This is a genomic window from Actinoplanes sp. DH11, from assembly GCF_020873875.1.
Lineage (GTDB): Bacteria > Actinomycetota > Actinomycetes > Mycobacteriales > Micromonosporaceae > Actinoplanes.
Map to the genome: position 1 here is coordinate 1 of NZ_JAHWGU010000015.1, position 221,389 is coordinate 221,389.

General features: G+C 72.0%; 178 protein-coding genes and 4 pseudogenes. 96 read left to right on the forward strand and 86 right to left on the reverse strand.

Annotated features, from left to right (window positions below; translation table 11 throughout):
• Positions 1 to 31 precede the first annotated feature (31 nt).
• The 11 genes and pseudogenes from LPA41_RS21980 to LPA41_RS22030 form a co-directional block, all read right to left on the reverse strand.
• Positions 32 to 1,273, reverse strand: a complete 1,242-nt coding sequence (locus tag LPA41_RS21980; protein ID WP_255690102.1) for an MFS transporter — start codon at positions 1,271 to 1,273, stop codon at positions 32 to 34.
• Positions 1,274 to 1,472: 199 nt separating this feature from the next.
• Positions 1,473 to 2,321: pseudogene (locus LPA41_RS21985) on the reverse strand (alpha/beta fold hydrolase); the annotation flags it as partial.
• Between the two features lie 97 nt (positions 2,322 to 2,418).
• Positions 2,419 to 4,656 carry a tetratricopeptide repeat protein gene (locus LPA41_RS43030; RefSeq protein ID WP_229072555.1) on the reverse strand — a complete coding sequence of 746 codons (2,238 nt, stop codon included), beginning with the start codon at positions 4,654 to 4,656 and terminating at the stop codon, positions 2,419 to 2,421.
• Positions 4,657 to 4,709: 53 nt separating this feature from the next.
• Positions 4,710 to 5,441: an FHA domain-containing protein gene (locus LPA41_RS43035; RefSeq protein WP_229072556.1), complete on the reverse strand. Its 732-nt coding sequence runs from the start codon at positions 5,439 to 5,441 to the stop codon at positions 4,710 to 4,712.
• On the reverse strand, positions 5,438 to 6,703 hold the full coding sequence (locus LPA41_RS22000; protein WP_229072557.1) for a VWA domain-containing protein: 1,266 nt from the start codon (positions 6,701 to 6,703) through the stop codon (positions 5,438 to 5,440). Before LPA41_RS22000 ends, LPA41_RS43035 begins: the two co-directional genes overlap by 4 nt.
• Positions 6,704 to 6,713: 10 nt before the next feature.
• Positions 6,714 to 7,787, reverse strand: coding sequence for a PP2C family serine/threonine-protein phosphatase (locus LPA41_RS22005; RefSeq protein WP_229072558.1), 1,074 nt, complete (start codon positions 7,785 to 7,787; stop codon positions 6,714 to 6,716).
• Positions 7,788 to 8,102: 315 nt separating this feature from the next.
• Entirely contained in the window at positions 8,103 to 10,364 is a 2,262-nt protein-coding gene (locus tag LPA41_RS22010; protein WP_229072559.1) for a serine/threonine-protein kinase, read from the reverse strand.
• The gene (locus tag LPA41_RS22015) at positions 10,361 to 11,530 is read right to left on the reverse strand and encodes a hypothetical protein (RefSeq protein WP_229072560.1); all 1,170 of its coding nucleotides are present in this window, start codon (positions 11,528 to 11,530) and stop codon (positions 10,361 to 10,363) included. Before LPA41_RS22015 ends, LPA41_RS22010 begins: the two co-directional genes overlap by 4 nt.
• Positions 11,527 to 12,486: a glutamate ABC transporter substrate-binding protein gene (locus LPA41_RS22020; protein WP_229072561.1), complete on the reverse strand. Its 960-nt coding sequence runs from the start codon at positions 12,484 to 12,486 to the stop codon at positions 11,527 to 11,529. The genes LPA41_RS22015 and LPA41_RS22020 overlap by 4 nt, the downstream gene beginning before the upstream one ends.
• A complete protein-coding gene (locus LPA41_RS22025; protein WP_229072562.1) occupies positions 12,486 to 13,778 on the reverse strand; it encodes a hypothetical protein in 1,293 nt (430 codons plus the stop codon). The genes LPA41_RS22020 and LPA41_RS22025 overlap by 1 nt, the downstream gene beginning before the upstream one ends.
• Before the next feature lie 113 nt (positions 13,779 to 13,891).
• Positions 13,892 to 15,439, reverse strand: coding sequence for a long-chain fatty acid--CoA ligase (locus LPA41_RS22030; RefSeq protein WP_229072563.1), 1,548 nt, complete (start codon positions 15,437 to 15,439; stop codon positions 13,892 to 13,894).
• A 147-nt stretch (positions 15,440 to 15,586) separates the two neighbouring features.
• Between LPA41_RS22030 and LPA41_RS22035 the strand changes: the two genes are divergently transcribed.
• Entirely contained in the window at positions 15,587 to 16,807 is a 1,221-nt protein-coding gene (locus LPA41_RS22035) for an EAL and HDOD domain-containing protein (protein ID WP_229072564.1), read from the forward strand.
• 972 nt (positions 16,808 to 17,779) lie between these two features.
• Here the strand turns inward: LPA41_RS22035 and LPA41_RS22040 are convergent.
• The 10 genes from LPA41_RS22040 to LPA41_RS22085 all read right to left on the reverse strand — a co-directional run bounded on the left by LPA41_RS22040 (position 17,780) and on the right by LPA41_RS22085 (position 32,284).
• Positions 17,780 to 18,394: a hypothetical protein gene (locus tag LPA41_RS22040; protein WP_229072565.1), complete on the reverse strand. Its 615-nt coding sequence runs from the start codon at positions 18,392 to 18,394 to the stop codon at positions 17,780 to 17,782.
• 892 nt (positions 18,395 to 19,286) lie between these two features.
• The gene (locus LPA41_RS22045) at positions 19,287 to 20,126 is read right to left on the reverse strand and encodes a DUF1028 domain-containing protein (protein ID WP_229072566.1); all 840 of its coding nucleotides are present in this window, start codon (positions 20,124 to 20,126) and stop codon (positions 19,287 to 19,289) included.
• Positions 20,127 to 20,477: 351 nt separating this feature from the next.
• Positions 20,478 to 21,233, reverse strand: a complete 756-nt coding sequence (locus tag LPA41_RS22050) for an ABC transporter permease (protein ID WP_229072799.1) — start codon at positions 21,231 to 21,233, stop codon at positions 20,478 to 20,480.
• Between the two features lie 107 nt (positions 21,234 to 21,340).
• A complete protein-coding gene (locus LPA41_RS22055) occupies positions 21,341 to 22,285 on the reverse strand; it encodes an ATP-binding cassette domain-containing protein (protein ID WP_229072568.1) in 945 nt (314 codons plus the stop codon).
• Positions 22,286 to 22,356: 71 nt separating this feature from the next.
• Entirely contained in the window at positions 22,357 to 25,851 is a 3,495-nt protein-coding gene (locus LPA41_RS22060; protein ID WP_229072569.1) for a BTAD domain-containing putative transcriptional regulator, read from the reverse strand.
• Positions 25,852 to 25,876: 25 nt separating this feature from the next.
• On the reverse strand, positions 25,877 to 27,364 hold the full coding sequence (locus LPA41_RS22065; protein WP_229072571.1) for a diguanylate cyclase: 1,488 nt from the start codon (positions 27,362 to 27,364) through the stop codon (positions 25,877 to 25,879).
• Between the two features lie 465 nt (positions 27,365 to 27,829).
• Positions 27,830 to 28,705, reverse strand: coding sequence for a helix-turn-helix transcriptional regulator (locus LPA41_RS22070; protein WP_229072573.1), 876 nt, complete (start codon positions 28,703 to 28,705; stop codon positions 27,830 to 27,832).
• A 157-nt stretch (positions 28,706 to 28,862) separates the two neighbouring features.
• Positions 28,863 to 30,938: a carbohydrate-binding domain-containing protein gene (locus LPA41_RS22075; RefSeq protein WP_229072575.1), complete on the reverse strand. Its 2,076-nt coding sequence runs from the start codon at positions 30,936 to 30,938 to the stop codon at positions 28,863 to 28,865.
• Positions 30,939 to 30,947: 9 nt separating this feature from the next.
• Positions 30,948 to 31,694 carry a polyphosphate polymerase domain-containing protein gene (locus tag LPA41_RS22080; RefSeq protein WP_229072577.1) on the reverse strand — a complete coding sequence of 249 codons (747 nt, stop codon included), beginning with the start codon at positions 31,692 to 31,694 and terminating at the stop codon, positions 30,948 to 30,950.
• A complete protein-coding gene (locus tag LPA41_RS22085) occupies positions 31,694 to 32,284 on the reverse strand; it encodes a DUF4956 domain-containing protein (RefSeq protein WP_229072578.1) in 591 nt (196 codons plus the stop codon). Before LPA41_RS22085 ends, LPA41_RS22080 begins: the two co-directional genes overlap by 1 nt.
• Positions 32,285 to 32,441: 157 nt before the next feature.
• Here LPA41_RS22085 and LPA41_RS22090 point away from each other — a divergent pair, with 157 nt between their 5' ends.
• From LPA41_RS22090 to LPA41_RS22110, 5 genes are read left to right on the forward strand one after another with little or no spacing between them, the layout of a single operon-like run.
• The gene (locus LPA41_RS22090) at positions 32,442 to 33,845 is read left to right on the forward strand and encodes a ferric reductase-like transmembrane domain-containing protein (RefSeq protein ID WP_229072579.1); all 1,404 of its coding nucleotides are present in this window, start codon (positions 32,442 to 32,444) and stop codon (positions 33,843 to 33,845) included.
• Positions 33,846 to 33,853: 8 nt separating this feature from the next.
• Complete coding sequence (locus tag LPA41_RS22095) at positions 33,854 to 34,306, forward strand: FMN-binding protein (RefSeq protein WP_229072580.1); 453 nt, start codon at positions 33,854 to 33,856, stop codon at positions 34,304 to 34,306.
• Between the two features lie 29 nt (positions 34,307 to 34,335).
• Positions 34,336 to 35,034, forward strand: coding sequence for a response regulator transcription factor (locus tag LPA41_RS22100; protein ID WP_229072581.1), 699 nt, complete (start codon positions 34,336 to 34,338; stop codon positions 35,032 to 35,034).
• Positions 35,031 to 36,440: a HAMP domain-containing sensor histidine kinase gene (locus LPA41_RS22105; RefSeq protein ID WP_229072583.1), complete on the forward strand. Its 1,410-nt coding sequence runs from the start codon at positions 35,031 to 35,033 to the stop codon at positions 36,438 to 36,440. Before LPA41_RS22100 ends, LPA41_RS22105 begins: the two co-directional genes overlap by 4 nt.
• Before the next feature lie 2 nt (positions 36,441 to 36,442).
• Positions 36,443 to 37,414 carry an FAD-dependent oxidoreductase gene (locus LPA41_RS22110; RefSeq protein ID WP_229072584.1) on the forward strand — a complete coding sequence of 324 codons (972 nt, stop codon included), beginning with the start codon at positions 36,443 to 36,445 and terminating at the stop codon, positions 37,412 to 37,414.
• Here LPA41_RS22110 and LPA41_RS22115 read toward each other — a convergent pair.
• From LPA41_RS22115 to LPA41_RS22125, 3 genes are read right to left on the reverse strand one after another with little or no spacing between them, the layout of a single operon-like run.
• Complete coding sequence (locus tag LPA41_RS22115) at positions 37,398 to 38,174, reverse strand: ABC transporter ATP-binding protein (RefSeq protein WP_374238197.1); 777 nt, start codon at positions 38,172 to 38,174, stop codon at positions 37,398 to 37,400. The genes LPA41_RS22110 and LPA41_RS22115 overlap by 17 nt on opposite strands.
• Before the next feature lie 50 nt (positions 38,175 to 38,224).
• On the reverse strand, positions 38,225 to 39,262 hold the full coding sequence (locus tag LPA41_RS22120) for an iron chelate uptake ABC transporter family permease subunit (RefSeq protein WP_229072588.1): 1,038 nt from the start codon (positions 39,260 to 39,262) through the stop codon (positions 38,225 to 38,227).
• On the reverse strand, positions 39,259 to 40,242 hold the full coding sequence (locus LPA41_RS22125) for a FecCD family ABC transporter permease (protein WP_374238195.1): 984 nt from the start codon (positions 40,240 to 40,242) through the stop codon (positions 39,259 to 39,261). Before LPA41_RS22125 ends, LPA41_RS22120 begins: the two co-directional genes overlap by 4 nt.
• Positions 40,243 to 40,455: 213 nt before the next feature.
• Here LPA41_RS22125 and LPA41_RS22130 point away from each other — a divergent pair, with 213 nt between their 5' ends.
• Both LPA41_RS22130 and LPA41_RS22135 read left to right on the forward strand, forming a co-directional pair.
• Positions 40,456 to 41,493: an ABC transporter substrate-binding protein gene (locus LPA41_RS22130; protein ID WP_229072589.1), complete on the forward strand. Its 1,038-nt coding sequence runs from the start codon at positions 40,456 to 40,458 to the stop codon at positions 41,491 to 41,493.
• 238 nt (positions 41,494 to 41,731) lie between these two features.
• Positions 41,732 to 42,814: a sulfotransferase gene (locus LPA41_RS22135; RefSeq protein WP_229072590.1), complete on the forward strand. Its 1,083-nt coding sequence runs from the start codon at positions 41,732 to 41,734 to the stop codon at positions 42,812 to 42,814.
• Here LPA41_RS22135 and LPA41_RS22140 read toward each other — a convergent pair.
• The 3 genes from LPA41_RS22140 to LPA41_RS22150 all read right to left on the reverse strand — a co-directional run bounded on the left by LPA41_RS22140 (position 42,799) and on the right by LPA41_RS22150 (position 45,367).
• Positions 42,799 to 43,428: an SRPBCC family protein gene (locus tag LPA41_RS22140; protein ID WP_229072591.1), complete on the reverse strand. Its 630-nt coding sequence runs from the start codon at positions 43,426 to 43,428 to the stop codon at positions 42,799 to 42,801. The two genes, LPA41_RS22135 and LPA41_RS22140, sit on opposite strands and share 16 nt — an antisense overlap.
• Positions 43,425 to 43,793 (reverse strand): helix-turn-helix transcriptional regulator, encoded by a 369-nt coding sequence (locus tag LPA41_RS22145; protein WP_229072593.1) that lies wholly within the window; start codon positions 43,791 to 43,793, stop codon positions 43,425 to 43,427. Before LPA41_RS22145 ends, LPA41_RS22140 begins: the two co-directional genes overlap by 4 nt.
• 98 nt (positions 43,794 to 43,891) lie before the next feature.
• On the reverse strand, positions 43,892 to 45,367 hold the full coding sequence (locus tag LPA41_RS22150) for a cellulase family glycosylhydrolase (RefSeq protein ID WP_229072594.1): 1,476 nt from the start codon (positions 45,365 to 45,367) through the stop codon (positions 43,892 to 43,894).
• 642 nt (positions 45,368 to 46,009) lie between these two features.
• Here LPA41_RS22150 and LPA41_RS22155 point away from each other — a divergent pair.
• Positions 46,010 to 46,378: a hypothetical protein gene (locus LPA41_RS22155; protein WP_229072596.1), complete on the forward strand. Its 369-nt coding sequence runs from the start codon at positions 46,010 to 46,012 to the stop codon at positions 46,376 to 46,378.
• Here LPA41_RS22155 and LPA41_RS22160 read toward each other — a convergent pair.
• Positions 46,338 to 46,982, reverse strand: coding sequence for a LysE family translocator (locus tag LPA41_RS22160; RefSeq protein ID WP_229072801.1), 645 nt, complete (start codon positions 46,980 to 46,982; stop codon positions 46,338 to 46,340). The two genes, LPA41_RS22155 and LPA41_RS22160, sit on opposite strands and share 41 nt — an antisense overlap.
• A gap of 75 nt (positions 46,983 to 47,057) precedes the next feature.
• The gene (locus LPA41_RS22165; protein WP_229072598.1) at positions 47,058 to 47,615 is read right to left on the reverse strand and encodes a hypothetical protein; all 558 of its coding nucleotides are present in this window, start codon (positions 47,613 to 47,615) and stop codon (positions 47,058 to 47,060) included.
• A gap of 574 nt (positions 47,616 to 48,189) precedes the next feature.
• Here LPA41_RS22165 and LPA41_RS22170 point away from each other — a divergent pair.
• Entirely contained in the window at positions 48,190 to 49,326 is a 1,137-nt protein-coding gene (locus tag LPA41_RS22170) for an FUSC family protein (protein ID WP_229072600.1), read from the forward strand.
• Positions 49,327 to 49,382: 56 nt separating this feature from the next.
• Here LPA41_RS22170 and LPA41_RS22175 read toward each other — a convergent pair whose 3' ends face one another.
• Complete coding sequence (locus LPA41_RS22175) at positions 49,383 to 50,918, reverse strand: M28 family metallopeptidase (protein WP_229072602.1); 1,536 nt, start codon at positions 50,916 to 50,918, stop codon at positions 49,383 to 49,385.
• 178 nt (positions 50,919 to 51,096) lie between these two features.
• On the opposite strand from LPA41_RS22175, the gene LPA41_RS22180 reads away from it, so the two are divergent.
• From LPA41_RS22180 to LPA41_RS22200, 5 genes are all read left to right on the forward strand, one after another.
• Positions 51,097 to 52,542 carry a 26S protease regulatory subunit gene (locus tag LPA41_RS22180; protein ID WP_229072604.1) on the forward strand — a complete coding sequence of 482 codons (1,446 nt, stop codon included), beginning with the start codon at positions 51,097 to 51,099 and terminating at the stop codon, positions 52,540 to 52,542.
• A gap of 113 nt (positions 52,543 to 52,655) precedes the next feature.
• Complete coding sequence (locus tag LPA41_RS22185; RefSeq protein WP_229072605.1) at positions 52,656 to 53,330, forward strand: phosphatase PAP2 family protein; 675 nt, start codon at positions 52,656 to 52,658, stop codon at positions 53,328 to 53,330.
• Positions 53,331 to 53,338: 8 nt separating this feature from the next.
• Positions 53,339 to 54,079, forward strand: coding sequence for a phosphatase PAP2 family protein (locus LPA41_RS22190; RefSeq protein ID WP_229072607.1), 741 nt, complete (start codon positions 53,339 to 53,341; stop codon positions 54,077 to 54,079).
• A gap of 49 nt (positions 54,080 to 54,128) precedes the next feature.
• Positions 54,129 to 54,374 carry a hypothetical protein gene (locus LPA41_RS22195; RefSeq protein ID WP_229072609.1) on the forward strand — a complete coding sequence of 82 codons (246 nt, stop codon included), beginning with the start codon at positions 54,129 to 54,131 and terminating at the stop codon, positions 54,372 to 54,374.
• A 36-nt stretch (positions 54,375 to 54,410) separates the two neighbouring features.
• Positions 54,411 to 54,692, forward strand: a complete 282-nt coding sequence (locus tag LPA41_RS22200; protein ID WP_255690116.1) for a DUF402 domain-containing protein — start codon at positions 54,411 to 54,413, stop codon at positions 54,690 to 54,692.
• A gap of 10 nt (positions 54,693 to 54,702) precedes the next feature.
• Here LPA41_RS22200 and LPA41_RS22205 read toward each other — a convergent pair whose 3' ends face one another.
• On the reverse strand, positions 54,703 to 56,151 hold the full coding sequence (locus LPA41_RS22205; protein ID WP_229072613.1) for an XRE family transcriptional regulator: 1,449 nt from the start codon (positions 56,149 to 56,151) through the stop codon (positions 54,703 to 54,705).
• A 140-nt stretch (positions 56,152 to 56,291) separates the two neighbouring features.
• On the opposite strand from LPA41_RS22205, the gene aceA reads away from it, so the two are divergent.
• Together aceA and aceB are read left to right on the forward strand one after the other, a co-directional pair.
• Positions 56,292 to 57,569 carry an isocitrate lyase gene (aceA, locus tag LPA41_RS22210; RefSeq protein ID WP_374238198.1) on the forward strand — a complete coding sequence of 426 codons (1,278 nt, stop codon included), beginning with the start codon at positions 56,292 to 56,294 and terminating at the stop codon, positions 57,567 to 57,569.
• A 16-nt stretch (positions 57,570 to 57,585) separates the two neighbouring features.
• Positions 57,586 to 59,211, forward strand: a complete 1,626-nt coding sequence (aceB, locus tag LPA41_RS22215) for a malate synthase A (protein ID WP_229072617.1) — start codon at positions 57,586 to 57,588, stop codon at positions 59,209 to 59,211.
• 128 nt (positions 59,212 to 59,339) lie between these two features.
• Here aceB and LPA41_RS22220 read toward each other — a convergent pair whose 3' ends face one another.
• Positions 59,340 to 59,978: a VOC family protein gene (locus LPA41_RS22220; protein ID WP_229072619.1), complete on the reverse strand. Its 639-nt coding sequence runs from the start codon at positions 59,976 to 59,978 to the stop codon at positions 59,340 to 59,342.
• Positions 59,979 to 60,835: 857 nt separating this feature from the next.
• Positions 60,836 to 61,138, reverse strand: a complete 303-nt coding sequence (locus LPA41_RS22225; protein WP_229072802.1) for a DUF1905 domain-containing protein — start codon at positions 61,136 to 61,138, stop codon at positions 60,836 to 60,838.
• Positions 61,139 to 61,266: 128 nt separating this feature from the next.
• Here LPA41_RS22225 and LPA41_RS22230 point away from each other — a divergent pair, with 128 nt between their 5' ends.
• The 4 genes from LPA41_RS22230 (at position 61,267) to LPA41_RS22245 (ending at position 64,341) form a co-directional block, all read left to right on the forward strand.
• A complete protein-coding gene (locus LPA41_RS22230; RefSeq protein WP_229072620.1) occupies positions 61,267 to 62,031 on the forward strand; it encodes a lytic polysaccharide monooxygenase in 765 nt (254 codons plus the stop codon).
• A gap of 11 nt (positions 62,032 to 62,042) precedes the next feature.
• Positions 62,043 to 62,585 carry a DUF305 domain-containing protein gene (locus LPA41_RS22235; RefSeq protein WP_229072621.1) on the forward strand — a complete coding sequence of 181 codons (543 nt, stop codon included), beginning with the start codon at positions 62,043 to 62,045 and terminating at the stop codon, positions 62,583 to 62,585.
• Positions 62,586 to 62,618: 33 nt separating this feature from the next.
• Positions 62,619 to 63,143 (forward strand): GNAT family N-acetyltransferase, encoded by a 525-nt coding sequence (locus LPA41_RS22240; RefSeq protein WP_229072622.1) that lies wholly within the window; start codon positions 62,619 to 62,621, stop codon positions 63,141 to 63,143.
• A 199-nt stretch (positions 63,144 to 63,342) separates the two neighbouring features.
• Entirely contained in the window at positions 63,343 to 64,341 is a 999-nt protein-coding gene (locus tag LPA41_RS22245) for a sulfotransferase (protein ID WP_229072624.1), read from the forward strand.
• Positions 64,342 to 64,368: 27 nt separating this feature from the next.
• Here LPA41_RS22245 and LPA41_RS22250 read toward each other — a convergent pair whose 3' ends face one another.
• Both LPA41_RS22250 and LPA41_RS22255 read right to left on the reverse strand, forming a co-directional pair.
• A complete protein-coding gene (locus LPA41_RS22250) occupies positions 64,369 to 65,007 on the reverse strand; it encodes a response regulator transcription factor (protein ID WP_229072626.1) in 639 nt (212 codons plus the stop codon).
• Positions 65,008 to 65,056: 49 nt separating this feature from the next.
• Positions 65,057 to 66,205, reverse strand: a complete 1,149-nt coding sequence (locus LPA41_RS22255; protein ID WP_229072628.1) for a sensor histidine kinase — start codon at positions 66,203 to 66,205, stop codon at positions 65,057 to 65,059.
• A gap of 148 nt (positions 66,206 to 66,353) precedes the next feature.
• Here LPA41_RS22255 and LPA41_RS22260 point away from each other — a divergent pair, with 148 nt between their 5' ends.
• The 3 genes from LPA41_RS22260 (at position 66,354) to LPA41_RS22270 (ending at position 72,143) form a co-directional block, all read left to right on the forward strand.
• Positions 66,354 to 67,121, forward strand: a complete 768-nt coding sequence (locus LPA41_RS22260) for an ABC transporter ATP-binding protein (protein WP_229072629.1) — start codon at positions 66,354 to 66,356, stop codon at positions 67,119 to 67,121.
• The gene (locus LPA41_RS22265) at positions 67,118 to 69,631 is read left to right on the forward strand and encodes an FtsX-like permease family protein (RefSeq protein WP_229072630.1); all 2,514 of its coding nucleotides are present in this window, start codon (positions 67,118 to 67,120) and stop codon (positions 69,629 to 69,631) included. The genes LPA41_RS22260 and LPA41_RS22265 overlap by 4 nt, the downstream gene beginning before the upstream one ends.
• A gap of 178 nt (positions 69,632 to 69,809) precedes the next feature.
• Positions 69,810 to 72,143: an N-acetylmuramoyl-L-alanine amidase gene (locus LPA41_RS22270; protein WP_229072632.1), complete on the forward strand. Its 2,334-nt coding sequence runs from the start codon at positions 69,810 to 69,812 to the stop codon at positions 72,141 to 72,143.
• A 6-nt stretch (positions 72,144 to 72,149) separates the two neighbouring features.
• On the opposite strand, the gene LPA41_RS22275 is transcribed toward LPA41_RS22270, so the two are convergent.
• From LPA41_RS22275 to LPA41_RS22315, 8 genes are all read right to left on the reverse strand, one after another.
• Positions 72,150 to 74,132, reverse strand: a complete 1,983-nt coding sequence (locus LPA41_RS22275; RefSeq protein ID WP_229072633.1) for a response regulator — start codon at positions 74,130 to 74,132, stop codon at positions 72,150 to 72,152.
• Positions 74,129 to 75,193, reverse strand: a complete 1,065-nt coding sequence (gene cheB, locus LPA41_RS22280) for a chemotaxis-specific protein-glutamate methyltransferase CheB (protein WP_229072634.1) — start codon at positions 75,191 to 75,193, stop codon at positions 74,129 to 74,131. Before cheB ends, LPA41_RS22275 begins: the two co-directional genes overlap by 4 nt.
• A complete protein-coding gene (locus tag LPA41_RS42480) occupies positions 75,190 to 77,325 on the reverse strand; it encodes a response regulator (RefSeq protein WP_304523790.1) in 2,136 nt (711 codons plus the stop codon). The genes cheB and LPA41_RS42480 overlap by 4 nt, the downstream gene beginning before the upstream one ends.
• A complete protein-coding gene (locus tag LPA41_RS22295; RefSeq protein ID WP_229072635.1) occupies positions 77,325 to 78,794 on the reverse strand; it encodes a methyl-accepting chemotaxis protein in 1,470 nt (489 codons plus the stop codon). The genes LPA41_RS42480 and LPA41_RS22295 overlap by 1 nt, the downstream gene beginning before the upstream one ends.
• Positions 78,791 to 79,333: a chemotaxis protein CheW gene (locus LPA41_RS22300; protein ID WP_229072636.1), complete on the reverse strand. Its 543-nt coding sequence runs from the start codon at positions 79,331 to 79,333 to the stop codon at positions 78,791 to 78,793. The genes LPA41_RS22295 and LPA41_RS22300 overlap by 4 nt, the downstream gene beginning before the upstream one ends.
• On the reverse strand, positions 79,330 to 80,694 hold the full coding sequence (locus LPA41_RS22305; RefSeq protein WP_229072637.1) for a protein-glutamate O-methyltransferase CheR: 1,365 nt from the start codon (positions 80,692 to 80,694) through the stop codon (positions 79,330 to 79,332). The genes LPA41_RS22300 and LPA41_RS22305 overlap by 4 nt, the downstream gene beginning before the upstream one ends.
• Positions 80,691 to 81,233, reverse strand: a complete 543-nt coding sequence (locus LPA41_RS22310; RefSeq protein ID WP_229072638.1) for a chemotaxis protein CheW — start codon at positions 81,231 to 81,233, stop codon at positions 80,691 to 80,693. The genes LPA41_RS22305 and LPA41_RS22310 overlap by 4 nt, the downstream gene beginning before the upstream one ends.
• A 131-nt stretch (positions 81,234 to 81,364) precedes the next feature.
• Positions 81,365 to 82,942: an acyltransferase family protein gene (locus LPA41_RS22315; RefSeq protein WP_229072639.1), complete on the reverse strand. Its 1,578-nt coding sequence runs from the start codon at positions 82,940 to 82,942 to the stop codon at positions 81,365 to 81,367.
• 288 nt (positions 82,943 to 83,230) lie between these two features.
• On the opposite strand from LPA41_RS22315, the gene LPA41_RS22320 reads away from it, so the two are divergent.
• The 7 genes and pseudogenes from LPA41_RS22320 to LPA41_RS22350 all read left to right on the forward strand — a co-directional run bounded on the left by LPA41_RS22320 (position 83,231) and on the right by LPA41_RS22350 (position 90,245).
• Positions 83,231 to 84,106, forward strand: coding sequence for a CAP domain-containing protein (locus LPA41_RS22320; RefSeq protein ID WP_229072641.1), 876 nt, complete (start codon positions 83,231 to 83,233; stop codon positions 84,104 to 84,106).
• A gap of 144 nt (positions 84,107 to 84,250) precedes the next feature.
• Positions 84,251 to 85,006 carry a L,D-transpeptidase family protein gene (locus LPA41_RS22325; RefSeq protein ID WP_255690104.1) on the forward strand — a complete coding sequence of 252 codons (756 nt, stop codon included), beginning with the start codon at positions 84,251 to 84,253 and terminating at the stop codon, positions 85,004 to 85,006.
• Between the two features lie 117 nt (positions 85,007 to 85,123).
• Entirely contained in the window at positions 85,124 to 86,452 is a 1,329-nt protein-coding gene (locus LPA41_RS22330) for an efflux RND transporter periplasmic adaptor subunit (protein ID WP_229072645.1), read from the forward strand.
• Positions 86,449 to 87,114 (forward strand): annotated as a pseudogene (locus LPA41_RS22335) (ABC transporter ATP-binding protein); the annotation flags it as partial. The gene LPA41_RS22330 and the pseudogene LPA41_RS22335, both read left to right, overlap by 4 nt.
• 2 nt (positions 87,115 to 87,116) lie before the next feature.
• Positions 87,117 to 88,301 (forward strand): ABC transporter permease, encoded by a 1,185-nt coding sequence (locus LPA41_RS22340; protein ID WP_229072648.1) that lies wholly within the window; start codon positions 87,117 to 87,119, stop codon positions 88,299 to 88,301.
• A gap of 36 nt (positions 88,302 to 88,337) precedes the next feature.
• Entirely contained in the window at positions 88,338 to 89,195 is an 858-nt protein-coding gene (locus tag LPA41_RS22345; protein WP_229072649.1) for a DMT family transporter, read from the forward strand.
• Positions 89,196 to 89,219: 24 nt separating this feature from the next.
• Entirely contained in the window at positions 89,220 to 90,245 is a 1,026-nt protein-coding gene (locus tag LPA41_RS22350; protein WP_229072650.1) for a diguanylate cyclase, read from the forward strand.
• Here LPA41_RS22350 and LPA41_RS22355 read toward each other — a convergent pair.
• The 3 genes from LPA41_RS22355 to LPA41_RS22365 all read right to left on the reverse strand — a co-directional run bounded on the left by LPA41_RS22355 (position 90,232) and on the right by LPA41_RS22365 (position 99,085).
• Positions 90,232 to 96,435: a hypothetical protein gene (locus LPA41_RS22355; protein WP_229072652.1), complete on the reverse strand. Its 6,204-nt coding sequence runs from the start codon at positions 96,433 to 96,435 to the stop codon at positions 90,232 to 90,234. The genes LPA41_RS22350 and LPA41_RS22355 overlap by 14 nt on opposite strands.
• Positions 96,436 to 97,217: 782 nt before the next feature.
• Positions 97,218 to 97,637, reverse strand: coding sequence for a pyridoxamine 5'-phosphate oxidase family protein (locus LPA41_RS22360; protein ID WP_229072654.1), 420 nt, complete (start codon positions 97,635 to 97,637; stop codon positions 97,218 to 97,220).
• A gap of 26 nt (positions 97,638 to 97,663) precedes the next feature.
• Positions 97,664 to 99,085, reverse strand: a complete 1,422-nt coding sequence (locus tag LPA41_RS22365) for a DUF2252 domain-containing protein (RefSeq protein WP_229072655.1) — start codon at positions 99,083 to 99,085, stop codon at positions 97,664 to 97,666.
• Positions 99,086 to 99,253: 168 nt separating this feature from the next.
• Between LPA41_RS22365 and LPA41_RS22370 the strand changes: the two genes are divergently transcribed.
• The 5 genes from LPA41_RS22370 (at position 99,254) to mmsB (ending at position 105,878) form a co-directional block, all read left to right on the forward strand.
• Positions 99,254 to 100,237 (forward strand): LacI family DNA-binding transcriptional regulator, encoded by a 984-nt coding sequence (locus LPA41_RS22370; protein ID WP_229072804.1) that lies wholly within the window; start codon positions 99,254 to 99,256, stop codon positions 100,235 to 100,237.
• A 137-nt stretch (positions 100,238 to 100,374) separates the two neighbouring features.
• Positions 100,375 to 101,859, forward strand: coding sequence for an L-arabinose isomerase (gene araA, locus LPA41_RS22375; RefSeq protein ID WP_229072656.1), 1,485 nt, complete (start codon positions 100,375 to 100,377; stop codon positions 101,857 to 101,859).
• A gap of 26 nt (positions 101,860 to 101,885) precedes the next feature.
• On the forward strand, positions 101,886 to 103,013 hold the full coding sequence (gene chvE / locus LPA41_RS22380; RefSeq protein ID WP_229072657.1) for a multiple monosaccharide ABC transporter substrate-binding protein: 1,128 nt from the start codon (positions 101,886 to 101,888) through the stop codon (positions 103,011 to 103,013).
• A gap of 82 nt (positions 103,014 to 103,095) precedes the next feature.
• On the forward strand, positions 103,096 to 104,631 hold the full coding sequence (gene mmsA / locus LPA41_RS22385; protein WP_229072658.1) for a multiple monosaccharide ABC transporter ATP-binding protein: 1,536 nt from the start codon (positions 103,096 to 103,098) through the stop codon (positions 104,629 to 104,631).
• Positions 104,628 to 105,878: a multiple monosaccharide ABC transporter permease gene (gene mmsB, locus LPA41_RS22390; protein WP_229072659.1), complete on the forward strand. Its 1,251-nt coding sequence runs from the start codon at positions 104,628 to 104,630 to the stop codon at positions 105,876 to 105,878. Before mmsA ends, mmsB begins: the two co-directional genes overlap by 4 nt.
• 183 nt (positions 105,879 to 106,061) lie before the next feature.
• Here the strand turns inward: mmsB and LPA41_RS22395 are convergent, their stop codons facing one another.
• Positions 106,062 to 107,285, reverse strand: coding sequence for a DUF1501 domain-containing protein (locus LPA41_RS22395; protein WP_229072661.1), 1,224 nt, complete (start codon positions 107,283 to 107,285; stop codon positions 106,062 to 106,064).
• Between the two features lie 14 nt (positions 107,286 to 107,299).
• On the reverse strand, positions 107,300 to 108,817 hold the full coding sequence (locus tag LPA41_RS22400) for a DUF1800 domain-containing protein (protein WP_229072662.1): 1,518 nt from the start codon (positions 108,815 to 108,817) through the stop codon (positions 107,300 to 107,302).
• Between the two features lie 115 nt (positions 108,818 to 108,932).
• Between LPA41_RS22400 and LPA41_RS22405 the strand changes: the two genes are divergently transcribed.
• Together LPA41_RS22405 and LPA41_RS22410 are read left to right on the forward strand one after the other, a co-directional pair.
• Positions 108,933 to 109,982, forward strand: a complete 1,050-nt coding sequence (locus tag LPA41_RS22405) for an ROK family protein (protein ID WP_229072663.1) — start codon at positions 108,933 to 108,935, stop codon at positions 109,980 to 109,982.
• Positions 109,983 to 110,131: 149 nt separating this feature from the next.
• The gene (locus LPA41_RS22410) at positions 110,132 to 110,974 is read left to right on the forward strand and encodes a hypothetical protein (RefSeq protein WP_229072665.1); all 843 of its coding nucleotides are present in this window, start codon (positions 110,132 to 110,134) and stop codon (positions 110,972 to 110,974) included.
• A 5-nt stretch (positions 110,975 to 110,979) separates the two neighbouring features.
• Here LPA41_RS22410 and LPA41_RS22415 read toward each other — a convergent pair whose 3' ends face one another.
• Both LPA41_RS22415 and zwf read right to left on the reverse strand, forming a co-directional pair.
• Positions 110,980 to 111,324 (reverse strand): STAS domain-containing protein, encoded by a 345-nt coding sequence (locus LPA41_RS22415; RefSeq protein ID WP_229072666.1) that lies wholly within the window; start codon positions 111,322 to 111,324, stop codon positions 110,980 to 110,982.
• Positions 111,325 to 111,434: 110 nt separating this feature from the next.
• A complete protein-coding gene (zwf, locus tag LPA41_RS22420) occupies positions 111,435 to 112,928 on the reverse strand; it encodes a glucose-6-phosphate dehydrogenase (RefSeq protein ID WP_229072667.1) in 1,494 nt (497 codons plus the stop codon).
• Positions 112,929 to 113,080: 152 nt separating this feature from the next.
• Here zwf and LPA41_RS22425 point away from each other — a divergent pair, with 152 nt between their 5' ends.
• A complete protein-coding gene (locus LPA41_RS22425; protein WP_229072668.1) occupies positions 113,081 to 114,019 on the forward strand; it encodes an exopolyphosphatase in 939 nt (312 codons plus the stop codon).
• A gap of 196 nt (positions 114,020 to 114,215) precedes the next feature.
• On the opposite strand, the gene LPA41_RS22430 is transcribed toward LPA41_RS22425, so the two are convergent.
• Positions 114,216 to 115,097 (reverse strand): DUF1775 domain-containing protein, encoded by an 882-nt coding sequence (locus LPA41_RS22430; RefSeq protein WP_229072670.1) that lies wholly within the window; start codon positions 115,095 to 115,097, stop codon positions 114,216 to 114,218.
• 101 nt (positions 115,098 to 115,198) lie between these two features.
• Between LPA41_RS22430 and LPA41_RS22435 the strand changes: the two genes are divergently transcribed.
• Positions 115,199 to 115,408 (forward strand): RNA-binding S4 domain-containing protein, encoded by a 210-nt coding sequence (locus tag LPA41_RS22435; RefSeq protein WP_229072672.1) that lies wholly within the window; start codon positions 115,199 to 115,201, stop codon positions 115,406 to 115,408.
• A 56-nt stretch (positions 115,409 to 115,464) separates the two neighbouring features.
• Positions 115,465 to 116,352 (forward strand): hypothetical protein, encoded by an 888-nt coding sequence (locus LPA41_RS22440; protein WP_229072674.1) that lies wholly within the window; start codon positions 115,465 to 115,467, stop codon positions 116,350 to 116,352.
• A gap of 198 nt (positions 116,353 to 116,550) precedes the next feature.
• Here the strand turns inward: LPA41_RS22440 and LPA41_RS22445 are convergent, their stop codons facing one another.
• From LPA41_RS22445 to LPA41_RS22455, 3 genes are all read right to left on the reverse strand, one after another.
• Positions 116,551 to 117,072 carry a GNAT family N-acetyltransferase gene (locus LPA41_RS22445; RefSeq protein ID WP_229072676.1) on the reverse strand — a complete coding sequence of 174 codons (522 nt, stop codon included), beginning with the start codon at positions 117,070 to 117,072 and terminating at the stop codon, positions 116,551 to 116,553.
• Entirely contained in the window at positions 117,069 to 117,254 is a 186-nt protein-coding gene (locus LPA41_RS22450; protein ID WP_229072677.1) for a hypothetical protein, read from the reverse strand. Before LPA41_RS22450 ends, LPA41_RS22445 begins: the two co-directional genes overlap by 4 nt.
• Before the next feature lie 87 nt (positions 117,255 to 117,341).
• Positions 117,342 to 117,710, reverse strand: a complete 369-nt coding sequence (locus LPA41_RS22455; protein WP_229072678.1) for an FKBP-type peptidyl-prolyl cis-trans isomerase — start codon at positions 117,708 to 117,710, stop codon at positions 117,342 to 117,344.
• A 139-nt stretch (positions 117,711 to 117,849) separates the two neighbouring features.
• Between LPA41_RS22455 and LPA41_RS22460 the strand changes: the two genes are divergently transcribed.
• The 5 genes from LPA41_RS22460 (at position 117,850) to LPA41_RS22480 (ending at position 121,952) form a co-directional block, all read left to right on the forward strand.
• Entirely contained in the window at positions 117,850 to 118,791 is a 942-nt protein-coding gene (locus LPA41_RS22460; RefSeq protein WP_229072680.1) for a lytic polysaccharide monooxygenase, read from the forward strand.
• A gap of 96 nt (positions 118,792 to 118,887) precedes the next feature.
• Complete coding sequence (locus LPA41_RS22465; RefSeq protein ID WP_229072681.1) at positions 118,888 to 119,169, forward strand: hypothetical protein; 282 nt, start codon at positions 118,888 to 118,890, stop codon at positions 119,167 to 119,169.
• A 17-nt stretch (positions 119,170 to 119,186) separates the two neighbouring features.
• On the forward strand, positions 119,187 to 120,578 hold the full coding sequence (locus tag LPA41_RS22470; protein ID WP_229072683.1) for a DUF4331 domain-containing protein: 1,392 nt from the start codon (positions 119,187 to 119,189) through the stop codon (positions 120,576 to 120,578).
• Positions 120,575 to 120,928, forward strand: a complete 354-nt coding sequence (locus LPA41_RS22475) for a phospholipase (RefSeq protein WP_229072684.1) — start codon at positions 120,575 to 120,577, stop codon at positions 120,926 to 120,928. Before LPA41_RS22470 ends, LPA41_RS22475 begins: the two co-directional genes overlap by 4 nt.
• Positions 120,929 to 120,938: 10 nt before the next feature.
• Complete coding sequence (locus tag LPA41_RS22480) at positions 120,939 to 121,952, forward strand: AraC family transcriptional regulator (RefSeq protein WP_229072685.1); 1,014 nt, start codon at positions 120,939 to 120,941, stop codon at positions 121,950 to 121,952.
• Here LPA41_RS22480 and LPA41_RS22485 read toward each other — a convergent pair.
• The 4 genes from LPA41_RS22485 to glgC all read right to left on the reverse strand — a co-directional run bounded on the left by LPA41_RS22485 (position 121,926) and on the right by glgC (position 126,568).
• Complete coding sequence (locus LPA41_RS22485; RefSeq protein WP_229072687.1) at positions 121,926 to 122,636, reverse strand: NUDIX domain-containing protein; 711 nt, start codon at positions 122,634 to 122,636, stop codon at positions 121,926 to 121,928. The two genes, LPA41_RS22480 and LPA41_RS22485, sit on opposite strands and share 27 nt — an antisense overlap.
• A 15-nt stretch (positions 122,637 to 122,651) precedes the next feature.
• Positions 122,652 to 123,557 carry a hypothetical protein gene (locus LPA41_RS22490; RefSeq protein WP_229072689.1) on the reverse strand — a complete coding sequence of 302 codons (906 nt, stop codon included), beginning with the start codon at positions 123,555 to 123,557 and terminating at the stop codon, positions 122,652 to 122,654.
• Positions 123,554 to 125,224, reverse strand: a complete 1,671-nt coding sequence (locus LPA41_RS22495) for a hypothetical protein (protein WP_229072691.1) — start codon at positions 125,222 to 125,224, stop codon at positions 123,554 to 123,556. The genes LPA41_RS22490 and LPA41_RS22495 overlap by 4 nt, the downstream gene beginning before the upstream one ends.
• A gap of 111 nt (positions 125,225 to 125,335) precedes the next feature.
• Positions 125,336 to 126,568, reverse strand: coding sequence for a glucose-1-phosphate adenylyltransferase (gene glgC, locus LPA41_RS22500; protein WP_229072692.1), 1,233 nt, complete (start codon positions 126,566 to 126,568; stop codon positions 125,336 to 125,338).
• Positions 126,569 to 126,739: 171 nt separating this feature from the next.
• Here glgC and glgA point away from each other — a divergent pair, with 171 nt between their 5' ends.
• The 3 genes from glgA to LPA41_RS22515 are packed head-to-tail and all read left to right on the forward strand — an operon-like array spanning position 126,740 to position 130,853.
• The gene (gene glgA, locus LPA41_RS22505) at positions 126,740 to 127,951 is read left to right on the forward strand and encodes a glycogen synthase (RefSeq protein ID WP_229072694.1); all 1,212 of its coding nucleotides are present in this window, start codon (positions 126,740 to 126,742) and stop codon (positions 127,949 to 127,951) included.
• Positions 127,951 to 129,573 carry a glycoside hydrolase family 10 protein gene (locus LPA41_RS22510; RefSeq protein WP_229072696.1) on the forward strand — a complete coding sequence of 541 codons (1,623 nt, stop codon included), beginning with the start codon at positions 127,951 to 127,953 and terminating at the stop codon, positions 129,571 to 129,573. The genes glgA and LPA41_RS22510 overlap by 1 nt, the downstream gene beginning before the upstream one ends.
• A gap of 20 nt (positions 129,574 to 129,593) precedes the next feature.
• Entirely contained in the window at positions 129,594 to 130,853 is a 1,260-nt protein-coding gene (locus LPA41_RS22515; RefSeq protein ID WP_229072697.1) for an alpha/beta fold hydrolase, read from the forward strand.
• A gap of 130 nt (positions 130,854 to 130,983) precedes the next feature.
• Here LPA41_RS22515 and LPA41_RS22520 read toward each other — a convergent pair whose 3' ends face one another.
• Entirely contained in the window at positions 130,984 to 131,871 is an 888-nt protein-coding gene (locus LPA41_RS22520) for an SDR family NAD(P)-dependent oxidoreductase (protein ID WP_229072699.1), read from the reverse strand.
• 59 nt (positions 131,872 to 131,930) lie between these two features.
• Here LPA41_RS22520 and LPA41_RS43040 point away from each other — a divergent pair, with 59 nt between their 5' ends.
• Positions 131,931 to 132,851, forward strand: coding sequence for an AraC family transcriptional regulator (locus LPA41_RS43040; protein ID WP_229072700.1), 921 nt, complete (start codon positions 131,931 to 131,933; stop codon positions 132,849 to 132,851).
• A gap of 61 nt (positions 132,852 to 132,912) precedes the next feature.
• Entirely contained in the window at positions 132,913 to 133,452 is a 540-nt protein-coding gene (locus LPA41_RS22530) for a hypothetical protein (protein WP_229072701.1), read from the forward strand.
• A 659-nt stretch (positions 133,453 to 134,111) separates the two neighbouring features.
• Here the strand turns inward: LPA41_RS22530 and LPA41_RS22535 are convergent.
• From LPA41_RS22535 to LPA41_RS22545, 3 genes are read right to left on the reverse strand one after another with little or no spacing between them, the layout of a single operon-like run.
• A complete protein-coding gene (locus LPA41_RS22535) occupies positions 134,112 to 135,740 on the reverse strand; it encodes an ABC-F family ATP-binding cassette domain-containing protein (protein ID WP_229072703.1) in 1,629 nt (542 codons plus the stop codon).
• Between the two features lie 17 nt (positions 135,741 to 135,757).
• A complete protein-coding gene (locus tag LPA41_RS22540) occupies positions 135,758 to 136,189 on the reverse strand; it encodes a PPOX class F420-dependent oxidoreductase (protein WP_229072704.1) in 432 nt (143 codons plus the stop codon).
• Between the two features lie 48 nt (positions 136,190 to 136,237).
• Positions 136,238 to 137,056, reverse strand: coding sequence for a PhzF family phenazine biosynthesis protein (locus LPA41_RS22545; RefSeq protein WP_229072705.1), 819 nt, complete (start codon positions 137,054 to 137,056; stop codon positions 136,238 to 136,240).
• Between the two features lie 112 nt (positions 137,057 to 137,168).
• Between LPA41_RS22545 and LPA41_RS22550 the strand changes: the two genes are divergently transcribed.
• Both LPA41_RS22550 and LPA41_RS22555 read left to right on the forward strand, forming a co-directional pair.
• Positions 137,169 to 138,593 (forward strand): sigma 54-interacting transcriptional regulator, encoded by a 1,425-nt coding sequence (locus tag LPA41_RS22550; protein ID WP_229072707.1) that lies wholly within the window; start codon positions 137,169 to 137,171, stop codon positions 138,591 to 138,593.
• Between the two features lie 2 nt (positions 138,594 to 138,595).
• The gene (locus tag LPA41_RS22555; RefSeq protein ID WP_229072708.1) at positions 138,596 to 140,551 is read left to right on the forward strand and encodes a VWA domain-containing protein; all 1,956 of its coding nucleotides are present in this window, start codon (positions 138,596 to 138,598) and stop codon (positions 140,549 to 140,551) included.
• Positions 140,552 to 140,578: 27 nt separating this feature from the next.
• On the opposite strand, the gene LPA41_RS22560 is transcribed toward LPA41_RS22555, so the two are convergent.
• Entirely contained in the window at positions 140,579 to 141,535 is a 957-nt protein-coding gene (locus tag LPA41_RS22560; protein ID WP_229072710.1) for an AraC family transcriptional regulator, read from the reverse strand.
• A 358-nt stretch (positions 141,536 to 141,893) separates the two neighbouring features.
• Between LPA41_RS22560 and LPA41_RS22565 the strand changes: the two genes are divergently transcribed.
• From LPA41_RS22565 to LPA41_RS22610, 10 genes are all read left to right on the forward strand, one after another.
• Positions 141,894 to 142,508, forward strand: a complete 615-nt coding sequence (locus LPA41_RS22565; protein WP_229072712.1) for a CDP-alcohol phosphatidyltransferase family protein — start codon at positions 141,894 to 141,896, stop codon at positions 142,506 to 142,508.
• Positions 142,505 to 143,437 carry a DUF881 domain-containing protein gene (locus LPA41_RS22570; protein ID WP_229072713.1) on the forward strand — a complete coding sequence of 311 codons (933 nt, stop codon included), beginning with the start codon at positions 142,505 to 142,507 and terminating at the stop codon, positions 143,435 to 143,437. The genes LPA41_RS22565 and LPA41_RS22570 overlap by 4 nt, the downstream gene beginning before the upstream one ends.
• Positions 143,434 to 143,766 (forward strand): small basic family protein, encoded by a 333-nt coding sequence (locus tag LPA41_RS22575; RefSeq protein ID WP_229072715.1) that lies wholly within the window; start codon positions 143,434 to 143,436, stop codon positions 143,764 to 143,766. Before LPA41_RS22570 ends, LPA41_RS22575 begins: the two co-directional genes overlap by 4 nt.
• 15 nt (positions 143,767 to 143,781) lie before the next feature.
• On the forward strand, positions 143,782 to 144,663 hold the full coding sequence (locus tag LPA41_RS22580; RefSeq protein ID WP_229072716.1) for a DUF881 domain-containing protein: 882 nt from the start codon (positions 143,782 to 143,784) through the stop codon (positions 144,661 to 144,663).
• Positions 144,664 to 144,678: 15 nt separating this feature from the next.
• Positions 144,679 to 145,059 carry a glycine cleavage system protein GcvH gene (gene gcvH, locus LPA41_RS22585; protein WP_229072717.1) on the forward strand — a complete coding sequence of 127 codons (381 nt, stop codon included), beginning with the start codon at positions 144,679 to 144,681 and terminating at the stop codon, positions 145,057 to 145,059.
• A gap of 205 nt (positions 145,060 to 145,264) precedes the next feature.
• A complete protein-coding gene (locus LPA41_RS22590; RefSeq protein WP_014445292.1) occupies positions 145,265 to 145,717 on the forward strand; it encodes an FHA domain-containing protein in 453 nt (150 codons plus the stop codon).
• A 68-nt stretch (positions 145,718 to 145,785) separates the two neighbouring features.
• Complete coding sequence (locus LPA41_RS22595; protein WP_229072718.1) at positions 145,786 to 146,454, forward strand: MerR family transcriptional regulator; 669 nt, start codon at positions 145,786 to 145,788, stop codon at positions 146,452 to 146,454.
• 121 nt (positions 146,455 to 146,575) lie between these two features.
• A complete protein-coding gene (locus LPA41_RS22600; RefSeq protein ID WP_229072719.1) occupies positions 146,576 to 147,040 on the forward strand; it encodes a bifunctional nuclease family protein in 465 nt (154 codons plus the stop codon).
• Positions 147,041 to 147,278: 238 nt separating this feature from the next.
• Positions 147,279 to 147,830 carry a MerR family transcriptional regulator gene (locus LPA41_RS22605; RefSeq protein WP_229072720.1) on the forward strand — a complete coding sequence of 184 codons (552 nt, stop codon included), beginning with the start codon at positions 147,279 to 147,281 and terminating at the stop codon, positions 147,828 to 147,830.
• Between the two features lie 39 nt (positions 147,831 to 147,869).
• Entirely contained in the window at positions 147,870 to 150,173 is a 2,304-nt protein-coding gene (locus tag LPA41_RS22610; RefSeq protein WP_229072722.1) for an excinuclease ABC subunit UvrA, read from the forward strand.
• Here LPA41_RS22610 and LPA41_RS22615 read toward each other — a convergent pair.
• Positions 150,151 to 150,945, reverse strand: coding sequence for an alpha/beta fold hydrolase (locus LPA41_RS22615; protein ID WP_229072723.1), 795 nt, complete (start codon positions 150,943 to 150,945; stop codon positions 150,151 to 150,153). The genes LPA41_RS22610 and LPA41_RS22615 overlap by 23 nt on opposite strands.
• A gap of 112 nt (positions 150,946 to 151,057) precedes the next feature.
• Here LPA41_RS22615 and LPA41_RS22620 point away from each other — a divergent pair, with 112 nt between their 5' ends.
• The gene (locus LPA41_RS22620; RefSeq protein WP_229072725.1) at positions 151,058 to 152,014 is read left to right on the forward strand and encodes a sigma-70 family RNA polymerase sigma factor; all 957 of its coding nucleotides are present in this window, start codon (positions 151,058 to 151,060) and stop codon (positions 152,012 to 152,014) included.
• 23 nt (positions 152,015 to 152,037) lie between these two features.
• Here the strand turns inward: LPA41_RS22620 and LPA41_RS22625 are convergent, their stop codons facing one another.
• Complete coding sequence (locus tag LPA41_RS22625) at positions 152,038 to 152,355, reverse strand: STAS domain-containing protein (RefSeq protein WP_229072726.1); 318 nt, start codon at positions 152,353 to 152,355, stop codon at positions 152,038 to 152,040.
• Between the two features lie 119 nt (positions 152,356 to 152,474).
• Between LPA41_RS22625 and LPA41_RS22630 the strand changes: the two genes are divergently transcribed.
• The gene (locus tag LPA41_RS22630; protein ID WP_229072729.1) at positions 152,475 to 153,029 is read left to right on the forward strand and encodes a DUF4142 domain-containing protein; all 555 of its coding nucleotides are present in this window, start codon (positions 152,475 to 152,477) and stop codon (positions 153,027 to 153,029) included.
• 183 nt (positions 153,030 to 153,212) lie between these two features.
• On the forward strand, positions 153,213 to 156,254 hold the full coding sequence (locus tag LPA41_RS22635) for an NACHT domain-containing NTPase (RefSeq protein ID WP_374238196.1): 3,042 nt from the start codon (positions 153,213 to 153,215) through the stop codon (positions 156,252 to 156,254).
• Positions 156,255 to 156,281: 27 nt separating this feature from the next.
• Here LPA41_RS22635 and asnB read toward each other — a convergent pair whose 3' ends face one another.
• Entirely contained in the window at positions 156,282 to 158,189 is a 1,908-nt protein-coding gene (gene asnB, locus LPA41_RS22640) for an asparagine synthase (glutamine-hydrolyzing) (protein WP_229072733.1), read from the reverse strand.
• Between the two features lie 156 nt (positions 158,190 to 158,345).
• On the opposite strand from asnB, the gene LPA41_RS22645 reads away from it, so the two are divergent.
• Genes LPA41_RS22645 through LPA41_RS22655 form a run of 3 tightly spaced genes read left to right on the forward strand, consistent with a single transcriptional unit; the run spans position 158,346 to position 161,344 of the window.
• Entirely contained in the window at positions 158,346 to 159,035 is a 690-nt protein-coding gene (locus tag LPA41_RS22645) for a response regulator transcription factor (RefSeq protein WP_229072735.1), read from the forward strand.
• Positions 159,032 to 160,882 (forward strand): ATP-binding protein, encoded by a 1,851-nt coding sequence (locus LPA41_RS22650; RefSeq protein WP_229072737.1) that lies wholly within the window; start codon positions 159,032 to 159,034, stop codon positions 160,880 to 160,882. Before LPA41_RS22645 ends, LPA41_RS22650 begins: the two co-directional genes overlap by 4 nt.
• Positions 160,883 to 160,906: 24 nt before the next feature.
• Positions 160,907 to 161,344 carry a hypothetical protein gene (locus LPA41_RS22655; protein ID WP_229072739.1) on the forward strand — a complete coding sequence of 146 codons (438 nt, stop codon included), beginning with the start codon at positions 160,907 to 160,909 and terminating at the stop codon, positions 161,342 to 161,344.
• Positions 161,345 to 161,602: 258 nt separating this feature from the next.
• On the opposite strand, the gene LPA41_RS22660 is transcribed toward LPA41_RS22655, so the two are convergent.
• A complete protein-coding gene (locus LPA41_RS22660; protein ID WP_229072741.1) occupies positions 161,603 to 161,890 on the reverse strand; it encodes a hypothetical protein in 288 nt (95 codons plus the stop codon).
• Positions 161,891 to 162,221: 331 nt separating this feature from the next.
• On the opposite strand from LPA41_RS22660, the gene purU reads away from it, so the two are divergent.
• Entirely contained in the window at positions 162,222 to 163,127 is a 906-nt protein-coding gene (gene purU, locus LPA41_RS22665; protein ID WP_229072743.1) for a formyltetrahydrofolate deformylase, read from the forward strand.
• Here purU and LPA41_RS22670 read toward each other — a convergent pair whose 3' ends face one another.
• Positions 163,128 to 163,775, reverse strand: coding sequence for a TetR/AcrR family transcriptional regulator (locus LPA41_RS22670; protein WP_229072744.1), 648 nt, complete (start codon positions 163,773 to 163,775; stop codon positions 163,128 to 163,130). It lies immediately after the preceding gene.
• A 108-nt stretch (positions 163,776 to 163,883) separates the two neighbouring features.
• Here LPA41_RS22670 and LPA41_RS22675 point away from each other — a divergent pair, with 108 nt between their 5' ends.
• The 3 genes from LPA41_RS22675 (at position 163,884) to LPA41_RS22685 (ending at position 167,782) form a co-directional block, all read left to right on the forward strand.
• Positions 163,884 to 165,335: an MFS transporter gene (locus LPA41_RS22675; RefSeq protein ID WP_229072746.1), complete on the forward strand. Its 1,452-nt coding sequence runs from the start codon at positions 163,884 to 163,886 to the stop codon at positions 165,333 to 165,335.
• 729 nt (positions 165,336 to 166,064) lie between these two features.
• The gene (locus LPA41_RS22680) at positions 166,065 to 167,177 is read left to right on the forward strand and encodes an S-(hydroxymethyl)mycothiol dehydrogenase (RefSeq protein ID WP_229072747.1); all 1,113 of its coding nucleotides are present in this window, start codon (positions 166,065 to 166,067) and stop codon (positions 167,175 to 167,177) included.
• Positions 167,174 to 167,782 carry an MBL fold metallo-hydrolase gene (locus LPA41_RS22685; protein ID WP_229072749.1) on the forward strand — a complete coding sequence of 203 codons (609 nt, stop codon included), beginning with the start codon at positions 167,174 to 167,176 and terminating at the stop codon, positions 167,780 to 167,782. The genes LPA41_RS22680 and LPA41_RS22685 overlap by 4 nt, the downstream gene beginning before the upstream one ends.
• 122 nt (positions 167,783 to 167,904) lie before the next feature.
• Here the strand turns inward: LPA41_RS22685 and LPA41_RS22690 are convergent, their stop codons facing one another.
• Positions 167,905 to 169,296 (reverse strand): FAD-binding oxidoreductase, encoded by a 1,392-nt coding sequence (locus tag LPA41_RS22690; RefSeq protein WP_229072751.1) that lies wholly within the window; start codon positions 169,294 to 169,296, stop codon positions 167,905 to 167,907.
• A gap of 74 nt (positions 169,297 to 169,370) precedes the next feature.
• Here LPA41_RS22690 and LPA41_RS22695 point away from each other — a divergent pair, with 74 nt between their 5' ends.
• Positions 169,371 to 170,027 carry a TetR/AcrR family transcriptional regulator gene (locus LPA41_RS22695; RefSeq protein ID WP_229072752.1) on the forward strand — a complete coding sequence of 219 codons (657 nt, stop codon included), beginning with the start codon at positions 169,371 to 169,373 and terminating at the stop codon, positions 170,025 to 170,027.
• A gap of 449 nt (positions 170,028 to 170,476) precedes the next feature.
• Here the strand turns inward: LPA41_RS22695 and LPA41_RS22700 are convergent, their stop codons facing one another.
• A complete protein-coding gene (locus tag LPA41_RS22700; protein WP_229072754.1) occupies positions 170,477 to 171,310 on the reverse strand; it encodes a MurR/RpiR family transcriptional regulator in 834 nt (277 codons plus the stop codon).
• A gap of 75 nt (positions 171,311 to 171,385) precedes the next feature.
• On the opposite strand from LPA41_RS22700, the gene LPA41_RS22705 reads away from it, so the two are divergent.
• Together LPA41_RS22705 and LPA41_RS22710 are read left to right on the forward strand one after the other, a co-directional pair.
• Positions 171,386 to 172,393: an ornithine cyclodeaminase family protein gene (locus tag LPA41_RS22705; RefSeq protein ID WP_229072756.1), complete on the forward strand. Its 1,008-nt coding sequence runs from the start codon at positions 171,386 to 171,388 to the stop codon at positions 172,391 to 172,393.
• Positions 172,394 to 172,404: 11 nt separating this feature from the next.
• Complete coding sequence (locus tag LPA41_RS22710; protein ID WP_229072758.1) at positions 172,405 to 173,949, forward strand: aromatic amino acid lyase; 1,545 nt, start codon at positions 172,405 to 172,407, stop codon at positions 173,947 to 173,949.
• Here the strand turns inward: LPA41_RS22710 and LPA41_RS22715 are convergent.
• Positions 173,912 to 174,910 (reverse strand): LacI family DNA-binding transcriptional regulator, encoded by a 999-nt coding sequence (locus LPA41_RS22715; protein WP_229072759.1) that lies wholly within the window; start codon positions 174,908 to 174,910, stop codon positions 173,912 to 173,914. The two genes, LPA41_RS22710 and LPA41_RS22715, sit on opposite strands and share 38 nt — an antisense overlap.
• A 72-nt stretch (positions 174,911 to 174,982) precedes the next feature.
• Here LPA41_RS22715 and LPA41_RS22720 point away from each other — a divergent pair, with 72 nt between their 5' ends.
• On the forward strand, positions 174,983 to 175,894 hold the full coding sequence (locus LPA41_RS22720; RefSeq protein ID WP_229072760.1) for an amidohydrolase family protein: 912 nt from the start codon (positions 174,983 to 174,985) through the stop codon (positions 175,892 to 175,894).
• 52 nt (positions 175,895 to 175,946) lie between these two features.
• Complete coding sequence (locus tag LPA41_RS22725; protein ID WP_229072762.1) at positions 175,947 to 176,567, forward strand: cysteine dioxygenase family protein; 621 nt, start codon at positions 175,947 to 175,949, stop codon at positions 176,565 to 176,567.
• Here the strand turns inward: LPA41_RS22725 and LPA41_RS22730 are convergent.
• Positions 176,544 to 177,983: an aromatic amino acid lyase gene (locus tag LPA41_RS22730; protein WP_229072764.1), complete on the reverse strand. Its 1,440-nt coding sequence runs from the start codon at positions 177,981 to 177,983 to the stop codon at positions 176,544 to 176,546. The two genes, LPA41_RS22725 and LPA41_RS22730, sit on opposite strands and share 24 nt — an antisense overlap.
• A gap of 116 nt (positions 177,984 to 178,099) precedes the next feature.
• On the opposite strand from LPA41_RS22730, the gene LPA41_RS22735 reads away from it, so the two are divergent.
• The 4 genes from LPA41_RS22735 to LPA41_RS22750 are packed head-to-tail and all read left to right on the forward strand — an operon-like array spanning position 178,100 to position 181,397.
• The gene (locus LPA41_RS22735) at positions 178,100 to 179,119 is read left to right on the forward strand and encodes an ABC transporter ATP-binding protein (RefSeq protein ID WP_229072765.1); all 1,020 of its coding nucleotides are present in this window, start codon (positions 178,100 to 178,102) and stop codon (positions 179,117 to 179,119) included.
• A complete protein-coding gene (locus tag LPA41_RS22740) occupies positions 179,116 to 179,769 on the forward strand; it encodes an ABC transporter permease (protein WP_229072767.1) in 654 nt (217 codons plus the stop codon). Before LPA41_RS22735 ends, LPA41_RS22740 begins: the two co-directional genes overlap by 4 nt.
• Positions 179,766 to 180,440: an ABC transporter permease gene (locus tag LPA41_RS22745; protein ID WP_229072769.1), complete on the forward strand. Its 675-nt coding sequence runs from the start codon at positions 179,766 to 179,768 to the stop codon at positions 180,438 to 180,440. The genes LPA41_RS22740 and LPA41_RS22745 overlap by 4 nt, the downstream gene beginning before the upstream one ends.
• A gap of 24 nt (positions 180,441 to 180,464) precedes the next feature.
• A complete protein-coding gene (locus LPA41_RS22750) occupies positions 180,465 to 181,397 on the forward strand; it encodes an ABC transporter substrate-binding protein (protein WP_229072771.1) in 933 nt (310 codons plus the stop codon).
• Between the two features lie 38 nt (positions 181,398 to 181,435).
• Here the strand turns inward: LPA41_RS22750 and LPA41_RS22755 are convergent, their stop codons facing one another.
• The 6 genes from LPA41_RS22755 to LPA41_RS22780 form a co-directional block, all read right to left on the reverse strand.
• Positions 181,436 to 182,914: an FAD-binding oxidoreductase gene (locus LPA41_RS22755; RefSeq protein ID WP_229072773.1), complete on the reverse strand. Its 1,479-nt coding sequence runs from the start codon at positions 182,912 to 182,914 to the stop codon at positions 181,436 to 181,438.
• Between the two features lie 34 nt (positions 182,915 to 182,948).
• Positions 182,949 to 184,058 carry a hypothetical protein gene (locus tag LPA41_RS22760; RefSeq protein WP_229072774.1) on the reverse strand — a complete coding sequence of 370 codons (1,110 nt, stop codon included), beginning with the start codon at positions 184,056 to 184,058 and terminating at the stop codon, positions 182,949 to 182,951.
• A gap of 143 nt (positions 184,059 to 184,201) precedes the next feature.
• A complete protein-coding gene (gene sodN, locus LPA41_RS22765) occupies positions 184,202 to 184,606 on the reverse strand; it encodes a superoxide dismutase, Ni (protein WP_229072776.1) in 405 nt (134 codons plus the stop codon).
• Positions 184,606 to 185,100 (reverse strand): flavin reductase family protein, encoded by a 495-nt coding sequence (locus tag LPA41_RS22770; RefSeq protein WP_229072777.1) that lies wholly within the window; start codon positions 185,098 to 185,100, stop codon positions 184,606 to 184,608. The genes sodN and LPA41_RS22770 overlap by 1 nt, the downstream gene beginning before the upstream one ends.
• A gap of 51 nt (positions 185,101 to 185,151) precedes the next feature.
• Entirely contained in the window at positions 185,152 to 185,805 is a 654-nt protein-coding gene (locus LPA41_RS22775) for a hypothetical protein (protein WP_229072778.1), read from the reverse strand.
• Positions 185,802 to 186,332 (reverse strand): RNA polymerase sigma factor, encoded by a 531-nt coding sequence (locus LPA41_RS22780; protein ID WP_229072780.1) that lies wholly within the window; start codon positions 186,330 to 186,332, stop codon positions 185,802 to 185,804. Before LPA41_RS22780 ends, LPA41_RS22775 begins: the two co-directional genes overlap by 4 nt.
• 175 nt (positions 186,333 to 186,507) lie before the next feature.
• Here LPA41_RS22780 and LPA41_RS22785 point away from each other — a divergent pair, with 175 nt between their 5' ends.
• Together LPA41_RS22785 and LPA41_RS42485 are read left to right on the forward strand one after the other, a co-directional pair.
• Complete coding sequence (locus tag LPA41_RS22785; protein ID WP_229072781.1) at positions 186,508 to 188,118, forward strand: methyl-accepting chemotaxis protein; 1,611 nt, start codon at positions 186,508 to 186,510, stop codon at positions 188,116 to 188,118.
• A 313-nt stretch (positions 188,119 to 188,431) separates the two neighbouring features.
• Positions 188,432 to 190,486, forward strand: a complete 2,055-nt coding sequence (locus LPA41_RS42485; RefSeq protein WP_304523791.1) for a serine/threonine protein kinase — start codon at positions 188,432 to 188,434, stop codon at positions 190,484 to 190,486.
• A 79-nt stretch (positions 190,487 to 190,565) separates the two neighbouring features.
• Here the strand turns inward: LPA41_RS42485 and LPA41_RS22805 are convergent, their stop codons facing one another.
• From LPA41_RS22805 to LPA41_RS42490, 3 genes are all read right to left on the reverse strand, one after another.
• A complete protein-coding gene (locus LPA41_RS22805) occupies positions 190,566 to 192,443 on the reverse strand; it encodes an amino acid transporter (protein ID WP_229072783.1) in 1,878 nt (625 codons plus the stop codon).
• Positions 192,444 to 192,758: 315 nt separating this feature from the next.
• Positions 192,759 to 193,415 carry a response regulator transcription factor gene (locus tag LPA41_RS22810; protein ID WP_229072784.1) on the reverse strand — a complete coding sequence of 219 codons (657 nt, stop codon included), beginning with the start codon at positions 193,413 to 193,415 and terminating at the stop codon, positions 192,759 to 192,761.
• A complete protein-coding gene (locus tag LPA41_RS42490) occupies positions 193,412 to 194,659 on the reverse strand; it encodes a HAMP domain-containing sensor histidine kinase (RefSeq protein WP_304523792.1) in 1,248 nt (415 codons plus the stop codon). The genes LPA41_RS22810 and LPA41_RS42490 overlap by 4 nt, the downstream gene beginning before the upstream one ends.
• Positions 194,660 to 195,135: 476 nt before the next feature.
• Here LPA41_RS42490 and LPA41_RS22825 point away from each other — a divergent pair, with 476 nt between their 5' ends.
• From LPA41_RS22825 to LPA41_RS22860, 7 genes and pseudogenes are all read left to right on the forward strand, one after another.
• The gene (locus LPA41_RS22825; RefSeq protein WP_229072785.1) at positions 195,136 to 195,783 is read left to right on the forward strand and encodes a hypothetical protein; all 648 of its coding nucleotides are present in this window, start codon (positions 195,136 to 195,138) and stop codon (positions 195,781 to 195,783) included.
• Positions 195,784 to 195,949: 166 nt separating this feature from the next.
• Positions 195,950 to 197,854 carry a hypothetical protein gene (locus LPA41_RS22830; protein ID WP_229072786.1) on the forward strand — a complete coding sequence of 635 codons (1,905 nt, stop codon included), beginning with the start codon at positions 195,950 to 195,952 and terminating at the stop codon, positions 197,852 to 197,854.
• A gap of 350 nt (positions 197,855 to 198,204) precedes the next feature.
• Positions 198,205 to 201,234, forward strand: coding sequence for an FtsX-like permease family protein (locus LPA41_RS22835; protein WP_229072787.1), 3,030 nt, complete (start codon positions 198,205 to 198,207; stop codon positions 201,232 to 201,234).
• Positions 201,231 to 203,882 (forward strand): FtsX-like permease family protein, encoded by a 2,652-nt coding sequence (locus LPA41_RS22840; RefSeq protein WP_229072788.1) that lies wholly within the window; start codon positions 201,231 to 201,233, stop codon positions 203,880 to 203,882. The genes LPA41_RS22835 and LPA41_RS22840 overlap by 4 nt, the downstream gene beginning before the upstream one ends.
• Entirely contained in the window at positions 203,879 to 204,817 is a 939-nt protein-coding gene (locus LPA41_RS22845) for an ABC transporter ATP-binding protein (RefSeq protein ID WP_229072789.1), read from the forward strand. Before LPA41_RS22840 ends, LPA41_RS22845 begins: the two co-directional genes overlap by 4 nt.
• A complete protein-coding gene (locus LPA41_RS22850; protein WP_229072790.1) occupies positions 204,817 to 205,485 on the forward strand; it encodes an ABC transporter ATP-binding protein in 669 nt (222 codons plus the stop codon). The genes LPA41_RS22845 and LPA41_RS22850 overlap by 1 nt, the downstream gene beginning before the upstream one ends.
• A 377-nt stretch (positions 205,486 to 205,862) precedes the next feature.
• Positions 205,863 to 206,195, forward strand: a pseudogene (locus LPA41_RS22860) (NADAR family protein); the annotation flags it as partial.
• Positions 206,196 to 206,298: 103 nt separating this feature from the next.
• Here LPA41_RS22860 and LPA41_RS22865 read toward each other — a convergent pair.
• The 4 genes from LPA41_RS22865 to LPA41_RS22880 form a co-directional block, all read right to left on the reverse strand.
• Entirely contained in the window at positions 206,299 to 207,207 is a 909-nt protein-coding gene (locus LPA41_RS22865; protein ID WP_229072791.1) for a carbohydrate ABC transporter permease, read from the reverse strand.
• Positions 207,207 to 208,145, reverse strand: coding sequence for a carbohydrate ABC transporter permease (locus LPA41_RS22870; RefSeq protein WP_229072805.1), 939 nt, complete (start codon positions 208,143 to 208,145; stop codon positions 207,207 to 207,209). The genes LPA41_RS22865 and LPA41_RS22870 overlap by 1 nt, the downstream gene beginning before the upstream one ends.
• A gap of 162 nt (positions 208,146 to 208,307) precedes the next feature.
• Positions 208,308 to 209,675 carry an ABC transporter substrate-binding protein gene (locus LPA41_RS22875; protein WP_229072792.1) on the reverse strand — a complete coding sequence of 456 codons (1,368 nt, stop codon included), beginning with the start codon at positions 209,673 to 209,675 and terminating at the stop codon, positions 208,308 to 208,310.
• Between the two features lie 424 nt (positions 209,676 to 210,099).
• Complete coding sequence (locus LPA41_RS22880; protein ID WP_229072793.1) at positions 210,100 to 211,464, reverse strand: UDP-glucose/GDP-mannose dehydrogenase family protein; 1,365 nt, start codon at positions 211,462 to 211,464, stop codon at positions 210,100 to 210,102.
• 559 nt (positions 211,465 to 212,023) lie between these two features.
• On the opposite strand from LPA41_RS22880, the gene LPA41_RS22885 reads away from it, so the two are divergent.
• From LPA41_RS22885 to LPA41_RS22895, 3 genes are all read left to right on the forward strand, one after another.
• Positions 212,024 to 214,942: a glycoside hydrolase family 48 protein gene (locus LPA41_RS22885; RefSeq protein ID WP_229072806.1), complete on the forward strand. Its 2,919-nt coding sequence runs from the start codon at positions 212,024 to 212,026 to the stop codon at positions 214,940 to 214,942.
• 17 nt (positions 214,943 to 214,959) lie between these two features.
• A complete protein-coding gene (locus tag LPA41_RS22890) occupies positions 214,960 to 216,078 on the forward strand; it encodes a lytic polysaccharide monooxygenase (protein WP_229072794.1) in 1,119 nt (372 codons plus the stop codon).
• 223 nt (positions 216,079 to 216,301) lie between these two features.
• A complete protein-coding gene (locus tag LPA41_RS22895) occupies positions 216,302 to 217,582 on the forward strand; it encodes an SGNH/GDSL hydrolase family protein (protein ID WP_229072795.1) in 1,281 nt (426 codons plus the stop codon).
• 474 nt (positions 217,583 to 218,056) lie between these two features.
• On the opposite strand, the gene LPA41_RS22900 is transcribed toward LPA41_RS22895, so the two are convergent.
• Positions 218,057 to 218,680 (reverse strand): L-threonylcarbamoyladenylate synthase, encoded by a 624-nt coding sequence (locus tag LPA41_RS22900; protein WP_229072796.1) that lies wholly within the window; start codon positions 218,678 to 218,680, stop codon positions 218,057 to 218,059.
• Positions 218,681 to 218,703: 23 nt separating this feature from the next.
• Between LPA41_RS22900 and LPA41_RS22905 the strand changes: the two genes are divergently transcribed.
• Entirely contained in the window at positions 218,704 to 219,150 is a 447-nt protein-coding gene (locus LPA41_RS22905) for an NUDIX hydrolase (RefSeq protein ID WP_229072797.1), read from the forward strand.
• A 2,046-nt stretch (positions 219,151 to 221,196) separates the two neighbouring features.
• Positions 221,197 to 221,389 (forward strand): annotated as a pseudogene (locus LPA41_RS22910) (NADH-quinone oxidoreductase subunit C); the annotation flags it as partial.

Consider the following 221,389-nt stretch of genomic DNA (forward strand, 5'->3'; position numbering starts at 1 on the left):
CCCCCCCCCCCCCCCCCCCCACCGCCGGGGTTCAGACGCGATCGGCCTCGGCCGTCGGCCGCCAGGCCAGGGCCAGGATGACGGCCATGGCCGCGGCGGCCACCCAGAACGGGGTCAGCAGGCCCCACGCCCGGGCCAGCAGGCCGCCGAGCAGGGTGCCGATCGCGGCACCGCCGAGTTCCAGGAACGAGTAGACGCTGCCGACCCGGCCCATCAGCCGGTCCGGGACCAGCCGCTGCCGCAGCGAGGCGGTGGTGACACCCCACACGACGGTCTGCACCCCGAAGAGCACCAGCACCGCACCGGCCGCCCGGGCGGAGGTCGTCGTCGCCAGCGTCACGTGCGTGACCACCTCGATCAGCAGTCCGGTCCGGAGCACCGCGGCCGCGCCGAACCGGGCCACCGCCCGGGCGGCCACCGCGGCCCCGACGAGCCCGCCGGCGGCGAAGGTGGTGAGCAGCGCGCCGTAGCCCACGGCCGACAAGCCGAGCCGCTCCCGGGCATGGAGGACGAACACCGCGAACGCCGCGCAGAACGCGACGTTGCCGAGGCCCATGGCGGCGGCGAGCGTACGCAGCAGGCGGTGTCCCCGCAGGAAGCGCACCCCTTCGGCGATGTCCGCACGCAGCGAGCGCCGGCCCCCGGCCATCAGGCCGGGATCGGCGGGATCCGCGCCGGGAGTGGCGGTGGGGGCCGGCGTGGGCGGCAGGGACGCGATCAGGGCGGCGGCGATGACGAACGACAGGGCGTCGACGCCGAACGGCACGGCCGCCGCGATGCCGAACAGCGAGGCGCCGAGTGGTTTGGCGGCGAACTGGCCGGCGACGGTGAACGTGGCACTGAGACGGGCGTTGGCGCGGGGCAGGTCGGCCGGGGCGACGAGCCGGGGGAGCAGCGCGCCGGCGGCGGTGTCGACCAGGGTCTCGCCGGCCCCGAGCGCGAACAGCACCAGGTAGACGAGGACCACCGAGGGCCGGTCGGCGGCGACCGCGACGGTCAGGACGGTCAGGGCGGCGGCGCGGGCCAGGTTCGCCACGACGATCAGGCGGCGGCGGTCCAGCCTGTCCACGAAGGCGCCGCTGACCAGGGCGAACAGCAGCCAGGGCAGTTGCTGGGCGAGGACGCCGTCGGCGATCAGGGCCGGGTCGCGGGTGATGGAGGCGAGCAGCAGCGGGCCGGCGACCATGGTGATCCCGTCGCCCAGGTTGGAGATCGCGGAGGCGGTCCAGAGACGGTTGAAGCCCGCGCCGAGGCGCGGGTGGAGGGTACGCAAAAGGGGCTCCTCGGCAAGGAAACGGTCGTGGAGGAACCGCTTCGAGGAGCGACCGCCGTGGCGGTTGTCAGCGGACGGCGGGCTCCGGCATCGAAGCGGTGACCGTGACCGGGCGGAGGCGCATCCGCATCCCCTTTCGCAAAACGTGCGGGTGCGAAAAGCATAGGGCCCCGGGCGCGTGCCCGGGGCCCCGTGCGGATCAGGCGTTGTGGCTGTTCAGGAACTGGAGCAGGTCGTTGTTCAGCTGCTCCTTGTGGGTGTCGGTGATGCCGTGCGGCCCACCGGCGTAGACGCGCAGCTCGGCGCCCTTGATCAGCGCGGCCGACGCCTTGCCGCCGACCTCGAACGGGACGACCTGGTCGTCGTCACCGTGGATGACCAGGGTCGGCACGTCGAACTTGGCGAGGTCGCCACGGAAGTCGGTGGCCGAGAACGCGGCGATCGACTCGTACGCGTTGCGGTGTCCCGCCGCCATGCCCTGCAGCCAGAACGCGTCCCGCGGGCCCTGCGCCACCGACGCGCCGGGCCGGTTGTTGCCGAAGAACGGGCCGTCGGCGAGGTCCTTGTAGAGCTGCGAGCGGTCGGCCAGCGAACCGGCGCGCAGGCCGTCGAAGACCTCGATCGGCACGCCACCCGGGTTGTCGTCGGTGCGCAGCATCAGCGGCGGCACGGAGGAGACCAGGACGGCCTGCGCGACGCGGGCGGTGCCGTAGTTGCCGATGTAGCGGCTGACCTCGCCACCACCGGTGGAGAAGCCGATGAGCGTGACGTCCCGCAGGTCGAGGTGGTCGATGACCGCGGCCAGGTCGGCGGCGTACGTGTTCATCTCGTTGCCGTGCCACGTCTGGGTGGACCGGCCGTGCCCGCGCCGGTCGTGCGCGATGACCCGGTAGCCGTTCTCGGCCAGGAAGAGCTGCTGTGCCTCCCAGCTGTCCGAGTTCAGCGGCCAGCCGTGGCTGAGCACGACCGGACGCCCGGTGCCCCAGTCCTTGTAGAAGATCTGGGTGCCGTCGGAGGTCGTCACGAAGCTCATGGATTTCCTTCCCGCAGGCGGCGCACCTGGTCGGCGCCGCCCTTTCACATTCATCCCATCAGGTCACGGCGCCCGGAACCACGCAGGAAAATACGCAGAACTCGCGGGGACGTCAGGCGTTCAGGGCGGCCAGCTGCGTCCGGGCGATCTCGATGCCCTTGCGGTACTGTGACCCGTCCAGCAGCTCCAGCGCCCGGGTCAGGGCGTCGCGCGCCGTCTCGGTCTCGCCGAGCGCGCACCGCACCCGGCCCAGGGTGAGATGGACCTGCCCGAGGAGGCTGTTGTCGCTGCCCCGGCCGATCAGCGGCAGCGCCAGTTCCGCCTGCTGCCGGGCCTCCTCCCAGCGCCCCAGATCGGCGAGGACCTCCCCGGCGAACGTGTGCGAGCCGGCCAGGGCCAGCACCGCCGGCTGCGGGGACACCGGCCGCGTCTCGACCGCACGGCTCGTCGACGCGAACATCTCCAGGGCCTCCAGCGGGCGGCCGAGCGCGGCCAGCAGCAGGCCGAGGCCCTGGAAGTGCTGGACGTACCCGTCGTGGTCGCCGGCCGCGTCGGCCAGGGCCTGCGCCCGCCGGTACGCGTCAAGGGACTGCTCGAGCCGCCCGGCGAACCGCCAGCCCGTTCCCGCGTACGTCAGCGCCCACGCCTGTTCCTTCACGTCACCGATCTCGACGGCGAGCGCGTACGCCCGCATGGCCGTCTCGGCGCCCTCCTCGGGCCGGCGGGCGGCGTGCGTGGCGGCCCAGGAGAAGTAGTTGAGGTGGGTGACCTCCTGAAGCCGGTCGGGCAGTGCGGCCGCGGCGGCCCGGGAGAGGCCGTACACCTCGTACCAGCCGGACCAGAAGACCATCGAGTCGGAGAACCAGTGCATGGCCCCGGCGACGTCGACGACCAGCTGGTGCTGCCCGTCCGCGGCGGCGGCCCGCAACGCGCCGAGCCAGTTGTCCGCCTCCGCCTGCAACCACTCGCCGGCCTCGTCGACGGAGGCGAGCGGCACCAGGCCGTGGTAGTCGGCGGGCAGCGCACCGTACCCGGGTTCGAACCAGCGGCCGGCCACGATCGCGGTCTCCAGCAGCCACCGGTCGAGCCGCTGCCGGGTCTCGGCGCGCACGCCGGGCGGCTCCTCGTTGCGCAGCCGTTCGGCGGCGTAGAGCCGGATCAGGTCGTGGAACCGGTACCGCACCACACTCTCCGGCTCCGGCATGATCAGGCCGAGTTCGACGAGTTCCTCGAGGCCGTCCAGGGCGTCGTCCGGGCCGATACCGGCCAGCACCGCGGTGATCTCCGGGGTGAAGCAGACCCCGGGCACGTGGGCGAGGCGCCGGAACAGGGTCCGCGCCGGTTCGGACAGCTGTGCGTGGGACAGCGCGAACGCGGTCGCCACCCCGGCGTCGCCCAGCGACAGCGCGGCGAGCCGGCGGTCGGCGTCGGCGAGGCGGCCGACCAGATGGTCCACCGTCCAGGCGGGACGGGTGGCGAGCCGGGTGCCGGCGATCCGCAGGGCCAGCGGCAGATGACCGCAGAGGTCGGCGACCCGGCCGACGCCCGGTCCGTGCGCCTGCGCGGCGATCGCGCCGAGCAGCTCCGCCGACTCGTCCGGGGCGAACGGCGCGAGCGGAAGCCGCAGCACCCCCTCCAGTCCGCCGAGCACCCGCCGGCTGGTCACCACGGCCATGCCGCGGCCGTCGCCGGGCAGCAGCGGGCGCACCTGCGCCTCGTTCGCCGCGTTGTCGAGGACCAGCAGGCAGCGCCGGGTCGCCAGGACGGCCCGCAGCTGGCTGGACCGTTCCTCGTTGCTCTCGGCGATCCGCCGCGGGCTGACCTCCAGGGCACGCAGCAGCCGGACCAGGGCGTCACCGACGCTCACCGGGTCGGCGTCGGTGCCGCGCAGGTCGAGGTAGAACTGGCCGTCCGGGAACGCGGCCTGCAGCGAACCGGCCAGGCGCACGGCGAACGCGGTCTTGCCGAGCCCGGCCTGGCCGTGCACCACCACGACCGGCGCCGGGCCGCGGTCGCCGGTCTCGACCACGTGCCGGCGCACCAGCGCCAGCTCCGCGGCCCGCCCGACGAAGTCGGTCACCGCGCGGGGCAGCTCGCACAGCCGGGGGCCGTCGGCGGTGCTGCGGGTGCGCTGCTCCTGGGCCGACTCCTCCAGGTCACGCAGCTGCGCCGGGTCCAGCCCGAGGCCGGTGGCGAGCGCCGCGAGAGTCCGTGTCTGCGGCGCCCGGCTGTGCCCGCGCTCCATGTCGCTGATCGCCCGGCCGCTGACCCCGGACGCCTGCGCGAGCTGTTCGATGGTGAGGCCGGCAGCGCGGCGCAGGGCACGGAGACCGGTACCGAAGGAGGACACGTGGCCCACTCAAGCAAAGAACCGGCCGCCTCCTGTAGCCCTCGTGGGACACGTCACGACGGCGCGTGCAGGGTGATGGTCGTCCAGATTCCGACGTGCACCTGATCGCCGTCCTTCAGCGTCCGGGTCTGCCCTGCGGTGAGCGGTGCGTCCTCCTCGTTCAGGTACGTCCCGTTGGTCGAACCCAGGTCGGAGACCAGCCACTGGCCGTCGATGTTCAGGGTGAGAAGCGCGTGGTTGTGCGACACCCCGGGGTCGTCGGAGAGGTCGAGGTCGGGCTCGGTCCCCTGGGAACTGCTGCGCCGGCCGATCCGGACCTGCGGCGCCGGCAGCGTGACGTCGCGCCGCGGCGCGCCGGCCGGGAACGTGACCCCGTCCACCTCGTTGGCGTCGAAGTAGACCCGGTCGGCGAAGACCGTGGCCGTCCAGTCGCCGCGGAGCGGGCCACCACCGGGGGGACCGAGTTGCGGGACGCGGCCGGTGCTGTGGTCGTACCCGCAGTCCTCGCAGAAGCGGGCACTCGCCCCGCGCGGCGCGCCGCAGTTCGGGCACGGCGGCTCGGCGGCGGCCGGTGCGATGTCCGGCACGGTCGGCGGGGCAGTGTCGGCAGAGGCAGAGGCAGAGGCAGAGGCAGGGCCCGGGGCCGAGGCGGGGGCGAAGGCGGGGGCCGGGGCGGCGGTGACCGGGGACCCGGTGGTGGGGGCGGCACCGATCCGGGCGCCGCACGTGTCGCAGAAGTCGCCCTCCGCCGAGGAGTGGCCCTTGGGGCAGGTGTAGAGCGTCACTGCGTCCGCCCGACCCGCACCGTCTTCGTCGACCGGGTGTCCAGCGCCATCTCGTCCTCGGCGTTGACCTTGCGCCGGAGCCGGACCGTCCCGGTGACCGCGTCGTCTATCTCCACCACCTTGGCGAGCAGCTCGGAGGTGGCCGTGTTGCCGCCGGCGTGCGCGAGCTGCGCCGCCCGGCCGAACTTCAGCGTGGCCGTGTGGTCGTCGCCGGCCTCGCGGGCGGCCAGCCCGTCCTGGATGGCCGAGGCCAGCTCGGCCTGCCCGGTGTAGTGCGCGACCTGCCGGTTGATCCGGGTGGAGAGCGCGGTGTCGTCGGTCCACACGGCACGGACCAGCGACTGCGCGTGCACGGTGTCGCCCTCGACCACGGAGACCCGGGCGGCCAGCATCTCGTCGCCCGCCGCGCCCGGGGTCACGTCGATGCAGACGTGGTAGTCGCGGCTCTCCCGGCCCCACGAGCCGAGCGGGTAACGGCCGGCCCGCGTACCGTCCGCCACACGCTTGCCGGTCAGGTCCACCACCTGCGGCTCGACCTGCTTGACGAACCGTACCGTGGTGTTGACCGGCGTCCAGACCTTGAGCTGCACGTCCGCGCTGGTCTTGCCCATCGCGGTGGTCATCATCTGCTGGAACGCCGCGGTCAGGTCGACCGGGCGGGCCACGATGTCCACGGTGCCCAGCATCGCCGAGGCGATCTTCCGCAGCTCGGAGACCTTCCAGTTCGTGCCGACACCCCGGCAGTCGCAGCTGAACCGCCCGGCGATCGACTCCAGCACGCTCTCCAGGTATCCGTGCCGCTCGCCGTTGTCGCCGTCGGTGAGCAGGATGGCATGCGCGATGTCGCCGGGCCGCTGCGCGAACAGCTGGGCCGCGAGCAGCAGCCAGGCGCCCATCGCGGTGCCGCCGCTGGCCTGCAGGCGGTCGATCGAGCGCGCCGCGGCGGCCCGCGTCTCCGGCGACGCGACGGCGAGCCCGCCCGGCTCCGGGTAGAGCTGCTGCGCGGTGCTGACGCCCGCGATGATCGCGAAGTGGACGCCGTCGTCGATGCACTCCACGGCCGCCTTGGCGGCCTGGCGTGCGGCGCCGATCCGGCCCTCGGCCTGCATCGATCCGGACGCGTCCACGATCACGATCTCGGTGGCGCCGGTGGTGCGGACGCCGCCCGCGGCGCCGGACGACGTGACCGTGACGATCGCGTTGACCTCGCTCGCGCCCAGGGCGAGGAACTCGTTCTGGAACGCCTCAGCGGTGTACGACAACGGGAACTCCTCAGTTCTCTTCGACGGCAGCTGTCGGGTCGGCGGCGGGGCCGGCGTGCACGGGGACCAGCGCGACAGTGATGTTGTCGGCGCCACCGGCCGCGTTGGCGAACTTGACGAGCGCCCGCGCCGCGCCGAGCAGCCCGGAGGTGCTCTCCAGACAGTCGCGCACGGTCGCCGCGAACGCCGCCGGGTCGGGCAGGTAGTTCCACAGCCCGTCGCTGCAGAGCACCAGCAGCCCGTCGTCGGTCGCGGTGAACGCGCCGACCCGCGGCACGACCTGCCCGGCGTCCGCGCCCAGCCAGGCGGTGATGGCGTGCGCCCGCGGATCGTCCATCGCCTCGATCGGGTCGGCGCCCAGCGCGATCATGTGGGTGGCCCACGAGTCGTCCTCGGTGAGCTGCTCGGCGGGCCCGTCCGCACCGAGCCAGTAGATCCGGCTGTCGCCCACCCAGCCGAAGCCCACGTGCGGGCCGCGGACCGCCGCGGCCACGATGGTGCAGGCCGGGTTGGACGCGGCGCGGCGCGGGTCGCCGGTGTGCGCGAGCGAGACGACCGCCTCCGCGGCGCCGGCGATGGCGGCGGCGACGACACCGGCGACGGCGACGGCGGGTTCCTCGGCGGGCGTGGCAGGGGATTCACCGGCGGGCGCGGCAGGGGATTCGGCGGCGGCTTGCGCTTCGGGTACGCGTACGCCAGGGTCCCGCCCTTCCCCGGTCTCGCCCGTCCCGCCCGCAACGGCATCGCTGAGACCGCCGCCCCGGCCGCGCCCCAGGTCCAGCTCCACCGTGGCGCTCAGGTCGGCGGTCACCCCGGTGTCCGTCCCGCCGGCCGGGTCCGCCGCGTCCGGGTGCTGCGCCGCCGACAGCAGTTCACCGGCCGTGCGCGCCGCGATGTCCGAGGCCGCGTCCGGGTCGTAGGACGCCGACACCCCGTCGCAGACCACCACGTCCGCGGCCGCCTCACCGACGGCCAGCCACATGGCGTCCTCGTTCCGGTGGTGCCGCCGCCCGCGGTCACTCACCGCGGCGGCGACCGCGCCACCGTCCGCCTCGATGTGATCCCGGGGCCGACCGGCCAGCATCCCGCACTCCTCGCAGTAGCCGTCGGCGCCGACCGACGAGCCCGCCCCGCAGTGCGGACAGGCCCGCCGACGCCCGGACACCCAGCCTGCCGTCCGCCCCCGCCTCACCGGAAGTGGCCGAACCCTCAATTCCCGCCGGTTCCGGCCCGCCGGCCGCGTCGCCCGCACCGGCTCCGCCGGCCGCCGGGGATCCGGCGTCCGCCGCCGGCCCGGCCAGGTCCCGCCCGCACTCCTCGCAGAACGCCGCCCCCGCAGCCCGCTCGTCCGCGCACGCCGTGCAATCCACCACGATCATCGGGGCCGTTCCCGCCTCTCTCACGTCCGCGTCCGGGGCCGGGCGGCGTTCGCCCGGTCGACCAGGCGGATCTTCTCCGGCCCGTGCGCCGCCCGGGCCATCTCCCGGTACGCCGACTCCAGCGCGAACCGTACGTCCCGTTCCCCGGCCGGTGCGCTCCCGGTCCGCCCCAGCACCGCGGCCGGCACCGCGACACCGCGGGTGAGCGCGCTCAGCGCCTGCTCCAGCAACTCCGCCCGGAGCGCCGCGAGCTGGGCCGCCTCCACCGTGAGCCGGTCGAGCAACTGGGCGGCCGCGGTCAGGGCGGTCACGTCGACGGTGGCCGCCGGGTGCGCCCCGACCAGTGCCCGGATCGCGCCGACCTGGCTGCCGGAGTAGGCCGACGACGTCCCCGGAACCCGGTTGTAGGCCTCCACCGCACCGGCCCGGTCACCGGCGGCGAGGCGGCAGCGGGCCAGGCCGGCGGCGGCCGTCGTGTAGGCCGGGTCGGTGCGGCTCACCACGTCGTAGTAGGTGCCGGCGGTGTCCCGGTCGCCGGCCAGTTCGGCGGTGAAGCCCAGCGCGAGCTGCGGGGCGAGCTCGCCGGGCAGCGCCGACCAGACCGCGTCGAACCGGGCCCGGGCCTGCGCGTGGTCGCCGGTGGCCAGGGCGAGCAGGCCGTCGTACCAGGCGACCCGCCAGTCGCCACCGGCGGATTCGGCGAGCAGCGCCCGGAACGTGGTGGCCTCGTCGAACCGGCCGGTCCGGGCGCCCAGGTCGATGTGCGCCCGCAGTTCGCGGAGCCGGACCTCGAGGGTGTACTGCGGCGCCTTGCCGAGCAGGACCAGCACCTCGGCGGGGTCGGTGACGGTCACCGAGGCCAGGAACGCGGCCGCCGGGTCGGTCAGGTCGATCAGCGGGGTGGGCAGGTCCTGCCAGCGCACGCCGTCGGACTGCGGGTCGGTGCGAATCTCGCCGGTGAACAGCCGGGACGGCGCCGGCCGGGGCTCGCCGTCGGCGGCGAGCACCTGGCGCAGCACCCCGAGCATCTGCTCGGTCATCTCGCCGGCGTCCTCGAACCGGTCGGCCGGGTCGGTGCTGGTGGCCCGGCCGAGCAGCCGGTAGAACGACTCGTGCCGGACGTAGACGTCGAACGACTCGCGGTCCGGCAGGCTCTCCTTGAACGTGCTCTGGTAACCGCGGAAGTCGGTGGTGAGCACGGCCAGGGTCCGGCCGATGGTGTAGAGGTCGGAGGCGATCGACGGCCCGGCCGTGGCCATCTCGGGCGCCTGATAGCCAGAAGTGCCGTAGATCGCCGCTTCCTGGTCGTCGACGTGCACCACGCCGCCCAGGTCGATGAGGCGCATCTGGTCGCCGGACTGGATGACGTTGTCCGGCTTGAAGTCGCAGAAGATCAGGCCGCGGTCGTGCAGGTAGCCGAACGCCGGCATGATCTCCAGGACGTAGGCGAGTGCCTGGTGCACGGGCAGCGGCGCGGCGGCCGCCTTGAGTAGGTCCTTGAGGGACTTGCCGCCGACGTACTCCATGACGATGTAGCCGGCGCCCTCGTGCTCCACGAAGTTGTAGATCTTGACGATGTTCGGGTGCTCGACCTCGGCCAGGAACCGCCGCTCGGCCACCGCTGCGGCGAGCGCGTCCTCGTCGCCGGAGTTGAGCAGACCCTTGAGCACCACCCAGCGGTCCGACACGTTCTTGTCGACGGCCAGGTAGATCCAGCCGAGGCCGCCGTGCGCGAGCGGGCCGGCCACCTCGTACTGCCCGGCCACCAGGTCGCCCTTGGCCAGTTTCGGTGTGAAGTTGAACGGCTCGCCGCAGGTCGCGCAGAACCCCGACGTGCGACCGGGCCGGTCGCCCCGGCTGCGGCCGACCGGGTTGCCGCACTTCGCGCAGTACCGCCGGGACTCCGGGACCTCGGCGACCGTCATCACGGCGGTCGACGGGTCGGCCTGCACGATCGGCGTGATCTCGACCAGCCCGCCACCGAAGCGGCGCCGCGACTGCCCGCGCGAGCCACCGGTCCGGGTGCTGCGCCCGCTGCGCGTCGACAGTGCCGCCGAGCGCGCCGACGCCGAGCCGTTGACCCGGGGCCGCGGCGTCGTCGGCGCCGACAGCGCGGCCTGCAGCAGCACGGACGGTGACGCCTGCCCCGGCCCCGGTGCGGTGGCCGGTGCGGTGGCCGGCCGGCCGGCGGGCACGGCGGCCGACGGTGACGGCGCCATGCCGCAGGTGTCGCAGTACCCGTCCTCGATGGTGCCCGGACAGTTCCGCAAGCAGGTGGTCACCGGGCATCCCTCGCAGCGATGGTGGTGGACAGGGCGTCCTGGTAGGCGCCGAGCGCGACCCGGGCGGCGTCCAGGTCACAGGGCGCGTCGTGCAGCGCGGCCCGCGCGGCGTCGGCCAGCGGGGTGAGCACCGGGTCCTCGCCGAGGCCGCGGCGCAGCGCCTTCGCCCGGTAGGCGTCGAAACGCCCGCGCAGCTCGTTGCGCTCGGCCAGCAGCCCCGTGTTGTGTGCGGCCGAGGCCCGCAGCGCGGCCAGCCGCTCGGCCGCCTGCCGGTTCCACCGGGCGAGCCGCGGGGCGATCAGCGCCCACTGGCCGGCCGTGGCGAGCGCCTCGATCGCCGCGAGGTCGGTGAGCGGGTCGGAGCCTCGTACGCCCGCGATCCGCTGCTCGGGAAACCGCCCGGCCGCGGCCTGCCGCGCCGCCTCGGCCGCCCGCCTGGCCGTGCCGATCTCCGCCGCCGTCGCCCGCGCGTCCCGCAACCGCTGCTCCAGCCAGGCGCGCAGCTCCGAGGCGGACGTGCGCTCGGCGTCGGCCCGGCCGATCAGGTCGCGGACCCGGGTGAGCACCGCGGGGTCGGCGGCGAGCGGGTCGCCGGCGAGCGTGGCGGTGAACCCGCCGAGCAGCCGGTCCGCCTCGTCCAGCAGCGGGCTGTCGCCCAGCGCGCGGGCGTGCGACAGGGCGGCCGCGGCGTCGGCGGCGCCCGGCAGCAGCCGCTGCCACCGGTCACCGGCCCGGGTCACCACGTCGACCGCCGTGGTGAACGCCGCCTCCATCGCGGCCAGCAGATCGGCGGGGGAGCAGACCGTGCTCACCTGCCCGGCGCCGAGCAGGCCGCGCTGCGCCAGCGGAACCGTGCTGGTGGACAGCGTGATCGAGCCACCGAGCACCTGCCGGGTGAACGCCTCGGCGTCGATCCGCCGCTGCCCGCGGACCGCCCGGGCCTGGGCGATCAGCTCACTCAGCTGCCGATGACCCTGCCAGAGCCGGGCGAGCGCGTCCTCGGCGTCGGCCCAGGCGCGCGCGGTCTCCCCGGTCAGCCGGGTGGCACCGAGCTCCTTGCGGTGCGGGTTCTCGTCGAGTTCCACCAGGTTGGCCGCCATCGCGGTCACCGCGTTCTCCAGGCGGGCCAGCTCGGCGTCGGCGCGGTGCAGGACAGCATCGGTCATCGGTATCGCGCCGCCGGTGGGCGCGGCGCCGGGCCGAGCGCGCTCAGCCAGCGGTCGTACGTGGACCGCCAGGTGCCGTCGGCCCGGCTGCGTTCGAGGACGGCGTTGACGAACCGGGTCAGGTCGGGGTGCTCCTTCGAGATCGCGATGCCGTAGGGCTCCTCGGTGAAGCGCGGGCCGACCACCTTGGCGAACGGGTCCTGCGCGGCGAGCCCGGCGAGGATGGTGTCGTCGGTGGAGACGGCCGCGACCTCGTTCTGCTGGAAGGCGACCAGGCACTCGCCCCAGCCGCCCTTCGCCACCGGCACCGGGTCCGCCGGGGCCTTGTCGATGTTGACCAGGGAAGTCGAGCCGGCGGCGGCGCACACACCCTGCCCGCCCAGGTCGTCCAGCCCGTCGACGGTGGAGTCCTTGCCGACCAGCAGCCGCTGACCCGTCTCCAGGTAGACCGTGGAGAAGTCGACCTCCTGCCAGCGGGCGCAGTTCGCGGTCATCGTGTTGATCACCAGGTCGACGTCGTTGCCGGGCTGTCCGAAGACCTTGGTGCGGTCCTCGTGCGGGATCACCTTGATCCGCAGCTTGTCCGGGTCGCCGAAGATGGCCTGCGCGATCAGCCGGCCCATGTCGATGTCGAAGCCCTCGACCCGGCCGGTGAACGCGTTGCGCGAGCTGAACAGCAGACTGTCCTGACTGGTGCCGAGCACCAGCCGCCCGTTCTTCTGGATCTGCGCCATCCGGCTGCCCGCCGGCATCCGGCCCGGCGCGGGCAGGGCGCCCTGCGGCCGGAAACTGGCGCGCGGGTCACAGCTGGGCGTGGCCGCCGCCGGGCCGCTCACCGCCGGTGCCGGCGCGATCGGCGGGGCGGGCGGCGCGGGGTCCGGGCCCGTGCAACCGGCGACGGCCACGAGACCGGCCAGGGCGAGCAGGGCAGGGGTACGCAGCAGACGGCCACCCATCAGCGGAACTCCTCCAGCCGGGCGCGCAACCCGATCGCGGCCAGCACACAGATCGCCAGCGCCAGCAGCGGCCCGAGCACGGTGAGCACACTCAGCCCGCGCCCGGCCCGGTCGATCTCCTCGTCGAAGACGGCTCGCCGGTCCGCCAGGGCAGCGTCGAGCGCGCTCGTCAGCCCCTCGAACGCCTCGGTCGCCTCCGGGCCGACCGCGAGTTTCACCGCACCGTCGTAGTCACCGCCGTCGTCCAGCTTGCGCACCTCGCGGTGGATGTCGACATAGGTAGCATGCCGGGCACCGGCCTGCGACATCAGCGACGCCACGTCGTCGAACTCGCGGCCGGTGAAATCGAGCTGTTCGGCCGCCCGGTCGAAGGCCTTCTCGTGCGGGCCGCTGCCGGCCCGGGCGGCGAGGGTGAGCGCCTCCGACGCGCGCTCGCGCAGGGCCAGGATCCGCCGCTCGGCGAGCGCGATCACCGGTGTCGAGCCGTCCTCGCCGGCACTGTCCAGATGGTCGCGCTGCAGGGTGAACAGGACGCCGGTCGCGACGACCAGCAGCGCGGTGAGCCCGGTGGCGGCCAGCAGCGGCATGTTGAACGTGCGGCGGGTGGCCCCGCTCAGATAGACCTGGGTGCCGATCAGCGCGATGGTCAGGACGACGACCAGGACCAGGAGCAGGATCAGCCACCAGGAGCTGCGGGCCGTCTCGTAACCGGCGTCGACCTCGCGGGCGGCGAACTGGAAGAGCGACTGGGCCTGCGGCTGAAGCGTCCCCTGGTTGAGCTCCGAGGCGGTGGCCAGGTAGGACGCGCCGACCGGCAGGCCCTGCCGGTTGCCGGCGCGGGCGGTGGCGACGAGAGCGGTGTACCGCAGGGTGCCGGCGGCGAGGGCGTGCACCGACTCCTGTGCGGCGCTGCCCTCCGGGGTGCGCCGGGCCGCCGAGGTGAGCGCGGTGGTGGCCCGGGCCAGGGCGTCCTCGTAACGGCGGGTCAGATCGACCGGCTCCAGACCGCCGGCGAGGAACGCCTGCGCGGCCACCGTGTCGGCCTCGGCGAGCGCCGAGTAGATCGTCTCCGACTCGGTGAGCAGCGGCTGCGCGCGCCCGCCCAGGTCAGCGGTGCCGGACGCGGCCGACGTGGCGGTGAGCCCGGCGACCAGCCCGGTGAGCAGGCCGAGCGTGAGCAGGATGGCGAGCAGCAGCTGCAACCGGCCGGGTGAGCTGTGCCGCAGCTGACCGACCCGGCGCACCACGCCCCGGCCGCCGGCGGCCGGTCGTCGCGTCAGACCTGTGGTCAACGTCCGCCTCCGTGTGGCCGTCCCCGTCGTCACCCCTCCACTGTGCGGTATGCGCGCAACCGATCACTCCGGGCGCACGGCGATCGTCCGCCGCCGGCGCCCGGAGGACACGATTACTTCAGCTCGCGCTTGAGGAGCTTGCCGGTGGCGGTCATCGGCAGCGACTCGACGATGCTGACGACGCGCGGGTACTTGTAGCTCGCCATCTGCTCCTTGCCCCAGGCGACGAGCTCCTCCTCGGTCGCCGTGGCGCCGGGCTTGAGGATCACGAACGCCTTGACCTCCTCGCCGTGGCTGGGGTGTGGCACGCCGATCACCGCGGCCAGCGAGACCGCCTCGTGGGTGATCAGGACCTCCTCGATCTCCCGCGGGTACACGTTGAAGCCACCGCGGATGATCATGTCCTTGGCGCGGTCCACGATGTAGTAGAAGCCGTCGGCGTCCCGGCGGGCCAGGTCACCGGTCCGGAACCAGCCGTCCCGCATGACCTCGGCCGTCGCCTCCGGCCGGTTGTAGTAGCCCCGCATGATGTTGTGGCCGCGCACCGCGATCTCACCGATCTCGTCGGCGCCGTCGACCGTCTTCCACTCCGGGTCGATCAGCTTCACCTCGACACCCCAGATCGGGATGCCGATCGAACCCGGCCGGGGCTCGCCGCCCGGGTCGCTGAACGTGGCGACCGGCGAGGTCTCGGAAAGCCCGTAGCCCTCCAGGATGGTGACGCCGAACCGCTCCTTGACCGCCCTGATGATCTCCACGGGAAGGCTGGACCCGCCCGAGACGGCGACCCGCATGTTGCGGGCGATGCGGTCCACGTCGACGCCCTCACCGAGCGCGTTGAGCAGCCCCCAATACATCGTCGGGACGCCCGCGAAGAACGTGACGTCCTCGCTCTGCAGCAGCTGCACCGCGGCGGCCGCGTCGAACCGGGGCAGCAGCACCAGGGTCGCGGCGGTGGCGAAGCCGGCGTTCATGTTGACGGTCGAGCCGAACGAGTGGAACAGCGGCAGCACCAGCAGGTGGGTGTCGGTGGCCGGCTGGGTGCCGAAGAGGCGGTTGCAGGTGAGCGCGTTGAGCACCAGGTTGGAGTGCGACAGCTCAGCGCCCTTGGCCTGGCCCGTGGTGCCGCTGGTGTAGAGGATGACAGCGGGATCGGTCTCGGCGCGCTGCACGGTCTCGAAGACCGGCGGCTGCCCGGCGAGCGCCTGCCCGAGCGTCTCGGCGCCCTCGACCGTCGACGCGGCCGCCGGGTCGGCGGTGATCAGGAAGAACTGCTCGCACTCCGGCGCCTCGCCGAAGCCGGCCCAGCCCTCGGCGCCCATCGGCAGCTCCGGGGTGCCCTGGAAGCAGAAATAGGCCTTCGCGTCGGAGTCCTTCAGGTGGTACGCGATCTCGCGGCCCTTGAGCAGCACGTTCAGCGGGACGACGACCGCGCCGGCCTTGAGGATGCCGTAGTAGACGATCGGGAAGTACGGCAGATTGGGGCACGTGAGCGCCACCTTGTCGCCGGGCCGGATCCCGCGTGCCACCAGCAGGGCGGCGACCTGATTGGCCGCGGCATTGACCTGCGCGTACGACAGTCGCTGCGGGCCCAGGACCACGGCAGCGCGGTCCGGGTGCTGGCGGGCGCTGTCCTCCAGCAGAACGGAGAGGTTGAGCATCCGGTGGTTCCTTTGCGCTTGATGTGACGGCGGTCTCATACCAGCACGAGGGTGGCGCCGGAGGGAACAGCCGTTTCGGCTTTGTTTCCTGTGAGCTTCCTTCGACCGGTTCCTCAACTGTGGCCCCGGGCTGCCGATGGCCTCGACGTGGGAATCCCGACGTTGGACGCCGTGCACGTGGGCCGTCAGCCGATCTTCGACGCGAACGGCGTGCTGGTCGCTTACGAGCTTCTTTTCCGCGGCCGCATGGACGCTGTCGCGTCGGGCCGCCAGGACACCTATGCCACGAGTACGGTGATGGTGAACGCGTTCACCGAGTTCGGCATCGCCGAGGTCGCCGGCAACCGGCCGTGCTTCATCAACCTGACCCGCGAGTTCGTGACCGGGCGGCTGCCGCTGCCGTTCGGCCCCGAGCAGGTGGTTCTGGAGATCCTCGAGACCGTCGAGATCGACGACGAGGTGATCGCCGGGATCACCGCGCTGGCCGAGGCCGGCTACCGGATCGCGCTCGACGACTTCGTCTGGGGTTCCGGTCACGAGCGGCTGTTCGGGCTGGCCTCCTACGTCAAGCTCGACCTGCTCGACGGCGACCTGAGCCAGCTCGACACGATCGTCGCCGAGATCCGCCGGCACCCCGGCCTGAAGATCGTCGCCGAGCGGCTGGAGACCGCCGAGCAACTGGCCATCGCCGACCACTACGGCATGGAACTGCGCCAGGGGTACGCCCTGAGCCGTCCCCAGGTCCTCAGCACCCCCAGCCTCTCACCGTCCCGGATGCGCCGCCTCGAACTGGTCGCCGCCCTGATGCACCCCGACGCCCGGCTCGACAAAATCACCGCGATCATCGCGAGCGACCCGGCCCTGGCCATGCGGGTGCTGCGGGTCAGCAACTCGGTGGCCGCCGGCGTGGTCAGCCGGATCTCCTCGGTCCGCCAGGCGATCATGATGATCGGCCTCACCCACATCCGCCGCTGGGCCACCCTGATGGTGGTCGACGACGTCGGCGAGGCCCCGGAGGAGCAGCTCCTGACCACGCTCACCCAGGCCCGGCTCTGCGAGACCCTGGCACCCCGCTTCCGCGCCGACCCGGGCGCCGCGTTCGTGGCCGGCCTGGTCAGCGGGATGGCCGAACTGATGTCGATGACCCCGGCCGCGATGGTCGAGCAACTGCCCCTGACGGCAGACGTGTCGGACGCCCTGACCACCGGCGCCGGCCGGCTCGGCGAGGTGCTGCGGGCGGTCCGCGCCTACGGCGACGGCGAAGTGGTCCAGGGCGACCTGGCCGGCCCCTACCTCGACGCGATGCGCTGGTCGACGCGCACCCTCTCCGCCGCGCAGCGCTTCACCCCGGTGGGCGCGCCGAAGTAACCCACGCACCCGCCCCTGCCCGCTCGCCGCCCCTCCCCTCGCCGCCCCTGCCTCTCGCCGTGCCGCGCCTCTTCGCCGCCCCTGCCCCTTCCCCGTACCGGGCCTCTTGCTGTGCCGGGCCTCTTGCTGTGCCGGGCCTCTTGCTGTGCCGGGCCTCTTGCTGTGCCGGGCCTCTTGCTGTGCCGGGCCTTTTGCCGTGCCGGGCCTTTTGCCGTGCCGGGCCTCTTGCTGTGCCGGGCCTTTTGCCGTGCCGCGGCTTTCGCCGGCCTCCGGTCGGGCCCTTACCGGCGTCTGGCCCGCCGTTCCCGGCCGCCGCCCCTGTTTCGGCCGATGACGCCGGACTCGCCGTCCCTGCCGAGATGTTGATCTGCTAGCGATGCGAAATCGCTGTGATCATGGGGTTGAAACCGCGATTTCGCATCGCTAGCAGATCAACTCCGCCCTGCGGAGGTCCGCACAAGCAGGCGTCGCACCGGAATCGCCTACCAGGCCAACCGGCCGCACCCGAACCCCGACCAGCGCCACCCGGCAGAGCAGCCCGCGCTCGCTATCCGACAAAACGGTGGGGATATCCGAGAGCGCAGTCCACCCACGCCCTGGACCGCTGTCAGCCTGCGCCCCTGCCTGCGTCCCGCACCCCGCCTGCCTGCGTCCCGCACCCCTGCCGCCCTACGCGCCCCGGCCGCCCTCCGTATTGCGCCACCGATCACCCTGCCCGGAGTACTTGCGCCCCCGCCCGGAGTGACCGTGCGCTCCGCCTGGAGTCCTGTGCGCCCACCGTCCGGAGTGACCGTGCGCTCCGCCTGGAGTCCTGTGCGCCCACCGTCCGGAGTGACCGTGCGCTCCGCCTGGAGTACCTGCTCGTCAACCTGGACCTGCCGCCGGACGATGACGACCACCGCCGGGTCAGGGCGGTGCCGGCCTACCTGCGCGGCTGATCGGCCGGCGACTGCCACGACGATCCGCGGCTGATCAGCCGGCGACCGCCACGACGATCGAGGCCAGCAGGCCGGAGGCGAGGTGGTAACGGTCCCGGGGTACTACTTGCAGCGTGCCGACGGCGTGCTCGCCGCCGGTGTCGGCGGTGGTGCGGGGGGTGCGGATCGCGCGGTACGGCGCCAGCTGCGCCACCTCCGCGGTCAGCGCCTCCGGGAACCGCAGGTGGCCGGTGTGCGCCACCGACCGGCCGCCGGCCAGGTAGCCACCGACGTGCACCTCGGCGACGATCTGCACCGGTTCGCCGTCGTGCCAGCCGGGGTGGACGGTGCGGAACTCGGCGTACCCCTGCTGGTCGGCCATCTGTGCCCCGCGCACCTCCGTTCCCGGGCCGGTCCGCCCGAGCGCGTCGCGGTGCCGGATGTCGATCACCGCGCCGGTCACGGGCGCGCCGGTGCCGGCGTCGAGGACCCGGATCCGGAGCATGAGCGGTACGCCGGGGTGGTCACCGGCGATGTCCCGGCGGACCAGTTCCAGGGGCAGGTGGTGGGTGCGCTCCTCGACTCCCGGGCGCAGCAGCAGGACACTCTTGCCGAGCCCGGCGACGGCCGTCCCGGTGGCCGCCGCGACCGGACGGGCACCGCGCGGCACCAGCGACGGCCGCGCCGTCGCGGGAAGGCCCGCCGCCGCGCCTGCGGTTCGCGCCGCTGACGCAGCGGCTGATCCCGACGGGTGCGCTGCCGACCCGGTTGCCCACCCTGCTGACCCGGCCGTCCGGGCCGTCGCAGGGCCCGCCATCCAGGCCGTCGCGGGGACGGCGTGGTCGGTCCCGCCGATGCCCGGCATCGCGGACGCCTGGTCCGTGGAGACCCGCCGCCCGGGAGCGGCCCGCCGCGGGACTGCCAGGGCTGGGCCTGCGGTCACCGCCACGTCGTCGGATGACCCCAATCGGTCACCAGCGGGCGTCGCTTGTCGCGGCGTATCGCGGTCACCGGACATCACCGACCGCGCGTCGTCGCTGTCCGGTCGCGGAGCCGGTGGCTCAACCCAGATGTCCGGTCGCGGAGCCGGTGGCTCAACCCAGATGTCCGGTCGCGGAGCCGGTGGCTCAACCCAGATGTCCGGTCGCTGGGCCGGTGGCTCGACGCGGCTGTCCGGGCGCGAGGCGGGTGGCTCGACCCGGATGTCCGGTCGCTGGGCCGAGGGCTCGACCCGGCTGTCCGGGCGCGAGGCGGGTGGCTCGACGCGGGCGTCCGGGTGCGGGGCCGGGGGCTCGCCCCGTTCGGGTGGTGTCCCGGCCCGGCGTGCGCCCGGCAACCCTGTCACGGCTTCTGTCCGGCTGATGACCGGCGGATTTCCGGTCTCGTCGCTGCGCATTCGATCACTTCCCCCGCTGTCGATCACAGGACCGTAGTTGATCTTTGCAGGAGGAATTACAGAAGAAAGCCGTTTTGAGATATTTGTTCTCTTGTGTTCCGCCTCTCCTCGGCCGTGCCTCACCGGGCCGATTTGGGCGGTTGTCCGCTGGGTGACAGGCGGGCGGTCACGAAAGTGCCGAATTCGCGGCCCGCAGATGCTCCAGGACCAGGGGGTCGATCGAGCCCGCCACCACGCGCATCTCGAGGTTCTCGACTCCCGCCCAGGACGCCAGATCCTTGTCCAGGTCGTCGCCGGCGAAGCCGGCCGCCGCCAGGCGGGACCGCACCTCCTCGGCGAGCGGCCCGTCCAACGGGAGCAGCGACGCCGGGTCCGGTGACTCGAAGTAGAGACTGTGCATCTCCAGCAGCCGGCCCAGTTCGCCCACCGGGTCGGCGTGGTCGTCGACGCGCAGGTCGACCCAGACGTCGCTGGTGCCCCCGTACCCCCGTCCCGCGGAGACCACCAGGAGCGCCGCGCTCTGCCGCCCACGCCGGTCGCCGCCGGCCAGATCGCCGGCGCGCAGCGCGGCGAGCAGCCGGTAGGGCAGGTCGGACGCGTCGTCCAGCCAGGCCCGCTCCATCGACGCCACCACCGACGGACCGGCGAGCATGTTGCCTTGCGCGGCATATCCGTCACCGGCCACACCGCCGGCCCAGTCGTGGCAGTCCGGGCCGGTGTACGTCGCACCCGGCCCGGACATCCCGACGATCCCCGCCTGCCGGTGCGTGACCGGGCCGCCGTCCGCGGCGATCAGGCCCGCCAGGGCCAGCGTCGCCGGCACCCCGGTGCCGAGCAGGGCCAGGGCCTGCGGACGGTACGCCAGGTTCGCGTAGGACTGGGTCGCGACCGCGCCCACATCCGCCTGAGCTGCCGGAACTGCCGCTCCGACGCCGAGGAACTTGCTGGCCACGGCCACGCCGACGGCCGCGCCGTCAGCGGACCGGCCCACGATCGAGAAGGTCATGGGCGAACGGTATACGGCCGGATGTGCTCGGAGTGAGTTTGCGCGGGGCCGGGGCCGGGTTCAAGACTGCGGGGGTGAGCTTCCGGCCGCGCCGGTTCCTCGGAACGGCGCGACCGGTCCCGGACCGCTCTTGGCCGGAGTGCGGTCCACGGCCTCCGGACGCTTTCCGCCCGATGCGTCCGGCGGCCGGTGCGGCGCCGCGGGCGGGAACGGTCGTTGCCGCGACCCCGCCCGTGGCGCCGCTCTGCCAACGGCGCCGGAACCAGGCCGCCGCTCTGCCAACGCCGGCGGAATCAGGCGGCGGAATCAGGCGGCGAGAAACAAGAGGCCGCGATCTTCGGTACGGCGTGCTCAGCGACCGAGCGACCGATAGCGGTGCACGGCCAGCGGGGCGAAGATCGCGATCAGTGCGACCGGCCACGCCACCGCCAGCAGCAGCGCGTTCTCGGCCGGCCAGGAGTCCGAACCCAGCCCCGGGTTGCCGAACAGCTCCCGGATCGCGGTGGTGGTCGCCGAGATCGGGTTCCACTCCGAGATCGCGCCCAGCCACTCCGGCATCAGCTGCGGCGCCACGAAGATGTTCGACAGCGCGCTCAGCGGGAAGGCCAGCGGGAACACGATCACCGAAACCGTGTCCGGGTTCGGCGTCAGCATGCCGAAGACCATTCCGACCCAGCTCAGCGCGAGCCGCAGCAACAGCAGCAGACCCACCGCGAGCAGCGCGTTCCCGATGCCGCGATGCCAGTCCCAGCCGACCAGCAGCCCGCACACCACGAGCACCGTGACCTCGAGCATGGCCCGGACCTGGTCGGCAAGCGCACGACCCGTCATCAGCGCCGACCGCGCCATCGGCATTGATCGGAAACGGTCGACGACGCCGCGGCCGGTGTCGGTGGCGATGCCCGTGGCGGTGGCGCCGATCCCGTACAGCATGGTCATCACGAAGACGCCGGGCAGCAGGAACTCGCGGTACCCGCCGCCGCCCGGCACCTGCATGCCGCTGCCGAACACGTACCCGAACACCAGCACGAACATGATCGGCAGGCTGAAGTAGATGATGATCTCTTCCGGCGCGCGGACCACGTGCCGCAGGTACCGCCCGGTCATCACCAGCCCGTCCGCGACGGCGCGGCCCCGGTGGGTGGTCACCGCGGGCGATGCGGGGGTACGGGCTCCGTCCGGCACGGCATCGCGCACCACAGTCGTCGGTCCGGTCATCGGTTCGCTCCCGTCAGCTCCAGGAAGACCTCGTCCAGGGTGGGCCGGTGCACGCCGACGTCGCTCACCGTGATGCCGGCGTCCTGCAACGCGCGTACCGTCCCCACCAGCGCACCCACCCCGTCGGTGACCGGCATCCGCAGCCGGCGCCCGTCGGGGTCGGTGTCCGGCGCCGCACCGGTGAGCCCGGCCACGACGGCGGCCGCGTCGGCCAGCCGCCCGCCGTCCTCGACCACGATCTCCAGCCGGTCCGCGCCGATCGTGGCCTTCAGCTCCCGGGGCGTGCCCTCGGCCACCACCCGGCCCGCGTCCACCACCGCGACGCGGGCGGCGAGCTGGTCGGCCTCCTCCAGGTACTGCGTGGTCAGCAGCACCGTGGTGCCGTCCGCGACGAGCGAGCGCAGCGCCTCCCACACCTGGTTGCGGCTGCGCGGGTCGAGGCCGGTCGTCGGCTCGTCGAGGAAGAGCACCGACGGGCGGCGGATCATGCTGGCCGCCAGGTCGAGGCGGCGGCGCATCCCTCCGGAGTACTCGGCCGCCGACCTGCCCGCCGCGTCCGTCAGGGCGAACTGTTCCAGCAACTCGTCCGCCCGCCGCCGCGCGTCCCGGGCGGCGAGGTGCTGCAACCGGCCGAACAGGACCAGGTTCTGCCGGCCGCTGAGGACCTCGTCCACCGCCGCGTACTGCCCGGTCAGCGCGATCCGGTCACGCACCAGCTCGGGTTGGCTGCGGACGTCCGCGCCGGCCACCTCCGCCCGGCCGGCGTCGAACCGCAGCAGTGTGGCGAACACCCGTACCGCCGTGGTCTTGCCCGCCCCGTTCGGCCCCAGCAGCCCGTAGATCCCGCCGGCGGGTGCGTGCAGGTCGAACCCGTCCAGGGCGGTCGCGCCCCCTCGGTAGCGTTTCAGCAGCCCCTCGGCCACCACCGCGTATGTCGTCATGGTCGTAGCGTGGCGACACGCGCTGACCGCCCACGCACCGTCCGCTGACCGCCCGCGCACCGCGGGCGGGATCAGGCGGTGACGGACCGGAGAAGGGCGAAGGATTGCTCGGTGGACAGGGCGGCGCCCCGGGCCAGGGCCTCGTCGAACGCCTGCTGCCCGATCCCGGCGACCACGCCGGCCGCCACCTGCCCGGCCAAAGTGCCGGTCACCGGGTCACCGCGCAGGCCCAGGGCGAGCACCGTGCCGAGCAGTGTCGCGGCGCGGGCCGGGTCCCCGGCGGCCAGGACCAGCCGGGCCAGGCGGTCGACGGCCTCGGCCATCACCTGGAAGCCGAGCAGACCGGAACGGACGGCGAAGACCGAACGGTAGTGCCCGGCGGCCCCCGCTGGATCGCCGCGTTGCTCGGCTATCCGGCCCAGCACGACCAGGATGGACATCCGGGTGCCGTCGGCGCCGTACCACCCGGCCGGGCACGCGGCCAGCGCGGCCTCGCACCGGCGCTGCGCCTGGTCGAGGGCGCCCCGGTGCAGCAGGACCGTGCCGGCGCCGAGCATGGCGGCGGCCACCAGTTCCAGGGCGCCGCACTCCCGGGCCAGGTCGGCGGACCGGGCGAAGTCGGCGGCCGCGCCGTCCAGGTCGCCCGCGCTCAGCCGGCCCTCGCCGCGGCCGCGGAGCAGGTCGGCGACATCGACCGAGGAACCGAGCTCGGTGGCCAGGCGCAGCGCCTCGTCGGTGGGTGCGATAGCGGCGGCCGGGTCGCCGCGCCACACGGCCAGTTCGGCGAGGCCGGAGAGGGCGAGCATGGTGCCCCAGCGTTCGCCGATGGTCCGGAAACCGGCAAGCGCCGCGGCGAAGTCACCGGCGGCGGCGTCCGGCCCGGCGCCGGCGAAAAGCAGCATCCAGCCGCCGCCGATGCCGCCGAGGGCGTCACTCCACTCGTCGCCCTCGGCGGCCAGGCGGGCGCGCAGGTCCCGGTTCAGGGTGACCACGTCGCCGGGCGGGAAGTCGGGCGGGCCGACGGCCATCGCCGACAGGTAGAGCAGGAACGGCTGGCGCGGCGCCCCCTGCAACGTCATCAGGTAGCTGTCCCAGGGCGCGGCGGGACGGGCGCCGCCGATGGCCGCGTTGAGGACGCTCAGCGCGTACTCCTCGGTCAGGCCCGGCGGTGGCTCCGGGCCGGTCTCGGCCAGCACCCGCTCGGCGAGCATGGTGGCCTCGGACCGCAGCCCGCGCAGCCACCAGTAGAACGAGAGCGCCGAGACCAGGCGCAACCCGGCGTCCGGACCGCCGCGGCGCAGGGCGGCATGCAGGTTGTCGCGGTCGGCGTCGAGCCGGTCCAGCCAGGTGAGCTGGTCGGCGGTCCGCAGCCAGGGGTCGGCGGTGGTGGCGAGACCGAGGAAGTACGCGGCGTGCGCCTGCCACATCCGCTCCTGCTCACCGGACTCGGCCAGGCGCTCCGCGCAGAACGCCCGGATCGTCGCCAGCATCCGGTACCGGTCGCCGTCCCGCTCGATCAGCGACTTGCCGACCAGCCCGGTGAGCAGGTCCAGGACGTCGGAACCGGCGATCGCGGTGTCGCTGCCGCAGACCGCCTCCACGGCGGCCAGGCCGGCACCGCCGGCGAACACCGTGAACCGCCGGGCCAGCACCCGCTCCGCCGGGGTGAGCAGGTCCCAGCTCCAGGCCACGACGGCGTGCAGCGTGCGGTGCCGGGACGAGGCGGTACGGCTGCCCCGCGACAACAACCGGAAACGGTCGTCGAGCCGGGCCGCCACCTCGGCGACCGGCAGCGCGTGCAGCCGGGCCGCCGCGAGTTCCACGGCCAGCGGCTGCCCGTCCAGCATCCGGCAGATCCGCCGCACCGCCGCCGCGTTCGCGCCGGTCACCGTGAAGCCGGGCACGACGTCGGCGGCCCGGTCGGCGAAAAGCCGCACCGCCGGGTAGTCACCGAGTCCGGCGTCGTCCGGCTGCTGCCCGGCCGGGGGAACGGTGAGCCCGCCGACCGGGTGCAGCACCTCGCCGGTGATCCCGAGCGGTTCCCGGCTGGTGGCGAGCACGCGCAACCCGGGCGCCGCCGCCAGCAGCCGCCCGGTCAGGGTCGCCGCCGCGTCGACGACGTGTTCGCAGTTGTCCAGCACCAGCAGCAGCGCCCGGCCGGCCAGGGCGGCGACCAGGCGGTCGGTGGCGGCCGGGGCTTCCGCTTTCTTGGGGGTACGGTCGTTGAGGCGCGCGTCCCGGAGCCCCAGCACCTCGAGCACGGCGCGAGGCACGTCGTCCCCGGTCGCGGCGGCGAGCTCCACGAAGTAGCAGTCACCGTCGAACCGCCCGGCCACCTCGGCCGCGAGCCGCGTCTTGCCGGCTCCGCCCGGCCCGTGCAACGTGACCAGGCGTGCCGTCCGCAGCGCTGCGGTGACCCGCGCCAGATCGGTGTCCCGCCCGACGAAACTGGTGAACGCCACCGGCACCCCGCGCCGCACCACGTCCCGCGCGGTCCGGCGTCCGCCCTCGTCCGCGAGCCGGCCCAGCCCTCCAGCACCCTCGACCGTGGCCGGAGGGCCGACCGCATCCGGGGCCCCAGCCGCATTCGGGGGACCGGCCCCATCCGCACGATCGGCCGCTCCCGCACGATCGGCCGCTCCCGCACGATCGGCCGCTCCCGCACGATCGGCCGCATCCGTACGACCGACCGGATCCGTGCGGCGAGCTGTATCCGGGCGGGCGGGCGGGACCGGGCGGCCGGGCATCGTTCCGCGCAGAATCGCGGTGTGCAGGCCGGCCAGTTCCGGTGACGGGTCGGCCCCGAATTCCGCAGCCAGGACGCGACGCGTCTGCTCGTACACCATGAGGGCCTCGGCGGGTCGCCCCGCTGCCGCCAGGGCGCGCATGAGCAGAGCCCGCGGCCGTTCCCGGAGCGGATGCGCCGCGACAAGCGCACGCAGCTCGGAAATCGCGTCACCGCCGAGCGGCCCGCCGAGCGGCCCGCCGAGAGAGTCGCCGAGAGACTCGTCGGACGAGCCGCCGATCGAGCCGCTGGCCGACGGCCTTCCGGGCCCGGAGCCCGGTGTCACCTGTGCCTCGGCCTCGAACAGGTCCTCCGTAGCCGTCAGGCGCAGCTCGGTGAGGCGCTCCACGTGGGCGGCCGCGAACGGCGCGTCCCGGACGTCAGCGAGTGCCTCGCCCCGCCACAGGCCGAGCGCCTCCCGCAGGAGCGACGCGGCGCGTGCCGGATCGGCCGCGGTGAGGGCGCGGCGGCCGGCGGTGGACAGGGCGGTGAAGCGGTGGACGTCGACGTGGCCGGGGGAGACGGCCAGGCGGTAACCGGCCGGTTCGCGGTCGACGGGCAGGGACTGGCGCAGCCGGGACACCTGGGACTGCAGGGCGTTGGCCGCGCCGGCGGGTGGCCGGGTGCCGTAGAGGCCGTCGATCAGCCGGTCGATGCCGACCGGGCGGCCCGCGTCCAGCAGCAGCATCGCCAGCAACGCGCGCAGCCTCGGCCCGCCTGCGAATACGGTGCTCCCGCCGGGGAGCTCCGCCCGCAGAGGACCGAGGATGCCGAATCGCATGCCGACGATTCTGACGGCTCCGCGCTCAGGCGGCGTGCGCGGGTTGCGTGTCGGCGGCGCTGGTGACCCGGTTGCGGCCGGCGTTCTTGGAGGCGTAGAGCGCCCGGTCCGCGCTGAGGACCAGTTCGTCGGTGGTGGCGGCGGCCGGCATCCCGGCCAGGCCGACCGAGACGGTGACCCGGGCCAGGCGGGACTCGGACACCGCGATCGGTGCGGCGCTCACCCCGCGCCGGATCCGTTCGGCGATCTCGTGGGCTTGTTCGGGTCCGGTGGCGGGCAGCAGCACGGCGAACTCCTCGCCGCCGTACCGGGCCACCACGTCGCCGGGCCGGATCAGCTCGCGCAGCCGGTGGGTGACCTCGACGAGGACGCGGTCGCCGCCGTTGTGGCCGTACGTGTCGTTGACGTTCTTGAAGTGGTCGATGTCGAGCAGGAGCATGCTCAGCGGCAGCTGGTACCGGGCGGCGCGGGCGCTCTCGTTGCCGAGCGCCTCCTCGAAGTAGCGGCGGCTGCGCAGCCCGGTCAGGCCGTCGGTGATCGCCGCCTGCCGCTGCGCCCGGACCAGGCCGGTCATCCGGACCAGCACCAGCAGGAACAGCACGTTGCAGACGATCGCCGCGGCGATCGTGTCCGGGTTGCCCTGCCGGACCTCCTGGATCATGATCGACGTGGGTGCGGTCATCGCGGCCAGGGCCAGGACGACGAGGCGGCCGGTGGTGGCGTCCGGGGTGGCCGCGTTGGAGCGGGCCACCAGCAGCGGTGCCGACGGGTGCAGCGTCGCCGCGGCGAAGAGGAACCCGGCCGTCATCCACACCGCGTCCAGCTGGTTGCCGGCCTGGAAGGTGCCGTTGACCGCCTGGTAGCTGTAGATCGTGTCGGCGACCAGCACCAGGCCGAGGTAGCCGCCGATGAACCGCAGAGCGGTGCTGCGCGGGCCGGCGCCGAGCATCAGGCGGGCACCCACCACGATCAGCATCAGGTCGCCGATGGGGTAGGCGACCGAGACCAGCCCGACCAGGTCCGCGACCGAGTTCTTCATGGTGGGGCCGATGACGAACTCGTACACCAGGAAGCCGGCGCCCACCGCGACGATGGCCGCGTCGATGATGCTGGCGCCGTCCCAGCCCGGCGTGCGCCGCCGGACGATGAGCAGCAGACCCACCGCGATCAGGGGGTACGCGGCCAGGTAGAAGAGGTCGGCGATGCTCGGGTACGCGACCTCGCCGTGCACCAGAGCCAGGAAGTAGTAGGTGACGTCGCCGAGGACGCTCGCCACCGCGGACCCGGCGAACAGCAGCATCGGCGGGCGCAACGCCCGGTGCCGGCGGGCGGCGACGAGCGACGCGCCGGCCAGGGCGGCGTTGGCACTGCAGTAGAGGGCGACCTGAGTGCCCGGCAGGACGTCGAGCCGGACCAGCCCGAAATAGGCGAGGATGACGGCGGCCCCGGCGGCCAGGCAGAGGTGCCAGGCCAGGACGCGCCGGGTCGTCGCGACGCTCACGGCAGTGCTCATGACGACCAGCCTGATCAACCCGGGGTGCCGTCCGGTTCGGGTTCGGTTGCGGATCGGGTGCCGTTCACCCCGTCCGCGCCGGACAGCGCGCCGCGACATGGGCAAAATCGGTCCCTTACCCCGGTTGCGGTCCAGCGTGAGCATGTCGGCGCCCGCCCGTGCACCGATTCCGTATCCCCTCCCGGTCCGGCCGGTGCTCTCCTGGTCCGGCCGGTGCCCTCCCGGGGGATGTTGATCTGCTAGCGATGCGAAATCGCGGTTTCAGCCCCTTGATCACAGCGATTTCGCACCGCTAGCAGATCAACACCGCGCGGACGCAACGAAGCGCATCGCGCTGACCGCAAGGACGCGGAGGGCGGCGGGCGTGGGGGGCGTGGAGGGCGCGGGGGTGGAGGGCGTGGGGGGGGCGCGGGGCGTGGAGGGCGCGGGGCGTGGAGGGGCGGCGGGGAGCGTCGAGGGGCCGCGTCAGCTTTCGGCGTTTATCTGGGCGAGCAGGCGGTGCAGGATCGCGGGTGTCCGGTCCGGGTGCTCGGCCTCGATGGAGAGCCGCCCGAACGCCGCCGCGTAGTGGTCGACCTCTTCGCGCCGGTCCAGGTAGAGGCCGCTGGTGAGGTGCTCGATGTAGACCACGTCGGGCAGTTTCTCGTGCGGGAACCGCAGGACGCTGAACGCGCCACCGGCGGCCGCGTGCCCGCCCGAGGCGAACGGGATGATCTGGAGCCGGACGGCCGACGAGGCGCACGCCTCGATCAGGGACTCGATCTGCTGCCGCAGCACCTCGGGGCCGCCGATCGGCCGGCGCAGCACGGCCTCGTCGAGGACCGCCCAGAGCCGTGGCGCGTCGGGGCGGGCGAGCACCTGCTTGCGGGCCATCCGCAGCCGGGCCCGGCGGTCGATCTCGTCGGGGCCGGCGTTGTCGTGGCCGAGTTTGATGACGGCTCGCGCGTACGCGTCGGTCTGCAGCAGGCCCGGCACGAACTGGACCTCGTAGCCGCGGATCAGCTCGGCGGCCTGCTCCAGGTCGAGGTAGTTCTGGAACCAGGTGTCGAGGACGTCACCGTAGGCGTGCCACCAGCTCGGCGCGTTGGCCTCCCGGGCCAGGGCCAGGACACGCTGGTGCTCGGCCGGGTCCTCCACGCCGTAGAGCTTGAGCAGGTCCGCGACGTCGCGCTCCTTGAAGCTGACCTTGCCGAGCTCCATCCGGCTGATCTTGGATTCGGAGCCGCGTATCCGGTAACCGGCCTCGTCGCGGGTCACGCCCTTGGCACGGCGCAGAGCGCGCAGGTGCGCGCCGAGCTGCAACCGTCGCACGGTCGCGCCGCCGTTATCGTTCTCGGTCACCCAGGCATCCCCCTCCGGGGGTTCAGTGGCGCCCCGAGCGCCGGGCCGCGTCGATACTACTGCGACCCGGCGCGCGTTCTCCAGCGGCTCTCCCATCCTAAGTAGACGTCCCCGGCGGGGGCCTCGGCGGCGGCCGCAGCCGCCGCCGGGCCGGGTGTCAGCGCCGCCCGAAACCACCGCCGGCGGGCGCCTCGCCGGCGGTGACGGTGGCCACCGCGACGGCCGAGCCAATCGAATCGGCGGCATCAGCCGGATCGATCAGGCCACCGGTGCCGCTGCTTCCGGAAGCGTCGCCGAGAGTGCCGCCGGAAGTGCCTCCGGAAGCGTCGCCGGGAGTGCTTCCGGAAGTGCTTCCGGAAGTGCCCTCGGGCGAGTCTCCGGCGTCGTCTCCCGCGGTGCCTCCGATGTGGACGGTGTACGACGCGCCGGCCGTGATCGCCGCCGACGAGAAGACCACGTTGCGCACGCTCTTGCTCGTCACGTAGGTCGCGACCACCGTCCCGTCGGCGTCCGCGATCCGCAGCGTCGTCCCGGCCTCGACGGCATCGTCCAGCGTCGCCGACAGCCAGCCCTGCGCCGAACCGGTGTCCGGGGTGACGACCATGCCCGCGCTGCCCGCCGCGAGCAGCGTGCCACCACTGACCGTGAAGCTGCCGTCGACGTCGAGCGCGCCGTTGCCGTCCCGCTCCGGCCCGTTCACCACCACCGTGCCGCCGGTGATCGCGGCGGTGCCGTTGGAGTCGAGGCCATCACCCTCCGCGTCGATCACCAGCGTGCCGCCGTTGACGGTCACCGAGTAGTCGCCGGACGCCTCCGACCCACCGCCGGGTTCACGACCGGCACCGGCACCGGCACCGGTGCCACCGCCTGCGCTGATATCGGCACCGGTGGCACCGCCTGCACCGGGCCCGCCGGCGAAGCCACCCCCACCGGCCCCGCCGTCCGCGGCATTGCCGCCGGACACGTCCCCGGATGACGTCCCGCCCGCGCCGTTGACCCCGTCGTCACTGGCGACCACGTGCACCGACCCGGAGTTCAGCACGAACACCGCCGCCTCCAGCCCCTCCACCGACGCGGTCACCTCGACGGTGCCGCCGTCGACGATCTGGGCGCCCTCGGCGTGCACCCCGTCGTCGCCGCTCGCCACGCTCACCCGGGCACCGGCCAGGTGGATCGCCCCGTCGCTGTGCACCCCGTCGTCGGCCGCGTCGACAGTCGCCGTGCCGCCTTCCAGCACCGTGATCACGCCGGACTTCAGTCCTTTGGCCGAGGCGTCCGCCGCGACCTGGGCGGTGTGCCCGCCCCCGGAGGTGACCGAGATCGTCCCGCCGGTCACGACGACGTCGGTGGCCGCGTCCACGCCGTCGCCGCCCGCGGTCACGGTCAGCGTCCCGCCGGACACCGCGACGTAGCCGGCGTCCGCGTCCTCCTCGTTGTCCGCCTTCACGCCGTCGCCGCCGGCGGTCACGGTGATCGTCCCGCCCGCGATCACGACGTGGTCCTTGCCGCGGACGCCGTCGTCCTTCGCCCGGACGGTGATCGTCCCGGACTCGATCAGCAGGCCGTCCTTGCTCGCTATCGCGTCGTTGCCGTTGCCGGTCACGGTCAGCGAGCCGGTCCCGATGACCGTCAGGTCGCCCGCGCTGAACAGGGCCGCGTTCACGTCGGCGTCCTCGGCGTACGACGCGGTGTCGGCGAGCGTGTTCACCGAACCGTCGGCGAGCACGACCACCAGCTGGTCCGCCTCGGTGGCGGCGATCGCGGCGGTGCCGGAGCTGGTGATCGAGGCGCCGTCGAGGATCAGTGTGACGGTGGCGTCCGGCGCGTCCACGACGATCTGCCCGTCGGTCAGCTCCCCGGAGATCCGGTACGTGCCGGCCGCGCCGATCGTCACGGTGCCGCCGTCGACAACCACCGCCGACGTGCCCGCCGACGTGCCCGCCGACGTGCCCGCCGCCGTGCCCGCCGCCGTGTCCGCCGCGGTGGCCGACGACCCGGTGAGGGTGATCGCCACGGCGCCGGCGGAATCCACGGCCGGTGCGGTGTGCGCGGCCGTGTTCGCGGCCAGTACGGCGGCGGCACTCTGCGTGCCGTCGACAGTGGACGCGTCGACCACGGCGGCGGCGGTGCCGGCCGTGTCGCTGGTGGCGGCGTCGGTGGAGCAGCCGGCCAGCACGGCGGCGGCCAGGACGGCGGAGCTGACGGCGGCGACGATGCGGTTGCGGAGGCGCATGGGGTTTCCCTACGAGGTGAAGTGGCGCCGCAGGACGGCGTGCCACTTGTTGGCGGGCAGTTCGGGGCGGAGCGCGGCGAGCCCGGTGGCGTACTTCGAGATGCGGCACGGCCGGTGACCCAGGGATCGGAGCATCCGGTCGACGTCGGAGGCGGCGCGCGCCGACTTGGTCTCCAGCACGACCGCGTGCGGCATCCGGACGGCGGCGCCGTCCGGCAGCGTCCAGACGAGGTCGCTGTCGACGGTCACCCGGCTGCCGGTGCCCGGCACGTGCAGGGTGGACCGGCGGTAGTGGGTGGACAGCACCGGGCGCAGGCCGGAGCCCGGCGCGGGGATCCCGGCGGCGGACAGCACCGCATCGGTGTAGGCCTCGCCTTCGTCGCCGAGGCGGTGGCCGTCACCCGCGTACGGGATCCGCTCCTTGACCGTGACCCCCCGCGCGCCGCGCGTCTTGACCTCGACGAAGTCGAGCCCACTGTCCAGATAGGTCCGAATCCGGACCTTGAACCGCCGCCGCCGGTCGTGCGCGGCCGCGAGGTAGCTGTCCAGGCCGGGCGTGTCGAAGTAGAGCGACCGGTACGCGAACTCGCGCCGCCCGCCGATCTCCAGCATCCGCACGCCGGCCGGCATCCGGTCCAGCACCGCGGGCAGGGCGGTCACCGGCAGCAGGTACTTGCGGTCCAGGCGAGTCAGCAGGGCCGCCTCGCCGACGAGTTCGTCCAGGGTGATCGGCGGGAACGCCGTCGCGACGCTCATCAGGCGTTCACCCGGCGGCGCAGGCCCGGCTCCTGCGGTACGCGCCCGGCCGCCGCCAGGTACCGCACGTCGACGAGCGTGCTGTCGTTGACCAGGTCGACCTGCCGCACCACCATGCTCGTCACCCGGCCGCCGAGCAGCGCCTCCAGGTGGGCACGCAGGGCGTCCTCGTCGATGCAGGCGACGTCGAGGCGCAACTGCCGGCTGCGGTGCCGCCGGAACAGCGACGGGTGGTCGCCGAGCCAGAGCCCGGCGATGACCAGCAGCATCAGACCGCCGGTGGTCAGGTCCGGCGCCTGGCCGAGACCGGCGATCAGGCCCAGGGCCAGCGCCGCGAAGTAGTACGCGATCTCGTGCTGGGCGATCTCGTCCGAGCGCAACCGGATGATCGACAGGACGCCGAAGAGGCCGAGTCCGAGGCCCGCGCCGACGGTGGTGGAGCCGAGCACAGTCGCCACCGCCAGCACGCCGATGTTGACGCCCAGGAAGGCGGTCACCAGGTCGCGGCGGCGGTGTCGCGGGAAGTAGACGCCGAACGTCAGGAGGGTGATCGCGACGAGATCCATCGCGACGGCGAGCAACGTGGTCACAGGGTGTCCTTCAGGCTCTGTTCATCTGGTGTTCCCATTTCGCCCGCCGGGGCTGTGTGCGTCCTGTGACGCTTCTAAGGCCTTGGTGAGAGCGTTTCTTAGCGAACCCTTAGACACGCCCTGACCAGCTCTTAGCCTCCTCGGCGACGGTTGGCGCATGACCACGACCGCCACACCCGGGAACACCCGCAGCGCCGCACACCGCCGGCCCCCCGCCGCGCCGCGGTGGTGGTCCGGCGCCGGTGGCGCCGCCGCCGGGCTGAGCCTGGTCGTCGTCACCGCGCTCTGGGTGCGGGGCGGCGGCCTGTCCGGCCTCACCGCCGGCGGTTCCGGCACGCTCACGGCGATCGGCCGGCTGGCCGGCCTCTGGGCCTCCGACCTGCTGCTGATCCAGGTGCTGCTGATGGCCCGGATCCCGATGGTGGAGCGCGCGTTCGGCCAGGACCGGCTGGCGCGCTGGCACCGGTGGACCGGGTTCAGCTCGTTCTGGCTGATGCTGGCGCACATCGCGACGATCACCTTCGGGTACGCGGCCGGCACCACGAACGTCCTCGCCCAGCTCTGGCAGCTGATCCGCACCTACCCCGGCATGCTGCTGGCCGCCGCCGGCACGCTGCTGCTGCTCCTGGTGGTGGTGACGTCGATCCGGGCGGCCCGCCGCCGGTTGCGCTACGAGTCCTGGCACCTGCTGCACCTGTACGCCTACCTGGGCGTCGGACTGGCCCTGCCGCACCAGATCTGGACCGGCTCGGACTTCGCCGGCAACGCCCTCGCCCGCGGTTACTGGTGGAGCCTCTACGCCGTCGCGGCCGGTGCCGTTCTCGCGTACCGCATCGCCCTGCCCGCCTGGCGCAACTGGCGGCACCGCCTGGTGGTCGCCGAGGTCGTCCCGGAAGGTCCCGGCCTGACCTCGGTCCACCTGACCGGCGCGCGGCTCGGTGAGTTGCCGGTGCGTGCCGGGCAGTTCTTCCACTGGCGGTTCCTGGACGGCCCCGGCTGGACCCGGTCGAACCCGTTCTCGCTCTCCGCGACGCCGCACCCGGACCGGCTGCGGATCACCGTGAAGAACCAGGGTGACGGCAGCGGGCGGATCGCGGGTCTGAAGCCGGGGACGCGGGTCCTGATCGAAGGTCCGTACGGCCGGCTGACCGGCGACTCCTACACCGGTGGGCCGGTCGTGCTGATGGCCTGTGGCATCGGCATCACCCCGCTGTTGTCGCTGCTCGGCGAGCTGCCGTACCGCGACGGCGAGGCCACGCTGCTCTACCGCGCCCGGACCGAGGAGGAGCTGGCCTTCCGCGCCGAACTGGACCGGTTCGCGGCCGACCGCGGCGTGCGGGTGGTGCCGCTGACCGGGCCGCGCGCCGACCGCCTGTCCTGGCTGCCGGCGAACCTGGCCGGCCGCTCCGACGCCGAGGTACTGCGGCACCTGGCGCCGCAGGTCGCGGCCGCGCACGTCTACATCTGCGGTCCCGAGCAGTGGGCCGGGCAGGCCCGGGCCGCGGCCGTCGAGGCCGGCGTGAAACCGGGCCGCGTGCACACCGAACTCTTCGCCTGGTAAGGATCGACATGCGACGTATCAGCCTCTGGCTCCTCTCCACCGTTGCCGCGGTCGTGCTGCTCTTCAGCTACCGGACCAGCACCGGTGCCGCACTCACCGGCGCGGAGACGGTGGCCGTGGCCACCGCGCCGGCCACCGAACCGGGCACCGAACCCACCACCGCCGCAAGCCCCGCGACAGAGACAGAGACCTATGCCGGCGACACCGTGCGGACCCGGGAGGGCGACGTCCAGGTCGTGATCACCGTCACCGGCGGCCGGATCACCGCGGTCTCGGTGCCGGTGTACCCCAGCGGCAGCCCCCGGCACGACGAGGTCAGCGCGCGGGCACTGCCGATCCTGGTGCAGGCGACCCTGGACGCGCAGAGCGCCGGCATCGACGCGGTGTCCGGCGCCACGTTCACCAGCGGCGGCTACCGGGAGTCGCTGCAGTCGGCGCTCGACGCCGCCCGGCTGTCCTGACCACCGACACCGGCTGGCAGGGTAGGCACATGCGGATCCTGGTGGTCGAGGACGATGCGGCGGTGCGTGACTCGCTGGCGCGGACCCTGCGTTTCGAGGGTTACCAGGTGCAGATCGCCGGCGACGGCCGGGCCGCGCTCGATGCGGTGCGCACCGGCGAGCCGGACGCGGTGATCCTCGACGTCAGCATGCCGCGGATGGACGGGCTGGAGGCGTGCCGGCAGCTCCGCGCGGACGGCGCGATCCTGCCGGTGCTGATGCTCACCGCTCGCGACAGCGTCGGCGACCGGGTGGCCGGTCTCGACGCGGGCGCCGACGACTACCTGGTCAAACCGTTCGCCCTGCAGGAACTGCTGGCCCGGATCCGGGCCATGCTGCGGCGTTCCGCGCTGACCGTCCCGGCCCTCGACGAGGACCCCGGCGAGTGGCTCTCGTTCGCCGATGTGCGGCTCAACCCGCGGACCCGGGAGGTGTGCCGTGGCGAGCGTTCGCTGCGCCTGACCCGGACCGAGTTCGCGATCCTCGAGGCGTTCCTGCGGCACCCGCGCCAGGTGCTGTCCCGGGCGGCGCTGTTCGAACAGGTCTGGGGGTACGACTTCGGCGAGGGCTCGAACAGCCTGCACGTCTACCTCGGTTACCTGCGCCGCAAACTGGAGGCCGAGGGCGAGGGCCGGCTGCTGCACACCGTGCGCGGGGTCGGCTTCGTGCTGCGGGAGGAGCCGCTGTGAGCCGCTGGTGGCGGGAACGCACCCTGCACGCTCGGTTGTCGCTGCTGGTGGCCGGTGCGGTCGCGGCCGCGGTGCTGGCGGTCTCGGCCGGCGCCTGGTTCACGGTCCGGGAGATCCAGCAGGACAAGGTCGAGTCGGAGATGAGGTCCGACGCCGGCACGATCGCGGCGAACCCGGCGCAGTGGCTGGCCACCGAGGGGACCCGCAAACCCGGTGACTACCAGGACGGCGGCGGTGCCTGGTACGGCAAGGAGATCGGCCCCTGCTGGCAGATCGTCGACGTGACGGGCGCCGTGGTGGGCGGCAGCCACACCCCGCTCCCGGTCACCGACTCGGCCGCGCTCGTCGCCGCCGGCAGCCGCAAACCGGTGCGGGAAGAGGTCAGTCTCGGCTCCGGCGACTACCTGATGCTGACCGTGCCGATCCAGGGCGGCGGCGCCGTGCAGGTTGCCGTCGACAGGTCACCCGACGACCGGCTGCTCGCCATCTTCGCGGCGCTGCTCGCGCTCGGCTGCGCGGCCGGGGTCGGCGGCGCGGCGCTGCTCGGCCGGACCGTCTCCCGCGCCGGCCTGGCCCCCGTCGACCGGCTGACCGAGGCCGTCGAGGACGTCGCCGTCACGATGGACCTGACCCGGCCCGTCGATGTAGCCGGCAACGACGAGATCGCCCGCCTGGGCCGTTCGGTGAACGCGATGCTGTCCGCCATCGACACGTCCCGCCGGGCCCAGCGCGCCCTGGTCGAGGACGCCGGCCACGAGCTGCGTACGCCGCTGACCAGCATCCGCACCAACGTCGAGCTGCTCCTCTCGGTCGAGCGCCGCCCCGAGCTGGCGCACCGGCTCACCGCCGAGGACCGGGCCGGCCTGCTGACCGACCTGGACGCCCAGGTCCGTGAGCTGGCCACGCTGACGACCGAGCTCGTCGAGCTGTCCCGCGAGGAGGGCAGCCGGGGTGCGGCCGAGCCCGTCGAGTTCGCCGAGGTGGTGACGACCGCGATCGGCCGGGTCCAGCTGCGCGCCCCCGACCTGACCTTCGACGCGGCGCTGCGGCCGGTCACCGTGCAGGGCCGGCCCGGCGAGCTGGAACGGATGGTGGTGAACGTGCTGGACAACGCCGCCAAGTGGAGCCCGGTGCCGGGCACGGTGCGGGTCGCTCTGGTCCCGGACGGCCCCGGCCGGTGTGCCCTGACGGTCACCGACGACGGCCCCGGCATCGCCGCGGAGGACCTGCCGCACGTCTTCGACAGGTTCTACCGCTCGGCGGCGGCCCGGGCGATGCCGGGTTCGGGTCTCGGCCTGGCGATCGTGGCGCAGACCGCCGGCCAGCACGGCGGGACGGCCGAGGCCCGGCCCGGCACCCCGACCGGCACGGTGATCACGATCCGGCTGCCGGGCACCCCGGCCTGACCATGGAACGGACCATCGGGATCGTCGGCGGCGGGATCGTCGGGCTGGCCGTCGGGCGGGAGATCGCCCGCCGCCGGCCGGGGACCCGGGTGGTGGTGCTGGAGAAGGAGACCGAGGTGGCCCGGCACCAGACCGGGCACAACTCGGGGGTGGTGCACGCCGGGCTCTACTATCCGCCGGGCAGCCTCAAGGCGGACCTGTGCGCGCGGGGGCGGGTGCTGCTGCGGGACTACTGCGCCGAGCGGGGGATCGCGTACGAGGCCTGCGGCAAGCTGGTCGTGGCGGTCCGTGCGGACGAGCTGGGGCGGCTCGACGAGCTGGCGAGGCGGGCGCGGGCGAACGGCGTACCCGGTCTGGGCCGCCTCGGCCCGGCCGGGATCCGCGAGATTGAGCCGTACGCCACCGGCCTGGCCGCGGTGCACTCGCCGGAGACCGCGATCACTGACTTCCCGGGTGTCGCGCGGGCGTTCGCGGACGACGTGCGGGCGGCCGGCCTGGTCCGCGGCCTGATCTATCCGGTGCCGGACCCGCGGTACCCGTTCCTGGGCGTGCACTTCACCCGGCGCGTCACCGGCGATCTCGAGGTCGGGCCGAACGCGGTGCTCGCCGGCGCCCGCGAGGGGTACCGCCGGGGCCGGATCTCGGTGCCCGACCTGGCCGGGATCGCGGCCTGGCCGGGCACCTGGCGGATGGCCCGGCGGCACTGGCGGACCGGCGTCCGGGAGGTCGCCGGTTCGCTGTCGAAGCGGCGCTACATGGCCGGCGCGATGCGCTACGTGCCGGAGATCGGCGCGGCCGACGTGGTGCGGGCCGGTGCCGGCGTGCGGGCGCAGGCCCTGGACCGCGACGGCAGCCTCGTCGACGATTTCCGGATCCACCGGCTGGGTGCGGTCACGGCGGTGCGCAACGCGCCGTCACCCGCGGCGACGTCCTGCCTGGCGATCGCCTGGCACGTGGTCAGCCGGCTGCCGTGACCCGGCGGCGGGCCGCCGGCACCACCAGCGGCGTGCCCGTCTCCGGGTCGTCGATGACCCGGCAGGGCAGTCCGAAGACCTCCTCCACCAGCTCGGCGGTGAGCACGTCACCGGGGCGGCCGGACTTGACGATCCGGCCGGACCGCATGGCGATCATGTGTGAGGCGTAGCGGGCGGCGTGGTTGAGGTCGTGCAGGACCGCGACGAGCGTCCGGCCCTGGGTCTCGTGCAGTTCGGCGCAGAGGTCGAGCACCTCGATCTGATGGGCGATGTCCAGGTAGGTGGTCGGCTCGTCGAGCAGCAGCAGCGGCGTCTGCTGGGCCAGGGCCATGGCGAGCCAGACCCGCTGCCGCTGGCCGCCGGAGAGCTCGTCGACGTTGCGGTCGGCCAGGTCACCGACCCGGGTCGCGGCCATCGACTCGGTGACCACCTGCTCGTCGGCGCTGGACCAGCGGCGGATCAGGCTCTGGTGCGGGTACCGGCCGCGGGCCACCAGTTCGGCCACGGTGATGCCGTCCGGCGCGGTCGACGACTGGGGCAGCAGGCCGAGGGTCTTGGCGACCTGCCGGGTGGGCACCGAGTGCACGTCCTTGCCGTCCAGCAGCACGGTGCCGGCGGCCGGCTTGAGCAGCCGGGAGAGCGCCCGCAGCAGGGTCGACTTCCCACAGGCGTTCGGCCCGATGATCACGGTGAACGAGCCGTCCGGGATGTCGACGCTGAGTTCCTCGGCGATGACCCGCTTGTCGTACGCCAGAGTCATTCCCGTGCCGCTGAGGCGACTCATCTTCTCTCCTGTGTTCGTGGTGTTCATCAGATCCGACCGGCCCGGCGTTCCATGGTGAGCAACCAGACCAGATAGCCGCCGCCGACGATGCCGGTGACCACGCCGACCGGCAGCGGGCGCCCGGCGTGCTGCGCCAGCCAGTCCGCGCCGACCAGCAGCAACGCGCCCATCGCCAGGGAAGGGACGAGGTTGGGGCCGGGCGCCCGGGTCAGCTTCTTGGCCAGGTGCGGCGCGATGAGCGCGACGAAGGCGACCGGTCCGGCCGCGGCGGCGGCGCAGGCCACCAGCAGGGCGGCGGTGAGCAGGGCGGCGGTGCGCAGGCCTTTCACGGGTACGCCCAGCGCGGCGGCCGCGTCGTCGCCCATCTCCAGGATCCGCAGGCCGGGCCCGCACGCCAGCAGCAGGACCGGCAACGCGACGGCGAGCACCCCGAGCAGTGGCCCGGCCTGCTGCCAGTCCCGCCCGTCGAGGCTGCCGGTGAGCCAGAGCAGGGCCCGCGCGTTCTCCATCTGCACGCCGCGGGTCAGCAGATAGCCGCTGATCCCGGTGAAGACGGCCGCCATGCCGATGCCGACCAGGATGAACCGGTACCCGTGCAGGCCGTGCTTGCCGCCGACCAGCTGGATGAGCACCGCGGCGCCGAGGCCGCCGGCGACCGCGGCGAGGGAGAGCTGGGTGCTGCTGCCACCGAGGATGACCACGGTGAGCGCGGCGGTGCTGGCGCCGTTGGTGATGCCGAGGATGTCGGGGCTGCCGAGCGGGTTGCGGACCAGTGACTGGAAGACCGCGCCGCCGGCGGCGAGGGACATCCCGACCAGGATCGCGGTGATCAGCCGGGGCAGGCGCAGTTCGTTGACGATGAAGTCCTGCGCCGGGGTGCCCTGGCCGAACAGGGTGCGCACCACGTCGGCGGCGGGGATCGGGAACTCGCCGGTGCCGAGCGTCAGGACGCTCAGCGCGGCGGTGAGCACGACGGCGACCGCACCGACGACCACGGCGCGCGGCCGGACGCCGACCCGGGCACCGATCGGGCCGGCGGGCTTCTCGACAGTGGTGGTGGTCATTTGGCGGCTCGCACGAGGTAGATGAAGAGGGGGCCGCCGAGGACCGCGGTGACCGTGCCGACCTGGAGTTCGCCGGGGCTGCCGAGGACCCGGCCGAGCACGTCGGAGCCGAGCAGCAGCACCGGCGCGAGCACCGCCGTGTACGGCAGCATCCAGCGCAGGTCCGGCCCGGTGAACGGACGGACCAGGTGCGGCACGAGCAGTCCGATGAAGACGATCGGGCCGCAGGCCGCGGTGGCGCCGCCGCAGAGCAGCGTGACCGCGACGATGACGGCGGTGCGGATGACCGCCGGCCGGGCACCGAGGGCGCGGGCGGCGTCGTCGCCGAGCGACAGCGCGTTCAGCGGGCGGGCGACCGCGAGCGCCACGATCAGACCGGCGCCGATGAACGGCAGCAACCGGACCACGGTGGCGAAGTCCGCGCTGGCCAGCGATCCGGCGGTCCAGAACCGGACCTTCTCGATGGCCTGCGAGTCGGAGAGCAGGGTGGCACTCACATAGGAGTAGAGGGTGGCATTGAGTGCGGCACCGGCCAGCGCCAGCCGGGCCGGGGTGGCCGAGCGTCCACCGCCGACCGCGTAGACCAGGGCGGTGACGACGGCGGCGCCGAGCAGCGCGAACCAGATGTAGCCGTAGAACGTGCCGACGCCGAGGAAGACTGCGGCCGAGGCGACGCCGGCCGAGGCGCCGGCGTTGATGCCGAGCAGGCCGGGGTCGGCGAGCGGGTTCCGGGTCAGTGCCTGCATGATCGCGCCGGCCAGGCCGAGGGCCATGCCGACCATCAGGCCGAGCAGTGTCCTCGGCAGACGCATGTCGTGGACGATCCGGTAGTACGGCGAGGCGGGGTCGGTCAGTCCCGCCCAGACCTCGCCGATGGAGAGGAACCGCGCGCCGAAACCGATGCTGAGGATCAGCACCGCGACCAGGGCCACGGCCGCGACGATCAGGCCGATGAGCCGGGCCGGCAGGCGTCGCGTCACCGGAACCGGCCCGGACGCCGCCTCGACGCCCGAGATGGCCGGCGCCGCCGGGGCCGTGGTGCGGGACCCCTGATCCGGAGGGGTGTCATAGGTGGACAGTTGATGCTCCCGTCACGGTTCGGCGGATCCTGTTGACGCGCGTTCGGTTCGTTAGGTTAGCCTAACCATTCACGCGGTCGAGTGACCGGTCGTACCCATGAGAAAGACTTGAAGATGTCGTACTCGAAACTTTCTTTGTCCCGTCGTGGCCTGCTGGCCGCCGGCGGCGCCGCCGGCCTCGGCGCGCTGCTGAGCGCGTGCGGCAGCAACGAGGAGACCGGGTCGTCCTCGGCTGCCTCCGCCCCCGCCGCCGCTGGGCCCTGGAAATTCACCGATGACCAGCCCAAGGACCTGACCGCGGACAAGACCCCGTCGCGGATCGTCACCTTCACCGGCACCGCCGCCGCCCTGGTCGACCTGGGCCTCCAGGACAAGATCGTCGGCGTCTTCGGCGAGACCAAGAAGGCCGACGGCACCGCCGAGGACCAGGCCGGCGACCTGGACATCAGCAAGGTCGAGATCATCGGCAACGCCTGGGGCGAGTTCTCCGTGGAGAAGTACGCGGCGCTCAACCCCGAGCTGCTGATCACCCACATGTTCGACCCGGGCGCCTACTGGTACATCCCGGACGAGAGCAAGGACAAGATCCTCGGCCTGGCGCCGACGGCCACCATCACCGTCGGCCGGGTCCCGCTGACCCAGCCGATCCAGCGGTACGCCGAGCTCGCCGCCTCCCTCGGCGCCGACCTGAACGCCCCGAAGGTCGCCGACGCGAAGGCCCGCTTCGAGAAGGCCGCCGCCGACCTGACCGCCGCGGCCAAGGCCAGCGGTGGCATCAAGGTCCTCGCCGGTTCCGGCGCGGCCGACATCTTCTACGTGTCGAACCCCAAGGTGTCGTCGGACATCATGTACTTCAAGGAGCTCGGTGTTGACATCATCGTGCCCGAGAAGACCGACGGCGGGGACTACTACGAGTCGCTGAGCTGGGAGAACGCCGACAAGTACCACGCGGACATCATCTTCCTGGACGCGCGGACCGGCACCCTGCAGCCGAAGGACCTGGCCGCCAAGCCGGCCTGGAACGCGCTGCCCGCCGTCAAGGCGAACCAGGTCTTCCCGTGGCAGGCCGTCCCGATCTACTCCTGGAACGGCGCCGCGCCGCTCCTGGAGGCGCTCACCGCCGCGATCAAGAAGTCCAAGAAGCTCGCCTGATCGTCGTACCTGTCGAATCCCGCCGTCCGGCGCACGCCGGGCGGCGGGATTTGTCGTTCCGGCCGGGACCGTCGGATCCGGGGCGTCGGACAGGGTGTCCGCCGGCTTCCGGACGTGAGTCTGAACAGGGAATTCGTCTTCGGAGCGAGCCTGCGCCATCGGTCGTCGTGCCCACGAAACCGCATATAGATGGTGCGTTCTTTGCAAAACGGACAAAAACTATTTTACGGTCTAAGTCATGTCCAGTGCTCGCCCGATCTTCGTCGTCGGATGTCCCCGCTCCGGCACGACGATGCTTCAGCTGATGCTGCACGCCCACCCGCGGATCGCCCTGCCACCGGAGAACCGGTTCCTGCTGCCCGCCTACGAGCGCCGCCACGAGTACGGCGACCTCAGCCTCCCCGAGCAGCGCCGTGCCCTCGCCGAGTGGATCGTCGCGTCACCGCACTTCGGCGACCTCGGCCTCGAGACGGAAGCGGTGATCGAGGCGGTCGTCGCGGCGCCGGCCACGCTCGGGTCGGCCTTCGGGACGATCTTCCAGATGTACGCGCAACGCTTCGGCAAGCCCCGCTGGGGTGACAAGCGACCGTCCTACCTGCGCAACCTGCCGATCATCCTCCGGCTGTTCCCGGACGCGCAGATCATCAACATCCTGCGCGACGGCCGGGACTGTGTGGCGTCGCTCAAGGAGACCCCGTGGGGTCCCGACGACTTCGGCAAGCTCGTCGAGACCTGGGCCCGCTCCGCCGACGCCTCGATGCGCGCCGCCCGCGACTACCCGGCCGACGTCTACCACCAGGTCCGCTACGAGGACCTGGTGTCCGACCCGGAACCCCACCTGCGGGCCGTCTGCGCCTTCTTGGAGGAGGAGTACGACCCGGCGATGGCGCGCCCGTCCGAGGTCGCGCCGGTCGCCGTCCCGGAGTACAAGACGTGGCACTCGCTGACCCACTCCGAGGTCACCACGGCCCGGGTCAGCAGCTGGCAGCGGCGCCTCACCGCCGAGGAGATCGAACGCTGCGAGAACGTCTTCGGTGACCGGCTCACCCGGCTCGGCTACCAGCTGTCCGAGAACGGCCGCCGCGTCACCCGCTTCCGCGCGGAACGCACCTGGCTGGCCGTCCGGGATCGCCTCGGACCGGCCCGCCTGCGCGCCGACGACGTTCGCGGCCGCCTCCGCAGCCGCCGCCGGGGCCCGGCCCTGGCCGCCCGCCTGACGGCCCCCGAGCAGCCGGCGGCCGCACTGCCGGCCACCTCGCGGCCGGCGACCGGCCAGTCGACGTCAGCTCTGGTGTCCGCTACCGATCAGCCGCCGGTGTAGAAGGCGATCGTGGCCGCCGACCGGGTCCGCGCCTGCTCCGGGTCCTCGCCCGCCGCGATGTCCGCCTCGGCCCACGCCTCACCGCTGAGCCGCATGAACAGCGCGCCGTCCGGCGACGCCGACCAGGCCTCGACGGCCGCCGGGTCGACGGGTGTCCCCGGTGCGGTCACGTGCCGGTGCAGGCCGATGAGCCCGAGGTCCCAGCCGATGCCGACGGCGCCCGGACCGTACTGCTCCCAGTGCTCGTCGACGTGCGCGATGTGGGTCAGGTCGAACCGGGTGCGGTCCGCGTCCTCGGGGGTGAGCCGCACCTCGATCCAGCTGACGCCGCCACCGAACTCCCAGGTCGCGGCGTAGGACCGGGGTTTCGCGCAGGCCGTGACGGTGCCGCCGGCGTTGCCTTCGAGCTGGTACCGGCCGCCTTCACGCAGTTCGCCGGTGACCGGCAGGAACCACCGGGCGATGCGGGCCGGGTTCGTCACCACATCCCACAGGTCGTCGAGGTCGGTGTCGTACACCTGGCTGATGGTCAGTTCGCGGGCCTCGCCGGCTTCGAGCACGCGGGTGCCGAGCGTGCGGCGTACCGTGCTGATCTGTTCCTTGACGTCGATCATTCGGTCTCCTCCTGGGATGTGGCGCCGCGTGCCGCGTCGAGACGCCGCCGGCGCCGGCCGCGGGCCACTTCGGTCGCCATGGCGGACAGGTGCGGCGCCCAGAACCGCCGGAAGGGCGCCAGCCACTCGTCGACCTCGCGCAGGGCGGTGTCGTCGACGGCGTAGAGGCGGCGGGCGCCGTCCGGCCGTACGGTGGCGAAGCCGTTGTCCCGCAGCACCTTCAGGTGCTGGGACACGGCGGGCTGGCTGATGCCGAACTCCGCACGGATGGTGGCGGTGACGGCTCCGGAGGTCTGCTCGCCGATGGCGAGCAACTCGAGGATCCGGCGCCGGACCGGGTCACCGAGGACGTCGAACGCATGCACAGGAGAAGACTACACTTATATAAGTGAAGACTGAATAGAAGAGTGGATCGAAGATGAAACCGGGCGCCGGGCCCTTACCCCCGGCGCCCGGTGGCACATCAGCCGGCGCGGAGCCGGTTGCGCATCAGCGCGCCCGACTCGGTGAGCGAGCCGGTTCCGGCGAACGAGCCCGCGTTGCAGGTCCCGGGCCGGAGCGCGGCGCTGCCCTCGCCCGCGTCGGAGAACGTCCAGTTCGCGTAACTGATCTTCAGCCGGTCGAGCAGGTCGAGCCAGGTGTTGGTGCTCGCCACGTCGACCCCGCCGTCACCGGTGTAGTCGACCGTGCCGAACTCGGTGACGAACAGCGGGATCGAGGCCGCCGCCCGCTCCACCTCGGCGCGGTAGTTGTCCTTGTGCGACGCCGCGTAGAAGTGGAACGCGTACATGACGTTCGACGCGCTGACCGGGTTGCTGATGATCTCGGAGGCGTTGCCGCCCTCGGAGACGCCCAGCGAGGACCAGCCGCGGCTGCCGACCACGACGACCGCGTCCGGGTCGTTCGCGCGGATCACCGGGATGACCTGGTCGGCGTAGTTCTTGATCTGCGCCCAGCTCACGCCGTTCGGCTCGTTGGCGATCTCGTAGATCACGTTCTTCTTGGCCGCGTGGCGCGCGGACACCTCGCGGAAGAAGGTCTTGGCGCGGTCCAGGTTGTAGTTCGGGTCACCCGGCGTGAGCGTGTGGAAGTCGATCAGCGCGTACATGCCCCGCGCGGTGGCCTTCTCGACCAGGTCGTTGACCCGGGCGGTGAACCCGCTCGGGTTGGTCTCGTAGCCGCCCTCCTGGACGTACATCGAGATGCGGAACAGGTCGGCGTTCCACTCGTTCGCGATGACACCGAGCGACGCGTCGGTGTAGCAGCTGGGGAACCACTGCAGACCGTGCGTGCTCATGCCCTTCAGCTGGACGACGCCGCCCTGCTCGTTGCAGAGCTTCGTGCCGCAGACGCGCAGCTGGCCGTTGATCGCGACGGGCGTGCCGCCGGTCGGCGCGGACGACGACGCACTCGGCGACGCGCTCGTGCTCCGGGACGGCGACACGCTGGGCGAGGCAGAGGCGGATGCGGATGCGGAGGCGGAGGCGGAGGCGCTGGGTGAGGCGGTCGCGCTGGGGGACGAGGTCGCGGGCGACGAGGGTACGGTCGTGCCCGTACACGCCTTCCCGTTGACCAGGCAGCCGGTCGGGCGTCCGGACCCGTTGGCGATGAAGCCGAAGCTCGCCGCCGCGCCGGCCGCGATCGACGCGTTCCAGCCGGCCGGCGTGAAGCTGTAGGTGTTGCCGGACGCGCTCATCGTCGCGTTCCAGGCCTGGCCGATCGTCGTTCCGGCCGGTAGCGTCAGCTCGACCTTCCAGGTGTTGATCGTGGACGACGTGTCGTTGCTGACCGTCACCTGGCCCTGGTAGCCGTTGTTCCAGGAGTTCGTGACCGTGAAGGTCGCGGTCTCCGCGCCGGCCGGCAACGCGAAGAACGCGGTTGCCGTCGCGGCGGTCACGGCGAGTGCCGTGGCCAGGATGACTTTCGCTCTGCGTTTCACTTGCGACACCTCGGGGAGGGGGAGGGGAGAGTTCTGGGAGCGCTCCCAGGGGCTCCGACTCTAACCCGGTCATCGAGGCGTGTAAAACGCGGCTCGTCCACCCGGCGCGACCGGCGCCGATCCGCGAGTTGCCCGCCACCCACCCGGGCGCTCACCTCCGTCCGGAAGCCCACCGGCGACAGTGCGAGGAAGGGCCCCGCCCGGCCCCCTCTGGCGGGAGGAGGCTCCGGTGGGCGGGACCCTTCGTGCCGGCCGGTGTTGCTGGGGACAAGTCCGGCCGGCGTCTCTGCGGGGACAGTGGCCAGGCCGCCCCCGATGGTTGCCCGATGTGACGGGCGTCTCAGCGTCCGCTCATGCTGCCCCGGGTGGCCGGCGCCGGCTCGGCCGGGACGCCGCTGATCAGAGTCGCGTCTCATTGATGTCGCCGGCGACGGCGCCGATCGCCGCGTGCGACGTCGCGCGGGGCCGCCGGTCGTCACAGTCCCTGTGAGGCCCCGGTCGTCACCGTCCTTGTAGGGCCCGGTCGTCACCGTTCCTGTGGGGCGCCGGTCGTCACCGTTCCTGTGGGGCCCGGTCGTCATCGTCCCTGTGGGACACTCGGCGTTCGACCGCTTTCGATCGCTTCGCGAGGGGCTGGCGCCGGTGACCGTTCCTGCTGCTCGCCCGGCTCCCGGCCGCCTGGCCGCGGCCCTCGGTGCCGGCGGCGTCGCCGTGCACCTCGGGCTCGCCGGGGAACACGCCGGGCACGCGCCCGCGGTCCTGGCCGGGCTGGCCGTGCTGGCGCTTGTCTGCCTGCCGTGCGGGCTCCAGCTCTGGCGGCGGCCCACCGATCGGGCGGCCTGGGTGAGCCTGCTCGCGCTCAGCGGCCTGATGATGCTGCTGCACCTGGGCATGCGGCCGCAGGGCGCGATGCTCGTGGCCGTTCTCGCGGTGCCGGTGGCTCAGCTGCTGCTGGGTGCGGCGATGCTGCTCAGGCGGGCACCGGCCGCACCCGGTCGGTCGCCAGCTTGACGGCCATCACCCCGAGGACCGTGCCCATCAGGTAACGCTGGGCCCGCAACCACGCCGGCCGCCGGGCCAGGAACACCGCGATCGTCCCGGCCGCGAGCACGATCGCCAGGTTCACCGCCATGCTGACGGCCAGTTGCACCCCGCCCAGCACGAAGCCCTGCACCATCACGTGACCGGCGTCGGGCCGGACGAACTGCGGGATCAGCGACAGGTACATCACGGCGGCCTTCGGGTTCAGCAGGTTCGTGAACAGCCCCATCAGGAAGAGCCGGCCCGCCGGGTCGGGGTCGAGCGGCCGAGCCTCGAAGACCGAGGTGCCGCCCGGGCGCAGCACCTGGAAGGCGAGCCACCCCAGGTACGCCGCCCCGGCCAGCTTGATCCCGAGGTAGAGCTGGGGCACCGCCGCGAACAGCACGGAGAGGCCCAGGTTCGTCGCGGTCAGGTAGATCAGGAAGCCGAGCGCCACCCCCGCCAGCGAGACGATGCCGGCCCGGCGGCCCTGGGTGATGCTCCGCGACACCAGGTACATCATGTTCGGTCCCGGCGTGAGAACCATGCCGAGGGCGACGGCGGAAACGGCGAGAACCGACGAGAGCGTGACCACACCGCCACCCTGCCCGCCGTGGCCGCCGGCCCGCGACGACCAATCCACGGGTCGTGGCCTGCGAGCAACCGGGTGTCAGGTCCGCCCGCGCCGGCCGCGGCGCACCCCGTGCGGCTCCGGCATCGGCGCCACCAGGTCGTCCGGCCACACCGCGCGCAGGCTGCCGTGCGCCTCCCACTCCACCGCCATCGCGGTCAGCGCGTCCGCCGCCGCGGCCGCCTGCTCCTCGCTCCAGGGACAGCCGCTGCCGTCGTAGGAGACCCACGCCTCGCGCACCAGCGCCGGCACCCGGTAGGTGTCGTCCTGCTCCACCGCCCGGTGCACCACGCCGGCCACCACCTCGGCCATCGTGAGGTCACGCTTGTGAGCGTCCAGCAGCAGCCTGCTGCGCTGGGCCGCGTCGTGCCGTGGCCGGCCGGAGACCAGCCGCATGTTGCCGAAGACGGCGCCGGCCGCGATGGTGCCGAAAACCCCGGCCGGCATGCCGAGGGCGCGTTCGGTGGCGAAGTGGGCGAGGTCGTGGGGCACCCGGTGCTTGCGGTCGTAACCGGGCAGTTGCAGGACCACGCCGTCACCGCGGTGCACCGTGGCGATCGTCGAACCCGTACCACTGCGCGCGAACAAGACCAACATGGCGTCATGGTGTCATCGGTCGCACCCGCCGGTCATCGCCCGGAAGTGACTATTGCGTCCCTCGCCGATTTCCGCTCCGCCGCCGGTGCCTGCCCGCGCCAGCCCGTCGGCCCGCGTCAGCCTGCCTGCCAGGGCCCCGCCCCTGCGGCCTCACAGGGAGGGGGACCCCGCGCGCGCCCTCCGGCCCAGGTGACGCGGACGCGCCGCCAGGCCGACATGTTGATCTGCTAGCGCTACGAAATCGCTGTGATCAAGGGGTGGAAACCGCGATATCGCACCGCCAGCAGATCAACATCGCCCCCGGACCCACCGCAGCGAATCGCGCCCGGGCATCCACCGACCACAGGGAAGCCGAACTCAGAAAACACATCCGCCTCGCTCCGCCGCCACGTCGACATACCGCACCACGCGTACCGCACTCCGCCGCCGCCGCCTGCCTATCAGCACGAACCGACAGAAGAACGTGCTCCGGAACGGTTGACGGGACTCAAAGGGACACCCCGCCCCAGGCCGGCATCTCGGCCATTCCGGATGCCCGCGAAGATCGGCAGCACATGCCTAAGGTCGGATCATCATGGAGATCTCGCGTAGGGACGCGCCGGCGGCGTTGCGTGCCGGCGTCAGCGTCGCCCTCCCGCTGCTGGTCGTGCTGCTGATCGACCGGCCGCACCTGTCGATGTACGCCGCGTTCGGCGCCTTCACCTCCCTCTACGGCCGCACCCGCGCCGGTCGCGCCCGCCTGGCCATGCAGTCCGCCGCCGCGGTCGCCCTGGTCACGGCGGTGGCGACGGGCGTGCTGGTCAGCCTCCTGGACGTGCGGACCTGGGTCGCCGTACTGGTGGCCGCGGTCATCGCCGGCGTGGGCAACGCCGTGTCGTTCCTCGCCGGATGGCATCCGCCGGGCGCGTTGTTCCTGGTCTTCGCGTTCGGCGCGGTCGCCTCGGTGCCGCACCGCCTCGCCGACGTGCTGCCGGCGGTGACGGTGGCCGCCGCGAGCGCCGCCTTCTCGCTGCTGATCGGCGCCGCGTCAGCGGTGTTCCGGGCCGCGCGGCGGGCGGCCGGCCGTGCGGGTGCGGCGACAGGCCAGGCGGGTGCGGCGGCCGGCGGTGAGCGTGCGGCGACAGGTCAGGCGGGCGGTGGGGGTGCGGCGACAGGCCAGGCGGGTGCGGCGGCCGGCGGTGGGGGTGCGGCGGCGGACGCGGCATCGGCGGCGGATCCGGGCGTACGACCGGAGCTGCGTCAAGCCCTCCCCGACGCGGCCGCCAGCGCCGCCGCGGCCCTGGTCGCGGGTACGGTGGCGACGGGCCTCGGCATCGGGCACCCGTACTGGGCGACCGTCGCGGCGGTGGCCCCGCTGGCCGCGCGTGGCCGGTCCGCCCAGCTGACCCGGGCCGCGCACCGCATCGCCGGCACCCTCGGCGGCCTGGTCCTGGCGGCGCTGGTGCTGGCGCCCGGCTTCGGTCCCTACCCGGCGGTCGCGATCCTCGCCGTGCTGCAGGTGACCGCGGAGCTGCTGGTCGGCCGCAACTACGGGCTCGCGATGCTCTTCATCACGCCGCTGGCCTTGCTGATGAACCAGGTGGCCGCCCCGCGCCCGATGGCCGGCCTGCTCGCCGACCGCGGCTTGGAGACGGTGATCGGCGGCGCGGTGGCCTGCGCCGTGATCGTGATGGCTCACCGGGCGCGGCGGCCCCGGCCGGCACCGCTCTGAAAGACGAGTGTGGGGCGCCGTCGTGGCGACGGCGCCCCACGAAAAGGGCAGAAACCTCAGCTGGCGGGGTGTCCGTGCGCCCCGCCGCCGGCGGCCGCACCGGAGCCGGCGCCGGCCGGGACCGCCGGGCTGGCCAGCGGGCCCTTGAGCCGTCCGACCGTCCAGACGGCGTGCGCGGCGGCGTCACCCAGTTCGCTCAGCGCCCGGTTGCTGATGTTGGAGATGTCGTCACAGGCCTGGTGGTAGCACGGGTCGTACGCCTCACCGGCCGTACCCCCGTACTCCTGCGCCTGCTCCTCGGTCTTCACGCCCTCCGCGCCGCTGAACAGGCCGCCGGCCGGGATGCCGACCGCGATGAACGGCCCGTAGTCGGAGCGCCCGTCGAACGCCGTCGGGTCGCTGGCGAGGCCCTGCGAGGTGAAGTAGTCGGTGAAGACCGACTCGATCTCGCCGGACCCGGCCGGACCGGCGGTGCCGGTGTCGGAGCCGTCACCGTCGTAGACGAACCGCACGTAGTTCGGCGAGCCCACCATGTCGAAGTTCAGGTTCGCGTAGATGGTGGCCCGCTGCGCCTCGGTCAGGTTGGCGACGTAGTGCTCGGAGCCGAGCAGCCCGGCCTCCTCGGCGCCCCAGAACGCGAACCGCAGCTTCTGGTTGGTCTTCACTTTCAGCTTGGACACCTGCTCGGCGATCTCCAGGATGGTGGCCGAGCCGCTGCCGTTGTCGTTGATGCCCGGGCCCTCGACGACCGAGTCGAGGTGCGCGCCGACGACGAGCACCCGGTTCGGGTCACCGCCCCGGCTGTCCGCGATGATGTTGCTGGTCACCGCTTCCGGGTCGATGAACGTGCTGGTCTGCACGCGCAGCGTCACCACGCCGGCCGCGGCGGCGGCGGCCAGCGCGCTGCCGTCGGCGAAGCTGAGCGCGACGACCGGCAGGTCGAACGGCCCGCCCAGGGTGCCGGCGGCCAGGTCCTGCCGGCCCGGCTGGCCCTCGTTGAAGATGATCACCGCGTCGTACCCGGCGGCCTTCGCGTTCGTCGCCTTGACGATGAAGTCGCAGCCGCCGCGCTGGACCAGCGCGATCTGCGGCGCGGTCGCGGACGCCGGCGCGAAGTCGGTGGCCGCGCAGCCCGCGGTCGAGCTGGGCTCCGGGGTGGGCGGCAGCACGTTGTTCAGCGCCGGCACCACCTGGCCGGTGACGTCACCGCTGCCGGAGAAGTCGTAGGTGTCGGTCTCGTACGCCGCACCGGCGGGGGAGACCCGGGTGAGCTGGGCGGGCGCCAGCTCCTCGTAGAACGGGAAGACGAATTTCTGCTCGGTGACCCGGTAACCGGCCCGCTGCAGCGTCTTCTTCACGTAGGCCGCGCTCGCGGCGTAGCCGGGCGTGCCGGACGCCCGGTTGTCGTCGTTGCGGTCGGCGATCTTCTGGAACGCCTTCAGGTGGTCCCGGACGCCGGAGACGGTGACCGCCTCGCGCAGCCGCTTCGAGCTCTCCGGGTGGTGGCCGTGGCCGCCGCCACCGGCGGTCGCCGGTGCCGCGGCAAGGGTGACCATCAGTGTCGCGATGGCGGGGATGGCAAGTTTGCGCAACGAAACTCTCCTCCGTGCGACGGTCGCGATCCGCCGCCGGGAGCCGGCGCGAACCCGCGACATCGAGGGTTGTCAGCGTGGCTGAGATTAACCCGCTTGGATCCCTTCCGGAAGCGGAACGTCGCCGCTTGTGCACAGCCGTGTCACTCTGGGAGGAGTCGAGACCTCGGAGGACGGCATGTCGGAAGCACGACCGGGCAGCGAGACCTTCGAGTTCGCGGGGGCGGCCGTCGAGCTCGTCGACGCCGTCACCCTGCTCGCGGCGGCCCGGGTCAACCCGGTGGAGCTGCTGCGCCGCGCGGCCTGGCCCGCCCCGGTGCAGCGGGTGGACCTGACGGTGGCGTCGGACGGCGCCGACCACGTGTTCACGGCGCGGATCGCCGCCGGCGCGGAGCCGATGTCGACCGAGCGGATGCGCAGGATAGTGCTGGGCAACGACCCGCTCGGGCTGCTGCTGTCGAAACGGATCGCCGCCGGTGACCCGGTCGCGACCCGTATCGTCGACGGGGTGGGCACGGCCGCCGCGGCCGCGTACCGCAGGCTGGGTCTTGATCGGCCCACCGGGCCGGCGGCGGAGCGGGAACCGGGCGTCCTCGCCGACGCCGCGGTGGGTCTGCAGGCGACCGTGACCTATGAGGAGGGCGGCGCCGTGGCCCGGCTCGAGGCCCGGGTGCCGCGCGACGAGGTGGGCCCGGCTCATCTGCGCGCGTTCGTCACCCTGACGCTGCAGGCGGTGCTGGAGCTCAGCGAGCCGGACGCGCTGCGCGGCCGGCGTTACGTGGTCAGCCGGGAAAGTCTGCCCCGCACGCCGGTGACCACGCAGGCGGTCACCCTGGACATGGTCGGCGGCCTGGCCGACGTGGTCTCCGAGCTGCGCCAGGTGGCGGTCTCCTTCCGGCACCCGGAGGCGATGGCCCGCTGGGGGGCGCGGCGGCCTCAGGGCATCCTGATGTACGGGCCACCCGGCACCGGCAAGACCATGCTGTCCCGTGCGCTCGCCAACGAGATCGGCGCCGACTTCCGGGAGATCCGCACCCCGGAGATCCTGGACAAGTGGCTCGGCGGCTCGGAACGCAACATCAAGCAGATCTTCCGCGACGCCCGCCGGTACCGGGTGCCGACGCTGATGCTCTTCGACGAGTTCGACTCGATCGTCAGTTACGCGGGCGCCGGCGGTGATGCGGCCAGCCAGGCGCTGAACGCGGTCGCGGGCATCTTCAAGCAGGAGATGAACGACCTGATCGAGGCGAACCCGAACGTGCTGGTCGTGGCGACCACCAACTTCCCCGGCCGGGTCGACGAGTCGCTGATCCGGTCCGGTCGCTTCGACATCAAGGTGAGCGTGCCGAAACCGGACGAGACGGCCCGCGCCGAGATCTTCCGCAAGATGGTCCGCGCGCTGATCACGGCGCACGAGACGCCCGGCTTCCGGATGTTCGCCGACGACCTGGACTTCGGCGCCCTGGGCGTGGCCGCCACCGGCATGACCGGCGCCGACATCAAGGAGGTCCTGCGCCGCGTCCAGCTGACCAAGGCGATGCAGGACGCCCGCGCCGGCGGCGCCGACCCGATCACCCAGCACGAGCTCCTGGAGGCGGTCCGCACGCTGCGGGGGAGTGCCTGACCCGGCCGGTCACGCCGGGGCGGGCCGCCGGTTGTTTCCCGGGTGTTCAGCGAAACGTCACCGGGCCCGGCCGCTCAGGTGCTTCGCAGCCGGGTATGGGGTAATGCTTCGCCATGCGGTCCCTCTCCCTGCCGGTACGCACCAGTGCCGCCCCCGTGCTACTGGTCCCGTTCGCCCTGCTCGCGGCCCTCGTCGTGGGTCGCTGGGCGCCGTTGCACGACCTCGACCGGTCGATCTCCGACCGGCTCAACGAGGTCGCGCTGGCGAACCCCGGCTGGGTGGACGTGCTGACCGGGTGGACCCACCTGTTCAGCCCGACGGCCTGGCGGCTCGCGGTGCTCGCGCTGGTGATCTGGCTGGTCCGGCGGGGCGAGCGGGCGGTCGCGCTCTGGGCCGCGGTCACGATGATCGCCGGCGGGCTGCTCGGCGCACTGCTGAAACTGATCGTCAGCCGGCACCGGCCGGAGTTCCTGGAACCGGTCGCGCAGGCCTCCGGGTACGCCTTCCCCTCCGGTCACGCCCTGAACAGCGCGCTCGGCGCCACCGTCCTGCTGCTGGTCTTCCTGCCGATGGTCCGGCACCGGCCGCTCGCCCTGGTCGGGCTGTGGGCCGCGGCCGTCATGATCCCGCTGGTCACCGCGATGAGTCGGGTCGCGCTCGGGGTGCACTGGCTGAGTGATGTGATCGCCGGCCTCTTCCTCGGTGCCGCCTTCACGGTGGCGACGGCGGCCGCGTTCTCGAAGCGAGGTGTCCCGGAACACGCGACGGGGTATGTGCATCGGCCGTGATCGCTGTGATGACGCAGGCCTTGAAGCGGATCGTATTGCCGATCGGCGCGCTCCTGCTGTTCCTGATCGGGCTCGGCCTCGTGCTGACGCGCGAGGCCGCGCACCTGTGGCCGCTGACCGTCGAGGACGGGGTGAACCGGGAACTGGAGGCGGGCCGCACCGAGCCGGTCACCGCGCTCTCCGGCTGGGTCAGCGCGGTCGCCAACACCGGCTGGATCATCGCGGTGACCGCGGTCGTCGCGCTGATCCTGCGGCTGGTGCTGCACCGCTGGCGGGAGCCGATCTTCCTGTGCCTCGCGGTGACCGCGCAGGCCCTCGTCTTCTACTTCACCACGCTGGCCATCGACCGGCCCCGCCCGGACGTGTACCGGCTGGACGAGTCGCCGCCGACCAGCAGTTTCCCGTCCGGGCACACCTCGGCCGCGGTGGCGCTCTACCTGGGTCTGGCACTGCTGCTCGCCGGCCTGGCCCGGCACACCTGGCTCAAGGCGCTCTGCTGGGCCCTGGTCCTGGTCCCGATCGGGGTGGCGATGTCCCGCGTCTACCGGGGCATGCACCACCCCAGCGACATCGTCGCCGCGTTCCTCAACGGCATCACCTGCGTGATCGTCATGTCGCGCGCGATATTGAATCGCGCCGTGTCGTGGCGGCTGCCTAGGGTGCAGGGATGGCCACGCTCGATTTCCCTGCCCCGCCCGCGCCGGACGGGTTCAGCCCCGTCGTCCCGATCGCGCCGGGCAGCCGTCTGATCGTCACGTCCGGCCAGGTGCCGATCGCCGCGGACGGCGCGGTGCCGGCATGACGAGCGGGACGGGCATCGCCGGCCGGGCCGTCCCGGCCGGGGATTCCGGCGGGACGGCGACGATGCGGTTCACCAAGTGGGGCGGGCGGCTGCACTGGTGCTACCCGCTGGAGCCGCTGGGGTCCGACGAGCACGGTCACTGGTTCGGCGCCCGCGCCGGGATCCTGCTGCGCCGCGGTGACGAAGAGCCGGTGCGTCAGCGGCACGACTTCCTCACGCTCGTGCCGTCCGCCGGTGACTAGATCGCCAGCTTCAACCCGCGGGACGCGCCCACCGAACTGGCGCTCTACGTGGATGTCACAAGCCGTCCGTCGTACCGCGACGGGGTGATCTCCGCCGTTGACCTTGATCTTGACGTGATCCGGCTCTTCGACGGCTCGGTGCGCGTGCTCGACGAGGACGAGTTCGCCGAGCACCAGGTGCGCTACGGATATCCGGAACCGGTGATCGCGCAGGCCCTCGCCACCACCGGCGACCTGGTCCGCCGGCTCACCGCGGGCATCCAGCCGTTCGAGGAGGCCGCCGCGGCCCGGCTCGCCGAATACACCGGCCGGCCGTGACCGGCCGGCGTCAGGCGCGGCGCTCCAGGAAATCGTAGACGTCGCGGTTGTCGACGCCCGGGAAGGTGCCCGGCGGCAGTGCGGCCAGCAGATGCGAGTGCACGCGGGCACTCGGCCAGGCGTTGCCGGCCCAGCGGTCGACCAGGCCGGCCGGTGGGCGGCGGCAGCAGTCCGGGTCCGGGCAGTGCGAGACGGTACGCCCGGTCACGTCGCCGCCGCGGAACCAGCGGGCATGCTCGTACGGCGTGCCGACGGTGACCGAGAACAACCCGGAACTCGTGGACTCGACGTGCACCGTGCACCAGTACGTCCCCGCAGTGGTGTCGGTGAACTGGTAGAACGACGAGTACGGGTCGTCGGCCTCGAAAACCGTCCGGGACGCCCACTTGCGGCACACCGGCTGCCCCTCGATCGCGCCTGTCACATCCGACGGGAAGCGGACGTTGTCGTTCTCGTACGCCTTGTAGACGATGCCGCTCTCGTGCACCCGGGCGAAGTGGACCGGGATGCCGAAGTGCTGGGTCGCCAGGTTGGTGAATCGGTGCGCGGCCGTCTCGTAGGAGACCCCGAACGCGTCCCGGAAGTCGTCGATCGCCATTGCCTTGTCGGCCTTGGCCTCGCTGAGGAAGTCCACCGCGAACCGTTCCGGCATCAGCAGCGCCGCCGCGAAATAGTTGACCTCGACCCGCTGGCGCAGGAAGTCACCGTAGTCGGCCGGGTCGTTGTGGCCGAGCACGAAGTGCCCGAGGGTCTGCAGCACCACGGCGCGCGGGTCGTGCCCCTTGCCGCTCGCCACCTGCGGGAGGAAGATCCGCCGATTTTTCAGGTCGGTCACCGACCGGGTGGAGCTGGGCAGGTCGTTCACGTAGTGCAGGGTGAACCCGATCTGGGCGGCGATGTCGAGGATGCCACGCTGGGAGAGCGGGCCGGTGGTGTGCCGTACCGATCGCAGCACCTTGGCCGCCGCCTCCTCGATCTCGGCGAAGTAGTTGTTGCGTTTGCGCATCTCGGCGCGCAGTTGCGCGTTGGCGCGCCGGGCCACCTCGGGGGTGGCGCTCTGCTCGGTGAGCACCCGGTTGAGTTCGCGGTGCAACCCGATGAGGGATTCCAGCGCGTCCGCCGGCAGCCGCCGCCCGGCTCGCACGGCCGGCAGGCCGAGCGCCTGGTAGGCCGGGTTCTGCTGGAAGTGGGCTAGCTCGATCTCGAGCCCGGCGCGCCGGCTCGGCGCCTCCGGGCGGAGAAGATCCTGCATCGGTACGCCCAGCGCGTGCGCGATCGACTGCAGCACCGACAGTTTCGGTTCCCGCTTGCCGTTCTCGATCAGCGACAACTGGGACGGCGCACGCCCGACGGCCTCGCTGAGCTGGTCGAGTGTGAGGCCCTTGGTGCGGCGCAGATGCCGGAGCCGTTGTCCGAGGGTCACCAGGTCCACTGTCGCGTCAGAAGATGAAGCGGTCACGGGTTTGACCGTAACAGAATTTCCGCGTTTCTTTCCGTGCAAGAGGCCTTCAAAGGGGCTGGTGTGATCCCTGAGAGTGAAGTTCTTCCACCGAAGAAGAACGCGACAGGGTAGGAAAGGGATCATTCGTCATGACTGAGCTGACCGAAACCAGGGGCGGTACCGCTGCGGACCTCACTCGGGAATGGGCCGGCGACCCCCGCTGGACCGGCATCAAGCGCGACTACACCGCGCAGGACGTCGTCAAGCTGCGGGGCACCCTCCAGGAGCGGCACACGCTCGCCGAGCGCGGCGCCGCCCGCCTGTGGGACCTGCTGCACTCCGAGGACTACATCAACGCGCTCGGCGCGCTGAGCGGCGGCCAGGCGACCCAGATGGTGCGCGCCGGCCTCAAGGCCATCTACCTCTCCGGATGGCAGGTCGCGGCGGACGCCAACCTGTCCGGCCACACCTACCCGGACCAGTCGCTCTACCCGGCCAACTCAGTCCCCGCCGTGGTCCGCCGGATCAACAACGCGCTGCTGCGGGCCGACCAGATCGACACCGCGGCCGGCCGGTACGAGCGTGACTGGTTCGCCCCGATCGTCGCCGACGCGGAGGCCGGTTTCGGTGGCCCGCTCAACGCGTTCGAGCTGATGAAGGGCATGATCGCGGCCGGTGCCGCAGGCGTGCACTGGGAGGACCAGCTGGCCAGCGAGAAGAAGTGCGGCCACCTCGGCGGCAAGGTCCTGATCCCGACGCAGCAGCACATCCGGACGCTCAACGCCGCCCGTCTCGCGGCCGACGTCGCCGGCGTGCCGACACTTGTCATCGCCCGCACCGACGCGCTCGCCGCCGACCTGCTCACCACCGACGTGGACGAGCGCGACAAGCCGTTCCTCACCGGCGAGCGGACCGCGGAGGGCTTCTTCCGGGTGCGGCCCGGCGACGACGCGGCGATCTCCCGTGGCGTGGCGTACGCCGACTACGCCGACCTGCTCTGGGTGGAGACCGGCAAGCCGGACCTGGCGTTCGCGAAGAAGTTCGCCGAGGCCGTGCACGCCAAGCACCCCGGCAAGATGCTCGCCTACAACTGCTCGCCGTCGTTCAACTGGAAGCGCAACCTGGACGACGCCGACATCGCCCGGTTCCAGAAGGAGCTCGGCGCGATGGGCTACAAGTTCCAGTTCGTCACGCTGGCTGGCTTCCACGCGCTCAACCACTCGATGTTCGAGCTGGCGCGCGGTTACGCCGAATCCGGCATGACCGCGTACGTGAAGCTCCAGGAAGCCGAGTTCGCGGCCGAGGCCGACGGTTACACCGCGACCAAGCACCAGGCCGAGGTCGGCACCGGTTACTTCGACGCCGTCTCCACCGCGCTGAACCCGGACAGCAGCACCACCGCGCTGTCGGGGTCCACCGAGGCCGAGCAGTTCTGACTCTAAGGAAGATCACATGGGCGCCGAAGAGATCACCATCACCGGTACGGCCGACGGCCGTCACTCCGAGATCCTGACCACCGAGGCCGTCGATTTCATCGTGGCCCTCGACCGCGAGTTCGGCGCCCGCCGGGTGCAGCTGCTGGAGCGCCGCCGGCGCCGCCGGACCACCCGGACCACCGACCTCGACTTCCTGGCCTCCACCCGGCACGTGCGGGACGACCCGTCCTGGCGGGTCGCTCCCGCCGCGCCGGACCTCACCGACCGCCGGGTGGAGATCACCGGGCCGCCGGAGCGCAAGATGACCATCAACGCGCTCAACTCCGGCGCCAAGGTGTGGATGGCCGACTTCGAGGACGCCACGTCGCCGACCTGGGACAACGTGGTCCTCGGTCAGCTCAACCTGCGCGAGGCCCTGGACGGGACGCTGGGCTTCACGGCGGCCGACGGGCGCGTCTATGCCATTCAGGAGCACATCCCGACGATCATGGTCCGGCCGCGCGGCTGGCACCTGCCGGAATGTCACCTCCGGATCGGCGGCCGGGCCGTCTCCGCGTCGCTGTTCGACTTCGGCATGTACCTGTTCCACTGCGGGCAGAAGCAGATCGACCGGGGCAGCGGACCCTACTTCTACCTGCCGAAGCTGGAGTCGCACCTGGAGGCCCGCCTCTGGAACGACGTCTTCGTCTTCGCGCAGGAGTACCTCGGCATCCCGCGCGGCACCATCCGGGCCACCGTGCTGATCGAGACGATCAACGCGGCGTTCGAGATGGAGGAGATCCTGTACGAGCTGCGCGAGCACTCGGCGGGACTCAACGCGGGCCGCTGGGACTACCTCTTCAGCATGATCAAGAACCGGCCGGACGTGGTCCTGCCCGAACGGTCCCAGGTCACCATGACGGCGCCGTTCATGCGGGCGTACACCGAACTGCTGGTCCGCACCTGCCACAAGCGCGGCGCCCACGCGATCGGCGGGATGGCCGCGGTCGTCCCCAGCCGTGACCCGGTCGCCGCGAAACGGGCACTCAACCAGGTCCGCCAGGACAAGCGGCGCGAGGTCGGCGACGGCTTCGACGGCTCCTGGGTGGCGCACCCGGCCCTGGTCGAGACGTGCCGGGACGTGTTCGACCAATGGCTCGGCGACGAACCGCACCAGATCGTGCGCAAACGCGAGGACGTGCGCGTCACCGCGGCCGAACTGCTCGACGTCCGCTCCACCGACGTCACGGTCGGCGAGGTCGCGCTGCGCACCAACGTCAGCGTCGCCCTGCGCTACATCGCGGCGTGGCTCGGCGGTCGCGGTGCGGTCGCCCTCGGCGGGCTCATGGAGGACGCCGCCACCGCCGAGATCTGCCGCGCCCAGCTCTGGCAGTGGATCTCCTCGGGCACCCTCACCGACTACGGCGTGCCGGTCACGGCCGGCCTGGTCACCCGGATGCTCCGCGAGGAACTGGACGTGCTCAGCGAGACCGGCGCCCTGGACGAGGAAGCGGCCCGGTGCTTCGGCCAGGCCCGGACGCTGCTGACCGTCCTGCTCACCGAACGGACCTGCCCGGAGTTCCTCACCCTGCCGGCCTACCTACGGCACCTGTCCGGTGGGCGGAGGACTCCGGTCTCCGATCAGGCTCCTGTCGCGGCCTGATCGGAAACAGGAGGGGCGGGGTGGCTCGAGCCACCCCGCCCCCTTCTTCTTTCAGGCTTTTCAGGCCCGGTCCGTTTTCACGCCTGGTCCGTTCGCGGGCGCAGTCCGCTTTCAGGCCCGGTCCGTTTTCAAGCCCGGTCCTGCCAGGTGCACAGGCACACCTTGTTGCCCTCCGGGTCGGCGAGCACCCAGAAGCTCGGCGCCTCCGCATCACTGACAAGCGTCCCACCGGCGGCGAGCGCCGCATCGATCCGAGGCCGCACCTCGGACGGGTCCACCCACAGATCCGGGTGCCAGCGCTGCCGCGGCTCCTCGCCACCGGACCGCTGGAACCAGACCGTCGGCAGCACCCCGTCCGGATCCTTGATGTCGTCCGCACCCGCCTCGCCACCGAACACGGCCTGCCAGAACGGCAGCACCTTCGCATGGTCCGGGCTGTCCAGAGCAAACTCGAGCCGCGCGATCCCGGCACCCTTCAGCGCCACCCCAGCCTGCCCGGCAAGATCAGCGATCGTACGGGCCATCCGCACATCCCGCCCCGTCACCCCACCCACGTCGTGGCTGACCAGCCGCACATCCACATAGGTGAACCGCAGATCCAGATCAGGATGATGGTCCGCAGCCTCAGCCGCCGCCCCGATCGCCGCGACGAGCGCCAGCCCTTTCGCGAAGTCCCCGGTCATCAGCCGCGTCCGCAACGACCCCAGCAGATAGACCCACCCTTCCGGCGCCTGCTCAACGATCTCCCGTGCACTCAGCTTCGTCATCCCCTCATGCTCGCGCACACCCCTCCCACACACACCCCTTCCCGCCCTCCCCGTGCCCACCCACCGCCCCACCTCCGCCCGGGTTGCCACCGCCCTGGTCGGCCCGCCCGCCGATCCGGTCGGTACTGCTGGTGCTCGACCGTCCGGCTTTCCGCCGCTCGAGGCCGTCAAAGGATCCGGTTCGGTGGCCGGCGCCGGGGTTGCGCTTCCGGCGGTCCAAAAGCCGCCGCACGACTCTGAGCCCAAGCCAGTGACAGCCCAGCCGGTCCGGCTGTCGCTGGTGGCTGCCCGATCGCGTTGGCGGCGACCGTGGCTGCCCAGCCGGTCCGGCTGTCGCTGGTGGCTGCCCAGCCCGGTTCGGCTGTCACTGGTGGTTGCTGGATCGGGTTTGTGGCGACCGTGGGTGACAGCCCGGCGGGTCCGGCTGTCGCTGGTGGCTGCTCGATCGCGTTTGCGGCGACCGTGGGTGACAGCTGGCGGGTTCGGCTGTCGCTGGTGGTTGCCCAGCCCGGTTCGGCTGTCACTGGTGGTTGCTGGATCGGGTTTGTGGCGACCGTGGGTGATGGCCCGGCGGGTCCGGCTGTCGCTGGTGGCTGCTCGATCGCGTTTGCGGCGACCGTGGGTGACAGCTGGCGGGGTCCAGCTGTCACTGGCGGTTGCCGGGGTGGGGTTGCGGCGACCGTGGGTGACAGCTGGCGGGTTCGGCTGTCGCTGGTGGCTGTCGGGATGGGTTCTTGGCAGCCGTGGGTGACAGCCCGGCGGGTCCGGCTGTCGCTGGTGGCTGTCGGGATCGGGTTTGCGGCGACCGTGGGTGACAGCCGGCAGATGGGACCGACCGCGGCAGACGGACCGCGCCCTCAGAGATCCAGCAGCTCGACCCGCACGCTCGTCGTGTCGCCGACGGACAACGACTCGGCCTTGCGGATCGCGGCTTTCACCGGCAGCACGTACGCCGACCGCCCGCTGTCCGGGAACACCGACGTCGTCCACGTGCTCGTGCCCACGGTGGCCCGCACCCGCAGCGACCCGAAGCCGCGCCGGACGCCGCCGGCCATCTCGCGGATGTGGGCCGACGTCTCCACGGGCAGGCTCACCAACGTCCAGGTCTCGGCCGGTCGCGCCGCCCACACCCACAACTCTGCCTCGAACTCCACCAGCACCCGCGCAGCATCCCACAGGGGTACGACAACCAACGGCATAAAAATATTTAACATTGTTTACTGTTACCCGGAATTCATTTACGTTGGTGAGCACGCTCCCCGATCACCCCCAAGCAAGGAGCTCGTGTATGAAGCGCAGGTTCACCCTCCCCGCACTGACCGTCGCGGCGGTCACCGGATCGATGTTCGTGGCCGTCTCCCCGGCGTCCGCGCACGGCTACATCTCGTCGCCGCCCAGCCGGCAGGCCAACTGCGCGAGCGGCGCGGTCTCCGGGTGCGGCGACATCGTGTACGAACCGCAGAGCGTCGAGCAGCCCAAGGGTTCGACGCAGTGCAACGGTGGCGGCAGCCGTTTCACTGTGCTGAACGACAACAGCAAGAACTGGCCGGCGGCGAGTGTCGGCAGCAGCGTCACCTTCAACTGGGTGATCACCGCGCGGCACCGGACGTCGACGTGGGAGTACTTCATCGGCAACCGGCTGGTGGCGTCCTTCAACGACAACGGTGCGCAGCCCGGCGCCACCAAGACGCACACGGTGAACTTCTCCGGGTACTCGGGCCGGCAGACGGTCCTGGCCCGGTGGAACGTCGCCGACACGGTCAACGCGTTCTACTCCTGCGTGGACGTGAACTTCGGCGGCGCCACGAACCCGACGCCGACCACGCCGGGCCCGACGCCCACCACGCCCGCCCCCACCACACCGGCGCCGACCACGCCGACGCCGCCGCCCGCGACGACCAACCCCGGGTCGACGACGTGGGCGGCCGGTACGGCGTACAAGGCAGGTGACCGGGTGACCTATGCCGGTCGCAGCTACCAGTGCCGGCAGGCGCACACCGCGATCAGCGGGTGGGAACCGCCGTACGTCGCGGCGCTGTGGACCGCCGTCTAGGAGTGCCGGCAGTGCGGCGAGCAGCGGGAGGACTCCTCCTGCTGCTCGTCCTGCTGCTGAGCGGGTGCGGCGGTGACACGGAGGTCGCCGCGCACAACGACACCGATGTGATGTTCCTGCAGATGGCCCTGGAGCAGATCGGCGAGGGCGAGCAGGTGGCGGCGGTCGCCGAGAAGAGTGCGGTAAACCCCGAGATCCGTACCCTCGCCGCCGAGCTGCGTGGCCAGTGGCAGGTCGAGTCGGCTCGGATGCGCGACTGGCTGGCCGCCTGGAAGCAGCCGGTGACCGCGCCGTCGGCGTCCGAGCTGCACGCCGGGCACGGTGCGCTGCACGCGCTGCAGGACGGCGACATCGCGGGCCTGCGTGCGGCCAAGGGCACCGACTTCGACCGGATCGCCGTGGCGTTGCTGCTGGGGAACCTGCACAACACGATGGAGACCTTGCGGATGGAGGCGACCGGTGGCGCGTACCCGGAGGTGAAGAATCTGGCCCAATCGATGAGCACCACCCGGCAGGGGCAGATCCAGCGCCTTCTGGCGCTGGCCGCGGGCTGAAAACGCATTGACCAGCATCGGTACGGTGTCGGTATGCCCGAGTTGATCGCCCCCGACACCCGGCTGCACGCGGCCTGGCTCCGGTCCCGCGACGAGTGGGGCCGGGGCGTGCACCAGCCCGGTTCGGGTCTGCGTGCCGGTGACGACGTGGACTCGCCCGCCGGTTTCGCCGCGTGGGTGCGGCGGCTGCGCACGGAGGAGGACACTTCGGTGCGGCCGGCCGAGGGGCTGGTGCACTGCACGTACCGGTGGCTCGTCGAGGGGGACCGGGTGCTCGGCACGATCTCGCTGCGGCACGAGCTGAACGATTTCCTGTTCCGGGCGGGCGGCCACATCGGGTACGGCGTACGCCCCTCCGCCCGCCGCCGCGGCCTAGCCTCGTGGGCGCTCGGCGAGATGCTGGGCGTGGCCCGCGGGCTCGGCCTGGAGCGGGTGATGATCAGTTGTGACGTCACGAACGCGGTGTCGGCGCGGCTGATCGAACGGCACGGCGGTGTTTTCGACGACGTCCGGGACAGCGAGATCGGCACCGTGAAGCGCTACTGGATCGCCCTCTGACCGGAGCCTTCTTCACCGCGACGGTCCACATTGCCAGGTAATTCACAGCCCGTTAACAGTGTGTACCCCTTGGCTGCACAGGGTATTTGCGGAATCTTTTTCTGGTCTCCATGATCGTGCCCCGGTGGCGACCGCCTCCCGCAGGCGGCCGCCCGGCAGGTGATCACGTCCCGGGCAGGCCAGGAAAGGAGTCACCGTGGTGAGTGACCGACCGATCTTCGTCGTCGGCTGTCCCCGTTCCGGCACGACGATGCTGCAGCTCATGCTGCACGCCCATCCGCGGATCGCGTTGCCGCCGGAGACCCGGTTCCTGCTCGCCGGATACAGCCGGCGCGCCGAGTTCGGCGACCTGACCGATCCTGCCGCCCGCCGCGCCCTGGGGGAGTGGATCACCGGTACCCACCAGTTCGGCGACCTGGGCCTGGACCCCGGCGCGGTGGTGGAGGCGATCGTGGCCGGCCCGCCGACGCTCGGCTCGGCGTTCGGCACGGTCTTCAAGATGTACGCCGACCGGTTCGGCAAACCCCGCTGGGGTGACAAACGGCCGCTCTACCTGCGGCACCTGCCGACGATCCTGCGGCTCTTCCCGGACGCCCAGATCATCAACATCATGCGCGACGGCCGGGACTGCGTCTCCTCCCTGAAGGAGACCCCGTGGAAGCCGGCCGAGTTCGACACCCTCGTCGACTACTGGACGTACTCGGCGGACGCGTCGCTGCTGGCCGCCCGCCGGTACCCGGCGGACGTCTACCACATGGTCCGCTACGAGGACCTGGTCGCCGACCCGGAGCCGCACCTGCGCGCGATCTGCGCGTTCCTCGACGAGGACTTCGACCCGGCGATGACCCGGCCCCACCGGATCGCCTCGGTGGCGGTGCCGGAGTACAAGACGTGGCACACGATGACCCATCAGGAGCCGACGACCGAGCGCGTCGCGCGGTGGCGCAGCCGGCTCACCGAGGAGGAGGTGCGCCGCTGCGAGACCGCGTTCGGTGACCGGCTCGCGAAGTTCGGCTACCGGCCGTCCCTGCCGGTGCCTCGCAGCGCCCGGATGCGTGCCGACGCCAAGCTGATCGCCCGGCACCGGCTGGGCCCGGCCCGCAGCGCCGCGCGGGAGCTGTGGACGCAGGTCCGCACGGGTCAGGGCGCCGAACCGCCGGTGGCGGCCCGCCTGACCACCCGGCAACGCACCGGCTGACCCCGGCGGCGGAAGGCGGGCGGGGGATCAGCCGAGCAGGCGGCGCTCCCAGGCCCAGGCCGCGATCTCGACCCGGTTCCGGGTGCCGAGTTTCGCGTGCACGCTGCCCAGGTGCGTCTTCACCGTCCCCACCGAGATGAACAGCTCGGTCGCGATCTCCGCGTTGGTCGCGCCGCGCGCGGTCAGCCGCACCACGTCCAGCTCCCGCGGCGACAGACCGCCGTCCTCCGCCGGCTGCGCGGGGGTGGCGAGGTGCTTGAGCAGGCGTACGGTCACCGACGGGCTGATCAGGGCATCCCCGGAGACGGCCGCCCGCACCGCCTCGACGAGCAGCGCCGGGCCGGAGTCCTTGAGCAGGAAGCCGGCCGCGCCGTTGCGCAGTGCCGCGTGCACGTACTCGTCGAGGTCGAACGTGGTGACCACGACGACCTTGACCGGGTCGGCCACGTCCGGCCCGGCGAGCAGTTTGAGCGCCTGGAGCCCGTCCATCTTCGGCATCCGGATGTCGAGCAGCGCCACGTCGGGCCGCAGCCGCCGGGCCGCGGCGACCGCCTCCACGCCGTCGGCGGCCTCACCGACCACCTCCATGTCCGGCTGCGCGCCGATGATCATGCCGAAGCCGGTGCGGACCATGGCCTGGTCGTCGGCGATGAGAACGCGAATCAACGTGACACCTCGGTGGAAGCAGCGATGAGCGGGTGGGCGGGCGAGCGGGTCAGGAGAGCGGCAGGGCCACGTCGACCACCCAGCCGCCGTCGACCCCCGGGCCGGCGGAGAACTGGCCGCCGACGGCCCGGACCCGTTCGGTCAGTCCGGCAAGACCGTACCCCGGCCGGTCGCGGGGCCCGGCCGGACGGGGCGGCGGCCCGTCGTTCGCGATCCGGACCAGCAGCTGGGTGTCGGTGCGTCGCAGCCAGACGTCGACGACGGAGGACTGCCGGGCGTGCTGGCGGACGTTGGTGAGCGCCTCCATCACCACCCGGTAGGCCGAGGTGGACACCTCCACCGGCAGCCCGGCGCCGTCGTCGCCGCCGGTGTCGAGCCGGGCGGGCAGCCCACCGGCGGCGGTGAACTGCTCGACGAGCGCGGGCAGGTCGCCCACGCCGGCGACCGGGGCGAGCGGCGCGTCCGGCCGGGATTCGGGGTCGCGCAGCACGCCGACCATCCGCCGCATCGACGCCATCGTCTCGGCGCCGGCGTTCTCGATCTGTTCGAGGGCCAGCAGCACCCGTTTCGGGTCCTGCTCGGCGATGAACCGGGCGCCCTGTGCCTGCACCACGATGCCGGTGACGTGGTGGGCGATGAAGTCGTGCAGGTCGCGGGCGAACTCGGCGCGCTGCTCCGCGCGTACCGTGTCCAAAGCTCGCCGCCGCGCGTTCTCCATGTTCCGCAGGGTGACGCCGGCGCCGATGGCGCCGGCCACGCCGAGCGCCTGGACCAGGCCGAACGTGACGTAGATGGCGGAGCCGCCGGCGCGCAGCGGCATCGCCGCGACCGCCAGCCCGACGAAGAGCAGCGACCCGACCGCCCAGGCGGGCCGGGCGTTGCGGGCCACCACGGCGGCCACCACGAGGAACGCGGCCGACTCGGCGAGGCCCCACAGGCTGCCGTAGTAGTCGTGGGTCATGGCGAGCAGCGCGGTGATCGTCAGCGAGATCGTGGAGACGACGATCGCGGCGACCGGCAGCGTGCGCGAACCGGGCTTGTGCCGGGGCAGCCAGACGGCGGCGACGGCCATCGGGGTCGCGATCAGGGCCAGGGCGAACGGGCTGCTGCCGAGACCACCGCCGATGTCGATGATGCCGAGCAGCGCCAGGACGCCGAGGGCGGCGACCTGGCCGGCACGAATGAGGATGCGGTTCATCGTGACCCAGCGTAATCGGTCGGTGCGGCCGCCCCATCGGCCGAAAGGCAGACCCCGCCCCGGCCGGAAGCCGGTCCGGCGGCCGATGTGAGCGCCGGACGTCTCGATCAAGCTCTGTTCGTCCGTTCCCAGCGTTCTTGGAGCTCCTATGCAGACGCAGTCCTCACCCGTGGCCGGGCCGGACGCCCGTGCGGCGGTCGCGGCCGTCGACCTGGTCAAGGTCTACGGTTCCGGTGACACCGCGGTCCGCGCCCTCGACGGCGTGACAGTCGGGTTCGACCGTGGCCGGTTCACCGCGATCATGGGACCGTCCGGCTCCGGCAAGTCGACCCTGATGCACTGCCTGGCCGGCCTGGACACCGCGACCTCGGGCCGGGTGCTGCTCGGCGGCACCGACCTGACGAGCCAGCCGGACCGGGTGCTGACCAAGGCCCGCCGGGAGCGGATCGGCTTCGTCTTCCAGTCGTTCAACCTGCTGCCGCAGCTCACCGCGGCCGCCAACATCACCCTGCCGCTGGACCTGGCGGGCCGGCGCCCGGACCCGGCGCTGTACGACCGGTTGATCACCGCGCTCGGCCTCGGCGGCCGGCTCACCCACCTGCCCAGCGAGCTCTCCGGCGGCCAGCAGCAGCGGGTCGCCCTGGCACGGGCGCTGGTGTCCCGGCCGGAGGTGGTCTTCGCCGACGAGCCGACCGGCAACCTGGACTCCCGGTCCGGCGCCGAGGTGCTGCGCCTGCTGCGGGACTCGGTGCGCGACCTGGGCCAGACCATCGTCATGGTCACCCACGATCCGGGGGCGGCGGCGTACGCGGACCGGGTGGTGCTGCTCGCCGACGGCCGGCCGGCCGGCGAGATCCACGAGCCGAACGCGGCCACCGTGACCGAGGCCCTGCACCAGCTGGCGGCGATCCGATGAACCCGGTGCTGCGTACCCAGCTCGCCGGCGTCACCCGGCGCCCGGCCCGGATGCTGCTCACCGGCCTGGCCGTGCTCGTCGCGTCGTTCGTCGTCTACGCGACGGTGCTCGCCCAGCAGATCACCGAGCGCAGCGTGCTCAACGGGCTGAGCGGCACCCCCGAAGCCGTCGACCTGGTGGTCCGGGACGGCGTGCTCACCGCCGGGCAGCTGGGGCGGATCAGCGGGCTGACCGGCGTCGCCGAGACGGCCGGCCGCACCGAGGCCGGCCTCGGGGTGAACGGTGACTACCTGGCGGTGCTCGCCGATCCCGGCTCCGGCCCGCTGAGCGTGGTCACCCTGAGTCAGGGGAGGTACCCGGACGGGCCCGGCCAGATCGCGGTGTCGCCGCGCACGGCCGAGCGGTTCGGCCTCGGCGTGGGCGCGACGGTCCCGGCCGAGGCGGGGGAGGGCCGCACGGTGCGCCTCCAGGTGGTCGGCGTGGTCACCCCACGCGACGATTTCGGGGCACAGGCGTACGCGGGAACGACCACCGTGACCACCCTGGCCGGCTCCGGCGTGCTGAACCAGATCGACGTCCGCCTCGACGGCGGCGCCGACGCGGGCGCGGTGCGCGACGAGATCGCCGCCCTGACCGCCGGTCGCGTCCCGGCCGGCGAGACGGCGCCTGAGGTGTCCACCGGGGCCGACGTCCGGCTGGCCGAGGCCCGTGCGGCGGCCGCCGAGGTGACCCAGGTGTTCGCCGTGGTCGGCGCGTTCGTGCTGGTCGCCGTGATCGCGGCCGGCCTGATCGCGACGTCCACGTTCCGGATCGTCTTCGCCCAGCGGATGCGGCAGCTGGCCCTGCTGCGCGCGGTCGGCGCCGGCCGGGGCGCGCTGGCCCGGGCGCTGATCGCCGAGGGAGTCCTGACCGGTCTGGTCGCCGGGGTCGCGGGGGTGCTCGGCGCACTGCTGGCCGGGCACGCCCTCCCGCCCCTGCTGTCGCTGTTCGGCTGGAAGGTCGCCGCGCCCGGCTACCCGGTCGCGGCCGCTCTCGGCACCGTCGCGCTGGCCGTGCTGATCACCGTCGTCGCGGTCGGCGCCCCGGCCGTCTCCGCCGCGCGGGTGGCGCCGCTGGAGGCGTTGCGCAGTGCCGCGACGACCGGTGCGCGGCGTGGCATCGGCGGTCTGCGCTGGGCCAGCGGACTGCTTCTTGCCCTGCTCGCGGCGGGGGTGGCCGGTGTGGTCGTGCTGAACCTGCCCGGTTCGGACCCGACGGAGTACGACCCGATGCCGCTGCTGCTGGCCACCGTCGGCTCCGGCGGCCTGGCCTTCCTGGCGCTGATCACGCTCGGCCCGGCCCTGGTCCGCCCGGTGCTCGCGGTCACCGGCTGGCCGCTGCGCCGGCTCGGACCGGTCGGCCGGCTCGCGGTCGGCGGGATCGGCGGCAGCACCCGGCGGGCCGCGGCGGTGGCCGTGGTGGTGGCACTCGGCGTCACGATGATCGCCGGGGTCCTGGTCGGTGGCGCCTCGGTGCGCACCCTCAGTGAGCAGGAGCTGGCGGCCTCGGCGCCGGCCGACTACGAGCTCGCCGCGGCGGAGGGCGCGGCGCTGCCGGCCTCGGCGGTGGACCAGGCCCGCAGCAGCACGGACCTGAGCCGGGTCACGCCGTACCGGCGGGTGGGCGCGGTGCGGGTCGGTGCGCTGGAGGATGTCGCCGCGACCGACCTGGCAATCACCGCGCTGCCCCGGCTGGCCGGGCTGGGCAGCACCTCGGGCACGGTCGGTGACCTGCGGCCGGGCACGGTGCTGCTGGCCCGGTACGTCGCGGACCAGGCCGGTCTGGGCACCGGGGACACGGCGGTGGTCTCGGCCGGTGGGCGTGCGGTGTCGCTGCGGGTGGTCGCGGTGCTCTCCGACATGGCGCCGCTGCACACCGGCCTGGTGGTGGACCCGGCCGATCTGACCGCCCTGGGGGCGCCGGCCGCGGCGACCGGGCTGCTCGCCGACGCGGCCCGCGACGGTGAGGACGGGCGCACCGCGGGGCTGCGGGCGCTGCGGCAGGTCACCGCCGGCCAGGAGGGTCTCGGCATCGCGGTGCTCGCCGACCAGCGCGACCAGCTGAACACGGCGCTCACCGTGCTGCTGGCGGTCGCCCTGCTGCTGATCGGGCTCACCGTGCTGATCGCGGTGGTGGGCGTGGGGGCGACGACCGCGCTCTCGGTGGTGGAACGGGTCCGGGAGTCCGGCCTGCTCCGGGCGATCGGGATGTCGCGCGGCGGGCTGCGGGCGATGCTCACGGCCGAGTCGGCCCTGTACGGCGTGATCGGTGCGACGCTCGGGCTGGCGCTGGGTGTCCCGTACGCCTGGCTCGCTCTCCAGGCGACCGGGGTGAACGCGCCGCTGACCCTGCCGGTGTGGCAGCTGGCCGCGGTGTTCGCCGCGCTGGTGGCGCTGACCGCGCTCGCCGGTGTGCTGCCGGCGCGCCGGGCCGCGCGGGTGAGCCCGGTGACGGCGCTGAGCACCGACTGAGCTCCGGCTGAGCGGCCCGGAAGCCCTGCCGGACGGCTGTCACGCGGGCCCCGGCGACGGCGGCCCGCGTCACCGGGCGCTCACAGATAACGATCTTTCGATCCGGGCGCCCGGTGGAGCGGACGGTCCGGTAGCGTTCACGCCCGCATGAGCTTCTTTCACATGGGGGACCGGGTTGATGAATCGACGGCTGGCCATCGGATTGGGTACCGCCGCGGCGGTGCTGGGGGCCGGCGGGGGCGTCGCCGTGCTGGCCTGGCCGGACGCGACGGAACCCACGTCCGCGGCGGCGGCGGGCGCGGAGGCGGTCACCGTCCTGGCGCCGGACCCGGCAGCCACCCCGCCGAAGATCAAGACTGAGCTGAACACCGTCGACATCGCCGCGCCCGCCGGTGGCGGCGACGTGGACGTCCCCGAGCGGGAGACGAAGCGGTTCAGCCTGCTCGGCATCACCTGGTCCGACCCGGCCGCCGCGCCGAAGGGCACGATCCAGGTCAAGACCCGCGGCGTGGCCGGCGGCAAGTGGACCGGCTGGCAGAGTCTGGAGCGCTCGGACGACGAGCCGGACGGCGCCGAGGCGGCCGACTCCGGCCGCCGCGGCAGCACCGTGCCGATCTGGGTCGGCCCCTCCGACGGCGTCGCCGTCCGGATCGCCGGCGCCGGTGACGGGCTGCCGAGGGGCATGCGCCTCGACCTGGTCGACCCGGGTTCGCCGAGCGGCGGTGCCGGTGGTGGAGCGGCCGTGACCGAGAGCCCGTCGCCGGAGCCGAGCGTCTCGTCCGCCGACCCGGCGCCGACGACCGACGCGCCGGCCGAGCCGACCGGGACGGCCGAGCCGGCGGAGACCACCGAGGCGCCCGCCGAGCCGGTGGCGCCGAGCGCGACGACGGCCGGGCCCGAGGAGACCACCGAGGCGCCGGCCGCGACGACGGCGCCGGCGCCGGCCGCGACGACCGCGAAGCCGTCCGCGCCGGCCAGTCCCGGCGCGCGGGCGAACACCGTCGCGCCGTCGGCCGCGCAGGCCCGGCCGCAGTTCCCGGCGTATGTCAGCCGAGCCGGCTGGAGCGCCGACGAGCGGATCGTCAAGTCGATCTCCAAGGGCACCGAGGTGCGTGCCCTCTGGGTGCACCACACGGCGACCACCAACGACTACGCCTGCGCCGACTCGGCGGCGATCGTCCGGAGCATCCAGACCTTCCACGTGAAGAGCAACGGCTGGTCCGACATCGGCTACAACTACTTGGTCGACAAGTGCGGCAAGCTTTACGAGGGCCGCAAGGGCGGTGTCGAGGAACCCATCGTCGGCGCGCAGACCCAGGGCTTCAACACCAACTACGCCGGCATCGCGGTGATCGGCGACTTCCGGTACCAGGCGTCCAGCAGTGCGATCGAGACGACCATCGCGCAGGTCGCGGCGGCCCGGCTCACCAAGTACGGCTACAACCCGGCCAGCACGGTGACCGTCAAGGCCGGCTCGACGAACGACAAGTTCAAAATCAACGACTCGGTGACCCTCCAGCGGATCTCCGGTCACCGGGACGGCGACGCCACCGTCTGCCCGGGCGACAACCTCTACACCCGGCTCGGCGCCATCCGCTCCCGTGCCACCCAGCAGGTCACCGGACTGACGCTGAAGGTGAGCGGTGGCGGGGTCAAGAACAACGCGTACTACGTCAAGAAGACCGCCGGGCTGAGCTGGTCGCTGAGCACGCCCACCGCCAACCTGGCCCGGTTCGAGGTGTACGTCGACAACCGCAAGGTCAGCACCCCGGCCGCGGCCGCCCGCTCGGCGAGCGTGATCCTGACGCCGGGCCGGCACACCGTCGCCGTCCGCGCCGTGCACGTCTCCGGCCTCGGCAGCCAGGTCGGCGCCACCGTGTACAGCGATGTCACCGTGCCGGCGTGGACCGCGGGCATGGCGGTCAACCTGCGTACCGGCACCTACAGCACCACGTCGGCACCGGTCACCCTGACCCTGTCGGCGAAGGACAACCTCGCCTTCACCGGGTTCACCGTGACGTCACCGCGCCGCGCCGCGCTCGGCCCGGCCACCAGGGCCTGGAACACCACGGTCAAGCCGGGCACCTCGACCTACACGGTCACCGCCCGGGACCTGTCGGGCAACGCGAAGACGGCGCAGATCAAGCGCAAGGTGTCGCTGCTCGCGGACACCTCGGCGAAGAAGACCGGTGCGTGGACCACGGTGAAGAAGCCGGCGCACCTGAACGGCAAGGCGCTGTCAGCCTCCGCCAAGGGCCGGAAGCTGACCTGGACGTTCAGCGGCCGGACCGCCGCGCTGCTGTTCTCCAAAACCGCCAAGTCCGGCAAGGTGGCGATCTGGGTGGACGGCAAGAAGGTCAGCACGGTCGACCTGCGGTCCAGTAAGAACGCGTACCGCCAGGCGGTCTGGACCCGGAACCTGTCCAACGGCAAGCACAAGATCATGATCGAGGTGCTGGGCACCTCCGGCCGCCCGACGGTCATCTCGGACGGCCTGGTCTTCGGCAACTGACGGTCGTCAGCCGGAGCGGCGCGGGTTCGCGCGCCGCTCCGGGCCGGGCGGCTCGGCGGCCGGGGGCAGCGTGAACCAGAACGTCGCGCCCCGGCCCTCCGCGCTCTCCGCCCAGATCTCACCGCCGTGCCGTTCCACCGCCCGGTGCACGGTGGTCAGCCCGATCCCGGTGCCCGGGAAGTCCCGGGCGTCGTGCAGCCGGGCGAACGGGCGGAACAGCTGCCCGGCCTGCTCGGCGGGGAACCCGGCGCCGTTGTCCCGGACGTAGAACCGGTCGCCCTCGTGACCCACCTCGACCACCGGGTGCTCGACCTTGCGGGTGAACTTCACCGCGTTGTTGATCAGGTTCTCCAGGATCACCCGGACCAGGCCCTCGTCGCCGTCGGCGGTCATCCCCTCGGGAACCGCGTACTCCACGATCCGCTTCGGGTCCCGCGCCGCCACATCACTTATCACCTGCCGCGCCGTGGCCGTCATGTCGAACCTCTCCCGGCGCAGCTCGCCGCGGCTGGCCCGGGCCAGGATCAGCAGCGACTCCACGAGGTCGGCCATCCGCAGCGCGGCCGCGTGGATCCGGGTGATCCGGTGCCGGGTCTGCTCGCCCAGCGGCTCGCCGTCCTCCTCGTCCAGGACGTGCTCGGCGAAGCTGCTGATCACCTGGAGCGGGCCGCGCAGGTCGTGCGAGACCGAACCGGAGAACGCCTCCAGCTCCCGGTTGCGCCACTCCAGCTCCTCGACCAGCGCGGCACGGGTCTCGGCGAGCTGCCGCGCCGACCGCTCCTCGGCAGCGTCCAGCTCGCGGCGCATCAGCTCCTCGCGGATCCGGCGCGACTCGTCGTGCGACTGCTTGCGGCGGATCTGCGCCCGGACGTGCACCAGCAGCCCTTCCGGGATGTCCACGCGCCGCACGTAGTCGTCGGCGCCCGCCGACAGGCAGTCCAGCATGGCGTGCTCGTCACCCGTCACGATCAGCGGCAGCTCACCGATCTGCGGTACGTCCCGGATGCTGCGGCAGGCGTTCCGGGCGCGGTCCAGGTCGTCGTCGAAGCCGACCACGATGCAGTCCGCCGGCTGCTCGGCCAGCAGTTCCAAGGCCTCGCCGATGTTGGCCGAGAGCACCGTGTCGTACCCCTCGGGCCGCAGCGCGTCCGCCCACACCTGCCGGTCGTCGTCGTTCGTGCTGATGATCAGCACCTTGCCCGGGCCGTACAGGTTGCCGAAGCCCTCGATCGGCAGTTGCTCGGCGCTCTGCCGCAGCACCGCCGCCAGCTTCGCCAGCACCACCGCGAGGTCCTGCTGCTTGCGGACGAACCCGTCGGCGCCGGCCTCCAGCATCTGCATCTCGGTCGCGTAGTCGTCGGCCGCGGTCATCAGGATGCACGGGGTGTCGCGCAGCGCCGGGTCCAGCCGGATCCGGCGGATCACGGTGGCGCCGTCGATGCCCGGCATCACACCGTCCACGATCACCGCGTGCGGCCGGCGGTCGGCGGCCATCCGCAGGCCCTCCTCGCCGCTGGCCGCGGTCAGCACCGCGTATCCCTCCGGTTCGAGCAGGTCACGCAGCTGTTCGCGGAAGGTCATGCTGTCGTCGATGACGAGCACGCTGGTCCGGTCGGCGCCCTGCGGTGCCTCACCAAGCAGCTGACGGGTACGCGCCACGACGTACCCCGCGTCGTAGGGCTTCCCGATGTACTCGTCCGCGCCGGTCCGCAACCCGGCCAGCCGGTCGGCCACCTCCTGTTCGCTGGAGAGCAGCATGATCACTACGTCCGGGCGGAGTCCGCGCAGCTCGGCGAGGAGTTCAAGGCCGTCCGCGTCGGGCAGGATCACGTCGAGCACCGCCGCGTCGAAGACCGCCGCCACGAACGCCGCCCGCGCCTCCGTGCCGCTGGCACACAGGACGGTGGTGAAGCCGTCGTCGGAGAACGCCTCGTGCAGGTCCATCCGCACGGTGAGGCTGTCGTCCACGATCAGCACGGTCGGCGTCATCGCCGGCCCGCCACGGGATGCAGTTCGGCGATCCGGCCGGCCATCCGGGCCGGTGGCAGCACGTACGCGGCCGCGCCGATCAGCGCCGCCTCCCGGGGCATCCCGTAGACGACGCAGCTCCCCTCGTCCTGGGCGAACGTGATCGCGCCCCGGTTACGCATCTGCAGCAGCCCGGTCGCGCCGTCCCGGCCCATCCCGGTGAGCAGGCAACCGGCCGCGGAGGGCCCGAACTCGGCCGCCACCGACTCGAAGAGCACGTCCACCGCCGGCCGGCAGGAGTGCCGGGGCGGGCCGTCGCTGAGCCGCACCAGCTTGTCGCGGACGTAGAGGTGCCGGTCCGGGGGCGCGAGCAGTACCTGCCCGGCGATCCGGCTGACCGGGGTGCCGTCGATCGCGTACCGCACGTTGCGGCCGGTCTGCCCGGCCAGCCAGTCGGAGAACGCCACCGCGAACTGCTCGCTCGCCGCGATGTGCTGCACCGCCAGCACCGGGGTGGCGAAGTTCGGCGGCAGCTCGCGGATCAGCTCGGTGAGGGCGCCGGGACCACCGGTGGAGGAACCCACCGCGACCACGCCGAGCGCGGGCGCGGCGACCGGCACCGGGGAGGCGGGCGGCACCGGTGCCGCGGTACGGCCCCGCGCACCGAGCCGGGCCCGCGGATGCGTTATCACCCGGATCCGGGAGACGATCCGCAGCGTGGTGCGCAGCCGCCGCCCCCAGTCCGCGTCCGAGTCGTCGCCGCGCGGCTTCTCCAGCACGTCCACCGCGCCGGCGGCCAGCGCGTTGTAGGTGCTGAACAACTCCTGCCGGTCGGCCGACGAGACCACCAGGATCGGCGTCGGATGCTCGGCCATGATGTGCTCGGTCGCGGCCAGGCCGCTGATCCCGGGCAGCATCATGTCCATCGTGATCACGTCGGGGCGCAACCGGCCGGTCAGCTCGACGGCGTGCTCGCCGTCGACGGCCTCCCCGACGACCTGCAGCTCCGGATCGGGCGCCAAGGCTTCTCGCAGGTGGTGGCGCATGGTGAGGGAATCCTCGACGATCAGCACCCGGATCATGAGCGCACCACCAGACGACGGATGTGTGCCAACAGCTCCTCCTGGTCGAACTCGCCCTTGACCACGTAGGCGTCGGCGCCGGCGGAACGGCCGCGTTCCCGGTCCTCGGCGCCGGCCCGGGAACTGACAAGCACGCACGGGACGCCGGACAGTTCCGGGTCGGCCCGGATCCGTTCCACAAGCGTGAAGCCGTCGATGCCGGGCATGTCGATGTCGCTGAGCACCAGGCCGTACCGGCTGGCGCGGGCCTTCTCCAGGCCCTCCTCGCCGGACGCGGCCAGCTCCACCTGGTAACCGGCCGACTCGAGGATGCTGCGCTCCAGCATCCGGGTGGTCAGCGAGTCGTCGACGACCAGGACCGGCAGCGGTTCGGCGGCCGGCGAGGCGGCCGTGCCGGCCCCGCTGCCGTGCCGGCGCAGCACCTCGGTGGCCAGGCCCTCCGGGTCCAGCACCAGCCGGGGACGGCCGTCGGCCTCGACCGAGACGCTGCTGATGATCGGTGACGCGGGCGCCAGGTCCGGCAGCGGGCGGGCGACGAGCGCCGAGGTGCCGCAGAGCCGGTCCACCCCGATCGCCAGCGTGCCGGCGGTGCAGTTCAGCACGACGGCGGCCCCGGTGCCCGGCACGTCGGGGACCGTGTCGCCGGTGTAGAGCACCTCGGCCAGAGGGAGGAACGGTGCCGCGCTCCCGTCGTACAGGATCCGGCCGCTGGAGGTCGCGGTGGCCGCCTCCGCGGCACTCAGCCGCAGGCATCCGCGGACCGCGTCCAGCGGGACCGTCGCGGTGGCGCCGCCCGCCTCCACCATCAGGCCGGTCATGCTGAGCAGCGTCAGCGGGATGACCAGCTCCACGGTGGCACCCTCGCCCGGTGTGCTGCGCACCCGCACCTCGCCGTGCAACTGCGCGGCGACGTCCCGCACCGCGTCCATCCCGATACCGCGCCCGGCCACCTCGGTGACCTTCGGCGAGGTGCTGATCCCGCCGTGCAGCACCAGGTCCAGCAGCTCCCGGTCGGCAGGCGGCGGGTCGCCGGGACCGAGCATCCCGCGTTCCTGCGCGGTGCGCCGCAGTGCCGCCAGGTCGAAGCCCCGGCCGTCGTCGGAGCAGCGGAACAGGGCCCACCGGCCGCGCCGCTCCACCTCGAAGGTGACGGTGCCCTCGGCGGGTTTGCCGGCGGTCAGCCGCTCCGGTTCCGGTTCGATGCCGTGCACCACCGCGTTGCGCACCACGTGCAGGAACGCGCCACTGGCCGGGCTGAGCAGGTGCGCGCCCATCCGGATGTCCGCGCCGCGCGAGACGAACCGCACCCGGCGGCCCTCCGCGTCGGCGGCGTCGCGGACCGCCCGGCGCAACGTGGTGAAGATGCTCCCCGCCGGCACCAGCCGCAGGCCTTCCGCCTTGGCCCGGACGTCGTCGAGCCCGCGCACGATCTGGTCGACCGCGTCGGTGAAGCGGCGGCTCGCCGAACCCAGTTCGGCGGCGAGCCGCTCGGCGGACACCCGGACGGGGCCGTCCACCGCCGAGCGGCCGGCGCGCAGCTGGTCCGAAAGGGCCTCGGCGCTGCGGTGCAGGCGTTCCATGGTGCCGCAGCCGTCACGCAGCGGCATCATCTGCGCGTTCGTCTCGCCGATCGCGTCGAGCAGTTCGTCGAGGTCGCTGGTGGTGGCCCGGCCCGGCCCGCTCAGCGGTTCCGGCGCGGGCGGCGGCTGCGGCGCCGACACCGGCACCGGCGCCGGATCAGGTGCGGCCGGCCGGACCGCCGGCTCGCCCGCCGCGGCCGCCGGCTGTTCCGGCGGCTCGGGAGCTTCCGGCGGCGGCGGTGCCTCCAGCAGGGCCACCTGTGCCGCGATCTCGTCGTTGAGACGCAGCAACTCCCGCATCTCCTCGGCCGCCAGCGGGGCGTCCCCCGACCGGTGCGGGACCAGGATGTCCTCGAACGCGTGCGCCCGGTCCGCGATCTCCTTCTGCTTCACCACCCGGGCCGCGCCCTTGAGGGTGTGCGCGACACGCAGCAACCGGCCCACCGGTTCGGGCCCCGGCCGCTGGTCGAGGTCGAGCACCCCGGCACTGATCTGGTCGACCAGCTCCCGCGCCTCGAGCCGGAAGTACCTGAGCGGGTCACGGCCCCCCATCAGTGCTTACCGGAACCCACGAGTTCGAGCAGGTCACCGGAGAGCGCGGTGAGGTGTGCGGCGGTCTGCTTGGTCTGCACCGCGCTGGCCTCGGTCTCGCGGGAGACCCGCGCGGTGTCGCCGGCGGCCACGTTGACCTGCTCGACGGCGGTGGTCTGCTGCTTCGTGCTGAGCTCGATCTCCCGGGTGGCGTCGTTCGTGGTGGCGACCAGCTTGACGATCTCCCGGAACGAGTTGGTGGCCTCGTTGAACTGCCGGGCGCCGGAGTCCACCGCCTTCGCCCCGATCTCGGTCGCCATCACCGTGGTGTTGACCGCGCCCCGGACGTCCTCGATCAGCGCCCGGATCTCCTTGGCCGACGCCGCCGTCCGGTCCGCCAGCTTGCGAATCTCCTCGGCCACCACCGCGAACCGCCGGCCCCACTCACCGGCGCCGCTCGCCTCGATGGTCGCGTTGATGGCCAGGATGTTGGTCTGCTCGGCCAGCTCGGAGACCAGGTCGACGACCATGCCGATCTGCTGCGACTTCTCGCCGAGCGCCAGCATGTGCTGCACGATCTGATCCACCTGCGTCCGGATCGCGGTCATCGACATCCGGGTCTGGTCGATCGTCGAGTCGCCGGCCCGGGCCGCCGCTTCGGTGTCCTCGGCGATCTTCGACACCCGCTGCGCGGACTCGGCGATCTGCCGCGAGGTGATCAGCAGCTCGCTGATCGTCGTGGTGATCTCGCTCATCGCGCTCGCCTGGTCCCGGCCGCCGCTGACCTGCTGCGACGCCGCCGCCTCCAGCTGCGCCGACGAGCTCTGGATGTGGCCGACCGCCGCACCGACCTCGCGGCGCAGGTCCCGGTTGAGCCGCCAGGCCACGCCGCCCGCGCAGGCGACGGCGAGCGCACCCAGGGCCAGGATGACAGCGACCACGAGGCCGGCCTGGTCCGTCGACTCCGTCCGGCGCTCCTCCACGTCCGCGCGGACCCGCGCGATCAGATCGGCGAGCTCGTCCTGCATGGTCACCCGCAGCGGCTTCGCCTGGCCGTCGTTGAGCCGCACGATGTCGTCGACGGTGGCGCCGTTGGCCCGCTGGTTCATCACCTTGGCGATCGCGTCGGCGTACGCCTGCTCCGCCGCGGCCACCCGGTCCAGGTTGTCCCGCGTGGCGTCGTCCTCGATCGACTCCCGCAACGTGGCGACCTGCTGCTGGAACGTCGTCCGGTCGGCGGTGGCCGCGTCGGCGTACTCGTCGGTCACGTAGAGCAGATAGCCGCGCACGTTGGCCAGCCGGGTCTCGAAGATCCGGCCCAGGGCCTCGGCCCCGGTCAGGTTCGTGGTCGCCGCCGCGATCACCCGGTCCTTCGACTCGACCGCCAGGGACAGCCCGAAGACCGCCACGAAGACCGACAGCAGGGTGAAGACGATGGTGATGGCGATACCGGTGGCCAGCTTCCGGCCGAACGTGTGCCCTGCCATCATGACGTCTCCTTCGGGTCGGGCTGGTGCCCGGCCAGCTGATGTACGAGAGCGCGGGTCGCCGGCACGTCCACGATCGGCCGGTTGCCGTCCGGCAGGCGGACCAGTCCCTGGAGGTAGGTGCCGGGCCCGGCGTCGCCGATGGAGCCCTCCACCACGTCGACGACCGGCACCCGCAGATGGTGGTCGAGCCGGTGGAAGGCGAGCGCGAGCGGCGGGGCGCCGGTGGTCAGGACGAGCCAGCGGGGGCGCTCCGGGATCGGGTGGCCGAGCAGGGCGGCCAGGTCGTAGACGGGCACCACGGCGCCGGCGAACCCGGCGACACCGAGCAGGGCGGGCACGGGGGTGGGCAGCGCGGTCACCGCGCGGTCGGGATGGACACCGGAGGCCTGGGAGAGGCGCAACGCGTACGGGCGCCCGCCCACCCCGATCGCCAGCAGTTCCACGCTGTCGGCGCCGACGGTCCGGGCCGGTTCGGCGAACGACCTGTCGAAGTCGGTCCGCAGCCGGTTCACCCGCTCCGCGACGGTCCGCCCGGTCATCGCCGCACCCCGCACGCCTCGAGTTCGGCACGGCACAGCGTGGTGAGGGCCAGCCGCCCGAACCCGCCGCCGAACAGCACGATCCGTTCCTCGTCCTCCCGGACCAGCAGCTCCAGCGCCGGTTGCAGGTGCGCCACCGCCCCCCGGTCGTCGCCGCGCCGCCGGAACAGCAGGCCCAGCCGCAGCCGGGGCATCGCGAAGGCCGGGTCCAGGTAGGCGGCGAGCCGGTACTGCCCGGCCGCCTGCTCGGCGCAGTCCAGCTCGTGGCAGACGCCGAGCAGGTGGTGCGCGTCCGGGTGTGGCCCGCCGATGTCCATCAGCCGGTGCGCGGCGTCCCGGGCCTCCTCGACCCGCCCGGTCTGCGCGAGCAGCACCCCGCGCATCAGCAGCTCGCGGACCCCGGACGGTGCGCGCATCACGTCCAGGGCGTCGGCGAACCGGTCGTCGCGCAACAGTCCCAGCGCCCGCTCGTAGTCGTCCCCGGCACCCGTCTCGTTCTGGCGCGGCGGCGGTGCCGGTGCGGGCCGGGACTCCCGGCGGGGCTGCTGCGCGCGGCGGTAGTAGACCGTACCGCCGTCGTGGAAGACCTCGAGGTCGTCGGGGTCGCTGCCCAGCGAGTCGGTGTGCCCGAGGAACAGGTATCCGCCCTCGGCCAGCGAATCGGTCAGGTGCCGGATCAGCCGGTCGGCGACGGCCGGGGTGAGGTACATCAGCAGGTTGCGGCAGAAGATCACGTCGTACCGGCCCGGCTGCCACAGGTGCGGCGCCTCGTCGGCCAGGTTCTGCTCGAGGAACTGCACGATCGCGACCGCCTCGTCGGCCACCCGGAACTCGTCGCCCGCCGGCCGGAACCAGCGCCGCCGCATGTCATCCGGTGTCTCCCGCAGCGACCAGCCGGCATAGGTCGCGGTCCGGGCCTTCGCCAGCATCCGCCGGTTCGCGTCCACCCCGGTCACCGCGAGGATCCAATCGCTGCCGGGCCGGGCCCGGCAGGCCTCGATGGCGAGGGAGTACGCCTCCTCGCCGGACGAGCACCCCACCGAGATCAGTCGCAGCACCCGCTGCCCGGCCCGTGCCGCGATCCGCGCCGGCAACGCCTGGTCCCGCAGGATCCGGAACTGGTCGCTGTGCCGGAAGAAGTACGTCTCGGTGATGCTGAGCGCCTCCGCCAGCTCCGCCGTCTCACCGTCCCAGCCCGGTTCGGCGAGCCGGTTCAGGTACTCCCGCTCGCTCAACCCGTGCGCTGCCGCCCGCGCCGACAGCACGGTCGCGGTCTGCGCGCCGTCCTGATCGGTGGCGGTCCACCCGAGCCGCCGTTGCAGCAGCTCCCAGAACCGGGCCAGGTCCGCACCGCGGATCATCCCGCCGCCCCCGCGGTCTCGGCGACCCGGCCCGCCGCCGTCTCCGTTGCGTGCGCCGCCTCCGGCGCGGCGGCGAGTGCCGCGCTCGCGGCCTCCCACACCTCGTCCGGCACGGCCCGGATGCCGTGCAGCAGCAGCAGGGGATCGGTCCCGATCCGGCCCACCGCCGCGACGAGCGACTTCGAGACCACGCCGCTGAGAATCGCGACCGGCCCCTCGGGTGGCACCACGTCGATCTCCTGCACGCCCAGGACCGGCCCGGTGGCGCAGGCGATCGTCCCCTGCCCGGCACGGACCGCCACGTAGCGTTCGATGTCCCCGATCTCACCGGTGAGCAGCCGGGTCACGTCCACGACGGGCGACGGCGCGCCGCGCAGGATGGCCAGCCCGCGAACGTAGGGCGGCGTCCCGGCGAGCGGCCGCGTCCGCAGCGGCCGCATCGTCTCGACCACCTCATCGAGCGGGAACGCGCAGAACAACGCGCCGGCCTGAAAGACCAGTGCGACAATCCCGGCTGACTCACCCCGCTGCCCCACCACTCGCTCAGGCTAGCGAGTGATTCACGGGCTTTCGCGAGCTTCGCTCGCTTTGCACCCCTGCCGGTCGGCGACCCGGCACGACACCACCGGTCCCGGCGAGCGGCCGCCCTCCGCCCGCCGGGACCGGCTGCTCATGGCGCGCCGTCGTACCGCATCGCCGGCGCCTCGCCCGCATCACTGGCCCCGCGCTGCGGCCCCACCTGCCATGGCGCACGCCCGTCACCGGCGTCGACGGCGCGGCCCGCCCACGGCACACCGTCATAGCCTCCGGGCACCTGTTCCGGTACCTGTCCCGGCGCCGGGCTCGGCGCCGGCTCGCCGGCGTGAGCATCCGGCGCGCCCGGCACGAACCCTGGCGCCGGCCGCCCCGCGACCGGCATGTCCACGCCGGGCATCTCGGTGGCGAGCGTGGGAAGGCGCAGCTGCGGCGCGGTCTCCGGCGTGGGGGAGGAGGAGAGACGCAGGCCGGGATCGTCCGGGCCGAGCCGCAGACCCGGCGCCGGCATGTGCGCGGTGTCGGCCGCGGCGATCTGCGGCCCGGCCACCGGCGACGGCAGGACGCCGGCTTCCGGTACGAACCCGGCGGGCGCGGTCGCGGTGGATGCGGGGTCGGCCGCCGGCCAGCCGGCCGGGACGGGGCCGACCGGTGGCGCGACAGGTGCGGCGGCCGGTGTGCGGGTGGCCGGCCAGAGGCGGGGGCGGCGCTTGGCGGCCAGGTCCTCGGCCCAGCCGAACAGGACCACGGCCACCGCTGTCACCGCGAACGTGATGCCGAGCGTCACCGGTGCCTCCAACCGGCCCAGGTCCTCCATGGCGACGAAGGCCAGGATCGGCCAGACCGAGGCGATCGCGACGCCGTGCCAGAGGTAGACGGTGACGGCGCGGGAGTTGAGCAGGTTCACGGCGCGGTCGACGGCCGGCACCGCGACGAGCCGCTCGATCGGTGGCTGCCAGCGCAGCGCGAGCAGCACGAACGCCAGGGAGTAGACGGCCTGCGCCTCGGAGACCCCGTTCAGGTCCCAGCCGGTCTCGGCGTGACCTTGGACGAGCCAGTACAGCCCGGTGCCGGCGAGGGCGAAGAAGGCGCCAGCGACGAGCACCGGAGAGGTACGCCCGAGGCGGCCGTCCCGATGGGCGAAACCGGCCAGCCAGCACGCGCCGTAGGTCGCCAGGTCCCACAGGGCCGACTCGGCGGCCGCCGGCATGCCGAACGAGCCGCGCTGGAGCACGGCCATCAGCAGCAGCGGGAGCGCGAGCGCCGGCCAGCCGACCCGGCGGAAGACCGGGTAGAGAAGCGGGGAGAGCACGACCAGCCAGAGGTACGTGCGGACGTACCACAGCGCGTCCCAGACGAAGGCCCCCGCGTCGCTGCCGGGCGGGTCGCCGAGCGGCAGCAGCCAGAAGACCAGGGTGCCCGGCTGGAACGGGTGCTCGCCGCCGGTCTCGCCGGTCCAGCCGGCGTGGAGCATCGCCGGCACCGTGACGAGGCCGAGCAACCACACCGGTGGCAGCAGCCGCCGCGCCCGCGAGACGACGACGTCCCCGGCGGAGCGCTTCGCCAGGGAGGCGGCGGTGAGGGAGCCGGCGACCGCGAACATGACGCCCATGGCGGGGAACACGATGGACAGCAGCGGCCATCCGAAGTGGTGGTAGACGATCACCCGGACGATCGCCACGGCGCGGAGCAGGTCCAGGTATCGATTTCGCACCGGGCGAACTTAGCGGCGGCCGAGTGATGAACGGGACCGTCCGGACAGTCAGCAGAAACGTCGTGGCGGATTAACCCGTTCGACGGAACAATGCGGATTCACGGTGCGATTGTGCGACGGACGTGCTTGCCGGGAAATGGCGTTACGCCTGCTCACCCCGTACAAGAGAAGGCTTTTGATCTGTCCGCTCGGAAAACGGGTAAGTGACCGCGTCCGAGTGGGGCCGTTGGTCAACTGCGTGCGCACCGGAAAGGCCGGAGTGCCCTGACCGACGGGATCGACGAAGTTATGCGGAAACCTCTGGTACTGGCCTGTGTGGCCGCCGCGACGCTGGCCGCGGGTGGCGTGACCGCGACAGCGCTGGCGCAGGCGTCACCGGACGTGCCGGAAGTGCCGGACGCGCAACTGTTCGGTGTGCCGATGCTGCCGGGCGACGACGCGGACTTCGCCGAGCCGTCCACTCCGGCCGGTCCCCGGCCGGGTGCGCCGATGGGGGACGCGGTGAGCGCGAAGCCTGCCCCGGGCGAATCCGCCGGGGGAAAAAATCACGATAAATCAGACAGTACGCCGACGGTCGTGCCGTCCGTCTCCACCGCGCCGGGCGAACCCCGGCGACGCGGCCCGAAAGCCTCCGGCGCAGACGGCGGCGCGGGCAGCGGCGCGGACGGCGGCGAGCGCGCCCCGGCCGGCCGCCGGAGTGCGGGCGAGCGCGCCGCCCCCGACGTGCTCGCTGCGGCCCGCGCCCAGGTCACCGCCCGGGACATCTCGAACAGCCCGGCCGCCCCGGTGCAGCAGCACGTGCTCGCGCTCGTCAACCGCAACCGCCGCAGCCACGGCTGCGGCAACCTCACGCCGGACCGCCGGCTGATCGAGGCCGCCAACCGGCACGCCGCCGACATGGCCCGGCGCGGCTACTTCGCGCACGAGGGCCCGGACGGCGACCGGGCCGGCAGCCGGGTCTCCGAGGCCGGGTACGAGTGGAGCCGGTACGGCGAGAACATCGCGCGCGGCCAGAAATCGCCGTACGAGGTGGTCAGCGACTGGATGGACAGCCCGCAGCACCGGGAGAACATCCTGGACTGCCGGCTCGACCAGATGGGTGTCGGCCTGGCGATCGCCGGTGACACCCCGTACTGGGTGCAGGACTTCGCTACGCCGCGTTGATCACGCGCTGACTCCCCGGAACCTCAAGCGCGCCGCCGGGCTGCCGATGGCATCCCGGATTCATGTCACGGTCCTTCCCCGGACGTCACAGGTGGGGCGGCTGTGCTTCGATGTGCGGACAACACTCCTGGGGAGGAATACATCTTGTCAGTGAGACGGGTTACCGCCCGCCTCGCCAGTGCCGTTACAGCGGTTCTGGTGGGCGGTGGTCTCGGCGCGATCGCGCTGTCGCCGGCCGGTGCCGGTGCGGCCGCGCCGGTGACCACGGCCGTGGCCACCACGGTGGTCGCCAAGGCGGCTGCCGCGTCGTGCGCGACCGGCAAGTACCAGAAGCAGGTCGAGGGCTACCTCAAGAAACTGGGCGGCTACGGGAAGGTCACGGTCGACGGCAAGCAGTCCACCGCCGACTGTGCCGCGATCGTCAAGTTCCAGAAGCGGTTCGGCATCCAGCCGGCCAAGGGGCTCGCCGGTCCGACGACCTACGACGTGGCCAAGCGACTGGCGGCGACGAAGACGTCGGCCTGCAAGGCGAAGAAGAAGGGCATCACCTTCTGCGTCGACCTGAAGAACCAGACCTCCTGGGTCATGAAGAACGGCAAGGTCAAGGCCAAGCCGACGGTGGTTCGCACGGGGATGAAGGGGTACCGCACGCCGGCGGGCACCTTCAAGATCAACAAGCGGACGAAGAAGGAGTGGTCGGACCCGTACGAGGTGTGGCTGCCGTACTGGCAGCGATTCGTGCGTGGCATCGGGTTCCACCAGACCACCACCTACATCCACGACAAGTGGCGGGGTTCGCACGGCTGCGTGAACCTGCTGCCGGTGGACGCCAAGGCGTACTACAGCCTCGGCAAGATCGGTTACACGGTGAAGACGTTCGGGCGCCGTCCCGGCACCTGATCCGCCTGAACCGCTGACGCGACGGGCCGTCCCCGCACGGGGCGGCCCGTCGCCGTCTTTCGCGGGCGGCGTCTTCCGCGTTCGCGGCGGCGGCCCGGCCCGCATAGAGTGGCGTCTGTGTCTGATCAGCGACGCACTGTGATCATCGCTGCCGGTGCCCTGGTGCTGCTCGGGTCCACCGCCGCCTCCTGCGACGACGAACCCAGCGCGATCCGGGTGGGCACGGCCACCGTCGCAGGGGTCGACGAGATCGTGGAGGCACCCGGTACAGTCGTGGCCCGGACCGCCGCGACACTCACCGCACCCGCCGCCGGCACCCTCGCCGACCTGCGCGTCGAACCCGGCGACCGGGTGGACCGGGGCGACCTGCTCGCCGTCATCGAGTCGCCCGAGCTGGAACGCCGCCGTGCCGCCGCCGCCGAGGCCCTGGACCAGGCGCCGTCGGCCGGCGGGGTGCCCACCGGCGGGACCGCGGGTTTCGTGGCGGCCGGCCGGCGCACCGACGAACAGGCCGCCGAGGCGTTCCGGCACGCCCGCGAGGCCGCCGACAAGATCACTGACCCGGCGTTGAAGGCGGCGCTGCGCCACCAGGTCGACGCGGCCCGCGAGCAGTACACGGCGGCGTCGGCGGCGGTGGACGCGGCGCTGCGCTCGGTCCAGCGCGGCGTCGCCTCGCTCAGCCGGGCGGTGGGCGCGCTGAGCGCGGCGCAACGGCTTCAGGCCGAGCAGGCGTACGAGCTTGCCGACGCGGCCGTGGAAGCACTCGACCTCCGGGCGCCGGTCGCCGGGATCGTGCAGCTCGGCGGCTCGGCGCAGCAACCGGCGGCACCCGACCTGGCCGGCATCCTGGCGGGTGGCGCGGTGCCGCAGGCCGGCACCCCGGCAGGGGTGGACACCGCGGTTCCCGAGGGCGGCTACGTGGCCGCCGGCACCCCGGTGCTGACCGTTGTCGACACCGGCCGGCTCGGCCTGACCGCCGACGTGGACGAGACCGACGTGCTGCTCGTCGAGGCGGGCGTCGAGGCGGAGGCCGAGCTGGACGCGGCGCCCGGGGCGACGTACCCGGCGACGGTCCGCTCGGCCGACCTGCTCCCCACCACGTCCGCCCGCGGCGGCATCTCCTACCAGGTGCGGCTCGACCTGGGGGAGGGGACCTACCCGGCCGGCGGCGCGGCCGCCCCCGACCCCCGGCCCGGGATGAGCGCGGTGATCCGGCTGCGGGTGCGCCAGGCGCAGGACGCGGTCACCGTGCCCGCCTCCGCCGTGGTCAGCGCGAGCGGCCGGGACACCGTCTGGGCGGTCCGGGACGGCAGGTTCCAGGCCGTGCCGGTCACCCTCGGCGTGCAGGGCGAGGAGACCGTCCAAGTCCTGTCCGGTGTGTCCGCCGGCGACCGTGTCGTGATCGCCGGCGCCGACCAGGTCGAGGCCGGCGACGAGGCGCCGTGACCGCGCCCGCCATCGTCGCCACCGACGTGACCCGCACCTACGAGCTGGACGGGCTGTCCGTGCCGGCGTTGCGCGGCGTCTCGCTCACCGTGGCCGCGGGCGACTACGTGGCGATCGTCGGCGCCTCCGGCTCCGGCAAGTCGACCCTGATGCATCTGCTCGGCGGCCTGGACCGGCCGACCGGCGGCACCCTGCTGATCGGCGGCCAGGACGTGTCCCGGCTGTCACCCACCGAGATGGCGCACCTGCGCAACACCACGATCGGCTTCGTCTTCCAATCCTTCCACCTGCTGTCCCGGACCACCGCGCAGGACAACGTGGGACTGCCGCTGGTCTACCGCGGCGCGGGCCGCCGGGAACGCCGCGCCCGGGCCGCCGCCATGCTGGACAGGGTCGGCCTGGCACACCGGATGACCCACCGGCCCAACCAGATGTCCGGCGGCGAACAGCAGCGGGTCGCGATCGCCCGGGCCCTGGTGACCGGGCCGTCGGTGCTGCTGGCCGACGAGCCCACCGGCAACCTGGACTCCACCACCGGGCAGGCCGTCCTGGCCCTGCTCGAATCGCTGAACGCCGACGGGGTCGCCGTCGTCCTGGTCACCCACGACCGGGAGGTCGCTGCCCGGGCCCACCGGCAGATCGTGATGCGGGACGGGCTGATCGCGTGAGACTCGCCGAGGCGTGGCGCGTCGCCCTGGAAGCGCTGCGCGCCAACCGCCTGCGCAGCCTGCTCACCATGCTCGGCGTGGTGATCGGGGTGGCGGCCGTGGTCGCGCTCGTCGGCATCGGGACCGGCACCAAACAGCAGATCGAGCAGCAGGTCGAAGGGCTCGGCTCCAACCTGCTCATCGTCGTACCCGGACGGCTCGAAGCCGGCGCCGCGCCCACCTCCTCGCCCCTCACCCTGGACGACGTCGACGCGGTGAGCCGGATCGTCGGCGACCCCTCCCGGGTCGCCGTCACGATCAGCTCCGGCGAGACCGTCCGGGCCGGGCGCAACACCGGTTTCGCCAGCATGCAGGGCGTCCTCGAGACCACCCCGGACGTCTTCGTCCGCCGCCTCGACCGGGGCACCTACCTGACCCGGACCGACGTGAGCACCGGGCGCCGGGTCGCGGTCCTCGGCGCCGGGCTGGCCGGCACGCTCTTCGGCGAACGCGACCCGATCGGGCGGCAGATCACCATCGGCGGCGTACGGTTCCGGGTGATCGGCACGTTCGAACAGCTCGGGCAGAGCCTCGGCGTGGACCGGGACGGCGAGGTGCACGTACCCGTCACCGCCGCGCAGCGGCTGCTCGGCACCGAGCGCATCGACGGTCTCGCCATCCGCGCACCGGACCGGGAACGGATCGGTGCGCTCAGCTCCGCGGTGGTGGCCGCCCTCGCCGACCGGCACCCGGACACCGACTTCTCCGCGGTCACCCAGGAACAGATCCTCGGCGTGCTCGGCGACATCCTCGGCGTGCTGACCGGGGTGCTCGCCGCCATCGCCGGGATCAGCCTGCTCGTCGGCGGCGTCGGCGTCTCCAACATCATGCTGGTGTCGGTGCGCGAGCGGACCCGCGAGATCGGCCTGCGCAAGGCGGTCGGCGCCCGGCCCCGCGACATCGGCGTGCAGTTCCTCCTGGAGGCGGTGCTGCTGACCACCACCGGCGGGGTGCTCGGCATGCTGCTCGGCGGCTCGGCCGCGATCCTGGTCGACCGGTTGTCCCCGGTGCCGGCCGCCCTGACCTGGTGGTCGATGGCCCTGGCCTTCGGGGTGTCGGCAGTGGTCGGCATCGTGTTCGGGGTGGTCCCCGCGCAGCGCGCCGGCCGCCTCGACCCGGTAGTGGCGCTGCGCACGGAATAACGACAAACCGCCGGACGGCGACGAGGATGGCACATCATGCGTCTCCCCGCCCCGCTCCAGGTCTTCGCCGCGATCGCCTCGGTCCAGTTCGGCAGCGCGATCGCGCACACCCTCTTCGACGACCTCGGCGCGGGCGGCGTGACCTTCCTGCGGCTCGCCATCGCCGCGGTCATCTTCGGGGTGATCGCGCGGCCGAAACTGCGTACCTGGTCACCTGCCGCCTGGCGGGCCGCCGTGCTGCTCGGCGTGGTGATGGCCGCGATGAACCTGATCTTCTACCTGGCGCTGCGGACCGTGCCGCTCGGCCTCGCGGTGACCGTCGAGTTCCTCGGCCCGCTGCTGCTCGCCCTGGTGCAGACCCGCCGGCTCGCCGAGTTGCTCTGGGCCCTGCTCGCCGGCGCCGGTGTGCTCCTGCTCGGCCTGGACACGTCGTCCGGCGCCCCGCTGAGCGGCCTGCTCCTGGCCTTCCTCGCCGGCCTCTGCTGGGCGGGGTACATCGTCTTCAGTGCCCGCCTCGGCGCGGTCGTCCCCGGCACCGGCGGCCTCGCCGTGGCCCTGGCCGTCGGTGCCGTGCTTGTCGCGCCGTTCGGCGCCGCGGCGGTCACCGCGATCCCGGCGAACCCGGCCCTGCTGATCGGCGCCACCGCCGTCGCGCTGCTCTCCTCGGTGATCTCCTACGGTCTGGAGATCGACGCGCTGCGCCGGATACCGACCCGCGTCTTCGGCATCCTGATGAGCCTGGAACCGGCCGCCGCGGCCGTCGCCGGCCTGGTCGTCCTGCGCCAGCGGCTCGGCCGCCTGGAAATCCTCGCCCTGCTGCTGGTCAGCGTCGCCAGCCTCGGCGCCACCCTCGCCAAACGGAAGACTCAGTTGGAGCCGGTACGCGCCGAATGATGGGGCGGACACCGGAGGAGAGCCTTGCCCTTTCAGATTCGCGACAAGCACGGTGCCTCCCGTGCCGTCGCCTACCTGATGCTGGTCGCCGGTGGCTACAACCTGATCACCGGTGTGGTGATGCGACTCGGAGAACCGGTCGCCGAACTGGCCGCGCTGGGCGTCGCCTCGCTCGCCTTCCTGGCCACCGGCGTCGTCTGCATCCGCCGCCCGCAGGCTTTGCCCCGGGCGTTCTGGCCGGCCGTGCCGCTGCTGTCGGTCGCCGCCATCAGCGGACTGAACTACGCGACCCGGGACACCACGACCGGCGCCCAGTTGTTCTACCTCTGGCCGCTGCTCTTCGCCGCGTCGTTCCTGAGCCGCTGGCTCGTCGGCATCACCGTCGCCGCCATCTCGGCCGGGCACGCCGCGGTCGCCTTCGCCTTCTCCGCCACGACGGCCGCCCTGCACGACTGGCCGGCGGTCAGCGTGGCCATGGCGATGACCGCGTTCGTCGTGGCCGGGCTGCGCGAACGCAACGACCGGCTGCGTGCCGTCCTGGAGGCGCAGGCCTCGTCGGACTCCCTGACCGGGGTCGCGAACCGGCGGGCCTTCGACGAGGAACTGACCCGGACCGCCGAGGCCGCGAGCCGTGGCGGCGACCCGCTCGCCCTGGTCATGGTCGACGTCGACCACTTCAAGGCGATAAACGACACCTGGGGACACGCCACCGGCGACCGGGCCCTGCGCGCCGTCGCCGACGCGCTGAGCGGCACCACGACCGGCACCGACCACCTGGTGGCCCGGCTCGGCGGCGACGAGTTCGCGGTGCTGCTGCGGTCCGGGCCGGGCGAGGCGCTGCGGTACGCCGAACAGGCCCGGGCGCGCCTCGCCACCGCACCCGGCCTGCCGTCCGGACCGCCGGAACTGAGCATCGGCGTCGCCGCACTGCCGCACCACGCCGGCTCCGCCGAGGAGTTGCAGCGGGTCGCCGACGCCGCCCTGTACGGCGCCAAGGAGGCCGGCCGGGGATGCAGCGCCGTCGCCGGCTACCGGATCAACGCGGCGTGACGATCGGCTGCTCGGCCGTCGTCTCGTCCAGCGCCGCCGCCTTCGCCAGCACACCCTGGATCTCCGGGTTGTTGCGCGGATAAGGCCCCCACCCGTCCCGCAGCACGTGGATGTAGACCGACTCCAGGCACACCCCGATCCGTTCCGCCAGGTCGGTGTCCTCGGGCGCGCCCAGCCGGACCGCCCGCGCGAAGTGGTCGAGCGCCTCCATGTACCGCCCCTGGTCGAAGCAGCACCGCCCGGCGTTCTCGTGCACCACACTGCGCACCGCCGCCGACACGTCCGCGTCCACCGCGCGCTGGAACAGCCGATCCGCCTCGATGAAGTCGCCGCGCAGCCGCAGCACGTGCGCCAGCTCCGCCTGCGCGATCACGATGGACTGCAGGTCCTTGGCCGACTCGGCGTGCGCCAGCGCCAACCGGCTCGCGGCCGCCGCCATCCCCAGCTCACCGAGCAGGCGGTAGACCTCCGCCCGCACACTGAGCAGCCCCGCTTTGACAATGTTGTCGGCCTCGTCGGCGAGCGGCCCGTCAAGCCGTTCCCCGAGCTCCCGCAACGCGTCCCGGTCATCCACGACCTCACGCAGCGTGGCCCCGTCGAGCCGCCACCGGATCGCTGACAGGTCGGCGGCGGTCAGCGGCAGGTGCGGCGCCAGCAGTGGCGGTGCGTCCGCCTGCTCCCCGCCTGCCTGCTCCCCGCCTGCCCGCTCGGCGCGGGCGGTCCCTTCAGCCGGCGTCGTGCGGGCATCACCCGATGTGGTCCCGGCCCGGTCGTCGGTGGCTTCGGATCTGCCACCTTCGGCCGTGCCGGCGCGGGTGTGCTCGGCCCCGGTCTCGCCCTTGACGGCTGCGGCCTCGCTTCTTTCGGCCGTGGTGTTGCCGGTTGCCGCCCGGTCAGTTGTGGTGTCGCCGGTTGCGGCCGTGTCGGTAGCCGCCTTGTCCGGTGCGGCGTTGTCGGCTGCGGCTCTGTCGCCTGCGGCGTTGCCGGCTGCGGCTCTGTCGGCTGCGGCCTTGGCGGCTCCGGCCTTGGCGGCGAACCAGCCGCCGCCGAACGCCGTGTCCGCATACCGCCGGGGTTCGGTGTCCGGCCCGCTGAGCTCCAGCTTCGCGATCGGCTTGAGGTTGTGCCAGGTACCGTCCGCGTCCATGTAGGGCGCGTCCGGATCCACCACACCATCAGCCTGCGAGTTCTCCGGAGCACCGCCGCCCTGCATCCCGTCGCGGCCCGAGCCGTCGTCGCCCGCCTGGCCGTCGCCCGCCTGGCCGTCGCCCGCCTGGCCGTTGCTTGCCTGGTCGTTGCTTGCCTGGTCGTTGCTTGCCTGGTCGTTGCTCGCCTGGCCGTTACTCGCCCGGCCCTCGCTCGCCCGGCTGTCCTCGCCTTGGCGGTTGTCTGCCGAGGCGCCGCCCGGTGCCTGCTGCCCGGCCGCGGGCTCTCCCGTCCGCGACGAACCCTCGTCCCGAGGTCCAGGCTGAACCGGAACCGTGACCCGCCGGTCTCCCAGCGGCACGGTAGGCCCGTCCGCGGCCACCCGCGGCCGCCCGACCGCCGGCCACACATCCACCGGCCCGGCACCGTCACCCCGCACGGGGACGCCCGGGTGACCCTCGCCCGGCCCGGTCATGCCGGCACGGTGTCCACCACCCTGGTGCGGAACGGTTCCGTGCGCCGGTCCGCCCGTGGTCGGCTCCGCCCACGCGCCACTCTGAGCTGCGATGCTCCCGGTCTTCTGGGCGGGGATCCTGCCATCACCGGGTGCGAGGTCACCGGCATGGGTGGGCCTGCGGCCACTCGAATCAGCGACATCACGGCCGTCGATGCCGTGCTCCGCCGCCCCGGCAGCCACCGGCTGGCGCACTGCGCCGTCAGCCGGCGACCCCTGGGCCGCGCCGCCAGGCATCGGCCCCTCGGCCGCGCCGTCAGGCTTCTGACCGTGCGCTGTGCTGGCGGCTACCGGGCCCCGCGCTGCGTACTCAGCCGACAAGCCTCGTGGCGCACCGTCAGGACCTGGGACAGCCGTCGTGCCGGCGGTTGCGGTCTCCGGCACGGGCGCGACGGGTCCTCGCGGGAATCCGTTGCCGGCCGTGGCAGGCGCGGGAAGCCTTTCGTCCGGAATGCCGTGCTTGTGCCGGGCATCCGCCGCGTCGGGCGCGTTTCGGGAACCCGCCGCGTCGGGCGTGTTCTGGGAACCCGCCATACCAGCCGCATTCTGGGAAGCCGCCATGCCGGGCCTGTTGTCAGAACTCGCCATGCCCGGCGCGCTTCGCGCACCTGACGCAGGGGGTGTGTGCCGGCCGTCCGGGACGGGCCACCCGGCCTGACCGGCGGGGGGCGGCTGCCAGCCCGGCGGCATCGGCTGCGTTGCGGGCAGCACCTGGCGTGCGGGCGGCGGCTGCCATCCCGAAGGCTGCGGCGAATGAGCCTGGACGTCGGGCGTCCCGCCTGCCTGCCGCTCCTCGGGGACCCCGGCGTTCTGCGGGAACGCGTAGCGATCGCCGTTCGTGGCGTTGCTCTGCCGCGGAACCGCCCGGTCGTTCTGCGCAGCGTCGGCCTGCCAGGGCGTGGCCGGGACGGCCCGGTCGTTCTGCGCGGCTTCGGGCTGCCAGGACGTGGCCGGGCTGCCCGATACCGCAGCGGACTGCGGTGGCGCGATGTGCGGTGCTGCCGGTGCCGGCTGCGGGAACGCGGACTGACCGCCCTGCCACGCCCGGGAATGCTCGGATTCGGGCCGGCCGTGCTGCGGCGTACCCATCACCTGTCCAGGCTCAGGCTGCCGCACCGCCGGCGGCCAGGCGGTCGCCGCGTTCGGCTGAGCGATGCTACCGGGCTGGCCGGGGACGTCTACCCGGCCCAGGGTGCCGTTTTGTTCTACTTCGCCGCTTTCGCGGTAGTGACCCGCGTGCCGGACAGAGCCGGGCTGGCTGACCGAGCCGGGGTGGTCGGCAGGACCGGGGTGGCTGGTCGAGCCGTGCTGGACGGCCGGGCCGGGGAAGTTCGGGCGGCCCGGAGCCTGCGGCGGGACCACCCGGTCGGGGCGGCCTGTCGCGGGGTCGGCCGGGGGACGGGCCGGCGGTGGCCAGGCTGTCGCCGCTGCCGGTACCGCTCCGGACACCTCCGGCGACCGGGAGGCCCAGCCCGCCGGGGAGGTCGGGCGCGAACCGGCCGGCGGCTGATGCACCTCGTCCGGGACGATCGACCAGGGTCCGTCGCCGCCGGCTACGACCACATGGGCGGTACGCGGTGACTTCCGTGAACGCTGATGCGGCACGTCGGGGTCGCCGGCCGGGTACGGTGCCGGAACTGTCGGCCGGCCGGCCGGCGACGCGGGGAATCCGTACCCGTGCTGTCCGCCCGGCTGGGTGTGCGAAGCGAATCCCGTCTGGCCGGCGTTCGCGGGTTGCTGGGCGAAACCTTGGCCGGGGTGCGCGGCCTGCGGGGCGAAGCCCGGTGCGGCGTGCGTGGGCGGAGTGCCGGGACCCGGTTGACCGGTGTGCGCGGACGGACCGCCGGGGGAGTGGTTTCCGCGCGGCTCGGCGGCCGGGTCGGGGATTGCCGGACCGGCAGGCGCGGCCGGGAACGGCGGTGCGGCGGGACCGGCCGGAGACACCGGGCGCTCGCGAGTGGCCGACCGATCCTCAGTGCCTGCGCTGCCGGGATCGCCCGGCCGGGTTTGGGCTCCCGCGTTGCCGGGATCACCCGCCCGGTCCTGAGCGCCTGCGTTGCCGGGATCACCCGGCCAGTCTTGAGCGCCTGCGTTGCCGGGATCACCCGGCCGGTCCTGAGCGCCTGCGTTGCCGGGAACGCCCGGCCTGTGCTGAGCGCCGGCGTTGATGGGGGCATCCGGGCGTTCGGCGCCGGCGGGAGCATCCGGCCGGCCGTAGGCGCCGGCGGTGGCATCGGGTCGCCCATGGGCACCGGAACGCTCCGGACCGGCCGGACCGGCCGGGGCTGCCGGTGATCCGGGTGCGGCGTGCGCGGCCGGGCGGTCCTGGGCGGCCGAGCCGTTGTGAGTGGCCGGCTGGGATGCCAGGTCGGTGGGTGCGCCGGGATGCCGGGTGGTGGCCTGCTCGGTGGTGGCGTCGACCGGTTCCGCGGCGGCTGCGGGGTGCGGCCGGGACTGAGGGGCGCTGCCGGGTCGTGCGGGGACCGTCGGGCGGCCGTTCGCCGGGGACGCCGCGGGACGGGCCGGTTCGGACGGCGGCTGGACACCGTTCGGGCCGATCACCCGGGCCGGGGCCACGGGCGCCGGTGCGGCGATCACCCGCGGTGTCACCGGCGGATCGGCCTTGATCACGCGGGGGACCGGGGGCGGCGCGGAACGGCTGACGACCTTCGGTGCCGACGGGTTCTCCGGACGTCGCAGGACCCGGGGTGTGCCGTCGTCGTCCCGCCCGCTCGAACCGTCGGCGACCTGCTCGGCGGCCGGCGGCTGATCCCTTTCGGTCCGGGAACGCTCGGGAGCGCGCTCGTCGGCTCGTTCGGCGGTGCGCTCGCCGGCTCGTGCTGGCGCCCAGCCGTCGGCTCGTGGCGGCGTCCAGTCGTCGGTTCGCGGCGCGTCCGTGCCGGTGCCGATCGTCTCCCGGTCGTCGTGGCGTACGCCCTCCGGGCGCCGGACCCCGATCGTCGGCATGCTGAGCATGCCGTCGCCGTCGAGGAAGTCGTCGCGGGCCGGCATCGCCGACCGTCCGTCGCCGGATGCCCACCGATCATCGGCGGCCGAATCGGCGGGAGCCCGGCCGTCGGCGGGAGCCCGGCCGTCGGCGGGAGCCCGCCCGTCGGCGAGAGCCCGCCCGTCGGCGGCAGCGCGGCCGTCGGCCGAGGCTCGCCCTTCAATCGAACCCGAACCCGAACCTGGAGCCGAATCTGCGAGCGGGTCCAAGGCCGGCACCGAAGCCGGACCGGAACCCGGGACCGACGCGGAACCAGCACCATGGACCGGCGCGGAACCGGAAGCAGGAACCGGCGCGGAACTGGAACCCGGTACCGAGGCTGAGCCGGAAGCAGGGACGGAGGCCGAACCGGAGGCTGGGGCCGCGACGGAGCCGGAAGCCGGGATCGAGGCGGAACCAGAGGCCGGAACAGAGGCGGCACCGGAAGCGGAAGCCGCGGTACGTCCGTCCGCGCCCTCGCGCCGCTCGTCCCAGTGCTCGCCGCGCCGGTCGCCGTAGGCGGAGGAGGAAGCTGCCGCAGCGGGCCGGTACAGCTCGTAGGCGTCCGTGTCCGGCACCTGGGCCCGCCCGGCCGCGGACACGTCGTCGCGCCGGGTGCGCCGGGGTTCCTGGTCCCGGTCGTCGCGCCGGGTACGCCGCCCGCCCACCGGCCGGATCGGGCCGAAGTCGTCGTCCGCCCAGTCCCGGCCACGGCTGTCCGGGCGCTCGTCGTAGCGGCCGTCGGCACGGTCGGGGAAACGGTCGTCGTGCCGGCTGTCGGGACCGTCGGGGGAACGGTCGAAGGAACGGTCGTGGTACCGGGTGTCGGCACGGTCGGCGGCACGGTCGTCGAAGCGGCCGGCGGAGCGGTCGTCGTAACGGCTGTCGGCACGGTCCAGGGAGCGGCCGGCATGGCGTTCGTCGTCGTGGCGGGCGCCGCGCCGCCCGTACCCCTCGATGTCGCTGTCGTCGTGGAGGGCCGGAGCGCGACGCGCCCCGCGGCGATCCCCGTCGCGGCGCCCGCGTCGTCCGGATTCGAGGTCGGCGGCGCTGCGGCCGCGGTCGTCCTCCCAGTACTCGTCGGAGCCCAGTTCGATGGTCCGGCCGTCCGGCGGCAGGCGGCGGGTGTCGTCCTCCCACTGCTCGTCGTGCCGGCGGGCGGCGCGGCGGTCCCGGGAGACCGGGGTGCCGCGGCGCAGGTCGGGCCGGGCGTCCGGGTCCTGGATCGGGAAGTCGGGTTTGTCGAAGTCGACGCCGAGTTCGGGGCGGTTGAAGTCCACGTCGTCGAACTCGTTGCCGGCCAGGTTCGGCTTCGAGGTGTCGATCGGCACGAAGTCCGGGTCGTTCAGCCAGCTCGGCCGCTGGTCGTCGAAGGCACGGTGGGCCTGCGGCGTGTCCGCGCCGGCGCGCGTGCGACGGGTCGGGATGACCGGGTCGGGCGCGGTGCGTTTGACGTACGGCCTCTCCTGGATGACCGCGGACTGCGGCATGAACGAGTACTCGCTGTACTCGTCCTCCCAGTATTCGTCGTCCTCGAAGCTCATGCGGCGGCCCCGAACCGGCCCGGGGGGAATCCACTGCCCCAATGCCGCATCCGCGCCACCGTCCTCACCCCTGTCCCACCTCCGCGCACCGGTGCCCGCCCCTCGCGCCCCGATTCGATGCCTGCCACGTGGTGGATGTGGAAGGTTAATCACGGATTTGCGTAGTGCGCTACCGCGCTGCGGACCTCTGTCACGGAACCCGCGTAGTGCCTGCGGGGACCGATTGTCCCGGCGCCGCAGCCCGCCGGGAGTCGTCGATCGTCGGGGTATACGTCCGCCGGGCGCTTCCGGTTCACCGCTTCAGCAGTGAGTATGCCGAAGATCCACCGGGGTGTCGCGCGCGGCGTCACCGATCCGCACGATCAACGAGGATCACTGACTGATGGTGACGGTGGCCGTGCCGACTTAAGGGCTTTTTAAGGCTCCTCTCAGGACAGCTAAGGACTTGTGGGTGACCCTGAACAGGTGACGCCCCGGGGTGGCGAAAGACACTCACGTTCCGCACGGATCAAGGGGGGTCGACCTGGCACGGTTGGTGCAGCACCCGGAATGACTCCCCGGCCGGCGGCCGCCGCCCCCCAGTTCAGCGGCCGCCCCGCGCCCGAGACGACCCGCGGGGGACAACGCCCCCCGATGTTTCTCGTGGGAGACGGATTACGGCGCGATGCCGGGACGAGGGACGGCGGCGGGACCACACGGTCCCGCCGCCGTTCCATTCCCCGGGCCGGCGGCGGCGTGTTCGTGGGGCCGCCGCTGGCCGAACCGGTCACACACTCATCGACTCACTCCGGGTGGGGGTCAGCGGCGAGTGAGGCCGAGCCGAGGATCCGGGTGACGGTCACCTCGATGACGACCCGCTTCGGGTTGGGGCGGGGTGTGCGGTAACGCTTGGCGTACCGCTGCTCCGCCTCGGTGACCGCGTCCGGGTCGTCGCTGACCACCGCGAGGCCTTCGACGGTGCTCCACCGCGGGCCGTCGACCTGGCAGATCGCCACCCGCTGCTGACCGCGCCGGATGTGCCGGACGTGCGCCGACGTGCTGGACGAGATGATCCGGGCCAGCCCGCTCTCCGGGTCGAGGGTGGCGCCGACGGCCACCACGTGCGGCGATCCGTCGGTTCGCAGGGTGGTGAAGGTGCAGAGGTGGCGTTCGGTCCAGAAGGACAGCAGGGCCGGGGAGTCAAGGGGAATGGGGCCGCTCATCCCCGTACCCTAAGCCGCGTCTGATCTCAGGCCGGCTCGGCGGGCAGCGCGCCGCGCCGCACCGCCGCGACGAGGGCCGCGTGGTCGCGTTCCACCTGGTCGGCGTAGGCGCGGGCGAACCGGCACAGCGATTCGTCCAGTTTGTCGCTGCTGCCCACGTAGCCGGCGATCAGGGAGGCGCCGCTGGTCCGGGCGTGCGACTTGGCCAGCAGGTAACCGCAGATCCCGGCGTAGTCGGCGAGGGCGCCGGCGTTGATGTCCTCGATGACGATGGCGCCCTTCATGTCACGGAACTGGCGCACGTAGAACTGCTGGTCGCCCACCGTGGTCCAGCCGAGCAGCGGGTCGCTGACCGTCTGCAGCGACTGCTGGTACTCCACGACGCGCTGCCCCTGGTGCCGGTGCCACGCGATGGCGCCGTGCTGATGTTTCGCGATGACCGACCGGCGGGCCTGCTTGAGCTGCAGGAAGACCACGTCGTCGGGGGTGCTGCCCTCGCAGAGCGCGACGTACGCCCGGAGCCCCACCGATCCGACGCCGACCACCTTGTGCGCGATGTCGACGATCCGGTAGCCGCCCAGGATCCGCGCCCAGTGCGGTTTCAGCGTGTTCAGGTAGCCGTCGAGCGCTTCGGAGAGCCGTTCCCGCTCGGCGTCGTCGATCCGGGTGATCAGCGGGGGTTCCTCGATCAGCCGGGCGGTGCCGTCGTGCCGTTCGGTGAAGCGGGGCAGGGCGCGGTCGCTGGTCCGCCGGCGGGCCCGGCGGGCGGCCCGTTCGATCTCCTCGCGGAAGCTGGCCCGGCTCGCCGCCGACCGCATGGCCGCGACGTTGAGCTGGTCGAACGAGCGGGCCAGCAGCGGCTGCTCGGCCCGGTACGCGATCTGCTCGCGGTACTCCTCGACGCAGTGCCGCACCGCGTCGCCGCAGGCGCCGTCCCGGAATCCGTTGACCCGGCCGGCGACGTAGACGCTCACCACGAGCCGGCGCAGGTCCCACTCCCAGGGGCCGGGGTGCGCCTCGTCGAAGTCGTTGAGGTCGAAGACCAGCTCCCGCTCCGGTGAGGCGTAGAAGCCGAAGTTGCCCAGGTGGGCGTCGCCGCAGATGACCGGGGTGATGCCGGTGTGCGGCAGGCCGGCGAAGTCGTCGGCCATCAAGCCGGAGGTGCCGCGCAGGAACGCGTACGGCGAGGCGATCATGCGGCCGATCCGGACCGGGATGAGCTGCGGGACGCGGCCCAGGTGGGATTCGACAACCTGGGCGACCGGGTCGGGCCGGTCGGCGGGTGCGCGCCAGTGCGCCATGTCCGAACGAGGGGAGTGGTCGCGCAGCGAGCGGCCCAGCTCGTATCGTTCGGCGCGGGGTGCCGCGGCGCGGCGCAGCGAGGTGAACCCCTCGTCGTTTACGCTGCCCAGCACGACGGGGCCGGCGGGTCTCGGTGACGCTTCCATCGCTGCTGAGCGTACGTCCGGGGCGAACAAAGCGCGCGCGGGGCTCGTTAAATAGCCGGTGTTATCGATAACATTCCCGTTACCTGACGGACGCGAAAGCGCCGCCATCCGCATTCCCATGCCGACCGACGAGGTGCGCAAGTGGACAAGGTAGCCCGAAGCCCGGCGATGACCGATGTGGCCCGGCTGGCCGGTGTCTCCCACCAGACTGTATCTCGCGTTCTCAACGACCACCCGAATGTCAAGGAGCAGACCCGGATCCGGGTCCGTGCGGCGATCGCCGAACTGAACTACCGGCCGAACCGGGCGGCGCGCGCCCTGGTCACCGGGCGGTCCCAGCTGATCGGTGTGGTGGCCCGCAACAGCACGCTCTACGGCCCGGCCTCGATGCTCACCGAGTTCGAGCAGGCCGCGGCCGACGCCGGTTTCGCGGTGAGCGTCGGCAGCGTCCGTGAGCTGGACCGGTCCTCCATCTCGTCGGTGGTGGACCGGCACCTGGACCAGCGGGTGGCCGGGCTCGTGGTGATCGCCAACGTGGCCTCGGCCGCCGAGGCGCTCGCCGAGATCCCGTCCGACGTGCCGGTGGTCTTCATCGACGGCGACCCGGCCAGCGGCCGTCCGCTGGTCACGGTGGATCAGGTCGCCGGCGCCCGGGCCGCCACCAAGCACCTGCTCGACGCGGGGCACCAAACGGTCTGGCACGTCTCCGGCCCGACCGACTGGTTCGACTCGGCCGGCCGCATCCAGGGCTGGCGGGAGACGCTGGAGGAGGCCGGTGCGGAGGTGCCGCCGCTGCTGTCGGCCGACTGGTCGGCCGCCGAGGGGTACCGGTCCGGGCAGATGCTGGCCCGGATGCCCGAGGTCACCGCCATCTTCACGGCCAACGACCACCTGGCCCTGGGCATCCTGCGCGCGCTGCACGAGCGGGGCCGGCGGGTGCCGCACGAGGTGAGTGTCGTCGGTTTCGACGACGTCCCGGAGGCGGCCTTCTTCATTCCCCCGCTGACCACCGTCCGGCAGGCGTTCGGCGACGTGGCGCGGGCGGCGTTGGGCCTGCTCCTGGGCCAGATGCGGGCGGAGGCCGAGACGCCCGAGCACATCGTGGTGCCACCCCGCCTGGTGGTCCGGGAAAGCGTCGGGCGGCCCTTATAGGTACTCGGTTAATGAGCCGTTACCTCCTTGTTGCCGAGGCCTGTTGACACCAGTTTTGTTAGCGATAACACTAAGCCTCGCTCTGCCGGAGTGTGGCCGCCGCCACCTCCCGGCTCCCCCTCGGAGGTACACCCCTGATGTCGCAACCACAGATCTGGTTCCTCACCGGAAGCCAGCACCTGTACGGTCCGGAAACGCTCCAGCAGGTGGCCGACCAGTCCGCTGAGATCCAGCGGACCCTGGCCGCCGGCGGCCTGCCTGCCGAAATCGTCGGCAAGCCGGTCCTGACGGACTCGGGCGCCATCAAGCGCCTCATGCTGGAGGCCAACGCCGACCCGGACTGCATCGGCATCATGGCCTGGATGCACACGTTCTCGCCGGCCAAGATGTGGATCGGTGGCCTGGACGCGCTGCGCAAGCCGCTGCTGCACCTGCACACCCAGCACAACGTCTCGCTGCCCTGGTCGTCCATCGACATGGACTTCATGAACCTGAACCAGGCCGCGCACGGCGACCGCGAGTTCGGTTTCATCCAGGCCCGGCTCGGGGTGCCGCGCAAGGTGGTCGCCGGGCACGCCTCCGACCCGGCGATCGTGGCCCGGATCGAGTCCTGGGCCCGGGCCGCGCTCGGCTGGCAGCACCTGCGGTCGCTGCGGGTGGCGCGCTTCGGTGACAACATGCGCGACGTCGCGGTCACCGAGGGCGACAAGGTCGAGGCCGAGCTGCGCTTCGGTGTCTCGGTGAACACGTACGGCGTCAACGACCTCGTCGAGTACGTGGACGCCGCGGCGGAGTCCGAGGTCGACGACATCGTCGCGCAGATCTCCGACCGCTACGAGATCTCGGACGCCCTGGCCGGGCGCAAGGATTCCTTCCGCTACGCGGCGCGCATCGAGGCCGGCCTGCGGCGCTTCCTGGTGGAGGGCGGTTTCGGCGCCTTCACCACCAACTTCGAGGACCTCGGTGGCCTGCGTCAGCTGCCCGGCCTCGCGGTCCAGCGGCTGATGGCCGACGGGTACGGCTTCGGCGGTGAAGGCGACTGGAAGACCTCGGTCCTCGTCGCCACCGTGAAGGCGATGGGTTCCGGAACCGGGCGTGGCACCTCGTTCATGGAGGATTACACCTACCACTTCGGGCCCGGCGAGCCTAAGATCCTCGGCGCGCACATGCTCGAGGTGTGCCCGTCCATCGCGTCCGCCACGCCGCGCGCCGAGATCCACCCCCTGGGCATCGGCGGCCGGGAGGACCCGGTCCGGCTCGTCTTCGACGCGGCGTCCGGTCCGGCCGTGGTGATGGGCATGGCCGACATGGGCGACCGCTTCCGCCTGGTGGCCAACGAGATCGAGGTGATTCCGCCGGACGAGCCGCTGCCGAACCTGCCCGTGGCCCGGGCGGTCTGGAAGCCGGCACCGTCCCTCTCCACGTCGGCCGAGTGCTGGATCACCGCGGGCGGCCCGCACCACACGGTTCTGACCCAGGCGGTCGGCGCGGAGACCCTCCGCGACTTCGCCGAGATGGCCCAGACCGAGCTTCTCATGATCGACAACCGCACGACCCCGGCCGACTTCGCCGACCGGGTGCGCTGGAACCAGGCGTACCACCGCCTCAACCGGCCTCTGTAAGACCGCTCTCAAAGAGGAGATCCACAGTGAAATACCCCCGGCTCGCGGCGGTCCTGACCGCTGCCTCCCTGGTCGCGACGATGGCCGCGTGCGGTTCCGCCGAGAAGACCGTCGACCAGGAGGCCTCCGGCGGCGACAACGCCGGCGCCCTGGTCGGCATCACCATGCCGACCCGTTCCTCGGAGCGCTGGATCGCCGACGGTGACAACCTGAAGAAGCAGCTCGAGGGTCTGGGCTACCAGGTCGACCTGCAGTACGCCGAGGACAACATCCCGACGCAGACGCAGCAGCTCGACAACCAGATCACCAAGGGTGCGAAGCTCCTGATCATCGCGTCGATCGACGGCACCGCGATCACCACGCAGCTGGAGAACGCGAAGGCCAACAACATCCCGGTCATCGCGTACGACCGGCTGATCCGCAACAGCCCGAACGTGGACTACTACGCCACCTTCGACAACTTCAAGGTCGGCGTCCAGCAGGCCACCTCGCTGCTGACCGGCCTCAAGGTCCTCAACGCCGACGGCAGCGACGCCGGCGCCAAGGGCCCGCTGAACGTCGAGCTCTTCGCCGGCTCGCCGGACGACAACAACGCCACCTTCTTCTTCAACGGTGCGATGAGCGTCCTGCAGCCGTACATCGACTCCAAGACGATCGTCGTCAAGAGCGGCCAGACCACGTTCGAGAAGGTCGCGACCCTGCGCTGGGACCCGGCCACCGCGCAGAAGCGCATGGAGAACGTGCTGACCTCCACCTACAAGGGTGGTACGAAGGTCGACGGCGTCCTCTCCCCGTACGACGGCATCTCGATCGGTATCCTCTCGGCGCTGAAGTCGAACGGCTACGGCACCGGCGCGCAGCCGTACCCGGTCGTCACCGGCCAGGACGCCGAGGTCGCCTCGGTCAAGTCGATCGTCGCGGGCGAGCAGTACTCCACCATCTACAAGGACACCCGCCAGCTGGCGAAGGTGACCGGCGAGATGGCCGACGCGGTGCTCAAGGGCCAGACCCCGACCACGAACAACAACAAGGACTACAACAACGGGGTGAAGGTCGTCCCCGCGCAGCTCCTCGAGTCGATCATCGTCGACAAGGCCAACTACCAGGCCCAGCTCGTCGACACCGGTTACTACACGGCCGACCAGCTGAAGTGACCCGCTCCGCGCCCCGCCCGTCATCGCGCGGGCGGGGCGCGGGCTTCACGGCTGAGATGCGACACGGCCCATAGGAGGGTCCATGACCGACACGATCCTGCGGATGAGCGGCATCACCAAGACGTTCCCGGGTGTCAAGGCGTTGCAGGACGTCAACTTGGACGTGCGCAGAGGAGAGATCCACTCCATCTGCGGCGAGAACGGGGCCGGCAAGTCGACCCTGATGAAGGTGCTGTCCGGGGTCTACCCGCACGGCACCTACTCCGGTGACATCGAGTTCGACGGCGAGCGCTGCGAGTTCGCCGGCATCCGCGACAGCGAGCACCGCGGCATCGTCATCATCCACCAGGAGCTGGCGCTCGCGTCGAACCTGTCGATCGCCGAGAACATCTTCCTCGGCAACGAGCAGGCCTCGCGCGGCTTCATCGACTGGAACCGGACCAACCACGCGGCCGACGAGCTGCTGCGCCGGGTGGGCTTGGCGGAGAGCGCGGTGACACCGGTCATCGACCTGGGCGTGGGCAAGCAGCAGCTGGTGGAGATCGCCAAGGCGCTCTCCAAGAAGGTCAAGCTGCTGATCCTGGACGAGCCCACCGCCGCGCTGAACGACGAGGACTCCGAGCACCTGCTCGGCCTGCTGCGCGGTCTGCGTGACGAGGGGATCACCTGCGTGATCATCTCGCACAAGCTGAACGAGGTCATGAGCGTCTCCGACCGGGTCACCATCCTGCGTGACGGCAGGACGATCTGGACCGCCGAGACCGCCGACCTGACCGAGGACAAGATCATCTCGGGCATGGTGGGCCGCGACCTCGAGCACCGCTACCCGGAGCACGAGCCGAGAATCGGCGAAGAGGTCCTGCGGATCGAGGACTGGACCGTCCACAGCCCCACCCAGCCGGACCGCGCCCTGGTCCGCGGCGCCAACCTCACCCTGCGGCGCGGCGAGATCGTCGGCCTGGCCGGGCTGATGGGCGCCGGGCGCACCGAGCTGGCGATGAGCGTCTTCGGCCGCTCCTACGGCGTGAACATCTCCGGGCGTCTGATCAAGGACGGCAAGGAGATCAAGGCACGGACGGTACGCGAGGCGATCGAGAACGGCCTGGCGTACGCCACCGAGGACCGCAAGCGGTACGGGCTGAACCTCATCGAGGACATCAAGCGCAACATCTCCGCGGCCGCGCTGACGAAGCTCGCCAAGGGTGGCTGGGTCGACGGCAACGAGGAGCGGAAGGTTGCCGACGAGTACCGCACCAGCATGAACATCAAGGCGCCGACCGTCGAGTCGGTCGTCGGCAAGCTGTCCGGCGGCAATCAGCAGAAGGTCGTGCTGTCCAAGTGGATCTTCACCGATCCGGACGTACTGATCCTCGACGAGCCGACCCGGGGCATCGACGTCGGTGCGAAGTACGAGATCTACACGATCATCAACCGGCTCGCCGACGAAGGCAAAGCCATCCTGGTCATCTCGTCCGAGCTGCCCGAGCTGCTCGGCATCTGTGACCGCATCTACACCCTCTCGGCCGGCCGCATCACCGGTGAGGTCAACCGGGCCGAGGCGACACAAGAGGGCCTCATGACCCTCATGACCAAGGAAGAACAGGAGGTCGCGCCGTGACGGTCGCACCTACCAACGCCGACCTCACCGTCGGCAAGGGGCCGGCCGGTGCCACTGGTGGCAAGGCGCCCTTCAAGCTCAACTTCAACCTGAAGCAGAGCGGCATCTACATCGCGTTCGCGCTGATCGTGGCGCTGTTCACGGTGCTCACCGGCGGCGACATGCTCGCGCCGCAGAACATCAGCAACATCATCGTCCAGAACTCGTACATCCTGGTTCTGGCGATCGGCATGATCCTGATCATCATCGCCGGGCACATCGACCTCTCGGTCGGCTCGGTCGTCGCCGCCTGCGGCGCGTTCTCCGCGGTCATGATGGTCGACTGGGGAGTTGCCTGGCCGATCGCGCTCGTCGCCACGCTGCTGTTCGGCGCGCTCATCGGCGCCTGGCAGGGTTACTGGGTCGCCTACTTCGGCATCCCGGCCTTCATCGTCACCCTCGCCGGCATGCTGCTGTTCCGTGCCGTCACCCTGATGATCCTCGGCAACAAGGGCATCGGCCCGTTCCCCGAGGAGATCCGCACCCTCGCGAACGGCTTCACCCCCGGCTTCCTGAACAACATCGCGCTCGGCCCGCTCGGCGGCGCCGACCTGTTCAGCATCCTGGTCGGTCTCGCCGTCGTCGTCGCCATGGCGTTCGTGCAGTGGCGCGCCCGCGCCGCCCGGCTGCGCTACAACCAGGTCGTCGACCCGCTCTGGCTGTTCATCACCAAGGTCGCCGTCCCGGCGGTCCTGATCATGTACGTGATCGTCCAGCTGGCCCGCTTCCGCAACCTGCCGTGGGTGCTCGTGCTGCTCGCGGTCCTGGTCGTCGGCTACACCGTGATCACCAACCGGGCCGTCTTCGGCCGCCAGATCTACGCCGTCGGTGGCAACCTGCAGGCCGCCACGCTCTCCGGCGTCAAGGTCAAGTCGGTCGTCTTCTGGCTCTTCGTCAACATGGGCGTGCTCTCCGCGCTCGCCGGCATCATCTTCGCCGGCCGCCTCAACCAGGCGAACCCGACCGCCGGCAACAGCTTCGAGCTGGACGCCATCGCGGCCGCGTTCATCGGTGGCGCGGCCGTCCAGGGCGGCGTCGGCAAGGTCGTGGGCGCCATCACCGGCGGCCTCATCATGGGTGTCATCAACAACGGCATGGGCCTGCTCGGCGCCCAGTCCGAACAGGTGATGCTGGTCAAGGGCGCGGTCCTGCTCGCCGCGGTCGCCTTCGACGTCTGGTCGAAGCGCCGCACCGCCGCCTCCCGCTGACACATCCCCACGACGCGGTCGCCGAGACGGCCGCACGGACAAACCAGCCGCCCTGACAGGGCCTTGGCAGGGCGGCGCAAGGGCCGGCGCCTCATCATGAGGCGCCGGCTCTTTTTCTGGGCGTACGCGGTGGCGCGGTTCAGCGGGCTGCGGCGAGGGTGCGGCGGGCCGTGGCTCGAGGCTTCAGCGGGCTGCGGCGAGGCCGAATCTGGTCGGCTTGACGCCGGGGAAGACCGCCGACAGGTCACCCAGCCCGCACCGCTTCTGCAGCACCTCCCCGATCACCGCCCGGTAGTCGGTCGTCGCCGCCAGGTCGCCGGCGACCAGCGCGCCCGGCGCCAGCGTCGGCCACTGCGTGTAGACCTTGCCGCCCCGGATCCCGCCGCCGAGCAGCAGCATCGCGTTGCCGTGGCCGTGGTCGACGCCGTGCGAGGCGTTCTCGGTGACGCGCCGGCCGAACTCGCTGATCGTCAGGACTGTCACGCGCTTCATCAGAGTCGGTCCGACGTCGGCGGTGAACGCCGCGACCGCCTCGGCGAACTCGGTCAGGTTGTCATGCATGCGCTGGCCCTTGACGGCCGGGCCGAGGCTCTCGTGCATGTCCCAGTCGCCGCAGTCCACGGTCGCGGTCACCAGCCCGGCGCCGGACTTGATGATGCGGGCCACGTCGCGCAGGGCGGCACCCAGGTCGGTGGCCGGATAGCCGGTGCCGGCGGCGACGGTGCGCGTCCGGCCGACGGCGGCCAGGGCCCGGTCGGCGGCCTGCGCGGGGGCGGACAGGTGAGCGGGCGCGTCGGCGTACATGGCGCGCAGGGCCGCGGCGATCGGGCGTTTGCCGTCGCCGGCCAGGGTGAGCGTGTCGACGGAGCGCATCGACACGTCGTTCGTGGCGCCGGCGAAGAGGCGGGACGGCATGGCGTCGCCCAGCGAGACCCCGGCTAGCGGGGCGGTGTTGCCGGTGACGCCGAGCATCCGGTCCAGCCAGCCGCTGCGGACCGACGAGCCGGGCGCCGCGTTCTCCATCGCCTCCATGGCGGCGAAGTGGGAGCGGTTGGGGTCGGGCTGGCCGACCGCGTGCACGGCGGCGAGTGTGCCGGCCTTCCAGGCCGGCAGCAGCGGTGCCAGCGCCGGGTGCAGGCCGAACGTGCCGTCACCGGCGATCACCTGGCTCTTCGGCACGCCGATGGTGGGCCGGGCCCGGTAGTAGTCGGGGTCGCCGATCGGGACGATCGTGGAGAGGCCGTCGAACCCGCCGTGCAGCGAGACGACCACCAGGGTGTCGCCGGCGTACGGTGCCGCCGCGAACGCCAGGTCGACGGAGAGCGTGCCGGCGGCGGCCACCCCGGCCGCACCGGCGAGGGCGCCGCCGAGGAGCGAACGGCGCCGGACCAGGTTGGCGTGTTCCACACAGGAGACCATGCTCACCTCAGCTGGAAGGAGGGCGCGTCCAGGACGAGCGCGATCAGGTACGGCGCGGCGCCCGCGAGCGACTTGTCATTTCCGGTCAACGGGGTGTTCGGCATCTTTGACGCGACGCTGAGCACGGCCGCCGTGTGCGCCGCCGGCAGTTTCGCGCCGACCAGCCGCACCGCGAGCGCGTCGACGAGGGCGCCGTACGTCGCCGGCAGCACCGGGACCAGCGACTTCAGCAGGTCGGCGGGCCGGTTGAGCTGCTTGGGGTACCAGCCGGTGGCCAGGTTCAGGTGCAGGTTGCACCGCTGCACGAAGGCGGCCGGGGACGCCCAGGCCGCGGCGATGTCCGGGTACCCGTTCGGCGCGGCCCACCGGAACGGCGCGTTCCCCGCGTCGACCATGGCGTTGTAGAGCGCGTCCAGCGCCTTGGTCCCTTCCCGCTCCGGGCCGAGGCCGAGCGCCCGGATCGCCGCGATCATGTCCTCGAACGGGGTGCGCGTCTTACGGCCGGCGGACGCCGCGAACTCCGGCGAGGTGAACAGGGCCCGCAGCACCGGCACGATCGCGGTGTCGTTCTTCAGGTAGACGTCGGCGAGGCGGCCGACGAGCGACGCCGGTGCCTCGTCGGCGACGAACCGGACACACAGCTTGGTGGCGATCCGCTCCGCGGTGGCCCGGTGCCGCGCCAGGTGGTCGAGGAACGCGAGCGCTGCCGCCTCACCGTCGGCCTTGTCGTTGGCGTGCCGGAACCCGAGGACGTCGACGGCACCGGTGGCGTGCCGCGACGCGTCGTAGACGTAGCCGCCGGACTTGCCGACCGTCATCCCGGTGAGCAGCCGGGCCGCGGCGAGGACGTCGGCCTCGCCGTACACCAGGCCGACGGTGTGCAGCTCCATCAGCTCCCGGGCGTAGTTCTCGTTCGGGTGCGCCTTGGTCGACGACCGCTGGTCCAGGTAGGTCAGCATGGCCGGGTGGCGGGCGGCGGCCTTCAGCATGTCCGCGTACCGTCCGAAGGCGTGCTTGCGCAGCACCTGCGCGTCGTAGTCGCTCCGGGTGTCCCACACCCCGCTGGACGGCGCCGTCACGTGCAGGTGGTTCGCCCAGAACATCACCACCGACTCGAACAGCTGCCGCTCGCTCCACGCGGCGCGGACGATCGCCGCGCGGCCCAGCTGGCCGAAGGCGTCGTACGAGTGCTGCTTGAGCGAGGCGCGCACCGTCGCCGGGCTCGCCCCGGCAAGCGGAAGCCGCCGCAGCACCGCGTCGCAGGCGCCGTCGGCGATCGTCGCGGGCGCCAGCTGACGGTCCAGCCAGCCCGCCGCGCCCAGCTTGCGCGCCTGCGCCAGAACCGCCGGCGTCGCGCCGAACGTGGCCCGGCGGACCAGGTGCGCGACCGGGTCGGTGTCCACCAGCGTCGCCACCGCCCGCGAGGCCGCCTGCGGGGCCGCGAGGGCCGGTGCCTCCTCCAGCAGCAGGGCGGCGGGAGCGGCGGCAGCGGCGGCGAGGACGGTACGACGGCTGGTCATGCCCTCTGGTTCGGCCCGCCGGCGGACCCGCCGCGCCGTAGCAACCGTGACTAACGGTTCCGCAATCCGCCTGCACCCGTGACCGCGGCGGGGCTGCCGTCGTAGGCTCATGCCCGTGGATCAGGCTGAAGCGGTACGGACCCCGTCCTCCTGGGTCGTCGTCGGGCTGGACAACGGCGGCACCTGCAACAACGCCACGGTGCTCGACGCGACCGGGCAGTTCCTGGTGAGCAGCCTGGTGGAGAATCCGAGCCGGGTCCTCGACGGCCCGGAGTCGGCGGTCGAGTCCCTGGCGGCCGCGTTCACCGGCATCCTGGAGCTGACCCGCACCCCGCTGTCGCTGGTCCGGGCGGTCGGCCTGGACACACCCGGACCGGCCAGCGCGCACGGCGTCATCTCGTCCAAGGGCGCCACCAACTTCAACCAGGTCTCCTGGCACGGCTTCGACATCCGGGGCGCGCTGGAGGCCAGGCTCGGCCTGCCGGTGATCTACAACAACGACGCCAACGCGGCCGCCCTCTACGCGCACCACCGGCACTTCGGCACGGCCGCGCTGGAGAAGTCGTCGGTCTCGGCGATCGTCGGCACCGGCCTCGGCGGCGGGGTGGTGGAGAGCGGCAAGGTGATCCGGGGCGCGGCCGGCATGGCCGGTGAGCTCGGGCACGTCCAGATCCCGCTGCACGGCGTCCTCGAGGACGACCAGTTCGTCCCGGCCTGCAACTGCGGCTTCGAGGGCGACGTGGAGAGCATCGCGTCGCTGACGGGCATCAAGAAGAACCTGCTGCCGTACTGGCTGACCCGCTTCCCCGAGCACCCCCTGGCCGCCGAGCCGGTCGACCGGGCGGCGAAGCTGCTGCGCGGGTACGGCGAGAAGGACGACCCGCTCGCGATCGCCGTCTTCACCCAGCAGGCCAAGGCGATCGGCAAACTCTTCACCATCGCCGCCAACTTCACCGATCCGGACGCGTACTTCCTGGGCGGCGGCGTCGTCGAGGCGGCGCCACACTTCCGCCAGTGGTTCCTCAACACGGTCCGCGAGCACACCCAGCTCCGCGAGGAGCAGAAACGGGCGGCCACCTTCGCCCTGGTCCCCGACCTGGACATGGCCGGCGCCCGCGGCGCCGCGGTGGCCGCCCTGGACGCGGTCGCCACCGGCAAACGCTAGACACCCCACCCCGAGGCGCCCGGCACCGGCGCGGCCCAGGCCCCTGTTCGCCATGCGGCCGTGGCCGGTCCAGCGATTCCGGACCTTCCGCTCAACCGCTACGTTGTAGTGCGACAGGGCACACGTCGGCGGGCGGCCCGGGAGGCGCGGTGGGGGAGCGAACCCAGCCAGGCCGGGCGGCGTGGCTGTTCCTTTCCATCGCGCTCGCCTTGGCCTCGGGCGCCGCGCAGCTAGTGGCGAGCGGGCCGGGTCGTGCCGCGCTCCTGGTGATCTGTGCTGTCTCGGTCGTGCTGCTCCTCGGCGGCCTCGCCCGGCATGCGGTAGTTGTGCTCCCGGCACGGATGGCGCGGGAGCGCGAGGCGTTACGTGAGGCGCTCAGCTATCTGGTCGATACCGCTGACGCCCCCTTCGCCGAGGCGTTCCATCTGACCATGAACATCGGAGCGGACAACGCGGGCGACACCGTCCGGTGCGAGGTGCTGACCTCGCCGGAGGCGCCACTGCGCTATCGCTCCTTCAGCCCCGTCATCGGCGGGGACGGGGGCGGACCCGCGTTCGGCCGGATGAACTTCTCGGCGCGAGTGCTGTCGCCGGAGAACGTGCACGTCGAGGTGATGCCGATCCGGACGACGGGGCGGATGCGGGTGCTTGCGCTGTTCCGCCCGGCCGTGCACGAGCCGTGCCGCTGGGTGACCGACTACGTCTCACCCGGCCTGTGGCGGCCGTTGCGCGAGCAAGGCCACGACGAGCTGACCTGGCGCATCAGAGAACGGCCGGACGGCGTGACCGACTCGGGGACGGACATGGCGGTGACGTTCGTGCCACCTCCGGGGCGTTCCGTCGCCGTCACGGAGAGGTCGGGCCGGGGCGTCCTGTCGGTCGTTCCGGACACGGCGGGGCGGCAGTGCACGACCTGGCGGAACCCCGGCTGCCGGTCGGGGGACGTCTTCGTCTTCCAGCTCAGCACCATGCGGCCCGGACACCCCGGTTGACGACGTCAGGTCGTGGGGTCGTCCGTCAGGGCTGTCGCGACGTCCGGGAACATCGGCAGGTACTCGGTCAGGCCGAGGGTGGCGAAGAGCCGCCGCAGGAAGCCGGACGGGGCGGCGAGGCGGACCCAGCCGCCTCGCTCGGTGGCGCGGCCGTGTGCCGTGACGAGCACGCCGACGCCCATCGAGTCGCAGAAGTCGAGGCCGGAGACGTCGACGACGACGCGGGGGGAGGCTCTCTCGACGAGGCGGCCGAGGTTGGCCTTGAGGGCCGGCGCGGTGTCGATGTCGAGCGAACCGCGCAGGACGAGGACGGCCGTGTTCGGTGGGTGGTGGGCGACCGAGACCTGCATATGCGTGACTTTCGGAACGGGGGCCGGGGGCGGGCTCGCGGGGTATCGAACTTGATGACCACCCTATGCGAGCCCGCCAACTGTCGCAGGCGACCCGGCCGCAGTGTTCGTCAGGCCACGTTCCGCCACTTGCGGCCGTTGCGGCCGATGAGCCGGTCGGCGTCGGTCGGGCCCCACGAGGCGGCCTCGTAAGTGGGGATCGGCGAGTTGTCCTTGTCCCAGTGCTCGATGATCGGGTCGACGATCCGCCAGCACTGCTGCACCTCGTCGCTGCGGATGAAGAGCGACGCGTCACCGATCAGGGCGTCCAGGAGCAGCCGCTCGTACGCCTCCGGGGACTCCTCGACGAACGTGTTCTCGTACGAGAAGTCCATCGTCGCGGTCCGCACCCGGAACGAGTGACCCGGCACCTTGGCGCCGAAGCGCAGCGAGATGCCCTCGTTCGGCTGGATGCGCAGCACCAGCGCGTCGGCGTCGAGTTCGGTGAGCTGGCTGGTCGGGATCGGCAGGTGCGGCGGCCGCTGGAACTGCAGCGCCACCTCGGTGACCCGGGCCGGCAGGCGCTTGCCGGTGCGCACGTAGAACGGGACACCGGCCCACCGCCAGTTGTCCACGTTCAGGCGCATCGCGGCGTACGTCTCGGTGCGCGACAGCGGGTCGACGCCGACCTCCTCGCGGTAGCCGGCCATCAGCTCCTCGCGGGTGCCGCCCCGGGTGTACTGCCCGCGCACGGCGGCGTCGGCGATGTCCCGGTCGGTGGGCAGGCGGATGGCCTGGAGCAGCTTCACCTTCTCGTTGCGCAGGTTCTCACCCTCGAACGAGACCGGCGGCTCCATCAGCGCGAGCGCGAGGACCTGGAGCACGTGGTTCTGCACGATGTCGCGCATGGCGCCGGCGTGCTCGTAGAAGCCGCCGCGGGTGCCGACGCCGAGCGTCTCGGCGACGGTGATCTGCACGTGGTCGACCCAGGACCGGTCCCAGATGGGCTGGAAGATCGAGTTGGCGAAGCGCAGGGCCAGCACGTTCTGGACGGTGTCCTTGCCCAGGTAGTGGTCGATCCGGAAGACCTGGGACTCGTCGAACGCGCCGTGCACGACACCGTCGAGCTCGCGGGCGGTGGCGAGGTCACGCCCGTACGGCTTCTCGATGACCAGCCGGGAGAAGGTGTTCTCGGTCTGGATGTTGAGGCCGGCGCCGGCCAGCCCGTTGATCACCGGCTCGAAGGCGCCGGCCGGGGTGGAGAGGTAGAACAGCCGGTTGCCGGAGGTGCCGCGCTGCGCGTCCAGCTCGTCGAGCACCTCGGCGAGGCGCTTGAAGGTCTCCGGGTCGTCGTAGCCGCCGGCGACGTAGCGCACCCCGCCGGCCAGCTGCCGCTTCTCGGCCAGGCTGCGGCCGCCGAGCGCGCTGTCCGCGAACTGCTCGTCGCTCATCGGCGTGCGCGCGACGCCGACCAGGGCGAACTGGTCGGGAAGCCGGTTGTGCCGGGCCAGGCTCTCGACCGCCGGAAGGAGCTTGCGGCGGGTCAGGTCACCCGAGGCACCGAAGATCACCAGCGTGGCTGGCGGGGCGCTGCGCTCCTGGATGAGCTGAGGTGCTTGGTCCATGGTCTGCGTGTCCTCCGACCGGGGTTGTTGCCGTCCGTTCGACCTTACGGCGCTCCCCGGGCCGTGGTTCATATCCATACCGCGATGCGAGCAGGGCCATACCGAAAAAAGTGGCAAACTGGGACCAAAGGTCTGGCAACCGAGGGGGACCCGTGAAGTACCGGCTCGTGACCCGCAGCGATTTCGACGGTCTGGTCTGCGCGGTGCTGCTGCGGCTGTTGGACCTGATCGACGACATCAAGTTCGTGCACCCCAAGGATGTGCAGGACGGTGTGGAGGAGATCACCGACCGGGACATCCTGACCAACCTGCCGTACGCGCCGGGCGCCCACATGGTCTTCGACCACCACCACTCGGAGACCCTGCGCAACCAGGGCGACCGGGAGAACCACGTGATCGACGCGGAGGCACCCTCGGCGGCCCGGGTGATCTACGAGCACTTCGGCGGCAAGGAACGGTTCCCGCAGGTCTCCGACGACCTGATGTACGCGGTCGACCAGGCCGACTCGGCGAACTACACCCTCACCGACATCCTCAGCCCGGCCGGCTGGACGCTGCTCAACTTCCTGATGGACAGCCGTACCGGGCTCGGCCGCTTCCGCAACTTCCGGATCTCCAACTACCAGCTGATGATGCAGCTCATCGACGCCTGCATCGAGCACCAGGACGTACACGAGATCCTCGCCCTGCCGGACGTCGCCGAGCGCGCCCAGCTCTTCCACGACTGCTCGGCCCGCTTCGTGGAGCAGCTGCACCGGGTCTGCCGGACGGACGGCGACGTGGTGATCGTCGACCTGCGCGACGAAGAGGTGATCGAGGCCGGCAACCGGTTCATGGTGTACGCGCTCTTCCCCGAGGCCCGGGTCTCGGTGCACATCATCTGGGGCCGGCAGAAGCTGAACACCGTGTTCGCCTGCGGCAAGTCGATCCTCGACCGCAGCTCACCGGTCGACATCGGCGAGGTGATGCTGCGGTACGGCGGCGGCGGTCACATCGCCGCCGGCACCTGTCAGGTCCCGCACGACGAATCGGACCGGGTGGAGCGCGAGATCATCGACGCGCTGCGCACCGAACGCGTGGTGGCGGTCTGACGGCCGTCCCGCCCGGGAACGCGAGAGGGCGGCCGCCCCGATGAGGGGACGGCCGCCCGGCGCGCGGATCACGGACCTTGCCCGGGGCCCCACCCGCTGGTCGCGGGTTCGCGCCCCACGCGCTCACCCACGACGTCCTCACGCCCACCCGCGTGAGGTTTCCCGATCGCAGGACCCGGCCTGCGTGGGAGTCTGTTCAGCCCTTGAAGGCCCACTTGCTGGTGCCGGCGGCAACCGGCTCCTTGTCGTCCCCGGCAGCGACACCGTCCCCGGCAGCGCCCCCGTTCTCGGCGGCGGTTGCTTCCGGGCCGTTGTCCTGCGGTTCCGGTTCGCCGGACGGTGACGAGGGCGACGGGGCGGGCGACGGCGCCGGTTCGGGCGCCCGGTGCCGGTTGCGCAGGAACGCCCATCCGGCCCCGATCAGCGCCAGCGCCGCGACCACCCAGCCGCCGATCGACAGCACCGACGGACCCTTGTCGCCGGCGAGGATGGCGTCGTACGCCGCCTCCTCCGCGGGCGAGAGACCCGGTGCCTGGCCGGTACCGGCCGCGCCGCCGTGGTGGTTCGGGGCGGCCGCGGAGTCGGACGGCGTGAGCGTCAGCGCCGCCGCCGGCATCGACGGCGCGGCCGAGCCGTCCGCGTGCTTGGCTTCCAGGGCGAAACTGACCGAGCTCAGCGACGGCAGCGGCCCGACGGCCACGGTCAGGTCGGCCGATCTGCCCGGCGCGATGGAGGTGCCGTTCATCGCGATCCAGGTGACCGCGCTCGGCACCTCGTCGACCGGCGTCGCGCCGTGGATCTGCGCGACCGGCCGGCTCAGCTTGCGCCACTCGATCCGCGGCGCCCAGTCGTCCACCGACAGCGGGTACACCTCGGCGATCGGCGTGTCGCCCGGGATCCGCAGCGTGACCTCGGTGATCGGTGTGCTGCCGTCGTTCGTCACGTGGAAGGTCAGGTTCTCTCCGCTGCCCTGTGGCGCGCTCGCCGGGCTCACCGTGACGTCAGCCGCCGCCGGACCGGCGACGGAGAGCACGGCGGCAGCGGTCGCCACGGTCAGCACGCCCGCACGGCGGGCCATCCCCAGATGCCTCACGACATGTAGTTCGGATCACCGGACGAGATGGTTCAACGACGGCCGGGAAGTTTTCGATTCGGTTTCCGGTGCCCGATGATGGGGCCATGCGAGACGTGCCCATCGGTGGCGACATGATCCGGCTGGGCCAGTTCCTCAAACTGGCCGACCTCATCGAGACCGGCGGCGAGGGCAAGGTCCTCATCGCCGCCGGCGACGTGACCGTGAACGGGGAGGTGGACGTGCGCCGCGGCCGTCAGCTCCAGCCCGGTGACGTGGTGGAGGTCCTCGGCCGGCAGGCCCGGGTCGTCGAATAGGGGGAAGATCCGGAACTGGGCGGAACCCGGGTGACTGTCGTCTCGTCGTACCCGTTATGACCCGAACCCGAATCCCCGCACGCGGCCTGCTGGCCGCCACCGCCATTCCCCTTCTGTTGCTGGGCGCCTGTGCCCGGCCCGCCGCGACCGGCCCCGAGGCCGGCGCGCCCGCCGCCGAGCCGGTGACCGAGAGCGGCGCCGCGCCGGCGGCCGACGCCCTGGTGCTGCGCGTGCGGCACCGGGGCGGCTTCGTCCCGCCGCAGCTCCTGGTGGGCCGGCTGCCGCAGGTGAGCGTCTACGCCGACGGCCGGGTGATCACGGACGGGCCGGTGCCGCTCGTCGCGCCCGGCCCGGCCCTGCCCAACCTCCAGGTCCAGAAGATCACGCCGGAGCAGGTGAAGCAGCTGACCGCTCAGGCGGTGCAGGCCGGTGTGACGACCGGCGCCGACTTCGGCACGCCGAACGTCGCCGACGTCCCGAGCACCGAGGTCACCGTGGTCACCGGCTACGGCACCGAGACCGTCGACGTGGTCGCCCTCAACGAGGCGCAGCCGGACGACACCTCGCTGACCCCGGCGCACCAGGCCGCCCGCACCGAGCTGCGCGGCTTCATCGACAAGCTGACCGGGCTCAGCGGCGACTCCGAGCCCTACCGGCCGGAGCAGGTCGCCGCGATCGCCCGGCCGTGGACCGACAACGGTGACGGGCTGGCCGGCAAGCCGATCGACTGGCCGGGCCCGGCGCTGCCGGGAGAACAACTGGACAAGAACGTGGACGTGCGCTGCGTGGTCGCCTCCGGCGCCGGCAAGGACGACGTCTGGGCCGCCGCCGAGAAGGCGAACCAGCAGACGCCGTGGGTCTCCGGCGGCAAGCAGTGGTCGGTCACGTTCCGGCCGCTGCTGCCCGACGAGTCCGGCTGCGAGTCGCTGCGGAGGGCCGAGTGAGCCCGTTCGACGAGCCGTTCGAGGAGCCGTTCGCATCCGGCGACCGGGCGCCGGGCGGTGCTGCCCCGGACGGCGCCGCGCCGGGCGGTGCTGCCCCGGGCGGTGCTGCCCCGGACGGCGCCGCGCCGGGCGGTGCTGTCCCGGGCGGCGCCGCGCCGGGCGCCGGCCTCGCGTGGCCGCCGTGCCGCTGGCCGGAACTCACCAGACGTCGCCGTCGCGCCAGTCGCAGACGAGGACGCCGCTCCCGCTGAGGCCGCGGACCAGGGTGCTGTCGTCGTCCTCGGGTGTCCGGGTCACCCCGGAGGGCGCCAGCACCGCGGTCCCGCCGGTCCACGGCTGCCAGCCCCGGCCCAGGTAGAGCGCCCGCCCCTCGTCCGAGCTGGAGAGCGCGCCCAGGTGGAAGGAGCTGTCGATCACATGCTCGGCGCGGGCGAGGACGGCGGCGGCGAGGCCGCGCCTGCGGCGATCCGGGTGTACGGCCACCGCTTCCAGATAGCCGCAGCGCAGCGAGGAGTCGCCGAGCAGGAGCCGGCGCTGCACGACGGCCGCGTGGGCGACCGGGCGGCCGCCCTCGGCGACGATCATGTGCAGGCCGCCGAGCGCGTGATCCCAGTCCTCGTCGGCGAACTCGCCGTCGAAGGCGAGGTCGAGCAGTTCGCGGAGGGCGACCCGGGCGCGCGGGTCGAGGTCAGCCGTGGGAACGGTTCGTACCGTGGTCACACCGCATGGTAGGCCTGCCTGACCTGACTGTTCCGGTCCGCGGCGGGGTGCCGGGACGGCAGCCGGTCGGCGGGGTGCTCGGGCAGCGGGGGCGCGTCGGCGAGGTGCGCGTGGACGAAGGCCTCGGCCAGCTTGTCGCCGTGGAACTTCAGCGGTTCCTCGGTGTGATGTTCTTGAGCCATGAGTTCATCGTGAACCCGTACGGTTGCGAAAAGCCGGTGTTCGGCGCGGCCCGCCCGGTGCTCCCGGGCGGGCCCGCGTGAGGTCGGTCAGTGGACCTCGAGCAGATCCACCACGAAGACCAGCGTCTCGTTCGGCTTGATGGCACCGGCCGCGCCCCGCGCGCCGTAACCCAGGTGCGGCGGGATGATCAGCCGGCGGCGGCCGCCGACCTTCATGCCGGCCACACCCTGGTCCCAGCCGGCGATGACCTGCTGGCCGCCGACCCGGAAGCCGAACGGCTCGCCGCGGTTGTAGGAGGCGTCGAACTCCTTGCCCGTGGACTGGGCGACACCGACGTAGTGCACGCTGACGAACTCGCCGGGCTTCGCCTCCTGGCCGTCACCCTCGACGATGTCCTCGATCAGCAGCTCGCTGGCCGGGGTCTCGGGGATGGGACCGACGTCAGGCTTGTTCATGAATCCTCCAGATTTCTTACCGGACATCGGCCATGCAATCACAGCTTCCCCGCCGCTGAACGAGCGGTGCCCGAAGTACGTACCCCCGGGTGGCCGGGAAATCGCCCGGCCGCGCCGTGCCGCCGTAAGGGGAGACCCCGTGTTCGTCCGCCGCCTCGCCGTCGTGGGCCTGCTGGCCCTGGCATCCGTGCCCGCCGTGCCCGCCGCCGCGCGCGCCCACGGCTCGCCGGTCACGCCGATCAGCCGGACCGCTGCCTGCGCCGGCAACGGCACCCGGACCGGTGCGGCGGCCTGTGTCGCGGCGCGCGAGGCCACCGGCGGGCGGTTGGGGGCGTACGACAATCTGCGGCTCGCCGGGGTGGACGGCAAGGACCGCCGGCGGGTTCCGGACGGGCAGCTGTGCAGTGGTGGTCTCGACGCGTACCGGGGTCTGGACCTGGCCCGCGACGACTTCCCGGCCACGAAGGTGCGGTCCGGTCAGCGGCTCGCGATCAGCTACCGGGGGACGATCCCGCACCAGGGCAGCTTCCGGATCTATGTGACCGATCCGGGTCACGACCCGGCGAAGAAGCTGACCTGGGACGATCTGGGCGCCGAGCCGCTCGCCGAGGTCAAGGATCCGCCGCTGACCGACGGCGCGTACCGGATGCGGGTGCGGCTGCCGGAGCGGACCGGGCGGCACATCCTCTACGTGGTGTGGGAGACGTCCAGCACGCCGGACACCTACTACTCCTGTTCCGACCTGGTCTTCGCAGAACCGGTCGTCAAGAAGGCGGCGGCTCGCAAGACCACGGCGCCGCCGTCGTCCCGGCCGGCCGGCACGGCGGCGAGCCCGGCGAGGTCGAGCCCGGCGGCGGAACCGGCTGGGGCAGGACCGGCTGGGGGAGCGGCGTCCCCGACACCGGAACCGGTGACCGGGACGCCGGAGCCGACGACCGAGGCGCCGGTTCTGGTGACCGCCGGGAAGAAAACGGACGGCACGGCCTCGCTCGGGCACTGGCTGATCGTGGGAGCGCTCACGGCGGCCGCCCTGGTGGCGGCGGGTGCGGGCCTCGGGCGGCTGCGGCGGCGCCGGATCTGACGGAATCCGGGTTGAACCGCCGCACTGTCGATCTCGTACTGACGGGCGTCGACGATGCACCGCCTGTCCGGCCCCCTTGACGACGAAAGGCCAAGCATGAGTCGTGTTCGTTACCGCGCCCCGTCCCGCCGCCCGTGGCTGTCCCGCCGCCGGGTGCTCGCCCTCGCCGCGACGGGCGTCGGCGTGTCCGCCGTCTCGGTGGCCGGCCTGAGCCTCGCCGGGGAGAGCGGCGGCCGGGACTCCGGGAACGGCACACCGCTGGTGTTGTCGCTGCGCGACGCGGACAAGGGCACCTTCGACGTCTTCTCCGGCGACCGGCGGCTCACGATCACCGACCGGGACCTCGCCGCCCAGGTGCTCAAAGCCGCCGGCCGCTGACCGTCAGGAGAACGCGCATGTCCTCACACCGCGAGGCCCCGGAGATCAGCAAAGATCCGGTCGCCGACAGTTCCGACCTGTACGCCTTCGTCAGCCCCGACGACCCGGACACGGTCACCCTGATCGCCAACTACGTGCCGCTCCAGCCCCCGGCGAGCGGGCCGAACTTCTTCGAGTTCGGCGACGACGTCCTCTACGAGGTGCACGTCGACGTGAACGGCGACGCCCGCCCGGACATCACGTACCAGTTCCGCTTCCGCACCGAACTGCGCAACGACCGCACCTTCCTCTACAACACCGGCCCGATCGAATCGCTGGACAGCGAGAACTGGAACCGGCGGCAGTTCTACTCGGTCACCAAGGTCGACTCCGCGGGCAAGAGCACGGTCCTCGCGAAGAGCCTGCCCTGCCCGCCGTGCAACGTCGGCCCGCTCTCCATCCCGGACTACGACGGCCTGGCCGCCGACGCGGTGCACCAGCTCAAGACCGGTGAGAAGGTCTTCGCCGGTCAGCGCGCCGACGCGTTCTTCGTCGACCTGGGCGCCATCTTCGACCTCGGCACCCTGCGCCCGTTCCAGGACAAGCACCTGGTCGGGCAGAACCTGTTCAACTACGCCGGCAAGGCGGTGAACGCCACCGACAAGACGAACGTGCATAGCATCGCGATCCAGATCCCGTTGCACATGGTGCGCCGGGACGGCAAGAAGCGGGTCCGCGCCAAGGACCCGGGGGCGGTGATCGGGGTCTGGACGTCCGCGAGCCGGCGTCAGGTCGAGATCCGCAGCGGCAAGGACGGCAGCGACGTCGTGGTCGGGCCGACCGTCCAGGTGTCCCGGCTGGGCAACCCGCTGTTCAACGAGGTCATCGTGCCGATGGCGGAGAAGGACCGGTGGAACGGCCTGCCGCCGAGCGAGGACAAGCGGTTCGCCGAGTTCGTCGCCACCCCGGAGCTGGGCGCGCTGCTGCCGGCGCTCTACCCGGGGTTGTTCGACAACCTGGCCGCGCTCAACGAGACGAAGGCGCCCCGGGCGGACCTGCTCGCGATCCTGCTCACCGGCATCCCGGACGGCCTGATCGACGACTTCCAGAACAACACCGGTGAGCTGCAGGCCGACATGCTGCGCCTCAACACGGCCGTCGCGCCGACCGGCAAGCCGAACAAGTTCGGGCTGCTCGGCGGCGACCTGGCCGGCTTCCCGAACGGCCGGCGCATCGCCGACGACGTGGTGTCGATCTCGCTGCGGGCGATCGCCGGTGTCACCGTGCCGCTCGTCGACGCCGACTTCGAGCCGGACGCCGCGGCCGCGCTCGTGGAACAGGGCCTGGGCATCAAGGACACCGGTGCCCGCCTGCTGAAGAAGTTCCCCTACCTGGGCACCCCCTTCGACGGATTCGGAAACCCCTCGTGAGCCATCACCACCACACGCTCGCCCCGTCCGGACAGGGCACGGTCATGCTGAACATCGGCGGCGGGATCGGCGCGCTGATCATCTACACCCCGGGCCGGCTGCACGGCCACGAGATCGAGGTGAGCCCGGCCGGTGCGCCGCAGGACCGTACGCATGCCGCGGTCCGCGCCCGGTTCGTCCGCGGCGGCGTCACCTTCTGCGTCGTCCTCGACGCGCTGCCCGAGGGCCGGTACCTGGTGTGGCAGCAGGGCGACACCCCGCTGGCCGAGGTGGAGGTGCGGGGCGGCACGGTCGCCGAGTTCACCTGGCCCGCTGTCGCTGTCCCCGGGAGGACACCGGTTCCGGTCTAGTCTGGACGCCATGGCAGGCGGCCACCCCCGGGGCCCGGCGGCGCCCGGTGCGGACACCCCGGTCCACGTCGGATTGCGCACCACCGACGTGGACGAGGCGCGGGCGTTCTGCCGCAAGCTCTACTATGGCCCGCTGCAGATCGAGCCGATCGGCGACCTGACGCGCTTCTCGTTCGACGCGGACGTGGTGCTGCTCGGCCCGATCACGGTCGGCGAGGTGGGCTACGGGACGGACATCCGGCTGTCCATCGGGTCGCTGGAGACGGCGTACCACGTGCTCGTCCCGCTGACCGGCATGCTGCGGTCCCGGCATCGGGGCGCGGTGGTCTGGGCCGACCCGACCCGCGCGGTGGTATATCGGCCGAGCGGCGACATCGAGCTGGAGTGGCCGGGCAGCTGCCGGCTGCTCAGCGTCAAGGTGGACCGCGGCGCGCTGGAACGCGAGCTGGACGCGTCCCTGGACCAGCGGGTGGTGTCGCCGCTGCCGGTGGGCGCCAGTTTCGACCTGGTGGACGGCCCGGGCCGGACCTGGGCGGCGCTGGTCCGCCTGCTGCTGACCGAGCTGCGCGGGCCCGAAGGGCTGGCCAGCCAGCCGCGGATGGCGGCCCGCTGGCGCGACATGGTGGTGAGCGGGCTGGCCCTGAGCGTGGAGCACCCGTACGGCGAGGAGCCGGCCGGGTTGCAGGGCCCGCTACGCCCCCGCACCGTGAAACGCGCGCTGGACGTGATGCACGCCGAGCCCTGGCGGGCCTACACGATCAGCGACCTCGCCACCGTGGCCGGGGTGGGCGTGCGGGTTCTGCAGGAGTCGTTCCGGCAGCACGTCGGGGTGCCGCCGCTCACCTATCTGCGCCGGCTGCGGCTCGACGGGGTGCACGCCGAGCTGTCCCGTACCGATCCGGGGCGGGCGAGCGTCAGTGAGGTCGCGTACCGGTGGGGGTTCACCCATCTGGGCCGGTTCGCGGGCGCCTATCGGGACCGCTTCGGGGTCTCCCCGTCAGTCACCCTGCGGGGCCGGCAGTGACCGGCGGGGCCGTTGCAGGGGTGGGTACAACGCCTCGGCCGGCCCGCGCCGGAACAGTGCCGCCGGCCGGCCGGTGGGAAGGCTGCGCAGGTCTCCGGTGGGTTCCACGTAACCGGGCACCCCGGTGACCTTGCGGTGGAAGTTGCGGGGGTCGAGTGCCACCCCCCACACCGCCTCGTAAACGCCCCGCAGCTCGGCCACGGTGAACGGCTCCCGGCAGAACGCGGTGGCCAGCGGGGTGTCCTCCAGCAGGCGGCGCGCGTGTTCCACGGCGTCGGCGAGGATCCGGTCGTGGTCGAAGGCAAGCCCGTCCGGGCCGGGGCCGACCGGCGCCCAGCGCGCGATGGCGGCGTCGGTGCCCGCGGTCGGCACCGGCAGGTCGGGCAGGATCGCCAGGTACGCCACCGTCGCCACCCGCCCGCGTGGATCCCGGCCGGGCGCCGCGTAGGTGGCGACCTGCCGCAGGTCCGGGGTGATGCCGCGCAGCCCGGTTTCCTCGGCGAGTTCGCGGGCGGCGGCGTCGAGCAGGTCCTCGCCGGCCCGCAGGAACCCGCCGGGCAGCGCCGGCCGGCCGCGGAACGGCTCGTTGCCCCGCTCGATGAGCAGCACGGCGAGCCGTCCGTCGCGGACGGTGAGTACGACGAGATCCACGGCGATCTCGAAGGTGGCGTGCGCCCGGCTCATCCCGACGAGACTAGATCAACTAGATCTGTCGAACCGCAGGTAGGGCAGCATGGCCCGTACCGTCGCGGCGGCGTGCCGGGAGGCGCGCTCGTGGAAGCGGTCGTCGGCCGGCTTGGCGCCGTCGGCGAGGTCGGAGAGCCCGCGCACGGTGAGCCACCCGAACGGGTTGGTGGCCGCGTCGGCGTGCTGCCGGAACGCCTCCGCCACCCCGGCCGCCTCGGTCTCCACCGCGAGCACCTTGTCGTTGAAGCCGGACAGGTAGGCCCGCAGCGGTGAGTCCTTGTCGTCGAGGACCGCGTTGCCGGAGCCGATCGGCCCCCGGTGCACCCGGAAGGGCACGTCGCCCGGCCCGGCCAGTTCTCGTCCCTCGGCGGTGAAGAACTCGTTGAGCCGGTGCCCGAGCGGCGCGGCGATCGCCTGGGCCTGGCCGCGCCGCCGGATCCCGTCGGCGGTCTCCTTGCGGGCGTCGTGGGAGATGACGAGGTCCGAGACGACGACGTCGCAGGGCCGCACGTCCCGCCCGATCCCACCGGCGATGCCGACGAGCAGCACCACCGCCGGCCGGTAGGCCTCGACGAGCGCCCGGTGCGCGAGGGCCGCCGACTCGGTCCCGGGGGTGAGGGTCTGCACCGCGGCGATCCGCACCGTGCCGCCGTGCCGCGCGGGCATGTGCGCCTGGTAGACGGTGGGTCCGCCGCTGGATTGCGCGGTGCCGAACCCGGCGAGCCCGCGCAGCACCTCGACGACCGCCCGCATCTCCTGTTCGAGCACGGTGAGGATGCCGACGTCGGCGCGGTCACCGGCCGGGCCGGCGGGATCCGGCCCGGGCGCCGCCTCGGTGACGTAGGAGTCGCGGCCACTGACCGGTCCGTGGAAGACGTTGCCGCTCCCCGCGTCCACCCCGCTGTGGTAACTGGTCACCGGGGCGCCTCTTCCTTGCCGACGTGCGAGTCGCGGCCACTGACCGGCCCGTGGAAGGTGTTGCCGGTGCCGGCCAGGACGGCGTTCTCGATGTTCAGCCGGCCGCCGGTGCGGGCCCGGTACTCCGTGGTGTCGACGTTCTTGCCGTCCAGGAAGTCCAGGACGGCCGCGAACACCCGCCGCTCGATCAGGCGCTGGTATTTGTCGATGTCGAGGAGCTGCACCAGGTTGCGGGCGTGGCCACGGCTGCCGAGCTCGCGGACGGCGACCCGGGCACCGTAGTCGAGGCCGCGCTGCAGGGGACCGGCCGAGCCGCTGGTGGAGATCGCGGTGACCAGGGCCTGCAGCAGGTTGACCGGGGCACGGACGATCGTGGCCGGGATGCCGACCAGCCCGTCCTTCACGGCCCGCCACCAGGCCACCGTGCCACTGCCGTCGACCGTGTCGACGATCCGGAACTCCGGCGCGCACGGCTTGAGCGCGGTCGTGGTGACCTCCAGGTAGAGCGACCGGCCCTGGATGGCGACGTGCACGTAGACCGTGGTGACGACCTCGCCGCCCCAGGAGACCACCTGGCAGGCGAGGTGGTGCCGGGCCGGGGTGGTGGGGTTGCGGATGATCTGCGCGATGTCGTGCGGCGAGGTCATCGGGTGCAGGTGGCTGACCTCGGTGCCGGCGAGCAGCACGCGGTCGGTCACGGTGAGCCCGGTGATCGACTCGCCGGCGACCGTGCCCGGGCCGCCGACCAGGGAACCGAGGTGCCACCCCAGGTGGGCGAGGACCTCGTCGGCCTGGAACGGCAGCTGCTCGAACTCGCGGGAGCCCTCGGTCTCGGCCGCACGGGTGCGGCCGTGCGCGCGCTCGTTGAGGTCCGGCTCGGCCGGCGGCCTGGTCAGGCGGATGGCCGATCCCCACGTGTCGACCCAGTCCCCGGCGCCGACGAACGGGCGGAAGTCGCCGTAGATGACCGTGTTGCCGTACTGCTGCTGCTCGATCTCTCGCAGCCGGGGCGCCTCGACCGGGGAGGCGGGGACCATCCCGGGGCGCAGGTTCTGCAGCTGGGCCTGGCGCCAGAGCGTCCAGCCGAGCGAGCAGCCGGCGAGGAGCGTCACGATCAGGAAGCCGCCGCCCAGTGTCGCGACGACCGAGGTGGCCGCGCCGTCGATGCTCGCCGCGCTGAGTGCGGAGAAGCTGAGCGCGGTGACGAAGAGGGAGGCGACGGAGATCGTGACGACCAGGCCGAGCCCGGCGAAGAGCAGCCGGGCGATCAGGGTGGTCAGGCCGATCGGCGTGCCGTCGCGCAGGCTGCGCACCAGGTCGCGGATCAGGCGCGCGGTGGCGACGGCGGTGTAGAAGCCGGCCAGGGTGGCGACGGCGGTGAAGAAGGCGGTGCCGGCGGCGCAGAACGACACGATCAGGACGAGCAGGATCGCGGCGTCGCGGAAGACCGCGACGGTGCGGGCGCGCAGGCAGTGGCCGAGCACCGGGCCGAGGTTGAACCCGTAGGACGGTGCGACGGCCCGGCGGGGCTGGTGATAGACCTCGCGCAGGGCGGTGTTGCGGAAATCCTCGTCGAGGTAGGCCGCCGCGCAGAGGTGCCGGGTCGCGGTGGTCGGATCTTCGGGAAAGGGCGTGGCGTACGAGTTCTGGTGCGGCACCGAGGTCATGCCGATCTCCATATCGTCGGAGTGACGATAACGGAGTCTAGGGGCATCCAATGGTTATCGTCAATACGACGTTTAGGTGACGCCGGATCGACGTCACCTGATCGATCGTCGTTACAGCTCGACCCGCTGGCCCTTGCCGATGACCACGATGCCGTTGTCGCTGACCGTGTAGAGCTTGCGGTCCCGGTCGAGGTCGACACCGATCTGCGCGCCCTCCGGGATCACCACGTTCTTGTCGATGATCGCGTTGCGCACCACCGCGCGGCGGCCGACCGAGACCCCCTCCATGATCACCGCACCGTCCACGTGGGCCCACGAGTTGACCCGCACGTTCGGCGAGATGACCGAGCGCTCGACGAGCGCGCCGGAGACCACCACGCCGGGGGAGATCATCGAGTCGATGGCCCGGCCCTGGCGGTCGTCGTAGCCGTGCACGAACTTCGCCGGCGGCCAGGAGCCGTAGTTCGTGAAGATCGGCCAGTCGTGGTTGTAGAGATTGAAGATCGGCAGGGTCGCGATCAGGTCCATGTGCGCCTCGTAGAACGAGTCGAGCGTCCCCACGTCGCGCCAGTAACCTCGGTCGCGGTCGGTGCTGCCCGGTACGTCGTTGTCGCGGAAGTCGTAGACGTTCGCCTCGCCGCGCTCCACCAGCATCGGGATGATGTTGCCACCCATGTCGTGCTTGCTGTCCGGGTTCTGCGCGTCGGCCGAGACCGCCTCGCACAGCGCCCGGGTGGTGAAGACGTAGTTGCCCATCGACGCGTACACCTCGCCGGGCGAGTCGGGCAGGCCCGTCGCGTCCTTCGGCTTCTCCCGGAACGCCTTGATCCGCTTACCGTCCTCGGCCACGTCGATCACGCCGAACTGGTCGGCCAGCGAGAGCGGCTGCCGGATGCCGGCGACCGTCACCGCGGCGCCCGAGGCGATATGGTCGTTGACCATCTGCTTCGGGTCCATCCGGTAGATGTGGTCGGCGCCGAAGACGATCACATAGTCCGGCGACTCGTCGTTGATCAGGTTGAGGCTCTGGTAGATGGCGTCCGCCGAGCCGGCGAACCAGCGCGGGCCGAGCCGCTGCTGTGCCGGGACCGGGGTCACGTAATTGCCGAGGAGCGTGGACATCCGCCAGGTCTTGGAGATGTGCCGGTCCAAGGAGTGTGACTTGTACTGCGTAAGAACAACGATCTTGAGGTACCCCGCGTTCGCGAGGTTCGACAGCACGAAGTCGATCATGCGATAGATGCCGCCGAACGGGACGCCGGGCTTGGCCCGGTCCGCGGTCAAGGGCATCAGGCGCTTGCCTTCCCCACCAGCCAGAACAATTGCAAGCACCTTGACAGCCATGGGAAGGACGCTAATGTTCCAGCGGCCGGTGCGCCACCCGAAAGGGCGGTTGGAAATATCTTGCGGACGCTGCCGTGGACTTGCTTCCATCGGTGCCGGTGAACCGGCCCGGCGGGCCCGGCACGGTCACGGCCCGGTCGCGCCTCGGCCGGGCCAGCTATCCTGCGACTCGTGACCGATTCCGGGACCCGACGACTGCGTGCCGACCTGATCACCCGCGAGTACCCGCCGGAGGTCTACGGCGGCGCCGGGGTGCATCTGGAATACCTGAGCCGTGACCTGCGGCGGCTCGCCGACGTGCGGGTGCACTGCTTCGGCGCGCCCCGGGACGAGGCCGGCGTCACGGCGTACCCGGAGGTCACCGAGCTGGCCGGCGCGAACGCGGCGCTGCGCACCATGGGTGTCAACCTCGAGATGGCGCACGGCGCCGCCGGGGCTGACTTGGTGCACAGCCACACGTGGTACGCGAACTTCGCCGGACACACCGCGAAACTGCTGCACGGCATCCCGCACGTGATGACCACGCACAGCCTGGAGCCGCTGCGGCCGTGGAAGGCCGAGCAGCTCGGCGGCGGTTACGCGCTCTCCTCGTTCTGCGAGCGGACCGCGGTGGAGAACGCCGACGCGATCATCGCGGTCTCCGGCGGGATGCGGCGGGACGTGCTCCGGGCGTACCCGGCGGTGAACCCGGACAAGATCCAGGTGGTCTACAACGGCATCGACACCGAGCTCTACCAGCCGAACCACGGCACCGACGTGGTGGACCGGCTCGGCATCGACCGCAACCGGCCCAGCGTGGTCTTCGTCGGCCGGATCACCCGGCAGAAGGGCCTGCCCTACCTGATGCGGGCCTGCCACGACCTGCCCGCCGAGGCGCAGATCATTCTGCTCGCCGGCGCACCCGACACCCCGGAGATCGCCGCCGAGGTCGCCGAACTGGCCCGCGAGCTGCGCGCCGCCCGGGACCCGCAGGGCGTGATCTGGGTGCAGGAGATGCTGCCCAAGCAGGAGGTCATCCAGGTGCTCACGCACGCGACGGTCTTCGTCTGCCCGTCGATCTACGAGCCGATGGGCATCGTCAACCTGGAGGCGATGGCGTGCGAGACCGCGGTGGTCGCCACCGCGACCGGCGGCATCCCCGAGGTGGTCGCCGACGGTGAGACGGGCCTGCTGGTGCCGATCGAGCAGCTCCAGGACGGCACCGGCACGCCGGTCGAGCCGGAACGCTTCGTGGCCGACCTGGCCGCCGCCCTGACCCGGGTGCTGCGCGACCCGCAGCTGGCCGAGACGATGGGCAAGGCCGGCCGCCGTCGTGCGGTCGAGCACTTCAGTTGGGCCCGGATAGCCGAGGACACCCTAGAGGTCTACCGTTCGGTTCTCTGATGTCCCTGCTGTCACGCCGCCCCCCGGTCCGCCTCGTCCTGCTGCTCGCCGTCGTGCTGTTCACCGTCGGCGTCCTCGGTGTCGGCCTGGTCCGCGCCGCCTTCTACCAGCCGCTCAGCGCCGGCGCGGCCGGCGGCGGTGACGTCCCGCTGGTCGCCGCGCCCGCACCGGCCTCGCCCGGGCAGTGCGGCGCCGTGCCGGTCCGGGCCGCCCGTGAGCTGCGCGGGATGTGGCTCACCACGGTCTACAACATCGACTTCCCGTCGAAGCAGGGGCTGCCCGAGGCGGCGGTCAAGGCCGAGTACCTGAGGTGGCTCGACCTCGCCGTCGCCCAGAACCACAACGCGATCTTCGTGCACGTGCGGCCCAGCGGCGACGCGTTCTGGAAGTCCGACTACGCGCCGTGGACGAACTGGCTGACCGGCAAGCTCGACGGCACCGACCCGGGCTGGGACCCGATGGCGTTCATGGTCGACCAGGCGCACGCCCGCAACCTGGAGTTCCACGCCTGGTTCAACCCGTACCGGGGAACCCAGCCGGCACCCAGCGGCGCCGGCACCGACCTGGCGAAACTGGCGCCCGGGCACCCGCTGCTGGAACACCCGGAGTGGCGGATCGCGTACCCGACCGGCAAGCAGGGCCGGCTCTACTTCGACCCCGGCAACCCGGAGGCGCGGCGCTTCGTCGAGGACGCGATGCTGGAGGCGGTGCGGAAGTACGACATCGACGGCGTCCACTTCGACGACTTCTTCTACCCGTACCCGGAGGAGGGCGAGGACTTCCCGGACGACGCCTCGTTCGCCAAGTACGGTGCCGGCCGCTCCCGGGCGGACTGGCGGCGCGACAACGTCGACACCCTGGTCCGGGAGATGCACGAGCGGATCGCCGAGCTGAAGCCGTGGGTGAAGTACGGCATCAGCCCGTTCGGCATCTGGCGCAACGGCGGCGAGGGCTCCGACACCAGCGGCCTGGAGAGCTACGACGCGATCTACGCGGACACCCGCAAGTGGGTGCGCGAGGGCTGGCTGGACTACATCGTGCCGCAGCTCTACTGGACGATCGGCTTCGACAAGGCCGACTACGCCAAGGTGCTGCCCTGGTGGGTGCGGACGGTCAAGGGCACCGGCGTGCAGCTCTACATCGGGATGGCCGACTACCGGGTCGGCGAGAAGGGCGACTGGAGCGATCCGGCCGAGCTCGACAGGCAGATGCGGCTCAACGACGAGTACGGCGTCCAGGGCCAGATCCACTACAGCGCCAAGAAGGTACGGGACAACCGGCTCGGCTCCGTCGACAGGTACCGGTCCCGGCACTACGCGTCGCCGGCGCTGCTGCCCCGGATGGAACGCCTGCCGGCCGCGCCGCCGGCCGCACCCCGGATCACCGGCGCCACCCGCGGCGACGACGGGTCGCTGACGTTCGACACCGCGGCGGAGGGCGTGAGCTGGGCGCTGTACCGCACCGGGGAGGGCACCGCCACCCTTGTCGCGACCGGCCGGGCCGGCACCGCGGTGGCCGACCGCACGCCGGCTGACTCCGGTGGCACCTACTGCCTGTCCGCGCTCGACCGATCCGGCAACGAGAGCCCGATCAGCGCGCCTTTCACGGTCGCTCCCGGTTGATCGGGTTCTAAGGTGGACCGGTGATCGCGCATCCGGGGCTGCACTTCACCGACCACACCGTGACCGTGCCGCTCGACCACCGGCGGCCGGGCGTCGCCGGGATCGACATCTTCGCCCGGGAGGCGGTGGCGGCCGACCGGGTCGGCGAGGACCTGCCCTGGCTGCTCTTCCTCCAGGGCGGGCCCGGCGGGAAGTCGCCGCGGCCGCTGCGGGCCGAGGGCTGGCTGGCGCGGGCGGTGCGGACGCACCGGGTCCTGCTGCTGGACCAGCGGGGGACCGGGCGGAGCACCCCGATCACCGCGCGCAGTGTCCGGGACATGCCGGCGGACCGGCTCGCCGCGTTCCTGAAACTGTTCCGGGCGGACAGCATCGTGGCGGACGCGGAGATCCTGCGGCAGCGCCTCGCCGGCGGCGCGAAATGGGACACGCTGGGGCAGAGCTACGGCGGGTTCGTCACGATGACCTATCTGTCGATGGCGCCGCAGGGCCTGCGGACCTGCTATGTGACGGGCGGCCTGCCGGGCTTGTCGGCCACGGCCGACGACGTCTACGCGCGCACCTACCCGCGGGTGGCGGCGAAGAACGCCGAGTTCTACCGCGCGTTCCCGCAGGATGTGGCGGCGGTCCGGCGGGTCGCCGACCACCTGGCGGAGCACGACGTGCGGCTGCCCGGCGGGGACCGGCTCACCGCGCGGCGGCTGCGGCTGATCGGGAACGCGTTCGGGATGAGCTACGGGTACGCCCAGGTGCACTGGCTCTTCGACGAGGCGTGGACCGGCGCGGAGCTGTCCGACACGTTCCGCCACGCGCTGCTGGCGATGACCGGATTCGTGGACAGCCCGTTGTTCGCGTTGCAGGAGTACAGCTACGGCCAGGGGAACGGACCGACCGGCTGGGCGGCGGCTCGCGCCCTCGAGCGCCACCCGGAGTTCGCCGAGGACGCGTCGCCGCTGCTGTTCACCGGGGAGATGATGTACCCCTGGATGTTCTCCGAGATCGCGTCGCTGCGGCCGTTCGCCGGTGCGGCCGACCTGCTGGCGGAGGCGGACGACTGGCCGGCGCTCTACGACACCGCGCGGCTGGCCGCCAACGAGGTCCCGGTGCTGGCGGCCGTCTACGCCGACGACATGTATGTGGACGCCGGGTTCTCGCTGGAGACGGCCGCGGCGGTCGGCAACGTCCGGACCTGGGTCACCAACGAGTTCGAGCACGACGGCCTGCGTACCGCGGGGGACGCCGTGCTCGGTCGCCTCATGGAGATGGCCGCCGGCTTGCGCTGAGCCCCCGGGGGCCGGGGCCGGCTTGCGCCGCTTCGCCGGCCGGTGCTGGCTTGGCTTCGCCGGCCCGTGCCGGGTTGGCTTCTCCGGCCGGTGCCAGCTTGGCTTCTCCGGCCGCGCCGGCCTGCGCTGATCAGTTCCGGTCGGCGAGGGCGTCCGTGCCGAGTGCCCACAGCCGGTCGGCGTTCGCCCGGTCCATCGACCAGTGCGCCGCGCCGTGGTGGAGCCCGGTGCCGCCGGGGACGACGTGGGCCTGCTGGACGTCCTCGTCGATGTACTGCCCGGTCATCCCGGCCGTCAGCGGCGACGCCGCCAGCAGGACCGACGCGGCCGCGCCCTGCTCGGGCGTCTTGAACCCGTCGGCGTGGACCAGATTGCCGTCCTCGTCCATCGCGCCCAGCGCCCGCATCTCCGCTGCCCCGATGTGCCGCTGCAGGTTGGTGTGGATGCGGCCCGGCGCGAGGGCGTTCGCCACGATCCCGTCGGCGGCCCAGCGGTCCGCGATCCCGACGGCGAGCAGCACGTCCGCGGTCTTCGATTGCGCGTAGGCGACCCACGGGTCGTAGGCGCGCCGCTCGAACTGTGGGTCGTCGAAGTCGACGCCGGCGCTCAGCTGCGCCCCGGAGCTGACGATCACCACGCGCCCGCCGGTCAGGTGCCGGCGCAGGCCGCCGAGCAGCGCGAAGTGGCCGAGGTAGTTGGTCGCGAGCTGCAACTCCCAGCCGTTGCGGGCCCGCTGCAGGGTCGGCAGCGCCATGACCCCGGCGTTGGCGACGACCGCGTCGAGGCGACCGGTCCAGGCGGCGGTGAAGGCGCGCACCGAGTCGAGGTCGGCTAGGTCGACGTCGCGGCGGGTGGTCGCGGTGACCGCGGCTCCGGCGGCTCGCAGTGCCTCGGCGGTGGCGAGCCCGATCCCGGAGGTGCCGCCGGTGACCAGGTAGTGGCGGCCGGTCAGGTCGACGCCGGCCAGGACGTCGGCGGCGGTGGAACGGGCGGTGAACGGGATGGCGAGGCGTGTCATGGGACAAAGGTAGGTCGGAGTGGTTGGACTTTGAATGATGCGGAGTCCAAGATAGTTGCGTGAGCGTCCAGCATGCCGATCCTCTCGACGAAGTCCTCGCCCTCGTCGGCGTCACCGCCGGCATGTCCACCTCCCTGGTGGCCGGTGGCGACTGGGCGATCGCGTTCGAACCGCCGCCGGCCGTGAAGTTCAACGCCGTGGCCCGCGGTGCCTGCCTGCTCACCGTCGCCGGGGTGCCCGAGCCGATCGCCCTCCGTGAGGGCGACTGCTTCCTGATGGTGCAGTCGCGCGCGTTCACGCTGGCCAGCAGCCCGGGCGTGCCGCCGGAGCCGGCCGGCCCGATCTGGGCGGCGGCGGCGGACGGCGGCGTGGCCACCGCGGGTTCCGGCGACGGTGTCCGCGTGATCGGCGGCCGCTTCGACTTCGGCGACCGTGCCCGGGAGCTGCTTCTCGACGCGCTGCCCCCGGTGCTGCACGTGCCCGGTGACAGCGCCGCCGCGGCCACGCTGCGCTGGTCGCTGCTCCGGATCGACGCCGAGATGCGGGACCGTCCGACAGGTTCCGCCCTGGTCGTCGAGCACCTCGCCCTGATCATGCTGATCCACATGCTGCGGCTGGTTCCGGCCGGCGGTGCCGGGTTGCTCGCCGGGCTGGCCGACCCGGTGGTGGCGCCGGCGTTGCGGGCGCTGCACGCCGAGCCGGCCCGCGCCTGGACGGTCGCCGAGCTGGCCGGTGTGGCGGCGGTGTCGCGGTCCACGCTCGCCGCCCGGTTCCGGCAGGTGGTGGGTCGCGGCCCCCTGGACTACCTGACCGGCTGGCGGATCGAGCTGGCCGCCGGACGCCTGCGGCGCGGCGACGGGACGGTGGCGGCAATCGCGCGGGGCGTGGGATACGGGTCGGAGAGCGCTTTGTCGAATGCCTTCAAACGGGTGACCGGGTTTTCGCCCCGCGACTACCGGCGCAGCGTGTTGACCGGATGAGCGCGCCGAAGTTTGCCACCATGCTCCGGACAAACCTGACTAATACCCCCGGAGGCACTTCATGTCACGACTTATCAACACTGGCACTGGCACCGGCATCGCTGTCGCCGCCCTCGCCTGCGTACTCGCCCCGGCCCCGGCCGTCGCCGCCCCGGCGCCCGCCGGGGAGCCCGCCGCCCCGCCGGCCACCATGACCTGCAGCATCCAGACCCGCACCGGCCACTACGTGACGGCGGTCGGCGGTGGCGGCCGGACGGCGGACGCGGTCCGCACCGACGCCACCAAGGCCGGGCCCACCGAGCGCTTCCAGCTGGTCGCCCTGGACGCCACCACGTTCGCGGTCCGCACCTCCGGCAACCGGTACATCAGCGTCGTCGGCGGCGGCGGCCGCACCACCGGCGCGATCCGCTCGACGGCGACCGCGGTCGGCGCCGAGGAGAAGATGGGCGTCGTGCCGATCACCGCCGACGGCTGGTCCGCGATCCGCACCCCGAAGGGCACCTACCTGACCGCGGTCGGCGGCGGGGGCCGCAGCAAGGACGTGGTCCGCTCCACCGCCACGAAGATCGGCCCCGACGAGCGTTTCAAGTTCACTTGCTGACGGCTCCGCCGGTTGACGGCTCCGCCGGCTGAACGCTCCGCCGGTTGGCGGCACCGGTTGACCGCTCCGTCGGTTGACGGCACCGGTTGACCGCTCCGTCGGTTGACGGCACCGGTTGACCGCTCCGCCGGCTGACCGCTCGCCAGTTGACGGGGACGGCTTCGCCGGCTGACCGCCGCCCTGCCGGCCGGGCCCGGTGCCCCGGCCGGCGGGTGTGTCCCGATGGCTCGGTTGAGCAACGAGTGCGCGCTTTCCACCGTGGTGCCGATTGAAGCTATGGGCGCGGAACATAGAGCGCAGGATGTCGATGCGGCGGCGTGGTGTTGCTCTGTTGCAATCCCTGGACTAGCGGCCGAGGTCGGCTGCGTGGTGTCCGCGCGGCGGTGTTGATCTGCTAGCGATGCGAAATCGCGGTTTCAACCCCTTGATCACAGCGATTTGGCATCGCTAGCAGATCAACATCTCGACACCGGCGGCGTGTCCGGGGCCACCACGGGAACCGGAGTCGATGGCTGGCCCCCGCCCGGCCCGGCCCCGTCCGGCCCTGCCCGGCCCCGTCCGGCCCTGCCCGGCCCCGTCCGGCCCTGCCCGGCCCCGTCCGGCCCTGCCCGGCCCTGCCCGGCCCTGCCCGGCCACGGCCGGTGCCGGGGCACGGTGGATCAGCCGGTGACCTTGCCGCCGGCCACCTCCAGGTGGCGGTTGGTGGCGACCGCCGACAGCATCCGGCGGTCGTGCGTGACCAGCAGCAGCGTCCCCGCGTAGTGCGACAGCGCGGACTCCAGCTGCTCGATCGCCGGCAGGTCCAGATGGTTCGTCGGCTCGTCCAGGACCAGCAGGTTCACGCCGCGGGCCTGCAACAGGGCCAGCGCCGCCCGGGTCCGTTCGCCGGGTGACAGCGTCGCCGCCGACCGCATCACGTGCGCCGAGCGGAGGCCGAACTTCGCCAGCAGGGTGCGCACGTCCGGGTCGTTCCAGTCGGGCACGGCCGCGCCGAACGCCCGCATCAGCGGCTCGTCGGAGAGGAACAGCCCGCGGGCCTGGTCGACCTCGCCGACCACGACGCCGGGGCCGAGATGCTGCGACCCGGAGTCCAGGGTTACCCGGCCCAGCAGCGCGGCGAGCAGCGTCGACTTCCCGGCGCCGTTCGCGCCGGTGATCGCCACCCGGTCGGCCCAGTCGATCTGCACGGTGACCGGACCCAGCGTGAAGCCGCCCCGGGTGACGACCGCGTCGCGCAGGGTCGCCACGACCGCGCCGGCCCGGGGCGCCGCGGCGATCTCCATCCGCAGCTCCCACTCCTTGCGGGGTTCCTCGACGACCTCCATGCGCTCGATCAGGCGCTCGGTCTGCCGGGCCTTGGCGGCCTGCTTCTCGCTGGTCTCGCCGCGCTGCGACTTCGCGATCTTGTCGTTGTCCGGTGCCTTCTTCCGGGCGTTGCGCACACCCTTGTCCATCCAGGCGCGCTGCATCCGGGCCCGTTCGAGCAAGTCCTCCTTCTTGTCGGCGTAGTCCTCGTACGCCGACCGCGCCTGCGCCCGCGAACGTTCCCGCTCCTGCAGGTACGACTCGTAGCCGCCGCCGTACAGGCGTACCTGCTGCTGGGCCAGGTCGAGCTCGAGGACCTTGGTGACGGTCCGGGTGAGGAATTCACGGTCGTGACTGACCAGCACCGTACCGGCGCGCAGCCCGCTCACGAACGACTCCAGCTGCGCCAGGCCGTCCAGGTCGAGGTCGTTGGTCGGCTCGTCCAGCAGGTAGACGTCGTAGCGGCTGAGCAGCAGCGACGCCATCCCGGCCCGGGCCGCCTGCCCGCCGGAGAGCCCGGTCATGGGTGCGTCGAGGTCGAGGGCGAAGGTGCCGGCGAGCGCGTCGGAGCGTTCGTCGAGGTCGGCCCCGCCCAGGTCGAGCCACCGTTCCAGCGCGGCCGCGTACCGGTCGTCGGCACCCGGCGCCGAGGACGCCAGCTCCTCGGCGGCCGCGTCCATCGCGGCCTGCGCGTCGGCCACCCCGGTGCGGCGTGCCAGGAACGCGCGCACCGACTCGCCCGCGCGCCGTTCCCGCTCCTGCGGCAGATGGCCGACGTTGGCGGTGGGCGGGCTCAGGGCGACGCTGCCGCTCTCGGTGGGGATCAACCCCGCGAGGGTACGCAGCAGCGTCGTCTTGCCCGCCCCGTTCGCGCCCACCAGGCCGATCACGTCGCCGGGTGCGACGACGAGGTCGAGTCCGGAGAACAGGGTGCGGTCGCCGTGCCCGGCGGCAAGATCTCGGGCGATCATCGTGGCGCTCATCAGGCGCCATCCTAATTTCAGCCCAGCCTGGCGCCGTACACGTGGTCCACCGTCATCGTCATCAGCACCCGCCGGTCGGCGACCATCACCGATCGGTACTCCGCCCAGTCCGGGTGCTCGCCGGCCGCCCGCCGGTAGTAGTCGACGAGCGCCTCCACGTCGGGACCGTCCGGGTCGGTGCCGGGTCCGGTGAGGGTGGCGACGCCCTCGGCGGTCGCCCAGGACCAGCCGTCGGCACTCGTCACCTCGAGGGTGGCGCGCGGGTCGCGGCGCAGGTTGATGGTCTTGGCCCGGCCCTCGGTCATCGAGACCATGATCACTCCGGCCTCGGCGTCGTAGTGGGGCGTGACCGGCGAGAGCTGGGGCCGGCCGTCCGCCTTGATGGTGGCGAGGACACCGAGCCGGCTCTCCGCGAGCAGCGTGCGCGGGTCGAACTGGGTTGTCGTCATGCCCGTGGCAGCCTCCGCCGTGCGCGAGTTATTCCGCCGGCGGCATTCCTATTCCGGCATCGGCACCGCGGTCCCGCTGACCCGCACGCCCGGTGAGCCGGCGACGAGCCGGACGGTGAGCCGGCTGGGCCGGCCCATGTCGTCGCCCTGCCGCAGGTGCACCGTCGCGTCGGCCGGCACGATGCCCAGCTCCCGCAGGTACCCGCCGAACGCCGCGGCGGCCGCGCCGGTGGCCGGGTCCTCGACGACCCCGCCGATCGGGAACGGGTCGCGCACGTCGAAGGTGTCCGCCGCGGCGCGGTGCACGAGCTGCACCGTGGTCCAGCCGCGATCGGTCATCAGCGCGGTCAGCGCCGGCATGTCGTAGTCCAGCTCGGCGAGGCGCTTGCGGTCGGTCACGGCCAGGATCGGGTGGTACGCCCCGGCGTACGCGACCCGCGGCGGCAGAGCCGGGTCCAGTTCGCCCGACGACCAGTCCAGCGCCGCCAGCAACGCCGTCAGATCCTCGGCCGCCAGGTCCGTCACGTGCGGGTCCACGCTGGTCAGCGTCGCGACACCGGACCGCACGGCGACCGGCACCACACCGGCGTTGGTGACGAACACATGGTCGCCCTCGCCCAGCGCGACAGCCGTCGCCACGGTCGCGTGCCCGCAGAACGGCACCTCGGCGAGCGGGCTGAAGTAGCGCACCCGGAGCCGGCCCTCCTCGTCACGTGCCGTCACGAACGCCGTCTCGGAGTAACCCACCTCGGCCGCGATCGCCTGCATCCGCTCGTCGGTGAGGTCGGCGGCGTCGCGCACGACGCCGGCCGGGTTGCCGCCGGTGGGCTCGGAACTGAAGGCCACGTACCGCTCGATCGTCGTCATGCGACGAGCCTGCGCCGCGGCACCGGAGCCGGGCCAGAGCCAATCCCGCGGCCCTGGATGCGTCGGGCGTCACAGTCGGCGATCGCCGCCGGCGCGGAGTAGCGTTCGACCGGTGACAGAGGCTCCTTCCGCGATCACACCCATTCCTCCCGCCGACCTGCCGCGCACCCTGGGCGAGCTGCGTGCCTCCGGGCACGAGTTCCGCACCGTCAAGGAGGAGCTGCGCGGCAACCTCCTCGACCGGCTGCGCACCGGGCAGCCGCGCTTCCCCGGCATCGTCGGCTACGACGACACCGTGCTCCCCGAGGTGGAGCGGGCTCTGCTCGCCGGCCACGACATGGTCCTGCTCGGTGAGCGGGGTCAGGGCAAGACCCGGCTGATCCGTTCGCTGATCGGGCTGCTGGACGAGTGGACCCCGTTCATCACCGGCTCCGAGCTGCACGAACACCCTTACCATCCGCTTACCCCGGCCGCCCGGCGGCTGGCCGCCGAGACCGGTGACCTGCTGCCGGTGTCCTGGCTGCACCGTTCCGAGCGCTACGGCGAGAAACTCGCCACGCCGGACACCAGCGTCGGTGACCTGGTCGGCGACGTCGACCCGATCAAGGTGGCCGAGGGGCGTGCCCTCGGTGACCCGGAGACCATCCACTTCGGTCTGGTGCCCCGCACCAACCGCGGCATCTTCGCGGTGAACGAGCTGCCCGACCTGGCCGAGCGGATCCAGGTGTCGCTGCTCAACGTCCTGGAGGAGCGCGACATCCAGGTTCGCGGCTACCAGCTGCGGCTCCCGCTCGACCTGCTGCTTGTCGCCTCCGCCAACCCGGAGGACTACACCAACCGCGGCCGCATCATCACGCCGCTCAAGGACCGGTTCGGTGCCGAGATCCGCACCCACTACCCGGTCGACCTGGAGCTGGAGACCGCCCTGATCCGGCAGGAGGCCGCCCTGGTCGCCGCGGTGCCGGACCACCTGGTGGACGTGCTCGCCCGCTACACCCGCGCGGTCCGCGAGTCGCCGTCGGTGGACTCCCGTTCCGGGGTGTCGGCGCGGTTCGCGATCGCCGCCGCCGAGACCGTCGCGGCCTCGGCGCTGCGCCGGGCCGGGCTGCGCGGCGAGCGGGAGGCGGTGGCCCGGGTCTGCGACGCGGTCTCGGTCACGTCCACGCTGCGCGGCAAGGTCGAGTTCGAGAGCGGCGAGGAGGGCCGGGAGACCGAGGTCCTCGCGCACCTGCTGCGCGTCGCGACGGCCGAGACGTTCCGGGCCCGGCTGGGCGGCCTCGACCTGTCCGGCTTCACCGACCTCGTCGCCGACGGCGCGATCGTCCAGACCGGTGAGCTGGTCAGCGCCGACGAGCTGCTCGCGCAGATCGGCACGGTCCCGGGCCTGGCCAAGGTGCTCGACCGGCTCGGGCTCGGTGACGCGCCCAGCCCCGGTCAGGCGGCCTCCGGCGTGGAGTTCGTGCTGGAGGGGCTGCACCTCACCCGGCGGCTGGCCAAGGAGCTGACCGACGACGGCCGCACGCTCTACGGGAGCTGACCGTGTCCGGAAACGTGTTCCGGTACGGCGCGTGGCGGGACGGGCCCGACCCGCTCGCCCCGCCCTATGACGTGCGGGCCGCCGTCGATGCGATGGGGGAGCGAGTCCTGCAGGGCGACAGCCTGCGCGACGCGCTCCGCGACCTGATCCGGCGTGGCCCGCGCGACGGCCGGGGCCTCGACGACCTGCGGGCGCGGGCCCAGCGGCTGCGCCGGGACGCGCTGCGCCGGGGCAACCTGGACGGTGCGGTCACCCGGGCCCGGCAGATGCTCGACCAGGCGCTCGCGGCCGAGAAGGACACCCTGGCCGCCAGGACCGACGACGAGGCCCGGTTCGCCGAGGCGCAGCTGGACAACCTGCCGCGGTCGGTGTCCCAGGCCGTCGCGGAGCTGTCCGAATACCGCTGGGCTTCCGCCGAGGCCCGGGACATCTACCAGCAGATCCTCGAGGGGCTGCGGCAGGAGGTCGTGGAGCAGCGCTTCGCCGGCATGAAGCAGGCGCTGCAACAGGGCGACATGTCGGAGATCTCGGCGATGGTCGGCGATCTCAACGACCTGCTCGGCAAGCACGCCCGCGGCGAGGACACCGACGACGCGTTCCGGGACTTCATGGACCGGCACGGCCGGTTCTTCCCCGACAACCCGGGCAGCGTCGACGAGCTGATCGACTCGCTCGCCCGGCAGGCCGCCGCGGCCGAGCGGCTGATGCGCTCCCTCAGCCCGCAGCAGCGGGAGGAGCTGCAGAGCCTGATGGCGCAGGCGCTCGGCGACGGCCCGCTGCAGGGGCAGCTGGCCGAGCTCACCGACAACCTGCGGTCGCTGCGCCCCGGTCTGAACTGGGGTCGCGGCGAGCGGATGCGCGGGCCGGCCGACCTGGGCTACGGCGACGCCGCCTCGGCACTGGGCGAGATCGCCGACCTGGACGAGCTGATCGACCAGCTCGGGCAGGAGCACCCCGGCGCCACGCTCGACGACGTGGACGTCGACGCCGTCGAGCGCCAGCTCGGCCGGGGCGCGGCCGACGACATGCGGCGGCTGCGCGAGCTCGAACGGGAGCTGCGCCGGCAGGGCTGGGTGCAGCGGGACAGCGACGGCCTGACGCTCTCGCCGAAAGCGCTGCGCCGGCTCGGCCACACCGCGCTGGCACGGATCTTCCACGACATCGCGGGAGGCAAGCGCGGCGAGCACGACATGCGGGACGCCGGCGCTGCCGGCGACCTGATCGGGTCGTCACGGCGCTGGGAGTTCGGCGACGACCAGCCGCTCGACGTGGTGCGCACGATCGGCAACGCGGTCCGCCGCCGGGCTGCCTCCCGCGGCGTCCGGACGCTTCCGGTGCGGCTGGAGCCGGACGACTTCGAGGTCGCCGAGACGGAGCGGCGCGCGTCGGCGGTGGTGGCGCTCTGCGTCGACCTGTCCTACTCGATGTACGCCGACGGCCGCTGGGGCCCGATGAAACAGACCGCCCTGGCCCTGTCCCACCTGGTCGCCACGAAATATCCGCAGGACGCCCTGCAGATCATCGGGTTCGGCCTGCACGCGCAGACGCTCAGCCAGGGCGATCTGGCCGCGATCGAGCCGACCGTGGAGAAGGGCACCAACCTGCAGCACGCGCTGATGCTGGCCGGCCGGCACCTGCGCCGGCACCCCGGTGCCGAACCGGTGGTGCTGGTGGTGACCGACGGTGAGCCGACCGCGCACCTCGAGGAGGACGGACAGGCGTTGTTCTGGTGGCCGCCGCTCAGCGAGACCGTGCAGGCGACGGTCCGTGAGGTGGATCAGCTCACCCGCTTCGGCGCCACGCTCAATGTGTTCATGCTCGGTGAGGACCCGGGGCTGCGGCGGTTCATGGGCCGGGTGGCGGAGCGCAACGGCGGCCGGGTGTTCAGCCCGGATGCCGAGGAACTGGGCCGCTACGTCATCGACGACTACGTGCGGGCCCGGCGCGGCCGCCGCTGACAGCCGGCCGCCCGGCGCTGATCGGTGTCAGGTGCGCAGCGTGTCGGAGGGGGAGATGCCGTACCGCTCGCGGTAGGCGGCGGCGAACCGGCTCGGGTGCGTGAAGCCGTACCGGTACGCCACCTGGGCCACGGTCGTCCCCGGATGGGCCTGGCGCAGCTCCTCGTGCACCAGGCCCAGCCGGAGCTGCCTCAGGTAGGTCATCGGCGGCATTCCCACGTACCGCTGGAAGCTCTGTTGCAGTGACCGCACGCCGACGCCGGCGATGTCGGCGAGATCGGCCACGGTGAACGGGCGGCCCGGCTGCGCGCGCATCGCCTCGACCACCCGCCGGATCGCGCCGGGCGCGGCCAGGGCGGGGCGGCGGCGCTCCAGCTGGTCGCGGTACCGGTGGTTGCTCGCCGCCAGCAGACCGCTGACCAGCGTCTCCCGCAGCCGGGCGCCGACGACCGGGTGCCGGGTGAGGCCGGCCTCGCTGATGTCGGCGGCGATCACCCGGGCCAGCCGGGACCAGGCGGCACCCGGGCCGGTCGTCACGTCGAGCTCCGGCGCCAGGTCGACCGGCCCGCGTACCGGCGAGTCCAGCATCCGGGCCAGCTGGTTCTCCAGCTCGGCCCGGCCGATCTTCACGGCGATGATCCGGCAGTCGCCCGCCCACCGGTCGATGGTGGTCTCACCGTTGGGCAGGAAGACGGCCGCCCGGGACGGTGTCGCGTACCGTGACGCGGCCTTGCCCTGGTGGTAGGCCATACCTCCGCTGAGCGGCATGTTGACGTGGTAGGCGCCCAGCTCGCCGGCGCCGATCCGGACGTCCACCCCGAAGTGCAGGTCGCCGATCGTGACCGTCTCGTCCCCGCCGACCGCGAACGAGGCCGTCCACCCCGGCCGCGGGTTGAGCACGTCGACGTCGAGGGTGTAGAACGCGCGGGTCAGTACGGTTCGCGCCTCGTCGACGTCCCGGATCGCGTGGGTCACTGGCAGCACGCCATACAGCTTGACGTTTGACTGAACAGCGCGCCAACCGGTGATGACCCGACGTGATCGTGGCTTCACGCCTCTGAGCTAGCCAAACGGAGATCGAATTCATTCTGGTGTGAAAGCCGACACTCGGCGTGTCGCACGATCGGGGTACGGGCCCGGCACTAGGCTAGCCTCCTAGGAAGCTCTAGAGGGTGTGGTGGTTGTGACTGGGCGCCGGTGCGGCGGACGCGGCTGGTTATAGTTGCTCCGCGAGCGGCCGGGAGGTCACCCGCGCAGCCGTCCGCGGGGGAGCGGGCGCAGAGCGCGCGGTCGTTTGCCAGGCGCCGAGCGGGGGCCCGGGCCGAGGGGGAGGGAAGTCGTGATGTCGCAGCGTCCTGCGCCGTCCATCGAGACCTCCAACCGCATCTTCACCCTGCCCAACGTGATAAGCCTGCTGCGGCTGCTGGGCGTGCCACTCTTCCTCTACCTGCTGCTGGTCCCGGAGCACGACGTCGCCGCGGTGATCGTGCTGGCGATCGGCGGTTCGACCGACTGGGTGGACGGCTACCTGGCCCGCCGGATGAACTCGGTGAGCCGGCTCGGTGAGCTGCTCGACCCGTTCGCGGACCGGCTCTACATCCTGGCCACCCTGGTGGGTTTCACGCTGCGCGAGGTGGTCCCGTGGTGGCTGACCGGCGCGCTCCTGATGCGGGAGGTCGTGCTCGGCGTGTCCCTGGTGGTGCTGCGGCGGCACGGTTTCGGACCGCCGCCGGTGCACTACGTCGGCAAGACCGGCACCTTCCTGCTGCTCGCCGCGTTCCCGATCATCCTGCTGGCGAAGGCGGTGCCGGGCTGGTCGGAGTGGGCCTACCCGGTCGGGTGGGGGCTGGCCTGGTGGGCGCTCGGCCTCTACTGGGCCGCGGCGGTGCTCTACCTGATCCAGACGGTCCGGCTGTTGCGGTCCGACCGGCCGGGGCCCGAGGCGGCGCAGCCGTGACGGTCCCGGATCCGGACGGCGCGGCCGCGGGCAAGCGGACGTACGGCCCGGACTTCCTCACCGCGCTCTTCCAGAACCCCCTCGACCCGGGTTATGCCGACGCCGCCGCCCGCCGGGCGGAGGGTCGCGGCCGCACCGGGACGGCACGGCAGGCCGCCCGGGTGTCCACCGTGGCCGTGCTGCTGGTGATCGGTTTCCTGCTGGTGGTCGGCTATCAGCAGACGGTCGCCGAGGAACCGGCCCGCACGCAGGCCCGCGAGGAGCTGGTCGAGCAGGTGGAGAACCGGCGCGAGGGGACGGCCGAGCTGCGGGCCCGGGCGGACGTGCTGGCCGACGAGGTCGCCGGGCTGCGCGAGCGCGAGCTCAGCGGTGCCGCGGTGGCCCGGCTACGCAACCTGGGCGCGGCCACCGGCTTCTTCCCGGTCCGCGGCGCCGGCACCAAGATCACCCTGGCGGACGGGCCGACCTCGGTCGATCCGGTGACGGGGGCGCGCCGCACCGAGAGCCGGGTGAAGGACACCGACCTCCAGCTCGCCACGAACGCGCTGTGGAGCGCGGGCGCCGAGGCGATCTCGATCAACGGGCAGCGACTCACCGCCACGTCGACGATCCGGCAGGCGGGCGAGGCGATCCTGGTCAATGTGCAGCCGGTCGCCACGCCCTACGAGGTGGTGGCGATCGGTCCCGGTGACCTGACCGGCGAGTTCCGGGACGGCTATGCCGGGCAGTTCTTCAAGACCCTCGTGACGCGCTACGGCATGGCGTTCGAGGCGACCGAGGTGAAAGACGTGACGCTGGAGGCGGCGACCGAGCTGAAGCTGCGGTTCGCCGTGCCGAGTACCCCACCGCCCGCGCCGTCGGGCTCTTCGTCGCCGGCCGGCTCCGGATCCCCCGTGCCGTCCGGCTCTGCGTCGGAAGGCGGCCGATGATCGCCGTACTCGCCCTGCTCGCCGGTGTCCTGCTGGGCATCGTCTTCCAACCGGCGGTGCCACCGGAACTGGTGCCGTACCTGCCGATCGCGGTGGTCGCGGCACTGGACGCTGTCTTCGGCGGCGTCCGCGCCAAGCTGGACGGCATCTTCGACGACAAGCAGTTCGTCGTGTCGTTCATCTCGAACGTGCTGGTCTCCGCGCTGATCGTCTATGTCGGCGACCAGCTCGGTGTCGGTGGTCAGCTCTCCACCGGTGTCGTCGTCGTGCTGGGCGTCCGGATCTTCGGTAACGTCGCGGCGATCCGCCGGCACCTGTTCCGCGCATGACGGGAGGGGACTGCGATGAGCGACCGTGACGAGCCGCCGGCCACGACCCGATCGGGTGAAATGCCGGAGACGCCGGAACCCGCAAAGAGTGATCTTGATCGCGAAGAGGCGTCCCCGGAGGCCGCCGCGGAGCCGGACCGGCAAGATCAAGAGCCGCAAGATCAACAACCGGATCAGGAGCCGGAGGGTACGGGCGAACCACGGCGCCGGGTACGGCGTCCCGCACCGGCCGGCACCCTGATCTGGGTGCTGCTCGCCCTGCTCGGGTTCACCCTGGTCGTCCAGTTGCGCAGCAACGACGCCGACCACGGCCTGGCCACCGCGCGCCAGGAGGACCTGGTCCGGATCCTCAGTGACCTGGAGGCGCAGGACAGCCGCCTGCTCTCCGAGATCCAGGCGCTGGAACGGACCCGGCAGCAGCTCTCCTCGGGCGTCCAGGGGCGCGAGGCGGCCCTGGACGAGGCGAACAAGCGCAGCGAGGAACTGGGCCTGCTGGCCGGCACGATGCCGGGGAGCGGTCCGGGCCTGGAGATCACGCTGGAGAAGGTGAAGGCGGCGGACGTCCTCAACGCCGTGCAGGAACTGCGTGGTTCCGGCGGCGAGGTGATGCAGCTCGGCGGCGAGAACGGCGCGGCGGTGCGAATAGTGGCGTCGAGCTATTTCGTCGATGCCCAAGGTGGTGGAATCATCGCCGACGGGGTGCGTCTGACCGGTAGGTTCCGACTTCTGGTGATCGGTCCGGCCGCAACGATGAGTACGGCGCTGCAGATCCCGGGCGGGGTGGTGGCGTCGGTGAAGAACGACGGCGGTAGCGTGACCATGGACTCGCGCTCCATGGTCGATGTGACCGAGGTGCGTAAGGCGACAGCCTTGCAGTACGCGCGTCCGGTTTCGTGATAAACGGAGGAAGCGTTGATTCCTGAGGATCTGCGGTACACCGCGGAGCACGAGTGGGTCGCCGGTGACGGCAGCGGCCCTGTGCGGGTGGGCATCACCCATTTCGCGCAGGACGCGCTCGGCGACATCGTCTTCGTGCAGCTGCCCGACGAGGGCACGGTCGTGCAGGCCGGTGACTCGCTCGGCGAGATCGAGTCGACGAAGAGCGTCTCGGAGATCTACGCCCCGATATCCGGCACCGTGGTGGCGAAGAACGCCACGCTCACGGACGAGCCGGAAATCATCAACGGCGAGCCGTACGCGGCGGGCTGGTTGGTGGAGATCGCCCCGGATGATCCGGCGGTGCTCGATTCGCTTCTCGACGCGGCCGCCTACCGGGCGATCACCGAGAGCTGATCGGCGTCAGCCGAAATCGAATATCGGTCTCCGCGAGTCCGGTTGCCCCGCGATATTGGCGCTGACTAGGCTCGCGAAGCACACGAAGAACTGTTATTCCGTTGAAACCGATAGTCGTGCGTCGGGCCATGATTGGCCTCGGCGGGTCCGTGATGTCGCGGACCTCGCCGGGAGGCGACGACCAACTGATCCGTGAGGTGGTCCGATGACGCGCCCAGACGACGAGTTCCCCCCACTCGACGTCACGTCCACGCTGAACCTTGGCGCCCTTGACGAGGTGCTCGAGGGACCCGAGACCGACGTGGTGCCGAGCCGGATGTCCGGCTCGCTCCCGCCCGGTATGGCGTTGCTCGTGGTCCGCCGAGGCCCGAACGCGGGCGCCCGGTTCCTGCTCGACCACGACGTGACGACCAGTGGGCGGCACCCGGACAGTGACATCTTCCTCGACGACGTGACGGTTTCGCGCCGCCACGCCGAGTTCCACCGTGACGGCGGCACCTTCACCGTCCGCGACGTCGGCTCGCTCAACGGCACCTACGTGAACCGGGAGCGCGTCGAGGCCGCGACGCTGAGCAACGGCGACGAGGTCCAGATCGGCAAGTTCCGTCTGGTGTTCATCGCCGGCCCGCGGCCGGAGGGTGAGGGCGGCCGGGCGTGAACGCGTCGGGGGCGGCCGCGCGCGACCCGGGGGCCTCGGGCCCCGCGGGCGGGCGTGATGGTGCGCTGATGAGCATCGGGGAGGTGCTGGCACATCTGCGCACCGAGTTCCCCGACACCACGATCTCGAAGTTGCGGTTCCTGGAGGCGGAGGGTCTTGTCGACCCGCAACGCACCGCCTCCGGGTACCGCAAGTACTCCTGGAACGACGTGGCCCGGCTGCGTTTCGTGCTGACCGCGCAGCGGGACCAATACCTCCCGCTGCGGGTCATCCGCGAGCAGCTGGACCGGCTGGAGCAGGAGCCGGCGGTGCCGCAGCGCCCCACGCTGGTGGCGGTGGGCGCGCAGCGCGCGGCGGATCCGGCGGACAGCCGGATCCCCAAGGCGGACCTGCTGGAACGTACCGGCGTGGACGAGGGCCTGCTGACCGAATTGGAGCAGATCGGTCTGGTCACGGCCCGCCCGCCGGGGTGGTACGACGCCGACGCGGTGATCATCGTGGAGGCCGTCGTGGGGCTCAGCCGGTACGGGCTGGAGGCTCGTCACCTGCGCGCGTTCCGCAACGCGGCGGACCGTGAAGTGGGCCTGTTCACACAACTGCTGGCGCCGCTGGCCCGGCAGCACGACCCGGCGGCCCGGGCACGGGCGGCCGAAACAGCACGTGACCTGCAGGCGCTCTCGCAGCGTCTGCACGCCGCTCTGGTCCGCTCCGGGCTGCGCGGCGAGCTGGGTCGCTGACCCGGTTGCGCCTACCCTTTCCGGGGTATCCCGCACCGGTCGGATACCGGTGCGGTGCGTGTACCGTGCAGGTAGGGGCGGCCGTGCGACACGGCGACAACGACGAACACGGAGGCGGGCGGTGCGCGAGCTGAGCGTGGTCGGGGTCCGGGTGGAGCTGCCGAGCAACCAGCCGATCGTGTTGCTGCGGGAGGTTGACGGCGACCGTTATCTCCCGATCTGGATCGGTGCGGTCGAGGCCACCGCCATCGCGTACGAGCAGCAGGGCGTCAAGCCGGCCCGGCCGTTGACCCATGACCTGCTCCGCGACATCCTCACCGCCCTCGACGCGCCGCTCAAGGCCGTCGAGATCACCGAGCTGAAGGACAACGTCTTCTACGCCGACCTGCTCATCGGTGACGACCTGCGGGTGTCCGCGCGGCCGAGCGATTCGATCGCCCTGGCGCTGCGCGTGGGCGCGCCCATCCGGTGCGCCGACGAGGTGCTCACCGAGGCCGGCATCGTCATCCCGGACGAGCAGGAGGACGAGGTCGAGAAGTTCCGCGAGTTCCTCGACCAGGTGCGCCCGGAGGACTTCGCCGGCTGAGCCGGTCTCCGCTCCACCGGCCCCTGCCGGGCCGGATCCTTCCCAGATGTGTCGAAGCGGACTGAAGTGGGCGGAAGCGGGCCCATCTATCGAAGCCCGCCGACCGATTCGCTCGCCCGGACGCGGCGTGTCGTGCGGTTACCTCCATGTTTCCGCCAGCGCTGAGATATACGCTCGTGAAGTCCAGGTGAACCGGCATACCGCCTAGATTCGTTCATGGGCAGGGGGAGGTATTCGCGTGCACGAGCAGCCTCTTGAAGGCCCACTCGTCGGCGAGGACGGCTCAGTCGGGTACCGCGGGGTCACCGCCTGTCAGGCCGTCGGCATCAGTTATCGGCAACTCGACTACTGGGCGCGCACCACGCTGGTGGTGCCGAGTGTGCGGGACGCGTCCGGCTCCGGCACCCAGCGGCTCTACTCCTTCCGCGACCTGGTGGTTCTCAAGGTCGTCAAGCGGCTGCTGGACGCGGGCGTCTCGCTGCAGAACATCCGCCGGGCGATCGACACGCTGCGCTCGCGCGGGGTGGACGACCTCGCGGAGATCACGCTGATCTCGGACGGGACGACGGTTTACGAGTGCCGCTCCCCGGAAGAGGTCGTCGACCTGCTCCAGGGCGGCCAGGGTGTGTTCGGCATCGCGATCGGCGGTGCCTTCAAGGAGATCCAGGGTTCCCTGTCGCACCTGCCGGCGGAGCCGGCGGTCCCGCAGCCGGTCGGCGGTGGCCTCGCCGAGGAGTCGTCGGCGGGTGACGAGCTCGCGGCGCGGCGGGCACGGCGCCGGGCGGGATAGCGGTCAGTTCCTGGCCGGTTGCCGCGATAGCTTCGGGCGGTGACTGAAGCCATCCAGGTCCGCGGCGCCCGCGAGAACAACCTCCTCGACGTCTCCGTCGACATTCCGAAACGGCACCTCACCGTCTTCACCGGGGTCTCCGGCTCCGGCAAGTCGTCGCTGGTGTTCGGCACCATCGCGGCCGAGTCCCAGCGACTGATCAACGAGACCTATTCGGCGTTCCTGCAGTCCTTCATGGGCAGTCCGGCCCGGCCGGACGTCGACGCGCTGCACAACCTGAGCGCGGCGATCGTGGTGGACCAGGAGCGGATGGGGGCGAACGCCCGGTCCACGCTCGGGACGGCGACCGACGCGTACACCATGCTCCGGATCGTCTTCTCCCGGCTCGCCGAGCCGGGCGCGGGCAGCGCCCTGGCCTACTCGTTCAACGGCGAGGGCATGTGTACGGGCTGTGAGGGCCTCGGCCGGGTGTCGACCATCGACGTCGACGAGCTGATCGACCGCGACCTGTCGATCAACGGCGGGGCGATCACGGTGCCGAACTTCGCCACCGGCGGGTGGTACGTCAAGAACTTCGCCGAGTCCGGCTACGTCGACCCGGACAAGCCGATCCGCGACTTCACCGAGCAGGAACTGCACGACTTCCTGCACCGGGAGACCACCAAGGTGAAGATCGCCGGGATCAACACCAGCTACGAGGGCCTGGTCGTGAAGGTGCAGCGGATGTACCTGAGCAAGGACCGCGACGCCCAGCAGCCGCACATCCGCGCCTTCATCGACCGGGCCGTCACGTTCGCGGTCTGCCCGGACTGCGGCGGCGCCCGGCTGCGGCCCGAGGTGCTGGCGTCCCGGATCGACGGGAAGAACATCGCCGAGTGCTCCGCGATGCAGGTCAGTGACCTGGCCGCGTTCCTGGCCGGCATCACCGCGCCGGCCGTCGCCCCGGCCGTGGCGGCGCTGCGGCAGACCCTGGACTCCCTTGTCGAGATCGGACTCGGCTACCTGTCGCTGGACCGGGAGTCCGGCACCCTGTCGGGCGGCGAGGCGCAGCGGGTCAAGATGGTCCGGCACCTCGGCTCACCCCTGACCGACATCACGTACGTCTTCGACGAACCCACGGTGGGCCTGCACCCGCACGACATCGAACGGATGAACGGGCTGCTGCGGCGGCTGCGGGACAAGGGCAACACGGTGCTCGTCGTCGAGCACAAACCGGAGACCATCGCGATCGCCGACCACGTGGTCGATCTCGGACCGGGCGCCGGCCCGAACGGCGGGCGCATCCAGTTCGAGGGAACGGTGGCCGGGTTGCGCGCCTCGGACACGGTCACCGGCCGCTACCTCGGCCACCGGGTCGCTCTGAAGCAGCATGTCCGGAAGCGGACCGGCGATCTGCCGATCCGCAACGCCCGGACGCACAACCTGTGCGACGTGTCGGTGGACATCCCGGCCGGGGTGCTGACCGTGGTGACCGGGGTGGCCGGGTCCGGCAAGAGCTCCCTGATCTACGGCTCGCTGCCGCGGCGCGACGGCGTGATCGTGGTGGACCAGTCGGCGATCCGCGGGTCCCGGCGCAGCAATCCGGCCACGTACACCGGTCTGCTCGATCCGGTCCGCGCCGCCTTCGCCAAGGCGAACAAGGTCAAACCGGCGCTGTTCAGCGCCAACTCGGAGGGTGCCTGCCGCAACTGCAAGGGCATCGGGCTGGTCTACGTGGACCTGGCGATGATGGCCGGGGTGGCGACGGTCTGCGAGGAGTGCGAGGGCAAGCGGTTCACCCCCGAGGTGCTCGGTCACAAGCTGCGCGGCCGCGACATCAGTGAGGTCCTGGCCATGCCGGTCACCGACGCGCTCGAGTTCTTCACCGAGCGGCAGGTGTCGGTGATCCTGGACCGGCTGGCCGCGGTGGGTCTCGGCTATCTGACCCTGGGGCAGCCGCTCACCACGCTCTCCGGCGGGGAACGGCAGCGGCTCAAGCTGGCCGTGCACATGGGCGGCGGCACCGCGACCTACCTGCTGGACGAGCCGACCAGCGGCCTGCACCTGGCCGACGTCGACCAGCTGCTGAGCCTGCTGGACCGCCTCGTCGACGCCGGGAACACGGTGGTGGTGATCGAGCACCACCTCGCGGTGATGGCGCACGCCGACTGGATCGTCGACCTGGGGCCGGGCGCCGGGCATGACGGTGGCCGGGTGGTGTTCACCGGCACACCCGCCGACCTGGTCGCCACGGACACCCTGACCGCCCGGTACCTGCGTGACTACGTGAGCCCCGCCGCCGGGCCCGGCGCCTCCGCGGCCGGGCCCGGCCCGGCGGGTCTCAGCTCTGCGGCTGGTCGATGAAGCCGAGGGCCGTCGCCGCGAACAGCGGGGACATGACCAGGTCGTAGTGGGTCAGACCAGGCAGGATGGCGAGGGCGTGCCCGCCCTTGGGGCGGCCCTCGCCCATCCAGCCGCCGTCCCGCAGACCGCCGTCGAGCAGCTCGAACACCTCCACGAAGTGGCTCGGCGGGCACAGGTCCGCGTCCGCCGCCACGATCAGCGTGGGCACCTGGAGGGCCTGGACCTGCTCGGTGAAGTCATAGTCCTTCGCCATCGCCTGGCCGATCTTGTCCAGCAGCCGGGGGAAGTCCTCCGGGCGGGGCGCGAGCCGCTGGTACGACTCGTACATCGGGGTGTCCTTCATGACCTCCGCCGACGCCCCGGTCACCTGGCCCTGCTGCTCCAGGATCTCCGGATAGGTGGCGTCGCGCCGGATGCCGGCGGACGCCGCGACCAGGCGGCCCACCCGCTCCGGGTGCCGGAACGCGACATGCATCGCCACGCCACCGCCGAGCGAGTACCCGACCACGTCCGGCCTCTCCAGCCCGAGGTGCTCGATGAGTGCCGCCACGTCGTCACCCATGGTGGCGATGTCGATCGGCCGGTCCACATCGGCGGTGCGGCCGTGGCCTTGGAGGTCGACCAGGATCACCTGATGCCCGGCCGTGAAGGCGGGCAGGATCGGCGCGAACATCTCGCCGGAGCCGAGACCGCCGTGCAGCAGCACCAGCGGGCGCCCGGTGCCCTGGATCTCGTAGTAGAGGTTGATGCCGTTGACGTCGGCGTAGGCCATGACCGCTCCCGCGAGGTTCGTGTTCTGTCGGTGTCATGGAGGTAGACCGGCCGGATGCCCGGAACTCATCGGCAGTGGCGCGGCGATTTCGAGTTCGGCTAAGTTCGGCTGCGTGACCGACATCGAGGCCCGGCTGGAAGCCTTCCGACCCGAGCTGACGGGATACTGCTATCGCATGCTCGGCTCCGGCTTCGAGGCCGAGGACGCCGTGCAGGACACGATGATCCGGGCCTGGAAGGGTTACGAGAGCTTCGAGGGCCGGTCCGCGCTGCGTTCCTGGCTCTACCGGATCGCCACGAACGTCTGCCTGACCATGCTGGGCAGCGCCCAGCGGCGGGTGCGGCCGATGGATCTCGGGCCGGCCGGGTCCGGCCTGGCCACGGACGCGGGCGAGCCGCGTCCGGAGGAGATCTGGGTGGGTCCGGTGCCGGACGGGAAGATTCTGGAGCGTACGGATCCGGCTCACGTGATCACCGAGCGGGAGACGATCCGGCTGGCGTTCGTGGCGGCCCTGCAGCACCTGCCGCCCCGGCAGCGGTCGGTGCTCATCCTGCGGGAGGTGCTCGCCTGGTCGGCGCAGGAGGTGGCCGAGCTCCTCGACACCACGGTGGCGTCGGTGAACAGCGCGCTCCAGCGGGCCCGGGCCACCATCGCCGCGGCCGACACCGCCGCCGACGTCCACCGGCCCCTCGACGAGGAGCAGCGCAAACTGCTGGCGCGGTACGTGCAGGCCTTCGAGGCGTACGACCTGGGCGCCCTGACCACGCTGCTGCACGAGGACGCCACGCTGTCCATGCCGCCGCTGCCGCTCTGGTTGCGCGGCCACGACGACATCTCGGCCTGGATGTCCGGCACCGGCGCCGGCTGCCGCGGGTCGCGCCTGCTGCCGACCGTGGCGAACGGGTTGCCGGCTTTCGCCCAGTACCGGCGGGCCGTCGGCGGCCCGGGCCACGAGCCGTGGGCCCTGATCGTCCTGGAGATCACCGGCGGACGGATCGCGTCGGTCACCAACTTCATCGACACCGCCCGTCTGTTCCCCTTCTTCGGCCTGCCCGCCCGCTTGGACTGAGCCCGCTCGGACAGACCCGGATCTCAGGCCGGCCGGTCGCCGGGCGGACCGGTCGCCGGTCGCTCCTCCGGTGTCATCGCCCGGGTCAGGCCGAGCAGGTCCAGCAGCTGCCACACCTCGGGACCCGCGTCGCGCAGGTGCAGGCGCCACCCGTGCCGTCTCGCGGTGAGCCGCAGCCGGGCGAGGGCCTCGACGGTGGCGACGCCGGGTGGTTCCGTGCCCCCCACGTCACAGATCACGATCCCGCCCGGCCGGCCGCGCAGCCGGTCGGCCAGGTCGGCGCAGAGCGCCGGGATCTCCGCGCGGCGGACCGCCGTACCGACCGGGAAGAGCAGCGCCATGCCCGGTACGACCGGCGAGCGCGGCCGAACTCATCGGCCCGCAGGGGCCAACCCTCCGAAATCGCGAAATACGCTCAATAGCCGTGGATAGCCTGAAATCCCTACAGAAGGAGATCAGAATGCTTTTCCGGCGCATCGCCACCGTCCTCGGGCTCACCGGGACGCTGCTCCTGCCCGCCGCCGCGGCTCAGGCCGACCCCGACGTCTCCAGCCCGGACGCCGGCTACCTCGTGGCCGCGCACCAGGTGAACCTCGCCGAGATCGCCGCAGGCCGCATCGCCTTCACCAAGAGCGCCGACCGCGGGATCAAGGACATCGCCGTCACCTTCATCCGCGACCACATCGTGATGGACGCCAAACTCACCCAGGTGGCCCGGGAACTGCGGGTCTCCCTGCCCACCGCGCCCACCGAGGAGCAGCAGGCACTCGCCCGCCGCTACCAGGCCGCCGGCACCGACACCTTCGACGAGTACTTCGTCGCCACCCAGCTCGCCGCGCACCGCGAGTCCCTGAAGAAGACCCGGACCGCGGCTGCCGAGAGCGACAACGCCGAGGTGCGCGAACTCGCCGCCGGCGCCGCGCCCGTCATCGCGAGCCACCACGGGAAGCTGCGCGCCCAGGCCGCCGCGGAGAACATGGTGGGCTACACCCAGGGCGGCCGGCACCACGACTGACCGGCATCCGGCCGCGGTGCGGGTGGTGCTGCTTCCGCCGCCCCGCCGCGTCCGCAGCCCTGCCCTGGCGCAGGCGGGCACCAGCGACCCCTCGGACGGCCGCTGATCCGCGTCACGCCGGGACCCGCACCGTCCCCGGGTCGGTGGATTACGCCCGGTGCGGCGTCTCGATACTCTGCGGCCGTGGCCAGAACCCGACTGTCCTATCCGGAGGCGGTCCGCCTGCTCATCGGCGGCGAGGACCCGCTCACCCTCCTCGGCCGGGCGACCGGGGGCGCGATGCTGCTCGTGGCGCCGTTCGCGGAAGGGCTGCTGAGCTGGTTCGACTACAAGGGCGAGGCGAACAACGTGCTGCGTGAGCTGGTCGGGCGAGCACCGGCACGGATCCGGTCCAGCCGGGGCAGGCGGCACTACGAGTTGATCGAGGCGGCGCACACCGTACTGGCGGTGTCGTCGTTCTTCGACGCTCTCCAGCAGTACATCGGTGACCGATTCGAGGACCTGAGGCTCACCGACGAGGAGCGGGAGCGCATCGCTCGCGGCGAGACACTCCCGCTGGGGGTCCGCAACACGGTGCCGATGCCGGATGCCATGACCGGTTTTGAGGGCAACCTTCCGGCAGTGAAGCAAGCGCTGTCCGCGATGCACACGGCCTTCCGTGGCTTCACCATGGGGCTGGACGCGGCGCAGGGCATGACCATACCGGCGACCGACGCCGTCGTCGGTGTCGCGTTGCGGCTCTACCGGGAGCGATATGTGCGGCTCGCGGTCGACGTTCCGGAGTTCGGCATCTGGTCGCAGCTGGACGAGCACGCGGCCACCCGGGCAGCGGTACACCGCCAGACCGAGACCCTGACCGGGCTGGAGCGACGACTGACGGCGATCATGGACGGGGCGGCGCCTGCGGCCGTGCGTGGCCTGCGCCAGCACTACGCGGCGGGCCTGAGCCGGCCGCTGTGGCGATCGGACGCGTTGAAGGGCTTGGTCTTCCCCACCGTGGAGGACGGATTCGTGAGTCCGCGGTTCCGATTGGTGGTCTGTGGCAAGGACTCAAACCTGGGCGATGAGTCCTGGTGGCGCGGGCAGGCGATCGGATACGACCTGGAGAAGTTTCTCACCGGCCATCTCGTCGCGCCGGCCAGTACTCAGAACCCGCTGGTGATCCTCGGTCATCCGGGTGCGGGGAAGTCTCTGCTCACCGAAGTCCTTGCTGCCCGGGTGCCGACCGAGTCGTTCACCACGATCCGGGTGCCGTTGCGCCGGGTCGACCCGGAGCTGCCGATCCACGAGCAGGTCGTGGCAGCCGTCGAGCTGGCCACCAAGGAGCGGATCTCCTGGGGCGATCTGTGCCGCGCCTCGGACACCACGAAGGTGGTGTTGCTGGACGGCTTCGACGAACTGGTGCAGGCAACCGGGGTCACTCAGTCGCACTACATCGAACAGGCCGCGACCTTCCAGCGGGAGGAGTGGGAGCTGGGGCGCCCGGTGGTCGTGATCATCACGTCCCGCACGCTGGTGATGGACCGCACGGTGGTTCGCGAGGGCACCGTCGTGCTCAAGCTGGAGCCGTTCAACGAGCCGCAGGTGGAGCGGTGGACACGCGCGTGGAATGCGGCGAACCGAGACCAGCCGGGCTTCCGCCCGTTGCCGGCGGCAGAGTTCTGGCGGCACGAGGACCTTGCTGGGCAACCGTTGTTGCTGCTCATGCTCGCCGTGTACGCGGCGGACGCCGGTCACGGCAGCCTCGCGGCGGACGACCTGTCAACGGATCGGCTCTACCGACTTTTGCTGGACTCGTTCATCCGCCGCCAGGTTCGCGAGAAGGCGAAGACGGATCTTGGCAAAGCCCGGTTCGCCGAACGGGAGGCGGACAGCCGGCGTGACCTTGCCGCAGTGGCCTTCGCCATGTTCAACCGGAGACGTCAATGGGTCGGGGAAGAGGACCTGGGCCGTGATCTCGAGGCGTTGCACCCTGAGGCGGAGCAGCCGGATTCCGTATTGGGCGAGCCGGTCAGCCGGGCGCGGCGAACGGTCGCCGCGTTCTTCTTCGTCCACGTGGCCCAGGCCGGCGACGAGACACGCGCCCGCAGCCGTCGGTCGTACGAGTTTCTTCACGCGACGTTCGCGGAGTATCTCGTCGCCGAGCACGCGGTCGAATTGCTGACCGTTCTGGCGGAGGATTGGCAGCGGGCCCGCCGCCGTTCCTACCGGCCCAATCTCGATGAGCGCGTGCTGCGGACGCTGCTGTCCCACCAACCGCTCACCAATGGCGAGCAGGTACTCCCCTTCGTGGTCGGGATGATCGCCGCCAAGGAGGAGAACGTGCGCGCGGCGCTGCGCGAGGTGTCGGTCGAATTGTTCAGATCAGCGCGACGGCGCATCCAGCACGACCCTTACCTGCCGACGCCCTTCGACGTGGTCAGCCGCACAGCCGCGTACACGGCGAATCTGGTTCTGCTGGCCATGGCCTCCTCCGACACCGGCGTCCCGGTCGACGAATTGTGCGGGCCGCCGGACGCTCCGAATCTGCAGAGCAGCGTGCGGTTGTGGCGCACAGGCCTCGACGCTGAGGTGCAGAAGAGCTTCTTCGCCTCGTTCACCCGCGTCGGTGAGCGTCTGTTGCGCAGATCCCGTCGATCTCCGAGCCCGTCGGAGATCGACGAGGCACTTCTGACCGGCGACGCCTTTCTGACCGCCGTTCTGAGGGCCGGCTGGGCGACTTTCAACCTGACCGGTGGGGACGTCCTCAGCCGTCCCGAGATAACCCACTTCCAGCGCGACTTCCACCGCCGAGTCGTCGACCTGACGCTCGGACTCCGATCGACGGGGGGTCTGACTGGTCTGGCGCCTCGGGACGAGCGCCGTTACCGTCGGCTCGCCGACTGGCTGGAGGGTGCCGCCGGCCGGTCACCTCACGAGAGCAGCTTGAGTCTGCTGGCACTCTGCCTGACTCAGGACGCATCGCGCCTCGATCCGGGGACCCTTGACCGGATTCTTGGCGCGACGCTTCCTCACTCGTTCACCGCGGCCCAGGAATTCACCCTGCCGATGGCGCTGCTCGCGGCCAACAATCTGTGGCTGATCCGGCGACATCCTCGCCTGCGGTTCGCCGTCATGGAGGCGGGTGTGCCTGATTTCCTTCTCGACATCGTGGCGGCGCACCGGGACCAGGACCCGGACATGGCCTTCTCGCTGGCCAACGAGCTGTCCGCCGAATGGGTCTGACCACGGCCACGGCCCGGTATGTTCCGGCTACGCCTGGACCAGACCGATCGGGGCCCGGGACGGTTCGACGGTGATGGACTTCTCGACGGCGATGGCGTGCCACAGGCAGAACATGGCGACCGTCCAGACCTTGCGGGACCGGTCGGCGTCGCCGCGGCGGTGTTCGGCGAGCAGGCCGCGGGCGTAGTTCAGGTCGATCAGGTCGCCGGCCTGGGAGCCGGCGAGCAGGGTGTCCACCCAGTCGCCGATGGGGCCGCGCAGCCACAGCCGGGTCGGGGTGGGGAAGCCCAGCTTGTCGCGGTCGCGCACCGACTCCGGCACGATGCCGCGCATCGCCTCCCGGAAGGCGTGCTTGGTGGAGCGCGAGCCGGCGGGCAGTTTCAGTTCGGTGGACAGGCCGGCGGCGGCCGCGTAGACCTGCTGGTCCAGGAACGGCACCCGCAGCTCCAGGCTGTGTGCCATCGACATCCGGTCCGCCTTGACCAGGATGTCGCCGGGCAGCCAGGTGTGCAGGTCGACGTACTGCATGGACGCCACGTCGTCGACGTCGGCGGTCTCGGCGTAGAGCGGGCCGGTGATGTCGGTGTGCGGCTGCGCGGTGTAGCGCAGCAGACGCGCCTTCTCCTCGGCCGAGAAGATCCGGGCGTTGCCGTAGTAGCGCTGCTCGATCGGGGTGGTCCCGCGTTCCAGGAACGAGCGGCCCCGGACGCCCTCGGGCAGCACATCGGCGAGGTGGCGCAGGCCGCGCTTCATGCCGGCCGGCAACCGGTCCACGCCGGCCAGCGACAGCGGCTCCCGGTAGATCTTGTAACCGCCGAACAGCTCGTCCGAGCCCTCGCCGGAGAGCACCACGGTGACGTGCTGCGCGGCGGTCCGGGCCAGGAAGTAGAGCGGGATCAGCGAGGGGTCGGCCACCGGGTCGTCCAGCAGCTGCACGATCTTCGGCAGGTGCGCGAGCACGTCCTCGTCGGTGACCACGGTGGGGGTCAGCCGTACGCCCAATTGCTCTGCCGTGTCCGCTGCCACCTCGATCTCGCTGTACCCGCCGGCGGCGAAACCGGCGGTGAAGGCGTGCAGGTCCGGCTTGATCCGGGAGGCCAGGGACACGATCGCCGAGGAGTCCACGCCGCTGGAGAGGAACGCGCCGACCGGTACCTCCGCGTGCATGTGCCGGTGCACGCTGGCGGTCAGGGCGTCCTGGATCGCCTGGTAGGCGGCTTCCGGCTGCAGGTGCAGCGGCCGCAGCGACGGCTTGAACCAGCGGTACTGGCGCACCCCGCCGCCCGCTGTCCAGACCAGCCGGTGGCCCGGCGGCAGGCGGCGGATGTGCCGGTGCAGGGTGAGCGGGTCGGGCACGTACTGGAACGTCAGGTAGTGGGCGAGCGCGTCGGCGTCGAGGGCGGCCCCGGCGGGCGCGGCGAACGGGTCGAGCGCCTTGCGTTCGCTCGCCAGGAACAGGCCGTCCGTGGTCTCCAGCAGGTAGAGCGGCTTGATGCCGAACGCGTCCCGGGCGGCGTGCAGGGTGCCGGTCCGGTGGTCGTAGGCGACGAACGCGAACATGCCGCGCAGCCGGGGGAGGGCGGCCTCACCCCAGTAGTGGAAGGCCGCGGCCAGGACCTCGGAGTCGCCGTCGGTGGCGAACGTCGCCTGGTGCTCGCGGATCAGGGCGGCGCGCAGCTCACGGTAGTTGTAGATCTCGCCGTTGAAGACCACGGTCCAGCGCCCGGCGTAGTGCAGCGGCTGCGCGGAGAGCTCCCGGTCGATGATCGCGAGCCGGTTGAAGCCGAACGCGTACCCGTCGCCGTACTCGATCCGGGTGTCGTCGGGTCCGCGGTGCCACATCGTGGCGAGCGCGGCACTGAAGGCCGCCGCCGTCGCGGCGTCCGGCGGCCCCGCGTCGGGCCGGCTGCTGACGAATGCGCTCAGACCACACATCGAAGCCTCCTGGGGGGTGATCGGGAGGCGACCGTAGGCCCGGGCTTGTGAAGAACCTGTGCGGTTCCGTCGCGGATCCGTGACCGCACCGGAAGCCGGGCCGGTTCTTCACCGGAACTTGACATTCCTTGGGCACGTTCGCGCGGCTGAGCCACAATGCGAGCCGTGACCGCCCGCATTCTCGTTGCCGACGACGATCCGAAGCACGCCCAGCTGATCCGCCTCTACCTGGAACGAGAGGGCCACCAGGTGCTGACGGTGGGTGACGGGCGTGCGGCCCTGGAACAGGCCCGCGCCCGCCGGCCCGACCTGATCGTGCTGGACGTGATGATGCCGCTGGTCGACGGCCTCGACGTGTGCCGGATCCTGCGCGCCGAGTCGGACGTGGCGATCGTGATGGTCACCGCCCGCTCGGCGGAGAACGACATGCTGCTCGGCCTCGACATCGGTGCCGACGACTACCTGGCCAAGCCGGTCAGCCCCCGCGAGTTGACCGCGCGGATCCGGGCGCTGCTGCGGCGCACCCGCGGCGCCGGGGACAGCGAGGTCCTGCGGGTCGGTGACCTGGAGGTGGACGGGCCGAGGTTCGAGGTGCGGGTGGCCGGCGAGCCGGTCCGGCTGACGTCCAAGGAGTTCGGGATCCTGGAGTTGCTGGCCCGCGAGCCGGGCCGGGTGTTCACCCGGGCGCAGATCCTGGACAAGACCTTCGGCTTCGAGAACGACGTCTCGGACCGCACGGTCGACGCCCACATCGTCAACCTGCGCCGCAAGATCGAGAAGGATCCGGGGGAGCCGCGGTACGTGCAGACGGTCTACGGCCGGGGCTACCGGATGGCCGAACGGTGAGCTTCCGCCTGCGGATCTTCGTGCTGGTGCTGGTCGTGGCGGTGACCGCGATCGGGGCGACCGCCTACCTGACGATCAGTCTCACCTCCCGTGAGGCGGCCCGGGTGGATCAGGCGCGGGACAAGCACGAGGCGGCGATCATCGACGAGATCCGCCGGTTCGGCATCCGCAACGGGAGGTGGGTCGGCATCGACGGCGTGGTGCGGGAGATGTCCGGAGACACCAGCCTGCACATCCGGGTGGTGACCGCGGACGGCGTCGTGCTCACCGACTCGGACAACCTGGAGAAGCGGGCGGCCGGCCCGGTGCAGATGCTGTCCCGCCGGGTCGAACCGGTGCCGGCGCTGGACCCGCGGATCGCCGCCGCGGCCGGGCGGCTGGCGGCGACGGCCCGGGTGTCCGGCGACGCGGCACCCCCGGCCGGCACGGCGACCCCACCCGTCGGCACCCCGGTGCCGCCCGACGCGGCGGCGGCGGCCCTCGCGCAGAAGGCCGCCGCCCGCCGCCTACCCCTACCGGCCCTGCCGAGGCTGCCGGCCGACCTGTTCGGCCCGCTCCCGGAGGACGAACCGCAGGTGCAGGCCCTGCACCAGCTCGTGCAGTACCGGGCCGCGCTGCTGCGGGTGCGCTGCGCGGCCGGGCACGACCCGGCCTGGTCGTCCGCGCTGGCTCGCAGCGAACCGCCCTACCTGGACCAGGAGCAGTTGCGGGCCGAGCCGTCGTGCGCCGCGTCGGCGCGCCACCGGATCAGCGCCGAACGCGAGTGGCGGCAGGCCCGGTGGGCGGAGCTGTCGAACTGCCGGTCGCTGCTGCCGATGTTCGGCGAATGCCTGGCGAACGCGTTCACCATGGGCGCACTCACCACGTCGGCGGTGCCCGTGGAGATCTACTTCGGGGCGGCGCGGGACACCGACATCTCCGACATGGGCCGGCCGGCGGTCTTCGCGGTGGCCGGGGTGGTGGTGGCCGCGGCCCTCGGCACCGCCTGGATAGCCCGCCGGGTGAGCCGCCCGGTGCGCCTGCTGACCGGTGCGTCGCTGCAGCTCGCGGCGGGCCGGCTGGACGTGCGGGTGCCGGACTTCGGCGGCGCGGACGATCTGGCGGCGCTCTCCAAGTCGTTCAACTCGATGGCCGAGGCGCTGCAGCGCAGCGAGGAGCGGCAGCGCCGGCTGATCGCGGACGTCGCCCACGAGATGCGGACGCCGCTGTCCAATCTGCGGGGCTACCTGGAGGGCCTGGCCGACGGGGTGATCGAGCCCAGCCCCGAGCTGTTCGCCTCGCTGCACGAGGAGACCCTGCTGCAGCGCCGGATCCTGGACGACCTCCAGGTGCTCGCGCTGGCCGAGGCGGGCGAACTGGGTTACGCCCCGGTGCCGGTGGACCTGGCCGAGCTGGCCGTCACGACCGCGACCGCGCACGCCGTGGTGGCCGCGAACGCCGGTGTGGAGCTGACCGTGGACGCGCCCGGACCGGCCGAGGTGCGTGCCGACCCGGACCGTACCCGCCAGGTGATCGGCAATCTACTGAGCAACGCGATCCGGTACACCGACGCGGGCGGGCGGGTGGAGATCCGGGTGCGCGGCGACGCCGAGGGAGCGATCCTGAGCGTACGGGACACCGGCGTCGGCATGGCCCCGGAAGAGGTGGACCGGGTGTTCGACCGGTTCTGGCGAGCCGACCCGGCCCGGCAGCGGACGACCGGCGGCTCCGGCCTGGGCCTGACGATCGCCCGCCGGATCGTGGACGACCAGGGCGGCAGCATCACGGCGTCGAGCACCCCGGGGCTGGGCACCACGTTCGAGGTGCGGCTGCCGGCACCCGGCGACCGGTTCGCGTACGGCCTCTGAGCCCGGCGTACGGTTTTGAGTCCTGTGAGCCTGGCGTCAGAACCGGCCGGCCAGCGCGGCGTCCAGGGTCTCCCGGTAGACCGCGCGGTAGACGTCGTCGTACGTGAACTGGCAGGGCTGCACGACGCGGGCCTCGGCGAGTTCCTTCGTCCGCAGCGCGTCGAGGGCCGCGAGTTGCTTCGGGGGCAGTACGTCGGCGAGGCGTACGCCGGTGGTGCCCGCGCCGGCCCGAGCTCCGCGGTGACGGTGCGCGCGCAGTGGTCGAGCTGCCCGGCGACGCGGGCCTGCCGGGCCGGGTCGAGCCGGTCCAGGGCGATCCTGTTGGGGTCCACCACGGCGGTGCCGGCGGGCACGAAGTCGATGAGTGTGGTGATGCCGTACCCGTACCGGTCGGTGAACTGCTCCCGGGTCAGTCCCAGCGCGCGGCGGGTGTCGATCGCGGCCCGGTCCACGTGCGGCTGATAGGTGAAGCCGGCCGGCCGCACGCATTGCGCCATCCGCTCGTTGCGTTGGTGCCAGTAGCCGAACGCGTCCGCGACGGCCACGTCACCGCGGTCGAACGCGTCACGCATCAACTGTTCGGCGGGTGGCCCGGACGCCGGTGTGGCGCAGGCGGCGAGGGCCGCCGGCAGGATCGCGAGCGCGAGGAGCGTACGCCGCATCGCTTCTCTTCCTCTCCGCGCGGAGGGTGCCGGGCCGCAGTGGCCCGGCACCGCTCGATCAGTAGCCGACGTTGAGGTACTGCCCGGTCTGCGCGCCGGAGGCGGTGAGCTGCCCGACGAAGTACGAGGCCGGGCTGCCGTTGCGGTCGTTGAACGTGTACGAGTAACCGGCCGAGTCGCAGCTGGTCGCCTGGGTGCTCCAGGTGCCGGCGTCGAGGTAGCGGATCCGCACGCAGGACCCGTCGCTGACGGTGTCCTTGATGCGCGTCACGCTCAGTACCGTGACGCCCAGGGTGGTGAGGGCGAGTACGGCTGCGCGTCCCTTACCTTTACGTGTGCTCCGCATAGCAGGATTCCTTTCTCGGATCTTGCTTGGCTCCCACACGGTAGAGCGGCAGGTGCCGATCTTCGCCGCTTGACCCATTCACGATGATCACTTATGGGTACGGCGTTCGCGCGGCCCCGGTGCAGGTGGGAGGCGGACACGCACGCCTGGTAACAGGTTGATCACGCGGCGTGTCAGAAGATCCATCCGGGACTTATCGTCAGCCGTGTTCCGCCCAGCGGAAGCTGCCCGGGAGTCAACCAGATGGGATGCCGGGACCCTGCCGGTCACCGCGCGCGGCCGCCAGGCACGATCATCGGGCGACCGTGTACCTCCGGAAGGACCACCGAACGTGTCTCTGACCCAGCAGGCCCCCGCCCCGCCGCACACCGTGCCCGCCGCCGCCGACCAGGCCGTCCTGATCGTGCACGGCCGGGACCGGACCGGGATCGTCGCGGCCATCAGTGCGGTGCTCGGCCGGCACGAGGCGAACATCGTGCAGCTGGACCAGCACTCGGACAACCCGCACGGCGGCGCCTTCTTCCAGCGGACCGTCTTCAGCCGGCCCGGGCTCAAGGCCGCCCTGCCGGCGATCGAACGCGACCTGCGCGAGCAGCTCGCCGACGGGTTCGAGCTGGAATACACGCTGCGGGACCTGTCCGTGCCGAAACGCGTCGCGATCTTCGCGTCCAAGGACGGGCACTGCCTGCTCGACCTGCTCTGGCGGCACCGCCGCGGCGACCTGCCGATCAACGTGGCCATGGTGATCTCGAACCACCCCGACATGGCCGACGAGGTGCGCTCCTTCGGGATCCCGTACTTCCACGTGCCGTCACAGGGCCCGGACAAGTCCGCCGCCGAGGCGCAGCACCTGCGCCTGCTGGCGGGCAACGTCGACTTCGTGGTGCTGGCCCGCTACATGCAGATCCTCTCCGGGGACTTCATCGAGCGGGTCGGTGTGCCGATCATCAACATCCACCACAGCTTCCTGCCCGCGTTCATCGGGGCCGGGCCCTACGCGAAGGCGAAGCAGCGGGGCGTGAAGCTGGTCGGTGCGACGGCGCACTACGTGACCGAGGACCTGGACGAGGGGCCGATCATCGAGCAGGACGTGGTACGGGTGAACCACGCGCACACCGTTCCCGAACTTCAGCGCCGAGGTGCGGATGTGGAGCGCGCGGTGCTGTCGCGGGCGGTGCAGTGGCATGCCGAGGACCGGGTCATCCGGCACGGCAACCACACGATCGTCTTCGCCTGATCACGCCTGTTCTTCGGGGCCCGCATTCTCGGCGGCCGCTTCTTCGGTGGCTGTTCCTTCGGCGGCCGTTCTTTCGGGGGCCGGTGCGAGCAGGGCGGCGACGAGGTTCTGGAAGCAGCCGGTCAGTTCGTCCTGGCCGGCGGTGGCGAGCGGCTGCAAGCGCGCCGCCCGCAGGATCACCGTGCCCAGCGCGGCGGCGAGCACGAGTTGGGCCCGCAGCAGCAACTCCGGGTCGTCCGGCTCGCCGCCCGCGGCGACCGCGAGGCGCCGGCCGAGTGAGCCGAGGGTGTCCAGCCTGATCTGCTCGGCCGCCTCGTCGCCGGAGGAACGCAGCAGCAGTAACAACTGATTCGGCTGCTCGGTGTGCGGCCCGCCCACCTTCTCGGCGATCAGCCCTGTGGCCGACTCGAGGGTGGTGTTCTCGAACACACTCTGCTTGAGGTCGTCGACGGTGCCGCGCAGGCAGGCGCGGAAGAGCCCTTCCTTCGATGTGAAGTACCGGCTGATCAGCGCGACGTTGACCCCGGCGTCCGTGGCGATGTCGCGCACCGACGTCGCGCTGTAGCCGTCCTCGGCGAAGCGCCGCCGGGCGGCGTCCAGCAGCAATTGCCTGGTGGCAGCCGCGTCCCGGCGCCGGGGGTTGGTCATTCGTTCAGCTTAGCGATCACGAGGTGTGACGTAAACAATCGTTGACTTGCCCGGCCGCGTGCCGATACTGGGTAAGTCAGCGATCGTTTACTTAGCTACGAGGACTCCATGACGCGGTCTCCTAAACTCCTCACCCTCTACCTGTCGCTCGGCGGCCTGGCCTTCGCCGTGCTGCAGTCCCTGGTGGCGCCCGCGCTCTCCACGATCGCCCGCGATCTCCAGGTCTCCACCAGCGACATCAGCTGGGTGATCACGGCGTACCTGCTCGCCGCCTCGGTGCTGACCCCGATCCTCGGGCGCCTCGGCGACATGGCGGGCAAGCGCAAGGTCCTGATCGGCGTCCTGGTCGCGCTCGCCGCCGGTACGGTCCTCGCCGCCGTCGCGCCCAACCTGACCGTGCTGATCGTGGCCCGGATCCTGCAAGGCGCCGCCGGCGCGATCATGCCGCTCTCCATCGGCATCGTCCGCGACGAGCTGCCCCGCGAACGCGTCGGCGTGATCGTCGGCCTGCTCTCGGCGATCTTCGGGGTCGGCGCGGGCGTCGGCATCGTGGCCGCCGGCCCGATCGTCGAACACCTCTCCTGGCACTGGCTGTTCTGGCTGCCACTGGTCCTCGTCCTGATCGCCCTGGCCGGTGCGGTCTTCGGCATGAAGGAGTCGCCGGTGCGTACCCCCGGCCGCCTCGACGTGGCCGGCACCGCCCTGCTCTCCGCCTCCCTGGTCGCGCTGCTCCTCGCGGTCAGCAAGGGCCAGGCCTGGGGCTGGGGCGACGCCAAGACCGTCGGCCTGCTCGCCGGCGGCGCCGTGCTGATGGCCGTCTTCGTGCTGGTCGAGCTCCGCACCGCCGACCCGCTGATCGACATGCGCCTGATGCGCATCCGCGGCGTCTGGGCCACCGACGTGGTCGCCGTGATGCTCGGCTTCGCCATGTTCGGCACGTTCCTGCTGGTGCCGATGCTGCTCCAACTCCCCGCCGCCACCGGATACGGTTTCGGCAAGTCGGTCTCCCAATCCGGCCTGTTCCTGCTGCCCACCGTGCTCTTCATGGTCATCTTCGGCCCGCTGGCCGGCATACTCACCCGCCGCTACGGCCCCAAGCTGCCACTCTTCCTCGGCACCCTCGCCGTGGTCGCCGCCTTCACCCTGCCCACGATCGGCCACGGCGAGCTGTGGCAGGTGCTGCTCTCCGGCGTCTTCACCGGCACCGGCATCGGCCTCGCCTTCGCCGGCATGTCCAACGCCATCATCGAAGCCGTCCCGGCCAAGCAGACCGGCGAGGCCACAAGCGTCAACACGATCGCCCGGACCATCGGCAGCAGCATCGGCACCGCCGTGGTCGCGGCCGTCCTCTCCTCGCACAGCACCCCACAGGGCCTGCCCACCGACGACGCCTTCACCTGGGGTTTCGCGGTCTGCGCCGGAGTCGGCGTCCTCGCGGTCCTGGCCGCGCTGGCGCTGCCGTCCGCCCACCGGCGCCACGAACAGGCCGTCGCCACCGGCGTGGGGGACCTGCCGCCGGAGCCCGAGGAACTGCACCTCCCGCACCTGGCCAAGCGCTGACCCTGCGGCGTGTGCCCGGGCGCTGACCCTGCGGCGTGTGCCTGGGTGCTGACCCTGCGGCGGCTGTCTTGCCGTCGGTCGAAGCGGCGCGGATCGTGTTTGTGGTCGTGGGAGAGCGTTTCCCGCGACCACAAGGACGAGCCGGTCGGTCCGGTTCGCGTTTACGGTTGCTGAAACCGCTCCCGGACAACCGCAACCACCGGCTGCCAGGGCCCGGCAACCGCGTCACACGCCAATGCCGCCGCACGCCAGTCCCTTCGCACGCTCGGCGTCCACGACAGTGCGTCCGCGCGGCGATGTTGATCTGCTAGCGCTACGAAATCGCTGTGATCAAGGGGCTGAAACCGCGATTTCGCATCGCTAGCAGATCAACTTCTCACGGCGGGCGCACCGTGGCTGCCGGGAGCGTGCTTGCCAAGAGCGGTCATGCCGCGGCAGCCTCCGACGCCTCGGCGTTGCCGTGCGTCACGTGAGGTGGTGGCAGTGTCCCTGGAGGTGGTGGCGGGGGCGTGACGGGCGTAGTGGCGGGCTGTCACGTGAGGGTGGTAGCCGTCGGGGCCGGTAGGGCGGACGCCGTGCAGGCCTCGACCCGGCGGCCGGGGAACCGATCACCGGGGCGCTCGTGAGCCGCGCACCCCGGCCGGCGGCGCATTCTCACCTCCTCGCAGGGTCGGCGGTCCACCGTGTGGCAGTCTTTGTCACACCGATGAAGAAGGGAACCTGGCACACATGCAGCAGGTGAAAGCGGTCATCGCACGGGCCAAGGGTGCTCCGGTGGAGCTCGTGACGATCAACGTTCCGGATCCCGGGCCCGGTGAGGCCGTCGTGAAGATCCAGTCGTGCGGGGTGTGCCACACGGATCTGCACTACCGGGAGGGTGGGATCAACGACGAGTTCCCGTTCCTGCTCGGTCACGAGGCCGCCGGTGTGGTGGAGGCGGTCGGCGACGGGGTGACCGGTGTCGCGCCCGGCGATTTCGTGGTGCTGAACTGGCGTGCGGTGTGTGGTGAGTGCCGGGCCTGTAAGCGTGGCGACCTGCACTACTGCTTCAACACGCACAACGCGAAGCAGAAGATGACCTTGGAAGACGGTACGGAGCTGTCGCCGGCCCTGGGTATCGGCGCGTTCGCGGAGAAGACCCTGGTCGCGGCCGGGCAGTGCACGAAGGTGGATCCGGCGGCACGCCCGGCGGCGGTGGGTCTGCTGGGGTGCGGGGTGATGGCCGGTATCGGTGCGGCGATCAACACCGGCGGCGTGACTCGCGGCAAGTCGGTCGCGGTGATCGGCTGCGGTGGTGTGGGCGTGGCGGCGGTCGCGGGTGCGGCGCTGGCCGGTGCGAGTCCGATCATCGCGGTGGACATCGACGCGGCGAAGCTGGAGGCGGCCCGCAAGCTCGGTGCCACGCATCTGGTCGACTCGTCGAAGACCGACCCGGTGGCGGAGATCAAGCGGATCGCGGCGGAGACGTACCCGGGTGCCGAGGGCGCCGACGTGGTGATCGAGGCGGTGGGCCGGCCGGAGACGTGGAAGCAGGCCTTCTACGCCCGTGACCTGGCCGGGGTGCTGGTGCTGGTCGGGGTGCCGACACCGGAGATGAAGGTGCCGGACCTGCCGCTGATCGACGTGTTCGGGCGTGGTGGGGCGTTGAAGTCCAGTTGGTACGGCGACTGCCTGCCGAGCCGCGACTTCCCGATGCTTGTCGATCTGTATCGGCAGGGCCGGTTGGATCTGGACGCGTTCGTGACCGAGGAGGTCGGGATCGAGGACGTGGAGGCGGCGTTCGCGAAGATGCACGGCCACAGCGGTCAGGCGCCGGTGCTGCGCTCGGTGGTCGTGCTGTGACCCGGGTCGACCACGGTGTCGTCGCGGGCACGTTCAGCCTGGACGGCCAGACCTACGACGTCGACAACAACATCTGGGTGGTCGGCGACGACGCGGAGTGCGTGGTCATCGACGCACCGCACGACGTCGAGGCGATCCTGGCGGTCGTCGGGTCGCGCAAGGTGGTGGCGATCGTCTGCACCCACGCGCACGACGACCACGTCCGGGTGGCGCCCGCGCTGCGCGAGCGGACCGGCGCCCCGATCCTGCTGCACCCCGAGGACCGGCCGCTCTGGGAGCTCACCCACGGCCCGGCCGAGACGTGGGACGCCGACCTGACCGACGGCGCGGAGGTCCCGGTCGGCGGCACCACGCTGACCGTGCTGCACACGCCGGGGCACGCGCCGGGCGCGGTCTGTCTGCACGCGCCCGACCTGGGCTGCGTCTTCACCGGGGACACCCTGTTCCAGGGCGGTCCCGGCGCGACCGGCCGGTCGTACTCCGACGCCGGCCTGATCGTCGACTCGATCAAGGCGAAGCTGTTCGTGCTGCCCGGCGAGACCGTGGTGCACACCGGGCACGGCGACGACACCACGATCGCCGCCGAGCGGGAGCGGCTGAGCTGAGCGCCGCCTGACGACCCGGCCGGGCCGGTCGCGACCGGCCCGGCGGGCCGATTGCCGAAAAAGGGCCGCCGAAAAAGGGCTGTCGGAAAGGGCTGCCGAAAAAGGGCTGTCGGAAAGGCGGCTCAGCTGTCGAAGCCGAAGCCGACCGCGTCCATGGCCTTGAGCCACAGGTTGCGGCGGCCGCCGTTGGCGTCGGCGTGGATGAGGGACCTGCGGGTCAGTTCCACGCCGGCCCAGCGGACCGGTTCCGGCGGGAACGGCAACGGCTTCGAGCTGACCATCCGGGTACGGGTCCGCGCCGTCGGCTCCCCGGCGAGGAGGTCGAGCATCACGTCCGCGCCGAACCGGGTCGCCGCGACGCCGAGACCCGTGTAGCCGGCCGCGTACGCCACCCGGCCGCCGTACGCCGCACCGAAGAACGCCGCGAAACGCGTGCAGGTGTCGATCGCCCCACCCCAGGCGTGGCTGAACTTCAAGCCCTCCAGCTGGGGGAACGTGTCGAAGAAGTGGTCGGCGAGCCGGTGGTAGGTCTCCTGCCGGTGCTCGTGCGACGGGTCCAGCTTGCCGCCGTAGTGGTAGATCGCGTCGTACCCGCCCCACAGGATCCGGTTGTCGGCGGTCTGCCGGAAGTAGTGGAACTGGTTGCCGGAGTCGGACAGTCCCTGCCGCTTCTCCCAGCCGATCGCGGCCCGCTGCTCGGCGGTGAGCGGCTCCGTCATGAGCGCGTAGTCGTACACCGGGATCGTGAACAGCCGGGCCCGCTTCACCAGTGACGGGTAGACGTTGGTGCCGAGCGCGACGTGCCGGGCCCGGATGCGGCCCATCGACGTCCGCACCTGCATGCCGGCGCCGTCCCGGGCCAGCCCGGTCGCGAACGTGCCCTCGAAGATGTGCACTCCCAGCTTCTCGGCCGCCTCCGCCAGGCCCCATGCCAGCTTCGCCGGGTTCACCAGGGCGGTGCCGCGCCGGTCGTAGGCGCCGGCCAGGAACCGCGGCGACCCGATCTCGGCCCGCACCGCCGCGCCGTCCAGGAACTCCACGCCCACACCGTGCTGCCGGGCCAGCTCCACGCCCTGGCGCAGCGCGTCGATCTGGTGCGGCTCGGTGGCGACGTCCAGGGCGCCGGTGCGTTCCCACTCGCAGTCGATGCCGTACCGCTCGATGGTGTCCTCGATGCCCTGCAGATTTTCCAGGCCGAGCCGTTCCAGTTCGGCGATCTCCTCGGGCCACCGGCTGTACCCGTTGGCGAACCCATGGGTCAGGCTGGCCGCGACGAAGCCGCCGTTGCGCCCGGACGCGGCATGCCCGATCCGGCCGCCCTCGATCAGCACGACCTCACGCCGGGGGTCGCGCTCCTTGGCGATGATCGCGGTCCACAGCCCGGTGTACCCGCCGCCGATCACCACGAGGTCCGCCGCGAGCTCACCGGTCAGGGGTCCGCGGGCGGCGGGCCGTCCCGGGTCGGCCAGCCAGTAGGTGGAATAACTCACGTCGCTCAGTGACTGTCGGTTCATGGGTTGCACCTCGGTGCGGAGTTGGGGGGAGCACTAACATTGGTCGGTTGCCCGAGCCGGAGACTGGAGAGAAATTGCGAGCCCGAGTCGCGCTGACCCCCGAGCTGATCGTCGACGCGGCGAGCCGGCTGGCCGAGAACGCCGGAGCTGACGCGCTCAGCATCCGGGCGCTCGGCAAGGAACTGGGGGTGGACCCGACAGCGGTCTACCGGCATTTCCGGGACCGCGACCAAATCGTCCTCGAGGTGGCCGACCGCCTGCTCGGCGGCATCGTCGACGGCCTCCCGGCGGATCTGGAGTGGCGCCCCCGCCTGGAGTGGCTGGCCCAGGAGGTCGTCAGGTCCTTCGTGGCGCACCCGGCGATCGCCCCGATCCTGGCGCTGCGCACCACCCGCCGGCAGGGCGAGTTCCGGCTCGCCGAGGAGATCCTCGGCGCGCTGCGCGAGGCCGGCCTCTCCGACGAACGGGCGGCCGTGCAGCACCGCGTCTTCGACGACACGGTGATGTCCTACGCCGCGATGATCAGCGCCTACACCGCGATGGACGAATCGAGCCGTGAGGGCGACGAGTCCGCCTGGTCTCGTGAGTACCGCGCGCTGCCGGTCCGCCGCTACCCGAACATCGCCGCGGTGGCCACGCACTTCGCCGGCATCGAGGACGAAACGGTCCTGCAGGAGCTGGTGGGCGCCCTCCTCGACCGCGTCGAGAAGCTCGCCACCCAGCCCGGCTGACCCGCGCAGTCCGGCTGACCCGCTCAGTCGGGCTGACCTGCGCAGCCCGGTTAACCCACCCAGTCGGGCTGACCTGCGCAGCCCGGTTGACCCACCCAGTCGGGCTGACCCGCGCAGTCCGGGCGAGGCGTGGCCGATGCCCGGGCTCGTCGACCCGGTGTCGCCGACCACGATGCCGGAAGGCATGGGACACCCCGTTCTGCGGCCGCCCGGACGGCGGCGCCCATCCAGCATCGCAGTTGTCAGCGGTGTTGACAACACCCTTTAGGCAGCCCGGAAAGGATCACAGGGGTACGGGCTACCCGCACCCGGGCCAGAAGAAGGGCCACGGCCGTCCCGTGACGCACGGCAATGCGATACCCGTCACAGACCGTCAGCCGCAATGCCGTCCCGGGCGGTCAGCCGCAATGCCGTCCCGGGCGGTCAGCCGCAATGCCGTCCCCGGGCGGTCAACCCGGATGGACCCAGGTGTCGATCAGCGCCTCGTGGGCCTCCAGCCGCAGCTGGGTGCGCTCCGGATCCGTCGCCGCCACCGCGTCGAGCAGCGTCGTCGACAGCAGCACGGCCGACGCGTGCGAGTCGAAGAGCAGGCCGGTGCCGGCGGGCGCGACAAGCAGTGCCGCGGCCTGCGCGGCGAAGGGTGCGAGCGCGCTGTCGGTGACCACCACCGGCCGCAGGCCGAGCCGGTGCGCCAGCCTCAGCGTGGTGACCGTGGCGGCGGGGTAGCGGGGCATCGCGAAGACCATCAGCGTCACCGCGCCCTGCTGGTGCAGCTGCAGGACGGTGTCGGCGGCCGTCCCGGCATCCGTGCAGACGGTGACGGACGGTAGCAGGCGCTTCGCGAAATACCCGAAGTAACCGGCGAGGGCCGCGGACGCGCGCAACCCGATCACGCCCAGCGGCGCCGGCGCGGCGAGCAGGCGCACCGCCTCGGCCATCGCGTCGCCGGTGACCACGCGGCGCAGGCTGTTCAGGTTGGCGCGCTCCTGGTCGATCGCCGCGAGCCCGTTGTGCGGCCCCGGCTGGGGTGCGCGCTGACCGGGTATGCCGGCCAGGACCACCTCGCGTAGCGCGGCCCGGAATTCGGCGAAGCCGGCGAAACCGAGGGCGGTGGCGAGCCGGGTCACGGTGGGCTGGCTGACGCCGGTGCGTTCGGCGATCTCCACGGTCGACAGAAACGCCACCCCGGGGAACATCCCGAGCATCCGCTGCACGATGTGCCGCTGGGTGGGGGAGAGGCGGTGCCGCTGGGCGAGGTTCGACAGCCAGTCCTCGGGCGCCATGACTGAATACTCTAAAACACAAATCCGATAGGGTGCATGTGTTGATTCAGTGCGTCTCGTTCCGAGGTGGTCGCCATGACGATCTGGCTGCGTTTCCTGAACGGCGCGGACATCGAGGCCCTGAACATCACGGACGACGAGGTGATCGAAGCCGTCGAGTCCGTCGTGGACGCGCACGGCCGGGGCCGCACGGTCTTCGAGCCGCGTACCCATCTGGTTCCCGACAACGGCGGCGCCGGGCACTTCAACATCCTGCGCGGGCACGTCTCCACCCTCGGGGCGAGGGGTCTGAGCGGTGTCAAGGTGGTCGGTGACTTCGTGCCCAACTACCAGCGCGGGCTGCCCAGCGAGCTGGCCATGCTCACCCTGTTCGACCCGTACACCGGCGTGCCCCTGGCCATCCTCGACGCCACCCTGATCACCGAGGTCCGCACCGGCGCGATGACCGCGGTCGGCGCCAGGCACCTGGCCCGCCCGGACGCGAAGGTGCTCGGCCACGTGGGCGCCCGCGGCACCGCGTTCGCCAACGTCACCATGCTGGACGGGCTCTTCGACCTCGAGGAGATCCGGGTGACGAGCCGGCGTCCCGAGTCCCGGGAGGCGTTCGCGGCCCGGCTGCGCGAGGTGACGACGACCCCGGTGCGGGCGGTGGCCACCGCCGACGAGGCGTACGACGGCGCCGACATCCTGGTGGAGGCGTCCCGGCTGACCGAGCCGCAGCCGCTGCTGCGTACCGCGGTGGTGCGGCCCGGCGCGTTCGTGGTCCCCTACGGCACGATAAGCGCCGTCGAACTGGACCTGCTCGACGTGATGGACAAGGTGGTCGTCGACGACTGGCGGGAGTCGCAGTCCGGCCGGTTCGGCGCGCTGCGGGCACACGTGGACACCGGCCGGCTCAGCGAGCGGACACTGCACGCCCAGCTCGGCGAGATCGTCAGCGGCGCGAAACCCGGCCGGGAACGCCCGGACGAACGGATCCTCTTCTGGCACCGGGGCCTGTCGATCCTCGACGTGGCCCTCGGACACCTGATCCTGACCCGCGCCGAGGCGGCCGGGGCCGGGACCATGCTCCGGTACCGCTGACGCCGCCCGCGATGGTGACGGTGCAGCACCTGGTCGTCCGCCGGGCCGGTGACCTCGACCCGGCGGCCGTGGCCGGCATCGCCTGCGGAACCCTGCGGCCGGTGCTCGGTGACGAGCTGCTGGCCGGGCTCCGGGCCGGCCGGGAAGCCGTGCTGGCGGCGCTCGGCGGCGACGAACCGGTCTACGGCGTGAACACCGGGATGGGCGCGATGGCCGGGATCCGGCTGGACGCCGAGGCGCAGCAGCGGCACCAGAACAACCTGATGGCGGGACGGGCGGTGGGATCGGCGCCGTGGCTGAGCCGGGTGGAGGCGCGCGCGGTGCTGGCCGTACGCCTGCGGACTCTGCTGCACCCGGCCGCCGGCGCGTCGCCGGAGCTGTGCGCCCACCTGGCCGCCATGCTCGCCGCCGACGTGGTCCCGGCGATCCCGGCACGCGGGTCGGGCGCGGCCGGCGAGATCATTCCGCTGGCACACGCGGGCGCCGCGCTGATCGGAACCGGTCAGGTGCTCGACGCGTACGGGTACGCCACCGACGCCGCCCCGATCCTGGCGCGGGCCGGGCTCGCGGGGTGGTCGTTCGGCACCAAGGAGGGGGTCGCCTTCCTGGAGGGCGTGCCCGCGCTGACCGGTCTGTCGGTGCTCGCCGCCCGGTCGGCGCGGCTGCTGATCGACCAGGTCACCGCCGTGGTGGCGGCCGAGCACGCGGTGGCGCGGGCGAGCACGGACCCGTGGCACCCGGCGTTCGCGGCCGGTGACCCCGAGCTGCGCACCGTGCTCGCCATGCTGGACACGACGCCCGCGGCCGGAGGACCGCCCCCACCCGGCGCGCCGCCCGGACCCGCCGCGCCTGCCGCGCCCGAAAAGCCCGAGACGTCCGCTACCTCGCTCCAGGCGCCCGTCTCGTTCCGGGTCAGCGCGCCCGCCCTGGCCGTGGCGTTGCGTGCCACCGCCGGCCTGGAGGCGGCCGTGGACCGGGCGCTGACCGCCGTCACCGACTCGCCGGCCTACCTGGACGGGCGGTTCGTCGGCAGCGCCGGGTTCGCCGGCACCGACCTGGTCGCCGCCGCCGGCACGCTCACCGGGGCGCTGGTGCACCTGGCCGAGCTGGGGGCCGCGCGCCTGCACCGGCTCCTGGACCCGGCCGTCACCGGCCTGAACCGGCAGCTGTCGCACGCGCCGGGCGCGCACGCCGGCATGGTCGCGGTGCACAAGCGGGCCGTCGGGGTGGCGCATCGGCTGCGGCGGTTCGCGGGCCTGGCGCTGGTCGGCCCGATGGAGACGTCGGCGGGCCAGGAGGATGTGCAGAGTTTCGGGTTCGAGGCGGCCGAATGCCTCACTGAAGCACTCGACGGGCTGCGCGAGGTGGTCGCCTGCGAGATCCTCGCCGTCCACCAGGCGACGCGCCTGCGCGCGGCGCCGCCGGAGCCGAGCGCGGTGCGCCCGGAGCTGGCCGCTGTCCTGCGCCGCCTGCCCGCCGGAACCGAGGACCGCCCGTTCGGCCGCGACCTCGACCTGATCATCGAGCTGTTGCGGGCGCCGCCGTCGAATCCCTGACGACCAGCTCCGGCCGGAACGTCGGCGGACTGGGCGCGCGCTCCTCCATCAGGTCGAACAGCTGCCCGACGGCCGCCTCCACGATCGCGTCCTCGTCCCAGGCCATCGTCGTCAGTCCGGGACTGACCAGGCCGGCCAGCTGGTGGTCGTCGTAGCCGATCACGGACAGCTCGGCCGGCACCCGCAGCCCGGCGGCGCGTGCCGCCCGGTAGACCGCGAAGGCCAGCGAGTCGCTCAGGCAGAACACCGCGGTGGGCCGGTGCGAGGCGTCGAGCAGGGCGGCGGCCACTTCGACCGCCTCGGCCGTGGCGGCGGGCGCGGAGAGGGTCACCAGGTCGAGGCCGAGTTCGGCGGCGACCGAGACGGCCAGGATCTCGGCCGGGCGGCCGGGGGTGGACGGCTGGGAGGGCGCGAGCACGCCCACCCGGCGGTGGCCCAGGGCGGCGAGGTGGGCCAGGGCGGTACGGACACCGTGGTCGTTGTCGAACAGGACGCTGCCGGAGCCGGGGCGGCCGGTCAGCGCGTCGCCGACCGCGACGACGGCGACCTGCGGGTCGAGCAGCCGCCAGTAGGCGGCGGACGGGTCGACCGGGGAGACCAGCGCGCCGTCGACACGCTGCGCGACGAACTGCTCGACGATCACGCGTTCCTGCTCCGGGTCGGCGGCGGCGTCGGCGATTGTCGCGTACCGCCCGCGCCGGCGCAGGGCCTGGGTGAGCAGCACCGAGAGGTCCTGCTGCCACAGGTCGCGCAGGGAACCGCTCACCCCGACCGAGCCGGTCCGCCCACTGGCCAGCGCGCGGGCGATCGGGTCGACGGTGTAGCCGAGGTCGTCGGCGAGCTGCCGGACCCGTTCGATGGTGGCGGCGGAGCCGCGGACGCCGCGCAACGCGTACGACGTGGCGGCGAGCGACAGGCCGGCGGCGTCCGCGAGGTCCTGCAGAGTTCGTCGCGGCGACATCGACAGAGAGTAACACCGCCCGGAGGCCGGGATCACCTTGCAATTTCGGCAGGGAAGCGCTTCACTTCTCGGGTGGGTGAAGCGCTTCAAAAGATCGACTGCCACCAGCACCTGTGGCCTGTCGAGTTCCTCGACGCACTGCGGGGCCGCGACACCTACCCCTATGTTCGGGGGTGGACGCTGCATCTGGCGGGCGAAGAGCCGTACGTCATCGATCCGGGTGACCACGACGTGAGCGCGCGCCGCGCCCGGGAGCTCGCCGAGGGCAAGGAGCAGGTGTTGCTCTCGCTCTCCAGCCCGCTCGGCATCGAGCACCTGCCGGCGGGTGAGGGCGCCGGGCTGATCGACGTGTGGCACGCGAGCGCGCTGGCGCTGGGTGACCCGTTCCGGGTGTGGGCGGCCGCCTCGGTCACCGACCTCGACCCCGGCCGTCTCGCGGCGATCCTCGGCGAGGACCGGATCGCCGGCCTGCAGCTGCCCGCGACCGCGCTCGGCGACCCGGCCGCGATCGAGCGCCTGCAGCCGCTGCTCGCCGAGCTGGAACGCGCCGGCAAGCCGCTGCTCGTGCACCCCGGCCCGGCCCCGGCCGGCCCGGCGGAGCTGCCGTCGTGGTGGCCGGCGCTGGTGCCGTACGTGGCCCAGCTCCACCAGTCCTGGATGGCCTGGCACATCAGCGGCCGCCGGCAGCACCCCGCCCTGCGGATCGCCTTCGTCGCCCTGGCCGGCCTCGCCCCGCTGCACCACGAGCGGCTCGCCGCCCGCGGTGGTTCGCTCGGCGCCCTCGACCCGTACGTCTACTACGAGACGTCGTCCTACGGCACCCGCGCGATCGACGCCATGGTCCGCGTCGTCGGGGTGGACGGCATCGTGCACGGGTCGGACCGGCCGTACGCGGAGCCCGGCGACCCCGGGATGGGGGAGGCGTTCGCCCACGCGGTGTTCACGGCCAACCCCCGCCACCTGCTCACCGGGAAACCGCGATGAGCCCGTCCGCTCGCGCTCACCGGAGCGCCTCGCCCGACCCGGAGTGTCTCGCATGACCATTGACACCGTCGCGGTCACCGACCCCGCCGACCTGCCCGACCTGCCCGGCCGCGTCCTGAGCCCGAAAGAGCTCCAGCGCTGGGTGACCGACCTGGCCGCGCGCACCGAGCTGTGGGAACCGCTGGTGCGGCACGACACGGGCCGGCGGCACTACGCGTCGCTCTACCGGGACAGCGACATCGACGTGTGGGTGCTCTGCTGGAACGTCGAGGACGACACCGGCTGGCACGACCACGACGTCTCCTCCGGCGCGGTCGCCGTGACCCGCGGCGCGGTCTCCGAGGCCAATCCCCGGATGGGCGGCGAGCCGGTGACCCGGGTGGTCCCGGCGGGGCGGGCGTTCGCGTTCGGTCCCGACCACATCCACCGGATGGCGGGTGCCGTGGACGGGTCGGTCTCCATTCACGCGTACTCGCCGCCGCTGTGGCGGATGGGCCAGTACTCGATCAGCCCCAGCGGGGTGCTGCGCCGCAAGGCGGTCAGTTACGCCGACGAGCTGCGCCCCCTCGACTTCCCGGTGCCGTCGGAAGAGGGCCCGGTGCCGTCGGAGTCCGGCCCGCTGCCGTCGGAGGAGGCCGGCCCGGTGCCGTCAGAGGTCGGCGAGGAACGGTAGGAGCGCGGCCGCCTGTTCCAGGCTGGGGCCGAGCGGGCTGTCGTCCTCGTCGGCGGGCAGGTTCTTCGTCGCCAGGTCGAAGGCCTGCCCGGCGGGTCCGTCGGGCAGCCGCCCGGGCGCCATCCGCAGGGCCCGGACGGCAGCGATCAGCTCGGCGGCGAGCATCAGCGGGGCCAGTCCGGTCATGGTGCGCAGCGAGCGCGCGCCCTGCGTGGCGAAACTCGCATGTTCTTCCAGACCCAGGGAGATCGACAGCGTTCCGGCCGCGGTGGGCTGCATGCCGACACGGATCTGCGTCAGCAGGTCCTGAACCACGTATTCGCTGATCATGAGGCCTGAGCTGCCCGGTGGACCGGCGGCCAGGAATGCCCGCAAACCGGTCAGGTCCGGGCGCATCAGCAGGCCCAGCCGTGCCGAGGAAAGAGATAGAACCGGTAGGAAAGCGCTTCGCATCGCGTCGAGTGCGGTGGCTAGGGTGGCGGTGTGGAACTGCCCGTGATGCAGGACGCCGCCGTCGGTCACCAGGGGGTTCTCGACCGCGGCGTTGAGTTCTGCGGTCAGCACGCCGTGCAGTTCGCGCGCCGCGTGGATCGCCGGGGCGGCGACCTGGGGCACCACCCGCAGGCCGAACGGGTCCTGGATGCGCGCCGCCGGGCCGCAGCCGGCGACGAGCGCGTGCAGCGTGGCCGCGACCTTGGCCTGCTGCGGGTGGGCGCGCGCCTGGTGGACCGCCGGGTCGTAAGCCTCCGGGTTGCCGCGCAGCGCCAGGAAGGACAGCGCCGCCACCACGATCGAGGCGCGCAGCTGGCTCTGCACGCTGGTCAGGGCGAGGGCGGCGGTCGCGACGGTCAGCGCGCTGGAGCTGATCATCGGCAGCGCGTCGGTGGCGTCGATCGTGGTGGTCGGGCCGGCGGTGTAGCGCCAGGGTCGCTCCCCGGCCAGGGTGAGACCGAGTTCGGCCAGGGCGGAGAGGTCGGCGGTGCCGATCGCGCCCCACGGGTGCAGGGTCGGCACGGCGCCCTGCGACAGCGCCTCGGCGAGCGCCTCCGGGATGCGGCGCGAGATGCCGGATCCACCGGCCAGGATCTGGTTGAGGCGTACGGTCATGGTGGCGCGAGCCGTCACGTCGTCCTCCGCCGGGCCCACCCCCGCGCAGTGGCTGCGCAGCAGTCGCAAGCCGTGATCGGCGGATTCGCCGGTGTCCTCGTGCCGGTTGGCGCCCACACCCGTGTTGGCGCCGTAGACAGCGCCGTGTGCGCGGGCCGCCTGGAGGATCCCGTGCCGTGCCTCGACCCGGGTCAGTGCTGCCGGGTCCACGGTGACGTCTGTCATGCCGGCGGCGATCGCGACAAGCGATTCGATGGAGAGCGAGTGACCATCCAGCGTGACGGGGTCCACCCCGCCTTGTGCCTGCATACCGGCTCCCACACACCTGTTGACGGCCGGTCACGGCGTGGCCTCGGCCGTTGACATCCTATTCACTACAACGCAAGTATGAATAGCAGTATTCACGATCGACCGCCAGGAGCAGCATGATCACATTCGACGACGTGGTGAAGGTCTATCCCGGCGGCAGCACGGCCGTGGATCACCTCACCGTCGAGCTGCCGACCGGCAAGCTGACCGCCCTGGTCGGGCCGTCCGGGTGCGGCAAGACGACGTCGCTCCGCATGATCAACCGGATGGTGCGCCCCACCTCCGGGCGGGTGCTCATCGACGGCGAGGACGTGGCCGGTCAGGACGAGGCGAAACTGCGGCGCGGCATCGGGTACGTCATCCAGCACGCCGGCCTCTTCCCGCACCGCACCGTGCTGGACAACGTCGCCACCGTGCCGGTGCTGCTCGGCAAGACCCGCCGGGAGGCCCGGGCGGCGGCGATCGGCCTGCTCGAGCGGGTCGGGCTCAGCGAGGAGTTCGCGAAGCGCTACCCGGCGCAGCTCTCCGGCGGTCAGCAGCAGCGCGTCGGCGTGGCCCGGGCGCTGGCCGCCGACCCGCCGGTGATGCTGATGGACGAGCCGTTCAGCGCGGTCGACCCGGTGGTGCGTGGTCAGCTGCACGCCGAGTTCCTCCGCCTCCAGCAGGACCTGGGCAAGACGATCGCGCTCGTCACCCACGACATCGACGAGGCGATCAAGCTCGGCGACCGGGTCGCGGTGCTCCGGCAGGGCGGGATCCTGGCCCAGTTCGGCACGCCTCAGGACCTGCTCACCAAGCCCGCGGACGACTTCGTGGCCGAGTTCGTCGGCCGCGACCGCGGTCTGCGCAGCCTCTCCTTCGACTCGGCGGCCGCCCTTCCGGTGCGTCCCCCGGCGGAGGCCCCGGACCTCGTGCTCGACGACGCCGGCCGCCCGGTGGCCTGGCGTTCCGTCGGCGATCTCGGCGGGGTCTTCCAGGTCACCGACTCGCTGCGGGTCGTCACCGACCTGGCGATCAGTTCCCCGGTCGGGATAGCCGTCCGGGTGGACGCCGACGGCCGGGCGGACGGCATCGTCAGCCACCACGACCTCGCCGATCACCTGGTGGCGCGGCGGCGGGAGAGCGCCTCCGCATGATCCAGTATCTGAACAACAACTCCGCGGTCGTGCTCGACGCGCTCCAGCAGCACATCTGGCTGGCGCTGCTGCCGGTGCTGCTCGGCTTCGCGATCGCGCTGCCGCTGGGCTACCTGGGTGTCCGGTTCACGTGGCTCTACCACCCGCTGGTCAACACGTCCGGGGTGCTCTACTCGATCCCGTCGCTGGCGCTCTTCGTCTTCCTGCCGGTGCTGCTGGGCACCAAGGTGCTGTCGCCGATCAACATCGTGGTGGCGCTCACCATCTACACGGTGGCGCTGCTCGCCCGGACCGTCGCGGACGGCCTGCGCTCGGTCGACCCGACGGTCACCCAGGCCGCCACCGCGATGGGGTACCGGCGCTTCCGCCGGCTGATCGACGTCGAGCTCCCGGTGGCGCTGCCGGTGATCCTGGCCGGCCTGCGGGTCGCCACGGTCGCCAACATCAGCCTGGTCAGCGTCGGCGCCCTGATCGGCGTCGGCGGTCTCGGCCAGTTGTTCACCCGCGGCTTCCAGCTGTTCTACCTGGAGCCGATCCTGGTCGGCATCATCCTGTCGGTGGCTCTCGCCGGCATCGCCGACCTGGTCATCGTGCTCATCCAGCGCGCGGTCACCCCGTGGGCCCGGTTCCAGCGAGGGGGTACGGCATGAACCTGTCCTACCTGTTCGACCCGGAGCACTGGCAGTTCGGCGTGGCCGGCGGCTTCCCGCAGCTCATCCTCTCGCACCTCGGCTACTCGGCCCTGGCGCTGCTGTTCGGGGTGATCATCGCGTTGCCGGTCGGGCTCTACATCGGGCACACCGGGCGCGGTTCGTTCCTGGCCATCAACGCCGGCAACGCGGGGCGTTCGCTGCCCACTCTCGGCCTGCTCATGCTCATGGTCACGCTGCTCGGGCTGGGCCTGCTGCCGGTCCTGATCGCGCTGACCGTCCTGGTCGTGCCGCCGATCCTGACCTCGACCTACGCCGGGATGCGTGCCGTCGACCACAGCGTCGTCGACGCGGCCCGGGGGATGGGCATGCGCCCCTGGCAGGTGCTCACCCGGGTCGAGTTCCCGATGGCCCTGCCGGTGATCATGGGCGGGTTCCGCAGCGCGGCCCTGCAGGTGATCGCCACCGCCACCGTCGCCGCCTCGGTCGGCCTGGGCGGGCTGGGCCGGCTGCTCATCGACGGGCTGGCCGTCAACGACTACTCCCGTGTCCTGGCCGGCGCCATTGTCGTCGCCGTGCTCGCCGTCGTCCTGGACCTGTTCCTCGCGCTCGTGCAGCGCTGGGTCGTCTCGCCCGGCATGTCCGGGCAGGCCCGGCGTGCCGCCACCTGACAAATCTCCATCGGAAGGCTTCACATGTCCCGTCTGCGTCTGATCGGTGCCACCGTCACCGGCCTCGCCCTTGCCCTCTCCCTCACCGCGTGCGGTGCCAACGATGATCCGCTCGCCGAGGAGACGACCTCCGGCGGGTCCTCCGGCGGCGCGGTCACCGTCGGCTCGGCGAACTTCGCCGAGAGCGAGCTGCTCGCCGAGATCTACTCCCAGGCCCTGGAGGCCAAGGGTGTCGAGGTGAAGCGCTCGTTCAACATCGGTGCCCGTGAGCTCTACCTCAAGGCGCTCCAGGACGGCTCGATCGACCTGCTGCCGGAGTACAACGGCGCCCTGCTCGCCGCCCTCTCCGCCGGTGGTGCCCCCGAGGGTGTCAGCAAGCCGGAGGACGTGCTCGGTGCGCTGAAGAAGGTGCTGCCGGCCGGCACCGAGGTGCTCGAGCAGGCCACCGCCGAGGACAAGGACACCCTGACGGTCACCGCGGAGACCGCCGCGCAGTACAACCTGAAGACCATCGCGGACCTCCAGCCGGTCGCGAACAAGCTGGTCATCGGTGCCGGCCCCGAGTGGGGCGAGCGCTACCAGGGTCTCAAGGGCCTCAAGGAGGTGTACGGGCTGGAGTTCAAGGAGTTCAAGCCGCTCGACGCCGGCGGCCCGCTGACCGTGAACGCGCTGAAGGACGGCGACATCCAGGTCGCGAACATCTTCTCCACCGACTCGTCGATCGTGACGAACAAGTTCGTGGTGCTCGAGGACCCGAAGAGCCTCTACCTGGCGGAGAACATCCTGCCGCTGATCCGCACCGAGGCGAACAACCCGACGGTCTCCGGCGCGCTGAACGCGGTGTCGGCGAAGCTGACCACCGAGAACCTGACGGCGAACCTGGCCAAGGTGCAGGTGGACAAGCAGGACACGGCCACCGTGGCGAAGGCGTTCCTCACCGAGAACGGCCTGGTCTGAGTGAACGGCCGGCCCGGGAGCACCGGGCCGGCCACCCCTCACGCCGGGGGGATGTTGTGGTTCAGGCGGAACAGGTTGCCCGGGTCGACCCGCCGCTTCAGCGCGCGGAGCCGGCGGTAGACGTCCGGACGGTAGGCGTGCCGCACCGCGTCCCGGCTCGCCTCGTCGGCGCTCAGGAAGTTCACGTACAGCCCGCCGGTGCTCCACGGGCGCAACCCGCGGACGACCGCATCCTCGGCGGCCCGGGTCGCGGCGGCCTGCCCCGGACCGGCGACACCGGCCATGAACAGCGAGAACGCGGCGTCCCGGTGGGAGACCGCGCTCGGTGCCCGCGACGGACGGGCCAGCGCGCCACCGAGATGCCTGACCTCGACGATGGTGATCGGGACGGGCGCGTCCGGACCGGCCAGCTTCACGAGCGTGTCCACGGTCTCCGCGGCGAGTTCGCGGAGCAGCCCGGAGCGCTCGTAGGCGGGCAGCGGGTCCACCGGGTCGCTGTGGATGCCCCCGAACGCGGTGTACGGCTGCCGCGCCACCGTGTCGGCGATCGGCCGGGCCAGGTCCCGCAGCGGCCGCACCAGCGCGGCGCCCCGGGCGGCGTCGCCGATGTAGGCGACGCGCAGCACGGCCGCGGCCTTGCCGCGCAGCGCCGGCGGGAGACCGTCGGCGTCCGGGTACCGCATCAGGGCCACCGAGGACGACATCTCGTCCGGGACGGTGCGGACCCACCGGCGGTACGCGTGCAGCAGCCGCCCCGCCTCCGCACCGGCGAACGTGATCGAACCGCCGTAGTACGAGGTGACCGGGAACAGGTCGAACTCGACAGCGGTCACCAGACCGAAGTTGCTCTTGCCGCCGCGCAGCCCGAAGAACAGCTCCGGGTCGGACGTGGCGGTGACCTCGCGCAGCCGGCCGTCGGCGGTCACCACGTCGATGCGGCGGACGTGGTCGGCGGCGTAGCCGTACCGGCGGCCCAGGGTCGGGCTCAGGCCGCCGCCGAGGGTGTAGCCGACCACGCCGACCGAGCCCGCCGAGCCGACGAGCGGGGCGAGACCGGCCGGGACGGTCCGGTCGACGACGTCCTGCCAGCGCGCGCCGGCCTCGACCCGGGCCACCCGGCGCCGCGCGTCGACGGTCACCCGCCGCAGGTCACGGGTGGAGACCAGGATCGCGTCGCGGCCGATCGGGACGGACGGCTGGTGACCGGTGGCGAGCACGGCGACGGGTCGGTGGTGGCGGGCGGCGTGGCGTACGGCGATGCGGACGTCCCCGGCGTCCGCGGCGGCGACGACCAGCCCCGGCCGGGGTGCCCGCACCAGGTTGTAGGTCGCGGTGTGCTCGGCGTAACCGGGCTCACCGGGCCGGTACACCCGGCCGGCGAGACCGTGCGGCTCCGCGTGCTCCGGTCCCGCGCCGGGCCCGGCGGCAGCCGGGACGGCCGGCGTCAGGGTGGCTGCCGTGGTGGCCCCGAGCAGGCCGAGGACGGCGCGGCGATGCACGCCTTCATGGTTCGTCATGGTGTCAGCGAACACCGGCCGGGCCGCCCGGGAGTCACCGTCGGGCCGACGCCACCCGTTTGAACGTGCGGCGCAGCTTGCCGGCCGCGCGGACCCGGAGCAGTTCGAGGGCGCGTACGCCGTCCGGGTTGGGTTGCCGCGTCAGTTCGTCGGCATGCTCCAGCATGCCGACGAGCGTCTCGATCGCGGTGGTCAGGATCCGGGAGTCGTCGAGCTCGTCCGGGCTGGTCGTCTCCCGCATGTGCGAGCGCGCCGGCCGCAGCTCGTCGAGGTCGCCGACGATGTGGCACGGGTAGTCCCGCAGCTCCTCGATCTGCTGCTCGGCCAGGCCGGCGACCCACTCGGCGCGGTCCAGCCCGACACCGAACCGCACGTCGTTGCGCCCGTTCTTCAGCACCGCGTTGACCAGGTGCCGCTGCACCACGAGCTGGTACGGCGTCCGGTGCGGGAACCTGTCGCCGAGCGCCTCGTTGACCCGGCGCAGCACCTCGATCTCGGCGGCGCCCAGTGACGGGTTCGCGGTCGGGTCCTCGAGGTCGCAGACGCCGTCCGGGATGCCGACGATGCCCGCGAACCGGTTCCACAGGGTGTCGTGCGGCGCCCCCGGGCCGGGCACCGTCACCAGGTGCCGCTGGGCGGGCGGGACCAGGTCGCCCCACTTCTTGAGCATCCGGTTCGGGGTGTGCATGTCCCAGAACGTCTCGAACCGGCCCTCCTCGACGGCCGTCAGGAACTCGGAGAACCGCCACTTGTTGCGGGCCCGGACGCTCTGCTGCCACATCGACGGGAACGTCCGCCACAGGTCCCGGCCGGTGACGATGATGTGCACCTCGGCGGGTGCGAACGCCGCGACGCCGCGGGCCGCCTGCTCGGCGGTGGCCCCGCCCAGAGCCTCGCTGCTGACGATCGCGTCGCCGTCCCATCTGCGGGTTTCGGCGGCGAGCATGTCCCAGGTCCAGACGGCTCGCGGGTCGCGCCACTCGACCTCGCGGAGGTCGGTCATCGCCTGGTCCTGTGCCCACGAGTAGCCGGGGAGCAGGATGCCGGCGCCCTTCAACGCGTCCTGGTTGTTCCAGAGCACGTTCTGCAGGTAGGTGCTGCCGGTCTTCGGCGCGCCGACGTGCAGGAACACGCGTCGCGCCATGTCTCCCCCACGATCATCAAGATCCGTTGAGAGGCCAGGGTGACATACCCGTGGCGCCGGGTGAACGCGCGTCCGCGAATGGTCGGCAGCGGTTCATCCCGGCGGCGGGCACCGGTCATCTTCCGGTCAACCGGCGACCCGGATCAGGCCTGCTTGGTCTCCCAGAAGATCTTCGAGATCTCCTCGATCTTGGCGAGCAGCCGGTCGGCGACCTCCGGGTCGGCGGAGCCCTTCGCGCCGCCCGCCCCGGCCAGCTTCGTGGCCTCGTTGAACAGGGTGTGCAGGTGCGGGTACTTCTCGAAGTGCGGCGCCTTGAAGTAGTCGGTCCACAACACCCACAGGTGGTGTTTGACCAGCTCGGCCCGCTGCTCCTTGATGATCAGCGCCCGGGTCCGGAACTCCGGGTCGGAGCTGGCCTGGTACTTCTCGGCCAGCGCCTTGATCGATTCGGCCTCGATCCGGGCCTGCGCCGGGTCGTAGACGCCGCACGGCAGGTCGCAGTGCGCGCTGACCAGGGTGCGCGGGGTGAGGAAACGGGGGAGACGCATCAGCGGGTTCCTTCGTGAGTGATGAATGTACGGTCGTGGTGGACCAGCCGGCCGCCGCCACTGCCCAGGTCCACCGACAGGACCGTGGCGATGACGACTGTCGAGTCGCCGACCGGGATCCGGTGCAGCGGTTCGCCGCGCATCGTCGCGAGGGCGCCGGGCAGCACCGGCTCACCGGTGGGCAGCACGTCCCAGCCCTGCTGGGGTGTGAAACGCGGCCGGCCGGCGCGGGCGAAGTCGTGCGCCAGCGCGGCGTGATCCGGTCCGAGCAGGTTCACCACGAAACTGGGCGCGGCGACGATCGCCCGGGCCGACCGGGAGCCCATCACCGAGAACGACAGGGCGGGCGGCGTCACCGACACCGACGCCACGCTGGAGGCGGTCAGGCCGACCGGCCCGTCCGGCGAGCACGCGGTGATCACCGCGACGCCGGTCGGGTAGCGCCGGAAGGCGGCCTTGAACAGTTCGTCCAGGCCGGTCTCGGTATCGAACACCCGGGAACGGTAAAACTTCAACCTGACTTGAGGTCAAGACCGCCGTGCGGGTCAGCCCGGGAAGGCCCGTCCGTATAGGTCACGCAGGCCTGGAGTGCCCGCCTCACCGCTGTAGCCACAGATCATCACGGTGCCCTCCGAGGACGCCACGAGGTAGCGTCCGCCCTGCTCGAAACGGCCGCTGCCGGTCAACTGCTCGGACGTCTCGCCGGCCTGTGCGACCTGCACCACATCGGCCTCGGCACCGTGGAAGACCCGGGACACGTCGATCGTCACCACGGCGTTCTCGACGCGGGTGACCGTACCCTCGAATGCCAGATCCGCCGCCGCCGCGAGGCGTTCCGCCGAGGGTTCCACACACTTGGCCCGGATGCCGGCGGCGGCATTGATGCGCACCGTCCGCGGCTCGTCCCGTCCGTCCGTCGCCGGCTCGCTCGCCGCCGTCCGGTTCGCCGCCGTCTGGTTCGCTGTCGTCTGGTTCGCTGTCGGCTGGTTCGTTGCCGGCCTGGTCAGTGCCCAGCCGGCGCCCGCCGCGACCAGCACGAGGGCCGCCGCGGCCAGGGCATAGTGCCGCCGCCGGCGCACCACGGGAACATTCGTCACAGTCGTCTCCACGAGTCGCGCGATCTCATCGGGAGAAGGCGGCGCCACGGACGCCGCCGGATCCGCGTGGCGCAGCCGGGCTCGCAGGTCGTCGTCGCTCATCGCCGTCTCCCCTTCGTCGACTCCTCATGTCCGGCGGCGCCGCCGCGCTTTCGCAGCTGCTCGCGGAGGCTCGTGCGTGCCCGGTGCAGCCGGATGTTGACGGCGTTCACCGAGACCCCGAGCACCACCGCGATCTGCGCCGGCGAGAGGTCCTCCCACGCCCACAGGCGTAGCAGCTCGGCCTCCTCCGGGCGTAGGCCGGCAAGCGCGTCGGTCAGACCGTCGTCCCCGGCGGGCGGTTCGCTCACGGTGCGCGGCGGATCCAGGCGGGCGATCCGGGCCGCGAGGCGCGCCTGGCGGCGCCGGCCACGGTCCGCGTTGGCGAGGCAATTGCGGGCGATGCCGTACGCCCAGAGCACGTGCTCGTCAGGCATCGCCTCCAGCCGCCGCCAGCAGATCAGCAAGGTCTCGGACAGCACGTCGTCGGCCGTCGCCGGATCCGTGCGCCGGGCCAGGTAACGCCGCACGGCGTCGATCACCGCGGGCGCCACCGCCTCGAACCGCGCCCGGCGTGCGTCCACGTTCACAAGGTCCACCTCACCGTATGTCCGGCAGCGAGCCGTAGCTTTCGCCTCGTCGACGTCCCGCCTGGGCGATTCTGCTGGCGCGGCGGGGCCATTTCCGCTCAGCGACACCCGGGAGCTGCCGAACAGAGGACAGGGCAACCCGTTGGTGATGGGCACGAATCGGTGAGGGCTCGGGATGAGTGACGCTCAGGGTGGAGCGGCGGGCAGGGGCGGCTGGTTCGCCGACCTGCGGGTCAACGCGAAGATCCAGGCAGGCATCGGGGTCGCCGCGATCGCGGCAGTCCTGGTCGGCCTGACCGGCCTGGCCGCCATCGAGAACCTCGGTGATCGCAACAACCGCCTCTACACCGACAATGTCGCCCCGCTCACCCAGCTGGCCGCGGTGCAGCGCAATCTGCAGGCGGTCCGGGCGCGGTACCTGGAGTACGGCGTTGCGTCCGCAGCCACTCGCGAGAAGCTGCAGGGCGAGATCGCCAAGCGGGGACAGCAGGTCGAGGACGGGCTGGCGGCATACCGCCCCGGGGCGGCGAGCGTCGAGAATGTCGACACCTTCGCGGCGGCGTTCGACAAACTGCGCTCCGACAGTGAGAACATCCTTCTCCCGCTCGCCAACCGTGGTGCCACCACCCGATTCGGGGCGGCCTACCGGGAGACGATCCTGCCCACCATGACGGTCGCCTCGGAGGCGCTCGAGGCTGAGAACACCGCGCAACTCGACCATGCCGCCATGCTGGCGGCGGAGAGCGCCGATTCGGCAGCCGCAGCCAAGCGTACGCAGATCGGTGTCCTTGTCGTCGGCGTCCTCGCCGCGATCTTCCTGGGTTTGATGGTGGCCCGCTACATCGTCCGGCGCCTGGAACGGGTCAAGAAGACGCTCACCTCGATGGCCAACGGTGACCTGACCGGCACCGTCGACGTCGCCGGCCGTGACGAGGTCGGCCAGATGGCGCAGATGCTGTCCCGCGCACAGGGACAGACCCGTGACGTGGTGTCCCAGGTCGGTGCCGCCGCGCACAGCCTCGCCGCCGCGGCCGAGGAGACCTCGACCATCGCCAACCAGATCAGCGAAGGCGCCGCGACTGCCTCCGAACAGGCCCGCCGGGTGTCCGCCGCCTCCGCCGACGTGTCGCTGAGCGTCACCACGGTCGCGGCCGGCTCCGAAGAAATGGGTGCGGCCATCGCCGAGATCGCGCAGAGCGCCAACGCGGCAGCCGAGGTGGTCGGCAAGGCGGTCGGCGTGGCCGCGTCGGCGAACCAGACGATCGCGACCCTGGGCGAGTCGAGCCGCGAGATCGGCGACGTCATCCGGGTGATCACGGCGATCGCCGAGCAGACGAACCTGCTCGCCCTGAACGCGACGATCGAGGCGGCGCGCGCCGGGGAGACCGGCAAAGGCTTCGCCGTGGTCGCCGGCGAGGTCAAGGACCTGGCCCAGGAGACGGCCCGGGCCACCGAGGACATCGCCCGCCGCGTCGAGGCCATCCAGAACGACAGCAACCAGGCGGTCGCGGCGATCGGCGAGATCAGCGAGATCATCGGCCACATCAGCGACTACACGACGACGATCGCCTCCGCGGTCGAGGAACAGAGCGCCACGACGGCGGAGATGAACCGCAACGTCAACGAGGCCGCCAACGCCACCGGCGAGATCAACAACGGCATCACCAGCGTCGCGGAGAACGCCCGGACGACAGCCGAATCGGTCGGCGACGCCCAGCGCTCGGCCGCCGAACTGTCCCGCATGTCCAGCGAACTCCAGGCCGCCGTCTCCCGGTTCGTCTATTAGCCCCCGCTTCCCTACCGTTCTCCGGCTCCCCGCGCCGCCTTGTCTCCCGGTGTGCTTGGCCTGGTCGCCGTGGGCTTGGGTGCTCGCTCTCTCACCCATCGTGCGTTGCTGCTTGCCGCGCGCCTGCCTGCTCGCCGCGCGCCTGCTGCTCGCTTTTGTCACCCTTCGTGGGTTGCTGCTCGCGGCGTGTATCTGGCGCTCATCCGCCGTGCGTCCGCTGCTCAGACCCCCGCGCACCAAGATCGGGCGGGGTCGCGCGGCTTGAGTAGACTCCGCGCGTCGCTTGTGCGGCGTGGGAAGGGGAGAACGTCACATGAGCATGCCGCTACGGCCGGGGGATTTGTCCCGGCTCGGCCCGTACGAGCTCGTCGGCCGGCTCGGCGAGGGCGGCATGGGCACCGTCTTCCTGGGGCGCGACCCGGACGGCCGGCCGGTGGCGATCAAAACAGTGCGCCCGGAGTACGCGGCCGACGCCGAGTTCCGGGGCCGCTTCCGCAGCGAGGTCAACCGCGCCCAGCAGGTTCCCCCGTTCTCCACGGCCGAGGTGCTCGACGCCGACCCCGACCACGAGCCGCCCTACCTCGTCGTCGAATACGTGGACGGCCCCAGCCTGGCCGCCGAGATCCGGGAGAAGGGCTCGCTCACCGGGGCCACCCTGCACAGCGTCGCCGTCGGCGTGGCCACGGCGCTGACCGCGATCCACGGCGCGGGCGTCATCCACCGCGACCTGAAACCGGGCAACGTGCTCTTCGCCCGCGGCGGCATCAAGGTGATCGACTTCGGGATCGCACGCGCCTTCGAAGCGACGAGCCAGCACACCCGTACCGATCAGATGGTCGGCACGGTCGCCTACATGGCGCCGGAACGCTTCGACCCCATCGACGGCCGCCCCGTCACCGCGGCAGCGGACATCTTCGCCTGGGGCGCCGTCGTGGTCTACGCCGCCACCGGCCGCACCCCCTTCGCCGCCGAATCCGCCGCCGCCACCGCCATGCGCATCCTCACCCAGCCGCCGGACCTGAACGGCGTACCCGACTCCCTGGCCGGCATCGTGGAACAGGCCCTCGCCAAGGACCCGGCCGAACGCCCCACCGCCCGAGACCTCCTCGACCTCCTCCTGGCCTCAGCCCCCGCGACGTCCTCCCGCCCCGCCGCGTCCCCGTCGCCCTCCCGCCCCGCCTCGATCCCGTCGCCGGCCCGTCCCGCCCCCTCGTCAGCCACCGGCCCTGCTGCGTCGCCCACGCCCGCCAGTCACGAGCCGGCCCGCCCCGCCAGCTCGGCCTCGCCGCCCGGACCTATCCCGGCCCCGCCGGCCGATTCCGCTTCGACTCCACCGTCCGTGCCGTGGTCCCCTTCCTCTTCGACCCCACCGTCCGGGCCGTCGCCTTCTCCCGCCGGAGCCCCGAACGCGTTGCCGCCGGCCTTAGGCTTTCCGGTTCCGGCACAGCGCTCACAGGCCCCAGGCTTGTCGTCGCCGGCCCAGCGCCCCTCGTCGCAGACCCCGAACCTGTCGTCGCCCGGCCCGTCGTCGCCGGGCCTGCCGTCGCCCGGCCCGTCGTCGCCGGCCTCGGGCTTGTCTGCGTCGGGTCCGGACTCGTCGTCGTTCGGCGCCGATCGGTCGGGTGATGGTGCCGCCTTCGCTGGTGTACCCGCGCCCTACTCGGGAACCGGAGTGCCGGTTCCCGCTTCGGACGGCTCTCCGCCCGTACGCCGCAAAAGACGCAAACCCGCACTCCTCGCCCTGGGGGTCGCCGTGGTCCTGGCCGGCGGCGGCATCGGTGCCGCGGTTCGCTACCTGCCGGAGGAGCAACTCGCCGGTGGAACGTCGGATCCATCGCCCACAGTGGATTCGACGTCCGGCGGGTCGCGTGTGACCGAGGAGCCGGTGACCCCCGAGGAGCGTCTGGCGGCGATCCTGCGCGGAAACCGGCAGACGCTCATCCACGTCGCCGAGATAGACCGTGACCTGGAGTTGGAGCTGCACTCGTCCGAGGTCGAAACGGGCGACGGCACGGGCACGAAGTCTCTTTTCCAGCTCGACCCCCTCGGCGTCGACTACATGATCCGGTCGCTGGACGACCCGGCCTTCGAACGTTGCGTAGGTGTGAAAGTCGTCCCCGACGTCGGATCACACCTGTCCCCGGCGGAGTGCACGCCCACCGAGGCGACTGTCTTCTCCCTACGCCGCAGCGGCGGAGCCGACGATCGGAAACGGCCAACCTATTGGCTCTACAACGAGGCGTACGGCTACGTCCAGTGGAGCACCGACCGCAAGGAACTGTTCGTCCAGGAGGTAGGCGACGCCGACCCCCTGTCAACCTTCAGCTTCGTCGACCGCGGCCCCCTGCCCTCCCCGTCCCCAAGCTGATCCTGCACCCGGCTCCGCCCGGCCAACGAGTCACCTGCGCTGTCCCATTCACACCTCCCGACTCGATCTCTTGAAATGCCTATCCGACGTGGACGTGCGGGCGGCGTTTCCGGTCGGGCTCGGCCTGCCGGATGATCTCGCGGGTCACCGGGGCCACCTCGCCCTGGCCGAAAATCAGGTAGCGGGCGAAGTTCACCACCGGGTTGCCCTCGGTCCATTCGAAGTACACGTGCGGCCGCCGGTGCGTCGTGTCACGGACCCAGAGCAGCAGCGCGGCCAGGGCACTCGGCACCGATGAGCTTTCGACGGTCAGCACCCGGTACCGGCCGTGCCGCAGCTCGCCACGCACGTGGAGCTCGGTCTCGAAGTCCGACGCGTCGCGCACGGTGACCTCGACGAAGAGCACGTCGCGCTGGTCGGTCATGTCGTTGTCGGCGATGATCTGGGTGAGCTTCGCCGAGTACTCCCGGGCGTCGCGCCCCTCCGGTTCGTTGGCGATCAGACGGATCTGCCGGTTGCCGGCCTCGGCGAGGAAGGCCTCGGCGACCGGGTCGGCGTCGATCGAGGTGACTCGCAGTTCGAACGAGCGGAACACCCGCGACAGCAACGAGACCACCACGATCGCCGCGATGAAGCAGGCCGCGATCTTCACGCCGTCCGGCCGTTCGATCACGTTCGCCACCGTCGTGTAGGTGAAGGTCGCCGTGATCGCGCCGAATGCCCAGGTACGGCCACGCTGGCCCCGGTGATGGGCGGAAAGGGTCACGGCCGCCGCTGCTGAGGTGATCAGGACGAGAACGCCCGTCGCATACGCGCCACCCTGTGCGTCCACGTCCGCGTCGAAGATCCACGTGATCAGGAACGCCGCACCGGTGAAGACCAGTACGAGGGGGCGCACCGCCCGTGCCCAGGACGGCGCCATGCCGAACCTCGGCAGGTAGCGCGGGACGAGGTTGAGCAGACCGGCCATGGCCGAGGCGCCGGCGAACCAGAGGATAGCGATGGTCGCGGCGTCGTAGATGCTGCCGAACACATTGCCCAGGTTCTGGTGCGCGAGGTACGCAAGGGCCCGCCCGTTCGCCTCGCCGCCCGGCTGGAATTCCTGCGCCGGGATCAGCACGGTGGTTGCGACGCTACTGGTCAACAGGAAGACGCTCATGATCCCGGCTGCAACGGTGAGCAGCCGCTTGCCACCCCGGATGCGTTCGCGCAGATCGCCCTTGATGTGCGGCATGACGGCGACGCCGGTCTCGAAGCCGGACAGGCCGAGCGCGAGTTTCGGGAAGACCAGCAGAGCGATGCCCGCCATCGCGAGCGGACTGCCGTGCGACGTGGTCAGCGCGTGCGTCCAGTCGGTGACCGCGCGCGGGTGAGTGACCACCTCCCACAACGCGTCGCCGATGACGATCACGTTGAGGCCGAGGTAGACGCCGACAAGTGCGACCGCGATGCCGATCGCCTCGGTGAAGCCCTTGAGGAAGACCGCGCCGAGCAGTGCGATGAGCAGCAGGGTGACGAAGACATGCTGGTCACGAAGGGACTCCGGCCAGAACGGGTTCTCGTCGATGTGCGCGGTCGCGTCCGCCGCCGACAGCGTGATCGTGATGATGAAGTCGGTGGCCGCGAAGCCGAGCAGGACGAGCACGAACAGCTTGCCCTTCCAGAACGAGAGCAGCCGGACCAGCATGGCGATCGAACCCTCGCCGTGCGGGCTGTCCGCGGCCACCCGCCGGTAGACCGGCAGCGCGCCGAGCAGTGTCACCAGCACGAGCACCAGCGTCGCCAGTGGCGACAGCACCCCGGCCGCGAGCGCCGCGATACCCGGCTGGTAGCCGAGCGTCGAGAAGTAGTCGACGCCAGTCAGGCACATGACCCGCCACCAGCTGTGCGGTTTCCCGGCCGGCTCCTCCGTGCGTTCGTCGAGCCCTTCGAGCATCCATCCGCGTACCGTGGTCATGCGCGTCCTTCCAGTCCTCCCAAGATCTTTCATCGCCCGGACCGCTGGACGCTTGCCACCAGGCGTTAATAAAACGTGAAAGTCCGAGCAGCCGACTGTCACCCCGCACTCCCCGCCGCTCGTCGCCCTTCCCCGGCCTGTAGACGTTCGTTCCCGTTAGTTGCCATGCCTCGCTGTCCTGCTGCCCTACTGCCTCGTGCCCGGCCCTTTGCTCGTTGCTCGTTGCTCGCTGCCGCTGCCGCTGCCGCTGCCGCTGCCGCTGCCGCTGCCGCTGCTCGTTCGCTCCCGCTCGTCGCGATGAGGCTCGTGCCACCGTCAGCAGATCCGGTAGCCGACTCCGGGCAGCGTCGTGATCGGCTGCGGGTCGCCCAGCTTGCGCCGCACCCGGCCGATCGTCACCGCGACGGTGTTGCTGAAGTGGTCGGCATGCTCGTCCCACACCTTCTCCAGCAGCTGCTCCGTGCTGATGAACCCCGGGCTGGCCTGTAGCAACTCCTCCAACACCGCGAACTCCTTGACCGAAAGACCGAGATCCCGTCCCTCGCGAGCCGCCGTCCGGCGCGCCGGGTCCAACTCGATCCCGGCCACTCGCAGTGTCCGTGGCCGCACATCCGGCCGGCGGCGGGCGAGGGCTCGCACCCGGAGGATGAGCTCTGGGAAGTGGAAGGGCTTGGCCAAGTAGTCGTCGGCCCCGACCGTGAGCCCGCTGACCCGGTCGCCGGGCGCGCTCGCCGCTGTCAGCATCAGCACCATGGGCCGCTCCGCGCGATCGGTTATCTGCAGACACAACATGTCGCCGTGCAGGCCCGGCAGATCCCGGTCGAGCACCATGACGTCGTAGGGTGCGAGCTCCAGTTTCTCGAGTGCCTCGGAACCGTCGTGGGTCATGTCGACAGCCATCCCGCTGTCGGTGAGCCCTTCCACAAGAACTTCGGCAAGCGCGTGGTCGTCCTCCACCACCAGCACCCTCATGACGCCGCGTCCAGGATGACCACGACCCGGAGACCTCCGTCGGTTCGTGCCGTCAGATCGAGCCTGCCACCGTGTGCGGCGGTCACCGCGGCCACGATGGACAAGCCCAGCCCCGCCGAGCCCGCCGCCTGCTCGAGACCCGCCGCCTTGGCATGCATCCGACCGGCCCTGCCGCCAGCTGGGCCGGAGCCCTCACGCGTCGGTTCGGGCGCGCCCGACAGGGCTTCAGCGCTGATTGACTTAGGTCCCGAGCTGCTGAGCGTTCTGCCGGTGCCGGTGCCGGTGCCGGCGTTCGTCGGGCTCGGGTCCAGGCGCTCGAACGGTCGCGTCAGTCGGTCGACGTCGCGCTGATCCAGTCGGTGCCCACTGCTGTCCACGGTCAGCACGATGCACTCTGCGCCGGGGACCACTGTGATCGCGAGCAGACCTCCGTCGGCGTTGTGCCGCACCGCGTTGTCCACGACGTTCTCCACGAGGCGGGCCAGCAGCGCCGGACTGCCTCGCGTCGTGGCTCCGGAAGGCACCTGGGCGGTGACAGTGAGCTGCTTCGCCTGCACGTCGGCGGCTCGTTGCCGCAACGCCTCCGCGATCAGGTCACCCAGCTCGACGGTGTCGGCATCCGCCAGGGCGCCGTGCTGCGCCCGGGCCAGCACCAGGAAGCCGTCAAGCAGGTGGTCGACCCGGTCCAGTTGCGTGCGTAGGCGGTCGGCCAGTGCGACTGTGGAGGGTGCTGGATCGGGCTTGGCAACCGCGACATCGAGGGCGGCCCGCATGGTCGACAGTGGAGTACGCAACTCGTGAGACGCATTGGCGACGAACCGGCGTTGCGCGTCGAACGAATTCTCGAGTCGCTCCAGCAGGCCGTCGATGGTGTCAGCAAGTGCTTTGACCTCGTCGGCGGGTCCGGCCACGGCGAGCCTGCGATCGAGGCTCTCCGCAGTGATGCGCTGCGTGGCCGTGGTGATGGACCGCAGCGGTCTCAGCACTCGGCCGGCCAGGATGCGCCCCATGACGAGCGACACCACCGCCATCATGAGGAGCGCCGCCGCCGAGCTTGTCATCAACTGCCGGTCTGGCTGCGCCGAGGTCGGGGGAGCGGGACCACCGGCAGGCGTGCCATCGGTGACCGGCATGCCGGAGAGTAAGAAGGCAAGCGCCAGCAGCGTGGCTCCGGAGCCGAGGAAGACGCTGGCGTAGAGGATGGTGAATCGTGCACTCACGGTCCCGCGACTGAGGATGAACATGTCCCACAGCATGCCCGGAACGACCTAACACCGATGTGACAGGAACGCTTCGGCTGGTGTTATGCCGGGGTGCGTACAAACAGAGGGCATGAGAAAGCGGAGCATCGTCGCACCGGCCGTCGCGGCCTTCACCGTCGTCGTGCCGAGTCTGGTGCTGGTGCTGTGGGCCGCACGCCGGAGTTCCGCTGATCCGTCGTTCGCCGAGACATTCCGCGGGTGTGAGGCCTCCACGACCGTCACGGCGGTCATGGTCTTCGCCCGCAACGTCAGGACCCCACCTGGACGCCGTTTTCGGCGCGGGCGGCGTTGTCGGGCGGCCGTGGGTGCGCCCCGGTTCGCCCGGCACGTTGCCGCCGATGGAAGCTCATCACCGTCATCACGAGAGCGACCGACCAGCCGCCTGGTCAACGGATCCAACGCACCGGGATCGCGATTCAGGAACGCGGCCGGTGAATCATCGGTTAGCCTCCGGACCCGTGGTGCTGCTGTTGATCGCATTAACGCTGACCGCCGTCGGCTGGCCCGCGTTCGCGGCGGTGGCGGTCGTCCTGAGTCTGCTGGGCCTGCTGGGCCTGCTGGCGCTGCGAGGCGGGCCTGCGAGCCGCGGAGCCGGCAAGGTGGCCACGACCCCGCCGGCGGAGCCGGACGCGGAGGCGAAGAGAGGGCCGGACGCGGAGGCGATGACCAGCGCGCAGGCGCAAGCGGAGCCGGGTGCGGATTCGAGGGCGGAAGCCGGCGGGGAATTGAGGGCGACGACCGGCGCGCAGGCCGGGGCGGAAACGGCCGTTGGAGCGAGGGCGGCGCACGACCGGGTGCGAGGCTCTCGACGACGTGCGGGGTGGCGGTTCGCGCTTGCCGCGGCGTGTACCGCGGTGGCTGTGTATGGCTACGGGCTCTCCCGGACCACGTTGCTGCTGATCACGGATGCCGACGACCGCTGTTCGATCGCCGGATCCCACGGGGATTGGCGTCCCGCAACTCAAGGCTGGTGGCCGCTTCGAGACACCGCCTGCGGAGACGACTTGGTGCCGAGCTTTGTGAACCCGCTGGTCAGCGTGGCAGTGCTGGTGTGTGTCGGACTCATGGTGGCCTTGCTGACCGGCCGGAGGTCGGCGACCCGCTGACGGGAGTGCCTACGGGCCGAGGGGCAGCTGCACCGCAGTCCGGTCGGCTCGCCGCAGTCGGGTCGCCCGGTCGGTGCGGGGGCAAGCCTGCCGCGCCCCTTCACATCGGCGGGGCGGGCCTGCCGCACCTCTTCACATCGGTATGCATAGATGACAACGTGTCCACATGAGAAGGAGAAGCCCGTTCGTCATTGCGATCGTCGCGGCTCTCGTCGCCGCCTCGGCGGGACCCGCCGGCGCCGCGCCGCAGGCACAACGACTGTCCTACCTGAGCCCAGGTGGTCAGCCCAGACTGGTCGAAAAGGTTCCGGTCAACGTGGTCTTCGTCGGCTACGAGCCGGCCCAGGTCGCCAAGGGCGCCTTCCTGGGCGAGCTGGCCCCGGGCTACGAGCCGGTGGTGCGGTCCCGGCTCTCCTACGGGGTGACCGAGAAGCTCGGCATCACCTACAAGTACGATTATCGCGTCAACTACGCGCCCCAGTCCTACGAGGACAAGTTCTTCAAGCAGCTCTCGAAGCTAGCGAAACCGGCGCCGCTCACCGCGTACCAACAGGCCTACAACGACCAGGAGAACAACGTCCTGGACATCGCGGACAACCACGCGATCGACGCGCCGAGCGTGGAGAAATGGCTGGCCTTCAACCCGCCGTCCGGAGTGGACACCCGGCGCAACACGGTGTTCTTCGTGAACTGGTATGGGCGATCCGACTTCAAGCACCACGTCTACACCAAGACCGGCGAGGCGGACCCGGACACCGGTTACGACTTCGGGGCCAACCGTGACTCCCGCAAGATGATCGCGTGGGGCGGCACCACGGCCGACGACGAGGAGACCGGCCTCGGTGCCACCCGGCGGGTCTGGTTCCACGATCTGTCCGCCGGACCGGAGTCGTGGACCTCCAACTACGAGGTCGACAACCCCGACCTCGACGGCGACGGCGTCGTCGACTACCGGATGCCGCCGACCTGGGAGTACACGGCGGACGGCTTCCGGTCCCTGGCCGCGCTCGCCGGTGACCTCGGGAAGATCACGCGGTATGTGGCGCTGAACCTGCTCTTCACCACGTCGCCGCTCTACCCGGTGGAGCTGCCCGCGGCGGAGCCACCGAAGACGCTGAATCTGGACGACAACACCTACGAGGGCTGGCCGGGCGTCGACGCCTCCGAGCAGTACACGACGCCGAGCCTGCTCAAGGCGGAGCTGTCGGAACTGCGCTGGCGCAATCGGTTGTCCTACGACTCGCAGGACCTGCCCTTCGACGCACGGGCCGAGGAGTGCTACCTGGGGCTGCTGACCGGTGAGTCCTGCTACCCGGGCACCGGCTTCCCGGCTTTCGCGAACCTCTACCTCTACAACCGGGAGAACTTGGACCGGGCGCTCGACGACGAGGGCCGGGTCGACTACGAGATCCCGATGTTCAACTACGCGGTCGGCGAGGGCGTTGACGTGCCCGCGCTCGGGTTCGCCGACGACGACTACGTGACCGGCACCCAGTCGTACGTCTTCTCGTTCATCTCCCCGGACGTCGTGGCCAGCGGATACGGCCTGACCACCACCCAGATCCATGAGGTGGGGCACCACCTGGGCATGAGCCACCCGCACGACGGCTACGACAGTGCGACAGGTGTCGACTACGGCCCGGCCGGCGAGTTCTTCTACGTCAACGCCGGCGACGAGAACAACTCGATGATGAGCTACATCGACGTGAACTGGGACTTCAGTCAGTTCGACCGGGACAACAGCGACCGGTTCCTGACCGCTGCCTACTGGGAGGCCGCCAACCGGCTGGCCGCCACGGTCCCGGTGGGCAAGGGGAAGGCCTCGTTGCGTGCGGCCGACGCCCTGCTGGGTCTGGCATCGGCGGCGTTCGCGGCGCACGAGTACCGGGCTGCCTATGCGCTCGCGGAAAAGGCCTACGACACGGTGGCCGGGATCCCCGGTGTCGACCGGGCGTCGGTGGCGAGCACCTTGAAGGCCGAGGCTGACGCGGCCCGCCAGTCCACCGACCTGCACGACCCGCACGAGTTCATCGACACGCTGGCCCCGGACAGCCCGCGAAGCCAGCCGTAACGCAGGAGGCCAGCTCACAGCTCACGAAGCTGGCCGCAACCCACGCCGGGCAGAAAGCGGCCGGCCGCAGGTCCGTGACACGCGGCCGGCCGCGAGGCCCGACACGCCGCTGCCCGCGAAGCCCGTGACACGTGGCCGGCCGCAGGTCCGCGGTGCGCTGTGGGTTGCGCGTCGGTGGAGGGTGGCCGGTCGGACGTTGCGGTGCGCGCGGCAATTCGTGCGTCGGCGATGTGCGGCCCGGTCGGGGAGCGCGGCTGTCGGGATCCGTGTCGCGCGGGAGGGGCCTGTGGGGCAGACCGACTCGCTTCCCATATGGCAAGATCCGTGCCCATGCTTGTCCCCGGTCGCCCATGGCGCTGATCGTCCGGCGGGCCGCAGCCGCGAAAGGCCTGCTGGCCGCCGGCGCGGCCGTCATGTTCATCGCTGCTCTGCTGCTTGCCGGCCTTACCGCTTATGCGGGTGCCGCCGTTGAGGCCGGTGTCCGTGCCGCTGTGGCGGCGGCCGCCCCGGCCGAACGGTCCGTGCTGGTGCGCGGCGCTGCCGGGGAGGGGCGGGACGAGGCCGTGCGGGTGGCGTACGCCGGTTCCGAGGTCAGCGGTGCGTCCTACGCCTCCGGGTGGGCGATCACGAACCCGGGCGGCGGTGCGACCCCGGATGCGAACGGGGTCGTCTACGCCGATGTGGTCGCCGTCGATGAGTTGCGGCGGTACGCCGACCTGACGGCCGGGGCGTGGCCGGCCGGTGCCGGTGCCGCACTCGCCGAACCTGTCGCGAAGGTGCTCGGGGTGACGGCCGGGGACACCGTGCGGTTGCTCGACCGGCGCACCGAGGAAATCGTGCCGGTCGAGGTGGCGGGGCTGTGGCGGCCGAAGGACGTGAACGACCCGTTCTGGCTGTTGCTGCCGGACGTCTTCTCCGGGCGGTTGCCGCAGACCGCCACCCACGGCCCCATCGTGGTGTCCCGCGAGGTGTTCGAGAAGCGGTTCGCCACGGGTGCTTCGGCGGGCTGGCTGGTGCGGCCGGACCTGTCCGGGGCGACGCTCGACAGCGTCGCCCGTACGTCCGAAGAAGCCGCCGCCGTCGCCGCCCGCCTGCCGGAGGAGTCCGGGCTTGGCACGTCCGCCACCATCACCACCGGCCTGTCCACCCTCGCCGACCGGTTGGAGCGCGCCGACCTGGTGCGCCGCTCCGCCCTCGTCACACCGGTGTTGTTGCTCGCCGTCCTCGGCGGGTACGCCCTCACCCTGGTAGCGGTGCTGCTCGGCGAGGCCCGCCGTGCCGAGACGGCGCTGCTGCGCGCCCGGGGCGCGTCGCGCCGGCAGCTGGCCGGACTGGCCGCCGCCGAGGCGTTCGTGCTGGTGATCCCGGCGGCGCTGCTCGCTCCGCCGCTCGCGGTGTTCCTCGTCGGGCACGTCCCGATCCCCGGCGGTCTGTCCCGGGAGACGATCCCCGGCGGTCTGTCCCGGGAGACGATCCCCGGCGGTCTGTCCCCGGAAACGATCTCCGGCGGGCTGTCCTCGGGGACGATGCCGCTGGAGCCGGCGCTGACGGCCTCGGTGTGGCTGATCGCGGCGCTGGCGGCGCTCGGCGGCGTGGTCGCGTTGACGGTGCCGGCGTTGCGCAAGGCCCGCACGTACGTGGCCGAGACGGCCGGCCGGGCCCGGTTGTCGATGTTCCGCCGGGCGGGCCTGGACCTGGTCGTGGTGGCGCTCGCGGTGCTCGGCTGGGTGCAGTTGCGGCAGTATTCGTCGCCGGTGGGTGCCGGGGTCGGCGGCGTGGATCCGCTGCTCGCGGCGGCGCCGACGCTGGGGGTGCTGACGGGCGCGGTGGCGGCGATCCGGTTGTTGCCGCCGGTGGCGCGGTTCGCCGGTTCCCGGCTGGGCCGCGGGGTCAGCCGGTCGGCGTTGCTGGGCACGTGGCAGGCGGGCCGCCGGGCGCATGCCGGGCCGATGGTGATGCTGGCGCTCGCGGTGGCCGCCGCCACGGTGTCCTGGGCGGTGGCGGGCACGGCCCGCACGTCGCTCGACGATCAGGCGGAGCAGCAGGTCGGCGCGGATCTGCGGGTGGTCGAGGAGGGTGGCGCCCCGGACGACCGGTTGGCGCAGCTGACCGCGTTGCCGGGCGCGACCGCGGTGGTCGGGGCGTGGCGGGAGTCGATCCCGTTGACCGCGGGCAGTGACCCGGCGGAGCTTGTCGCGCTCGACACGTCGGCGGCCCGGGAGGTGATGCTGGCCCGCGAGGACGCCACGGGGGGCGCACCGCGCGAGTTGCTGGACGCGATGGCCCGGGGCCGTGCGTCGCGGATGCCGGAGCGGGTTCTGCGGCCCGGGCAGATCACCACGTCGGGTGGCCCGGTGCGGACGATCGCGGTGTTCACCGACGGCCGCCGGCTGGATCTGGGTGTCAGCACCGACGGCAGGCCGCTGCGGATCACCGGGTCGGTGCCGGGTCTGGCGGGTTTCCTGGTGCTGGTGCCGGCCGACACCGAGGTCACTTGGCGGATCACCGGTCAGCCGGGTGACTGGCACGGGATCTCCCGCCGGGGCGCCGCCGTGTCCGCCGAGGACGACGGCACGCTGCGGGTGACGGGCGGTTTCGCGGTCACCCCGCTGGTGTTGCGGGAGCCGGTGCCGGTGGCGATGACGTCGCACGCGTTCACCGAGCTCAACGCGAGCACCGACCGGACGGTCTTCCTGGCGGTGCAGGGCGTGAGTGTCCCGGTGCGGGTGGTCGAGGTGGTCGACCGGGTGCCCGGCACGGCCGGGGGAGCGGCGGTGCTGGCGGACCGGCCGGCGCTGGACGCCGCCTTGTTCACCGCGTACGGCATCGCGCCGCGCACGTCCGAGTGGTGGGTCAGCGGCAACCCGTCGGGCACGGCGTCGCTGACCGGTGTCCGGGTTCTCGACCGCCGCGAGCTGGCCCGTGCCGCCGCCGCGGACCCGTTCGGCGCGGTGTCCCGGGTGGCGTTGTTCCTGGCCGCGTTCGGTGCGGTCCTGCTCGCGGCCGCCGGTATCGCCGCCGATTCCCGGGCCACCGCCGGCCGCCGTGCCGGTGAGCTGGCGATCATGCACACGCTCGGCGCCGGCCCGCGTCTGCTGGCCCGGTCCCTCGTCGTCGAGCAGGCGTTCCTGGCGGGGATCGGCGCGCTGGCCGGTCTCGTGGTGGGTCTGCTGGTGGCGGCGGCGATGGTTCCGCTGCTGGTGCTCACCCCGACGGCGGTGCGGCCGGTGCCGGAACCGGTTCTGGAGATCGGCTGGCCGGCGACCGCGGGGAGTGTGGCGTTGCTGGTCGGTGTCGCGCTGGCGTTGAGCGCGGCGACCGCGGCCTCGGCGGCGCGCCGGCTGCCTGCCGCGCGGCTGCGCCTGGGAGCAGATCGATGATCATGAGCAGAGTACGGGCTTTCGCCGCCCAGCTGAGCCTTCTCGCGGCCCTTGTCGCGCTCGCCACGTTCCTGTCCACCGGGCCGGGCCGGTTCGCCAACGGCACCACCGACGACGGTCTGCGCGCCGACGTGGCGAAGCTGGCCGACAGTTCCCGGGACGTCACGTTCAGCCTGATCCGCGACTTCGTCACCGGCCCGGGCGACGCACCGGACGAGGCGGGCCGGCTGGCGGAGATCCGGGCCGCCCTGCCCGCCCCGCTGCCGGAACTCGTCGAGACCGGCTGGTTCATCGATCAGGTCGGTCCGGAGAACGCGGCGGTCGGCGGCGTGTACCTCAAGAACTGCCCGACCCTGGTCGCGGTTCGCCGGCAGACCGGCACCGACGAGGCCACCAGACTGGTCGAGGGGCGCCGGCCGGCGTCCACGGCGACGACGGCCGAGGCGATGGTCGGCAGCGACGAGGCGAAGGCTCTCGGCATCGAGCTGGGTGACCGGGTCACGCTCAACGCGCTGTCCGGTTCGACCACCGTGACGGTGGTCGGGCGCTACGAGCCGGTCGACGCGGCAGCGCCGATCTGGGCCGACATGAAGCTGGCCCGGGTGGCGTGCCCGTCCGCCGACGAGGACACCCGGTATCGCGCCACCCTGCTCACCGATGTGGCCGGTGCCGCGCTCGCCAAGTTCGAGACCGTCCAGGTCAAGCAGAGCTGGCGGTACCGGCTGGACGCGCAACGTCTCACCGCGGACCGGCTCACCGCGCTCACCGCCGCGGTCGCCGAGGCGCGCCGGCACCCGCCGGAGCAGACCGCCCTGCGCAGCGCGGTGGACACCACCCTCGCCGAGTTCGACCGGCGGCTGCGGTCGGTCCAGTCGGTGCTCGGCGTGGTCCGGACCGGTATCCTCGCCACCGTGGCCGGGCTGATCCTGCTCGCCGCGCGCCTGGCCGCCGACCGGCGCCGCAACGAGTACGCGCTGATCCGCGCCCGCGGCGGCTCGGTCGGCGCGATCGGCGGCCGGGCTCTCGCCGAGACCCTGGTCGTGGTTCTGCCCGCAGCGGTGGCCGGCTGGCTGGCCGGTGCCGCTGTCCCGGGCCGGCCGGATCCACAGGAGTGGCTGCTGGTCGCCGGGTTCGCGCTGCTCGGGCTGCTGGCGCCGGCCGCTCTCGCGGCCGCCGGCGCCCGCCGTCCCGACTTCACCGGTCACCGGCAGGACCTGGCCGCGAGCCGGCCGTCGCCACGCCGGATCACCGCCGAGCTGTTCGTGATCGCGCTGGCCGCCGGTGGCGCCTACCTGGTGCGGCTGCGCGGCATCGACGCGGGCGCGGGCGTCGACCCGTACCTCGTCGCGGTGCCCGTCCTGCTGGCCGTCGCCGCCTCCCTGATCGCGCTGCGCGTCGTGCCGTTCCCGCTGCGCCTGGCCGGGCGCCTGGCCGGCCGGGCCCGGGGTGCGGTCGCCTTCCTCGGTCTCGCCGGAGCCGGCCGGGGCGCCGCGCTGCGGTCGTGGCCGCTCAGCGTCCTGGTCGTCGCGATCGCCACCGGCATCTTCACCGGAACCGTCGCCACCACCGTCGGGCACGGCCGCGACCGGGCCGCCGACCTGACCGTCCCCGCCGACGCCGTGGTCACCGGCTTCTCGTTCGCCGTCGACACCCCGGCCCGGGTCGCCGAACTGGACGGCGTCGACCGGGCCACCCCGCTGCTGCTGGTCTCGGCGGCCGAGGTCCGCAGCGACGCCAATCCGCTGATCGCCCAGGTCCAGGCCATGGTGGTGGACGCCGCCGCGGCCGGCCTCGACCTGCCTGCCGCACTCTCCACGGCCGGTCCCGCCGACGTGGTCCCGGTGGTGGCCTCGCCCAACCTGGCCGAGCGGATCGGGAGCGGCGGCCGGGTCGACATCCAGGGCCGCCGGTACGCCTTCCGGATCGCCGCCGTCCGCGACATGGTGCCCGGGCTCGGCACCGCCGTCCGCGAGTTCCTGGTCGTGCCCAGCCAGGCCCTGCGGATCCCGGACTTCCAGCCGCTGGTCCCGAACCGGATCCTGCTCGACGGCAGCGGCTGGGACGCCACCGAGGTCCGCCGGGTCGCCGACGACGGGCAGCGGGCGCAGACCCTCAAGGCCACCGGCCAGCAGGTCGACGACGCGTTCCAACTGAACATGCCGGCGACCGTCACCACCCGGGCGGACTACCGGGCGGGCCTCGACGAGCGCGGCGTGGACGGGGTGCTGAGCTTCACGTTCACCGCCGGGCTGGCCGCGTCGGCCGCGCTGGCCCTGCTCGCCGTCGCGCTCACCGTGCTCGCCGGGGCGCCGGCCCGCGGCCGGACCCTGTCGCGCCTGCGCACCCTCGGGATGTCGGGTGGTCAGGGGCGCCGGCTGCTGGTGTTCGAACTCGTACCCCTGCTGGGTGTCGCCGTTCTCGCCGGTGCGCTTGCCGGCGCGGCCCTGCCCGCGCTCATCGCGCCCGCGCTCGGTCTCGACGACTTCACCGCCGGGGTGCCCGCCGAGCTCAGCGCCGACCCGATCCTCGCCGCCGGGGTGCTCGCGGTCACGGTCCTCGCCGTGGTCGCCGCGCTCGTCGTCGAGGACGTCGCCAACCGCCGCCTGCGCCTCGGCACGGTGCTGCGGCTCGGAGAGGAACAGTCATGAGTCTTGCCGATCTGGAGTCGCGCGCGGCGGAACGGGCGGCCGCCAGGGCCGGTGGCAAGGACCGGCTCAGCGGGCACATCGTCTGCGACGGCCTGGTCCGCATCTTCCGTACCGAGGGCGTCGAGGTGGTCGCCCTGCAGGGCCTGGATCTGGTGGTGGACCGCGGTGAGCTGCTCGCGGTGGTCGGCGCGTCCGGCTCCGGCAAGTCGACGATGCTCAACATCCTGTCCGGTCTCGACGAGCCGACCGCCGGGGTGGCGCGGGTCGCCGGCTACGACCTGCTCGGCATGTCCGCGAAGAAGCGGCTGGAGTACCGCCGCAAGGTCGTCGGGTTCGTCTGGCAGCAGACGGCGCGCAACCTGCTGCCGTACCTTTCGGCCCGGGAGAACGTCGAATTGCCGATGCGGCTGGCCGGCGGCCGCGCGAAGAACCGTGCCCTGGACCTGCTGGGCATGGTGGGGCTGGCCGACATGGCGGGCCGCCGGCCGGACCAGATGAGCGGGGGTGAGCAGCAGCGTTGTGCGGTCGCGGTGGCGCTCGCCAACGATCCCGAGGTGCTCTTCGCCGACGAGCCCACCGGCGAACTCGACGAGGCCACCGCCGACGAGGTCTTCGGCGCCCTGCGGACGGTCAACGCCGAGCTGGGCGTCACGGTGGTGGTGGTGACGCACGACATGAACGTGGCCGGGCAGGTGCGGCGCGCGGTCGCGATCCGCGACGGGAAGACCGCTTCGGAGGTACGCCGATCGGCGCGCATCACGGCCGACGGCACCGAGGAGCACGTGAGCGAGGAGTACGCGGTGCTGGACCGCGCCGGCCGTCTGCAGCTGCCGACGGCGTTCGTGGAGGCGCTCAGCCTGCGCGACCGGGTCCGGCTGAACCTGGAACCGGATCACGTGGAGGTCCGCCCGGGCAACGAGGGGGCAGCCCAGTGATGAGCGTCGTCGAGGTGTCCGGGCTCGGCCGCGACTACGGTTCCGGTGACCGGGTGGTGCACGCGCTGCGGGACGTGTCGTTCTCGGTCGCCAAGGGTGAGCTCGTCGCGGTCCGGGGCCGGTCCGGCGCGGGCAAGACGACGCTGCTCAACCTGATCGGCGGCCTGGACCGGCCGGACCACGGGACGATCGCGGTGGCCGGGCGCCCGGTCACCGGCGCCGGCGAGCAGGAGTTGCTGGAGCTGCGCCGGGACGTGATCGGGTTCGTGTTCCAGTCGTTCGGCCTGATCCCCATCCTGACGGCCGCCGAGAACGTCAGCATCCCGATGCGGCTGACCCGCCGCCGACCGTCCGAGCGCGACGAGCGGGTGGCGGTGCTGCTGGAACTGGTCGGGCTCGGTGGGCAGGCGGCGCAGCGGCCCGGTGAGCTCTCCGGCGGCCAGCAGCAGCGGGTGGCGGTGGCGCGTGCCCTGGCCAACGACCCGGAACTGCTGATCGCCGACGAGCCGACCGGTCAGCTCGACTCCGACACCGGCCGGGCGATCATGGATCTGCTGCGGGCCGTGGTGGACGCGCGGGGGATGACGGCGCTCGTCGCGACGCACGACCCGGCGCTCATCGACCGGGCCGACCGGGTGCTCACCTTGCGCGACGGGCGCCTGGCCTGAGCCGGCTCATCCCGGACCTGATCGACTGTGCGGACTGTGTCCTGCCCGACGACGCCGGGTTGCGGCCCGGCGTCAGTGCCGGCACCCCGGTCTCGGCCCGGATCGCGGCGGCGGACGCGTTCGTGTTCGTCACACCGGAGTACAACCACAGCTACCCGGCCGGGCTCAAACGGCTCATCGACTGGCACCTACCAGGAGTGGATGTTCAAGCCCGCCACGGTCGTCTCCTACGGCGTGCGGGGCGGGCTGCTCGCCACCGAGCATCTGCGCGGCGTCTTCGCCGAGCTCAACGTGGTCACCACGCGTCGGGTGATCGGGCTGCGGCAGCCCTGGAACGATCTCGGCCCGGCCGGGTACACCGCGCCGGCCGACGTTCCGAGGCGAGTGCTGCGAAGATCCTGGCCGCCCGGCATCCGGCGCAGGCGAAGGACCTGGGCCGCGGCGTGGCCGGCTTCGACGACGAGGTGTGGGCGCGGGAGCGGTTCGCCGTCGTCACGGACGCCAGCCTCGCGAAGTTCTCGGCGCATCCGGACCTGCGGGACTACCTGGTGCGTACCGGTGACCGGGTGCTCGTCGAGGCCAGCCCGCTCGACCGGGTCTGGGGCATCGGCCTGGCCGCCGCCGATCCCCGCGCCGCCGATCCGGCGTCCTGGCGCGGACTGAACCTGCTCGGCTTCGCCCTGATGGCCGCCCGCTCCCGGTTGCGCTGACCCCCGGCTGCCTGCTCCCGGTTGCGCTGACCTCCGGCGCCGCGGGTACGACGAAGGCCGCGCCCCGGTGTGGGACGCGGCCTTCGCCGGTGATGCCGGTAAATCAGCCCTTGACGCTACCGGCGAGGAGGCCTCGCACGAAGTAGCGCTGGAGCAGCAGGAACACCGTCACCGGGACGATGATCGAGACGAAGGCGCCGGCGGAGAGCAGGTGCCAGGCGGTGCCTCGGGTGCCGCTCAGGTTGGACAGCTGGACGGTCAGCGGGGAGATCTCCGGCGAGCCGGCGAACGTGAGGCTGATCAGCAGGTCGTTCCACACCCAGAGGAACTGGAAGATGCCGAACGCGGCAAGTGCCGGTGTCAGCAGCGGCAGCAGCACCCGGAAGAAGATCGCCACGTGACCGGCGCCGTCCATCCGGGCGGCCTCGATCAGGCTGGACGGCACTTCTTTGATGAAGTTGTGCAGGATGTAGATCGCCAGCGGCAGCGCGAACGCCGAGTGCGAGAGCCACAGCGTCCAGAACGTGTTCGCGATCCCCATGTCGACGTAGAGCGACAGCAGCGGGATCAGCGTGACCTGCAGCGGCACGATCTGAAGGGCGAAGATCGTGATGAACAGGATGTTCTTGCCGGGGAAGTTCATCCACGCGAACGCGTACGCCGCGAGCGACGCCAGGCAGAGCGGAATGATCACCGCGGGCAGGGCGATGACGATCGAGTTCAGGAAGAAGTCGGCCAGGTTGATGCTGTCCGGGTCGAAGACTGCCTTGTAGTTCTCGAACGTGACCTTCGGATCCGAGAAGAACGTCCACCAGCCGGTCGTCTTGATCGCCCGCTCCGGCCGGAACGAGGAGATCAGCAGGCCGAACGTCGGCAGCGTCCAGAGGATCGCGATGACGACCGCGACGAGGGAGGCCCACGGCGAGGTGAGCTTCTTCTTCGCCTTCGCGGCCGCGGAGACGTCGCCCGGCTTCACCGGGGGCGTGGTGGTTACTGGGGTCGCGGTGCTCATCACGCCTCCGAACGGCGAAGCTGCCGGATGTTGTACACGACGATCGGGATCACGAGGACGAACAGCACGACAGCGAGCGCGGCGCCCAGACCCTGGTTGGCGCTGCGGAAGCTCTGGCTGTAGAACTCGTTGGCGATCACGCTCGTGTCGAAGCGGCCACCGGTCATCGTCTGCACGATGTCGAAGACCTTGAGCGTGCCGATCGCGATGGTGGTCAGCACGACGATGACGGCCGGGCGGATCGCGGGCAGCGTCACGAAGCGGAACATGCCCCACGGCGTGACGCCGTCGAGGCGCGCGGCCTCGATGATGTCGTCCGGGATCGCCTTGATGGCCGCGGAGAGCAGCGTCATCGCGAAGCCGGCCTGGATCCAGATCATCACGAAGATCAGCAGGAAGGTGTTCAGCGGCGAGTCGATCAGCAGCTGGACCGGCTCGCCACCGAGCCAGACGATGATCTGGTTGACCAGACCGATCTGCTTCACATTGCCCTGGTCGGGGCGGTACTCGTACATGAACTTCCAGATCACCGACGCCGCGACGAAGGAGATCGACATCGGCAGGAAGATCAGCGCCTTGGCGAACGACTCGATCCGGGCCTTGTCGACCAGGATCGCGTAGAGCAGGCCGACGCCGGTCGCGACGAACGGGGTCAGCAGCACCCAGAACGCCGTGTTCCGGAGCACGATGAGCTGCTCCGCGTCGGTGAAGATGGTCTTGTAGTTGTCGATCCCGATGAACGCATCACCTGCGGCGTTGAAGAACGACTCGTAGATGGTGCGAAGACCGGGGTAGAGAAGGCCCACGCTGAGCATCAGCACGACGGGGGCCAGGTAGAGGTAGGCGACCGTACGGTCGCCGCGCCGGCCGGTGAAGCGACCGGCGATGAACAGGATCACGCCGACGACGGCGACGAACAACAGGATCGCCGCGAACATCTGTAGAAGCTTGTCGGCAGTGGTGGAGGCGGTGGTGAACACGCGGCCCGTTCCTCCCTGGGCGGATGACCAAGCTGAGAAGAGTAGTGAAATGCGGATGGAGCGAGAGAGCTAGGGCCGGTCGGGCAAAACCCGACCGGCCCCGGTGGTTCAGTTATCTCACTACTGCGGCCAGGCCTTCTCGATGTTGTCGAGAGTGGTCTTGGTGTCCTGGCCGGTGATCCAGCTCGTGGTCTGCTTCCAGAACGCGTTCGAGCCGACCGCGCCCGGCATCAGGTCCGAGGCGTCGAAGCGGAACGTCGCGTTCGGGTCGAGCAGAATCGTCGCCGACAGCTTGTCGATCGGGTTGGTCAGGTTGTTGGGGTCGAGACCCTTGTTGGCGCTGACCCAGCCCGAGGAGAGCTTGGCCTTGGTGTTCGCCCAGACGTCGCTCGAGAGGTACGTCTGGAAGGCCTTGACCTCCGGACGGTCCGCGAAGGAGACGACGAACTCGCCGCCACCCAGGACCGGCTTGTCGGTGGCGTCCTTGCCCGGCAGGTAGAACGCGAAGACGTCGCCGTCCTCAGCGACCTTCGTGTCCTTCGAGAAGTTCGCCGCGTAGAAGCTCGCCTGGCGGTGCAGGGAGCAGGTGCCCTCGAGGATCGGCAGACCGGCGTCCTGGAACGTGGTGCTGGCGATGCTCTTGACGTCGCCGAGGCCGCCGTTCACGTAGGCGTCGTTCTTGAGGTAGCCGCCGACGGCGTCGAGAGCCGCGGTGGCCTCCGGGCCGTTGAACGGGATCTCGTGGCTGACCCACTTGTCGTACGCTTCCGGCCCGTTGAGCCGGAGCATCATGTCCTCCATCCAGTCGGTGAGCGGCCAACCGGTGGCCTCACCGCTGGAGATGCCGGCGCACCACGGCTTCTTGCCGTCCGCCACCATCTTGTCCGTGAGGGCCTTCAGCTCGTCGAGCGTGGTGGGGACCGTGTAGCCCTTCTCGGTGAACTCCGCCGGGGAGTACCACACCAGGGACTTCACGTTGGCACCCAGCGGCGCGGCGTAGAACTTGCCGTTGACCGTGCCGTAGGCCTTCCAGTCCTCACCGAAGAACTTGTCGACGTTGGCAGCCGTCTCGGCCGGGGCCTCGACCGCCTTGCCGGTGTCGACGAGCTGCTTGAGCAGACCCGGCTGGGGCACGAAGGCGAGGTCCGGCGGGTTGCCGGCCTTCGCGCGCACCAGGATCTGGGTCTCGAAGGCCTTGTCGCCCTCGTACTTGATGGTGGCGCCGGTGCAGTCCTCGAAAGGCTTGTAGGACTCCTTGTGCGGGGTGTCCTCCGGGGTCACGATGCCCGTGTAGATCGTGACCGTCTTGCCCTTGAGGTCGCCGAACGCCGTGTAAGGCGCGCAGTCGATGGCTGCCGCTTCATTGTCGGTGGTTCCGCTGTCGCCGCTGTCGCTGTCGCCGCACGCGGTCAGGCTGAACGCCAGACCGACGCTGAGGGCACCGGCGATCGCGACCCGGGACCGCGAACTCCCACGTTGACCGAACATACCGCTCCCTATGTCATATAGCGCCTCCGGCGTCATGCTGACGCCGCCGTCCGAAGCGCTTCTTGACCAACAGTCAAGAGGTAACCAGCAAGTTGCGCAATGATTTCGTCGTGATCGAGTCGGTAACGATATCGCTGCGACACCTCGGCACCTTAACCGGTTAAGAAGATTGGCGGAAGAGCCTATCTCCCGGCGATGGCTTCGGGGCGATTTACCCTGATATTTACACCGTCAAACCAAGCATTCGCTGGCAAAACCCGGTTTTGCTGCTGGTGTTCACTGCCGGTGAACGACGAGTCGAGCGGATCCGTCAACCGGCGGCTTGTTCAGACAAGTCCGGTAGTTCAGGAACAAAGGAACCCGTCGTGGCGGCCACGACGGGTTCCCGATGTTCCGATGCCGGCTCGCGACGGCCGGGCGGAGGTCAGCCGGCGACGGCCAGGTACCGGTAGCCGAGCCGGCGCATCCGGTCGGCGTCCAGCACGTGCCGGCCGTCCAGCACGATCGGCGTGCGCATCAGCCCGACGAACTTCGACCAGTCCAGCTCCAGGTACTGGGCCCACTCGGTCACCAGCACGACCGCGTCGCAGTCGGCGAACAGCTCGTCGATGGTCGAGGTGAGGTACGCCGCGAGCTCCGGCTGCTCGGTGCGGAACCGCTCGCTCGCCACCGGGTCGTGCAGCTTCACCCGGGCGCCCCGGGCGATCAGCGAGTTCGCGATGTCCAGGGCCGGCGCGTCCCGCAGGTCGTCGGTGTTCGGCTTGAACGCCAGCCCGAGCAGACCGATCTTGCGGCCCTTGAGGATCCGCAGCTCGTCCTGGAGGCGCTCCACCGCGATCGCCCGCTGCCGCTGGTTGACGTCGCGCGCGGCCTTCACGATCGGCATCTCGAGGTTGTACTCCCCGGCGGTGGCGATCAGGGCCTTGGTGTCCTTGCCGAAGCAGGAGCCGCCCCAGCCGACGCCCGGCTGCAGGAACCGGGAGCCGATCCGCTGGTCCAGACCCATGCCGCGGGCCACCTCGGTGATGTCGGCGCCGACCTTCGCGGCCAGCTGGCCGATCTCGTTCGCATAGCTGATCTTCAGGGCGAGGAACGCGTTCGCCGCGTACTTGATCAGCTCGGCGGAGGCGAGGTCGGTGGAGACCAGCGGCACCGCGTTGACGTCCTCGGGACGGGTCAGGAAGGCGGGCGGCGTGAACGTCTGGTTGATGATCGGCCGGTAGAGGCGGTTGAGGACCTCGAGGCTGCGCGGGTTGTCCGAGCCGATGACGATCCGGTCCGGGTAGAGGGTGTCGGCGATGGCGTTGCCCTCGCGGAGGAACTCCGGGTTCGACGCGACCGCGAACTCGACACCGGCCGGCCGGTCGGCGCGCTGCTCGAAGGAGTCGCGCAGGATCGCGTCCACCCAGTTGCCGCTGCCGATCGGGACCGTCGACTTGTTCACCACGACGGTGAAGTCGTTGTTCAGAGCCTGTGCCACGCTCTCCGCCGCGCTGCGCAGGTAACGCAGGTCGGGGCTGCCGTCGTCGGCCGACGGGGTCTGCACCGCGACGAAGACCACATCGGCGCCGGGAACGGCGTCGGCGTAGGAAGTCGTGAACGTGAGGTTCGGCGCGGCCTCGGCGAGGAGCTCCTCCATGCCGGGCTCGTAGATCGGGCAGCGACCCGCGGTCAGCATGTCCACCTTCGCCTGGTCGAGATCGACGCAGGTGACCTCGTGTCCCAGGAAGGCGAGGCTGACACCGGTGGTCAGGCCGACATAGCCGGTACCGACAACGCAAACCTTCATGCAATCTCCTCCGCCGCTACGCCGGCCCAGGAGCGCGCTGCGTACTGCTTACGCCGCGTCATTGGGCCGCGGCCTGCCGATCCGGCGGACCGGCCGGCGTCCTGTGCGGGGCCGGCCTGCGTGTTCCGCCGAATGATACACAGGTAATTCTCCTGCGTTTTGTCCATGGATGGCGCTTTCCTCCTGGCCGATGAGTGGACCCGGAACGGGGGAGTTCCCCGTTGTTCGCGCACTCAACCGAAGCGCGTCACCGGTGCCCGTGCGGCCGTCGCGGACCGTGATCGCGGGTGGCGCTGCGTAGTCGTGTTTGGCGCGATGTCAACGTCGCGTTTCCGGCTCTTGACACGGCGATGACAAAGGGCCGACGCTGCTGGGAGCGCTCCCACATGAACGTCCATCAATGGAAGGTGCCTATGCGCAGGTCCCCCGGCGGCACCACCGGTACCACCCACCCCGCTCCGTCCCCGATCACCTGCTCCACGACCCCGTGAGCCCGCCCGGACGGCGTCCGCGGCCCGCGCTGCGGACGTCACCCGGGCGGCGGAAAGGAACACCCGTGATCAGACCCCCAGGTCATCGCCTGCGCCGCAGGCTGGCCGTCACCGGCGCCGCCGTCCTCGGCGCCGGTGCGATCCTCGTGGCCGGCGCACCGGCGTACGCCGCCGCCGGCTGCACCGTCGTCTACAAGGTGCAGAGCCAGTGGACCGGCGGCTTCACCGGCGACATCCAGATCAAGAACACCGGTGACCCGCTGACCAGCTGGAAACTGGAGTTCGACTTCCCGGACGCCAACCAGAAGGCCACCCAGGGCTGGAGCGGCGTCTACAGCCAGTCCGCCCGGCACGTGACCGTGAACAACGCCGCCTGGAACGGCAGCCTCGCCACGAACGCCACCGTCGGCACCGGCTTCAACGGCACGTTCACGTCGGCCAACCCGGTGCCTGCTGCGTTCACGCTCAACGGCACCGCGTGCAACCAGAGCTCCGCCGCGCCGACCGTGCAGATCACCAGCCCGGCCGCGAACACCCGCTACACCGCACCGGCGTCGATCCCGATCGCGGCGACCGCGGCCGCGGCGAGCGGGCAGACCGTCAGCCGGGTCGAGTTCTACCACGACGGCCTGCTGCTGGGCTCGGACACGAGCGCGCCGTACACGTACACCTGGAACGGGGTGCCCGCCCAGGCGGCGGCGTACCGCGTGCAGGCCGTTGCCTACGACAGTGCCGGTGTCAAGTCCAGCACCGCCGACGTGCCCGTCTTCGTCGACGCGGCCACCACCCCGGCGATCGTCGCCGACGCCACCTCGCTGTCCATCTCGCCCGGCGCCAGCGGCTCGTTCAAGCTGGCCCTGAGCAAGGCGCCGGCGGCGAACGTGAGCGTCGCGGTGGCCCGGACCGCCGGCACCACCGCGGTGACCGCGACCCCGGCGACCCTCACCTTCACGCCGTCGAACTGGAACACCGGTCAGGCCGTCACGGTCGCGGCCGCGTCGTCGGCGACCGCCGGCTCCACGGCGACCATCGCGGCGACGGCCAGCGGGCACACCGCGGCGCAGCTCGGCGTCACGGTGGTCGAGGAAGGCTCGGTCGACGCCCGGTTCACGCAGCTCTACAACGACCTGAAGAACCCGGCCAACGGGTACTTCAGTCCCGAGGGCGTGCCCTACCACTCGATCGAGACGCTGATCAACGAGGCGCCCGACCACGGCCACGAGACGACGAGTGAGGCGTTCAGCTACTGGCTGTGGCTGGAGGCCGAGCACGGGCAGGTCAGCGGCGACTGGGCGCCGTTCAACAACGCCTGGGCGACGATGGAGAAGTACATCATCCCGTCGCACGCCGACCAGCCGACCAACGCCAACTACAACCCGCAGAAGCCGGCGACGTACGCGGCCGAGTACCCGCAGCCGTCGCAGTACCCGTCCCAGCTCGACCAGGGCGTGTCCGTCGGCACCGACCCGCTGGCCGCCGAGCTGAAGTCGGCGTACGGCACCGACGACATCTACGGCATGCACTGGCTGCTCGACGTCGACAACACGTACGGCTTCGGGCACTGCGGCGACGGCACCAGCCGGGTCGTCTACATCAACACGTTCCAGCGCGGCCCGCAGGAGTCCGTCTTCGAGACCGTGCCGCAGCCGTCCTGCGACACGTTCGCGCACGGCGGCCCGAACGGCTACCTCGACCTGTTCACCAAGGACGCGTCGTACGCCAAGCAGTGGAAGTACACCAACGCGCCGGACGCGGACGCCCGTGCCGTGCAGGTGGCGTACTGGGCGTACACCTGGGCCACCGAGCAGGGCAAGGCGTCGCAGATCTCGGACGCCGTGGCGAAGGCCGCCAAGATGGGCGACTACCTGCGCTACTCGCTGTACGACAAGTACTTCAAGCAGCCCGGATGCGCGTCCACCAGCTGCCCGGCGGGCACCGGCAAGAACGCGTCGAGCAACCTGATGTCCTGGTACTACGCCTGGGGCGGCGCCTACGACACCAGCGCCGGCTGGGCGTGGCGGATCGGCTCCAGCACCAGCCACTTCGGGTACCAGAACCCGATGGCCGCGCACATCCTGTCCAACGTCGGGGCGTTCGCGCCGAAGTCACCGACCGCGAAGGCCGACTGGCAGGCCAGCCTGGACCGGCAGCTCGAGTTCTACCAGTGGTTGCAGTCCGACGAGGGCGCCATCGCCGGTGGCGCGACGAACAGCTGGAACGGCAACTACTCGGCCCGGCCGGCGGGGACGCCGACCTTCTACGGCCTGGCCTACGTCGAGGCCCCGGTGTACGAGGACCCGCCGTCCAACCGCTGGTTCGGCATGCAGACCTGGTCGCTGGAGCGGCTGGCCGAGTACTACTACGTCACCGGCAACGCCAAGGCCAAGGCGGTGCTCGACAAGTGGGTGCCGTGGGCGCTCGCGAACACCACCATCGAGGCGGACAGCTTCCGGATCCCGGCCGAGATGGAGTGGACCGGCGCGCCGAACACCTGGAACGCGTCGAACCCGCAGCCGAACACGAACCTGCACGTCGAGGTCACCGCGCACGGTGAGGACCTCGGCATCGCCGGCTCGTTCGCCAAACTGCTCACCTACTACGCCGCGAAGTCCGGCAACGCGCAGGCCAAGACGGCGGCCAAGGGGCTGCTCGACGCGATCTGGGCGTACAAGGACGACAAGGGTGTCTCGGTGACCGAGACCCGCGCGGACTACAACCGGATGGACGACACCTACAACGCCTCCACCGGCCAGGGGGTCTACGTCCCGCCGGGCTGGCGCGGCGAGATGCCGAACGGCGACGTCATCCAGCCGGGCGTCTCCTTCCTGGACATCCGCTCCTTCTACCGCAGCGACCCCGAGTTCGGGAAGGTCGACGCGTACCTGAAGGGCGGCCCGGCACCGACGTTCAACTACCACCGATTCTGGGCTCAGGTCGACGTGGCCACCGGCTACGCGGACTACGCCCGGCTGTTCCCGGAGGGCTGATCATGAAACTCCTCAGAATGGCGGCTGTGGCCCTGTTCGCCGCGGCCGCCGGCATCCTCGCGGTGCAGAGCCCGGCACAGGCCCACGGCGCCATCCAGGTGCCCGGCAGCCGGACCTGGTTCTGCTACCAGGACGGCCGCAACCCGCAGACCGGGGCGATCGAGCCGAAGAACGCCGCCTGCGCCGCAGCGGTGGCGCAGAGCGGGGTCAGCTCGCTCTACAACTGGTTCGCGGTGCTCCGGTCCGACGGGGCCGGCCGGGTCAACGGCTTCATCCCGGACGGCCAGCTGTGCAGCGGCGGTACCGGTGGCCCGTACAACTTCAGCGGTTTCAACCTGGCCCGCAACGACTGGCCGCAGACCCACCTGACCGCCGGCGCGAACGTCCAGTTCAAGTACAACAACTGGGCCAAGCACCCCGGCACGTTCTCGCTCTACATCACCAAGGACGGGTACGACCCGACGAAGCCGCTGGCCTGGAACGACCTCGAGCCGACGCCGTTCGACCAGGTCACGAACCCGCCCGCGAACGGTGGGCCGGGCACCGACGCCGGGCACTACTACTGGAACGGCCGGCTGCCCGCGGGCAAGTCCGGCAAGCACCTGATCTACTCGGTGTGGTCGCGCTCGGACAGCCAGGAGACGTTCTACGGCTGCTCGGACGTGGTCTTCGACGGCGGCAACGGCGAGGTCACCGGCATCGGCAACGGGGGCGGCCAGTCGCCGTCGCCGTCCACGCCGGTCTCGCCCTCGCCGTCGGTGCCGACCTCGCCGTCGGCCTCGCCCTCGACCTCGCCCTCGGCCTCCGTTTCGCCTTCGCAGAACCCCGGCGGTGGCAGCGGTTGCACCGCGATGTACTCGGTCACCTCCGCGTGGAGCGGCGGCTTCCAGGGTGAGGTGATGGTGCACGCCGGTGCCACCGCGGTGAACGGCTGGAAGGTCTCCTGGACCTTCCCCGGCAACCAGACGATGGCGCAGGCGTGGAGTGGCAAGGGCACGTCGACCGGTTCGCTGGCCACGGTCAGCAACGAGAGCTGGAACGCGACGGTCCCCGCGAACGGGCACACCACCTTCGGGTTCCTCGCCTCGGGCGCGGCCGCGCCTCAGGTGCAGAACCTCACCTGCACCACCGGCTGAGTGATGGCCGCCCGGCGGTGTGCGTACCCTCGCACCGCCGGGCGGCGTCGTCTCCGCTCCGCCTGGGTGGCGCCTTGTCCGCTTGGCCGGGCGGCACCTTCTCCGCCCGCCGGGTGGCGGTAACCCGTCAGACGGCTTGACGGTGCCGGAGCTGATTGCCTAACTTACCGGGATAAAGCGGAAAAAGTTTCTCCTCGAGTCGTCGCGCTCCGGCGGCGAGGACGTGCCCGACCGGCTCCGGCGGACACTCCTCAACCGGGCAACCACACGCCGCGCCCTGCTGCTGGGTGGCACCGGCGCGGCCGTGCTCGCGGCCACGCCCGGCACGGCGGGGCAGCGCAACCCCGTGCTGCGGGTGCCGAACCGGGTCGGGACCTGGGCCGCGCCGGTCACCGCGCAAGCGCCCCGGACGCTGTTCACCCTCGCCGACCACACGGTACGACAGGTGATCCACACCAGCGTCGGCGGCGACCAGCCCCGGGTGCGGTTGAGCAACGAGTTCGGGGCCACACCCGTACCCCTGGGCGCCGTGCACCTGGCCCTGCGCGCCGGCACCGGCGCCAGCAGCGCGATCATTCCCGGCACCGACCGGCCGCTGACCTTCGCCGGCCGCCCGGAAGCGGTCATCCCGGCCGGCGGCACCCTGATCAGCGACGCCGCCGACCTGATCGTCCCGGCCGGCAGCGACCTGGTGATCAGCCTGTACCTGCCGGAGCGCACCGAAATCGCCACCGTGACGGCGCGAGCGCTGCAGACGAACCGCCTGGTCCCCGGCAACCGCGTCGCCGAGACCGACGTCGACGGCAAGGCTTTCGGGCGCTACATCTTCCTCGCCGGCGTCGACGTCCGGGCCCGCCGCTCCACCACCGCGATCGTCGCATTCGGCGACTCGATCACCTGCGGCGTGCACAGCCAGGAGAACGCCAACCACCGCTGGCCCGACCTGTTCGCCGCACGGCTGCGCGGCGAAGGCCTCGACTACGGCGTGCTCAACGTCGGCATCAGCGGAAACCGCGTCCTCACCGGGCCGGCCGGCCGCACCGGCAAGGTCGGCGGCAACGCCTTCGCCGGGGAGTCGGGCCTGCGCCGCTTCGACCGCGACGTGCTGGCCCAGCCCGGCGCCAGCCACGTCATCGTGCTGCACGGCGTGAACGACCTCGGCCGCAAACCCTCCGCCGACGTCCGCGAGCTGATCGACGGCCACCGCGAACTCATCGCCCGAGGCCACGCCGCCGGACTGAAAATGATCGGCGGAACGATGCTGCCGTTCGCCGGTTTCGCCCATTTCGACAACGCCCGCAACCGCAAGGGCCGCGACACCTTCAACGCCTGGCTCCGCGACGCGCGCGAATACGACGCCATCATCGACTTCGACCGCGCCCTGCGCGACCCGGCAGCCCCGCACCGGCTCGCCGCCGCCTACGACAGCGGCGACCACCTGCATCCGGACGACCGGGGGATGGCGGCCCTGGCCGCGGCGGTGCCCCTGGACCTCTTCCCCTGACAAGCACGGGTACGCGAGCCCGCCCGCCCTCGCCGCGGCATCGCCCCGGCCCCGCTGCCGGCGTCGCCCGCACCCGGCGCCTGCTCACACTGCGCCTCGGCGTCCGGGCCTCGGCTTTCCCGCCTGCCCTCGCGCCTTGGCTTTCGCGCCACCCGGGCCTTCGCTTTTCGCCCCGTGCCTTGCTTTGGCCCCGTACCTTGCTGGCCCTCTGCCTTGCTGGCCCTCTGCCTTGCTGGCCCTCTGCCTTGCTGGCCCTCTGCCTTGCTGGCCCTCTGCCTTGCTGGCCCTCTGCCTTGCTGGCCCTCTGCCTTGCTGGGCCTTCTGCCTTGCTGGCCTCCTGCCTTGCTTTGGCCCCGTGCCTCGCTTTTTGCGCCGTCGCTCGCTTTTGCGCCGCTCCAGTCTTCGCCCTGGCCCTCGCCCTGGCCCTCTCCCCGGCCCCTTGGCCCGCGCGGGATTTGTCAGGGTTTGTGCGCTTCAATCGCCGAATCGAGTCGGGTCGCCCGCGCCGACCCGCAGGATCTCCGGTGTGCCGCCCGACAGATCCACCACCGTGGTCGGTTCGGTGCTGCATTCGCCGGAGTCGACGACCGCGTCCAGGCTGTGATCCAGTGCTTCCTTGATCTCCCACCCCTGCGTCATCGGCTCCGTCTCGCCGGGCAGCAGCAGCGTGCTGGAGACGAGGGGCTCACCGAGTTCGGCGAGGATGGCCTGTGCGGTGGTGTGGCCGGTGATCCGTACACCCACGGTCTTCTTCTTGGGGTGCAGCAGCCGCCGCGGCACCTCTTTGGTGGCGGGCAGAATGAACGTGTACGGCCCCGGCGTCGACGCCTTCACCGCCCGGAACACCGCGTTGTTGATCTGCACGAACTGGCCGAGCTGCGCGAAATCGTGACACATCAGCGTGAAATGGTGCCGGTCGTCGAGGTGCCGGATCGCCCGGATCCGGTCCAGCCCGTCCTTGTTGCCCATCCGGCAGCCGAGCGCGAAACACGAGTCCGTGGGGTAGGCGATCAGCCCGTCACCGCGGATCACGTCGACGATCTGGTGAATGCTGCGCGCCTGCGGATTGTCCGGGTGCACGTCAAAGTACTTGGCCACTCCTGACAGCTTAGGGTCCGATCATGGACAGCGTGTACCGCCCGGCCGTACGGATCGTGTGCTTCGACGCGGATCACCGCATCCTGCTGCTGCACTGGGCGGACCCGACCAACGGCAGTCGCCTGTGGGAACCACCCGGCGGCGGCATCGACCCCGGCGAGACCCCACTGGAAGCAGCCCGCCGCGAACTGCTGGAAGAGACCGGCCTGAACCCCGAAGCAATCCGCCCCGACTTCCTGGACGTCCACCGCGACACCATCTGGAAGGGCCGCCGTTTCACCGGCCCCGAACAGTTCTTCACAGCCTCCTACGATTCGTCCGCGCCGGCGGTGGGCAGGGAGGGTCTACTGCCGTACGAAAAGCGCGACCTGATAGAACACGCCTGGGTTCCCATTCCCGAAATAGCGGCATTACCGGACCGCCTGGAGCCCCCCAACCTGGTAGAAATAGTAACCACTTTCCACCCCTGACCCGGCAGCCACACAACAATTCCCGATCCCTCTGCAAAAGGGCATCCCCACTCGATCGCTACCCAAGCAAGCCCAGCCGCCGTCCACCCCTTCAAGCGATTGCCGCAGACAACCGCCCCGGTGCCATCGCCATGCGATCCCAGGCTGCTGCCCCGCTCCATGGCCTAACCGCCCGATCACACGACGCGATCCGGTGAGGTGTCACGTCCGTTTCGCCGGGAGGGAGGCGCTCGGCTGGCAGGCCATCTCACATCGCCCGACGGTGCCGGCCCGTTTCGTCCCCCCGCCGCGTGCGGTGTTGCCGATAAGTCGAGGATGAGGCTGGAAGATCGCGTGGATGCGATCGCCCGAGCCGGCACAGCCCGAGCCGGCACAGCGCGAGCCGGCACAGCCCGAGCCGGCACAGCCCGAGCCGGCACAGCCCGAGCCGACGCGGCCACGGGGTGACACCGTGCCGCTAATCCGAACTGAGCGGGCTGTGCCGATCGTGTTGAGGTCGGTGGCTTCGTAGCGACGCATGATCGATGTGCGCCCGAACGCATCAAGGACGGCGTGCCCGCCGCTGCCCGCCGACTCCCGGCGGCCGGTTCTGGCTGGTCGAACGCCGTGGCTGCTCCGCGCGGTGCCGGTGACCCGCTGTTTGCGGCAGTCCTGGGCCGTGCGGCTTTGCGCCGCGGGCGATCAGTGGACGCTGCAAGCATGTAGAAGCCAACCCTGTTCTCGGTCCGGAGCTGGATGGTGGCCGGCTCGTCGGCAGAATCGGCTTCAGGAGCGGATGAGCAGGTCGACGTTCTGAGCTTGGTGGCGCCCGGCCAGCTACTGAGGATGACCGGCATGCGTCTGGCTGATCTGCCTGCTGTCGCGCCGGCTGCCATGTCTGGTGCGACGACAGCGCGATGCTCGGCTGGAGCGCCTGACTTACCTGTGGCGCGGTGCTCGGTCCGGGAGTCTCGTTTGCCTGTCGCGCGATGCTGGGCGGGAGCGCTTGGTTTATCTGCAGCACATCGTTCGGCGGAAGAGATTGGTCCATTTCCGGCGCCAGGCTTACCAGGGGAAACTGGTCCCTCGACAACATCAGGGATGTCCGTCCAGCTGACCGCTGCGGGCCTCGGGCGGCGACATTTCGGGCGTGGTGGCGGCGAAGCGGTGGGCTTGCTCGGGGCCAGCGTCTCCGAAGCGACGGCGGTCGGCCTGGGCGTCGAGGGAGCGGAGGTGTCCGGCTCGCGGAGAGTCGCGGCTGTCTTGCGGGAGGCGGGTGGGCTCGCCGGTGGGGGAGTGCGCGGGTTTTCGGTGCCGGTGGTGACTTCGGGATGACGCCGCCTCGACTGCTTGATCGACTGCCGCAGCCAGTCTCCTAGCGCGCCCGTCGGCGGAGGGGCGGCACCGGCCGCTTGCGACCGGCGCACCTTGGTGGTGTGCCGTTGCAGCAGGCCCCAATCACGGCGGTGTTGCTGCGCGCGGCGGAATTCATCGTGAGCAGTGGATTGGCGGCGGGGCGCAGTGCGGTCACGCATCCCGGCAATTTGTGCCGAGGTGAACAACTGTAACTGCGCCATAAATCCATTATCCCGCGCCACTCCATTGGCAACCACAATGGATCATGCCAATCTCGACGCCTTGATTGCTCAGCGAAATATCAGGAATACAAATGGAGTGCGCTGCCCGATGCGGGCGTCGGACAATCGTGATTAACTGGGGGAGGAGGAACCTCGCGATCCCGTGCAGCAGGGGAATGCTGCCGCGAGCGTAGTGCGGCGCGAGCGGTTCTGATGTAAAGAACCGGAACCGGCAAGGCTTCCCGGATGAAAGCTGCGCCGGCAATTGGGGCGAAGTGCGGCGGCGACCGGCATGCGCCGGCGCCTACAGCAGACGCAAGCGGTGGCGACCGGCCCGGATGATGGCGGCGGAGGCTGAGCGGTGGCGGCTGGTCCGGGTGGTGGCGGAGGCTGAGTGGTGGCGGCTGGCCCAGGTAGTGGCGCCGGAGGCTGAGCGGTGGCGGCGGAGGCTGAGCGGCGACACCCGGCACGAGTGGCGCCAGCAGCTCAAATGAGCACGGCAACCGGCGCGAGTGGCGCCAGCAGCGCACACGAGCTGCGGCGACCGGCCCGACCGGCGGCGACCGGCCCGACCGGCGGCGACCGGCCCGACCGGCGGCGACCGGCCCGACCGGCGGCGACCGGCCCGACCGGCGGCGACCGGCCCGACCGGCGGCGACCGGCCCGACCGGCGGCGACCGGCC

Coding starts and splice junctions, on each gene's coding strand:
- LPA41_RS22005 (WP_229072558.1), bottom strand. CDS start 7,787: ATGCTGGCCGGTCGGCCCCGGGATCACATCGAGGCGGACGGTGGCGCG.
- LPA41_RS22015 (WP_229072560.1), bottom strand. CDS start 11,530: ATGACCGATGCTGTCCTGCACCGCGCCGACGCCGAGCTGGCCCGCCTG.
- LPA41_RS22020 (WP_229072561.1), bottom strand. CDS start 12,486: ATGGGTGGCCGTCTGCTGCGTACCCCTGCCCTGCTCGCCCTGGCCGGT.
- LPA41_RS22030 (WP_229072563.1), bottom strand. CDS start 15,439: ATGCTCAACCTCTCCGTTCTGCTGGAGGACAGCGCCCGCCAGCACCCG.
- LPA41_RS22045 (WP_229072566.1), bottom strand. CDS start 20,126: ATGACCTTCTCGATCGTGGGCCGGTCCGCTGACGGCGCGGCCGTCGGC.
- LPA41_RS22050 (WP_229072799.1), bottom strand. CDS start 21,233: ATGACCGGGCGGTACCTGCGGCACGTGGTCCGCGCGCCGGAAGAGATC.
- LPA41_RS22055 (WP_229072568.1), bottom strand. CDS start 22,285: ATGACGACATACGCGGTGGTGGCCGAGGGGCTGCTGAAACGCTACCGA.
- LPA41_RS22060 (WP_229072569.1), bottom strand. CDS start 25,851: ATGCGATTCGGCATCCTCGGTCCTCTGCGGGCGGAGCTCCCCGGCGGG.
- LPA41_RS22065 (WP_229072571.1), bottom strand. CDS start 27,364: ATGAGCACTGCCGTGAGCGTCGCGACGACCCGGCGCGTCCTGGCCTGG.
- LPA41_RS22075 (WP_229072575.1), bottom strand. CDS start 30,938: ATGCGCCTCCGCAACCGCATCGTCGCCGCCGTCAGCTCCGCCGTCCTG.
- LPA41_RS22080 (WP_229072577.1), bottom strand. CDS start 31,694: ATGAGCGTCGCGACGGCGTTCCCGCCGATCACCCTGGACGAACTCGTC.
- LPA41_RS22090 (WP_229072579.1), top strand. CDS start 32,442: ATGACCACGACCGCCACACCCGGGAACACCCGCAGCGCCGCACACCGC.
- LPA41_RS22095 (WP_229072580.1), top strand. CDS start 33,854: ATGCGACGTATCAGCCTCTGGCTCCTCTCCACCGTTGCCGCGGTCGTG.
- LPA41_RS22100 (WP_229072581.1), top strand. CDS start 34,336: ATGCGGATCCTGGTGGTCGAGGACGATGCGGCGGTGCGTGACTCGCTG.
- LPA41_RS22110 (WP_229072584.1), top strand. CDS start 36,443: ATGGAACGGACCATCGGGATCGTCGGCGGCGGGATCGTCGGGCTGGCC.
- LPA41_RS22115 (WP_374238197.1), bottom strand. CDS start 38,174: ATGACTCTGGCGTACGACAAGCGGGTCATCGCCGAGGAACTCAGCGTC.
- LPA41_RS22120 (WP_229072588.1), bottom strand. CDS start 39,262: ATGACCACCACCACTGTCGAGAAGCCCGCCGGCCCGATCGGTGCCCGG.
- LPA41_RS22130 (WP_229072589.1), top strand. CDS start 40,456: ATGTCGTACTCGAAACTTTCTTTGTCCCGTCGTGGCCTGCTGGCCGCC.
- LPA41_RS22135 (WP_229072590.1), top strand. CDS start 41,732: ATGTCCAGTGCTCGCCCGATCTTCGTCGTCGGATGTCCCCGCTCCGGC.
- LPA41_RS22140 (WP_229072591.1), bottom strand. CDS start 43,428: ATGATCGACGTCAAGGAACAGATCAGCACGGTACGCCGCACGCTCGGC.
- LPA41_RS22165 (WP_229072598.1), bottom strand. CDS start 47,615: ATGTTGGTCTTGTTCGCGCGCAGTGGTACGGGTTCGACGATCGCCACG.
- LPA41_RS22170 (WP_229072600.1), top strand. CDS start 48,190: ATGGAGATCTCGCGTAGGGACGCGCCGGCGGCGTTGCGTGCCGGCGTC.
- LPA41_RS22180 (WP_229072604.1), top strand. CDS start 51,097: ATGTCGGAAGCACGACCGGGCAGCGAGACCTTCGAGTTCGCGGGGGCG.
- LPA41_RS22185 (WP_229072605.1), top strand. CDS start 52,656: ATGCGGTCCCTCTCCCTGCCGGTACGCACCAGTGCCGCCCCCGTGCTA.
- LPA41_RS22190 (WP_229072607.1), top strand. CDS start 53,339: ATGACGCAGGCCTTGAAGCGGATCGTATTGCCGATCGGCGCGCTCCTG.
- LPA41_RS22195 (WP_229072609.1), top strand. CDS start 54,129: ATGACGAGCGGGACGGGCATCGCCGGCCGGGCCGTCCCGGCCGGGGAT.
- aceB (WP_229072617.1), top strand. CDS start 57,586: ATGGGCGCCGAAGAGATCACCATCACCGGTACGGCCGACGGCCGTCAC.
- LPA41_RS22220 (WP_229072619.1), bottom strand. CDS start 59,978: ATGACGAAGCTGAGTGCACGGGAGATCGTTGAGCAGGCGCCGGAAGGG.
- LPA41_RS22230 (WP_229072620.1), top strand. CDS start 61,267: ATGAAGCGCAGGTTCACCCTCCCCGCACTGACCGTCGCGGCGGTCACC.
- LPA41_RS22240 (WP_229072622.1), top strand. CDS start 62,619: ATGCCCGAGTTGATCGCCCCCGACACCCGGCTGCACGCGGCCTGGCTC.
- LPA41_RS22255 (WP_229072628.1), bottom strand. CDS start 66,205: ATGAACCGCATCCTCATTCGTGCCGGCCAGGTCGCCGCCCTCGGCGTC.
- LPA41_RS22260 (WP_229072629.1), top strand. CDS start 66,354: ATGCAGACGCAGTCCTCACCCGTGGCCGGGCCGGACGCCCGTGCGGCG.
- LPA41_RS22265 (WP_229072630.1), top strand. CDS start 67,118: ATGAACCCGGTGCTGCGTACCCAGCTCGCCGGCGTCACCCGGCGCCCG.
- LPA41_RS22270 (WP_229072632.1), top strand. CDS start 69,810: ATGAATCGACGGCTGGCCATCGGATTGGGTACCGCCGCGGCGGTGCTG.
- LPA41_RS22275 (WP_229072633.1), bottom strand. CDS start 74,132: ATGACGCCGACCGTGCTGATCGTGGACGACAGCCTCACCGTGCGGATG.
- cheB (WP_229072634.1), bottom strand. CDS start 75,193: ATGATCCGGGTGCTGATCGTCGAGGATTCCCTCACCATGCGCCACCAC.
- LPA41_RS42480 (WP_304523790.1), bottom strand. CDS start 77,325: ATGGGGGGCCGTGACCCGCTCAGGTACTTCCGGCTCGAGGCGCGGGAG.
- LPA41_RS22295 (WP_229072635.1), bottom strand. CDS start 78,794: ATGATGGCAGGGCACACGTTCGGCCGGAAGCTGGCCACCGGTATCGCC.
- LPA41_RS22300 (WP_229072636.1), bottom strand. CDS start 79,333: ATGACCGGGCGGACCGTCGCGGAGCGGGTGAACCGGCTGCGGACCGAC.
- LPA41_RS22305 (WP_229072637.1), bottom strand. CDS start 80,694: ATGATCCGCGGTGCGGACCTGGCCCGGTTCTGGGAGCTGCTGCAACGG.
- LPA41_RS22320 (WP_229072641.1), top strand. CDS start 83,231: ATGCGGAAACCTCTGGTACTGGCCTGTGTGGCCGCCGCGACGCTGGCC.
- LPA41_RS22345 (WP_229072649.1), top strand. CDS start 88,338: ATGCGTCTCCCCGCCCCGCTCCAGGTCTTCGCCGCGATCGCCTCGGTC.
- LPA41_RS22355 (WP_229072652.1), bottom strand. CDS start 96,435: ATGAGCTTCGAGGACGACGAATACTGGGAGGACGAGTACAGCGAGTAC.
- LPA41_RS22360 (WP_229072654.1), bottom strand. CDS start 97,637: ATGAGCGGCCCCATTCCCCTTGACTCCCCGGCCCTGCTGTCCTTCTGG.
- LPA41_RS22365 (WP_229072655.1), bottom strand. CDS start 99,085: ATGGAAGCGTCACCGAGACCCGCCGGCCCCGTCGTGCTGGGCAGCGTA.
- LPA41_RS22370 (WP_229072804.1), top strand. CDS start 99,254: ATGACCGATGTGGCCCGGCTGGCCGGTGTCTCCCACCAGACTGTATCT.
- araA (WP_229072656.1), top strand. CDS start 100,375: ATGTCGCAACCACAGATCTGGTTCCTCACCGGAAGCCAGCACCTGTAC.
- mmsA (WP_229072658.1), top strand. CDS start 103,096: ATGACCGACACGATCCTGCGGATGAGCGGCATCACCAAGACGTTCCCG.
- LPA41_RS22400 (WP_229072662.1), bottom strand. CDS start 108,817: ATGACCAGCCGTCGTACCGTCCTCGCCGCCGCTGCCGCCGCTCCCGCC.
- LPA41_RS22415 (WP_229072666.1), bottom strand. CDS start 111,324: ATGCAGGTCTCGGTCGCCCACCACCCACCGAACACGGCCGTCCTCGTC.
- zwf (WP_229072667.1), bottom strand. CDS start 112,928: ATGGACCAAGCACCTCAGCTCATCCAGGAGCGCAGCGCCCCGCCAGCC.
- LPA41_RS22430 (WP_229072670.1), bottom strand. CDS start 115,097: ATGGCCCGCCGTGCGGGCGTGCTGACCGTGGCGACCGCTGCCGCCGTG.
- LPA41_RS22435 (WP_229072672.1), top strand. CDS start 115,199: ATGCGAGACGTGCCCATCGGTGGCGACATGATCCGGCTGGGCCAGTTC.
- LPA41_RS22440 (WP_229072674.1), top strand. CDS start 115,465: ATGACCCGAACCCGAATCCCCGCACGCGGCCTGCTGGCCGCCACCGCC.
- LPA41_RS22450 (WP_229072677.1), bottom strand. CDS start 117,254: ATGGCTCAAGAACATCACACCGAGGAACCGCTGAAGTTCCACGGCGAC.
- LPA41_RS22455 (WP_229072678.1), bottom strand. CDS start 117,710: ATGAACAAGCCTGACGTCGGTCCCATCCCCGAGACCCCGGCCAGCGAG.
- LPA41_RS22465 (WP_229072681.1), top strand. CDS start 118,888: ATGAGTCGTGTTCGTTACCGCGCCCCGTCCCGCCGCCCGTGGCTGTCC.
- LPA41_RS22470 (WP_229072683.1), top strand. CDS start 119,187: ATGTCCTCACACCGCGAGGCCCCGGAGATCAGCAAAGATCCGGTCGCC.
- LPA41_RS22480 (WP_229072685.1), top strand. CDS start 120,939: ATGGCAGGCGGCCACCCCCGGGGCCCGGCGGCGCCCGGTGCGGACACC.
- LPA41_RS22485 (WP_229072687.1), bottom strand. CDS start 122,636: ATGAGCCGGGCGCACGCCACCTTCGAGATCGCCGTGGATCTCGTCGTA.
- LPA41_RS22495 (WP_229072691.1), bottom strand. CDS start 125,224: ATGACCTCGGTGCCGCACCAGAACTCGTACGCCACGCCCTTTCCCGAA.
- glgC (WP_229072692.1), bottom strand. CDS start 126,568: ATGGCTGTCAAGGTGCTTGCAATTGTTCTGGCTGGTGGGGAAGGCAAG.
- LPA41_RS22510 (WP_229072696.1), top strand. CDS start 127,951: ATGTCCCTGCTGTCACGCCGCCCCCCGGTCCGCCTCGTCCTGCTGCTC.
- LPA41_RS22520 (WP_229072699.1), bottom strand. CDS start 131,871: ATGACACGCCTCGCCATCCCGTTCACCGCCCGTTCCACCGCCGCCGAC.
- LPA41_RS22530 (WP_229072701.1), top strand. CDS start 132,913: ATGTCACGACTTATCAACACTGGCACTGGCACCGGCATCGCTGTCGCC.
- LPA41_RS22535 (WP_229072703.1), bottom strand. CDS start 135,740: ATGAGCGCCACGATGATCGCCCGAGATCTTGCCGCCGGGCACGGCGAC.
- LPA41_RS22540 (WP_229072704.1), bottom strand. CDS start 136,189: ATGACGACAACCCAGTTCGACCCGCGCACGCTGCTCGCGGAGAGCCGG.
- LPA41_RS22545 (WP_229072705.1), bottom strand. CDS start 137,056: ATGACGACGATCGAGCGGTACGTGGCCTTCAGTTCCGAGCCCACCGGC.
- LPA41_RS22565 (WP_229072712.1), top strand. CDS start 141,894: ATGTCGCAGCGTCCTGCGCCGTCCATCGAGACCTCCAACCGCATCTTC.
- LPA41_RS22575 (WP_229072715.1), top strand. CDS start 143,434: ATGATCGCCGTACTCGCCCTGCTCGCCGGTGTCCTGCTGGGCATCGTC.
- LPA41_RS22580 (WP_229072716.1), top strand. CDS start 143,782: ATGAGCGACCGTGACGAGCCGCCGGCCACGACCCGATCGGGTGAAATG.
- LPA41_RS22590 (WP_014445292.1), top strand. CDS start 145,265: ATGACGCGCCCAGACGACGAGTTCCCCCCACTCGACGTCACGTCCACG.
- LPA41_RS22595 (WP_229072718.1), top strand. CDS start 145,786: ATGAGCATCGGGGAGGTGCTGGCACATCTGCGCACCGAGTTCCCCGAC.
- LPA41_RS22615 (WP_229072723.1), bottom strand. CDS start 150,945: ATGGCCTACGCCGACGTCAACGGCATCAACCTCTACTACGAGATCCAG.
- LPA41_RS22625 (WP_229072726.1), bottom strand. CDS start 152,355: ATGGCGCTGCTCTTCCCGGTCGGTACGGCGGTCCGCCGCGCGGAGATC.
- LPA41_RS22630 (WP_229072729.1), top strand. CDS start 152,475: ATGCTTTTCCGGCGCATCGCCACCGTCCTCGGGCTCACCGGGACGCTG.
- asnB (WP_229072733.1), bottom strand. CDS start 158,189: ATGTGTGGTCTGAGCGCATTCGTCAGCAGCCGGCCCGACGCGGGGCCG.
- LPA41_RS22645 (WP_229072735.1), top strand. CDS start 158,346: ATGCGAGCCGTGACCGCCCGCATTCTCGTTGCCGACGACGATCCGAAG.
- LPA41_RS22660 (WP_229072741.1), bottom strand. CDS start 161,890: ATGCGGAGCACACGTAAAGGTAAGGGACGCGCAGCCGTACTCGCCCTC.
- LPA41_RS22670 (WP_229072744.1), bottom strand. CDS start 163,775: ATGACCAACCCCCGGCGCCGGGACGCGGCTGCCACCAGGCAATTGCTG.
- LPA41_RS22675 (WP_229072746.1), top strand. CDS start 163,884: ATGACGCGGTCTCCTAAACTCCTCACCCTCTACCTGTCGCTCGGCGGC.
- LPA41_RS22680 (WP_229072747.1), top strand. CDS start 166,065: ATGCAGCAGGTGAAAGCGGTCATCGCACGGGCCAAGGGTGCTCCGGTG.
- LPA41_RS22690 (WP_229072751.1), bottom strand. CDS start 169,296: ATGAACCGACAGTCACTGAGCGACGTGAGTTATTCCACCTACTGGCTG.
- LPA41_RS22700 (WP_229072754.1), bottom strand. CDS start 171,310: ATGGCGCCCGAGGACTGGCTGTCGAACCTCGCCCAGCGGCACCGCCTC.
- LPA41_RS22705 (WP_229072756.1), top strand. CDS start 171,386: ATGACGATCTGGCTGCGTTTCCTGAACGGCGCGGACATCGAGGCCCTG.
- LPA41_RS22710 (WP_229072758.1), top strand. CDS start 172,405: ATGGTGACGGTGCAGCACCTGGTCGTCCGCCGGGCCGGTGACCTCGAC.
- LPA41_RS22715 (WP_229072759.1), bottom strand. CDS start 174,910: ATGTCGCCGCGACGAACTCTGCAGGACCTCGCGGACGCCGCCGGCCTG.
- LPA41_RS22725 (WP_229072762.1), top strand. CDS start 175,947: ATGACCATTGACACCGTCGCGGTCACCGACCCCGCCGACCTGCCCGAC.
- LPA41_RS22730 (WP_229072764.1), bottom strand. CDS start 177,983: ATGCAGGCACAAGGCGGGGTGGACCCCGTCACGCTGGATGGTCACTCG.
- LPA41_RS22735 (WP_229072765.1), top strand. CDS start 178,100: ATGATCACATTCGACGACGTGGTGAAGGTCTATCCCGGCGGCAGCACG.
- LPA41_RS22740 (WP_229072767.1), top strand. CDS start 179,116: ATGATCCAGTATCTGAACAACAACTCCGCGGTCGTGCTCGACGCGCTC.
- LPA41_RS22745 (WP_229072769.1), top strand. CDS start 179,766: ATGAACCTGTCCTACCTGTTCGACCCGGAGCACTGGCAGTTCGGCGTG.
- LPA41_RS22750 (WP_229072771.1), top strand. CDS start 180,465: ATGTCCCGTCTGCGTCTGATCGGTGCCACCGTCACCGGCCTCGCCCTT.
- LPA41_RS22755 (WP_229072773.1), bottom strand. CDS start 182,914: ATGACGAACCATGAAGGCGTGCATCGCCGCGCCGTCCTCGGCCTGCTC.
- LPA41_RS22760 (WP_229072774.1), bottom strand. CDS start 184,058: ATGGCGCGACGCGTGTTCCTGCACGTCGGCGCGCCGAAGACCGGCAGC.
- sodN (WP_229072776.1), bottom strand. CDS start 184,606: ATGCGTCTCCCCCGTTTCCTCACCCCGCGCACCCTGGTCAGCGCGCAC.
- LPA41_RS22775 (WP_229072778.1), bottom strand. CDS start 185,805: ATGAGCGACGACGACCTGCGAGCCCGGCTGCGCCACGCGGATCCGGCG.
- LPA41_RS22785 (WP_229072781.1), top strand. CDS start 186,508: ATGAGTGACGCTCAGGGTGGAGCGGCGGGCAGGGGCGGCTGGTTCGCC.
- LPA41_RS42485 (WP_304523791.1), top strand. CDS start 188,432: ATGAGCATGCCGCTACGGCCGGGGGATTTGTCCCGGCTCGGCCCGTAC.
- LPA41_RS22805 (WP_229072783.1), bottom strand. CDS start 192,443: ATGACCACGGTACGCGGATGGATGCTCGAAGGGCTCGACGAACGCACG.
- LPA41_RS22810 (WP_229072784.1), bottom strand. CDS start 193,415: ATGAGGGTGCTGGTGGTGGAGGACGACCACGCGCTTGCCGAAGTTCTT.
- LPA41_RS42490 (WP_304523792.1), bottom strand. CDS start 194,659: ATGTTCATCCTCAGTCGCGGGACCGTGAGTGCACGATTCACCATCCTC.
- LPA41_RS22830 (WP_229072786.1), top strand. CDS start 195,950: ATGAGAAGGAGAAGCCCGTTCGTCATTGCGATCGTCGCGGCTCTCGTC.
- LPA41_RS22835 (WP_229072787.1), top strand. CDS start 198,205: ATGGCGCTGATCGTCCGGCGGGCCGCAGCCGCGAAAGGCCTGCTGGCC.
- LPA41_RS22840 (WP_229072788.1), top strand. CDS start 201,231: ATGATCATGAGCAGAGTACGGGCTTTCGCCGCCCAGCTGAGCCTTCTC.
- LPA41_RS22845 (WP_229072789.1), top strand. CDS start 203,879: ATGAGTCTTGCCGATCTGGAGTCGCGCGCGGCGGAACGGGCGGCCGCC.
- LPA41_RS22850 (WP_229072790.1), top strand. CDS start 204,817: ATGAGCGTCGTCGAGGTGTCCGGGCTCGGCCGCGACTACGGTTCCGGT.
- LPA41_RS22865 (WP_229072791.1), bottom strand. CDS start 207,207: ATGAGCACCGCGACCCCAGTAACCACCACGCCCCCGGTGAAGCCGGGC.
- LPA41_RS22870 (WP_229072805.1), bottom strand. CDS start 208,145: ATGTTCGCGGCGATCCTGTTGTTCGTCGCCGTCGTCGGCGTGATCCTG.
- LPA41_RS22875 (WP_229072792.1), bottom strand. CDS start 209,675: ATGTTCGGTCAACGTGGGAGTTCGCGGTCCCGGGTCGCGATCGCCGGT.
- LPA41_RS22880 (WP_229072793.1), bottom strand. CDS start 211,464: ATGAAGGTTTGCGTTGTCGGTACCGGCTATGTCGGCCTGACCACCGGT.
- LPA41_RS22890 (WP_229072794.1), top strand. CDS start 214,960: ATGGCGGCTGTGGCCCTGTTCGCCGCGGCCGCCGGCATCCTCGCGGTG.
- LPA41_RS22905 (WP_229072797.1), top strand. CDS start 218,704: ATGGACAGCGTGTACCGCCCGGCCGTACGGATCGTGTGCTTCGACGCG.